Annotated in this window: 187 protein-coding genes and 1 tRNA gene (1 of these 188 cut by a window edge); 82 read left to right on the plus strand and 106 right to left on the minus strand. The window is 49.5% G+C overall.

From position 1 onward, the window contains the following. On the minus strand, nt 1-12,729 hold a 12,729-nt coding region (locus tag HXZ99_RS05895; protein ID WP_194756360.1), incomplete at its 3' end, for an InlB B-repeat-containing protein. 299 nt (nt 12,730-13,028) lie between these two features. Between HXZ99_RS05895 and HXZ99_RS05900 the strand changes: the two genes are divergently transcribed. Beyond that, nucleotides 13,029-13,105 (plus strand) — tRNA-Arg (locus tag HXZ99_RS05900). 153 nt (nt 13,106-13,258) lie between these two features. Here HXZ99_RS05900 and HXZ99_RS05905 read toward each other — a convergent pair. From HXZ99_RS05905 to HXZ99_RS05920, 4 genes are all read right to left on the minus strand, one after another. Further along, complete coding sequence (locus HXZ99_RS05905) at nt 13,259-15,538, minus strand: heavy metal translocating P-type ATPase (protein ID WP_194756361.1); 2,280 nt, start codon at nt 15,536-15,538, stop codon at nt 13,259-13,261. Nucleotides 15,539-15,575: 37 nt separating this feature from the next. Next, nucleotides 15,576-16,034, minus strand: coding sequence for an ATPase (locus HXZ99_RS05910; RefSeq protein ID WP_194756362.1), 459 nt, complete (start codon nt 16,032-16,034; stop codon nt 15,576-15,578). Between the two features lie 110 nt (nt 16,035-16,144). Then, nucleotides 16,145-17,464, minus strand: coding sequence for an APC family permease (locus tag HXZ99_RS05915; protein WP_194756616.1), 1,320 nt, complete (start codon nt 17,462-17,464; stop codon nt 16,145-16,147). A gap of 10 nt (nt 17,465-17,474) precedes the next feature. Next, nucleotides 17,475-17,693: a hypothetical protein gene (locus tag HXZ99_RS05920; RefSeq protein ID WP_228517721.1), complete on the minus strand. Its 219-nt coding sequence runs from the start codon at nt 17,691-17,693 to the stop codon at nt 17,475-17,477. Between the two features lie 465 nt (nt 17,694-18,158). Here HXZ99_RS05920 and HXZ99_RS05925 point away from each other — a divergent pair, with 465 nt between their 5' ends. After that, the gene (locus HXZ99_RS05925) at nt 18,159-19,490 is read left to right on the plus strand and encodes a type II toxin-antitoxin system HipA family toxin (RefSeq protein WP_194756363.1); all 1,332 of its coding nucleotides are present in this window, start codon (nt 18,159-18,161) and stop codon (nt 19,488-19,490) included. Then, the gene (locus tag HXZ99_RS05930) at nt 19,483-19,761 is read left to right on the plus strand and encodes a helix-turn-helix transcriptional regulator (RefSeq protein ID WP_194756364.1); all 279 of its coding nucleotides are present in this window, start codon (nt 19,483-19,485) and stop codon (nt 19,759-19,761) included. The genes HXZ99_RS05925 and HXZ99_RS05930 overlap by 8 nt, the downstream gene beginning before the upstream one ends. A gap of 237 nt (nt 19,762-19,998) precedes the next feature. Here the strand turns inward: HXZ99_RS05930 and HXZ99_RS05935 are convergent, their stop codons facing one another. Both HXZ99_RS05935 and HXZ99_RS05940 read right to left on the minus strand, forming a co-directional pair. Beyond that, nucleotides 19,999-21,057, minus strand: coding sequence for a serine hydrolase domain-containing protein (locus tag HXZ99_RS05935; protein WP_194756365.1), 1,059 nt, complete (start codon nt 21,055-21,057; stop codon nt 19,999-20,001). Between the two features lie 182 nt (nt 21,058-21,239). Then, nucleotides 21,240-23,294 carry a TonB-dependent receptor plug domain-containing protein gene (locus tag HXZ99_RS05940; protein ID WP_194756366.1) on the minus strand — a complete coding sequence of 685 codons (2,055 nt, stop codon included), beginning with the start codon at nt 23,292-23,294 and terminating at the stop codon, nt 21,240-21,242. A gap of 358 nt (nt 23,295-23,652) precedes the next feature. On the opposite strand from HXZ99_RS05940, the gene HXZ99_RS05945 reads away from it, so the two are divergent. The 3 genes from HXZ99_RS05945 to HXZ99_RS05955 all read left to right on the plus strand — a co-directional run bounded on the left by HXZ99_RS05945 (nt 23,653) and on the right by HXZ99_RS05955 (nt 26,032). Next, nucleotides 23,653-23,940, plus strand: a complete 288-nt coding sequence (locus HXZ99_RS05945; protein ID WP_194756367.1) for a fimbrial protein — start codon at nt 23,653-23,655, stop codon at nt 23,938-23,940. Between the two features lie 246 nt (nt 23,941-24,186). Next, entirely contained in the window at nt 24,187-25,407 is a 1,221-nt protein-coding gene (locus HXZ99_RS05950; protein ID WP_194756368.1) for an NAD(P)/FAD-dependent oxidoreductase, read from the plus strand. 82 nt (nt 25,408-25,489) lie between these two features. After that, nucleotides 25,490-26,032, plus strand: a complete 543-nt coding sequence (locus HXZ99_RS05955) for a DUF2058 domain-containing protein (protein WP_194756369.1) — start codon at nt 25,490-25,492, stop codon at nt 26,030-26,032. Nucleotides 26,033-26,078: 46 nt separating this feature from the next. On the opposite strand, the gene HXZ99_RS05960 is transcribed toward HXZ99_RS05955, so the two are convergent. The 3 genes from HXZ99_RS05960 to HXZ99_RS05970 all read right to left on the minus strand — a co-directional run bounded on the left by HXZ99_RS05960 (nt 26,079) and on the right by HXZ99_RS05970 (nt 33,022). After that, on the minus strand, nt 26,079-28,565 hold the full coding sequence (locus HXZ99_RS05960; RefSeq protein ID WP_194756370.1) for a hybrid sensor histidine kinase/response regulator: 2,487 nt from the start codon (nt 28,563-28,565) through the stop codon (nt 26,079-26,081). A gap of 151 nt (nt 28,566-28,716) precedes the next feature. Then, nucleotides 28,717-31,836, minus strand: a complete 3,120-nt coding sequence (locus tag HXZ99_RS05965; protein ID WP_194756371.1) for a hybrid sensor histidine kinase/response regulator — start codon at nt 31,834-31,836, stop codon at nt 28,717-28,719. Then, a complete protein-coding gene (locus HXZ99_RS05970) occupies nt 31,823-33,022 on the minus strand; it encodes an EAL domain-containing response regulator (protein WP_331458476.1) in 1,200 nt (399 codons plus the stop codon). The genes HXZ99_RS05965 and HXZ99_RS05970 overlap by 14 nt, the downstream gene beginning before the upstream one ends. Nucleotides 33,023-33,903: 881 nt before the next feature. Here HXZ99_RS05970 and HXZ99_RS05975 point away from each other — a divergent pair. Next, the gene (locus HXZ99_RS05975; protein WP_194756373.1) at nt 33,904-34,551 is read left to right on the plus strand and encodes a flavin reductase; all 648 of its coding nucleotides are present in this window, start codon (nt 33,904-33,906) and stop codon (nt 34,549-34,551) included. 44 nt (nt 34,552-34,595) lie between these two features. Here HXZ99_RS05975 and rluF read toward each other — a convergent pair whose 3' ends face one another. Continuing rightward, complete coding sequence (rluF, locus tag HXZ99_RS05980; protein ID WP_194756374.1) at nt 34,596-35,438, minus strand: 23S rRNA pseudouridine(2604) synthase RluF; 843 nt, start codon at nt 35,436-35,438, stop codon at nt 34,596-34,598. Between the two features lie 248 nt (nt 35,439-35,686). On the opposite strand from rluF, the gene HXZ99_RS05985 reads away from it, so the two are divergent. After that, nucleotides 35,687-36,634, plus strand: coding sequence for a tetratricopeptide repeat protein (locus tag HXZ99_RS05985; protein ID WP_194756375.1), 948 nt, complete (start codon nt 35,687-35,689; stop codon nt 36,632-36,634). Nucleotides 36,635-36,725: 91 nt separating this feature from the next. Here HXZ99_RS05985 and HXZ99_RS05990 read toward each other — a convergent pair whose 3' ends face one another. Beyond that, nucleotides 36,726-37,103, minus strand: a complete 378-nt coding sequence (locus HXZ99_RS05990; RefSeq protein WP_194756376.1) for a DUF3192 domain-containing protein — start codon at nt 37,101-37,103, stop codon at nt 36,726-36,728. Nucleotides 37,104-37,334: 231 nt separating this feature from the next. Then, on the minus strand, nt 37,335-39,323 hold the full coding sequence (locus HXZ99_RS05995) for an acetyl-CoA hydrolase/transferase C-terminal domain-containing protein (protein ID WP_228517723.1): 1,989 nt from the start codon (nt 39,321-39,323) through the stop codon (nt 37,335-37,337). A gap of 128 nt (nt 39,324-39,451) precedes the next feature. On the opposite strand from HXZ99_RS05995, the gene HXZ99_RS06000 reads away from it, so the two are divergent. The 6 genes from HXZ99_RS06000 (at nt 39,452) to HXZ99_RS06025 (ending at nt 45,908) form a co-directional block, all read left to right on the plus strand. Then, nucleotides 39,452-40,318: an alpha/beta hydrolase gene (locus HXZ99_RS06000; protein WP_194756377.1), complete on the plus strand. Its 867-nt coding sequence runs from the start codon at nt 39,452-39,454 to the stop codon at nt 40,316-40,318. 68 nt (nt 40,319-40,386) lie between these two features. Further along, complete coding sequence (locus HXZ99_RS06005; protein ID WP_194756378.1) at nt 40,387-41,976, plus strand: ABC-F family ATPase; 1,590 nt, start codon at nt 40,387-40,389, stop codon at nt 41,974-41,976. A 143-nt stretch (nt 41,977-42,119) separates the two neighbouring features. After that, entirely contained in the window at nt 42,120-42,632 is a 513-nt protein-coding gene (ectA, locus tag HXZ99_RS06010) for a diaminobutyrate acetyltransferase (RefSeq protein WP_194756379.1), read from the plus strand. Between the two features lie 54 nt (nt 42,633-42,686). Continuing rightward, nucleotides 42,687-43,967: a diaminobutyrate--2-oxoglutarate transaminase gene (gene ectB, locus HXZ99_RS06015; RefSeq protein WP_194756380.1), complete on the plus strand. Its 1,281-nt coding sequence runs from the start codon at nt 42,687-42,689 to the stop codon at nt 43,965-43,967. A 48-nt stretch (nt 43,968-44,015) separates the two neighbouring features. Further along, a complete protein-coding gene (locus HXZ99_RS06020; protein WP_194756381.1) occupies nt 44,016-44,414 on the plus strand; it encodes an ectoine synthase in 399 nt (132 codons plus the stop codon). 57 nt (nt 44,415-44,471) lie between these two features. After that, on the plus strand, nt 44,472-45,908 hold the full coding sequence (locus HXZ99_RS06025; RefSeq protein ID WP_194756619.1) for an aspartate kinase: 1,437 nt from the start codon (nt 44,472-44,474) through the stop codon (nt 45,906-45,908). Here the strand turns inward: HXZ99_RS06025 and dbpA are convergent. After that, on the minus strand, nt 45,905-47,287 hold the full coding sequence (gene dbpA / locus HXZ99_RS06030) for an ATP-dependent RNA helicase DbpA (RefSeq protein ID WP_194756382.1): 1,383 nt from the start codon (nt 47,285-47,287) through the stop codon (nt 45,905-45,907). The genes HXZ99_RS06025 and dbpA overlap by 4 nt on opposite strands. Nucleotides 47,288-47,559: 272 nt before the next feature. Between dbpA and HXZ99_RS06035 the strand changes: the two genes are divergently transcribed. Together HXZ99_RS06035 and HXZ99_RS06040 are read left to right on the plus strand one after the other, a co-directional pair. Next, entirely contained in the window at nt 47,560-50,277 is a 2,718-nt protein-coding gene (locus tag HXZ99_RS06035; protein WP_194756383.1) for an Ig-like domain-containing protein, read from the plus strand. Nucleotides 50,278-50,288: 11 nt separating this feature from the next. Then, nucleotides 50,289-51,734, plus strand: a complete 1,446-nt coding sequence (locus HXZ99_RS06040) for an OmpA family protein (RefSeq protein ID WP_194756384.1) — start codon at nt 50,289-50,291, stop codon at nt 51,732-51,734. 65 nt (nt 51,735-51,799) lie between these two features. Here HXZ99_RS06040 and HXZ99_RS06045 read toward each other — a convergent pair whose 3' ends face one another. Both HXZ99_RS06045 and HXZ99_RS12215 read right to left on the minus strand, forming a co-directional pair. After that, the gene (locus HXZ99_RS06045) at nt 51,800-52,555 is read right to left on the minus strand and encodes a Crp/Fnr family transcriptional regulator (protein WP_194756385.1); all 756 of its coding nucleotides are present in this window, start codon (nt 52,553-52,555) and stop codon (nt 51,800-51,802) included. Between the two features lie 252 nt (nt 52,556-52,807). After that, nucleotides 52,808-53,824: a thrombospondin type 3 repeat-containing protein gene (locus HXZ99_RS12215; RefSeq protein ID WP_228517725.1), complete on the minus strand. Its 1,017-nt coding sequence runs from the start codon at nt 53,822-53,824 to the stop codon at nt 52,808-52,810. Nucleotides 53,825-54,215: 391 nt separating this feature from the next. On the opposite strand from HXZ99_RS12215, the gene HXZ99_RS06055 reads away from it, so the two are divergent. Beyond that, on the plus strand, nt 54,216-56,354 hold the full coding sequence (locus HXZ99_RS06055; RefSeq protein ID WP_228517752.1) for a M3 family metallopeptidase: 2,139 nt from the start codon (nt 54,216-54,218) through the stop codon (nt 56,352-56,354). A 67-nt stretch (nt 56,355-56,421) separates the two neighbouring features. Here the strand turns inward: HXZ99_RS06055 and HXZ99_RS06060 are convergent, their stop codons facing one another. From HXZ99_RS06060 to HXZ99_RS06070, 3 genes are all read right to left on the minus strand, one after another. Then, nucleotides 56,422-57,666: an amidohydrolase family protein gene (locus tag HXZ99_RS06060; protein WP_194756387.1), complete on the minus strand. Its 1,245-nt coding sequence runs from the start codon at nt 57,664-57,666 to the stop codon at nt 56,422-56,424. Beyond that, nucleotides 57,666-59,033 carry an outer membrane protein assembly factor BamB family protein gene (locus tag HXZ99_RS06065; protein ID WP_194756388.1) on the minus strand — a complete coding sequence of 456 codons (1,368 nt, stop codon included), beginning with the start codon at nt 59,031-59,033 and terminating at the stop codon, nt 57,666-57,668. Before HXZ99_RS06065 ends, HXZ99_RS06060 begins: the two co-directional genes overlap by 1 nt. Nucleotides 59,034-59,113: 80 nt before the next feature. Beyond that, nucleotides 59,114-60,511, minus strand: coding sequence for a winged helix-turn-helix domain-containing protein (locus tag HXZ99_RS06070; protein WP_194756389.1), 1,398 nt, complete (start codon nt 60,509-60,511; stop codon nt 59,114-59,116). A 167-nt stretch (nt 60,512-60,678) separates the two neighbouring features. On the opposite strand from HXZ99_RS06070, the gene HXZ99_RS06075 reads away from it, so the two are divergent. Next, a complete protein-coding gene (locus tag HXZ99_RS06075; protein ID WP_194756390.1) occupies nt 60,679-61,713 on the plus strand; it encodes a GGDEF domain-containing protein in 1,035 nt (344 codons plus the stop codon). 186 nt (nt 61,714-61,899) lie between these two features. On the opposite strand, the gene HXZ99_RS06080 is transcribed toward HXZ99_RS06075, so the two are convergent. From HXZ99_RS06080 to HXZ99_RS06125, 10 genes are all read right to left on the minus strand, one after another. After that, a complete protein-coding gene (locus tag HXZ99_RS06080) occupies nt 61,900-62,451 on the minus strand; it encodes a fused DSP-PTPase phosphatase/NAD kinase-like protein (RefSeq protein ID WP_194756391.1) in 552 nt (183 codons plus the stop codon). Nucleotides 62,452-62,461: 10 nt separating this feature from the next. Beyond that, the gene (locus HXZ99_RS06085; protein ID WP_194756392.1) at nt 62,462-63,328 is read right to left on the minus strand and encodes a copper resistance D family protein; all 867 of its coding nucleotides are present in this window, start codon (nt 63,326-63,328) and stop codon (nt 62,462-62,464) included. A 6-nt stretch (nt 63,329-63,334) separates the two neighbouring features. Then, complete coding sequence (locus HXZ99_RS06090; RefSeq protein WP_194756393.1) at nt 63,335-63,700, minus strand: copper resistance CopC family protein; 366 nt, start codon at nt 63,698-63,700, stop codon at nt 63,335-63,337. Nucleotides 63,701-63,726: 26 nt separating this feature from the next. Further along, a complete protein-coding gene (locus HXZ99_RS06095; RefSeq protein ID WP_194756394.1) occupies nt 63,727-65,508 on the minus strand; it encodes an NADH:ubiquinone reductase (Na(+)-transporting) subunit F in 1,782 nt (593 codons plus the stop codon). Beyond that, nucleotides 65,505-66,221, minus strand: coding sequence for a hypothetical protein (locus HXZ99_RS06100; RefSeq protein WP_194756395.1), 717 nt, complete (start codon nt 66,219-66,221; stop codon nt 65,505-65,507). Before HXZ99_RS06100 ends, HXZ99_RS06095 begins: the two co-directional genes overlap by 4 nt. A gap of 54 nt (nt 66,222-66,275) precedes the next feature. Then, nucleotides 66,276-68,978: a TonB-dependent receptor gene (locus tag HXZ99_RS06105; RefSeq protein ID WP_194756396.1), complete on the minus strand. Its 2,703-nt coding sequence runs from the start codon at nt 68,976-68,978 to the stop codon at nt 66,276-66,278. Between the two features lie 407 nt (nt 68,979-69,385). Beyond that, a complete protein-coding gene (locus HXZ99_RS06110) occupies nt 69,386-73,084 on the minus strand; it encodes an efflux RND transporter permease subunit (RefSeq protein ID WP_194756397.1) in 3,699 nt (1,232 codons plus the stop codon). Next, nucleotides 73,081-74,943, minus strand: coding sequence for an efflux RND transporter periplasmic adaptor subunit (locus tag HXZ99_RS06115; RefSeq protein ID WP_194756398.1), 1,863 nt, complete (start codon nt 74,941-74,943; stop codon nt 73,081-73,083). The genes HXZ99_RS06110 and HXZ99_RS06115 overlap by 4 nt, the downstream gene beginning before the upstream one ends. Next, the gene (locus tag HXZ99_RS06120) at nt 74,940-76,250 is read right to left on the minus strand and encodes a TolC family protein (protein WP_194756399.1); all 1,311 of its coding nucleotides are present in this window, start codon (nt 76,248-76,250) and stop codon (nt 74,940-74,942) included. Before HXZ99_RS06120 ends, HXZ99_RS06115 begins: the two co-directional genes overlap by 4 nt. Before the next feature lie 72 nt (nt 76,251-76,322). Next, nucleotides 76,323-76,742 (minus strand): hypothetical protein, encoded by a 420-nt coding sequence (locus HXZ99_RS06125; RefSeq protein WP_194756400.1) that lies wholly within the window; start codon nt 76,740-76,742, stop codon nt 76,323-76,325. Nucleotides 76,743-76,905: 163 nt separating this feature from the next. Here HXZ99_RS06125 and HXZ99_RS06130 point away from each other — a divergent pair, with 163 nt between their 5' ends. The 3 genes from HXZ99_RS06130 to HXZ99_RS06140 all read left to right on the plus strand — a co-directional run bounded on the left by HXZ99_RS06130 (nt 76,906) and on the right by HXZ99_RS06140 (nt 78,524). After that, entirely contained in the window at nt 76,906-77,289 is a 384-nt protein-coding gene (locus HXZ99_RS06130) for a hypothetical protein (protein ID WP_194756401.1), read from the plus strand. A gap of 107 nt (nt 77,290-77,396) precedes the next feature. After that, the gene (locus tag HXZ99_RS06135) at nt 77,397-77,858 is read left to right on the plus strand and encodes an EVE domain-containing protein (protein WP_194756402.1); all 462 of its coding nucleotides are present in this window, start codon (nt 77,397-77,399) and stop codon (nt 77,856-77,858) included. 48 nt (nt 77,859-77,906) lie between these two features. Next, on the plus strand, nt 77,907-78,524 hold the full coding sequence (locus HXZ99_RS06140; RefSeq protein WP_194756403.1) for a glutathione S-transferase family protein: 618 nt from the start codon (nt 77,907-77,909) through the stop codon (nt 78,522-78,524). A 19-nt stretch (nt 78,525-78,543) separates the two neighbouring features. Here HXZ99_RS06140 and HXZ99_RS06145 read toward each other — a convergent pair whose 3' ends face one another. Next, nucleotides 78,544-79,497: a YeiH family protein gene (locus tag HXZ99_RS06145; RefSeq protein WP_194756404.1), complete on the minus strand. Its 954-nt coding sequence runs from the start codon at nt 79,495-79,497 to the stop codon at nt 78,544-78,546. Between the two features lie 164 nt (nt 79,498-79,661). Here HXZ99_RS06145 and HXZ99_RS06150 point away from each other — a divergent pair, with 164 nt between their 5' ends. Continuing rightward, nucleotides 79,662-80,531, plus strand: a complete 870-nt coding sequence (locus HXZ99_RS06150; RefSeq protein WP_194756405.1) for a hypothetical protein — start codon at nt 79,662-79,664, stop codon at nt 80,529-80,531. On the opposite strand, the gene HXZ99_RS06155 is transcribed toward HXZ99_RS06150, so the two are convergent. From HXZ99_RS06155 to HXZ99_RS06195, 9 genes are all read right to left on the minus strand, one after another. Further along, entirely contained in the window at nt 80,528-81,733 is a 1,206-nt protein-coding gene (locus HXZ99_RS06155) for an EAL and HDOD domain-containing protein (protein WP_194756406.1), read from the minus strand. The genes HXZ99_RS06150 and HXZ99_RS06155 overlap by 4 nt on opposite strands. 94 nt (nt 81,734-81,827) lie before the next feature. After that, on the minus strand, nt 81,828-82,361 hold the full coding sequence (locus HXZ99_RS06160) for a choice-of-anchor V domain-containing protein (protein WP_194756407.1): 534 nt from the start codon (nt 82,359-82,361) through the stop codon (nt 81,828-81,830). Nucleotides 82,362-82,381: 20 nt separating this feature from the next. Then, the gene (locus tag HXZ99_RS06165; protein WP_228517727.1) at nt 82,382-83,401 is read right to left on the minus strand and encodes a Vgb family protein; all 1,020 of its coding nucleotides are present in this window, start codon (nt 83,399-83,401) and stop codon (nt 82,382-82,384) included. A 109-nt stretch (nt 83,402-83,510) separates the two neighbouring features. Then, entirely contained in the window at nt 83,511-86,783 is a 3,273-nt protein-coding gene (locus HXZ99_RS06170; RefSeq protein WP_194756408.1) for a cellulose synthase subunit BcsC-related outer membrane protein, read from the minus strand. After that, the gene (locus HXZ99_RS06175) at nt 86,770-87,954 is read right to left on the minus strand and encodes a glycosyl hydrolase family 8 (protein ID WP_194756409.1); all 1,185 of its coding nucleotides are present in this window, start codon (nt 87,952-87,954) and stop codon (nt 86,770-86,772) included. The genes HXZ99_RS06170 and HXZ99_RS06175 overlap by 14 nt, the downstream gene beginning before the upstream one ends. A gap of 23 nt (nt 87,955-87,977) precedes the next feature. Further along, entirely contained in the window at nt 87,978-90,230 is a 2,253-nt protein-coding gene (locus HXZ99_RS06180) for a cellulose biosynthesis cyclic di-GMP-binding regulatory protein BcsB (RefSeq protein WP_194756410.1), read from the minus strand. Beyond that, complete coding sequence (gene bcsA, locus HXZ99_RS06185) at nt 90,223-92,817, minus strand: UDP-forming cellulose synthase catalytic subunit (RefSeq protein ID WP_194756411.1); 2,595 nt, start codon at nt 92,815-92,817, stop codon at nt 90,223-90,225. The genes HXZ99_RS06180 and bcsA overlap by 8 nt, the downstream gene beginning before the upstream one ends. A 4-nt stretch (nt 92,818-92,821) precedes the next feature. Continuing rightward, entirely contained in the window at nt 92,822-93,595 is a 774-nt protein-coding gene (locus HXZ99_RS06190) for a cellulose synthase operon protein YhjQ/BcsQ (RefSeq protein WP_194756412.1), read from the minus strand. Then, nucleotides 93,592-93,849, minus strand: a complete 258-nt coding sequence (locus tag HXZ99_RS06195) for a hypothetical protein (protein WP_194756413.1) — start codon at nt 93,847-93,849, stop codon at nt 93,592-93,594. Before HXZ99_RS06195 ends, HXZ99_RS06190 begins: the two co-directional genes overlap by 4 nt. Nucleotides 93,850-94,056: 207 nt before the next feature. Between HXZ99_RS06195 and HXZ99_RS06200 the strand changes: the two genes are divergently transcribed. The 6 genes from HXZ99_RS06200 (at nt 94,057) to HXZ99_RS06225 (ending at nt 101,783) form a co-directional block, all read left to right on the plus strand. After that, entirely contained in the window at nt 94,057-95,529 is a 1,473-nt protein-coding gene (locus HXZ99_RS06200; RefSeq protein ID WP_194756414.1) for a BcsE family c-di-GMP-binding protein, read from the plus strand. A gap of 184 nt (nt 95,530-95,713) precedes the next feature. Continuing rightward, nucleotides 95,714-97,330, plus strand: coding sequence for a cellulose biosynthesis protein BcsG (gene bcsG / locus HXZ99_RS06205; RefSeq protein ID WP_194756415.1), 1,617 nt, complete (start codon nt 95,714-95,716; stop codon nt 97,328-97,330). An 89-nt stretch (nt 97,331-97,419) separates the two neighbouring features. Next, nucleotides 97,420-98,241, plus strand: a complete 822-nt coding sequence (locus HXZ99_RS06210) for an SDR family oxidoreductase (protein ID WP_194756416.1) — start codon at nt 97,420-97,422, stop codon at nt 98,239-98,241. A gap of 2 nt (nt 98,242-98,243) precedes the next feature. Continuing rightward, nucleotides 98,244-99,653, plus strand: a complete 1,410-nt coding sequence (locus HXZ99_RS06215) for a coniferyl aldehyde dehydrogenase (protein WP_194756417.1) — start codon at nt 98,244-98,246, stop codon at nt 99,651-99,653. A 10-nt stretch (nt 99,654-99,663) separates the two neighbouring features. Then, nucleotides 99,664-100,185, plus strand: a complete 522-nt coding sequence (locus HXZ99_RS06220) for a twin-arginine translocation pathway signal protein (RefSeq protein WP_194756418.1) — start codon at nt 99,664-99,666, stop codon at nt 100,183-100,185. Continuing rightward, nucleotides 100,182-101,783, plus strand: coding sequence for an FAD-dependent oxidoreductase (locus HXZ99_RS06225; protein WP_228517729.1), 1,602 nt, complete (start codon nt 100,182-100,184; stop codon nt 101,781-101,783). The genes HXZ99_RS06220 and HXZ99_RS06225 overlap by 4 nt, the downstream gene beginning before the upstream one ends. 15 nt (nt 101,784-101,798) lie before the next feature. Here HXZ99_RS06225 and HXZ99_RS06230 read toward each other — a convergent pair whose 3' ends face one another. Further along, nucleotides 101,799-102,158 (minus strand): SirB2 family protein, encoded by a 360-nt coding sequence (locus tag HXZ99_RS06230; protein ID WP_231699847.1) that lies wholly within the window; start codon nt 102,156-102,158, stop codon nt 101,799-101,801. A 161-nt stretch (nt 102,159-102,319) separates the two neighbouring features. On the opposite strand from HXZ99_RS06230, the gene hemN reads away from it, so the two are divergent. Continuing rightward, the gene (hemN, locus tag HXZ99_RS06235) at nt 102,320-103,729 is read left to right on the plus strand and encodes an oxygen-independent coproporphyrinogen III oxidase (protein ID WP_194756420.1); all 1,410 of its coding nucleotides are present in this window, start codon (nt 102,320-102,322) and stop codon (nt 103,727-103,729) included. 85 nt (nt 103,730-103,814) lie between these two features. On the opposite strand, the gene HXZ99_RS06240 is transcribed toward hemN, so the two are convergent. The 9 genes from HXZ99_RS06240 to HXZ99_RS06280 form a co-directional block, all read right to left on the minus strand. Continuing rightward, a complete protein-coding gene (locus HXZ99_RS06240) occupies nt 103,815-105,689 on the minus strand; it encodes a DUF4153 domain-containing protein (RefSeq protein WP_194756421.1) in 1,875 nt (624 codons plus the stop codon). A gap of 84 nt (nt 105,690-105,773) precedes the next feature. Beyond that, nucleotides 105,774-106,829: an efflux RND transporter periplasmic adaptor subunit gene (locus HXZ99_RS06245; RefSeq protein ID WP_194756422.1), complete on the minus strand. Its 1,056-nt coding sequence runs from the start codon at nt 106,827-106,829 to the stop codon at nt 105,774-105,776. Between the two features lie 4 nt (nt 106,830-106,833). Further along, nucleotides 106,834-110,121 (minus strand): efflux RND transporter permease subunit, encoded by a 3,288-nt coding sequence (locus HXZ99_RS06250; RefSeq protein ID WP_194756423.1) that lies wholly within the window; start codon nt 110,119-110,121, stop codon nt 106,834-106,836. A 60-nt stretch (nt 110,122-110,181) separates the two neighbouring features. After that, entirely contained in the window at nt 110,182-110,385 is a 204-nt protein-coding gene (locus tag HXZ99_RS06255) for a YgaP family membrane protein (RefSeq protein ID WP_194756424.1), read from the minus strand. A gap of 78 nt (nt 110,386-110,463) precedes the next feature. Continuing rightward, on the minus strand, nt 110,464-110,766 hold the full coding sequence (locus tag HXZ99_RS06260; RefSeq protein WP_194756425.1) for an ArsR/SmtB family transcription factor: 303 nt from the start codon (nt 110,764-110,766) through the stop codon (nt 110,464-110,466). 147 nt (nt 110,767-110,913) lie between these two features. Next, nucleotides 110,914-111,966 carry an ACP S-malonyltransferase gene (locus tag HXZ99_RS06265; protein WP_194756426.1) on the minus strand — a complete coding sequence of 351 codons (1,053 nt, stop codon included), beginning with the start codon at nt 111,964-111,966 and terminating at the stop codon, nt 110,914-110,916. Further along, nucleotides 111,966-114,200: a dehydrogenase E1 component subunit alpha/beta gene (locus tag HXZ99_RS06270; RefSeq protein WP_194756427.1), complete on the minus strand. Its 2,235-nt coding sequence runs from the start codon at nt 114,198-114,200 to the stop codon at nt 111,966-111,968. The genes HXZ99_RS06265 and HXZ99_RS06270 overlap by 1 nt, the downstream gene beginning before the upstream one ends. A gap of 6 nt (nt 114,201-114,206) precedes the next feature. Further along, entirely contained in the window at nt 114,207-115,388 is a 1,182-nt protein-coding gene (locus tag HXZ99_RS06275) for an acyl-CoA dehydrogenase (RefSeq protein ID WP_194756428.1), read from the minus strand. 164 nt (nt 115,389-115,552) lie between these two features. Next, complete coding sequence (locus HXZ99_RS06280) at nt 115,553-116,266, minus strand: hypothetical protein (protein ID WP_194756429.1); 714 nt, start codon at nt 116,264-116,266, stop codon at nt 115,553-115,555. 87 nt (nt 116,267-116,353) lie between these two features. On the opposite strand from HXZ99_RS06280, the gene HXZ99_RS06285 reads away from it, so the two are divergent. Then, a complete protein-coding gene (locus tag HXZ99_RS06285; protein WP_194756430.1) occupies nt 116,354-116,938 on the plus strand; it encodes a gamma-glutamylcyclotransferase in 585 nt (194 codons plus the stop codon). On the opposite strand, the gene HXZ99_RS06290 is transcribed toward HXZ99_RS06285, so the two are convergent. The 4 genes from HXZ99_RS06290 to HXZ99_RS06305 all read right to left on the minus strand — a co-directional run bounded on the left by HXZ99_RS06290 (nt 116,935) and on the right by HXZ99_RS06305 (nt 122,588). Further along, nucleotides 116,935-118,137: an NRAMP family divalent metal transporter gene (locus HXZ99_RS06290; protein ID WP_228517731.1), complete on the minus strand. Its 1,203-nt coding sequence runs from the start codon at nt 118,135-118,137 to the stop codon at nt 116,935-116,937. The genes HXZ99_RS06285 and HXZ99_RS06290 overlap by 4 nt on opposite strands. Before the next feature lie 188 nt (nt 118,138-118,325). Next, nucleotides 118,326-119,408, minus strand: a complete 1,083-nt coding sequence (locus HXZ99_RS06295) for an OmpA family protein (RefSeq protein ID WP_194756432.1) — start codon at nt 119,406-119,408, stop codon at nt 118,326-118,328. 322 nt (nt 119,409-119,730) lie between these two features. Next, entirely contained in the window at nt 119,731-121,722 is a 1,992-nt protein-coding gene (locus HXZ99_RS06300; protein WP_194756433.1) for a bifunctional 2',3'-cyclic-nucleotide 2'-phosphodiesterase/3'-nucleotidase, read from the minus strand. 2 nt (nt 121,723-121,724) lie between these two features. Beyond that, on the minus strand, nt 121,725-122,588 hold the full coding sequence (locus HXZ99_RS06305; protein WP_194756434.1) for a 23S rRNA (adenine(2030)-N(6))-methyltransferase RlmJ: 864 nt from the start codon (nt 122,586-122,588) through the stop codon (nt 121,725-121,727). Nucleotides 122,589-122,707: 119 nt separating this feature from the next. Here HXZ99_RS06305 and HXZ99_RS06310 point away from each other — a divergent pair, with 119 nt between their 5' ends. The 3 genes from HXZ99_RS06310 (at nt 122,708) to HXZ99_RS06320 (ending at nt 128,638) form a co-directional block, all read left to right on the plus strand. After that, complete coding sequence (locus HXZ99_RS06310) at nt 122,708-124,630, plus strand: DUF389 domain-containing protein (RefSeq protein WP_228517733.1); 1,923 nt, start codon at nt 122,708-122,710, stop codon at nt 124,628-124,630. A 148-nt stretch (nt 124,631-124,778) separates the two neighbouring features. Next, nucleotides 124,779-126,947, plus strand: coding sequence for a M3 family metallopeptidase (locus tag HXZ99_RS06315; RefSeq protein ID WP_194756436.1), 2,169 nt, complete (start codon nt 124,779-124,781; stop codon nt 126,945-126,947). Between the two features lie 83 nt (nt 126,948-127,030). Continuing rightward, complete coding sequence (locus tag HXZ99_RS06320; RefSeq protein ID WP_194756437.1) at nt 127,031-128,638, plus strand: serine hydrolase; 1,608 nt, start codon at nt 127,031-127,033, stop codon at nt 128,636-128,638. Between the two features lie 21 nt (nt 128,639-128,659). On the opposite strand, the gene HXZ99_RS06325 is transcribed toward HXZ99_RS06320, so the two are convergent. The 15 genes from HXZ99_RS06325 to HXZ99_RS06395 all read right to left on the minus strand — a co-directional run bounded on the left by HXZ99_RS06325 (nt 128,660) and on the right by HXZ99_RS06395 (nt 144,102). After that, nucleotides 128,660-129,361, minus strand: coding sequence for an RNA polymerase sigma factor FliA (locus HXZ99_RS06325; protein WP_194756438.1), 702 nt, complete (start codon nt 129,359-129,361; stop codon nt 128,660-128,662). Between the two features lie 38 nt (nt 129,362-129,399). Continuing rightward, nucleotides 129,400-129,957, minus strand: a complete 558-nt coding sequence (locus HXZ99_RS06330; RefSeq protein WP_194756439.1) for a hypothetical protein — start codon at nt 129,955-129,957, stop codon at nt 129,400-129,402. Further along, a complete protein-coding gene (gene flhF, locus HXZ99_RS06335; protein WP_194756440.1) occupies nt 129,954-132,164 on the minus strand; it encodes a flagellar biosynthesis protein FlhF in 2,211 nt (736 codons plus the stop codon). The genes HXZ99_RS06330 and flhF overlap by 4 nt, the downstream gene beginning before the upstream one ends. Beyond that, complete coding sequence (gene flhA / locus HXZ99_RS06340) at nt 132,161-134,248, minus strand: flagellar biosynthesis protein FlhA (RefSeq protein WP_194756441.1); 2,088 nt, start codon at nt 134,246-134,248, stop codon at nt 132,161-132,163. The genes flhF and flhA overlap by 4 nt, the downstream gene beginning before the upstream one ends. Nucleotides 134,249-134,263: 15 nt before the next feature. Continuing rightward, nucleotides 134,264-135,424, minus strand: coding sequence for a flagellar biosynthesis protein FlhB (flhB, locus tag HXZ99_RS06345; RefSeq protein WP_194756442.1), 1,161 nt, complete (start codon nt 135,422-135,424; stop codon nt 134,264-134,266). A gap of 148 nt (nt 135,425-135,572) precedes the next feature. Next, a complete protein-coding gene (gene motB / locus HXZ99_RS06350; RefSeq protein WP_194756443.1) occupies nt 135,573-136,511 on the minus strand; it encodes a flagellar motor protein MotB in 939 nt (312 codons plus the stop codon). Nucleotides 136,512-136,525: 14 nt separating this feature from the next. Then, nucleotides 136,526-137,392 (minus strand): flagellar motor stator protein MotA, encoded by an 867-nt coding sequence (gene motA / locus HXZ99_RS06355; protein WP_194756444.1) that lies wholly within the window; start codon nt 137,390-137,392, stop codon nt 136,526-136,528. Between the two features lie 91 nt (nt 137,393-137,483). Then, complete coding sequence (gene flhC, locus HXZ99_RS06360) at nt 137,484-138,047, minus strand: flagellar transcriptional regulator FlhC (RefSeq protein ID WP_194756445.1); 564 nt, start codon at nt 138,045-138,047, stop codon at nt 137,484-137,486. 90 nt (nt 138,048-138,137) lie between these two features. Further along, a complete protein-coding gene (locus HXZ99_RS06365; protein ID WP_194756446.1) occupies nt 138,138-138,440 on the minus strand; it encodes a flagellar transcriptional regulator FlhD in 303 nt (100 codons plus the stop codon). Nucleotides 138,441-138,758: 318 nt separating this feature from the next. After that, nucleotides 138,759-139,049 carry an EscU/YscU/HrcU family type III secretion system export apparatus switch protein gene (locus tag HXZ99_RS06370; RefSeq protein WP_194756447.1) on the minus strand — a complete coding sequence of 97 codons (291 nt, stop codon included), beginning with the start codon at nt 139,047-139,049 and terminating at the stop codon, nt 138,759-138,761. After that, nucleotides 139,042-140,019: a flagellar hook-length control protein FliK gene (gene fliK, locus HXZ99_RS06375; protein ID WP_194756448.1), complete on the minus strand. Its 978-nt coding sequence runs from the start codon at nt 140,017-140,019 to the stop codon at nt 139,042-139,044. The genes HXZ99_RS06370 and fliK overlap by 8 nt, the downstream gene beginning before the upstream one ends. A 30-nt stretch (nt 140,020-140,049) precedes the next feature. Beyond that, complete coding sequence (locus tag HXZ99_RS06380; protein ID WP_194756449.1) at nt 140,050-140,406, minus strand: flagellar protein FliT; 357 nt, start codon at nt 140,404-140,406, stop codon at nt 140,050-140,052. Nucleotides 140,407-140,410: 4 nt separating this feature from the next. After that, nucleotides 140,411-140,818, minus strand: a complete 408-nt coding sequence (gene fliS, locus HXZ99_RS06385) for a flagellar export chaperone FliS (RefSeq protein WP_194756450.1) — start codon at nt 140,816-140,818, stop codon at nt 140,411-140,413. Between the two features lie 12 nt (nt 140,819-140,830). Continuing rightward, a complete protein-coding gene (gene fliD / locus HXZ99_RS06390; protein ID WP_194756451.1) occupies nt 140,831-142,183 on the minus strand; it encodes a flagellar filament capping protein FliD in 1,353 nt (450 codons plus the stop codon). A gap of 227 nt (nt 142,184-142,410) precedes the next feature. Beyond that, nucleotides 142,411-144,102 (minus strand): HD domain-containing phosphohydrolase, encoded by a 1,692-nt coding sequence (locus HXZ99_RS06395; protein WP_194756452.1) that lies wholly within the window; start codon nt 144,100-144,102, stop codon nt 142,411-142,413. Between the two features lie 176 nt (nt 144,103-144,278). On the opposite strand from HXZ99_RS06395, the gene HXZ99_RS06400 reads away from it, so the two are divergent. The 8 genes from HXZ99_RS06400 to HXZ99_RS06435 all read left to right on the plus strand — a co-directional run bounded on the left by HXZ99_RS06400 (nt 144,279) and on the right by HXZ99_RS06435 (nt 151,014). Beyond that, nucleotides 144,279-145,085, plus strand: coding sequence for a flagellin N-terminal helical domain-containing protein (locus HXZ99_RS06400; RefSeq protein ID WP_194756453.1), 807 nt, complete (start codon nt 144,279-144,281; stop codon nt 145,083-145,085). A 148-nt stretch (nt 145,086-145,233) separates the two neighbouring features. Then, a complete protein-coding gene (locus tag HXZ99_RS06405; RefSeq protein ID WP_194756454.1) occupies nt 145,234-146,091 on the plus strand; it encodes a flagellin N-terminal helical domain-containing protein in 858 nt (285 codons plus the stop codon). A gap of 137 nt (nt 146,092-146,228) precedes the next feature. After that, nucleotides 146,229-147,071 (plus strand): flagellin N-terminal helical domain-containing protein, encoded by an 843-nt coding sequence (locus tag HXZ99_RS06410; protein ID WP_194756455.1) that lies wholly within the window; start codon nt 146,229-146,231, stop codon nt 147,069-147,071. Between the two features lie 147 nt (nt 147,072-147,218). Beyond that, complete coding sequence (locus tag HXZ99_RS06415) at nt 147,219-148,043, plus strand: flagellin N-terminal helical domain-containing protein (RefSeq protein WP_194756456.1); 825 nt, start codon at nt 147,219-147,221, stop codon at nt 148,041-148,043. A 148-nt stretch (nt 148,044-148,191) separates the two neighbouring features. Further along, a complete protein-coding gene (locus HXZ99_RS06420; RefSeq protein ID WP_194756457.1) occupies nt 148,192-149,055 on the plus strand; it encodes a flagellin N-terminal helical domain-containing protein in 864 nt (287 codons plus the stop codon). Nucleotides 149,056-149,181: 126 nt separating this feature from the next. Next, entirely contained in the window at nt 149,182-149,571 is a 390-nt protein-coding gene (locus HXZ99_RS06425; protein ID WP_194756458.1) for a thiol-disulfide oxidoreductase DCC family protein, read from the plus strand. A gap of 118 nt (nt 149,572-149,689) precedes the next feature. Further along, nucleotides 149,690-150,604 (plus strand): DMT family transporter, encoded by a 915-nt coding sequence (locus tag HXZ99_RS06430; protein WP_194756459.1) that lies wholly within the window; start codon nt 149,690-149,692, stop codon nt 150,602-150,604. 59 nt (nt 150,605-150,663) lie between these two features. After that, nucleotides 150,664-151,014 carry a flagellar protein FlaG gene (locus tag HXZ99_RS06435; RefSeq protein ID WP_194756460.1) on the plus strand — a complete coding sequence of 117 codons (351 nt, stop codon included), beginning with the start codon at nt 150,664-150,666 and terminating at the stop codon, nt 151,012-151,014. Nucleotides 151,015-151,048: 34 nt separating this feature from the next. Here the strand turns inward: HXZ99_RS06435 and fliE are convergent, their stop codons facing one another. Next, nucleotides 151,049-151,387 carry a flagellar hook-basal body complex protein FliE gene (gene fliE, locus HXZ99_RS06440; RefSeq protein ID WP_194756461.1) on the minus strand — a complete coding sequence of 113 codons (339 nt, stop codon included), beginning with the start codon at nt 151,385-151,387 and terminating at the stop codon, nt 151,049-151,051. A 257-nt stretch (nt 151,388-151,644) separates the two neighbouring features. Here fliE and fliF point away from each other — a divergent pair, with 257 nt between their 5' ends. From fliF to fliR, 13 genes are all read left to right on the plus strand, one after another. Further along, a complete protein-coding gene (gene fliF / locus HXZ99_RS06445; RefSeq protein WP_228517735.1) occupies nt 151,645-153,429 on the plus strand; it encodes a flagellar basal-body MS-ring/collar protein FliF in 1,785 nt (594 codons plus the stop codon). Then, nucleotides 153,413-154,414: a flagellar motor switch protein FliG gene (fliG, locus tag HXZ99_RS06450; RefSeq protein ID WP_194756463.1), complete on the plus strand. Its 1,002-nt coding sequence runs from the start codon at nt 153,413-153,415 to the stop codon at nt 154,412-154,414. The genes fliF and fliG overlap by 17 nt, the downstream gene beginning before the upstream one ends. Further along, nucleotides 154,407-155,168 carry a flagellar assembly protein FliH gene (locus HXZ99_RS06455; protein WP_194756464.1) on the plus strand — a complete coding sequence of 254 codons (762 nt, stop codon included), beginning with the start codon at nt 154,407-154,409 and terminating at the stop codon, nt 155,166-155,168. Before fliG ends, HXZ99_RS06455 begins: the two co-directional genes overlap by 8 nt. Before the next feature lie 32 nt (nt 155,169-155,200). After that, nucleotides 155,201-156,577, plus strand: a complete 1,377-nt coding sequence (fliI, locus tag HXZ99_RS06460) for a flagellar protein export ATPase FliI (protein WP_194756622.1) — start codon at nt 155,201-155,203, stop codon at nt 156,575-156,577. Beyond that, nucleotides 156,574-157,044 (plus strand): flagellar export protein FliJ, encoded by a 471-nt coding sequence (gene fliJ / locus HXZ99_RS06465; protein WP_194756465.1) that lies wholly within the window; start codon nt 156,574-156,576, stop codon nt 157,042-157,044. Before fliI ends, fliJ begins: the two co-directional genes overlap by 4 nt. 12 nt (nt 157,045-157,056) lie before the next feature. Then, nucleotides 157,057-158,448 (plus strand): flagellar hook-length control protein FliK, encoded by a 1,392-nt coding sequence (locus tag HXZ99_RS06470; protein ID WP_194756466.1) that lies wholly within the window; start codon nt 157,057-157,059, stop codon nt 158,446-158,448. A gap of 94 nt (nt 158,449-158,542) precedes the next feature. Continuing rightward, the gene (fliL, locus tag HXZ99_RS06475; RefSeq protein ID WP_194756467.1) at nt 158,543-159,037 is read left to right on the plus strand and encodes a flagellar basal body-associated protein FliL; all 495 of its coding nucleotides are present in this window, start codon (nt 158,543-158,545) and stop codon (nt 159,035-159,037) included. Between the two features lie 30 nt (nt 159,038-159,067). Beyond that, nucleotides 159,068-160,156: a flagellar motor switch protein FliM gene (fliM, locus tag HXZ99_RS06480; protein ID WP_194756468.1), complete on the plus strand. Its 1,089-nt coding sequence runs from the start codon at nt 159,068-159,070 to the stop codon at nt 160,154-160,156. Then, entirely contained in the window at nt 160,149-160,598 is a 450-nt protein-coding gene (gene fliN / locus HXZ99_RS06485) for a flagellar motor switch protein FliN (RefSeq protein ID WP_194756469.1), read from the plus strand. Before fliM ends, fliN begins: the two co-directional genes overlap by 8 nt. 8 nt (nt 160,599-160,606) lie before the next feature. Continuing rightward, complete coding sequence (gene fliO, locus HXZ99_RS06490; RefSeq protein WP_194756470.1) at nt 160,607-160,990, plus strand: flagellar biosynthetic protein FliO; 384 nt, start codon at nt 160,607-160,609, stop codon at nt 160,988-160,990. Next, complete coding sequence (gene fliP / locus HXZ99_RS06495) at nt 160,987-161,730, plus strand: flagellar type III secretion system pore protein FliP (protein WP_194756471.1); 744 nt, start codon at nt 160,987-160,989, stop codon at nt 161,728-161,730. The genes fliO and fliP overlap by 4 nt, the downstream gene beginning before the upstream one ends. Nucleotides 161,731-161,740: 10 nt before the next feature. Then, nucleotides 161,741-162,010, plus strand: a complete 270-nt coding sequence (gene fliQ / locus HXZ99_RS06500) for a flagellar biosynthesis protein FliQ (protein WP_194756472.1) — start codon at nt 161,741-161,743, stop codon at nt 162,008-162,010. A gap of 7 nt (nt 162,011-162,017) precedes the next feature. Then, on the plus strand, nt 162,018-162,806 hold the full coding sequence (gene fliR / locus HXZ99_RS06505) for a flagellar biosynthetic protein FliR (RefSeq protein ID WP_194756473.1): 789 nt from the start codon (nt 162,018-162,020) through the stop codon (nt 162,804-162,806). A gap of 76 nt (nt 162,807-162,882) precedes the next feature. On the opposite strand, the gene flgL is transcribed toward fliR, so the two are convergent. The 11 genes from flgL to flgB all read right to left on the minus strand — a co-directional run bounded on the left by flgL (nt 162,883) and on the right by flgB (nt 172,066). Beyond that, complete coding sequence (flgL, locus tag HXZ99_RS06510) at nt 162,883-163,836, minus strand: flagellar hook-associated protein FlgL (protein ID WP_194756474.1); 954 nt, start codon at nt 163,834-163,836, stop codon at nt 162,883-162,885. 20 nt (nt 163,837-163,856) lie between these two features. Continuing rightward, entirely contained in the window at nt 163,857-165,464 is a 1,608-nt protein-coding gene (gene flgK, locus HXZ99_RS06515; RefSeq protein ID WP_194756475.1) for a flagellar hook-associated protein FlgK, read from the minus strand. Nucleotides 165,465-165,532: 68 nt separating this feature from the next. Next, on the minus strand, nt 165,533-165,904 hold the full coding sequence (locus tag HXZ99_RS06520; protein ID WP_194756476.1) for a rod-binding protein: 372 nt from the start codon (nt 165,902-165,904) through the stop codon (nt 165,533-165,535). After that, nucleotides 165,904-167,010, minus strand: coding sequence for a flagellar basal body P-ring protein FlgI (locus tag HXZ99_RS06525; protein ID WP_194756477.1), 1,107 nt, complete (start codon nt 167,008-167,010; stop codon nt 165,904-165,906). The genes HXZ99_RS06520 and HXZ99_RS06525 overlap by 1 nt, the downstream gene beginning before the upstream one ends. 12 nt (nt 167,011-167,022) lie before the next feature. Next, complete coding sequence (locus HXZ99_RS06530) at nt 167,023-167,712, minus strand: flagellar basal body L-ring protein FlgH (protein WP_194756478.1); 690 nt, start codon at nt 167,710-167,712, stop codon at nt 167,023-167,025. A 27-nt stretch (nt 167,713-167,739) separates the two neighbouring features. Beyond that, the gene (flgG, locus tag HXZ99_RS06535) at nt 167,740-168,522 is read right to left on the minus strand and encodes a flagellar basal-body rod protein FlgG (RefSeq protein WP_194756479.1); all 783 of its coding nucleotides are present in this window, start codon (nt 168,520-168,522) and stop codon (nt 167,740-167,742) included. Between the two features lie 18 nt (nt 168,523-168,540). Continuing rightward, entirely contained in the window at nt 168,541-169,281 is a 741-nt protein-coding gene (locus HXZ99_RS06540; protein ID WP_194756480.1) for a flagellar basal body rod protein FlgF, read from the minus strand. Between the two features lie 35 nt (nt 169,282-169,316). Continuing rightward, nucleotides 169,317-170,501 (minus strand): flagellar hook protein FlgE, encoded by a 1,185-nt coding sequence (gene flgE, locus HXZ99_RS06545; protein ID WP_194756481.1) that lies wholly within the window; start codon nt 170,499-170,501, stop codon nt 169,317-169,319. A gap of 47 nt (nt 170,502-170,548) precedes the next feature. Further along, the gene (locus HXZ99_RS06550) at nt 170,549-171,214 is read right to left on the minus strand and encodes a flagellar hook assembly protein FlgD (protein ID WP_194756482.1); all 666 of its coding nucleotides are present in this window, start codon (nt 171,212-171,214) and stop codon (nt 170,549-170,551) included. A gap of 16 nt (nt 171,215-171,230) precedes the next feature. Beyond that, complete coding sequence (gene flgC / locus HXZ99_RS06555) at nt 171,231-171,635, minus strand: flagellar basal body rod protein FlgC (protein WP_194756483.1); 405 nt, start codon at nt 171,633-171,635, stop codon at nt 171,231-171,233. 14 nt (nt 171,636-171,649) lie between these two features. Next, the gene (gene flgB, locus HXZ99_RS06560) at nt 171,650-172,066 is read right to left on the minus strand and encodes a flagellar basal body rod protein FlgB (protein WP_194756484.1); all 417 of its coding nucleotides are present in this window, start codon (nt 172,064-172,066) and stop codon (nt 171,650-171,652) included. 216 nt (nt 172,067-172,282) lie between these two features. Here flgB and flgA point away from each other — a divergent pair, with 216 nt between their 5' ends. From flgA to HXZ99_RS06580, 4 genes are all read left to right on the plus strand, one after another. Beyond that, nucleotides 172,283-173,002, plus strand: coding sequence for a flagellar basal body P-ring formation chaperone FlgA (gene flgA / locus HXZ99_RS06565; protein ID WP_194756485.1), 720 nt, complete (start codon nt 172,283-172,285; stop codon nt 173,000-173,002). Nucleotides 173,003-173,115: 113 nt separating this feature from the next. Then, on the plus strand, nt 173,116-173,391 hold the full coding sequence (flgM, locus tag HXZ99_RS06570) for a flagellar biosynthesis anti-sigma factor FlgM (protein WP_228517737.1): 276 nt from the start codon (nt 173,116-173,118) through the stop codon (nt 173,389-173,391). 14 nt (nt 173,392-173,405) lie between these two features. Next, a complete protein-coding gene (locus HXZ99_RS06575; protein WP_194756486.1) occupies nt 173,406-173,855 on the plus strand; it encodes a flagella synthesis protein FlgN in 450 nt (149 codons plus the stop codon). A gap of 42 nt (nt 173,856-173,897) precedes the next feature. Continuing rightward, nucleotides 173,898-174,467, plus strand: a complete 570-nt coding sequence (locus HXZ99_RS06580; RefSeq protein WP_194756487.1) for a hydrolase — start codon at nt 173,898-173,900, stop codon at nt 174,465-174,467. A gap of 35 nt (nt 174,468-174,502) precedes the next feature. Here the strand turns inward: HXZ99_RS06580 and HXZ99_RS06585 are convergent, their stop codons facing one another. Next, nucleotides 174,503-175,849 (minus strand): amidohydrolase family protein, encoded by a 1,347-nt coding sequence (locus HXZ99_RS06585; protein WP_194756488.1) that lies wholly within the window; start codon nt 175,847-175,849, stop codon nt 174,503-174,505. A 161-nt stretch (nt 175,850-176,010) separates the two neighbouring features. After that, the gene (locus tag HXZ99_RS06590; RefSeq protein WP_194756489.1) at nt 176,011-176,853 is read right to left on the minus strand and encodes an ion transporter; all 843 of its coding nucleotides are present in this window, start codon (nt 176,851-176,853) and stop codon (nt 176,011-176,013) included. 244 nt (nt 176,854-177,097) lie between these two features. On the opposite strand from HXZ99_RS06590, the gene HXZ99_RS06595 reads away from it, so the two are divergent. The 7 genes from HXZ99_RS06595 to mnhG are packed head-to-tail and all read left to right on the plus strand — an operon-like array spanning nt 177,098 to nt 183,123. Continuing rightward, the gene (locus HXZ99_RS06595; RefSeq protein WP_194756490.1) at nt 177,098-179,641 is read left to right on the plus strand and encodes a putative monovalent cation/H+ antiporter subunit A; all 2,544 of its coding nucleotides are present in this window, start codon (nt 177,098-177,100) and stop codon (nt 179,639-179,641) included. Beyond that, nucleotides 179,638-180,069: a Na+/H+ antiporter subunit B gene (locus HXZ99_RS06600; protein ID WP_194756491.1), complete on the plus strand. Its 432-nt coding sequence runs from the start codon at nt 179,638-179,640 to the stop codon at nt 180,067-180,069. Before HXZ99_RS06595 ends, HXZ99_RS06600 begins: the two co-directional genes overlap by 4 nt. Nucleotides 180,070-180,082: 13 nt before the next feature. Further along, the gene (locus HXZ99_RS06605) at nt 180,083-180,430 is read left to right on the plus strand and encodes a Na+/H+ antiporter subunit C (protein WP_194756492.1); all 348 of its coding nucleotides are present in this window, start codon (nt 180,083-180,085) and stop codon (nt 180,428-180,430) included. Further along, nucleotides 180,427-181,938, plus strand: coding sequence for a Na+/H+ antiporter subunit D (locus HXZ99_RS06610; RefSeq protein ID WP_194756493.1), 1,512 nt, complete (start codon nt 180,427-180,429; stop codon nt 181,936-181,938). Before HXZ99_RS06605 ends, HXZ99_RS06610 begins: the two co-directional genes overlap by 4 nt. Beyond that, nucleotides 181,935-182,408, plus strand: a complete 474-nt coding sequence (locus HXZ99_RS06615; RefSeq protein WP_194756494.1) for a Na+/H+ antiporter subunit E — start codon at nt 181,935-181,937, stop codon at nt 182,406-182,408. Before HXZ99_RS06610 ends, HXZ99_RS06615 begins: the two co-directional genes overlap by 4 nt. A gap of 18 nt (nt 182,409-182,426) precedes the next feature. Continuing rightward, complete coding sequence (locus HXZ99_RS06620) at nt 182,427-182,696, plus strand: monovalent cation/H+ antiporter complex subunit F (RefSeq protein ID WP_194756495.1); 270 nt, start codon at nt 182,427-182,429, stop codon at nt 182,694-182,696. Beyond that, nucleotides 182,689-183,123, plus strand: a complete 435-nt coding sequence (mnhG, locus tag HXZ99_RS06625; protein ID WP_194756496.1) for a monovalent cation/H(+) antiporter subunit G — start codon at nt 182,689-182,691, stop codon at nt 183,121-183,123. The genes HXZ99_RS06620 and mnhG overlap by 8 nt, the downstream gene beginning before the upstream one ends. A 19-nt stretch (nt 183,124-183,142) precedes the next feature. Here the strand turns inward: mnhG and cysK are convergent, their stop codons facing one another. Together cysK and cysE are read right to left on the minus strand one after the other, a co-directional pair. Next, nucleotides 183,143-184,120 (minus strand): cysteine synthase A, encoded by a 978-nt coding sequence (gene cysK, locus HXZ99_RS06630; RefSeq protein ID WP_194756497.1) that lies wholly within the window; start codon nt 184,118-184,120, stop codon nt 183,143-183,145. Next, nucleotides 184,121-184,927 (minus strand): serine O-acetyltransferase, encoded by an 807-nt coding sequence (gene cysE, locus HXZ99_RS06635; protein ID WP_194756498.1) that lies wholly within the window; start codon nt 184,925-184,927, stop codon nt 184,121-184,123. 184 nt (nt 184,928-185,111) lie between these two features. On the opposite strand from cysE, the gene HXZ99_RS06640 reads away from it, so the two are divergent. Then, on the plus strand, nt 185,112-186,401 hold the full coding sequence (locus HXZ99_RS06640) for a metal-dependent hydrolase family protein (RefSeq protein WP_194756499.1): 1,290 nt from the start codon (nt 185,112-185,114) through the stop codon (nt 186,399-186,401). 69 nt (nt 186,402-186,470) lie between these two features. On the opposite strand, the gene HXZ99_RS06645 is transcribed toward HXZ99_RS06640, so the two are convergent. Both HXZ99_RS06645 and yihI read right to left on the minus strand, forming a co-directional pair. Beyond that, nucleotides 186,471-186,941, minus strand: coding sequence for a DUF2489 domain-containing protein (locus HXZ99_RS06645; protein ID WP_228517739.1), 471 nt, complete (start codon nt 186,939-186,941; stop codon nt 186,471-186,473). 19 nt (nt 186,942-186,960) lie between these two features. Then, nucleotides 186,961-187,512: a Der GTPase-activating protein YihI gene (gene yihI / locus HXZ99_RS06650; protein ID WP_194756501.1), complete on the minus strand. Its 552-nt coding sequence runs from the start codon at nt 187,510-187,512 to the stop codon at nt 186,961-186,963. 851 nt (nt 187,513-188,363) lie between these two features. Between yihI and HXZ99_RS06655 the strand changes: the two genes are divergently transcribed. Then, nucleotides 188,364-190,145: a DUF885 domain-containing protein gene (locus HXZ99_RS06655; RefSeq protein WP_194756502.1), complete on the plus strand. Its 1,782-nt coding sequence runs from the start codon at nt 188,364-188,366 to the stop codon at nt 190,143-190,145. On the opposite strand, the gene HXZ99_RS06660 is transcribed toward HXZ99_RS06655, so the two are convergent. Further along, nucleotides 190,142-191,098 carry a DMT family transporter gene (locus HXZ99_RS06660; protein WP_194756503.1) on the minus strand — a complete coding sequence of 319 codons (957 nt, stop codon included), beginning with the start codon at nt 191,096-191,098 and terminating at the stop codon, nt 190,142-190,144. The genes HXZ99_RS06655 and HXZ99_RS06660 overlap by 4 nt on opposite strands. Next, the gene (gene yihA, locus HXZ99_RS06665; protein ID WP_331458477.1) at nt 191,095-191,718 is read right to left on the minus strand and encodes a ribosome biogenesis GTP-binding protein YihA/YsxC; all 624 of its coding nucleotides are present in this window, start codon (nt 191,716-191,718) and stop codon (nt 191,095-191,097) included. Before yihA ends, HXZ99_RS06660 begins: the two co-directional genes overlap by 4 nt. 187 nt (nt 191,719-191,905) lie before the next feature. Between yihA and HXZ99_RS06670 the strand changes: the two genes are divergently transcribed. Continuing rightward, the gene (locus tag HXZ99_RS06670; protein WP_194756505.1) at nt 191,906-192,547 is read left to right on the plus strand and encodes a c-type cytochrome; all 642 of its coding nucleotides are present in this window, start codon (nt 191,906-191,908) and stop codon (nt 192,545-192,547) included. A gap of 90 nt (nt 192,548-192,637) precedes the next feature. Then, entirely contained in the window at nt 192,638-193,477 is an 840-nt protein-coding gene (locus HXZ99_RS06675) for a putative RNA methyltransferase (protein WP_194756506.1), read from the plus strand. Nucleotides 193,478-193,604: 127 nt separating this feature from the next. On the opposite strand, the gene polA is transcribed toward HXZ99_RS06675, so the two are convergent. Further along, nucleotides 193,605-196,397, minus strand: coding sequence for a DNA polymerase I (polA, locus tag HXZ99_RS06680; RefSeq protein ID WP_194756507.1), 2,793 nt, complete (start codon nt 196,395-196,397; stop codon nt 193,605-193,607). A gap of 518 nt (nt 196,398-196,915) precedes the next feature. Between polA and elbB the strand changes: the two genes are divergently transcribed. Next, a complete protein-coding gene (gene elbB, locus HXZ99_RS06685; protein WP_194756508.1) occupies nt 196,916-197,572 on the plus strand; it encodes an isoprenoid biosynthesis glyoxalase ElbB in 657 nt (218 codons plus the stop codon). A 72-nt stretch (nt 197,573-197,644) separates the two neighbouring features. On the opposite strand, the gene HXZ99_RS06690 is transcribed toward elbB, so the two are convergent. From HXZ99_RS06690 to aroE, 3 genes are read right to left on the minus strand one after another with little or no spacing between them, the layout of a single operon-like run. Further along, nucleotides 197,645-198,853, minus strand: a complete 1,209-nt coding sequence (locus HXZ99_RS06690) for a YdgA family protein (RefSeq protein WP_194756509.1) — start codon at nt 198,851-198,853, stop codon at nt 197,645-197,647. A gap of 43 nt (nt 198,854-198,896) precedes the next feature. Then, a complete protein-coding gene (locus HXZ99_RS06695) occupies nt 198,897-200,828 on the minus strand; it encodes an SLC13 family permease (protein WP_194756510.1) in 1,932 nt (643 codons plus the stop codon). 27 nt (nt 200,829-200,855) lie between these two features. Next, nucleotides 200,856-201,683 carry a shikimate dehydrogenase gene (aroE, locus tag HXZ99_RS06700; protein WP_194756511.1) on the minus strand — a complete coding sequence of 276 codons (828 nt, stop codon included), beginning with the start codon at nt 201,681-201,683 and terminating at the stop codon, nt 200,856-200,858. A gap of 14 nt (nt 201,684-201,697) precedes the next feature. Here aroE and HXZ99_RS06705 point away from each other — a divergent pair, with 14 nt between their 5' ends. Beyond that, nucleotides 201,698-202,144: a group II truncated hemoglobin gene (locus HXZ99_RS06705; protein WP_194756512.1), complete on the plus strand. Its 447-nt coding sequence runs from the start codon at nt 201,698-201,700 to the stop codon at nt 202,142-202,144. A gap of 43 nt (nt 202,145-202,187) precedes the next feature. Here HXZ99_RS06705 and HXZ99_RS06710 read toward each other — a convergent pair whose 3' ends face one another. The 6 genes from HXZ99_RS06710 to dprA all read right to left on the minus strand — a co-directional run bounded on the left by HXZ99_RS06710 (nt 202,188) and on the right by dprA (nt 206,684). Further along, nucleotides 202,188-202,823 carry a hypothetical protein gene (locus HXZ99_RS06710; RefSeq protein WP_194756513.1) on the minus strand — a complete coding sequence of 212 codons (636 nt, stop codon included), beginning with the start codon at nt 202,821-202,823 and terminating at the stop codon, nt 202,188-202,190. A gap of 99 nt (nt 202,824-202,922) precedes the next feature. Beyond that, nucleotides 202,923-203,858, minus strand: a complete 936-nt coding sequence (gene hemF / locus HXZ99_RS06715) for an oxygen-dependent coproporphyrinogen oxidase (RefSeq protein ID WP_194756514.1) — start codon at nt 203,856-203,858, stop codon at nt 202,923-202,925. After that, nucleotides 203,855-204,436 (minus strand): Sua5/YciO/YrdC/YwlC family protein, encoded by a 582-nt coding sequence (locus tag HXZ99_RS06720; protein WP_407928497.1) that lies wholly within the window; start codon nt 204,434-204,436, stop codon nt 203,855-203,857. Before HXZ99_RS06720 ends, hemF begins: the two co-directional genes overlap by 4 nt. A 57-nt stretch (nt 204,437-204,493) precedes the next feature. Next, nucleotides 204,494-205,060 (minus strand): DNA topoisomerase family protein, encoded by a 567-nt coding sequence (locus tag HXZ99_RS06725; protein ID WP_194756515.1) that lies wholly within the window; start codon nt 205,058-205,060, stop codon nt 204,494-204,496. Between the two features lie 14 nt (nt 205,061-205,074). Beyond that, a complete protein-coding gene (locus tag HXZ99_RS06730) occupies nt 205,075-205,551 on the minus strand; it encodes a DUF494 family protein (RefSeq protein ID WP_194756516.1) in 477 nt (158 codons plus the stop codon). A 5-nt stretch (nt 205,552-205,556) separates the two neighbouring features. After that, complete coding sequence (gene dprA / locus HXZ99_RS06735; RefSeq protein WP_194756517.1) at nt 205,557-206,684, minus strand: DNA-processing protein DprA; 1,128 nt, start codon at nt 206,682-206,684, stop codon at nt 205,557-205,559. Between the two features lie 211 nt (nt 206,685-206,895). On the opposite strand from dprA, the gene def reads away from it, so the two are divergent. The 4 genes from def to trkA are packed head-to-tail and all read left to right on the plus strand — an operon-like array spanning nt 206,896 to nt 211,105. After that, nucleotides 206,896-207,408: a peptide deformylase gene (def, locus tag HXZ99_RS06740; protein ID WP_194756518.1), complete on the plus strand. Its 513-nt coding sequence runs from the start codon at nt 206,896-206,898 to the stop codon at nt 207,406-207,408. Nucleotides 207,409-207,420: 12 nt separating this feature from the next. After that, nucleotides 207,421-208,380 carry a methionyl-tRNA formyltransferase gene (gene fmt, locus HXZ99_RS06745; protein ID WP_194756519.1) on the plus strand — a complete coding sequence of 320 codons (960 nt, stop codon included), beginning with the start codon at nt 207,421-207,423 and terminating at the stop codon, nt 208,378-208,380. Then, nucleotides 208,373-209,683, plus strand: coding sequence for a 16S rRNA (cytosine(967)-C(5))-methyltransferase RsmB (rsmB, locus tag HXZ99_RS06750; RefSeq protein ID WP_194756520.1), 1,311 nt, complete (start codon nt 208,373-208,375; stop codon nt 209,681-209,683). Before fmt ends, rsmB begins: the two co-directional genes overlap by 8 nt. Before the next feature lie 42 nt (nt 209,684-209,725). Beyond that, nucleotides 209,726-211,105 carry a Trk system potassium transporter TrkA gene (gene trkA / locus HXZ99_RS06755; RefSeq protein ID WP_194756521.1) on the plus strand — a complete coding sequence of 460 codons (1,380 nt, stop codon included), beginning with the start codon at nt 209,726-209,728 and terminating at the stop codon, nt 211,103-211,105. A 139-nt stretch (nt 211,106-211,244) separates the two neighbouring features. Here the strand turns inward: trkA and HXZ99_RS06760 are convergent, their stop codons facing one another. Both HXZ99_RS06760 and HXZ99_RS06765 read right to left on the minus strand, forming a co-directional pair. Then, on the minus strand, nt 211,245-212,744 hold the full coding sequence (locus HXZ99_RS06760) for a TrkH family potassium uptake protein (protein WP_194756522.1): 1,500 nt from the start codon (nt 212,742-212,744) through the stop codon (nt 211,245-211,247). A 77-nt stretch (nt 212,745-212,821) separates the two neighbouring features. Beyond that, a complete protein-coding gene (locus tag HXZ99_RS06765) occupies nt 212,822-214,831 on the minus strand; it encodes a transglycosylase SLT domain-containing protein (protein ID WP_194756523.1) in 2,010 nt (669 codons plus the stop codon). A 121-nt stretch (nt 214,832-214,952) separates the two neighbouring features. Between HXZ99_RS06765 and fadB the strand changes: the two genes are divergently transcribed. From fadB to tusA, 3 genes are all read left to right on the plus strand, one after another. Continuing rightward, complete coding sequence (gene fadB, locus HXZ99_RS06770) at nt 214,953-217,094, plus strand: fatty acid oxidation complex subunit alpha FadB (protein ID WP_194756524.1); 2,142 nt, start codon at nt 214,953-214,955, stop codon at nt 217,092-217,094. An 18-nt stretch (nt 217,095-217,112) separates the two neighbouring features. Next, nucleotides 217,113-218,276, plus strand: coding sequence for an acetyl-CoA C-acyltransferase FadA (gene fadA / locus HXZ99_RS06775; protein WP_194756525.1), 1,164 nt, complete (start codon nt 217,113-217,115; stop codon nt 218,274-218,276). Nucleotides 218,277-218,441: 165 nt separating this feature from the next. Further along, on the plus strand, nt 218,442-218,684 hold the full coding sequence (gene tusA / locus HXZ99_RS06780) for a sulfurtransferase TusA (RefSeq protein ID WP_194756526.1): 243 nt from the start codon (nt 218,442-218,444) through the stop codon (nt 218,682-218,684). Nucleotides 218,685-218,703: 19 nt separating this feature from the next. On the opposite strand, the gene HXZ99_RS06785 is transcribed toward tusA, so the two are convergent. From HXZ99_RS06785 to HXZ99_RS06795, 3 genes are all read right to left on the minus strand, one after another. Further along, nucleotides 218,704-219,186: a GNAT family N-acetyltransferase gene (locus HXZ99_RS06785; RefSeq protein ID WP_194756527.1), complete on the minus strand. Its 483-nt coding sequence runs from the start codon at nt 219,184-219,186 to the stop codon at nt 218,704-218,706. 72 nt (nt 219,187-219,258) lie between these two features. Then, nucleotides 219,259-220,359 (minus strand): serine aminopeptidase domain-containing protein, encoded by a 1,101-nt coding sequence (locus tag HXZ99_RS06790; RefSeq protein WP_194756528.1) that lies wholly within the window; start codon nt 220,357-220,359, stop codon nt 219,259-219,261. Between the two features lie 32 nt (nt 220,360-220,391). After that, nucleotides 220,392-220,988, minus strand: coding sequence for a DNA-3-methyladenine glycosylase I (locus HXZ99_RS06795; RefSeq protein WP_194756529.1), 597 nt, complete (start codon nt 220,986-220,988; stop codon nt 220,392-220,394). A gap of 98 nt (nt 220,989-221,086) precedes the next feature. Here HXZ99_RS06795 and glyQ point away from each other — a divergent pair, with 98 nt between their 5' ends. The 4 genes from glyQ to HXZ99_RS06815 all read left to right on the plus strand — a co-directional run bounded on the left by glyQ (nt 221,087) and on the right by HXZ99_RS06815 (nt 226,841). Then, nucleotides 221,087-222,004, plus strand: coding sequence for a glycine--tRNA ligase subunit alpha (glyQ, locus tag HXZ99_RS06800; protein ID WP_194756530.1), 918 nt, complete (start codon nt 221,087-221,089; stop codon nt 222,002-222,004). A gap of 2 nt (nt 222,005-222,006) precedes the next feature. Further along, on the plus strand, nt 222,007-224,076 hold the full coding sequence (glyS, locus tag HXZ99_RS06805) for a glycine--tRNA ligase subunit beta (protein WP_194756625.1): 2,070 nt from the start codon (nt 222,007-222,009) through the stop codon (nt 224,074-224,076). 195 nt (nt 224,077-224,271) lie between these two features. After that, on the plus strand, nt 224,272-225,279 hold the full coding sequence (locus tag HXZ99_RS06810; RefSeq protein WP_194756531.1) for a 2-hydroxyacid dehydrogenase: 1,008 nt from the start codon (nt 224,272-224,274) through the stop codon (nt 225,277-225,279). Next, nucleotides 225,279-226,841, plus strand: a complete 1,563-nt coding sequence (locus tag HXZ99_RS06815) for an L-lactate permease (protein WP_194756532.1) — start codon at nt 225,279-225,281, stop codon at nt 226,839-226,841. Before HXZ99_RS06810 ends, HXZ99_RS06815 begins: the two co-directional genes overlap by 1 nt. Nucleotides 226,842-226,968: 127 nt before the next feature. On the opposite strand, the gene gyrB is transcribed toward HXZ99_RS06815, so the two are convergent. The 3 genes in view from gyrB to dnaN are tightly spaced (at most 26 nt apart) and all read right to left on the minus strand, a layout consistent with a single transcriptional unit that may run on beyond the window. Beyond that, nucleotides 226,969-229,386, minus strand: coding sequence for a DNA topoisomerase (ATP-hydrolyzing) subunit B (gyrB, locus tag HXZ99_RS06820; RefSeq protein ID WP_194756533.1), 2,418 nt, complete (start codon nt 229,384-229,386; stop codon nt 226,969-226,971). A 13-nt stretch (nt 229,387-229,399) separates the two neighbouring features. Next, nucleotides 229,400-230,494, minus strand: coding sequence for a DNA replication/repair protein RecF (recF, locus tag HXZ99_RS06825; protein ID WP_194756534.1), 1,095 nt, complete (start codon nt 230,492-230,494; stop codon nt 229,400-229,402). Nucleotides 230,495-230,520: 26 nt separating this feature from the next. After that, nucleotides 230,521-230,686: the 3' portion of a DNA polymerase III subunit beta gene (gene dnaN, locus HXZ99_RS06830; protein ID WP_194756535.1), read on the minus strand. The gene runs 935 nt beyond the window's last position; only the last 166 of its 1,101 coding nucleotides appear in the window; its start codon lies beyond the right edge, outside the window — the gene reads right to left on this strand; it ends in the stop codon at nt 230,521-230,523.

Here is a 230,686-nt window from a genome sequence, read left to right on the forward strand (position 1 = left end):
GTCGCCGGTAACCTCAGCAAATGACGCATCCCAGCCAGTGAATGTGTAGCCTTCACGCGTTGGATCTGCCGGCGCAGTCGCACCACTTCCGTGTTCGATAGTCTGGGTTTCAATCACTGAGCCATCATAGTCTGCGAATGTAACTGTGTAAGTGTTAATTGCATACTCAGCTGTGACAGTTAGTGCTTCTGTAATCTCATCAAAAGACACACTCCAACCCGTGAAGGTGTAACCAGTGCGTGATGGATCGGCCGGTGCTATCGCACCACTTCCGTGCTCAACGCTCTGCGTATCAAGAACCGTACTGTCGTGATCCTGGAAAGTAACCGTATAAGTATTAATCGCGTATTGCGCGGTAACCGTTAATGCACCAGTAATCTCACTAAAGTCAGACGGATCCCATCCCGTGAAGGTGTAACCCGTACGCGTTGGATCGGCAGGTGCTGTCGCACCACTGCCGTGTTCGATAGTCTGGGTCTCAATCACCGAGCCATCATAGTCTGCGAATGTAACTGTGTAAGTGTTTATTGCATACTCAGCTGTAACAGTTAATGCACCAGTAATCTCACTAAAGTCCGATGGATCCCATCCCGTGAAGGTGTAACCCGTACGCGTGGGATCAGCAGGCGCAGTCGCTGCACTACCGTGCTCAACGCTTTGCGTATCAAGAACCGTACCGTCATGATCTTGGAAGGTCACGGTGTAGGAATTGATTGTGTACTCCGCAGTAACTGTCAGGTCGTTAGTGATCTCTGCAAATGATGTATCCCATCCGGTAAAGGTGTACCCCGTACGCGTTGGATCGGCAGGTGCTGTCGCACCACTGCCGTGCTCAACACTTTGCGTATCTAGAACCGTACCGTCGTGATCCTGGAAAGTAACCGAATAAGTATTAATCGCGTATTGCGCGGTAACCGTTAATGCACCAGTAATCTCACTAAAGTCAGATGGATCCCATCCAGTAAATGTATAACCCGTGCGCACTGGATCGGCCGGTGCAGCGGCACCACTACCGTGCTCAACAGATTGCGTATCAAGAACCGTACCGTCATGATCTTGGAAGGTTACGGTGTAGGTGTTAATCGCGTATTGCGCGGTAACCGTTAATGCACCCGTAATGTCACTAAAGTCAGACGGATCCCAGCCCGTGAAGGTGTAACCCGTACGCGTTGGATCAGCCGGCGCAGTCGCACCACTACCATGCTCAATTGACTGCGTATCAAGAACCGTACCGTCGTGATCTTGGAAGGTCACCGTGTAGGTATTAATCGCGTATTGCGCGGTAACCGTTAATGCACCCGTAATCTCACTAAAGTCAGATGGATCCCATCCGGTGAAGGTGTAACCCGTCCGCGATGGATCAGCCGGTGCAGTCGCTGCACTGCCGTGCTCAACACTTTGCGTGCTTAACTCCGTACCGTCGTGATCTTGGAAGGTCACCGTGTAGGTATTAATCGCGTATTGCGCGGTAACCGTTAATGCACCCGTAATATCACTAAAGTCAGACGGATCCCATCCGGTGAAGGTGTAACCCGTGCGCACTGGATCGACCGGCGCAGTCGCACCACTTCCGTGTTCAACACTTTGCGTGCTTAACTCCGTACCATCGTGATCTTGGAAGGTTACGGTGTAGGTGTTAATCGCGTATTGCGCGGTAACCGTTAATGCACCAGTAATCTCACTAAAGTCAGATGGATCCCATCCAGTGAAGGTGTAACCAGTCCGTGATGGATCGGCCGGCGCAGTCGCACCACTGCCGTGCTCAACACTCTGCGTATCAAGAACCGTACCGTCGTGATCCTGGAAAGTAACCGTATAAGTATTAATCGCGTATTGCGCGGTAACTGTCAGGTCGCCGGTAACCTCAGCAAATGACGGATCCCATCCAGTAAATGTATAACCCGTGCGCACTGGATCGGCCGGCGCAGTCGCACCACTTCCGTGCTCAACGGTTTGTGTATCTAACACCGAGCCATCATGATCTTGGAAGGTCACGGTGTAGGTGTTAATCGCGTACTGCGCGGTAATAGTTAAGTCACCGGTAATCTCACTAAAGTCAGATGGATCCCAGCCCGTAAATGTATAACCAGTCCGTGATGGATCAGTTGGAGCAGTGGCTGCACTGCCGTGCTCAATTGACTGCGTATCAAGAACCGTACCGTCATGATCTTGGAAGGTCACGGTGTAGGTGTTAATCGCGTATTGCGCAGTAACAGTTAATGCACCAGTAATTTCAGTAAAGTCAGACGGATCCCATCCCGTAAATGTGTAACCAGTCCGTGATGGATCAGTTGGAGCCGTGGCTGCACTGCCGTGCTCAATTGACTGCGTATCAAGAACCGTACCGTCATGATCTTGGAAGGTCACGGTGTAGGTGTTAATGGCGTATTGCGCGGTAACCGTTAATGCACCAGTAATCTCACTAAAGTCAGACGGATCCCATCCAGTAAATGTATAACCCGTACGCGTGGGATCAGCAGGCGCAGTCGCTGCGCTGCCGTGTTCAACACTTTGCGTGCTTAACTCCGTACCATCGTGATTTTGGAAGGTTACGGTGTAGGAATTAATTGTGTATTGCGCAGTAACAGTCAGGTCGTTAGTAATCTCTGCAAATGACGCATCCCACCCAGTGAAGGTGTATCCCGTTCTTACAGGATCCGTTGGAGCCGTGGCACCACTGCCGTGTTCAACAGATTGCGTATCAAGAACCGTACCGTCGTGATCCTGGAAGGTCACGGTGTAGGAATTGATTGTGTATTGCGCAGTAACCGTTAATGCACCAGTAATCTCACTAAAGTCAGACGGATCCCAGCCCGTAAATGTATAACCAGTCCGTGATGGAGCGGCCGGTGCTGTCGCACCACTGCCGTGCTCAACACTTTGCGTATCTAGAACAGTACCGTCGTGATCCTGGAAAGTAACCGTATAAGTGTTAATCGCATACTCAGCTGTAACAGTTAGTGCTTCTGTGATTTCATCAAAAGACACACTCCAACCTGTGAAAGTGTAACCAGTCCGTGATGGATCAGCCGGCGCAGTCGCACCACTGCCGTGCTCAACACTTTGCGTGCTTAACTCCGTACCGTCGTGATCTTGGAAGGTCACGGTGTAGGTGGTAATGGCGTATTGCGCGGTAACCGTTAATGCACCAGTAATCTCACTAAAGTCAGACGGATCCCATCCAGTAAATGTATAACCAGTACGCGTTGGATCAGCCGGCGCAGTCGCACCACTGCCGTGCTCAACGCTTTGCGTGCTTAACTCCGTACCGTCGTGATCTTGGAAGGTCACGGTGTAGGAATTAATTGTGTATTGCGCAGTAACCGTCAGGTCGTTAGTGATCTCTGCAAATGATGTATCCCAACCCGTGAAGGTGTAACCCGTTCTTACAGGATCAGCCGGTGCCGTGGCACCACTACCGTGTTCAACGCTTTGCGTACTTAGTTCCGTACCGTCGTGATCCTGGAAAGTAACCGTATAAGTATTAATCGCGTATTGCGCGATCACTGTCAGCTCATCGGTAATGTCAGTAAAGTCCGACGGATCCCATCCAGTAAATGTATAACCCGTGCGCACTGGATCGACCGGCGCAGTCGCACCACTACCATGCTCAATTGACTGCGTATCAAGAACCGTACCGTCGTGATCTTGGAAGGTCACGGTGTAGGAATTAATTGTGTACTCGGCAGTAACCGTTAATGCACCAGTAATTTCAGTAAAGTCAGACGGATCCCATCCAGTGAAGGTGTAACCCGTACGCGTTGGATCAGCCGGTGCAGTCGCTGCACTGCCGTGCTCAACAGATTGCGTATCAAGAACCGTACCGTCATGATCTTGGAAGGTCACGGTGTAGGTGTTAATGGCGTATTGCGCAGTAACAGTTAGTGCACCAGTAATCTCACTAAAGTCAGACGGATCCCATCCAGTGAAGGTGTAACCAGTCCGTGATGGATCGGCCGGCGCAGTCGCACCACTGCCGTGCTCAATTGACTGCGTATCAAGAACCGTACCGTCGTGATCTTGGAAGGTCACGGTGTAGGTGTTAATTGTGTATTGCGCAGTAACAGTCAGGTCGTTAGTAATCTCTGCAAATGACGCATCCCACCCAGTGAAGGTGTATCCCGTTCTTACAGGATCCGTTGGAGCCGTGGCACCACTGCCGTGTTCAACAGATTGCGTATCAAGAACCGTACCGTCGTGATCTTGGAAAGTAACCGTATAAGTATTAATCGCGTATTGCGCGGTAACCGTTAATGCACCAGTAATCTCACTAAAGTCCGATGGATCCCATCCAGTAAATGTATAACCCGTGCGCACTGGATCGGCAGGCGCAGTCGCACCACTACCGTGCTCAACAGATTGCGTATCAAGAACCGTACCGTCATGATCTTGGAAGGTCACGGTGTAGGTATTAATCGCATATTGCGCAGTAACAGTTAATGCACCAGTAATCTCACTAAAGTCAGACGGATCCCATCCAGTGAAGGTGTAACCCGTACGCGTTGGATCAGTCGGCGCACTAGCTGCACTGCCGTGCTCAACACTTTGCGTGCTTAACTCAGTGCCGTCGTGATCCTGGAAAGTTACCGTATAAGTGTTAATCGCATACTCAGCTGTGACAGTTAGTGCTTCTGTAATCTCTGCAAATGACGCATCCCACCCAGTGAAGGTGTATCCCGTTCTTACAGGATCCGTTGGAGCCGTGGCACCACTACCGTGCTCAACACTTTGCGTGCTTAACTCCGTACCGTCGTGATCTTGGAAGGTCACGGTGTAGGAATTGATTGTGTATTGCGCGGTAACCGTTAATGCACCAGTAATGTCACTAAAGTCAGACGGATCCCATCCCGTAAATGTGTAACCAGTCCGTGATGGATCAGTTGGAGCCGTGGCTGCATTGCCGTGCTCAATTGACTGCGTATCAAGAACCGTACCGTCATGATCTTGGAAGGTCACGGTGTAGGAATTGATTGTGTACTCGGCAGTAACCGTAAGGTCGTTAGTGATCTCTGTAAATGATGTATCCCAACCGGTAAAGGTATACCCCGTACGCGTTGGATCAGTCGGTGCTGTCGCACCACTGCCGTGCTCAACACTTTGCGTGCTTAACTCCGTACCATCGTGATCTTGGAAGGTCACAGTGTAGGTGTTAATCGCGTATTGCGCGGTAACCGTTAATGCACCAGTAATCTCACTAAAGTCAGATGGATCCCAGCCCGTAAATGTATAACCAGTCCGTGATGGATCGGCCGGCGCAGTCGCTGCACTGCCGTGTTCAACACTTTGCGTGCTTAACTCCGTACCATCGTGATCTTGGAAGGTCACAGTGTAGGTGTTAATCGCGTATTGCGCAGTAACCGTTAATGCACCAGTAATCTCACTAAAGTCAGATGGATCCCATCCAGTGAAGGTGTAACCAGTCCGTGATGGGTCAGCCGGTGCCGTCGCACCACTGCCGTGTTCGATAGTCTGGGTTTCAATCACTGAGCCATCATAGTCCGCGAATGTAACTGTGTAAGTGTTAATTGCATACTCAGCTGTGACAGTTAGTGCTTCTGTAATCTCATCAAAAGACACACTCCAACCCGTGAAGGTGTAACCAGTGCGTGATGGATCGACCGGCGCAGTCGCACCACTACCATGCTCAATTGACTGCGTATCAAGAACCGTACCGTCATGATCCTGGAAAGTAACCGTATAAGTATTAATCGCATATTGCGCAGTAACCGTTAATGCACCAGTAATCTCACTAAAGTCAGATGGATCCCATCCAGTGAATGTGTAACCAGTCCGTGATGGATCAGTTGGAGCCGTGGCACCACTACCGTGCTCAATTGACTGCGTATCAAGAACCGTACCGTCGTGATCCTGGAAAGTAACCGTATAAGTATTAATCGCGTATTGCGCGGTAACCGTTAATGCACCAGTAATCTCACTAAAGTCCGATGGATCCCAGCCAGTAAAGGTGTAATCCGTGCGCACTGGATCGGCCGGTGCTGTCGCACCACTACCGTGCTCAACACTTTGCGTATCAAGAACCGTACCGTCATGATCTTGGAAGGTCACGGTGTAGGAATTAATTGTGTATTGCGCAGTAACTGTCAGGTCGTTAGTGATCTCTGCAAATGATGTATCCCAACCGGTAAAGGTATACCCCGTACGCGTTGGATCAGCAGGCGCTGTCGCACCACTACCGTGCTCAACAGATTGCGTATCAAGAACCGTACCGTCGTGATCTTGGAAGGCCACGGTGTAGGAATTAATTGTGTATTGCGCAGTAACCGTCAGGTCGTTAGTGATCTCTGCAAATGATGTATCCCAACCCGTGAAGGTGTAACCCGTTCTTACAGGATCAGCCGGTGCCGTGGCACCACTACCGTGCTCAACACTTTGCGTGCTTAGTTCCGTACCATCGTGATCCTGGAAAGTAACCGTATAAGTATTAATCGCATACTGCGCAGTAACCGTTAATGCACTCGTAATTTCAGTAAAGTCAGACGGATTCCATCCGGTGAAAGTGTAACCCGTCCGCGATGGATCAGCCGGTGCAGTCGCTGCGCTGCCGTGCTCAACACTTTGCGTGCTTAACTCAGTGCCGTCGTGATCCTGGAAAGTTACCGTATAGCTATTAATATTGAAGCTTGCCGAAACACTACAGCCTGCTGTGATCGCGCCAGTGGTGAAGCTGTTGCCATCTAAGGTTCCATCGCAGCCCGTCACCGTATTTATGCTAAAGCCAGTATCTGGCGTTACGGTAAAGGTGGTCGTTTCGCCATGATTAACCGTGGTTGTGCTCGGCGTTATCAAACCCCCAGTGCTGGCCGTCGCCGTAACAGTATAAGTATTAATTGTGTATTGTGCGGTAACTGTAAGATCCGCTGTGATCTCGCTAAAGTCTGACGGATCCCAGCCAGCAAATGTGTACCCAGTCCGTGTAGGATCTGTTGGAGCTGTGGCTGCATTACCTTCATCCACGGTCTGTGTATCAATCACACTGCCATCGTAATCCTGGAAGGTTACAGTGTATGTCGTAACGTCGGGCGCTTCGGAAAAGCCTTTTACATCGGTAGTCGTGGTTCCCGCTATCACTTCAACCACATTGTCGTTCGCGCCAAATGTTAACACCCAGTCAGCATCTAAGGTTCCGGTACCTAACTGTGCCTCTACCTTGTACTCTTGGCCTTCCAACGTCAGTGAGTACTCACCTTCCTCGTTGGTCTCAGCAAGCCAACAGCCAGAATTGTATATATCGCTACAATCAGCTCCTACTTCGTATATAAGAACTTGCACACCCGCTAATGCGAGATCTGTTTCCGAATTGAACGCTCCAGTACCGTCGTCACTGTAGAAAATATGTCCCGAGAGAACACCCTCTGTGAGCGCAAGTACGGTTACATCTTCTTCGTTCGTTGCAAGCGCATCAAAGTTTGCGATACCCACTACGGATACCGAACTAACGTCTACCTCGTTTTGATAAACTGCACCGCCAATATCAGGGTCTGTAACGGCTTCGAACTCAATCACCAGTACGTCATTACCCGCCACGGACAAGTTGGTCCATGTCGGTATACTCGGATCGCCGGTCGGTTCAACAGCAATGCCGTCTACGGTCGCGCTTGCCGCAATATAGCTAAAGCCAGTAGACAATGTATCGGTAACAGAAATACCACTGACTGAAGACGGTAGGTTGTTCTCAATTTCAATACGATAACTTGCACTATCACCTGCATTTATTGTAGGTGTAGAGGTACTTTTTCGAACTTGCAGACCACCGATAGACAATGTTCTATCTTCATCTTGGGTTGTTGCATTACTTGCCTCAATTTGAGAGCTGACAACAAATGAACCCAATGTGCCGGTCGGGAAGAAAATAGCCTGACGCCCACCACTTTGCTGTGGTTGCAGCTGTCCAATTGACCACGTTGACGTTCCACTACCTAGAATGCTGCCGGTCGATGGATTATAGCGATCCAAGTCTGCAGGAACTGTAAACGAGAGTTCAACGCTCGTAGCGGTTGCGTCCCCGGTATTTTGATAGGTGAGATCAGCAATCAGTGCTGCAACTACCACATCGCCTGAGCTTACTGTGATAGCTTGGTTCAGTGTCAAACTCGTATTGCTTAGCGACACCACTTCTCTGACTTGCCCTGCAATTCGAACATATTGTCCAATCTGAATGAATCGAGTGCTATCTACCAAAATACGATCAGAAACCGCAGCGGCCGTGACAGTTGCAGATGGATACGCTGTTTCACCCATTACTTGCATATTGAGCGCTAAAACAGCAGATGCCTCGGCGGTGAGGGTAACTTGCGAAGCAACTTGACCGGAGTTTGCAGCTGATGCATTGCCGTGTTGTGTAATTAAAGTGGTTCCTGATGGAACATTACCCACCTGCATTACATATTGCACCGTAAGAACTTGCTCTGGCGCTAAACTTGGCACCGTTACTCGAATCCGATTATTTACGGTATCAAGTTGGGCTTGGCCGAGATTGCTTACAAGACCGCTGGAATAACTCAAATATTGAGGAATAGGGAGGGTTGCTACGACTGACTCGGCAGACGTATTCCCAAAGTTTTCCACATTAAACGTGAAAGTAATTAAATCCCCCGGGCTAACACTACCACCCGCATTAGAGGTAAGTTCAGCGGACAGTGCGGGATTCCCACTAATGCTAAGGGACACAGGACCTGCAGTAGAGGATGCTTCATCGGAGGTGACCGACGCCTCTGCAAAAATCTCTGTTGTACCGGCCGATAGTCCGTCGCTCGTTATGTCTGCATTGATACTGACAGTATGCGTTGAACCTGATGCCAGACTGGTTAAATCCCAGCTCAAAACATTGCCAGTAACCGAACACCCACCGCAGCTTGTGACCTGATGGAAGGACTCGTTCGGGACCGTCACTTCAAAAGTTAGATTGTTCGCAGATATCGTTCCAAGGTTAGTTACTGCAAAATCGTAAGTAACTTGCTCACCGGGAACTAAGTAACTCTTGTTGGTGCTTAACGACGATGTAAGCTCAACAAAATCAGGAACGGTCGGTGTACCTGACTGAACCTTGGTAAGAGCGGTCGCAGTCACGGCAACCGTCTGATCACTATCTAAATCGGCGGTGAAGGTGAGCGTATCGCCACCTGTGGAACCTGCCGGTGCCAAGGCTCGAACATATACTTGCTCGGACGTACCTCCCGCTAACAGCGCTTGATTGAACTGGTGATTACTCGCGTTATCACAAGCGCTCCAACTGGTTCCATCGGTGGAAACTTCACACGCAGTGGCCCCCATTGGAATAGTCGTCGTGAGCACAACATTCGAGGCATCTGCCACACCAGAGTTTAAGAAGTTTACGCTATATGTGAGTTGTTCTTGCTCACCCTCTAAAATCTGAGCTCGGTCTACTTGCGCACTAACACTCAAATTTGCTGGTGGCGTTACACAGAATTCAGCTCTGGCGTTAGCAAAGGTTGCCGGTGTCGTTCCTGACACATTGTTGGCTACCGTTCCAGCAAACTGGAATTGCACTTGCGTTGTTTGGCTATTGTGATCGGTTTGGACTTCAAACACCCACAATAAGCGATGATCCGGTTGCAAAGTACCGCTCAGAGGAACGACTGAGGTTAGTAATCCTCGCGTACTTCCGCCTGCTGTTGTTACCGTACTACCAAGGAGATCGGTAACTTCGTCATAGCCTGTATCAGAATTGTAATCGAATACGCGCGCCCGCAAGTTCAAGCCTTGGCCTGGTGACCGGTCGTAGTACATAAATGTTTCAAGATTACCGGTAAAAGGTACCGCGTTAGGCGAGGCAGGATCTTGATAAAAACGCAGCACTTCGGCCCATCCGCCGGAGCTTTTGTTCGGTGCCGTAACTGTAACCGATGCTCCTGTATCTCCCGGCTGCGGCGCTGGGGTAATCGTGGCAACGCGCCGACTTCCATCAGCGCCCACATCCGTAAACGTATTCTGGAAATAATAAGTGTTACACGCTTGTCCGGTAACGCCGACAACGGCATTATTTGAAGTAACGGTAGTACCATCCAGCCAGTCAATTTCCGCTTGGGTTACGATAGGATTCGCTGCCACAAAAGGGTTAGCCGTTTGAACCGTATAGTTCACGACGCCTGACGCACCCTCCACCACGGTACCGAGAGACCACTCCAACACACCATTGTTGAGATTTGGGGAACCTGTTCCACTAATAAACGTTGAACCTGCTGGGATGACAGTGCTGATGATCACATCATCGGCATCAGCGCGACCAACATTCTCATAACTGATGGAATAAGTGATCGATTCACCAGGATTTACGAGATTGGTGTTCGCTGCTTTTTGCAGGGTAAAGTCAGGCTCACCTATCACGGAAAACCCTGTTACCGCCACAGATGCATTTGCGTTGCGAGTTAACGCACCACCCGTTGCTGGGGATGAATTTAGTTGCGCATTCACCGTCATAGTCGGAGCTGTCCACGCACTATCCACCGTAACAGTGCCGGTGACCGTACCGGTCGATAGCCCCGCGATACTTCCCAAATCCCAGACAATACTATTTGCCGTAGAATGGCAATTGACGCCGCCTGAGCACTGCTCAGGATTAACGCCGTTCGGGAGTGACAAGGTTAACTCAGAGTCGTTTAGGCGCACTGCAGAGTCGTTTCGATACTGCAGAGTATAGGTAAGTTGTGAGGTTCCATTTGCAGCGATCGTATAAGCGCTGGGGGTAATGGATAGATTCAACCGCGGTCCATCCACGGCAATAGCGGCAGGATCACTTTCTAATATCCCAAAGCTAGTATCCGCCGACGAGGTCACATTATATTGGCCCGCTTCAGTGGTTGCGGTTGTGTTAAAACTAATAGTGAGCGATTCGCCCGGTTCGAGGTCCTCCGCCGGTGCCAGCGCCCAACTGAGCTCACGGCCACTCACCGTAGGGTTTGCCAGAGGGCTACCACCGATCAACGCTGAGTCGGTCTGATAGCTAAAGCCGGGCGGAAGCGAAACGCTAACGTTATCGACATCAACAGATATTAGGTTTGCAGCTGGGTTTGTCACCGCGACATTTAATGCAACTGTGCCACCCACAACGACATCTTCTGGATCTGCTGAGAGCGTGATGTCTGGTGCAATACCGCATGCGTTAATGGCTGTTGCAACCACAGCCACCTGTTGCCCTGTTACCGAAGGGTTACCATACCAATCTTCAGTTGCCGACGGAGACATGCTCGGTGAGTGCGCTGGGAATTCGCTTTGTTGCCCAGATTCCCAAGAGCCCGCAATATGAATTTTGTTACTTGCGTTGCCCGAAATATATGAGAAGGTGCGGTTATCAATCCCGCTCGCCGTCATACCATCATCAACCAGTGTATTGTCATCTACAGCCTGCACACCAATTAAATATCGGCCTTTAGGCAGGGAAGTCGCATCCCAACTTGTCGTCCAACGGGTAAAGGAACCATCCGCTAAGGTGCCATCATTGGCAATGCGCACCCAGTTTCCATCCGGCTCGTTGGCAGTGCCATCACCGTCTTGATCATACCAATAGTAAAAGCGAACTTGCTGCACCGACGTTTGTGGACTGCCATCGGTGAGGGCCAAAACGTCCTGTACTGACGCTTCAAGGTGATACTCGCCTGGACAACTCAACGGCGCGATAGCCTGAATGTCTGTGATGATAGGCTGCGGGTATGATTCTTCTTGATCAAATGAAATGTAATCACCAAAAGGCGCTGGGCTACCCGGCGTGGCAGTCCACTTGTTATTAATCGCGCAATCTTTCTGGAACGGATTATTCAAGCTATTTGCAGTACAAAATAGCATGGCAATTGGCGTGCTTCGTTCTACTTTAGGGCCGCCTAAGGGTGAGGCATCAAGCAGTCCAACCGGAATTTGGTAATCAATGAAGTACTCGTTACATGGGCTCTTGCTAACCAGTGTCGCCCGCGTCGTGCCGTAATCCCACACCGTCTCAGCAGAGCCGTTTGGCCAGTCTTCCGTCGGATTCAGCGAGTTGTTAAAGTTTAAAATACGATTACCCGGGCCAATGAAAGCGGTCGAGTTATGTCCTAATAGATGAATATTCGGATCGTTTGCATGATCAATGGAATGCGATGGAACATTGCTCCAGATACCCGATAATCTATCAATAGGCTGTGAAGGCGAGCCCGACGAACCATCGATGTGAGCTGCAAAATCAGTCACACCAGAGCCATCAATATCGAAAAGCACTGTCCACAACGCCGACGCCCAGGGGTTCCCCGCGCTAAAGTTACCGGCATTTGGGCCTGTGGCGTAATTATGAGCCGACGCCTCAACACGCCAACGGAACATCACCACATCTTCAGAAGGCGTCGCTCCCTGATGCAGGTAGTAATAGATACTTGGCTGAGACTCATCAGTACACGAAGAGGAGATGTTTACGTAGGATTGTGGCCGAGTGCCGCCGTTAGAGGGATCGCGTGTGCGCGGATCGTTAATTGATTGTTGAAAGCGCGTGTAGGGCTTCCATTCACCACACTCATCATCACAGGATAGGGGATTCGCAGGTTCATCCGGCCACGCTACCGGTGGGAAGTGTACTGCAGCCCCATTGCCATTTTCCCAGTAAGGGGGAAAGGGATCTGCCTGAGCTCCTAGCGCAAGAACTAAGCATGTAACACCTGTTATCGACAGTATTGCTTGTTTAATCATCTTGCGTAATGCACCTTTGTTGAGCGTGCTTCGCGACATCCGCATCCGTGCACACCATATACGTCCGTTGAGATTCGTGTTTACAAAATTTTTACACAGTTTAGGCGGTTACCCCTAAGGCCTCAAAATACCAAAAGTAATACATTGTGTTATAAATTTGTTAACAATCACACAAGATGCTGTTGTTATAATGGAATTCAAAGAAACGGAGGTAACATCAGAAGGTTCGTTCAAAACTTATACAATCACTGGGAGAGCCAACGATTTGCACTAGGATTCTCTGGACATCAGTACGCAAATTCCCTAAAATCGCCGCCTCTATTGTCGATCACAGATTTGCGCCCGTAGCTCAGCTGGATAGAGCGCTGCCCTCCGGAGGCAGAGGTCAGAGGTTCGAATCCTCTCGGGCGCGCCAGAACGTTAAAACCCACCTATATGGTGGGTTTTTGCGTTCTAGTGCCTGGGAGATGAGAACCTCTTCAGGTTCGACAAAACGGCAGGAAGCCGTTTTGGACGCGCGAGCACGGCGAGTGCGCCCCGCAGGGGTGAGCGCCATGGATGGCGCGAATCAATCCTCTCGGGCGCGCCAGAACTGGTGTTTTAAAAGCAACGAATTACCTATCACTGATAACGAGCTTGCGGTCATCGCCACCACACCAATCATCGGGTGCAACAGCCCGATCGCAGCGACGGGAATCGCGGCGACGTTGTAGCCACTGGCCCAAATCAGGTTGTGTACGATCTTTTTAAAAGTCGCTTGGGACAAGTGCATAGCGTCCACCACACCTGTGAGTTCACCTCTGACCAGGGTGACGTCCGCAGCCTCTATCGCCACATCGGCACCGGCACCAATGGCAATCCCGACATTTGCTTGTTTAAGCGCGGGCGCATCATTAATGCCGTCCCCTACCATAGCAACATAGTTACCGTACTTTTCCTGCAACGCACGCACCGCATCTACTTTGCCCGCTGGCAGCACACCTGCCTGAACCTCATCAATACCGACCTCTTTAGCAACAGTACGAGCCGCGCGCTCATTGTCCCCTGTAATCATCACCACATGTAGCCCAAGGTCGTGCATACCGCGGATAGCTTCGATTGACTCTTCCTTTATTGTATCAGCCACGGCTAACGCACCACGTGCTTTACCATCGACCGCAACCAGCACAACCGTGCGGCCTCGCTCTTCCAACGCCTCTAAGTCCTTATCTAAATCTGCTAAGTTGGTTACACCTTCCTCATCCAGTAACTTACGGTTACCAATTAGTACAAGCGCACCATCGACTACGCCAGAAACGCCTCGAGCACCGGTGGACTTAAACTCAGTCACATTGCCTGGTTTTACTTTGCGCTCTCCGGCGCCCTCAACAATAGCCTGGGCTATAGGATGCTCAGACGCATTTTCAACCGTCGCAGCCCACTGCAGTAGTTGCTCTTCGTTCGCGCCCACAGCCGTTACTACCTCGGTCAGAGTTGGTTCACCTTTGGTAATGGTACCGGTTTTATCCAGCACCATGACTTTAATGTCTTTAAAGGTTTGAATCGCTTCGCCAGAGCGGATCAAAATGCCCCGCTCCGCACCAATGCCTGAACCTACCATCAGTGCCGTTGGCGTAGCTAAGCCCAGGGCGCATGGACAGGCAATCACTAGCACCGCAATCGCTGCCAGTATTGCCAGTACAGGCGTTGCAGCTTGTGGGTCTACCCAGGGTAAAAAGCTCGCCCCCCATTCCAGAATAGGGCGTAAACTATCGGCTGCAAACAGCCAAACCAGCAAACTAGCTAGGGCAATAAATAAAACAATGGGTACGAAGCGGCCCGTCATGCGGTCGGCAAATTCCTGAATAGGCACCCGCGAGCCCTGGGCCTGCTCCACAAGCTTGATCACCTGAGATAAAAACGTATCACCGCCAACACGGGTGACTTTAACCCGCAAACGCCCTTCTTTATTGATCGTCGCACCAATAACCGTATCGCCAGAAGCCTTATAGACGGGAACGGATTCACCAGTAGCGATGGACTCATCCAGATGGCTCTCACCATCCGTCACTTCGCCGTCGGTGGGCACCTTGTCGCCAGGCCGGATCACCATAATGTCCCCTGGCTTCAATTCCTTCACCGGAATCTCTGTTTCTTCACCGTCGCGTTCTACCCGTGCGGTTTTGGCGCCCAGCGTCAACAGCTTACGGATGGCCTGAGACGCGCTGCCTTTCGCCTTCGCTTCAAGATAGCGGCCCAGTAAGTGAAAGGTCATAATGGTGGCAGCCATTTCCATAAACGAGGTCATGGTGTAGAAAAAGCCGACAAGACCAATGATATACGGGGGAATACTACCAAGGGAGATCAGTACGTCCATATTGAACGTGCGGTTGGTCAGGGAGCGCCAGGTGGACTTATGGGTAGCCGCGCCGCCGTAGAGAAATACCACCGGAAACGCCAGTACGGCGATAATTGCAAGATACCCGGGAATCGGCTGCCAGAACATATGTGGCATCATCAGCAGCATGATTAATGTAGTTGGTATCGCGGCTATCCAAAGCCGCTTTCGGGCTTGTGCTAAATACGCGTGTTCAATGTCAGCGCCCTGCTCTTCAGCCTCGTCACCCACCTCAGATGCTTGCGCCACGTCGTATCCGGCCTTTTCTACCGCACTGCGAAGATCTTCGACACTAAGCACCTCTGAATTGTATTCGAGCTCGACACGGTGAGCGGCAATATTAACGCTCATGTCGCCAACACCTTGTAGCCGCTTCAAGGACGTCTTCACTATGCCGGCACAGTGATCTGAGCCCATCCCTAGTATTATCAAACGAGCCTGGCGGGTATGCTGGTCTTTGCCGCTACTCATAATATCTCCCGACAGTCATCAAGAATCGAGGTCTTACTTACATGTCTGATAACCGGTTGGCTGAATGAACCATCCGCTTAATTTCGTTTTCTTCGACATCTTTTATTGCGTCTAACAGTTCTTTTGCGGCGTTAATGTCAACCCGGGAATACAAATGCTCGTAAAGCGCAATCACCTGCTCGTGCTGGTCGACGAGTTTTTCCATCACATGGTCGGTGTCCAGGCTTTTAAACGGTGAATCACAGTGACCGTGCTTCACGATGGGATGTTTCTCGAGATAGTCGTAACACATCGTATTCAGCGCCTTGCTTTCAGCTGTCTTAACAAAGCCGTTCACGATGCGTCCTAAACTCTCCTCATGTCCAACCAAGTACTCTAACGTCATCCGCGCGCGCTCATCTTCATTTTCTTTCGCACAATCGCGCAGGCATTCTTTCAGGTTTTCATGGAACGCAACTGTCCATACCAGGACTTCACGTAGATTTTCGACTTGCATGAGTGCCTCCTAAGTGTTCGTCATTAAGTACCGCTGACTCCCTTAGCCTAACGCTTTTTTCAGAAAGTACTATGATCCTGGATAAGGAAGCAGCGGGGTTCTTAATTTATCTATTTCTCTTGGCGCGGCCGCAAAAACAATACTTCACCTACGATAATAATAATAATGCCAATCAGAGACGCCCATATCACAAGCGGGTCGTTATTCCATTTGTTCCAAAGGAACGCTGCCAGAACCACAACATCTAAAATGATAGCCGTCACTAAAACAGACGCTTTTGCATTTATTTCGCTTCTTAAATGCCGCAAAATGCCCCAATGGATACCAATATCCATGATCAGGTAAAAAATGATACCTAATGACGCTATTCTACTCAGGTCAAAAAAGGCAGCCAAAAACATAGCCATCACAATAGTGTAAACCAATGTGTGCTTTTGAATGCTCCCTGGCATCCCAAAATGACTGTGCGGCACTAGTTTCATATCGGTAAGCATGGCCAGCATCCGCGAGACCGCGAAGGCGCTTGCAATCACCCCTGATACCGTGGCGACGATTGCAAAGCCCACGGTTATCCATAAACCTACGTTGCCATAAGCAGGCCTGGCAGCTTCGGCCAGTGCGTAGTCTTTGGCCTCGACAATTTGATCAATCGATAAATTAGCCCCTACCGCCAAAGTGACCAGCAGGTAGATGGCCGCACAAATAACTAACGAAATAATAATCGCCCGACCTACATTTTTTTCGGGGTCTTTAATTTCTCCACCACTATTTGTGATGGTGGTAAAGCCCTTATAGGCGAGTACACTCAATGCAATAGCAGCCAACAAGCCTCCACTCGAAGCGTCTTGGGGTACTGCTGAGATAGACTCAAAATTAAGCCCCGCGACCCATAAACCACCAGCAGCAAGCGCGATTAAGCCCGCTGCCTTAATAAAGGCCATAAAAAATGAAAAGGTCTGAATGAATTTATTGCTGAGAATGTTAATAAAAAAAGCAAAAGCCAATAGGGCAACAGCCAGCGCAGGTATCAGCCAATCAGCCTCAAAATCAACGATCTGAACGGTGTAGGTGGCGAACGTTCTTGCGACAAGACTTTCATTGATTACCATGGAGAAATACATGAGTAGCGCAAAAATTGCCGTGATACTGCCTTTGCCGTAGGCCTTGCTCAGGAACATGGCTATGCCGCCTGCAGACGGGTAAGCCTGCGCAAGCTTAATATACGAGTAGGCGCTAAACCCAGCGATAACTCCACCGACCATAAACGCAAAAACGAACCACTCGCGTGCTAACTCAGCAACCTGTCCGGTCAGCGCAAGTATGCCGGCCCCAATCATCACGCCGGTGCCAAGCGACACAGCGCCCCAGAGGCTTAAGCTATTTTCCTTGTAATTCGTATCATGTGAATGCTCGTGGGAGTGCTCAGCCATCGTAACCCCCTTATTGTATAGAGTCTTTAGTTTTCCAGGGCCCAAAAGCGATAAAATAGAGCAGTGCAATATTTGCCAGCGGCACCAGTATCAACAAGCCGAGCGGCCCGGGATAACCAACCCGCTGACATAAGCGCCAAGCAGGCACGACAACAAGTACACCAATGAGTAACATCCAAAGAATTCCAATACCTGCGAACATGCCATGATTCATCATGTGATCCATCATATTTTCCCTTTTACTTGATAGCCTAGAAAAAAGTTAGGCGGTAACTTAATAATTTGCAAAACTTCAGTCGAGAAACGAATAAATTCACTTAGTTATATTTTTGTCTCTTTGATATACGTCAAATAACATGAAGTCAGAAAATAGGAGCGAGAAAGCCGAGCACCATAGGCCATCGCCTTCGAGTCTTTTTGGCTAATATGCTTTGTCAGCTCTGTGGTGACCGAGCTAGGGGATATGTTAACCGCACGGATTTCCCCGTTCGATTTCCTGCTGATTCAAAAGATCGGTATGGACTGAACTTTCTCAGACACCTTATTATATAGCCCCACCTAAACTCAATGCGCAACCTCCCCAACCAGTAGTTTGATTCCGTTTTATACGAGAAACACAGCCGAATAAGGTAGATTGTTACTGTTTTGCGGTCTATATTAGTACAATAACAGCATTAAACTACCGAGCGCCACTATGAAAACCGTAACTCTACAACTCTTTAATCGAGGCAAATGGTGGGATGCCGCAGAACTTGACTTTGGCGGCGATAAAATGAATAGCCACGTTACCTTATCCTACCTACCCAACTACATTAGGCATGTGCTGAGCTACGCAAGAAAGGATTGCTGGGCGTGCAGTGTAAATGCGCCCGTGACTATCGTTCCAATTGATTATCCAAGCTGGCCTGCGCTGCTAGACGATTTACTACCCGCGGGTGAATCGCGCACATGGTGGCTCAATTACCTCAACGTCAGCAGAAGTAGCGAATTTGAGCAAAACTATGCACTTCTTACGAAAGCATGCATGGCGCCTATTGGGAACTTGCGAATTAAGGAAGCCGCCGAGCAAATCGATTACGATACCGCGCGACGTTTTCCCATCGATTCCGTAATCCAGTTGCAGCACGATTTCTTAGAGTACGCGAACGAGCAAGGTGCTGCAGTAGGTGGTGCAACCGGTGCTGGCGGCGTTGCTCCGAAGTTGCTTCTGATGGTTGACGATAACCAAGTGTTCATTGACGGCGATTTTGCTGGGAATCCCCTCTCTGCTACGCCATATCTCACAAAGTTTGCCAGAAACACACGTTCACCGCGCGACAACAATGTTCTGCGAGCTGAAGGCGTGTTTTATCAGGCACTGGCGAAAATACTCGCAGATACGGATGTTGAAACTATTGACGTAACGCGCATGATGATGCGTGAACACAAAGGTCAGGTTAGCCTATGGTTACCTCGTTTTGACACTACTGTAGAAAGCTCCGTAGCCACCCGCATTGGTTTAGAGAGTGTTTACTCAATTATAAATGCAGCGCCCGGAAGCTACCAAGATCACTTGATTGTAATGGAAACCGTGTGGCAGAAGATAAAAAGCACCACGAAGATGTCCAGCTTCGAATTCGCAACACAATATCTAGCACGCGATTTACTAAACCTAATTTTTGGTAACTCCGATAACCATGGCCGTAATATGTCGTTCTTAAAGCTCGAAGATGATATTCGATTCGCTCCTATTTATGACTTTGCGCCAATGAAAGCAGACCCAGAAATGATTACCCGTTTGTTCAAGTGGGGCGAAAACTGTGAGCGTAGCGGCACGGTAAGATTCGACCAAGTCGTCGAGAAACTAGAGGGCTTTGGTGAGCCTCAAGCGCTATTGGCCTACTTGCAAAACCTGGCAAAGCCTCTCATTGAGCTACCTAGCTTACTGAAAAAACTCAATTGCCCAGATGAGGTACTTAACTTCCCTGCCATTGGGTTTCGCCATGTACAACAAAAACTCATGAACTACGGGGTATACAATGCTTAACCTATCAGCTGATGAACGCAAAGCGCTCATAGCGCAAATCGATGAAGCCTTAGCTTCCAACACCATATCGATTGGTGAGGCAATAAAGAAAATCAGAACCGAGCTCTATGGTATGAATCAAAATGATTATGCCAAATTTATCAATGTCTCCGACAAAACCTTACGCGATGTTGAAAAAGGGAATACCGATGCGCGGCTATCAATTGTTAACAAATTACTTGCGCCGGGAAGTTTTCAAGTGAGCGCTCGAGCGGTGAAAAGGGTGATTTAATGTCGAAATATTTCGACACAGAAAGTCAGCTTTTTTGTTCACCGAAAATATTTTTGTCGTGGCTAAAGATCAAAAAACTGGCTTTAAAAAATCTCGCATGTGCCACTGTCTTGCAACGAGTGATCTACATCGGGGTGAAATACCAGTAAAAACCTTTTCGAAACCCCGCTTAATCTACTGTTTTTAATGAATATACCGATTAGTCCCTACTATTCCACTGCCCTACGGAGGCAGAGGTCAGTCTTTTAATGCACCAAATATTCGGCCGATGATCTCGTACAAGTTTTGTTGATTAAAGTCATAATCTGTTTCTGTTTGCACTCGGTGAACAAATACTAGGTTAGATGCTGGATAAACGCCCAGCATATGTATACCCACTCCCGTATGATAGAAGGAGCGACTTGGCCGACTTTCATTTGCGTTGATAACATTCCAAAGCATACCGTAGCCGAAATCCATGTAGGTGTTGGTAACCGAGTACGATGTAGTGCTGTCATCCACCCAATTTCTGGATATGATTGATTCGCCATCCCAGGTGCCGCCGTTCAGATATAGCTGACCGTAAAGCGCCATATCATAAGCTGACATTCTGAAGTGATAAGCAGGGTAGCGGGACCTTTCTGGTTCATATTGGTAAAAACCGTCCAACTCCTCTACGGCTTCAAAGTTTTCGAGATCAGTAACAGTGGAAAAGCGTCCCTCAAACTCTTCCATACCTATTGGGGTGGCTATTTCGCGTTCGAACGCTGTATAAATACTCTCTCCCGATAACCTTTCAAAGATTGCGCCGGCAACGTTGAAATCCCAATTATTGTAAACATAATGACTGCCCGGTTGATGTTGACCCCGTTCAGGCATCTGCTCCAACATGCCTTGTGACGTCGCTGCAGCGGGAAGGTATACACCCGACCTGGACTGTAATACTTGACGAACTGTCGCCGTCTTTTCCAGATCGGTGAGCGGCTCTATATCGTCGATCTCCAATTCGCCCAAGGTCCAGTCCAAATCAATGAGACCACGGTCGACATAGATACCAAACAGAGAGTTCAACATTGCTTTTCGGATTGAGTGGATGGTGTGTTTTTGATGAATGTCACCAAACTCAAACACGACCTCGCCGTTACTCATCAGCACCATAGACGACGTATTTGTAGTTTCCAGAAACTCATTAAGTTCGTCGAGTTTTTGCGCTTCAAACTGCGCAATGGGTCGTTCTCCTATGCTTTCATTGGCAGCAAAGGCGTATCCGCTAGTTACAATAACAAGAACGAAAAACAGACTTATTCTACGTTTCATCAACTCTCTCTTTATATACCATTATTTATGGCTTCAATGTGTCTAACAAATTAGTGGCAATTCATATCGATAGTGTACGTTTACCCAACGCATACCGTACGTGACGCGATTTTAAATAGCTCAAAAACTGATCAAGTTTTGGTCTTCTCTAATATTTCCAATTGTTGTCCAAAAGCAGAGGGTCAAAACGTTCCTTGGATCGACACTGTGACTATCGGTCCAATACGACGGTCACGCTCTTCAACAAAAGCAATGGAATCGGTGCGGCGGCCTTCATAAACTGTGCGATCCCACATACTACGCGCCCCAAGCAAATTGCCGAGTGTCGCCCGCACCGTGTGTCCAAACACACTGCGGTGCTCTAGATAGGCACTCGCCCATACCGGTCCCTCCCAGAATCGCCCTTGCTCCGTTAATCGTACGTTTCTCGCTTCATACACGTAGGATGCATTCATCCCCCACCCCCAATCACTCCCTGGGGGGTCACTTCTGAGCACGATGCTGGCTAGATTTTCTAGGCTACGACTGATGGATCGTGTTTCACCGGTTAAGGGATCCTCCACCCGGCTGTCCTGCCAAATGAACCGAGTATCGACCCGGCCGCCTTCCCAACCCAGTGCCGCTAAATCAAATGTGTTCTTCCATTCCACACCATAGCGCCACGCGTGATCGAGATTACCCGGCGATTCACCATCGTCACCAATGGGAATGATATCGACGATGTCATCAATGCGGTGTACGTAAGCTCTCAGCGTCGTGTTCCCCATCTCGCCAATGTTCGTCGAAAGTTCACTTTCTAACTCCCATAACTGTGGCGGTCGCAAGTTTGGATTCGCAGAATTTCTGACATCGTCGTTGAGGTTCACACTTGATAGAAAATCATTAAAATTGAGCTGCCCGACACGACGTTGTAACCGAATATTGGCGTCGGTACCAGAGGATAGTTGCCAGGCAAGGCTGACTGAGCCTTTAGGGCGTCGGAAATGGCGCGTCATACCATCAGCACCCACCTGCTCCAAGCGGGAATACTCACCTCCTGCATTCACTTGTAGAGTTAAATTATCTCGAAGCTGACGATTGTAGCCGGCCATAACCTCCATGCGTTTTTCTTCTACAACTGCCGTGGCACCCGGCAATTGTACTGGCTGGAATTGGCCGTCTTGTAATTGGAATAAACTGGCGGTGCTATCAAGTTGATTGAATGCCGCTTCTGATGAGAACTGCCACTCACCACCCTCTTGAACAAGTCGATATTCTGCCCTCACGATGTGCTCGCTTTCCTCACTCGTTCGATCAAATCGACTGCCTGAATCAGGGCGATCATCAGCGTAATACATATAAAGCTCATTTGAAGAATCAACGTGCATGGCACGCGTGAGACCGATGAGTTTCAGTCGACCTGGCCCCCACGAGAACTCATAGTCAGCGCCTAGCTCGTAGTTATAGCCATCGGCATCACCCCGCAACTCGCGTTGACGATCCACCATGTCCGGACCACTTCTCGTTCCATTCTCCGCAAAATACTCAAAAATCTGACGATAAAGGACATTAATATTAGCGACCGAGTCGCCAAGATCATTGATGACAAAACGGCCACTCAGGCGAGGTTGATTAAACCGTGATTTCCACTGATCTTCACGATATTCAATCACATCACCTTGGGCATTCCTTATCACAGTAGGGCCGTCGGCCCCACCGTGACCGGAACGGTTATCTAAGCCTAGGGAATACTCAACACGTCCTGTATGACCTCCCGCTGAGACTTCAAAGTTGGAAAGACGAGGGTCCGTATTGTAAGGACGAAATTCAGGACGCCATACGTAAGCACCATTAATGCGCTCGGCTTTAACAATCACGTTAGCCACTTGTCCGGACAAACCGGACACATCGAGTGTTGAGCCATCAACAATTTCAATACGCACTACATTTTTGGTAGGAATACGGCCAAGCTCTCCGATAACGTCATTACTCTTTCCCGACATCCGTTGCCCATTGATCAACACGTTACCCGTTGCCTGCCCTAAGCCACGCTCTTGAATTTGTTCACGTATCACAAAGCCGGGCACCTGCTGAAGCATTTCTAATGCATTTCGAGGCGCATACCGCTCAAAGTCTGCGGCTTCATAAATACGGCGCCCCTCACTAAGTTGCAGATCAGTGTCACCTGCAATCGCAGGAGCCGACAAGAAAGATAAAGCCAAAGCGAAACCTAAGGTTGGAAACGGTTTTAAGTTCATAAAAAGACTCTTCATAGTTTTTATCAATTTGTACGAATGCCTTCCGTACAAAACTCAGCTGTCAGTAATTAATGTTGGTATTAATATTCTATGAAGCAATTAACGTGCCAACAAAAAACACATTAAAAATCAACCGGATAAAAAACTAGAGGGAGAGTGAAAATGATAGAACTCACAAGTATCTCGTGCTTTTTACTACTTTTTGGCGCTGGAGTGCTTAATTGACTTGAGAAGCTCCGCTGTCCACTTCCCCTAGACTCACGACTGTCTAGTGAAAGCTGGGAAGTCCAAATCAGGTTTTCTCGGCCACGTGAAAGTTCTTTTTGTAACTTACGGTACAACTTGAGGCCAATTTACGGTGTTGTTGCCAACAGTAAATACCTCCGATCTTTCTACTGCGGGAAGCACCGCAGGTGAAACCACGTTTACCCTAGCGTTATCTGGCTGTTCTGGAACCGCAACCACAACTCAAACCAACTTTGTTGGTAATAATGTTGATGCGAACGGTAATTTAGCCAATATCGTTGCTGACGGCTACGCAACTAATGTTGCACTTCAGCTGTTAGACGCGCCCGGTGGCGCGGCTATTGACCTCAATTCTACAATCAACACGCGAACGGTTATTAATCAGATAATGATAATCTGAAGGTCGATTTGACTCCAATCCAGCACTTGCAACTCTCCCTGCTATTTATTCAAGCTCTGTGCGCTTGTAAAGAAAAGATTTAGTTCGCTCTATTGCCTAGTAACAAAAGGATTACGCAACTAGAGTTAACCTACTGGCCCGGCGGTTGCGTTAACGACGGAGGGGTGAATTGTTGCAAAACAATATGTCACCCGTGCCGCGCTCACGACTATTCTAGTTAGGGCGTAAACGCGCTCCGGAGGGGCTATGGATCTAAAGAGTGGATATCCGTTTTGGGCCATCAAAAATGGTCTCATATCGAACTTTCCTCCGGTAACATCGGATATAGAATGTGATGTTGTCGTTATCGGCGGCGGTATAACTGGCGCGCTCATTGCCGATGAACTGACCACTAGCGGCTTTGCCACAACGGTCGTGGAGCAGCGCGATATAGGTTGGGGGAGTACATCTGCGAGCACTGCGTTGCTTCAGTATGAAATCGACACGCATTTGCTCGATCTGGTGAAGTGGTATGGTGAAAAGGATGGCGTAATGGCGTACCAAGGTTGTGCCGATGCGATTGATTCGCTCGCTGAACTTGCGTCGGAAGTGGGGGATGTAGACTTCGCTCGGCAGCAAAGCCTTTATTTCGCCAGCCGACCAGAAGACACCAACACGCTTCATGACGAATTTAAATTGCGGCGTAAACATGGTTTTAAGGCTGACTGGCTCGCAGCGAATGTCGTTCAGGAGCGCTATGGCCTGCTTTCATCAGGCGCCATTTTAACCCATCACGCAGCACGCATTGACCCCTACCGAATGACCTATCGTTTGTTGGAGCGACTCGTGGTTCGCGGTGGTCAGGTATTTGACCGCACCACCATTGCAACCATTACACCGAAGGCTAAGGGCGTAATTTTGCGCACCACTGATGGCGCTCAACTTCGCTGTCAGTATGTGGTTATGGCGGCGGGCTATGCCTCGCAAAGGTGGTTAAAGCAGAAAGTGGCGAAAAATCTAAGTACCTACGCATTTATTACTGATCCTATGGATAAAGACGCTCTCGGAGCACTGGCCACCACCATGATGTGGGAATCTGCGCGCCCCTATTTGTATTTCCGTTGCACAGGTGAAGGCCGTTTGTTGGTGGGTGGTGAGGACGACGACGTGGATATTCCAGCACGACGCGATGCCCGAGTGCGGGAAAAATGCCATAAACTCATTCATCGTATTTCAGAAATTTTTCCGAAATTTGACCTCATTCCCACGTTTTCATGGGCCGGCACCTTCGCTGAAACAGATGATGGTTTGCCATTTTTAGGTCCACACAGAGAATATGGCTCACGCGTGTTATTCGCCATGGCATACGGAGGCAATGGCATCACTTATAGCATGATTGGGGCCAAGCTGATTCGCGACGAAATTGAAGGAAGATCGCATCAATTAGCCAAGTTGTTTTCATTTGACCGCCTAGACCGTATAAACTAGTGATATTGTGTTGCCATCATTGCCAGTTCAGGGCGCCAGCGCAACTACCAGCAAGAGACGATAAGAGGCTAGATATTCGATTATGAAGAATGCATTACAGGAGCAGCTGCTCAAGGCCGGGCTGGCCGATGCAAAGAAATTAAAGTCGCTGAATAAAGAAAAGCATCAGCAAAAGAAGAAAGCGGGGAAAAAGCATCAGGTGGTGAATGAGGCGACGCTGCTCGTTGAACAGCAACGCAAAGAAAAAGTTGCCCGAGATCAGGAGCTGAATCGTCAGCGCCAGGCCGAACTCGAAGAAAAAGCCGTTGCCAGTCAAGTCCGGCAACTTATCGAGGTCAATCGCGTTAAGCATCAGGGCGATGTTGCGTTTAATTTTGCTGATGGCTCTTTAGTGAAACGTCTACATGTGAGCCAGAAACTTCACAACGAACTAAGCCGCGGCCAATTAGCCATTGCCCGAGATGGCCAAGGCTATGCTTTAATTCCAGCTGCGGTTGCTGAGAAGATTCAGCAACGCATACCGGATACTATCGTCTTATTAAATTCCCGAGATACGCCCGATAACAAACCTGACGAAGACGACCCATACGCCGATTATCAAATTCCAGACGATTTAATCTGGTAGCCCTGGCGACGTATTAAAAATCTGACTCGTTCTTGGCATCTGGTCTCTAACGCGTGCGGGGTGATTTATTTTCATCAAGCACCAACCTTACCTTGGTCGCCAATTCCATACGGGTGTATGGCTTGCTGAGCAGATGAACTCCGCGATCTAATCTCCCATGATGAACAATCGCGTTTTCCGTATAACCCGAGGTGAATAGTACGTTTAACGCGGGGTAGCGTTCTCGAGCTTGATCCGCAAGTTCACGGCCATTCATACCTCCCGGCATGACGATGTCCGTTAACAAAAGATCGACATCCTTGTTGTTCTGCAAGGCGGTCAAAGCCTCGTGCCCGGAACTGACGGAGGTTACTCGATAGCCTAATGAGCGCAGCTGTCGCTCCAAACTTTGCATCACCAAATCGTTATCTTCGGCAATTAAAATATGCTCCGTTCCACCTTGAGGCAGATTTCTTTTGGCTGCTTGCAGGTTTTCCGGAAGCACATTACTCACTCTCGGGAAATAGAGTTTCACCGATGTTCCTTCATTTGGCTCAGAGTAAATACTGATATGCCCACCCGATTGCTTGGTGAAACCGAAAACCATACTCAAGCCCAATCCACTGCCCTTCCCAACTTCCTTCGTTGTGAAGAAGGGTTCAAAAGCTTGATTCACCGTCTCTTCATCCATACCAATTCCGGTATCTGATACACAGATCATGACATAATCACCGGGAGCTACTTCAAAGTGGTGAACCGCATAATCTTCATCCAACGTTACATTTTGCGTTTCAATGGTAAGTTTTCCGCCATTACTCATGGCGTCTCGAGCATTAATAACAAGGTTTAGTAACGCGGTTTCCAGTTCTCCTGCATCGATCTCCGTAATACTCGCGTCGGAGCTGGTAGTTAGTTCGAGTTCAAGGTCTTCTGGCAACGTTCGGCGAATTAACCCTCGCATCCCTTTCAATAATTGATTGAGCTCAGTGGGTTTAGGATCCAGAGGTTGGCGGCGAGCAAACGCCAACAACCGGCTTGTTAATTCGGCGCCCAGACGAGCTGCTGACAAGGTTATCTCTGTCATGGATTGCAGCTCTGTATCAGAGGTCCGCTCCATCATCATTTCGCTATTGCCAATAATCACCGTCAACAGATTGTTGAAATCGTGAGCTACGCCTCCGGTAAGGTGTCCGACAGCTTCTAGCTTTTGAGACTCGCGTAACCGCTTCTCAATTTCCAATCGCTCAGTGATGTCGCGCTCAATGGCGACTAAGTGAGTGCACTCACCTTCATCGTTAAGAAGGGGAACAATCTCTATCTCTAGACAATACTCTTGGCCAGACTTTGTATAATTAATCAATTGTGTGCGAACTGCTCTCTGCTCTTTCAGTGCCCTCTTGATTCTATCCAGTTCAGCGCGATCGGTTTTCGGTCCTTGAAGTATTCTCGGGCTTTTTCCGATAATTTCATTTGCCTCATAGCCTGTAACCTGTGTAAAAGCCTCATTCACGTAAACCGTTTCTGGGCCAGGCTCGTCCAAAGGATTGGCCTTTGTGATAATGATGATATCGTTCAGTCTCGACACTGCGAGATCAAGCAGTTTGAGCCTTTCTCGTTCTTCGCGTAACTTAGTGATGTCTGAAAAATACACGGATATCCCATCAGGAGAGGGGTAAACATGAACTTCAAGCCATTTTCCGCTAGGTGAGAAATATTCTTCAAAGTGAAGCTTTTGCTTGGCCTTTGCAGCACGTCGATATCTCTCTGCGAAGGGACTTTCGTAACCGATAGGGCATTTTTCCCAAATAATTTCCCCATCTAGCTCTTCTGCCGTGCTGCCAAGCACCTCAGCTGCTTTTTGATTTACGTAGGTAAACCGGAACTCATGATCAAGCGTAAAAAACGCATCTGTAATACTTTCCACGGTATGGCGAAATTTCGACGCCAGATGCTCTGATTCTTCCTGAAGTCGACAAAGATCATCGATATCAATCGATGAACCAAACCAACGAACCAACTTTCCATTGGCATCCCGTTGTACGAGAGCTTGAGTCTTAAACCAAATGTACTCTCCATCATGGCGCTGCAAACGGAAATCTATTAGATACGGTTCGCCAGTTGCTACTGAATGACTCCATACCTTCATGGTATCTTCCCGATCATCCGGATGTAGCAGTGCGAGCCAATTATCGAGAATTTCGTCTTTCGATTTTCCAGAGAACTTCGCCAAACTGTTGCTGACGAAGTCAATGACCCCGTGACCGTCAGCAGACCATACCTGAACCGGCATGGCTTCGATGAAATCATCCATGGTCTCGCGCTGTGCTTGCTCGAGTTCTCGAATCTCCAAGTTTTGTTCTCGCACAGTGCGAAGCTTGTGAAAATAAACATAAGTAAGTAAAAGCACTAGAACGGAGAGGAGCCGATTGCTAATTATGTAGATATCCGGAACATTTAGAATATTTGGCGCCAAGAAGTAGATTGCTACCGTTGCTGCGAAACTAATCAACAACACACACAGTCGCATCCGGTCACTAATATTTGGAAGTATCATTGCACACGCCAAAATCGGCACATAGAGCATGCCGTGCGCGAAACCCAGGGGAGTTAAAAAATCCGTCAGAAAAACCAGAATTAAACTCACCCAGATCAAACTAGTACGAAGAGCTGAATGTTGAAATATAGTTTTTATTGTTTTCAAAAAGTTAACCTCGGAGTACGCGCCGCACTTTGGTAGCCAGCTCCAAACGGGTATAGGGTTTACTAAGTAGCTCGACGCCGGGATCAAGACGGCCGTGATGCACAATGGCGTTTTCGGTATAGCCCGACGTAAATAGAACCTTCAGCGAAGGGTTGTTTTCTCGAGCTTTATCGGCCAGTTCACGGCCATTCATTCCCCCCGGCATCACAATATCTGTTAACAGCAAATCAATATCGTCACGTTCTCCCAGTGATATGAGTGCATCCGGACCGGAACTGACCGCGGTTACCTTGTATCCCAGCGAGCGTAATTGCCGTTCAAGATGCTGAAGTACTAGGGGGTCATCCTCGGCAATCAAAATATGCTCGATTCCGCCCTCGGGCAGTAACTCTGCTATTGGCTGGTAGGTCTTTCCTTGCATATGCTTCACGCGTGGAAAATACAACTTAACACTCGTCCCTTCATTTGGCTCCGAGTAGATACTGATGTGTCCACCTGATTGTTTAGTAAAACCAAACACCATACTTAAGCCAAGTCCGCTACCTTTGCCCACGGCTTTAGTGGAAAAGAAAGGCTCGAATACCCGCTGAGCTACTTCAGGGGGCATTCCAGTACCGGTGTCTGATATGCACAGCATCACATACTCACCAGGGGTCACTTCCGCATGCCGTTCTGCATAGTCTTGATCGAGTATTGTACTCGTGACCTCGATGGTAAGTGTTCCGCCGCTCAGCATGGCATCTCGTGCATTGATAACCAAATTCAGCAAGGCTGTGTCGAGTTCGCTCGCATCGACTTCGGCAATCACAGAATCAGTTCCGGGCACGAACACAAACTCAATATTTTCCGGTAGAGTGCGCCGAATCAATCCGCGCATAGCTTCGACTAGTTGATTGAGGTCCGTTGGCTTGGGATCGAGTGGCTGACGGCGAGCAAATGCTAGCAGCCGGCTCGTCAGTTCTGCCCCCCGTGAAGCGGCTGATACCGTCATCTCAGCCATGGTCTGCAGTTCCGGGTCCGTCGTGAGCTCCGCCATCATTTCTGCATTACCGAGAATAACGGTCAACAAGTTATTGAAATCATGGGCCACGCCACCCGTCAGATGGCCTACAGCTTCCATTTTTTGTGATTCACGCAGCTTGAGTTCCAATTCCATTCGTTCCGAAATATCAAGCATGCTTCCAACCATGCGAGTCGCCCGACCGTTTGCATCCCGAATCACGAAACCGCGATCGACCACTGTCGCCACCTCACCATCACTTTTTATAAAGCGATATTCGTGTGTCCATTGGTTTTCTTCACCTTCAAGTACCTTCTGTATGCTATCTACAGTCCGTTCCAAGTCATCAGGATGAAGGCGCCGTGTCCAGGATTCCGGCCCCGGTTCCATATCGGCTAAGGAATATCCGAATAATTCCGTAATCGAATCATTCCACCAAACTTGATCGTTTGTTAAATCCCAGTCCCAAATAACATCGTTCGTGGCTTTTGATATGAGATTAAATCGTTCCTGATGCTCACGTTCCCGAGTGACATCCCTGAAATAGACCGCCAAGCCGTCTGGAATTGGGTAAGCACTAATATCAAACCACTTGTTTAAGGGGGGATAAAACTCTCTAAAACGAACCGTTTTCTGACTTTCAAAGGCTTTTTGATATTGTTTCTCTATTTCGCTCCCTTTCACTGCAGGGAACTCCGCAAAGACATTTTTACCGAGTAGTTCATCCTCGGAACGCTCAAGTAATACGCCAGCTTGTTTATTGAGGTAGGTAAAGTGCCACTCTTTATTTAGTGCATAAAAGGCGTCACTAATGCTTTCTAGGATATTTAGGCGATGTTGTTCTTCCTCATCCGCTCGCAGCTGGGCTTCGCGCAAGATAGAAATGTCTTGCAGTGCGCCCTGTACCGCAATGACTTTTCCCTGATCACTCCATTGCGCCTCGCCCATGGCTCGGACCCAAGGGCGCCGGCCGTCAGGGCACTGTAATTGACAAGTAATATCAAAGGCATCGCCCCGCTCAGCACATTGGAGAAAGGCCTTTTCAACCTTCGAACGAAACTCTGGGGCGTAGAAATCTATCGCTTCAGCGACATTGGCAGGAGCATACGCTGCTGGCATACCATGCATCACCGCCGTCTCTGGTGTCCAGTAGACTGTCTTAGAATCAAGATCAACTCTCCAACCGCCTAAACGAGCCTTTTCCCCCGCCAACCGAAGCAGTTGCTCAGCCTGTGTCAACTGATTTCTCGTAATGATTAAAGGGGAAATATCCTGAACATATCCAACAACAATTTCACCATTAGGGGTTATATGGCGCTCACCCACCCCCTTGATGTAACGAACATTTCCATCGCGAGCACGCACACGGTGTTCAAACAAAATTTGCGGCGCATTGTCATCCGCAAAAGCTTGATAAACCGCCTTGGCTGCGTCCCGATCATCCGGGTGCACCATGGCAAAATACTCGTCGAAGTTAGGTGCAGATGTTCTATGCGCTACATCATAAATGTCGAAGACTTGTCGGGACCAATTTAAGTCACCAGTGCTCGGGTCATATTCCCAGGTGCCAAGTCGTAGCAGTCGCTCTGCTGTGCGCATGCGAGCTTCATGCTCTTGCAGCTTTAACAACGCCTGTCTTAATTCTTTAGAACGAATTACTAAATCTTGAACGGCGATTCTGTTGCCAGTTTCAAGCCAAGACTCCGTACTATCTCCCTGAACTATCTTAGTTACATCTTCTACCCGATGCATGATGTACTCGACAGTATCGTCCTTACACAAGACCGGACTGTTCACCGGGCTCCAATAGCGTTCTTCGAAATTCCCGGAAGGTAAGCGTATCGGATAACGCTGTATTCCCATTACATCAGCAGTTTTGAGCGATAAGACTCGCTGCAATGAGGCAGATAGTGTCTTTACGCCATCGCTTGACGGATCATCGGGATCGTCCGGAAATACTTCAAAGAGTGTCTTTCCTACGAGATCACTTTCCTGAGTCATTGTTGATTTTAAGTATTCATCAGTGACCGCAATAATTTCGAAATTTTCTGGCTCAAGGACCAGGATTTTTCCTGGCGACGCTTTAAACAAACGTCTGAACTGAGCATCACTAGTGTGCGACATATTTACTTTTACCCAATTCTCCCCTCCAAGCGGAAGCGGCTGAGCAATCCATAGGTCGCGCAATAAAGTAACCCTGAGCTTCGTCACACCCGAGATCTCGCAAGTAATTCAATGCCAACTCATCCTCAACACCTTCGGCCACGACATTTAAGCCAAGTGATTTTCCAAGTCCAATTACAGCAGCGGCGATTTTACGAGATTCATCAGAGCTAGATAATGTCTTTACGAAGGTTTGATCGATCTTCAATTCCGAGAAAGGTAGCCTCGCCAACTGAACAAGCGAAGAATAGCCGACCCCAAAATCATCAATCGACAGCTGAAAGCCACGAATTCTAAACTGGGTTAAGCTCTCCAATAGTGCTAATGGATTATCCATATTGGCCGTTTCGGTCACTTCCAGAATAATTCGTGACGGTGAAATACCGTTACTTTCGCACTCGGAAAGTAACCAACGCGGGAAGGTATCATCTATTAAATTAATCGGTGACAGGTTCAACGCACATTTGAAGCTCTTATCCTTCATTTGCAGTGGCATATTAGCAAGGGCAAAACGGTAAATCTGACGGGTTAGTTCATTGATGAGCCCTGACTGTTCAGCCAAGCAGATAAACTGATCGGGCGGTACCATTCGCCCCTCTTCGCACGGCCAGCGGGCTAAACACTCGAAGCCCACTAACTTACCAGAAAAGCAGGATATTTTCGGCTGAAAGTGGGTAACGAATACGTTAGTAGTTATCGCATCTTGGAGCTGCTCTACCGTCACGGGCTCGTTCAAGAACGTGCGGGAGGATGTCACCTCTTGAGTTTCTGCTGACAGCATCGCCAGTAAATCTGTTCGGGAGAAAGGCTTTGAGAGGGTTCCAAGCAGTCTCAGGCCGTTCTCGCGAACAGCTCTAGCTGAAGAATCCAGTATTCTCCCGCCCAGTCCGGAGATAATAAGTACAGCTGCCTGGCATTCTATCTCAGCAAGTTCATGAATGACCTCAATACCATCCCTATCGGCCAGCTGAAGATCAACAATAACGTGGGTAGGTGACCAAGAGGACAACTTTTCAAGAAAGCCTTCCGAGTCACACGAGAAATCAGTCTCGTACCCTGCCGACTTTGCCAATAGACAAATGGTATTGGCGACGTCTTGCTCATCATCCAATACCAGCAACCGACCTAAACTTTCATTCTTATTCACGACAATTTCCTCACTTTTGCTCTTTCGGCGGGACATAACTTTTTTCTTCACCGGTATAACAAGATACCGAGAGTCATAAGCTGCGCGTAAGGATTCCCTCATTGCTATCATTCGATAAAACAAAAGGCCTTATTGCAAAACCGACTAGGACAATAGTTAAGGGCTGAATTTCCTTGAAAGTTATAGCGCTTTTTCAATCTTGCGAGGTAGTGATGTGAAATGCAACGTTTTTCTATTATGATCATTAATATACTGGAAGTTTATAAATAATTCGCTCTGCCTAACTGAGTTAAATCAGAGCAATACCCAAGTAGCTATTCTGCAAATGTCCCACTAGCGGAGGTCAACTATTGCTGCTTTGAACAACTTCGTGTTGACTCTCCTGATTACATCCAAATCCATTTGCGAGTCACAAAGTACACTCACCTGAGCCATGCACGCTCATATGGGTACGCCGAGTTATGTGACCTAACGCACATACTCGGGTAAAAATACTCACTAAACTCATCGCAAGGGTCACCATTGTGGGGCTCTTATCAAACTCCCCAGGAGAATTGTCATGTCTAAGCAACACGATCAAGGTTCAAATGCACCGAGCCAGCCTGAACAGAAAAAACATGCGAAGCCCGATCAACGGGATCAACACAAACCGCAGCAAGCACCTGATAAAAAAGCCTAGGTCATCACGCTAATTAAAGCTCAGCAGCCCCTTGCTGAGCTTTTTATATATGGCTTTGCAACACCCCGCGAGCCACACGGAATCGACGTTTCCATAACATTGACACCATTCTCCAGAATTCATTAAAAAGGCAACCCCTCCCACTGATCGTTGACGCTAAAGGCAACGTATTCACATCACACATCCATCAAGGATAGCGACTATGTCTACCACCCTATTTCGTCAAGCTGATCTTGCTGCCATGCCTTCGCGCCATCGCGCTCACTTCGTCAATAGTTTATCGGGCTTTAAAAGCGCCAATCTCCTTGCCACCAAAAGTACCGCCGGTGTCACTAATTTAGCGATGATTAGCTCCGTTGTGCATTTAGGGGCAGACCCAGCCCTTATGGGATATATCACCCGACCTAAGACTGTCGCGCGCGATAGTATCGACAATATTGAGACCACCGGTGTATACACATTCAACCACGTGCACAGCCTCATGTTGCCAGCGGCGCATCAAGCTGCAGCTAAGTTTGCAAGTGACCAATCGGAGTTTTCAGAATGCGGCTTTAACGAAGGCTACGTGGATGATTTTTTCGCCCCTTACGTGCAAGAAAGCGCATTAAGTATTGGCCTAGCACTCGTGGAAACTGTACCCATTCGACACAATGGAACACAGTTGGTGATTGGCAAAATTGAATGGGTAAAGGTCCCTCAAACGGTGATTAACGACGATGGCTACATTGCTATCGAAAAGCTCGATAGCATCGCTGTATCCGGCCTCGACGGGTATCATCAGAGCCAACGCATTGCGCGCTTTAGTTACCCTGAAATTGGTTGCGCTCCGAAGCAACTCCACTCACTGTGACCATGGCCGCCAACTAACCTTTTATGAGGTTCATAACCTGGGCCCTAGCTACGCTTTGCGCGTTGGGACAAAGGTCGCGACCTTGATTTCGAATTTGGTTTTGAATTTGGTTGTGAGCTAGGTTTCGGCTTCGGCCGACGACTGCGATGCCCTTCCGGTGCTAAGCCCGTGGAATGCTCAATCGATTTCATCAGCTCCGCAAGCTCGGTTTCGGTCAGATCACGCCATTGACCCACATCTAATTTGCCCAACCGAATATTCATAATACGAGTGCGCTCGAGTTTCCGCACTTGGAAACCAAAATGCTCACACATACGGCGAATTTGTCGATTTAAACCTTCAATGAGAATGATTTTAAACACAAAGGTTGAGAGCTTCACGACTTTACATTTTTTTGTACGGGTATTCAGAATAGGTACGCCACCGGACATTCCCGCGATGAAGTCACCGGTAATCGGTTTATCGACCGTTACCACATATTCTTTCTCGTGCTTATTACCCGCACGCAAGATCTTATTCACTAGATCGCCATTGCTGGTAAGGAAAATGAGGCCCTGTGAATCTTTGTCTAGGCGCCCAATCGGGAATATGCGCTGCCGATGTCCGACAAACTTCGTGATGTTGTTACGTTCGGCAGAATCCGTGGTGGATACCACACCTACTGGCTTATTTAGCGCAATGAAAACAAACTGTTCTTTATCCTGAGCGGCGATCACGCGACCGTTTAGACGCACTTCATCACCCTCTTGCACTTTATCGCCCATCACTGCAGGGCGACCATTCAAAGTCACCTGTCCCTGCTCGATGAATTTATCAGCCTCGCGGCGCGAACAAATCCCACTCTCGCTAATAAATTTGTTCAGTCTTACGGTATCCCGTGATTGCATAGACCCTCTGTGCCGATGAAATAACTACGCCATTATCTATTTCTAAGGTGGCGAATGCCAACTCAAATCGTATTTTGCGCACTTCCTGTAAGATGACCCTGCTGATACCAAGTCACGCGCGCTACAAACATCCGATACTCCACCAGAATAAAACGTGCATTCTTATTGGCAAAATCTCAAAAAGTCTTGTCTATAATCGAGAACGCGTCAAAAACACGGATTTCCACACATAAAAAGGATAAAGGATCATGTTTCTCTCAGGTAAATCGAACGCTATGTTAGGCATGTATCTTGCCCTCATGGTCATGGCTCTTTCGGTCACACAATCCACCCATGCACAAGACATTAGAGACGGCATCGGTGAAGAGTTTCATAAGGTATACGACGCCATTGAAGCCGCTGACGTGAAAGCGGCTGAGCGGGCTTTGAGTAGTTTGCGAAGAAGTCACGGTAATACCGCCGACTATCACTTTCTCGACGGCCAAATAACCATGCTAAAGCTCAGCGATGCTTCGGTAATTCGAATGCCATTCATTGCCCGCGGCATGCGCAGAAGTTGGGAGCGCGCAGTTGAAATAGATCCAACACACGATGTGTCGCTGTTTAGCCTTGCTATGTACTACGCTGCTGCGCCGAGCATTGTTGGTGGCGACAATGATAAAGCGCTCGCTCTTTACCGCCAGTTAAAGGCCTTAGAAAGCGGCTGGCAGTATCCATTGCATGTCACTTTACTGGTAAATAATGAGGCCGAACATGATGAAGTTGAAGCTGCATTTGAGCGCTGGTTTGAAGCCTATCCAGAATTGATCAGCGCGCGCATGAACTATGTCTTTATGCGCAATAATGAAGATGATCGCAGTTCCGTGTACGCCCAGCTACAAATCATCGATCAGCTGATCGTCGAATACCCTGAGCAAGTCACTGACGAACAGCGCTCTCAAGTGGATTATCAGTGGGGGAAGATGGCCGCGGAATCGGGTATCGCTCTTGAGGAAGGAAAAACTCGCCTTGTCGCACTACTAGACGAAGATCGCATTCCAGAAAACATTCGAGAAGGCTTTCTACATGCTCGCTTAAGTGCCATCTATCAGCAGCTTGGTGAGCAAGATAATGCAAAACGCCACTATGCGAGGGCTCAACATTTCGCCCGTGATGACAGCGACCTTCAGGAATTGCTGAAGCGGTTAGATCCATAGCTATCAAGACAGTGCGTTTAGAAACGGCACTCCATTTAGGAGTGCCGTTTCCATTGGGGTCTTTGATGACTATGGGTGGTTTTAACGCGTTCTAGCCACGCTCGATAAGATCCAACTTACTAAATCCCCAACCGAGTAATTCGCCATTCGCGAAAACAAGCGGCGTGCACTCATCTTTGGTGGTCATGCCGTCCGCTGCCACGCGCTGTGTCCGGTAATACAGGACGCGATAATCAACACCCCCACGAGATAGGCGTTCGTCAAAATCTGGAGTGCCCATCGCCATCAAAACGGCACTGGGTGAAGTTCCCATTTTTAGTTGCGCAATGGCCGCACGATTACTTTCTTCGCGCGCTTCAAAAGATACAGACTCTTTGCTCACTCTCTTATCGCCATCGACAACAACAACGCAACCAGACAACAAACTAATCGAGAGAAAACCCGCAGTCAGCAACATGACACTTTTCATTTTTTTGCTCCAAGAATTCGATGCATTAAATAACGCAGTAATAGGTTCGGGAATACAAAATGTTATATTCAAGAATGAATAAGCAATTACCGTGCCAACAGATTAAGTTCCGGATAATCAGCTGGTTACCGTTTTCTTGGGCAAGGGATAGTTTAGAAATAACCAATCATTAGCCATTTCCACTACGGCATCATGTGAAAATGACTAATGCACCCCATGTGAGACGCTCGCTTACACTCCCGCTTTTTTTAATCCTAAAACGAGCAAACGACGGTCGAGCCAGGCTTTGAAGCTATCCACAGTATCGAGCTGCATGCGTTTGATAAGCGGTTCATACTTATTCCCCGCAGTACCCTGTACTAAGGCCAGCATCAGGGTTTTTACCTTGCCCCAGCGCGTTCCTGTAGCGGCTTTAAGCTGTTTCAAAGCTTTGCCAATCTTGAGTTCGTCGTCGGTAAATTCACAGCCAAAGGGGAATGGTGGAAATAACTCCTTAGTCTGGAATTCATCCAACACCTCAGCGATCGCATCGGGTGTATTGTGTTGCCATTCCGCAGGTAAGGTGAAGGTCGGATCAACCTTGCCCGCTTTCTGAGCCTGTTTTAATAACTCAGATTGGAACCGTGAGTCAGCAATACGAATAAGCTCAAGGTAAACTGTTTCGTCATTTTTACCGCGCAGATCGGCAATCCCATATTCGGTAATCACGATATCTCGCAAATGCCGAGGTATGGTGCAGTGACCATAAGAGAACACGATATTAGACTGCGTTTTTCCCGCCGATGTGCGGGTACTGCGAACAGTGAGAATGGAACGTGCGTTCTTTAATTCATGGGCCATGGCAACAAAGTTATACTGGCCGCCCACGCCACTTAATACCCGGCCATCTTCCAAGCCATCTGACACCGCAGAGCCATCTAACGTGCATTGCATGGCTGAATTAATAAAACGACCATGTTGTCGTTGCGCAACTTTTAGCCGCTGATCACCAAAACGGTGGTCGGTTAAATCATTGATAAAATTGACACTGGTCATGCAAATGAGGTCGCGCTGCTTCGCACTTAGCTTTTCAAGCTTTTGATAAAAATTGCGCGGCCCAAGATAGAAGCCGCCATGCATTACCACCCCTTGGTCTAGCCGCGAGTCATTTACATCCTCAGGATAAGGTGACCCCTGATTCACTTTTGTCTGCAGATCCGCATCGGGATACACCTTACGACTCAAAATGCCGGCTTCCAGCAGGTAAATAAACCCATCGACCATCATTTCGCTGCACCCGTACAGTCCTTGCGTAAATGGTTCGGTTCCACCCCATTCTGATGCCACCGGAAACCGCTGCGCGACATTTAACTGCTGGTAAAGTGCTTTCCATTCACCGTTATCCTGATGCCGTAAGCAGGTGCTATAGATTAAAGCAGCTCCCAAGGATCCAATACCTACTTGTAACGTGCCTGCATCTTTTAGCAAGGTACTGGCATAGAAGCCGATCAGGTGATCCGCATTACTGATAGGCGTTTGCGGTGCAGAAAAGAGCGGATAGTCTGAGCTTTCAGTTTCAAAAACAACATCGAAGGTATCCGTCGGTACCGCTGCATGGTGCCCAAAAAACGGAAGGTTTTGGTTACATTCCGCCACCAGGGCAATGGGGTTCGTATCGGTTTCTGCATCCCGCAGAGCGGCGAATAAATCTAACGACAAGTCTGGGTTACAGCTCAGACTAAAGTGATCCGGATAATTCGAGTCGGTATCCGGTGCAACCAATTGTCCAACAACATTGACCCCCAACGCTAAGATATCGCGCAGGGCATGGGTGTAGTTGGTGCAAATATAACGCCGTTGTTGTTCACTGTGATTAAGAAAACTCCCCGCCTGAAAGAAAAATTCCGACACTTTCACGTTGTCCGGGAGACGATGATTTACAACATCTCGTGCATATTCGAGCTCTGGGATATCGTCGTATAACCGCTCAACAAAAGGGTCCATAAAGCGTTTTTCCAGACCTGACGACGGTTTCGGAGCAAGCAACGATAGTGCCGTTACAATGTGGAGTTCAATCGAAGGGTCTTGCTTTGCCCGCTGGTACAAGGCATTGATAAAATGAACCGGCTTGCCTAAACCAAGTGGCAATCCAATGGTGATTTTCTTGCCTACTTTTTGGATTACCCGATCAACACACAGATCACTACTTGATAACCGATTCGGACGATCCTGCGACATCATGACCTCCTTCTCTTCAATTGGCATACGTTAAGTAAACGCTTGTATTTCCTAATGCGAATTATAGACAACCTATCTGATTTGCGCGGGGATACTCAAAAAACTGACGAAATTAGTCTACGCTTTTTGCTATGCGCTACTTATTATTGTTCATACTTTTACTCGGCCCTGTTTCTGCTTCCGCGGATAATCGTGAACGCACTGTCTGTGGCTTTCTGAAAGAGCGCCTGTATTTCTCACTTTGGAGCTCTCAGGCGCCCGCTCGGGATCCCGATCGCGTTACTCTGAACCCGCTTGTTGAGGCGGTCGAATTTGTCACCGATGACCAACGAACGCTCAGAGGATATCGCTATCGGGCACACAATGAGGATGATGAAACTGTTGAACCAAAAGGATATTTACTTGTAGCGATGGGCAATGCCATGGTCAGCGACCAAATGATTTCTACGCTTGCCCCTTATGCACGAGCGGGTTTCAACGCTTACGTTTTTGATTACCGAGGCTATGCAGACTCAGAGGGGCGCCGGCGCATCAACGCCATCGTAAAAGATTACGAGGAAATCATTTCGAACTTTTCTGAGCAGTATTCGGGCGGACTTCTTTATGGCACATCGTTGGGCGGCCTCGTTATCTTGAATGCCATCAGTGAACATGCCAACTTTACGCGCGCAGTGATCGACTCAAGCCCATCGCGTTTGTCGGACCATGGTTGTCCGCAACGTCTTGATGCGATCAATCATGTCACCGAAGATAACGCGAGCAAGTTATTTGTCATTACCGGCGCACGCGATCGGGTTCTAAACGACAGTATGACCGCTCCCCTTCGGCAACGAGCAGACGAAGTAGGTGCTCGCACCCATCACGGCGAACAGTTTGATCATCCTTTTATGGATGCGGGACCCGTTCATCAGCAACGACAACAACTCATTTTTGACTTTCTTACGCAAGAAAAGGAGGAAACATCGCTAAATAACGGCGAAAACACCCCCGCGCATTGAATGATCGGCCTAAATCGCGTAGATTGCGCACCTCTTTATCACTTGTCTAATTTTTGAGTACCCATTTCGTGATTTCAGCTGCAAATATCACCATGCAATTTGGTGCAAAACCTCTGTTCGAGAATATCTCCGTTAAATTCGGCAATGGCAACCGCTATGGTCTGATTGGTGCGAATGGGTGTGGCAAATCCACGTTTATGCGTATTTTAAGTGGCGATCAAGAGCCCTCTTCAGGCAACGTGTCCGTGAGTCCGGGCCTACGGGTCGGTAAGTTACGTCAGGACCAGTTTGCCTATGAAGCCTTTACGGTGGTTGATACGGTGATCATGGGTCATGAGACGCTGTGGGCCATCAAGGAAGAGCGCGATCGCATCTATGCCGGCGATATGAGTGAAGAAGATGGCATGCGAGTCGGCGACCTGGAAGTAGAGTTCGGAGAGCTCGATGGATATACCGCCGAGCCGCGTGCTCAGGAGCTTTTGATTGCGCTTGGTATTCCTATTGAGCAACATTTCCAGCCGATGTCTGCACTCGCGCCAGGCCTTAAGATTCGTGTGTTATTGGCGCAGGTACTGTTCTCTGATCCCGACATTATGTTGCTCGACGAACCGACCAATAACTTGGATATCAATACCATTCGCTGGCTTGAAAATGTATTGGCCGAGCGCCAAAGTACCATGATTATTATTTCTCACGATCGCCACTTTCTGAACAGCGTGTGTACGCATATGGCCGATATAGACTACGGCGAACTGCGGCTGTACCCGGGTAACTATGACGATTACATGTTTGCGTCAACTCAGGCTCGCGAACAGTTGCTGCAAGATAATGCCAAGAAGAAAGATAAGATTGCCGAATTGCAAAGCTTCGTGAGTCGATTCTCTGCAAATGCATCCAAAGCAAAACAGGCCACCTCGCGCGCTCGTCAAATCGAAAAGATTCAACTCGACGAAGTAAAAGCGTCAAGTCGCATGAGCCCTTACATTCGGTTTGAGCAACAGAAAAAGCTGTACCGACAAGCCTTGGAAGTAAATAAACTAAGTAAATCTTTTGCTGATAACACGATATTGAAACAGGTGTCGACGCATATCGAAGTCGGCGAGAAAGTCGCTATTTTAGGGGCCAACGGGGTCGGTAAAACCACCCTGCTCAAATGTCTGATGGGTGATTATGCCCTTGATAGCGGCAGCTACAAATGGTCTGAAAATGCCAATATCGGCTACTGCCCACAAGATCACGGCAATATGTTCGAGCAAGATTTAACGGTGTTCGAGTGGATGAGCCAGTGGATGCAACCTCAACACGACGAACAGAACGTTCGCGGCGTATTAGGCCGCATGCTGTTTTCTCAAGATGACATCAAAAAGCCGGTGAAGATCTTATCTGGTGGCGAAAAAGGCCGCATGATTTTCGGAAAATTGATTCTACAGACACCGAATATCCTTGTTATGGATGAGCCAACCAACCACTTAGATATGGAATCCATTGAGTCTCTCAACCTTGCGCTTGAGAACTACAAAGGCACCTTGTTGTTTGTCAGTCACGATCGCGAATTTGTGTCTTCATTGGCCAATCGCATTATTGAAATCACCGACGAAGGTATCCGTGACTTTGCCGGTAGCTACGACGACTACTTGCGATTACACGACCGGGCATAAGCTACAGCCCTTAGCACGCAAGCGTTATAGCTCGGTGTTAAGTTAAGTTTCCGGTAATTTCGAAACGCTGATTTGATATTCTCCTCTTTTTGACTAGCCTTTTAAGGTTAATACATAAAGAAAAGAGGAGATATGTCTGCGCTATGGCGTTAGAGCCCAAAGAAGAAAGTGACACGATAAAATTAGGTATTCCGCAATCCACAGATGCTTCTGCGGTACACCTGCTCATCCAGAATAGCCCGCCATTAGATACGAACTCACTCTACTGCAATCTGTTGCAGACAAGCCATTTCGCCAAAACTGCCATTGTGGCAAAGATGAATAACGACGTTGTTGGATTTGTTTCCGGGTATATAAAACCGGAACAGCCCGATACGTATTTTCTATGGCAGGTGGTTGTCGGTGAGGCTGCTCGAGGTCGGGGCTTAGCAAAACGAATGATCACCGCGCTATTTCAGCGTGACCATTTTGCGAACGTTCGTTGGCTTGAAACAACCATTACCCCTGATAACAAAGCCTCGCAACGTCTTTTCGAATCTTTGGCGGAAGGCTGGCAAGCACACATAGATGTGCGCGTGCTCTTTGAAAAAGAAGCCCACTTTGCGGGCCAGCACGAAAGCGAGGAACTCTACCGGATTGGCCCGGTGAATCCTTAACCTAATTTACATTGATTTCTTATGTTTATTTTTCACGTAGATACGGAGTAAAGAATGAATATTTTTGAGGAAGTTGAATCTCAAGTACGTTCCTATTCACGTTCATTTCCTACGGTTTTTACCACAGCGAAGAACGCTCGTTTGCATAGTCGTGACGGTCAAAGCTACATCGACTTTTTAGCGGGTGCAGGCACCCTCAATTACGGTCACAACAACGACCATTTCAAACAGCCGCTCCTTGATTACATTCAAGCTGATGGGATTACCCACGGCTTAGATATGTATACAGACGCGAAAGAAGGGTTTTTAAACGCGTTTACCGATATTGTCATGCGTCCCCGGGATATGGATTACAAAGTACAGTTCACCGGTCCAACCGGCACCAACGCTGTCGAAGTTGCCTTGAAAATTGCCCGTAAAGCAAAAGGACGGACGGGTATCGTTTCCTTTACCAACGGATACCACGGCTGCACTTTAGGATCTCAAGCAGTGACAGGTAATAAAGGACAGCGCTCAGGTGCAGTGGTCTCGCTCGGTGATGTTACCCGCATTCCATACGACGACTATGGTGACGAGAGCGATGATTTTATGGGCCTTAAGTTACTCGACCAAATGCTGTGCGATCCGGGCAGCGGTGTTGAAGTTCCGGCAGGTGTGATCGTCGAAACCGTGCAAGGTGAAGGTGGCTTGAATGCGGCGCGCATGCTTTGGCTGCAACAGTTAGAGAGCCTTTGTCGGAAACACGACATGCTGTTGATCATTGATGATATCCAAGCTGGGTGCGGACGCACAGGTACTTTCTTTAGCTTTGAGCCTGCAGGTATTAAGCCCGATATCGTAACCTTATCGAAATCATTGAGTGGCTACGGCTTGCCGTTCGCTATCACCCTACTTCGCCCCGAACTCGATAACTGGGAACCGGCTGAACATAACGGTACCTTCCGCGGCAACAACTTAGCCTTTATCACTGCGCGCGTTGCGCTCGAAAAGTATTGGCAAACAGACGATTTCAGTGACGAAATTAAAACCAAAGCCAAGGTGATCGAGGAGCGTTTTCAGCGCATTATTGACAGCTCAGACGAATCGATGACCCTAAAAGGACGAGGCATGATGCGTGGTATCGGTATGCCAAATGGCGATCTTGCCAGCGCAGTCTGCAAACATGCATTTAAAAACGGACTCATTGTTGAAACCAGTGGTTCATGGGGTGAAGTTGTGAAGTGTCTTTGCCCGCTCACGATACCCATGGCTGATTTGAACGAAGGCTTAGATATTCTCGAAGATGCCTTTGATCAGGTTCTCAATAAAAAACACGATCAAGCAAAAGCAAGTTAACGAAACAACGAGTCTACTAAAACGATTAAGCAATAAAGGAGTAATTACATGATTGTTCGCACACTTGAAGCGTGCCGAAATTCAAACCGAAAGGTTGATGGTGAAACGTGGAACAGCGTCCGCATGTCGCTAAAAGACGACAATATGGGCTACTCGTTTCATATCACTACGATTTATGCCAATACCGAAACACCGATTCACTACAAGAATCATTTAGAGACCGTGTATTGCATCTCCGGTGAAGGGTCAATTCTCGATAAGGCAACCGGTATCGAGCACCCCATAAAGCCTGGCACAGTGTATATGCTGAACAACCACGACGATCACATTCTGAAGGCCAAATCTGAATTACAAATGGCCTGTGTCTTTAACCCACCGTTGAACGGTAAGGAAACTCACGGAGAAGATGGAGCATATCCATTAGAGGCTGAGGCTGTTACCGATTAGTTGCCGTCTCATATAAGCGTTCAACGTTAAACTCACAGAGCAAAAGGGGAAGCAATGATGCAAGGTCATACAGTCGAAAAAATTGGTGGAACGTCCATGAGCGATTATGAGGCAGTTCGGAACAATATTATTGATTTGAACCGACCGCCCCATGCTCTGTACAACCGTGTGTTTGTTGTGTCCGCGTATTCGGGCACAACAAACGGGTTGCTTGAAGATGCATCAACAAACAAGCCGGGCGTTTATGCCTTGTTTGCGAATGATGACTCCGATGCACGTTGGAGTGATCGTCTCACTGAAGTAGCCGATGAAATGCTGGAGCGAAACCGGTCTCTTTTTTCCGATGAGCATACACGCCGTCAAGCCGATCAACTGGTTAATGATCGCATTGAAGGGATTCGCAACTGCTTGCTCGATCTACAACGGATTTGTTCTTGCGGCCATTTCCAACTTGAAGAGCACTTATCGACCGTGCGCGAAATGCTTGCCGGTCTTGGTGAGGCGAACAGCGCATTTAACTTAGCGCTTTTAATGCAAAGTGAAGGGGTAAATGCACGCTTTGTAGATTTAACGGGGTGGCAGGACACCACGCCACTCTCTTTAAACGAAAAGATAAAGAAGGAACTTGAGGGCTATGACTTTAGCAAAGAGATGCTCATCGTCACCGGATATGCCCATTGCAAGGAGTCGATGTTAAGCTCCTATGGGCGCGGGTACAGTGAAATTACCTTTAGTAAAATTGCTGAAATTACCGATGCCACAGAAGCCATTATCCATAAGGAATATCATTTATCGTCAGCAGACCCCAAAGTCGTTGGTGACGATCGCGTTAGCCCGATTGGTCGCACCAATTATGATGTGGCCGATCAGCTTTCGTTGATTGGTATGGAGGCTATTCACCCGAAATCAGCAAAAGGTTTACGCAAGAAAAATATTCCTCTGCGGGTAAAAAACACCTTCCAGCCAGATCATGATGGCACATTAATTACCAACGATTACGTAAGCGACAAGCCGTGCGTCGAAATTGTTGCAGGTAAACATAACGTGTTTGCACTTGATGTTTTTGACCAAGATATGACCGGCGAGCAAGTGCACTTTTTGAATATTCAGCAAATCGCCCAAGAGTGCAAGGTCTCCTTGCTTGCTCGTGAGCACAACGCAAATACAGTCACTTTGTATATTAGTAGCGGCTTTCAAGGCATCAACAAACTGAAAAAACGGCTACAAGATAACTATGTCAACGCAGAGATCTCGAGCCGTAAAGTCGCTGTGATCTCCGTCATTGGTAGTGATATGAATGTGCCGGGAATTTTAGCTGATGTGAGTAATGCTTTGGCCGATGATGATATTAGCATCTTGGCGATCCAGCAAGGGATGCGCCAAGTCGACATTCGCGTGATTGTAAGCAATGACAGCTATAAAGATGCTATTCGCGCTCTGCACCGCAAGTTCTTTGAGCAAAACAAAGCCGCGCGGAAACACAAAGTGGCTTAAAGCAACCGCGCTTTAAAACGACGGCCTTTCATCTTGTCGTTATTCAACGAGGACAGAGCCAACTTGGCTTTGTCCTTTTTGATCGCCACGTAGCTATTGATACTTTGCACGGTGATTTTCCCTACACTATCAAAATCAATGGCCCCACTTCGCGTCAATGCGCCGACGATGTCACCAGGGCGTAACTTATCTTTCTTACCTCCCATGATGTGAATGGTCACCATGGCTGCTGCCTCTGGACGTGATGGTTGTGGCGACGGTGCCGGAAGTCTTAGCGGTGTGAGGGGTGCAGGCATGGCATCTTGCAGCAACCGAAATTTATACTCATCAGCGGCTGTGAGCAGCGTAATAGCAACCCCTGTCTCCCCCGCTCGGCCGGTTCGACCCACTCGGTGAATATGGGTATCAACATCATGGGCAACAGCAACATTGAGCACCATATCTAAGCCCTTAATGTCTAGCCCTCGCGCGGCAACATCTGTGGCCACCAGAATACGAGTGCTTCCATTATTGAACTGCAACAAGGTCTGCTCTCGATCGCGCTGCTCTAAGTCACCATGCAGTGCCTGCACACTAAAGCCATAATTATGCAGCGTCGTGAAGAGCGCATGGGTTTCACGTTTCGTATTACAAAACAAAATAGCGTTACTCGGATTGCGTTCCAACAACAGTTGAATCACCGCGTCCTCACGGCTATCACTACTGATCTCGTAGAACACCTGCTCAATGTTATTTTCAAGGGGGGCCTGCTCAACCACCACATGCTTAGGTGAGCGCATCAACGATTGCGTCATACCCTCGATTTGCGCTGGGAATGTGGCGCTAAATAACAATGTCTGGCGAGACTTAGGGGTAGCAGCAATGATCTGGTCAAGCTCCTCTTGAAAACCCATGTCCAGCATTCGATCTGCTTCGTCCAGTACTAATGTCTGTAGTTGATTAAAATGAATCCGTTGCTGATTGAGATGGTCCAACACCCGTCCGGGGGTGCCTACGATAACATGCGCCCCATGCTGCAATGATTGGGCTTGGGCGCGGGCTGGAACCCCACCGCAAAGGGAGAGTACTTTAATGTTGGCCTGACTACGGGCCAAGCGTCGAATTTCGTCAGCTACCTGTTCGGCAAGCTCGCGAGTGGGGCAGAGAACCAGAGCTTGCACACCGAAGTGGGCTGGGTTTAATCGAGCGAGCAGACCTAAAGCAAATGCCGCTGTTTTACCGGAGCCCGTTTGTGCTTGAGCAATAACATCCTCACCGGCCAAAATCGCTGGCAAACTCTGCGCTTGAACTGGCGTCATTTGCTCATATTTTAACGTCTTTAGCGTCGCTAATTGTTCGTTCGAGAGTGCTAGGGTGGAAAAATCGGTGGTTACTGACATAGGGGATAACTCTCTGCAGACGCTAAGCCTGAATTATAAAAGGCAAGTATATCAATTCTGGAAGCCCGCTACGATCTCTTCTGAGGAAACCTGCACGTCCACTTTGCCTCGAAAATTTACCTCCCGCAAACAATCACTTGCGCGTGTAATAATTTTGTTATGCGCGCTAGCGCACAGACAACTTCTACCACAGTCCTCATTATCGAATACCAGTGGAACTCTACTACACGGGTTTGGAACGTCTCTATCACTATGTCGAGAGGATATTAACGATGCGCCCTACATTACTATACATACCTAGCACCCTCAAATGGGTCATGCTAGCCCTTGTCAGCACTTTCTTAATTGCCTGTAATGATCATGGGCGTGGGCCCATTCTCGGTACAGATGGCAATGTCGCACTTTCACCCACAGTTACTGCCGTTACGCCCTTACCCGACGCAACGAATGTGACTGTCATCAACCCGTCAATCACCGCTCGCTTTAGTGAGCCGGTAAATGCATTAACTGCATCGAATTTTACTGTAACCTGTGCAAGCCCCTGCACTAGCCCGACCGGAACCGTCTCAATGAACGCCGATAATACCGTGGCGACATTTACCGTGACCAGTCCAGCAGTATTAAACGATTCAACGCGATATACGGCAACCATCGTTACTGCAACGAGTCGCAGAACTGGGTTAACACTTGCGCAACCTTATGTTTGGCAATTTACGACAGGTGTGCTGCCCGACACCACGCGGCCACGCGTCTTATCGACGATCCCAGTAACGGAATCGCCAGGACCCACGCCAAATGTTGTCGTGGATACTCGTATTTCAGCTGAGTTCTCAAAGGAGATGCTTGCAGCAACGATAAACGGCACTAGTTTTACCGTAACCTGTGAAGCCCCCTGCGTGAACCCAGAAGGCTCGGTAACCTATGACTCGGCGTCAAGAACCGCAGAGTTTACAGCCACCGAAAACCTTGATTGGGACACTGTTTATACAGCAACCATTGATAGTTCAGTGACTGATTTAGCGGGTAATGAACTTGCTGGTAACCAAGGTGATGCAACAACTGCGAGCGACTATATTTGGCAATTTGAAACAGGTTTAATGCCCGATACAACGCGTCCTCGGGTGACTGTTACTAAGCCTGCAACCACAATTCCTGGCCCAACGCCGAATGTCCCTGCGAACACCGCAATTACGGCTGAGTTCTCGAAGGAGATGCTTGCATCAACGATAAATGCAACTAGCTTTACCGTAACCTGCGAAGCGCCCTGCGTGAATCCAGTTGGCTCGGTAACCTATGATGCGCCTTCAAAAACCGCCGAGTTTACCACCACCGAAGATCTCGATTGGGAAACTGTTTATACAGCAACCATTGATAGTTCAGTGACTGATTTAGCGGGTAATGAACTTGCTGGTAATCAAGGTAATGCAACAACTGCGAGCGACTACATCTGGCAATTTGAAACAGCTTTGACGCCTGATACAACGCGTCCGCGAGTTGTTGTTACGGAGCCTGCGACCACAAGTCCTGGCCCCACGCCAAATGTCCCGGCGAACACAGCAATAACCGCTGTGTTTAGCGAAGATATGTTAGCCAGCACGATTAACGACACAAGCTTTACGCTTACTTGTGAAACCCCATGTATCTCCCCCCCAGGTGCTGTGTCCTATGTGACCAGCTCGAAAAGTGCCGTGTTCACTCCACAGGAAAATCTTGAGGAAGGAACAACCTATACCGCAACAATCACCAGTGATGCGACTGATTTGGCGGGTAATCGCCTAGCAGGTAACCAAGGTCCGGTTACGAGTGCAAGTGATTATATCTGGACCTTTACCACGGTAGAGCCTGTGCCAGAAGACAACATCTTTGTTGAATCAACGGATCCCATAGACGGCGGGTTCTTAGCGGTATGCCCGAATGCCAGCATTAATGCGACTTTCGAAATACCCTCTGGTGTTCGGCTGAATCCAATGACGGTAAACAACATGACGTTTCTCGTCGTTGAAAACAACGAGCCTACCAATACGGTAATGGCCGAATCGATCATGGTCGACGAGGAAACAGGCCGTATCATCACCTTTATTCCACAGGAACAATTAGCCGAGAACGTGATCTATCGCGCCACGATTAAAGGTGGTCCAGATGGCGTCAAGGATCTGATTATCCCAGGCAATGAGATGTTGGAAGACTATGAATGGACGTTCACTACCGAAGCGCCTACTGAAAGTTGCTTACTCCCACCTGATCTGGGTACAGCGGCTCCATTTGGCACCTTTGGCGGCAGCGCCGGTGTTACCAATCGGGGTCTACTCACGATCGTTAATGGTGATTTGGGCACAACTGGGACGTCGACTATTGTGACTGGATTTGTTTCCGAACCCGGCTGTGAGTACACCATAACCCCGCTTAATGAAGGTCAGGTAAACGGTAAAATCTTTACTGCGCCTCCACCACCTACTGTTGAGTGTCCTCAAGATGGCACAGCAGAAACGGAAGCGGTTGCTATTCAGGCACGACTTGATGCGGAAGCTGCATTTATTGCTCTGTCGCCCGCGAATATGCCCGGCGGTCAGGATCCAGGTAACGATAATCTCGGTAGCCTGACATTGATTCCTGGAATTTATACGGCACAAAGCGGCAGCTTTAGCATTCAGGGTGGCGATCTCACCTTAGATGCGCAAGGCAATCAAAATGCCGTATGGGTCTTCCAGATGGCAACGACCCTGACTGTCGGCGGCCCTGGAGCAGACTTCCCGCAAAGTGTCATTTTAATTAACGGCGCTCAAGCTAAGAATGTTTTCTGGCAAGTCGGTAGTGCCGCAACAATCAATGCAGCCGGCGGTGGCTTTATGAAAGGAACCATCATTGCACAGGATGGCGTGAGCATTTCAACAGCAGGCAACGTAAACATCGTCACTTTAGATGGGCGCGCACTGTCTCTGACCGCATCCGTCACCATGGTAAACACCGTGATTAATGTGCCAGCAGAGTAATGGAGAACATGATGAACACCAATAAAATCACACAAGCGATAGGCACCATTGCCATACTCGGCATGTCGGTGCCTGCTTTAGCCGCTGATCAATCTGGATGGTATCTGGGTGGAAGCGGTGGGCAGGCCCATGCCACCATCGCAGAGCAAGAAATTATTGCCGATCTGCTGGCCTCAGGGTATCAAACCCTTGATTTCAGCACCGACCGAAAAGATTTTGGTTACAAGCTTTTCGTCGGTTATCAATTTAATCCGAATTTCGCGATCGAAAGTGGTTATTTTGATTTAGGGTCGTTTGAATATGTCGCCACCACTAACCCGCCGGGTACGAAAACAGGTTCACTCACCTTTAGCGGATGGAACCTCGATCTTGTAGGGACCATGCCGTTAACTGAGCGTGCTGCCTTGATTGGTCGATTTGGCGTTCATGAGGGTAAAACCAATACCCAGTTCGTGGGCACCGGTGCCGTGAATGTGTTGAATCCAAGCCACAGAAATACTGGCTTCGATTTTAAAGCCGGCGTAGGTTACCAATATCAAATCAGTGATGCTTGGACATTCCGGATAGAAGCCGAACGCTTCCGCATGGATGACGCAGTGGGCAACAACGGTGATATCGATTTATTTTCGATGGGTATTATCTATCGCTTTGGCACGAACAGAAAAGCGCCGATTGTAGTCGCACCTCCTCCCCCTGCGCCCACTCCCGCCCCGGTACCGCCAGTTACCGCAACGGAACAATACTGTAGCGCTCTGGAAATTCAATTTGAGATAGGTCAGGAGAGTATTGAACGCGTGAACCGTGAGCACCTATTAGTGCTCGCGACCTTCATGAGTACATATCCAGAGACTAAAGCAACTATTGAAGGTCACACAGATAACGTTGGTACGCACGCAGATAACCAGATCTTATCTGAGCAGCGGGCGCAAAGCGTGGTTGATTACTTAGTACGAGAGCATCGAATTGCTGCAAATCGTCTAACCGTGGTTGGCCATGGTGAAACACGTCCAATAGCGGATAACAGTACGGTGTCCGGTCAACAAGCAAATCGTCGTATCAATGCAATTATTGATTGTGCCAACGATATGGCTGGATTATCGACACTGCCTGCTCGCACAACATTAGCGATGGCACTTGAGTTCGATTCAAACAGTACAGCGGTAGATGCCAAATATCACTATCAATTGGAGAACGTGGCAAAGTACCTACACGCCAACCCCGATTTAATAGTGACTTTGGAAGGTCATACCGATAACGTGAATCCGGCTACAGCCCTCGAAATATCTCAAAGACGAGCACAAAACGTTGCCAACTACCTCGTTGACAATTTCCACGTCGATCGCTCGCGCTTAAATGTTGAAGGCTTTGGTGCCACTCGACGAGATACTTACAACATCACCGCTTCACATCGACAAGACAACCGTCGGGTGAACATTATCCTTGGATACCCTAAATAGTCTTTAGGGAATACCAACCTTCGGCGTGTGTCTGGTTAGTTGTTCCAGACACACGTCTTTTTTTATTATTTATAAATATACGATTTATAATGAATTAATCGCTCACATTCTTGTTTTACCACCTGATAACATTCACAGGTAAGTGTTTCAAGCTTCTCGCGATTCAGAATCGTAACCCGCCCACGGTGATATTCAATAATGCCTAGTTTCTGTAATTTTGAAGCCGCTACCGATACACCTTCTCTGCGCACGCCAAGCATATTGGCAATCAACTCTTGTGTCATCACCAAAACATTGGTCGGGATGCGATCTAATGAGAGCAACAACCACCGACATAACTGCTGATCAACCGTGTGGTGACGATTGCAGACACCCGTTTGCGCCATTTGAATCATTAACGACTGTGTGTAGCTAAGTAACAGCGTTCGAAAATGGCTATCTCGCGCGAATTCGGCCTTTAGAATGCGTGCTGGTAAGCGATACGCAGCACCCGCACTCTGAACAACAGCGAGATGAGGTGTACTGTCACCGCCCAAAAACAGGGTAGTACCAAGGACACCATCATTGCCAATCACCGAAATCTCAGCAGAGTCACCATTTTCCATCACATAAATTAAAGAGATGATTGAGTTTGTAGGGAAGTAGCTGTGTGTCAGAGTATCGCCAGCCTCATAAAGCGATACCCCTAGGGGCAATTCCACTAACTGGAGATAAGGTGCCAACCGCGCTTTTACCTCCGCCGATAGTGCACACAGCAGAAAGTTATGCTCTTGTTTGGGCTGTATCGAATACCTACAGTCTATTTGCTCGCTAGTACTCATAGGTGCTCCTATCCCTTGCTATATCAAGGGGAGACCTATTTATCATAGCTGCTAAATGAACCAAAGGTGAACTTTTGCCGGAAATATAAACACAGCAAGTTCAATGCAATTGTTCGATTTATTCGTTAGCCGCCGTAACCTGCAACGTCCGATGATCACGTTTTGCACCGACCCTAAATACATAGGATGCTGAACAGAATATGAAAAAGCCGAGCGTTGCTCGGCTTTTCGTAAGAATACAATAACCTAACGTTAACGACCTTTCCCTTTACCTTTCTGTGATTTTCCACACGAACTGCGGGCTGCAGCCGACACGAGTGCGGAGCCTTCTTCTTCAGTAAGTAATCCGTTATTTACTTCAGCGTTTTGGGCTTTAGCTACACAGCTCACATACTGGCCGTGATTACGCCAAGGCACGTCAGCGGCGCTACCGTCGCAATCACAAGCATTCGCCACATTCTGTGCACCGGAGCAGCCAAATTGATCCACCAGCGCTCCAGACGCTGTATCAGGACACAAATCATCTGTGTCTACTACACCGTCGCCGTCAGCATCTACAACAGGGAAGTCATTCGGATCAAGCGGATCGGTTCCGGCCATCACTTCTTCGTAATCACTAAAGCCATCTCCATCGGTGTCAGGATTAAATGGATCCGTGCCTAGCAGTAACTCTTCGGCATCGCTCAGCCCGTCACCATCAGAATCAATAAACGTTGTTCCAGTATTTGTTTCCAAACGGAACATGCCCCCCGCTAAGCCGCCCCCATCGAAAATAAGAAACTCAAGTACATGATTACCGTTCAATGAAACAGGATAAGTCATGGCTACGGTTGTGGTGGCGTCTTGAAAGCCCACGAGGGTGCCATCAATATAAATCCACGAACAGTTATCCGCTAACAGGTTTAAAACAAAATCACCTTCGCCGGTTATCTCTTTTGAATACTTGGTCCAACTTTGACCTAATGGACCACGTGCATAAATATCGCCCCAGGCATTTATCCAAGAGGCGTTCAATCCTGCGCCACTTTGCCAAGGATGCACATTCGTACCAAAGGAGAAGCTTGGGTGTGGGTTTTCCCAATCATCATGAATAGTGACATCGGGTTGTAAGACACAAGCTGAGGGCCAATGACTGTATGCGACTTCGGGGAAAATTGGGTCGTATGCAGTAACGGTTTCATCACTTGTATAAACAATAGTTTCAGCGGCCGCGCTCAAGCCTAAGCTTAGCGCTAACGCGATAGGTAGAAGATTTGCTAGTTTAAACATGGTTTTACCTTTTTCTAAAGTAGGCTATAACAGGGTCTCCCCATGATTTTCCGTACATCGTAAAACCACATCTCAGAATAGTGAATCATGAAAGTAGACAATAGAGTCTCTCAGAAGAGCTTCAATTATATAGGCGAAAATTATACAACTTACAAAAAACAAACCTCATATTAAATGTTAAAATAATGTTTATTTTTTATTTAAAGAGACGACGAAAAGCTGATTTTATGGTGCCAATAGGGTAGCGGAAAATGAAATCCTGCCGTAGTATCTGAGACACGCTCATCGCAACCAACCATTTTATCCCATCTATTGTTGAGGCGAGCGACCGCTCGTTTCAAACTTTAAGGAAACACTTGTGAATAGAACCGTCATTTCTCTATCCATTGCTATGGCATTGGCGTTAACCGCGTGCTCAGACCAACCAGTCACCCATGATCCCGCAGATTCGGCAACCGAACAAACAGCCGCTGCCGAGTTTACGCAAGCAAACCCGTTTTTCGCTCCATCATCGTTACAATACGAAGCGCCCGATTTTCGTGTTATTCGTGATGAGCATTTTTTACCCGCTTTTGACGCTGGCTTTGAGAAACATCTCGCAGAAATTCAAGCGATTATTAATAACCCAGAGGCGCCTACGTTCGAGAACACCATTGTCGCAATGGAGAAAACGGGGGCCCTACTCAGCCGTGTAAGTCGGGTTTTCTCAAATTTAACCGGAACCGATAGTAACGAAGAGCGCCGCCGAATTCAGCGTGAACTATCGCCGAAAGCCGCTGCCCATTCCGACAGCATTAACCTCAATCCTGACCTGTTCGCCCGGGTTGACGCTGTCTATCAAGCACGTGAATCTTTAAACCTTGATCCAGAATCGCAGCGCTTACTTGAAGTCTATTACAACCGTTTTGTTCGCGCTGGCGCCTTGCTGAATGAAGAGCAACGGGATCGCATTCGCGCGTTGAATGCAGAACATGCGCAACTGACCACTCAGTTTTCGCAAAACCAACTAGCCATTACGCGTAGCATCGCTGTCACTGTCGACTCAGCAGAAGAGTTAGACGGTCTGAGTGACTCACGCATTCGTGCAGCCTCGCAAGCGGCAGAAACAGCAGGCCATGAGGGCAAGTATTTAATTTCTATTACCAATACAACCCGTCAGCCTATCTTAACGTCGTTAAACAATCGCGAGTTACGCCAGCGCGTATGGGAAGCATCAGCGTATCGAGGCACATCAGGCGACTACGACAATCGCCCTATCGTTTCTCGATTAGCACAAATACGCGCTGAACGTGCGCAGCTTTTAGGTTACACCAACTGGGCTGAATATCAGTTGCAAAACACCATGGCGGAAACGCCGCAAAATGTATTAGATATGCTTGATACCATGGTGCCTATGGTGGTTGCCAATACCCTTCGGGAACAAGCACAAATTGAAACCATGATTGCGCGTGAAGGCGGTGATTTTGACGTGCAGCCTTGGGATTGGGAATTTTACGCCGAGAAAGTTCGTCAGGAACTTTATGACCTTAACGAATCTGAGGTGCAAGAGTATTTCGAATTTAACCGTGTTCTTCACGACGGTGTTTTCTATACCATGAATCGCCTGTACGGCATTACGTTTGAGGCCCGCCCAGATCTACCAAGCTATCACCCGGATGTTGAGGTGTATGAAGTGTTTGATCACGATGGGACCAGCTTAGCTATTTTCTACGCCGATTACTTTGCCCGTGAAGGGAAGCGTGGCGGTGCTTGGATGAGCTCGTTTGTCGGCCAATCGCACTTACTCGATCAAAAGCCGGTGGTTGTGAATGTCATGAACATTCCTAAAGCGCCAGACGGTGAACCGACACTGGTAAGTTATGATCACGTCACCACGATTTTCCACGAAATTGGTCACGGTATTCATGGCATGTTCTCAAACGTGACTTACCCAACGTTGGCTGGCACCTCGGTGTCGAGAGACTTTGTTGAGTTTCCATCGACGTTCGAGGAAGATTGGGCCGCCCATCCTGAAGTACTTGCAAACTATGCAAAACATTACGAAACCGGAGAGCCAATCCCATCGGAGTTGCTGGAGCGGGTGATGCAATCACGCACCTTTAATCAAGGCTTCGATACCTTGGAGTATATTGCAGCATCGTATTTAGACATGGAATGGCACATGCTGAGCGCCGATGACGGACTAAAGGACGTTGAACAATTTGAAGCACAAGCATTGAGTAAACATGGTGTCGATTCGCATGCCGTGCCGCCACGTTACAAATCGACCTTCTTTAATCATTCCATTGGTGGTGGCTACTCGGCTGGATATTACGCCTATATGTGGAGTGAGATACTAGCGGCGGACGCCTTTGCCTATGTGAAGAGTCAGGGTGGCTTAACGCGTGAAAATGGTAATCACTATCGCCAGCACATTCTTGAAGTGGGTAATTCACGTCCACCAATGGAGTCTTACATTCAATTCCGTGGTCAAGAACCGACGACAGAGGCGTTGTTAATTCGCCGCGGTTTACGCACTCGTTTAGACTAATCTTGGTTCTTTATCGATAGCCAGTATCCATAGCCAAAGCCCACCATTTATGGTGGGCTTTTTTGTGTTAATTCGGTTCTATTGAAAATACGACATGACCTTGTTTTACCACGAGTTCGATCCCATTGAGATGAGCGATATCCTCTAACGGGTTTTCGCTCACAACCACAAAGTTACTTTCATATCCTTCTTGGAACTGGCCAATCTTGCGATCAGAGAACAGACGTTGAGGGCCTGTTTTTACCGCACTGTCCAGTAATTGCTGAGGCGTAAAAATTTCAAATGCCTGTAAATACTCCAGCTCGTATACAACATTCACGTCAAAGCGGTCGGTGCCAGGGATGATGGCTACACCGGCAGCATGCAAACGCCCCAAGTTGTCTTTTTGCAGTGCCTTCACTTGTGCTAACTGATCAGGGTTATTTTGATAAACCAATTCGCTGACACTGACGGTCGTAATCACGGCGATATTCATCGCTGCGGCTTCTTTTATGGTTTCGTCTGACAAACGGTATTCCGAGGGCTCATATCCCCGCTCCCAACGGTAGCCGGGTAAATGGGCAATCATGTCGACCCCAGCCGCCACCGCCGTGGCAAAGTCTGCTTGGCTTTCTACGTGCGCAACCACTCGTAAACCTCGGCTCTGCAAAGCCTCTGTTAAGGGTTTTACTAATTCTGCGCGCAAGCCATTAACGCCGTGAAACTCTGTGTTGCCACGGCGTTCTTCCCGGTTTGCATGGACGAGAATAATTTTAACGAACTCACTGCTACTTGCCTGAATGAGGGGCCACTTTGCATCAATATCGGACAGGGAGTCGATCACAACATAATCCCGATCGTGAATATCAGAGGCGGTGACCCCCTCGTCTGCAAAACTTTGCAGTGCCATACGCAAAGGATGACCATCAGAACTGGAAATACAAGCTCCCGCAAGTTGAATATCGAGGCTGGTTTGGTCGAGTATGGCTCTTGTCTCCTCCGCATTGTAATGACTACCGCACAGCATCAAGCCATATAAAATGCCCGCACGCTCATAGTCTTTTGAGAAGTTTGTTGCGAGCCATGGATTCTGCAAATTGTGGTTATGTCCTTCCGCCAATGGCGGAATCACGAACCCACCTTTCAAATCTATCTCGCTATCAATCACTTCCGGTGCGATTGTGGTAAGCATACCGTTGTCGGAGTACCACGTTTGCGAAACAAAGGCGCCATCGTGATACCACAGGCCATTGATCATACGGACCGCACTTTCCTGTGCGGTCGCCGTTGCGCAAAATCCTAGCAGGGCGAATGCCCAAAGGAATAGTTTCATTACCGTGCCTCACTCACTTGGTCTTCCCAAATCATAATTTCACCGTGTGTACTAAAAATAATGAGTTGTTGATTTACCCATGCCGGACTCGACATAAAGCCACCACTGGCTAACACCCGTGCCATAACTCCGTAGAACGAATCTTGCCAAGTTCCATTACTCATATTTTGACGCAAGCGCTCATCTTCACCGAGTATTTGATAGATGTCGTTAACATGTGCTCCATGTCGACTTTCCCACCTAATCTCACCGGTTAGCTTATCGAGTGCAATTAACCGTCCCGTCATCGTGCCCGTCAAAACAACATCCTTGAATACGAGTGGGGAACTGTACGTCCAAGATCCGGTTGGCGCACGCCAAACTTCTACCCCAGTTTCGCGATCAAGGGCAAGCATCAAGCCGGTATCCGACGTCCCCAAATACACATGACTATCGTCAACGGATACGGTGGGCACTACCCACGAGCGCTTCATATCGTATCGCCAGATTTCCTTACCTGTTTCTCCGGCCAGCGCATACATAAAACCGTCGCGACTACCGATAAATACATCACCATCAACGACCGTCGGGCTCGCTTGAATCCCGCGCCAAACATTAAATTTTTGTTCCGCTCCGGTTTCGAACTTCCAGCGCATCGCCCCATCGGATTTCTGCAACGCATAAACGGTACTGTCCCAACTACCCACAATAATTAAGTCGTCCAACAACGTCGGTGCACTGTGAACTTGCCCCCCGGTTTTGAATGCCCAGCGCACATTTCCCGTTTCTGCATCAAGCGCATACACATGCTGATCACTGCTTCCAAAAACGATCAGGTCATCAACCACAAGCGGGGATGACTGCAGCAAGTCCCATGCATCTTCCACTAATTCATTGTTTGACACACCCAAATAGTTGAACGCCGAGAACGTTGCTTCGCCTTGGGTCTGAAAGCGCCACTGCATGGCACCATCGTTTAAATCTAAAGCAAAAAATGCACCTGCCTGACTTAGAAAGTAAACCTTGCCTTCATTTACCGCAGGCGTGGACCGAATGGCACCGCCACTATCAAACGCCCATAGTAAGTGTTTCTGGGACAGCGAAAACGCATATAACACACCATTGTCCGTTGCGGCCAGTAGCGTATCCCCAGATACAATCGGTGATGCCGTAATGGTCGCGGGAAGCCGGTGTTGCCATGTCAGGGAGAGATGCATGGGGAACGCATCCGTAGTGACAGCATTTCGGTCAGCGCTTCCTTTAAATGTTTGCCATTGAGACGCCGCAGCCAACGATGACGTCGGAAGAGCGATACCAATACACAAAATCACGCTTAATATACTGCCGACTAGCCGATTTGAGGAAGCCCACAGAGTGAATATATTCATAACATACCTCGTCAAAGTAAATGTGCGACGAGAGTACGGGCAGCGCAGGCAAAGAGGAAATTAAGACATCTAAAGAATTCTTAAGGTGACCGCACGAGTGACCGGAATTGCTGCAAAAGTGATAGGTACCCAGGGTGATCGGCGAGTGCGTTATACAAAGGGTCGACACCGAACCAAAGCATCTCTATTTGCTGTTGTGCTAACGCTTCTTCGAGATAGCTAATCGCTTGTTCAGTCTCTCCAGCAATAAGTGCGTGGCGAGCCAAAGAAAGCGGAGGTCGATAATGCCCCAAGCGATGGCTCGGTGATTCCAATAGCAGCGCGCGATGCACTTCGGTTAAACCTTGCTCTTGGTATATCACCTCATAGCGCTGCAATGCCTCATCGCTCACGCTTGCAAGCTTCATTAGCGCGTACAAGTGGCTCCAAGCCATGTGCTCATCACCCGCGCTAAGGCCAATCAACTGGGCTGACACATGCACACCATAGGTGTGCGCGTCTCCTGCAAGTATCCGATTCACTTCTGCGCGAGCGGAATCCAGATCACCCATCATCAGGTGTAACCAGGCAACTGTAGGAATTGCATAAAACTCGGGGAAAGCGCGCCTAAGCACCGTGATGCTATTAGAAACTAAGGCGGTCTCACCCATCGCTAACATCATTTCTGCATAGCTCAATAAGAACTCGGGCGTATGCTCTTCGTGGGTAAATGCTAAGTTCAACTCAGTGTAGGCTTGTGAGAAATCCCAAAAGGCATAGAAGTATACCTGAGCAGTGACCCAGTGCAGCTGCGGCAATTCACGATTAAGCTCGCGAGCACGTTCGAGCAACGACGCCAGCTCCTGCCGATGTTCCTTAAGCTCCGCTACTGGCAGCTTTACCAACTTCGCTTGTACCAATCCTAAGTATGCTTGTGCATCAGGCCCCTCGGTTAAGGCCCGTCGAAAAAGACGAATCGCATCGTCGGGAGCGTCGGGTAGCAATTGCTGCGCTTGTGAAACCAATGACTCTGCTGGTGCATGCTCCTTATTGACCAATCCCACCATGAGCAAAAACGTAATTGCAGTACCTGCAGCGACAGCACCGAACCACCACATGCGCTTTGGCTGGCGCTGCGCTCCAAGCTGCACTCGTTCTGTCATTGGAGCCCAATAATAGCCCGAGCCTGAGATTGTTTTAATAAAGGTATCCGACGTGGTTTGACCCAGATGTTTTCGCAGCTGACTGACCGCTACGGTGATACTCTCTTCACTTACTACTCGCGGTGCCCACACGTCTTGCAGTAATTGATCTTTCCCTAATAACGTTTGCGGGTGTTCACAAAATAACGTGAGAAGCTTGACTAACCGAGGCTCTAGTTCGATCACGTCGCCTTCAGCGTTCACTAATAACGATTCGGCCGGCGTAAACGTATATCCGCTAAATCGGTAAACTCTGTCAGCCATCCAATAATAAGGGTTTTGTGTGCCGCTGTTCATAATAGGTTGACGAGTATTCCTGATGAAAGTGCAAGGAGCATGATTATTCTGAGAGTACCACATTATCGTCCGCTGAACGCATCATCCCGGAGGCGTGAAGATTTACATTGAGCTTTCAAATCAAAATATAGTAAGGTGCTAATATTCGATGTTGCAAGTGAGTCATCATGAAGCAGTCCTTGCCTAAGCTTACGCACGCTGACCCCACCCGCCACCAGCGTTCTCTTTTACGAGCGGTTCTAATCATCATTTTTATTTTTTCATTGGTGATTGGCAGCATTAATGTCGCTTTATTTTCAGCCTATCAGATTGCCACATTCAATTTTATCAGTGTGCTCGTGAGTGCTCTGATTTGGTATTACTATCATAGAAGCCGTAACCTAAAAGTTGCCTCCTGGTTGGTAACTGGAGCCATTTTATTTAACCTTGCGTGCTTTATTTCCTTAGCCAAAGGCGGCGCCTATTCACTCATTTGGATTACTATAATTCCGCCGCTCGTGTTCTTCTTACTCGGTCGCCGCGCCGGTTCTTGGGTCACCGCGCTGGCCTACAGCGCTACATTGCTTTATCTCTACGTCAATTTATCTAACCTTCCCCCGCTATCTTTCGGTACCGGAGCCATGCTGAACATTGCCGAAGTCATGTTGGTGCATTGGTTTTTATTTCGTCACTACGAGAGCTCTCGTAAAAGCGCCTATGCCGAGCTCGCACATCTGTCTGAATCTGATCGCCTTACCGGCGTTTACAACCGTGGGAAACTGGACGCATTACTGGAACAGACAATACAAGAGGTTCAAGAGAAACATACCCCAGCATGCCTTATGTTGATCGATATCGACCATTTTAAAGAAGTGAACGATAGTTTTGGGCATCTCGTGGGTGATCAGGTGTTAAAGCAAGTCGCGGTTACATTAAAAAGAAATATTCGAGAGGGCGACGCATTTGGCCGCTGGGGCGGTGAGGAGTTCATGCTTATTTGTACCCATACCGAGCTAGAGCACGCCAACCAGCTTGCAGAGGATTTGCGTCAGCGCGTGATGGATACCGTGGTTACCGAAAAAGGGCCGATAACCATAAGTATTGGGCTCGTTCAAATTGACCCGACGCTCACATCCACCGAAGCTATTCAATTCGTTGATCGTGCGCTGTATAAGGCGAAAGCCTCTGGGCGAAATACAGTTATTATCGCCCAGAGTGCTTAATTACCTAAAAAACTACCATCAAATCCGCGTAACCCAATCCGGCAAATATTCGATAGCAATGGTTTCTAACTCTTTATTACGCAAATGGCATCTTAGAACCAAATGCCGGTTCACCGAGCAGTTTATCAACAGGCTCAATCGTTCCTATTAATTGCACCGTTGTTTTGGTCGTTGTGAACTTACGCCCTAGTGATGTGCTTCCGCTTGCTCACGCACATGGCGCTCAAGCGACGTAAGCCCATAAGCTTTGCCGAGCACGATCGCTTCTTCAAGCTCTAGGCCTTGATGCCAGATCGCTCGCAAGGCAACCATCGCGCCAACGCGATTAGCACTGCCGCAATGAAGTAGAGATGATTCACCATCAATACGGTTCATGACCTCATGGAAAATACCCACGTAGTGGGGTGTGAGATCGGCTCCACCGGCGATAGGAATGTGAAAATACGCCATGGTTTCTTCGGTCGCCCAAGCGGCTGGATTAAAATCTTCTGTTTCAGAAGGCGGGCGAAGATTTACTACATTCTTGACCCCGAGTTCCGCAAAAGCACTTAATTGCTCTCGGGTCGGTTGGCCTGCACTGAAGATGTCATCCGTTGGTCGGTGCACATTATACACATCGGCCACAGATTCAGGGATCTCAGCCGACGCCCCATGATGATCACGTGCCTCAGCACAGGCCGATAGCACACCCACAGCCAACATGAGCGGAACCGCCCATACAAAACGCAGAATATTCATAAGTAATCCTCTAATTGTGTCCAACAACCACTGTAAACGTTGCTGTTAAGGCAAAGATCACCGCAACACAGAGCATTTCGATATAAATAACCCATGCTAAGTACGGTGACACCGAGTCATCCTTTAAGCGTGGCACGATTACCCATTTATTCAAGCCCGCACAACCAAGTAAAATCGCCACGAAACACAGCTTAAGTAGTAACGCGATCCCATAGTCTGTTGCGACAAAGTCTGAGGGAGCCGACAGTAACGCCCAGGTCATAAAGATTCCAGCGAGGATAAGAATCCCAACAATCGCCTGCGCCCATTGGCCAAAGGTCTCAAACACTGATTTCCAGCTAGTCAGTGCGGTTCTTCGCGCCGCGAACCACAAAGGCAATAGCGCACCGGTCCAAGCGCCAAGTGCTAAAACATGCAGCATGAGCGCAAGTTGTATCCATAATGGCGATGACGCAAGATGGCCACGCACCGTGAAGCCCCAAAGCAAGCCCGCATAGCCGAGCACCAACACCAGTCTCCAAATGTGCTGTTCTCGTCCCATACCAAAGCCAATTACCAAGAATGCAGCGATATGGGTCATCGCTGCTATTCCGGGTGGATCAAGCAGTAGAAATAGAAATAAATCCGCATCAAACATACCGCGAATGCCTGCTTGATTGATGCTGCCGATAAATAGGAAATAGCTGCTAATCGCTGATGTAACACCAAGACATGCGCCGATCCGCACATAACGCTGGTGTACCTTGGCATCATCCGAACGGTAATCTGCTGGTGCTGACTTATGCCAGAGATAGGAAACCAAAACACCGCCAAGAACTGCAGCGGTGCTGGCATAAATCAGGGTGTAGCTTAATGCGACCCATATATCCCACGTCATCGCGGTTTAATCACGCTCAAGTACAAATAAAATTGTTCCTGACACACGATGTCCGTCCTCTCCAATCAATGTCCAAGTAATGGTGTAATCATCACTTTCAAGCTCTGGAACACTGATTCGAAACTGATCATTGGCGCGACGAGTACGACGAAAATCAATGTCTATGTCGCCTTGCTCATGACCATTCAGTTCCACCGAAAGCAACCGCACCTCTTCATTGTATTGAAGGTGAATGGCCGACGGTGAACTCGTGAGTCGATCCCCATTGGCTGGCGTTGATTGCACTAGCTGACTATGCGCTTGCGCGGATTGAGCCAGTGCTAGAAACGCCCAAATAACGCCTAACGCCATTATCTGGATATACAATTTCATAAAAAATATCTCCTCTACTACTACGGTTATATTCCAAAGTCGTCATACCGAATGCGTTCTCTATCGACACCCAGTTGTTCAAGCATTCTAAGGGTTGCCGAAAGCATTTTAGGAGGACCGCACACATAGAAATCAAACGCCTGCATGTCGCTATTTGCAAGAAACGCAAACGCGGCCTCATGAACAAACCCTTCCTCTCCCATCCACTCACAACTAGGTTGCTTTGCTGAGAGGACCGGCACGTAGTTCACCTCTCCCCGTTGATTCAGTCGTTCAAACTCTTCGGAGTAGACCAATTCTTGTCGATTTCTCGCACCATAGAAGAATACCATACTGCGCGGCTCAGGTTCTGCAAGCTCCTCCTGAATAAGCGCGCGTAATGGAGCCATCCCTGCACCGCCGCCAATAAAGAATAGCTTCCGACCTTCACCAGGGATGCGCTGAAAATCACCATAAGGCCCTTCGGCAACAATTATTTCGCCTTCTTTCATGTTGCACAGGTAAGTTGATCCTATTCCTGGACGGTCGTGGCCATTCACTGGCGGTTGGTAACGAACCGTAAACACGAGTTCTTGGGTATCCGATGACGTTGCCATCGAATAGCTACGACGAACTTCATGGTGGGTAAACACGGCTTCCTTAATATTTACCCATTCAGGAGAAAACGCCTCAGGGACATCACTAGGACGTACCGGTGTTTGCCCGGAAGGAATCAAAAACTGCATATACTGGCCCGCGGAGAAATCAAAATGACCGTCCCGAACCTTAAAACGCAATTCTTTTAACATAGGCGTTAAAAATTTACTGCTAGTCAGTTCTAATGAAACTCGTTGAACATCTAATTCTTTCACTTCCACTTTAGAAGCATTGCCAATTTGATGCTGGCAGGCCAGACGATATCCTTGCTCTAGCTGATCGTCAGTGAGTAAATCTCGCTCTGCCGAAGTGATTTTGGTCGATGCAGCTAGTTTCACGGTACATAAGCCACAGGTACCACCCCCACCGCAACCACTTTCAACGGGAATATCGTGTTTCTGCAGTGTTTGTAATATCGTTTTATGCGCTTTGTCTTGCAAGCGCACATCTTGGTTACCCACTCGGGCTTGTAACGTTGCATTGCGTAAACTTATACGCATTTCACCACTACCCAGTAACTTAACGAGCAATATAAGTCCGGATAATGCGAACCACAGGGTGACAATTCCAGCGGTAATAATGACCAAGTTATTAAAGTTCCGACCACCGGTGTAATCTATAAAATGCAATCTGAACATCCAGTCAGCGACCACCCAGGGAGTATTTCTGTGGTCGAGAACCGAGCCCGAGTGGCTATCCACGTACACTCGAGTGTTAAGATCATCATTGTACTCAATTCGGTAGCCTTGTCCTTGCCATCCATTTAATTCCCGCGTACGCGTGATGGCAGCAACCCTTACAGCTTCACCGGGGCCGGAGTAAGTTGAGTTTGCAATTTGTATTGCCAGATTTTGATGTGTCCGCCAATCTTGGCCGGTGCGCCCATCAAGGAAGCTCACACCCTCACTGTGATGAATTTCTACTTGAGGGATATTGGCAACCAAACGCGTGCGTATTTTCGTCACATCATTAAAATTGCCCCACCACTCGGAGTTCAGTGCTGCCGCCTGCTCTGCACTGAGCCCCACTTGGGGTGGATGTTGATGGTACTGGTGCCCTTTCATTCCGTGGTGATCAACGAGCGCAAAATAAAGGCCACTAATAGTCCATAGAATAATTTGAAGCAGAATAATTAAGCCTGTCCAACGATGAAGCCATTGCATAAATTTCATACGAGCTTCCTCCGCGATGAACGTAGCGTTTGTAGCACCAGAATCGTACCGGTAAATGCAAATCCAAAGGTGGCGAGAATAAAGCCTCGCAACCACCATGTTGTAATGTCTGTTCGGTCTTTATAATCCATGATGTGGAGCATCCACATCATGTCGAAACCGCGCCAGAAATCATGACGGCGCACCGTCATTTCTCCGGTTTCTCTATGCAAATACAGGCTCGTTCGGCCAAAGTCATCGAAATCAACACGCCACATGGGTAGATGCGCAGGATTGAGTTCCGTCGGTGCCCGCTCAGTCAATAGTTCTACCCGGGTGATATCTGCTTCGCCCTTTTTGTAATATCGAGCGGCAAGTGCTTCGATATCGCGATCAGACAGGGTAATCGTAGATAAGTCCTTTAAACTCACTAGGAACTTTCTGTCTGGTGTATGGAGCTGCACTACTTCTTGGTAGTCTCCGTCGATAAAGCGACGCACAACCTGCGCATCATAGACCCCAGAATAGGCTTCCAGCACCTCTGGTAAACGGTCGATGACGTCTTGGTTCTGGATTGGCAGATCGGCCTCTTGTGTCAGGTGAACGCCATGAATGAATGGCAGCTTAAAAAAGACCATATAAGCGCCAGAAATTGCCCAAATGACCATTTGTACGCCTACAAAGAGCGAAAGCCACCTATGCCACGTTCGATAACCGGAAGACTGCATTTGCATAAAGAATCCCCAACTAAAAAGCGGCGAGAGAACATGTCTCCCGCCGCTACAACATTAGAATTGATAACGTAATTTCAGATACAGTTGGCGACCCATCAAATCGTAGGTCATTGTATCTGTATTCGCATCTGTCCAACTCCGAATGAAAGGTGCTTTCTTATCGAAAAGATTGTTCACACCAGCGCTCAACGTCCAGTTCTCGTCGAAGAACCACATGCCTTGAACATTGTGATAAAACACGTTCGACACACTTGAACCGATATCATCGGATGAAGCGTTGATATCGTCTGCCGAACCAATCATTCGAACGCCATAGTGGAACTGCCATTGCTCAGCGCTAAAGGTTGCTGATGCATCCGAGCGTAAACGCGCGAAGCTTCCGCTTCCACCCGTAATTTTACCCGCATAGCGAATTGGATTAGCTCCTGCAAATGGTTCCAATGTGTATTCGTCGAGATAGGTCATGTTCACGTTAAAGCGCGCATCAAGGCCAAACATCTGGGTACGGTAATACATTGACGCATCCACGCCTGATACAGTCTCTGTCGCCACGTTATCCGGCTGTGCAGATAGGAAGTTAATTGCGCCTGTTAACGGATCACGGGTGAACGTATCAGAACTACAGAAAGGATGAGATAGGTTCTCAGAGTTGTAACACGCCGATAATTTCGTTGATCCGGCCACGCCGCGAATCGCACTCTTTATTTTTATGTCGAAGTAATCAAGCGTGAACTGCAACCCTTCGACGTAAGGCACATCCCAGACAACACCCGCGGTAAATGTATTGGCATCTTCGGGTTGCAAGTCTGGATTACCACCAGTGCGGGTCAGTACTGTTGAGCCCGACTGCGTGTATCCCGCAGGAACGCCATCAGCTTGACAGTTCGAAGCAACCGTCGGATCTGCCCCAGGTTGGTCCCAGCCTGAACAGGGATCGGATGTAGTTAAGTTACCTTCACCAATACCGCCAAACAACTCAGGGATATTAGGAACGCGGAACGCCGTTGATTGCGTAGCTCGAAGCTTCAAATTGTCGTTTACAGCCCAGTGCAATCCAAGCTTGTAGTTACCATCACTACCAAAAGTATCGTAATCGGAATAGCGATATGCGACATCTAAAGCAACATAGTCTGCGAAATCACGATCCACGAGTAGTGGAATTGAGGTTTCAACATAAGCTTCTGATACCGTGTACTCACCGCGGAGTGGTTCTTGACGGTTTGTATTCATAATACCCGCCACCACCGATGAATCCGGCTCACGCCAGCCACTTTCCTTGCGATGCTCAACTCCAAAGGCCACTGGAATCACACCATTACGAGTTTCAAATAAATCACCGGCAATATTTGCTGTAATGGACCGCTGTTGGTTACCACCATAATCATTAATACGGAACAAGATATAGTCGAGTGCGTCTTGTGAAATATTACCCAGACCAATGAGGTCCGCACAGGGCACACCGTTACCGCAGGTGTCCGGATCGATGGCTCGTCCTAAGCGCTCTAGGTTCACAATATTATCGGCTGCATCGTTACCTGTGGTGCGACCAAAATTATACGCAACTTCCCACGACCAATTGTTGTCCCAGAGGCCATTTAAACCGGTGACCATGCGGAAGGTATTTACGTCTTGCTCGAAATGACGTGGGCCTGCTTCTTCAAGACGGCGTTGTACGATTCGAATGTCCTCTCCCACTGGATTGTGTGGGTGATCGGCAGAGTAGTCTAAGTTACGTAAGGTACCTGGCGTCGCAATTTGATTTGAGCGACGATTGTTGTACAGCACTTCCGCAAACGCGTAGGTTTCCTGACCAATTCGATAATCACCAAAACTTGAGAAGCTCAATGTGGTAACAGGGTTGACCGCGTTCAGCATGTTAAAGAAATCAACGTTGTGAACTGCTGGATCATAGGTGTCATATCCTTTCGGATCGCCACCTGGGGTTTGGTTGAAGTTAATCTGACGGCCAGTTTCTGGGCCGCTTGTAATGACTGCGCGACCACCTGGCGTAGAGGCGCTACCAAAGCATCCTAATTGGCCCGGAGAGGTTTCTGCAAGCGCACAAGATGCGCGATCTGCCATGTTCACCGCTTCTGTTGAACGATAACTTAATGTTGTCGTTAAGCGACCGCGATCCGAAGAGGTTCCAAGCATCATGTTAACGGAGGTTTCCTCACCATCACCCTTATCGGTGCTCGCGAAACGTGCTTCGGTCATGAAGCCTTCGAAGTTCTTGCGGGTAATAATATTCACGACACCGGCAACCGCATCAGCGCCATAAATCGCTGATGCACCGTCTTTCAATACCTCGACGCGTTCGATCATGGTTACTGGAATGGTATTCAAGTCGACCGCTGCGTTGGCTCCCGTACCACCATTTACGACACGACGCCCATTCAGTAACACCAAGGTACGGTTGACCCCGAGGCCTCGTAAATTTACTTGGGTTGTTCCCCAGCCACCACCTACCCAGTAAGCACTGGTTTGGTTGCCGCCAAAACCTGCGGATGCGGACATTTTCTGAAGCAATAGTTCCATTGAGGTGACACCCGACAGCTCAATGTCTTCAGCTGTAAATACTTGAATGGGCGCCGCACTTTCAGCTTCGCTTCTTAATACCCGTGATCCCGTTACCGAAATACGTTCAATTCTTTGCTCTTGTGCTTCTGGCTGTGTGTTTGTTTCTTGCGCTAATGCGCTAGTACTGGGCGCGACGATAAAGCCGACCGCGATAGCAACGCTTGATAATTTATGCATTTTCATAATTCCCCCGGCATATGCCATGTTGTTATAACGTGCACTTCTATTCATAGCAGCCATTATGTTGTATATGCAACTTCAATTTATCGCTAATTAGCGGTGTAAATTATTATTTTTATTATATTTTTTGACAAAAGGTCGCCCAAATCGTGATTTAATTACGACTTGTATAGATAACTATCTGTGTTTACTGTGTGTGTTTTAACGGTTTTTAAAGTTCCGCCTCACCTCCCTAATCGCAAGTTGTATGTGCATATATATATTCCAAATATGAATAACAATTTATCTGTTACGCCAAATAAGTTTAAAAAACGCGCTTTTTTCTAAGTAACTTCTGCATCGGCTTAGGTTAATCACGAGGGTGCGCATTGAAAAATCACGAAAACACCCTCGTCATGTCTAATTTAAGCCGCTTTATTTAATCCTTTAAGCCGCAAACTCCACTCTTCTCGCATGCTGTAAAGTACCGGCACGACAAACATGGTGAGTACCACGAAGGTAAGCCCACCCACTGTTGGAATTGCCATTGGAATCATCAAATCGGCACCGCGACCCGTGGCGGTAAGCACCGGGAACAACGCCAAAATGGTGGTTGCGCTTGTCATTAAGCAGGGGCGAACGCGCTGCAAGCCCGCTTCAACGACACGTTCACGAATGGCGTCAATGCTATCGCTTGCCTCCTCCGAGAAGCGTTGTTTCAGGTAGGTCGCCATAACCACACCATCGTCGACAGCGATGCCAAATAACGCCAAGAATCCTACCCAAACCGCCACACTTAAATGGGTAACATCAAATTGGAAGATGTCACGCATAGTCACGCCTTGGGTAATCAACGGAATGGAGAAATTGGCAAACCACGACTGGCCGTACAGATACAGCATGATAAAACCACCACCCCAAGCTACCGCGATTCCACTAAACACCATTAATGCGGTAGTCACTTGCTTAAACTGCAAATAAAGCAGGATGAAAATCAGCGTAAGCGATAGCGGAATAACGACTTTGAGGGTCTCCATGGCGCTTTGCTGCTGTTGGTAACTCCCAGCGAACGTGTAGCTCACCCCGGTTGGCAAACGCAGTTCACCCCGATCCCGGGCTTGCTGAAGATGTTCACGAGCAGCTTCAACTGCCTCCACTTCCGCAAAGCCATTGGCTGCGCCAAACGTTACGTAGGCGGTGAGGAAGGTATTCTCCGACCGAATCATCTGCGGACCACGCTCAAAGCGAATTTCAGCAAGCTCCGACAACGGCACCTGCGCGCCATTGGGTGTTGCCACCAGAATGTTATACATGGCCTCGATATCATCGCGCTGTTCGCGTTGATAACGCACCCGAATTGGATAGCGCTCGCGACCCTCAACACTGCGTGTCACTTCGACACCACCAATAGCTGCAGCAACGGTATTTTGCACCGCCTCTATTCGCAGCCCATAGCGGGCGATTTGATCACGATCGAGATGAATCTCAAGGTAGGGGCTCCCAACAACGCGCTCTGCATTGACCGAATTAGGATTCACCCCTGGTGATTCTCGGAGAACCGATTCAACGGCCAGCGCTGATTGCTCAAGCGTTGCCAAATCAGGCCCTTGAACTTTCACCCCCATCGCTGCACGCATGCCGGTTTGTAACATTAACTGGCGTGTTTCAATGGGCTGCAAACGCGGCGCCGATGTCACACCCGGCACTTCTGCCGCACGCACAATTTCATCCCAGATATCACGCGGGCTTTGGATATGATCGCGCCACTGTCGGTAAGGTCGGCCGCGGGCATCTTCAATTAAATGACCGCGACCATCACGTACAAACTCACCCTGCCGATTCACGCGGAAGTTTAAGCGACGTCCATTTTCATCCGTTTTGAACTCACTTTTATAATTGATGATGGTTTCAATCATGGACACTGGCGCGGGATCGAGCGCGGTTTCTGCGCGGCCAATTTTCCCTACCACCGTATCCACTTCAGGAATTGCCGCAATAGCGCGATCTTGTTGACTCAGCACGTCTAGTGCCTCACCAATAGATGCATGTGGCATGGTTGTTGGCATCAACAGGAACGAGCCCTCATCGAGTGGTGGCATAAATTCACGCCCTAAACCGGGCATAATCACCAAACCAGCGATAACCACCAAGGTAGGTAGCGCAAGGAACAACGCTTTAAATCGCAAACACCAACGCAAGATTCTTTCATAGAAGTGAATGAGTAAGGAAAACCCACCCACCACAGCAGCAAAAAGAAAGCCAACGAATAGAATATTGCGAAGTGACCCAGCGCCAGGACCTAGGGGTTCCCACAGGCCCGATAGTGCCACTAAAACCACCAGTGTGAGCACGACATAACATGCATGATAAAGGCGCTTACGTTGCTCTAACCAACGGTCCACTCTCTGCAGTCGGTCACTCAGCAAGATCCGTAACATCACTGGAACAACCACGAGTGCAAGGACGATCGCAGCCAATAGCACTAAGGTTTTGGTGTAGGCCAATGGCGTAAACAGCTTCCCTTCGGCTCCCGTCATTGTGAAGACAGGCAAAAAGCTAATCACGGTTGTGGCAATCGCGGTGAATACTGCAGGCCCTACTTCTTTCGTGCCTTTAATGATCGATTCGGATACATCTATGTCAGGGAATTTCTTGCGCAACCTGAGTATATTGTCGGTAACGATGATCCCCATATCGACAATGGTTCCGATGGCGATGGCAATCCCGGCCAACGCCACAATATTTGCCTCCACACCTAATAGGCGCATGCCAATAAACGTCATCAGCACTGCCAATGGCAACATGGTGGCAATCGTGAGCGCTGAGCGCAGGTGCAGCAACATAAGAAGAACGACGGCGGCGGTAATTAACAGCTGCTGCGTGAGGGCATCACTCAGCGTCCCTAATGTTTCCATAATCAAGGTCGAGCGATCATAGAACGGGACGATGGTAATTTTGCTTAAATTGACCCACTCGGGCCAGCGCTCGCGCGGATGCGATTGCAGCCACTGAGTCCATTGCTGCTGTTCTGCATCGTCAAAGTTTAGCGTGGCAATCTGAAAATCTGGCAATCCTTGTGAACGCGCGAAGGCGCGAACCTCTGCTGTATCTGTCGCACTCCAATCGATCACGGCACGCGCCGGAAGACTTGGTGCTATTTCATCGATACGCTGCTTGGTATTTTCAATCGCGGCGAGTGGATTAAAGCCTTCACGAACTGTCACCACACCGCCCACCGCTTCCGCACCGGCGACATCTAGAGCACCGCGGCGCTCTGCAGGTCCGAAGTTTACTTGGGCGACGTCAGACACGCGAATGGGTGTATTGTCACTCGCTAAACGCACAACCGCTTGTTCGATATCTGCCAGTGATTTAATAAAACCGACACCGCGAACGATATACTCAACTTGATTGATCTCCGTTGTACGTGCGCCGATATCTAAATTTGATTCGGCAACTGCCGCCATCACCTGCTCTAAGGTCACGTCAAAGTACCGGAGCGCGTCAGGATCAATATCAATTTGATACTCGCGAACATAACCGCCGATGGACGCGACTTCGCTAATACCTTCCGCGGCAAGCAGACCATAACGCACATACCAATCTTGTACCGAGCGCAGCTCATCTAAATCCCAACCGCCAATGGGCTGGCCATCAGGATCTCGGCCCTCAAGCGTATATAAATACACCTGCCCTAGGCCAGTGGCGTCCGGTCCTAACGCTGGCTGAACGCCATCCGGTAATGTTCCAGCAGGCAAGCTTGCAAGCTTCTCCAGAATGCGCGCCCGCGACCAATAGAACTCCACGTCTTCATGGAAGATCACCGAAATGCTAGAGAATCCGAACATGGAAAGCGTACGAACATCTTTCACACCCGGAACCCCCATCAATTGCACCGACAGCGGGTAACTTACCTGGTCATCTACATCTTGCGGCGAGCGTCCTGACCATTCGGTATAAACAATCTGCTGGTTCTCGCCAATGTTTGGAATAGCATCCACGGCAACTGGAGAGCGCGGCAACGATGTATCCCAGTTAAAGGGTGCAACCGCTACGCCGGCAAACAATATGAGTACCGTCAGAAGCGCAACAATTAACTTGTTTTGCAACAGCCACTGAATCATTCGTGGTGCCCCCCGTGCCCCTGCAGAACACCTTCATGATCGCCGCAACGGAGCATTTGCGCACCAAAGTATGGATTCAGCAAACTATCATCTTGCTGCAACCAAAAAGCCCCTTGCCCACGTCTTGCCATGGGACAGAACATCAGGTGCAACTCGCCTTGGTGATAGCCGGCCTGTGCCAAGGCAATCATGCCGCGAGAATGGTCAAAGAAATGATCACGTGCAGTTGCAATGCGGGTTACATGATGGGCATGCCCCATACCCTGCTCAAGCAGATCCTGCACTTCGTTGAGCGAACTAGACCACTGCACCGCTGCGACTTCCCCATAGAAGGCTTCCGCCGCGTTTTGCCACGCGCCTAAATCGTCGCTATGAAGCGCTTCCCACATGTGGTGATAGGCCTGGAATACGTCCTCTACATGGAGTTCCGCATCAAAACTAACCTGTTCGGACATGTCTGTTGGTGAAGCATGAGTTTCGTGGCTGTCGTGCGCATGGCCATTGCCAGCGTCAATTTCATGACCATGATGTTCATGGCCTGTTGCACCACCACCTTCCGGCGCCATCATGCTTGGTCGTCCGCGCAGCTGTAGTTCGCTATCAATGCGGAATGCGCCTCGACTTACAATCATTTCACCTGCACTCAGTCCACTGAGCACCTCGTAGCGGTCACCTAAACGACGCCCTAATTCCACAGTGCGCGCTTCAAACTCTCCGCCTTGCGCTTCAGTCTGTACGTAAACTAACGCCCGCTTGCCGGTAATTAATGGGGCAGATTTGGGAATTGTCAGTACATCAGGGACTTCGATTTTTACAGTGGCGCGGGTAAAGGCCCCGGCAACTAATCCAGCCTCTGTTTGGTTGATCGCTACCCGCACTGTGCGAGTCCGTCGCTCCGCATCGATGCGAGGTGCTATGGATACCACGTCGCCAGAGAGCGCGGATGACTGTGAGCCAAGTGTGAATTCAAGGGATTGGCCCACTTGGATAGAGCCCAAATCGCGCTCAAACACCTCAAACAACGCCCACAGCTGGCGACTATCAGCAAGTTCAAGGAGTATGTCACCGGTATTGACATAGTCGCCCTGACTGACATTGCGGGTGACAACTAATCCTGAGCTCGGAGCACGAATTGTGACGCGGTCGCGCGCTTCTCCGCGCTCAATGATTTGGTCAATCTGTGTTTGGCTTAAACCTAACAAACGCAAACGCTCGCGTGCTGCGCGCAGTGTCATCGCTTGAGAATCACGCAGAAACTCAGGCGCTTGTTGGCGACTCTGACGATATGCCTGCAGCAGTTCTTGTTGCGCTACGAAAAGGTCCGGACTGTATAATTCAACCAAGGGGGCGTTTGTTTCCACTTGCGCGCCTGAGTAGTTCACATAGAGACGCTCAATTCGTCCCCCGGTCCAAGCACTAATCGATGTCAACGCGCGTTCATCAAAATCAATTTGGCCGGTTAACCGAATTTCATGATGGGCGGTACCCTGCTGAACGGGCTCGGTTTGCAATCCCAGAAGAGCGAGACTGCGACCGGTAAACTCAATGCGAACAAACTCGTCATCCGAACCACCCGCGGCGACCGGAATGAGTTCCATACCGCAAATAGGACAACGCTCATTCGGGTCAGTACTGCGAAAACTTGGGTGCATCGAACAGGTATATTCCTGAGCTTGAGCACTAAATGCCTCTTGCAGGTCAGCACCATTATGGTCGGCATGATCATGGTCAACCTGAGCTGTATGATCGTGGTCGTGATCATGGGGAGGCGTTTGGAATGCGATACCCAATGCGAGGGTACCTACAACCATCACAACAAATAGGGCCGCAATGGCATTGACGGTATTTATCTTTTTCATGGTGACACCTCAGCATGCGTCGCTGGAACAATTAATGATTGGATAGTGGCCACGGCGGCCAGTTGATTAGCGAGCGCTCGGCGGTACGCTAAGGAAAAGCTCAACCATTCTTGTTGGCTGGCAATCACATCTGCAAAGCTCGCATTGCTATTACTGTATTGACTTAGAATTGAAGCCACCGCTTGCTCTGCGCGTCTTACCAAAACTTCCCCATAGAGTTGACGATCTCGCTCCGCTTCACGCCACTGATACAAGGCCATACTTAGCTCTGCCTGAACTTCCAATCGAGCTGCTTGTAGGCGTGCTTCGCCACTTTTCACATTTGCGCTGGCAGCCTCTTGCAATGCTCGGTAATTCGAACGCCAAATCGGCAGCGAAAACGACACCATCCCAGCGAATGTGCCATCACCCATCTCCGTGTCCATATATTCGATACCGAGCATCAGCCGAGGAAGCCCTGCCCTGCTCGCCACATCGCGACCCACATGGAGTGCCTGAAGTTCATATTGTGTTGCCAGCAAGGTCGCGTTTTGTTCGTGAGCGAGCGCATACAAATCATCTTCAGGCGCAGGTAACTGCGCATAATTTTCATGTGTTTTTTGCAAAGAGAAATGCTCAGGTAGCGCAGCCCGTGCATCGCGGCCTAATGCACTGTTGAGGCGTGCTTGTTGGGAAACCAACAATGCCTTCAGGTTTTCATAATCGCTGCGGGCTGCATCCAGAGTGTTCTGCGCCCGTAATAGATCGCTCATCGCACCATTACCAGCGGCATATTGTTGTTCGACAACATGTACAACGTGGCTGAGCAAGCTAATCAGCTCTTGCTGCAGCGCTGCGTTCTCTTGCACATACAGATATTCACTAAATGCCGTCATTACATTTGCGGCAATATCCGCTTGCACTTGTGCCAAGCGTGCCTGCCCGGCGCGATATTCAGCACGTGCTTGTTCCATCGCCATACTGCGGCGTTGAAAAATAGGAATATCTTGGCTTACTGCAAGAGTACGATAGCCCGTATCATTTAAACCTTGGCTTAGACTGACTTCCGGATCCATAAAGGCGCCAGAGGCCGTCATGTTGGCCTCTGCACGTTCGAGATCCGCTTGTGCCGCTCGCACAAGGGGATGATGCTTTTGCGCATAGCGAATTAAGTCGGCGATGTGCGCATCAACTGGCAATGGCAGCGCCTGCTGAGTCGTTGGAACAGCGTCAATACCCGAGTAATCAGGCTGATAACTGGCACAGCCCGACAGTGCAATAACAACCAACAAGGCGCAACAGCGCAATGGGTGACGATAGAAATACATGGAATAGCTCCTGAACAATCAATCACAATCGGTACGAGTGATAATCACAACGACCGAACTTCAACGATGTATTCAGGTAATAATTGGAGGTGGTGTAGCTTTTGCGAGGGTAAACGAATAGAGCGACGTTCGACTCACTGCTGAGTCATGCATAACGACTGGATTATTCAGTTGTAATGCGGCAGCAGCGGCGCTACAGCCATGGCCTGACATCACACAATGACCACAATCCGTCGAACAATCTGTGAGGCAATCCGACATTTCATCGCAACAGTCTGTTGCTTGCTCAGCGCTTGCTGCGCTTCTACCTTGACGAACTTCCGCAAGTCGAGCTGCCATCAGTTCACAATGTGCAGCGTCATCGACAGCGAGTTCACTAGCGACTATTGGCTGACTGGGCATTGAATGTGCGTCAGGCATCACCGCGCTGTTGCCCGAGAAAGGCAATAGCAACAATGAAAAAACTGTGACGATAACAATCAAAAACCGCATCAAAACTCCTAAGGTTAGTTATTTCACTATACTCGGAGTTTTCTGGTTTGCAACTGCTTAGTTGTCAATACAACTATAATGATCGTTAATTCTTATGCAAATACCTGACAAATCGCGGTTTTGTGTCTACTTTTAAGAGTAAACCCTAACTAGGAGTACAATAATGACAGCAACAATGGCTATGGGGCTTGCCTCTATCCTCTTTCTTTTCGCGATGATCATTGGCGTCATGCTCGCATTTGCTCGTTTTGGCAAAGGCAATAATCCTCCGCCTGTTCTTGTTTGGTGGCACGGGGCGTTCGCGATTGTAGGTTTCCTCATTTTGCTATATGGCGCATTTTTCGTAGGCTACCCTCCTACCGCGACCACCGGGATCGTATTAATTGCGCTTGCCGCCATCGGCGGTCTTATCATGCATTTTAAATATGATCGGAAGAAAAAGTTAATCCCTGTTCCTCTGGTCTGGGCGCACGGGGTTGCCGCTGCCATAGGCTTTCTTATGATTATTTACGCGATGCTCAATATTGCAGATACCGCACAAATATAGACATCAAGATTTTGTATTAAAGGCAGCATCATCGCTGCCTTTATTTTTGCTCAAAAGAATTGGTGGTAAAGTGAATACTGACTCATTTTTCATGGATTATCGCTTTTATGGCTCGACAGTATTGGCTTATGAAGACTGAACCCGACGAATGTAGCATTGATGATTTTGCCCACGATCCCACCAAAGCGATTCCTTGGGATGGCGTACGTAATTATCAAGCACGTAATTTTATGCGCGAGATGCAGCACGGCGATCAGGTGTTTATCTATCATTCCAGTTGCAAAGACATTGGCATTGCTGGCATGGTCGAAGTGGTAAAAACCGCCTACGCGGATCCCAGTCAGTTCGATCCGAACTCAGATTATGTTGATAATAAGTCGTCAAAAAGTAACCCGCGCTGGAGTGCCGTTGATCTGATTTTCTATCGCAAGTTTCCTCGCGTACTCTCCTTACAGGCGATAAAGGGTATTGACGCTATGCAAGAAAATCCGTTAATCAAAAAGGGTAATCGATTGTCGGTTATCCCCTTTACCGAGAACGAATGGAATGCCATTCTGGCGCATATTTAGCGCATTGCGCATGGGCATCTAAACAACAAATAACAGGAAGACATAAAGATGAAGGTTTACGAAACAGCAACCGCTCCAAATCCTCGTCGTGTACGAATGTTTTTGGCAGAAAAAGGATTGATTGAGCATGTCGAATTTGTGCAAATCGATTTGCAGAAGGGTGAAAATCTCACGCCAGAATTCACCGCCCGCAATCCCATGCGAAAAGTGCCTGTACTTGAACTTAGTGACGGTACCTGCATTAGCGAAACCATGGCCATCTGCCGTTATTTTGAAGAAGCTTATCCGGAATCACCTAAGTTGCTTGGGGAAACTCCGTTAGAAAAGGCAGAAATTGAGCAATGGCTGCGTTGGATTGAGTTTTACATGGCGATGCCTACAGGTATGGCGTTTCAACATACAAGTGGTTATTTCAAAGACCGCATGAATTGTTTTCCAGAGTGGGGGGAAGACTGCAAGTATGCCACCGAGCGTTTTTTTGAGTTCCTCAATAAGCATCTTCAAGACCGTCAATTTATTTGTCACGAGCGCTTATCTGCTGCCGACTTAAACGCATTTGCTATCGTTCAGTTTGCGCGGGTTGTGAAGGTGCGCATTCAACCGACCCAATCCCATTTACAAGCATGGCACGATCGCTTAGCGGCTCGCGCTTCTGCCCAGGTTTAAGCCTGGGCAATAAGCAGCGTTACGGCGCTAAATGCAAGACCCACAACAAGGTACCACTTGCGATCACTAGCCACAGCAAGGTAGCCGCGAGAATTGGTTTTATGCCCGCCTGCTTTATGCGTGATAGCGATAAGCTTGCGCCAATCATAAATAAGCACAGGGCGAGTAAATGCCGCGCCCCTTGGAATGCATAGTCATACACCACGGCACCTTGGGGAATAAACTCCGCGATTAGAATTGCCACAATGTAAAAAACAATAAACAAAGGAATCGCTGGGGTACTCGTTAAGGGATCAACCTCCGGATGCTGACGACGATACCACCAGGCGGCAACGAGAACTAAAGGAACGATGGCCAGTGCCCGCGTTAACTTTAAGGTTGTTGCCACTGCCAACGCATCGTCGCCATAAATCTCTGCAGCCGCCACGACCGATGATGTATCGTGAATAGCAAGCGCAGCCCAAATGCCGAATTGCTGTTGAGACAGCGCAAACATGTGCCCAACCGCCGGAAAAATCCAGAGTGCGATAGCATTTAATATAAAGACGCAAGCGAGAGCCACGCCAATATATTCACTGCGGGCGCGAATCGCAGGTGCCAGGGCTGCAATGGCACTTCCACCACAAATCGCCGTGCCCGCGCTAATTAAAGCCCCAGTTGTTGGTTCCATGCGCAGCAAACGTATCAATAGCCAACCAAGAATCAATGCGCTCAAAATCACAATCACTAAGACACCGAGCTGGCCGACACTGGCCTCTAGCGCAACGGTTAGATTTACCCCAAAGCCGAGACCAACAATTGCGATGGCGAGCAGGCGTTTAACCCATTGCGAGGGATTAACCTGTGGCGGCACCCACCCTAACAATGCCATCAGCAAGCCCAAGCCTAACGCATAAGGCGAACTGATTAACGGAGTTAAACTGAGCAGTGCGAAAAACAAAAAAACAATGTGTTTAAGTGCGACCACTTGCATGACGAAGCATCCCTTGTAGTTCCAAGTCCTATTAAATCATACTTTATTGCAAATTCGCCGCTTGCAGATTGATTCATTTGCCACGATACTTTCGCTGCAACTTAAACGGTACCGATTACGCTAGGTGTCATGCCGCACAGGGTGCCTTGAAAAGGATAATCACAATGAAAATTCAATATCTCGTTGCTGGATTGTGCGTCGGCGCCTTGGTCATTCACTTTACGTCCAAGAATCCAGCCCATGCCGATAATAGCCGTTGTAATGTATCCACAAGTAAAACCTTCCCGTTAACCATTGAGCAAGCGCAGCGGTTACAGATTGGAATAGGTCCAGACAAACTCGATTTGCGCGGCCGTCGCGGTGACGATGGTGAACTCAAGGTACGCTTCTGTGCATCTGATGACGCTCGCTTGGATGCTATGGGAGCGGATCTGACAGTTGTAGAGGGTGTGGCGACATTAGAACTAGATCACGGTGGTCAGTCAAATCGAACGTCGGGTGGTTGGTTCAGTCGGCGCAAAAGTTCTTATAGTTATTTTGAAGTAAAGGGTGATCTCAGTGCGCTATTCGCAGTGGATGCAAGTGTTGGTTCAGGTTCCGGAAAAATCAACGGATTCGCTGAGGCTAACGCGATTGTGGGCAGCGGTACCATGACCGTCGAAGACATTGCTGGCCCTGTCTCACTCACCGTGGGGAGTGGCAAAGCAACCCTTCGTCATCTTGGCCGATTCGACATTGGTGCGATAGGCTCGGGCAATGTTGATGCCGAGCGCATACGGGGTGGCGCTAGCATCGGTAGTATCGGTTCTGGTAGCGCTAAACTGGCTGATATCGAGGGTGAGGTGAACGTGGGCACTATTGGTTCTGGTTCATTTCGTGCCGACAACGTGAACAATTCGGTTACCGTTGGCAGTGTCGGCTCAGGCGGGGTTGTGGTGCGCAATGTCAGTGGCGACTTCACACTGCGCAGTAAAGGTAGCGGCTCGGTATCCCATGACCGTGTCAGCGGAAAAGTGACAGTTCCAAACCGTTAAGCGCCTTGTTTAACCTGCCGTAACAACATTTCTGCTTCGCGCTGAGACTGGTTCATCAGGGCGATAGCAGAGGTGTGTAGATCGCCGCCATGGGTTGTATAAAAAGCGCTCTCAATTTGCTCAACCGTTCTTAAAATTGAACCGGCTTCGCCACCATGGCGTAAAATTGCCTGTTCAATAGATGCGGTCATTCGAACCTGTGCTAAGAATGCTTCTTTCTCAACACCGAGCATTTGCTGGGTTCCGGATAACAAGCCAACCAAAAATACTTGCTCGCTTCCCTTCTTATCGAGTCCTTGAGCTTCGGCCATGTGCTGACACATAAGCGCCCGAACCAAAACGATTCGCACTTGCGCAACATTACCTAGCCGTAGAAGCATCATCAGTAAAACCCATTTTCGAAACGCTTCTAAGCCAATTAAGAGAATCACTTCAAGCACTGACTCAATACGTTTGCTCACCCCATAATACGGACTATTTGCAATGCGCAGGAGGTTAAGCACCAGCATGGGATCCTTCATCAATAAATCAGCAATTGCCGTATAGTCAGGATCTTCGCGAAATGTATGGGTCAAAACTGCTGCAAATTCTGTAAGCCCCGCTGGTACTCGCTTGCCATGAATAATCTCTGGGCGTCCTAAGAAAAATCCCTGAAATAAGTCGAAGCCGGCATCATAAAAATCTTGATAGGTTATTTCATCCTCAATGCGCTCAGCTAGCCAAAGCGCAGGCAGTTCTCTTAGCTTACTTCGCTGCAGCTTTACTTCGGTGAATGTTGTCTGTTCAATATCTACTTTGATAATGCTGGCCAATTCAAGCAATGGAAACCAGCTGGATTTGAATTCAAAATCGTCCAATGCAAAGCGAAATCCCGCATCGACCCAGTTGCGAACAGCGCGCACCAAGTGGGGCGTGGGTTCAATTCGCTCTACTAACTCGACAATGACATGTTCAGGTTTTATCGGAAGGAATGAGCCAGACTCAAGAAATTCCGTGGAGACATTGATACAAATGGGGTTGTCAAAGAAAGTACTCTGCTCTATCACACCTGCACACAAATTATGCAACAGTTCGCTCGTGGCCGCTGTATCGCCGACGTCTAACGCCGTGGCACCACTTTCATGCCGATAAAGCAATTCTCTGGCAAAAATGCTTCCCGCTCGGTCATAAATAGGTTGAGCCGCAAACAGTTGAGATTCCAAAAAAATATCCTGATTCAAGAGTCTTCGTTGTTGTTTTATTAACCTATCTGAAATTTCTCATTAAAGCTAGTCACTGCCCCAACGATTGTTTCGTTCACTCTTCATTCGCACATAACGTCTGGCGCAATGTGTAGACATTGTCACCAAGGGGGGAATCGTCATCATCTGCAGCCACGGCAGCGGCATATAGCGTTGCGCAGGTAGTGAGGTTATCTGGCACACGCCAGTGTAGAGTGAATAGGGTTTTCATTTCACCGTTATCAGTTGCGTCACTTGATACCGGTTGTGTATGCGTTAGATACTCATCGCCATTGAGAGTAAGCACTTGCTGACCAGACGACGTCTGCCAAGCTCCACTTTCGATCATCGCCTGAAATCCGCCTACTTTACTCTCGGGATCAAGCATGACTAAGGTAAGCTCCACCAAGGTTCCTGGCGTGATAGGTTCAGGTAACCCACGTAAGCGCAATCCACTTTTGGCAGAAGGTTCGGGCCCGGCAAAATGACACAGGCTACAGTCTTGCTGATTGTTGGCGCCGGTGTGGCCTGCCGGCGCACCTTCTGGGAAGGCGGCCGCAGTGCCACTATAAGCAAGAGCTCCCACAATCAGTAACAGCGTTTTCTTCATGTATTCACGTGTTCATGGGGTTATTCGCTAATTCGAGCCTGGCCGACAGTATTCACATCAGTACCAAACCAAATGCTATGCGAGTCTGCATCATAAACCATGTGCCGAACGGTGCCAGCGCCGCTGGGCACGTCAAAGGACCCTGTCCAGCGTTCGGAGGTTGTATCAAAACCAACAAAGGGGTTTGGTTGCACGCCCGTTTCAACAATCCAGAAAACATCATTTTGGTCCATCGCCACAGCGTACGGACGCGAGTTATCGGCAGAAGGGGCGCGCCATTCCTGGATCTCTCCATTGTTTGGGTTATAGCGGCCAATGTAACCACCTGCATAGTCTGCATACCAAACATGGCCATTAGAACTTACCGCCAACCGACGCGAGCGCGTTTCCTCTCGAGGGAGGTCGATTTCCTGAAGTTCACCATCAACCACGGTAGCAATGCGGTTGGTCCCTAACATTACAACCCAGGGTTGGTCGTCATGCACAACGATGCCGTAAGGCCGCGAGCGCGGACGCTCAACGGTGTACATGGTAAATTCTTCAGTGTCGGTATTGAAATAACCGATGCGGTTGCCACCTTGTTCTGTGAACCAGATGTTCCCTTGGCTATCCCAATCCATCGTGTGCACATCTCGAGGACCATCGCCCGGCGGATAAAATTTTGTAATTTCCCCCGTTGTTACATCCAGAAAGCCGAGATGATTTGCTCTGTTGCCTGCGTACCACGCTCCCCGGTGGTCGGAAATAACGGTATGGGGCCCAGCGCCGTCTTCAAGATCCCATTTATGGAAAGCACCCGTTGATGGCGTTAAACGCCCTACATAATGAGTCCGCTGTCCGACAAAATAAATCGTATCTGATCCACCGACCCAGGGATCACGGGACCGTGGCCCTTCATAAGGTACTTCCCATTCTGTGATTTCCAGACTGGCGCCGTGTAAATTGCTGTGATTATGGGCAAGTGCCGTCGGCATCGATAGCCCGACCGTTAGGGCAAATCCCAAGCACAAGCCAGTCAGTGTGTTAAAACGAACCATCATCAAGTCCTCCACAAATGTTCGCGAAGAAAGTACGCGTTTTCATAGTGTAGTGGAGGTTTCACTGATTGCGTGCGTTCTCTAGAGACGTTTGTCGCAGAAACACTATCGTTCAGCGATCCACGTAACGCTGTGGCGGATCCGGTGGTCTTGCGACGGGCCAATCAAAGCCTCCAAAATGATAGCGCAAATACAGTAATCCCTGATTCGGTGAAAACGTATCGGATCGAATGAGATTGGCCTGCAAGCCGATATACCATTGACTACTCAACTTATATTCGACGCTACCCGTTAGACTGTGGCTACGACCACCGCCGGAACCCGCTGCAAAAATTGGCGTAATACCGGTGGCCCCCTGAATAGATTCCGCTTGATCTTGCAGCTCGGGATGTCCGGGGAAAAACACCTGCTCGTGCAATGTGGTATCGGAAAAGCCAATGGACCCTCGAAGTAAATAAGAGAACCGATCAATGCGTCCAAATATTGTAACGGGAAGACTTATTGACTGATACGAGCGCGGACTATAGTAATTTCCATGACCAAAGGTTGGCTGACTCAGATCTTCCGAGAAGCCCCAAAATAGTGTCGTAAGCCCCACGGTAACCGCCAAGGGCTCGCTATCATAAGCGCGCATGTAACCGCCGGTATATGCATACCAACGGGAGTTAGACTGAACGTTGCGACCTTCGAAGTAATCAGCACCAAAGCTTCCCCACCAACCAAAACGGCCGCCTTGATCCCAACTTGTCCCTAAATTGACGCCATTTCGAGTGACGGGTCCCCATTGACGGTCTGAAAAAGGGTCGTCCATCCCAGCAAAACTGATCATGGTGGCCGTTTGCACACGGCGCTGCGCGCTTAAACGCACCCCAAATTGTCCAAGTGAGCGACGCACACCAACTCCACCCACCCAAGTAGAACGATTAAAGCCTAAAGGACTCGTGCCTAAATCTATCCACCAGTCATCAAAATCGGCACCTAACCCTACAGCCACGCCAAAATCTGTATTGCGATCTTGTATGCCCGTGGGACAGTCAACTTCGCAGAGAAGTCCGGTGCCAAAACGGTTTCGCCAGAAATTATCATCTAAATCAGCGGCGCCAGCATCAATCCACGTTGGGTCAACGCGCAAGAACCAGTATCCGTCCCGCTCTGAAAAGGGTACCCGCAAATCCACCATCAAGGTTGTGGCGGCCAACTCGGTAATTCCCGGCGTTCCACTTTTTGCAGCATGATCCACACCGATATATAGCACCGATTCTGCTGCACTTGCACGGGCTCGCCGCTGTAAGCCTGGTACGCGCCAGTCATCGGTGACGGATGTCTGCCAAATATCTGCATACACCCCTTCCCGTTGCATACGAATCGCGGCCATGGACCACTCAAATGCTTGTTCACGAGCGCCTACCTGTTCCGCAAATCGGCTCGCCTCCGCATAAGTAACTGCCTGTTGATCCCCTGAATCACGCTGAACTGCTTGCTGAACATGACCAAGAAAACCGCGATCTGAAGGAGAGGCATCGTCGGCCATCAGACCAATAAATTGGGCTAAGCGATTTAACGAAACATCGTTAAGTAGCGCTGGATCCGAGCGCAATACTGAACGCCAGTCATCGGTCATCGCCTGCACTAAGGCCTGCTCGTTCAATCGTAGTGCTAAGGCCTCAACGCCGTCGGTGCGTTCCTCTACCGGAATTTGGTCCACGGCAAACTGAGCGTCGCCAATGCGATCATTACGCGCTAAGTACAAACCGTAAGCAAACCAACTATCTGATTCGGGATTGTTTTCTACCAGTTGCTCAAACAAGGCATCACCCCGCTTTTGAGCGCGAGAGGGTTCAACACGTTCATAGGATTGCACCAAGGCCGCCACCAACCAAGGGTTGTTTGGGGTGCGTGTATATGCATCGAGCAAGTGCTCGTGCGCCGCTGCGTCATCACCTTGCGCCAATGCCTGTTCCGCTTCTAATTGAGCCTGATTACTCAGAAACCGTTGATACTCGCTCGACAACTCTTGTTGCAATTCGGGCGTGAGGGACTGATAGTAAGATTCCATCGCTTCTACATTTTGCTCATCCCGATAAATCCCAAACAACGACCACGCCGTGGTGCTAGATGTGGGCGTGCTGCTTAGCACTTGGCGAAAAGCCGACTCTGCCTGGTCCGTATTTCCTTCGGCTAGGGCAAGGCGACCTTCTCGAATAGCAATGGCATCTTGTTGTAATTCTGCTTCGCTATGGGCCCGTATACGCGCCAAAGCGATGCGCGACCGCTCGATATTTCCTGCTGCCAGTTGCGTATCAAAGACTGCTAAGTCGCGCCAGAACTCAGCAACATAGGCCATATCTGCCCATACACCGCTGTCAGGATCTGCCGCGTGAGCACGCCGGAACCAAACCACCGCTTCATTATGGCGACCCTGTCGCATGGTGGCATATCCCAAACCACCTAGCACATCTGGATCCTGCTCCCGTTCAGGTAACGCATCTCGCAACCAGCGTTCGGCTTGCAGTGGATCGCCTTCCTCAAGGGCGCGCAAGCCCCGTTGTTGTCGATTAAATGCAGGATCTTGAGCTAGCCGCGTTTGCTCCGCGCGCTCGCTGCGTAAGCGTTGATAAGCTTCTGAAATCTCGGCTTCTTGCGGATGCAGAGAGGCCACTCGCGACAATTCATCGAGCAGGGGGCTGTCGGATGCCATTTGCGCTGCAATACGCGCCCATAGTGAAATCGCTTCCTGACCACGCACGCTATCTTGGGTAAGGTTGGTAAGCCGCTGCAAATCTTCGCGGCGTAACTCTCCATAGAGTAAGCGAACCCGCACCCGCGCCAAAAATACGCGGTGCGATTGGGGCATGTCTAACTGCAGTTGGTCGAGCGCCTGTAACGCTTCTGGAGACCCCGATGCTCTCGCTTCCGTCTCCCAGAATTCAATCGCGAGGGCTGTTGAAACGGGCCCTTCAGGAAATGCATTTCTCCATTTCTCAGCAGCTTCGTCATAGCGGCCGGCAAGTGCAAACATTTGTGCGTCACCCACCCATTGTTGCTGTTCTGGGGTAAGGCCAACCAATTCACTCAAGCGTAACGTCGCTGGATGGCTCGGATGCTCTTCGCGTAATCTTTGATAAATTTGTTGGCCCGTCATCGTATCGCGCTGCTGCAGTGCCAATGACGCGCGAACTTCAAGTAATCGCGGGTGGCCCGGGTGTACACGAAGCAGTTGCTCTAAAACCCCTTCAACGCGATCCGGACGACCCCGTTCATACCAATAGGTAATGCGCTCTTCAAGTAAGCGGATGGATTCATCCTCAAGGGCGGTCGTTGCTAAACTAGGGGAAATCGAAACAAGTAAGAACAGGGCGAATACCCAAAAATTAACGACACGCATGTAACACCTCATCGCTTACATTGAGTCGACCATCTGGAAGAAATTCAACACACTGCAAAGCGCTCAAACCAAACATAAGCAGCATAGTATCGTAGTAACGTAACCGGTAGCGCTCTGGATCCCGGGCTAAAATTCGGTCTTTCTGCTGTCGCGCGAGAGCTTCTCCTGCTGAGTCCAAGCCCTTGAAATAAGGTAACAATACCGCGGAAAAACCTATCGACCCGACGCCATCGGGCGCACGTCCATCCCGGTAAACATTCTCGGGCGGGTAGCCATGCGCAAGTGCATAGTCAACTAACGCCTGCAAGCGGTCACGGACGTCGAAGACATTCTGTTGCTCCGCATCCCAATGCAGCCACAGGTAGCTGCGAATCGCATCATAGCTGCCGCGACTCACCGACTCTTGATGTGCCGCGGATAATTGTTCGTTAGCGACAATAGCGAGGCTCCTATCAACGGCAAGCCAATCTGGAATTGCACCGGAGTCTTCATTCGCCAATGCGGTAAAAATGTGACGACTCGAAGCGGTGATGTCACGCCATGCATTCTCTTGCGCATACACGGCAAGCCCATCAAACAATGTCAGCGAAAAATAACTAGGATTCACTATTAAGTAGTCGTCGTGCTCAAATCCGAAAGGTGCCGGCAGCAATACCCGATATTCCTCGAGTTGCTTGGTGGACGCACTAAGAATGAGTTGACTCATGCGATTCGCCAGTGCGCGGTAACGAGGACGTTGCCAGCGTTCTGCCGCTGCATACAACGCGAAGGTCATCCAAATATCGGCATCGATGGCCGGATTATGATCAAGCACTCCCCAACTTTCGTTCTCGCGTTGTCCCCACAGCCATGCGGGCAACTGATCGCCCAATTGACCACGCGCGAGATTATCCTCAGCCCATTCAAGAAGCGCTGAAAAGGTTGTTGGATCATCGGCCAAGAGCGCAAACCACATGCCGTACGCTTGGCCCTCCGAGGTACTGATCGAACGGGGATCTGAAAAATCGATCACCCGACCTTGATCAATAAAATGATCGACAAAGTTCCCGTAGTGCCACTGAAAGGTAAGTTCTTTAGGCGTGTCCTGCACCACAGGGACTGTCGCTGGTTCGCATCCAAGCAATACCAGCACAAATCCAGCGGCAAGACCTTTCCATTTCCTTAGCACCATATCAACCTATGTGGAACCTTCATCTATTTTGAACCGCCTACCCGACGGCGCGCGATGCTTGCAAAGAACCAATACAAAATAAGCACAAGTGTAATCAGAGCGACGAGTGTGATCACCGATACCAAAACTGGGTAACGCGATAAATGGAAATGCATGCGTTTCCAGAAGCTTAACTCACCGACGTAGTATGGGTCATAGGTATTCAAATGGCGCTCGCTACCCGGAGTGATCACTGTCATAAATCCAACCACATCGGTATTGCGTTCGGCAGAACGTATTAGCGACTCCACCTGACCAAGGAACTCATCCTGATTCGCCGTTAGCGCGACCACCGTGGCGTTTCGTTGAATAGGTGATTCAAAACTAACCAACGCCGCGCTCGGACCACTAATTTGAACACTTTCTTCAGGGCTGAACAGTAAACTTTGTTGGCCCGAAAGACCGTGATGGCGTAGCTGCTGATCTAAGGTTGAACGGCCAAAGCGCGATAAAAACTCACGCAGGGTATTGCCACCGATAATCAGCAAGTCTTCGTTATTGTTCCGGGTTAGCTCATCCACGTAGCGCACCCGCAATAAACTCCCATGATGGCCGGTCGCCGAGCCAATCATTCCCAAAGTGGTCATTGCCGCGCGCATTTCGGTGTCGGAGGGTTCACGACTCATCACCAGTAAGGTATTCGATAAGTCGTCGTAAACTGAAAACGGATAGCCCGTTTTCACGAACAATTGCAGATTTGGTAACTGCGTATAATGCTCATAGCCGCGTAAATCTATTTTTGAATCACCATCAATGGCGCCCATGGTATTACCGATGGGCCGCACTCGACATTCTTCGCTGTGTGAGCTAAACGAGAACTCGAAATCAAGACGGTTAATCGCGCCTAGCTTGAACGCAGGAATTTGTAACGTCGGTTGGGCAAACGGATTATTTTCTAGCAATGGCACTCGAATTCGCTGATTCACCCCGCCTAACCCAGATTCCGTCAGGGTATAGCCTTTAATAAATTCATTGTTTACAAATACCCGTAAACGACTCTCATCAACTTGAATTGGCGGTGTGTAACGGAACTTCAAATCAATAGGAATACCATGCCGTTGCCACGTGAAAAGATCGGGTGGAAGGCGCAAATTCAGACCAATTGGGCTATTTCGGTAACCTGAGCGCTGCAGGTCTGTTTCAAAATCAACCAACTCTGAAAACGTAACCGGACGCTGGGTTGATATCCAGCGCGGCGCTGAGTATGGCTCCCGAGGTGCGACATTCACATTACGGACCACCAATTCTGGTCCGCTCATTCCCGCTGGATGCTCTATCAGGCCTTGCACCGCAGTAATAAGGCCCGCGCGTTCGGGCGCCTGCACCAATAGCATCTTATACGCTTGGTTCACCGGATTTGTGATCATGCGAATAGTTGGGCCATCCACTGCCGGCATATCACGCAATAACCACGGTCGCTCGTCATTGGTCATAAGTACAATGGCGTGATGATTAGGCCAAGGGCGAACTTCGTGCTCTCTTTCCACGTGGCTTGGGTAACGATATAAATGGGGCTCCAAACTGCGCCAATTGGCAACTTTCCCAAAGTACGAAGACAACAAGCCCATCGCGGCTATGTATTCGCGGCCGCTGTCGTCAGGAAATAGATAGTGCACATGCAGGCGGGAAAAATCGCGCTCATCAAAGAATGGCTCTGGGAACCAAGACAGATCATTGGTAACAAGTAGCTGCCGACGTTGCACCTCAATTCGGCTATCACCGGAAAATTCGAGCCATGCTGCTGGTGAAACCACCGCACACTCGGCGCCCATGGTTTCCGCGAGCAATTCAAATTCTATTTCGTTATAGCGGTCGAAATATTCCGCAGGCAGGTCAATCCGTAACTGGTGGCGCTGATCCGACTGAGCAACGGGTAAACGTACCGCGCGTAATAGCTCACCATTTAAACGAATACGCAGCTGCGACGTGTCTCGAATAAGTGTGGGCGAATAAGAATAGGTGAGATAAAGCGCGCCACCGGTCGTTATTTGATCCATGCGGCTACCGAATCCCAGCGTCATTCGATTTGCCATGCCATCAACGCGTAACGCCGTTTCTCCAACAAGCTCTCGAAAAGTCCATTGATTTTGGTGCTCTGGCAGATCAAAGATTTCATTGTCCAATACCGGTGGCCAATCATCTTCTTGAGCACTTGCGGTAACCGCAGCCATACTCGCACAGATAAGAAACAACACAGTACGCGTCCATACAGTTACGCTTTGAATTCGATTATGCATCTGTGTCTTCCTTATATTCTGGAATATGTGGCAACAATGAACGAAGAAAGTCTCCAATTTTCTCTACCATATCAAATACTGGTATAAGAATAGGAGCAAATTGTAATGCCATGCGTTTATATCCTCTTACCCCAATTGCTAGCACTTCTTTAAAGCTCGACATGGGTCGTTCCTGTTGACTGGTATCGCGCCAGCCAACCCACGCATCCGCTCGCGAAAATGTAGCGCGCAACAATGACGCTTGCTGTTCAGCTGTATCTACTTGAAACATCACCCCTGCCAATTCACCACGACGACTCACTATAGATGCATTAAATGATTGATGACTGGGTCCATCGGTCATCAAAATCTGTACTTTATCGCCCGGCTCAATATCGCAATCTCGAGGCACTCTTAAACCCGCACCCACATCAGAATAATCAATTAAATCGACCGCAAAAACATGTTCATCTGTTGTCACCATAGACGCGGGGCGATCCACTTTAATACGGTGCGACGCCCGAACCTGCTTCGCTTCTTCCGCAACGGCCACGGCGCCACCTAAAATAATTAAGTTGTACAACACCCATACTAAGTTGAGTGCGACCGTTAAGTATTCATCGGAAGGTCCAGTAAAGAGACGCCAAATACCGAATGAAAAACCCACTAAACACAGCAAAACTAGAAAAACATAGGGCCGAGACACTTCCCAGTCGAAGTATGTTTTAGGGGTCATGCCGCCTTTCGCAGTGACATTAAATTTTCCGTGTTTCGGAAAGAAAAGCGCCACTGTGGTAGGCCGAAAGATGTACCACGCCAGTACGGTTTCATACATTTCTGCCCAAAAAGAGTGCCTATATTGCCCTTGTGTTCGTGAGTTGGTCAGATAGGAATGAACGATATGGGGCAATGCATACAGAGCAATCATAATGGCCGGTGCAAAGACGATATAACTGTGAAGCAACAGGAAAGCCAAGGGTGCTAGCATAAAAATTAGACGCGGAAAGCCATTCAGGAAGTACAACATGGCATTTGCATAGCAAATGCGTTGACCTAAATTAAGCCCTTTACCCCGCAATGGGTTATCAAGTCGGAAAATTTGCGCCATTCCCCGCGCCCACCGCATTCGCTGTCCGATATGAGCTGACAAGCTTTCAGTGGCAAGCCCAGCGGCTTGGGGAATATTAAGATACGCAGAGGTGTAGCCTAATCGATGCATTTTTAAAGCGGTATGCGCATCTTCAGTCACCGTTTCCACCGCAATACCGCCCACTTCCTCCAGTGGTCCTCGTCGCAGTACTGCACATGAGCCGCAGAAAAACGATGCATTCCACATATCGTTCCCATCTTGAATTAAGCCATAAAATAACTCACCTTCGTTCGGCTTACTGCGGAACATGGTGAGGTTTTTCTCAAAGGGATCCGGCGAGAAAAAATGATGGGGTGTTTGCACTAAGGCTAATTTGCTATCGGTCATAAACCAGCCCATCGCCAACTGCAAAAACGATCGGGTAGGAATATGGTCACAATCAAAAATAGTAATAAAATCGCCACTCGTTTTCTTGAGTGCGTGATTCAAATTACCCGCCTTGGCGTGAGAATTATCCGGCCTCACCATATAGGTTACACCGGTTTTTTTGGCAAACTCAGCAAAGTCACTACGTTTACCGTCATCCAGCAAATAGACCTTAATTTTATCTTGGGGCCAATCCATTGCTAATGCAGCTTGTATGGTTGGCCGAACCACGTGCAGCGGTTCGTTATAGGTAGGAATATACACATCCACAGAAGGCCATTGATCAACATCTGCAGGCAAGCCTGCCACTTTTCGCTCCAACGGCCAAATGGTCTGAATGTAGCCTAACACCAAAATTGTCCAAGCATAGACTTCTGCACTCAACAGAAGCAGACTCAAAAAGGTGTCCATAGGGACATCCCAATTGATGGTTTGGGTGATTCGCCAGTATAAATAACGGGTACTGACCAACACCGAAAGCACCACCATCAGCAAAAGCGCCCCACGCTTTTGTACATCGCGAACCCACAACGCAGTCGCCCAGAAAAAAAGCAGCATGACCGCCTGAGAGGTGGCATCCATCGGTAAGGTAATGGTAAAAGCGACGAGTACCGAAGCAAACACAGTAGCGAGAATACGCAAGGTGGCGGTATTGAGCCATGCATATTGGGTCACTTCACCAAAGCTACGAATGACCGTGAGGGCACGATTCATATAAAACGGCTTTATGATTTTGCTCCACACACTCTGCCCAGCTTGACTCTGGCGTTGGAAAAACGCACGGGTTTCTTCCCAGGTTTTGCTTATTCGGCTTTGTTCAGGTGTGTCCGATGTTTGCCTGAAAAAGATGAGCCAGAACAATTGCAGAACCACCCGAATCGGGTCTAAGGGCTTTAAATGACTGAAGTTTACATGGGGAAACCAAAACCGAAGTGCATCACTTCCTTTCATTTTTGTGCGCGAAGAAGCATCTAACGTACTAATATGTATAAATAAAATCTCGAAATACAACCCAATCAGATGCGTAAGCGCGCGCGGCCGTGTCATCGTTTGACGCGCTTGTAACCAGTGTTGCCGTACCATCAACACCATCACCTTATGTCTCCGAGGCCTGAAGGTTCACCTGCTCAATTTCTGGCATAAAGGACAAAGTCCACAAGGCGAGCGCGTCGAAATCTCGCGAAGATTGTGCTTGCCGGGCATACTCAAAAACCGGCATGGCGCGTGCACATGCTTCCGGAATATGTTGATCTCGATGCACCATCACCGGAATCACGGTGCTTGGATGAAGTTGCGAGCGTAAATAATCGAGCGTGTCTTTGTTTAATTCCAACTGCGGCGCAACGCCATTAAATAACACCATAGACTCGCAGTTAGCCGTTTGCTGCCGCGCTCGCGCATCGGCAGCAAACCTGAGCAAAGCACCCGGCGCCCGCGGTTCTGGCTGAACCACGTTAATCATCAGCTCCGCATGTCGATAGGCCCAATCTTGCAAAGGTCCTTTGCTTGCCGGCACATCAAGAATCAAGACCCGATCGGTTTGGGTCAGTACAGGCGTAATCAGCTGTTCTAATTTGTCGACTAATTGTGATTGTTGCTCAGGCGAGGAGAGCGACTGTAGGCCCATAGGGATGAATGGGTATCCCGCTTGGGTTTCATATAAATAATCCTGCAAAGATGCCGATTCATCTGTTGCTAAGCCATTGGTATCGGAGAGCGCGCGTCCGAACAACAACTGAAGCTGGTTGTCTTCTTGCAAATCAAGGGCTATTGCGCGCACACCCATTTCATTCAAGGCAACCGTATAGCCTGCCACTATACTTGTCGCACCCGCACCGCCGACTAAGTTTTGGATGCCAATGATCCTCATGACGTCTCCACCTCTGTATTGTCATTCACAGCAGATGGCTGCGACGCGGAGTGGTGGGCAGAAACATCGCATAAGTCGAGCGCATATAAAGGCCATTTGGAACGAATTGAAGTCACCCTTTGCTGATGTTGGATTTCCACATAAGGCGACTCAAATTTATTTACAATACTGCGCAAACGCTTAATATCTGCAGCCAAATCAGGTTCAGCTTCAGTGAGCGACGACGAATTCTTCTGAACCCACAATGGTTTCATATAATTTGGATAATTCTTTGTTTGTTCTATGCTTATGGGAAGCTTAGAATAAAATTTGGAAACTAGCTAGGATGTAAATCAGCATATATCCGCAAACTGGCTCGCATTACCCGCTGTTAATTGGAGTTCTATGTGATTACGCTGCAACAGATGTTTCCCAACATCACACAAAAGCTTCCACCCATGCGAGGAGAGGAGGCCCACTGCGTGATTACTCAATCCTCCGCATGGATTGATCACCTGCTGACATTGTTTGCTACGCAACAGTCGACCCTTATGTTAGCCAGTGCCGAAGACATTCAGCGTCTCGAACGACGTATTCCAGACATTGATAAAAATAGCGCCCTTACCTTAGCGGAATGGAAGCACTTTAGAAGCTTTAAAGCGACCCGTATTCTCGATGCGATAGATCGCACGGTGCAGCATGAAAAGGTCGTGGTGTTGCATCTGAACTTTCAAAGCCCTGGATTAATTGAGCATAACTTACTCACTGACAACTTTTTTGCCCGGTTGCAGCATTGGGCCGTCCGCAATCAAAAGCTATTGGTGGTGCTTGGACTTGGTGAAATCGATGGCCGGGAGTTAACAGCATTTTTGGAAACTTCAGCGCGCCGTTTCACAAGCATGCACTTCGTGTTTCAAGGGCAACCCGACTGGCGTTGGAGCGTTCAATTCTGGTTTAATGGGTATTCCTTACACCGTTGGAACTGGGATATCCGCGAGGTTCTGTTAGATAATGGCAACTACAGATTCGAGCTTGCGACCCACAAAACTGAACGCTCTCCTGGCGAACTATTGGGTGACAAAGCGCCGCGCTTTTTCTGCGATAACGCCATCGAGGACGGCGAGTTTCTCCCTTCTGAGTGGCAACGTTTATCCGCTACCAGCGATTTTCGTGAAGCCACTCGCGACGGCGCCGACGCCGTTTTCGTCATCGGTTTAAGTAATCGTCAAGAGTTATCAGATATTGCCCGTCGTACCTTTGAACTTCGTCAGTTTGCGGGCCCCTATTTGCGTATTTTAATTCGAGCGCGTGATGAGTCACTGAGATTACAAGACGAGCGTTTTCTCATTTCCGCAGGCGCGACTTTGGTTCTGCCTTCTGAGTTATCGACCCGAAGTGTGGTGAGTTTCGCCGAGACAACCATCGGCTTTGAGTACACGCAAAGTCTTCCGGAAACCTTTGAAGATTTAAAAACGTCGCAGTTAATCGATGATGCGCGCGGATATATGCCGCCCCTCACCTTTGCGAGCAAAGCACGAAACCTACAAAAAAAGGCCGAGCGCCAGGCCTTGGATACCATATTGATCACTGCCGATGTTGCTACTGGCTTAACGCCGTTAACCCTGGTGCGTCGATTTGGCAGTCGTCGTCCCGGTGACATCATTACTGTGTCTCATGGTAAAGTTTTCTTGTTTTTATACGGCTGCCGCGAAACCGATGTGGGCAACGTTTTATTCATGAGTTTTGGCATTCCGGCGGCCAGTTTATTTAAACAAGAGAAACGTTTAGCGCGACACGGTCAGATATTAGACGCTTGCGATGCCCTCGAAGCTGATGAGAAACTGCATCCTTCAAAGGATCTTAGTTTATTGATTCAACAGCAACAGACCGCGAGCAAACGCACCGAAGATCACGAACAAACACCGTCACGGGTTCGTAAAGCGTCGTATTTATAAGGATAGGTATGCCTGAATCACTGCTAATTTATATAGTTTCCGGAGCGTTTATTTGTGGCATTATCGTAGGTTATGTTTTCGCGCGCTTAAGGCAGAATTCTCGAAATTCAATTTTGGGCCCGCTGCTAACAAACCACTACATCCGCGTTCGACGCACTAAAAAGAATAAAAGGCCTTAAGCTTCATGAGTGAGCAACTCTATCAGCGCCAACGTCAGCAATTATTGCATCACCCCTTATTTAATTGGCCTGGGCTAGGCGCTTGGAGTTTTTATTTTCTTATCAAAGCCGGCATGGCCCTATTTGGGTATCTCGAGCTTGAACTACTTTGGAATCTTACACTTTTCGCCTTTTTAGTTGTTCCGGTGAGATTTTTTTGGCTGCGCTTTGCCCGTCAAATTATCGCTATCGTTGCCGCGACCTCCTTACTCTATACGGAAAGCCATTTACCGCCGTTCTCGCGCTTAATTGATCAATGGGAACTCGTTTCTAGTTTCAGTTTCTGGTACAGCCTAGAGCTCATTGGACGAATAATTTCGTTGCAAATGATAGCCGCGTTATTGGTGGCATGGATTCTTTATTTGTACTTAAGCAAGTTGCTACGTATGACCACCGTTACGCTTGTGGCAATTGTGGTGGTTCCCCTGCTACCTAGCCAACAGCTTCAACCGATAGACGTTGCCTTCGGCACTGAGCGAGGTCCTACGCAACAGGCTGCTGGCACAGTGCGCGCCCCGGTAAACAATCCCGACGCGCTGCTGTCGGAATTTTATGCACGCCAACAAGAAATCCAGTTGAGGCCGCCAGCAACGGTTAGTCCCGACTTTGATATCCTTATGGTGAACGTATGTTCGCTGTCGTGGCAAGATCTAGAACAATTTGATTTGCTTGACCATCCGTTCTTGGTGCGCTCGGATCTTACACTCACTAACTTTTTTACCGGCAGTTCCTACTCTGGCCCGGCGACATTGCGGCTATTACAGTCGAGTTGCGGCCATGTTCCCCACAGTCGGTTGTTTGAGCCACTGCCGGCGTGCACATTAAACCAACAATTACAGCAGCTTGGATTTCGCTCGGAAATTCGGATGAACCATACCGGTGCCTTCGATAACTTCCTGACACAAGTGCAGCAACTTGGTGGCTTAGAGAACGCACCGTTTGTGGAGCCTTCCCAGTTCCCCACGGCAATGATGGGATTTGATCAATCACCTATTTATTCTGACCGGGCGATTTTAACGGACTGGCTCGAGCAATCGAATGACGCGCCTAACTTTACCTTCTATAACACCACAAGCTTGCATGATGGCAACCGCTTACCCGGTTTTCGAGGCAATAGTATTGCCAGTTACCGCACCCGGCTGCAAACACTGTTGGACGATCTAAACCAGTTGTATGATGACATTATTGCATCGGAACGAGCGGTATTGGTTGTCATCGTTCCTGAACACGGAGCGGGTTTGCGCGGTGATCAGTTGCAGTTACCTGGGATGCGGGAAATCCCGACACCGGCATTAACCCATGTGCCAGTAATGATGCGACTATTTGGTCCGGGCGTAAATGACGCCGCCCGCTCACCGATACAAGTGGCTCGTAGTACCGGCCCCACGGCGATTACCAGCGCTATTTATCAAACCATGGAACAACGCCCATTCTCTGGGGGAAGTTACGATCCGAGCCGCATCGCTCAAGCGATGCCGGAGCAACGCCCCGTGCTTGAAAATGACCGTGTCATTATGATGGAAATAGACGGTCAATTCTTTTTGCAAATCAATCATGGTGACTGGCGACCGTATATGCGCTAGGCTTTCAAACAGCTGTTTAATTCATATTGAACTTTGCATTATTCTCGTGTGATAGTGCCAATTGAAAGCACCCAAATAAAGAGTACGCCATGACCTCATCTTCTCCTCAACGCATTTTTATTACCGGCGGCGCAAGTGGCTTTGGCTTTGCACTCGCAAAACATTACGCCAAGCGAGGATGGCGTGTTTCCATTGGCGATATCGCCGATGACCTAGGCGCACAAGCCGAATCTGAGTTAAATGAACTCAACCCATCCGCTGAGTGCCGCTATTTACACTGCAATGTCACTCAAGAAAGCGACCTCGCCAAGGCAATCGCGGTGCTTAAACGGGATTGGGACGGCCTTGATGTCATCGTCAACAATGCCGGAGTAGCTCAAGTAGGTGCTATTGATACGGTGGATATGAGCGATTGGCAGTGGATTACCGACATTAACTTGTTCGGTGTCGTGCGTGGTTGCAAGCATGCTGTGCCCTTATTTAAACATCAGGGTTCCGGTTACATTGTCAATGTGGCGTCCATGGCTGGCTTGCTCGATGTCCCCAACATGTCGGCATATAACGCCACTAAAGCGGCCGTGGTGTCTATCTCAGAAACGCTCCAACATGAACTTGCACCCGACAATATTGGCGTGTCTGTTCTTTGTCCCTCTTTTTTCCGTACCAATCTTGGGAATAGCATGCGCAGTACCGTGCCAGGCATGGATAGAACGCTTGATAAGCTCATGAGTAAGAGTGCTCTAAGCGCCGATGATATTGCTCAGATAGTGGCGACTGCTATCGAAAAACGCCAATTCTATATTGTGCCTCACGCCAATGCGCGCCGTATTTGGCGTCTGAAAACCTGGTTACCACGACGCTGGTATGCTCGCATGATGCAAAAGCAAACCGCTAAATTAAGAGGCAAATAAACATGACTTCTCTTGCTACACAGCTACAGTCTTTTCAACATGCATTCTCAGCATCTCCGGTACCTAATGCAGCAACCCGTATTAAGCACCTGGAGCAGCTAGAACAGGCTTTGTTGCAGCAGCAAGACGCCTTTATTCGTGCAATTACACAGGATTTCGGGAAACGCAGTGCGGATGAAACCAAGCTCGCGGAGTTGTTGCCCTCGCTTGAAGGCATCAAGTATGCCAAGAAGCGAATAAAACGCTGGATGCGTCCTTCACGCCGGGCCGTCGGTTTAGCATTTCAACCGGCCAAAGCACGGGTTGAGTACCAACCCCTCGGGGTGGTTGGTATTATTGTCCCGTGGAACTATCCACTGTACCTTGCTATTGGCCCACTTGTTGCTGCGCTAGCGGCAGGTAATCGCGTCATGATCAAAATGAGCGAATACACACCGGCAACAGCCAGCGCACTACAGCAACTCATTGCTGATGTATTCGCAAGCGACCATGTCGCCGTAATAACTGGCGGACCAGACGTGGGCAAAGCCTTCGCCGAACTCCCTTTTGATCACTTGCTATTCACCGGTGGCACCGAAATTGGTCGACATGTCATGGCGGCTGCAGCGAAAAACTTAACCCCAGTAACCTTAGAGTTGGGCGGTAAATCACCGGCGATTATTGGCACATTAAAGGGTGCCGCCGAGCGCGCAGAAGCGGCAGAGCGCATTGCTTTTGGTAAAGCCCTCAATGCAGGCCAAACCTGTGTGGCCCCCGATTATGTGTTATGCCCCGCAGATGAACTCGAATCCTATGCTGCATTAATTAAGACCGCTTGGGAGCGCATGTACCCTTCTTTTCGAGATAACCCCGACTACACGCAAATTATTAATGATCGGCAGCACCAGCGCTTAACTGAAGTAATCGACGAGGCGCGCGCGAGTGACGCGCAACTGATTCAATGCAACCCAGCGGGGGAGGATTTCGACGACTCACGCGTAATCCCACCCACGATTGTGATGGGCGGAAGCCCGAATTTACGGATCTATCACGAAGAGATTTTCGGCCCAGTGCTACCTATCCTGCCCTATCAAAATATTGAGGATGCAGTGCGTCAGGTGAACGCGGGCAGCCGTCCATTGGCCTTATATTATTTCGGCTACAACAAAAAAGAGCAGCGCTATGTTTTAGATCATTCCCGCTCCGGTGGTGTATGTTTGAATGATACGGTATTTCATGTTGCTCAAGACGATTTGCCGTTTGGTGGCGTTGGCCAATCAGGCATGGGCCATTACCATGGGCACGAGGGATTTCTCACCTTTAGTAAAGCGCGTAGCATTTTAAGTAAGGGCAAGTTAAACAGTGCAAAACTGATTTATCCTCCTTATGGGGGCAGGCTACTCCGTCTTATCTACCGGTTATTTATCCGATAAAGGGTGCACGATGAATCGTCGGTCATTTTTAAAGCTCTCATTTGGCGCTGCCCTATTGTTGGCTACCATTGGCGGCAGTGCGCGCTTTTTGCATCGGGCCCGGCGACATCCTGCAGAAGGCTACGATGTACTCCGTGACCAGGATGTCATCTTCTTTAGTGCACTATTTCCCGCGGTGATCGGTCCCCACCCTCAGTTTCAGCTTAGTCTCGCGTTACGGAGCTTAGATCGGATGCTCCTCGCGAGTAGCCCCGCCATGCGTAAAGAAGTCTTTAACCTTGCCGATCTCGCTACTTTTGCTATCACTCGCGGACCAGTAACCGGTGTATGGCGCGGATGGCAACACCTACAAGATGACCAAATCAGGGCTTTCTTAAAGCGGTGGCAACACAGCCGCGTTGGGCTGTATCGACAAGGTTATCAGGGCATTTGCCAGCTCTGTCAAATGGCTTGGTACGGGGTACCTCAAGCATGGCATAACATCGGTTATCCGGGACCTCCGGAATTTTTAACGAGGTTACGGGAATCATGAATAACGATCTTTATGCTGCAGGGATTGCCCGCGGCTGGAACCTTGTGGATGCACGCGAAACGCTGGCGACCACCTATAATCCCGATGTCATTATTATCGGCTCAGGAGCGGGGGGTGCCACCGCAGCGGCAGCGCTCGCAAAGGCGGGCTTTCGGGTGCTTATTTTAGAAGAAGGTTCGCTAAAAACCGCCAATGACTTTCACAATGATGAACTCAAAGCGTACGCTGAGCTATATCAAGAAGGGGCGCTTCGCACCAGTAAAGACGGCGGCATTAGCATATTACAAGGTCGCACCGTGGGAGGAACTACAACGGTGAATTGGACCAGTAGTTTTCGAACGCCCAACTCAACCCTCGCCTATTGGCGCGAGCAATTTGGTATCGCCACAGCGCAATCTGAGCATTTAAAGCCCTATTTTGAACGCGTTGAGCAACGCCTGAACATTGAACGCTGGGCCGCCTCACCCAATGCTAACAACGCGGTAATCCAGCGAGGATGCGAGCAATTAGGATGGCATTGGGACGTGATTCCCCGCAATGTGCAAGGATGCTGGAATTTAGGCTACTGTGGCACTGGCTGTCCCACGAATGCCAAGCAATCTATGCTAGTGACACACATCCCAGAAGCCCTCGAGCACGGTGCTCAATTGATCCACAGCGTACGTGTACAACAACTAACCTGGGCAAACGATCAAGTAACCGGGGTAATATGCCAAGCGATGGATGCGCACCTGCATCACACCCGAGGCGAGCTAATGCACCTACAAGCCCCTTTAGTTATTCTTGCCGGAGGTGCCATTAATAGCCCTGGTTTACTGCTTCGCTCACAAACACCTGATCCCCATCGCACTACGGGCAAACGCACATTTTTGCATCCCGTCTGTATGAATATGGCGGTTTTTGATGAAACGATCGACGGCTTCTACGGCGCCCCGCAATCCATCTATTCGGACGCGTTTAATGATATTCCAAGCACCGCAGAGATGGGGTTTAAAATAGAAGTGGCGCCGATGCAGCCGAGCATTGTCTCCGCATTGATGGGCGAGTTTGGCGATCAACATTATCAACGCATGCAGCAGTTGGCCCAATCCAACCTGATGCTGGCACTTATGCGTGACGGCTTTCATGGAGACGATCACGGGGGCCGTGTTGAGCTTCGCGCAAATGGTGATGCGGTGGTCGACTATCCTCTCGGTGAAGCACTTTGGAACACCTGCAAAAAAGCGTTTATGGCCATGGCGAGAATTCAATTCGCTGCCGGAGCACGGAGCGTAATGCCGGTGCATGCGCTTGGCAAAGCTTGCACATCCATAGCGGCCTATCAAGCTCATCTTGAAACCTTGCCCATGCGTATTTTCGACGTGCGCTTATCAAGTGCACATGTGATGGGCGGGTGCGGCATGAGCGAAACGCCTGAGCAGGGGGTCGTGAATCTATCCGGACAGCATCATCAACTCCGCAATTTATACGTGTTTGACGGCTCCATCTTTCCTTCTAGCATTGGTGCCAACCCACAGCTAAGCATCTATGCATGGACGCTGAAGTTAACTGAGGAGCTTATTGCGCGCTTAGGCTCTCATGACCCTCGCGCGCAATAAAACGTGCAGGGGTTATTAGAACGGCTTCGCCATAGCGAGATGGAAAATTGCCAGAAGCTGCACAATCGCCAGAACCGCGGCGATAATCCGAGTGCGGGTTGCAAACTTAGGCTTTATCGCAAATACACCCGCCACAATGTACCCAACTAATAAAACGATTTTTAATAAAAGCCAATGTTCCTCAAGCACATTCAATCGAAGAATAGCGAGCAAAGAAATCGCCATTACCAACAAAATTGTATCGTTCACATGCGGAATCCAACGCAGCGGTGTATTTCTCCATCCCGGCTTACCTGCCACATCTAGCCCTAAACGCACCACTAAGAACAAACCGGTCAGGTACGCGGTTAACATGTGGATCATTTTGATGGTCATATAGTGTTCCATAATCTCTCTCTTTATCGTTTTTCTGTATCAAGGATTGGCAACGCCTATACTAGGGCGTCTTTTCGTCGCTAAAATTGTGACAGATCAAGGTTTCTTCGCCCAACTATCCGTATCCTAACAACTCATACTTGGAAATCATTGGTGTTGTTATGTTGAAGTCTCCACTACCCGCTTTACACGCGAGCGATGCAACGATTGCTGTTCCCTCGTGGGATCAAGCACTTATTCAACGATACAACATCCATGGTCCACGCTACACATCGTATCCGACCGCGTTGGCATTGTCCCCTGATTTCTTGCCGACCGAAGCAACATCGGCACTCGCTGAAAGCGCCGAGCCATTAAGTCTGTATATTCATATCCCGTTTTGTCACTCCCTTTGCTACTACTGTGGGTGTAACAAAGTGATCACGCGTCACCAGCATAAGGCCGATACCTATCTTGACGCATTAATCGCCGAAATGAAGCTTTACAGCAAGTTAGTGGCGCATCGTAAAATTCAGGCACTACATTTGGGGGGCGGCACGCCGACATTTCTATCAGAAGCTCAGTTTACGCGGCTATTTGATGCATTAAGTGCGTACTTTGATTTTAAACCCGTTCAGTGTAGCGAAGTGAGTATCGAAATCGATCCGCGCGAGTGCTCACTGGCGAAGCTAAAACATATCCGCGAACTTGGCTTTAATCGAGTGAGCTACGGTGTGCAGGATTTTGATTCGGATGTGCAAATTGCAATAAACCGGGTGCAAGACGAAACCTTGGTTCGTAATTTGGTGAATGCATCACGAGAACTCGGCTTTGACTCCATTAATTTAGATCTTGTGTACGGCTTGCCCCATCAAAGTCATGCGTCATTTCAAGACACATTAGATCGGGTGCTAACCCTCAACCCTGATCGTATTTCCCTATTCAGTTACGCCCATTTGCCATCGCGCTTTCCGGCGCAGCGTAAAATCAAAGATAGTACGTTGCCGAACGCACAAGACAAGCTCACGCTGTTGCGAGCAGGAATTGAAACCTTTACGCAGGCGGGCTACCAATTTATCGGCATGGATCACTTTGCCCGGCCCGACGACGAGCTCGCGATTGCCCAACGCGAGGGTCGGTTGCAACGAAACTTCCAAGGTTACACCACACATGGTTCCGATTGTTTACTTGGGTTAGGCGTATCATCCATTAGCCAAGTGAACGGTGTGATTTGGCAACATGAAAAAGACGTGGGCGCTTATCAGAAGATGATTAGCAGTCAGCAGTTGGCCATCACCAAGGGCATTTCCCTCAGCGAGGATGATCAAATACGGGCGGCTTTAATCGCTCAATTAATTTGTCATTTCAGTTTGGATATTCCAAGCTTCGAGCAGCGTTGGCAGATCGATTTTCATGGGTATTTCAGCGACGCCATCGACGCCTTGCAGCGTTTTATCGACGACAAATTGGTCACTGTCGATGCGACCTCAATTCACGTCACTGCCGCTGGCCGTTTATGGGTGAGAAGTATCTGTAGTTGCTTTGACGCCTACCTCAGCCAAGGACAAACCCGTTACTCTAAAGTGGTTTAACACAGGCCCTGTAACCAACGCAATGCGTTGGTTACAGGGCTTATCGTGGTCCTGACCAACGCGATGCGTTGGCTACCGGGCTTATCTAATAGCAGCTGAAATTTCCAAATGCGCGGCGTTGTCCATCAATTTCGAGTACTCGCATACAGGGCATTCGCATTTGAATAGTACCATTTCGAATGTGTTCCTTGACGTTCTCTGATCCAGAGAACCACAAACTTTGCACATGCTGCCATTCATTCTGTTCCTGACCTAAGAGGCCATATACGGAACACGAAGCGCCCTCTATCCCGCGATCTAATCGGCAGAGTAAAAAACCGGAGTTTGCAATAAGCTCACCGGTTTCTGTTTGCAGCAGCGCTATTCCGTTGCCGATACATTCAATATCAGCATCAAAACACCGTTCATTCATGGCGTCATCACTTACCACCCGCAGTAGATCAGGATCTAATTCCACTCCCGGCGCTGGTCCATGAATCTGTAGCGCAAGTGCTTGTCGTCCACGCTCACCATAGATATTTCCAGGTGTGTGTCGTTCATACCGCCGCGTGCGCGCCAGCAGTTGCTCGATTCGCTCATGAAATGGCGCGTACGTTTCGTCATCACGCCAGCGTTCTAATACGCGAATACCATGTACTCCGGCACTGAATCTGAACCATTCAAGCCTTTCTTCAAGTCTGAATTCAAGCTCAATCCTAGCATCGGTCTCTGCGTCTTCGGCTAACGTATGGGCCACATCCGCTTCAAATCGCTCTGCTTGGCTGTTAGCTGCCATTCGATAGGGATTAAGAACGGGGGTAAAGCTTAACGCAGCGATCAGCATTCCGAGCAACGCCATACCCATGTTTATGCGCGGTATCCAAGTCCAACCGTTGCTATTTCGCAACCAACAACTCGCACTGTAACCGATGCTGTATAGCGCAAGTAATAGTACGGCGATAAGTGCCCAATAACGTTCCGCAGTCCAGCCGTAGTCGCCGATACGTACCCACACAGCCGCCAACGCCAGAACGCCCAATACCGGACTTAACGCCAACGCGGCACGCACCAACCAATTCACCGCACGGGGATAAGGCAATGGCTCATCGCCTAGTTGAAACACCGCATTAAATAAAACAATGAGAAAAACAATCAGCACACTCAGGGTAACGGCCATACTCACCCGAGCGCCGCTATCACCATCGCCATACCAAAGAGCAGAAAACCCGACGAAAGGAAGCGTGGCTAAGAAGATCAGTAAAACAAATGCAGCAACCGGTAATAATCCGGTGCATAACGCAAAAATAAGTTTCCGTGACGTTTGAATGGTCCGCTCTTGGGTTCTTCCAATAAGGATACCCATGCCAAACAGAAACCCTGTGATGGCCGCCATAAAGGCTTCGGCAGTGAAGAGGTCATAGAAGAATGAAATATTGATCAATTCAAACAAGACTGCCCAAAGCATGAGCAAGCCCCAACTGATCAGGATGAAGAAAAATGCCAACGCCAAAGTGAGAGCGTTTTGCCAAGCATGCTTAAATAAAGACGGATAGTCGAGACGAAAGCTGCGCCATTGCAATCGCGATTGCAAAAAGGGCAGACTGGTAAAGGCGGTTAAAAACATCACAAACGCAAATGCGGAGAGCACATGATCAGCCGGCAGAAAGTATTCCGTGGTGACTAACCGTGCAGCAAACCAAGCAAGGGGCACAAAAACTATGCTCAATAAGCCCATGTGTTGCCAAAACAAGCGATCTGACAATGCCCGTAACGACAGCATAAATGCAGTTGGCACGATGAGTACCAACGTAAAGAGCGTCACCTGACTTACCAGTAAAGAAAGCCAGCCATGTTCGACGCCTTTCAAAAGCAAATAAAGCACAATTGCTTGCACCACCCCCACCGTGACTAAGGTGAATCTCTCAGGGCGAGCTAACACAGTTGTCTCAGATTGATTGGTGTTAACGTAATTCGATTCCATCCTGCGCGTTCCTTTAATGATTGTTATTTCATCATTTTGCACAGTTTCTATTCATATTGCTATCGTCAAGTAATCAGCCCTTCATTAAGGTGCCACCACATATTCGCCGGCCTGAAGACCCGCAACAACTTCAACCCAAAGCGCGCCTTCTTGCGAAAAGGCATCCCCTAAACGAACGATTCTACGTTCGATGCCCTGCTCACCATTGATCCAAACAAAATGAATCTGACCTTGTTGCTCAACCCAATGCTGGGGCACTAATAATCCTTGGCGTTCGCCTACAGGCACCGTTACTTGACCATACATGCCCGGGTACAAATTACCTTGTGCATCGAGCACTAAACGCACGGTAAAACTGCGTGTGGCTGCATCGGCTGCGGGCTCAATCTCAACCACCTGACCACGCACGTCTTGCTGCAGCGCATCTAAGCGCACCATAAGTTCATCACCGATGGACAATCGCGCCAAGGCAGACTCACTAATAGATGCTTCTAACCGAAGGGTGGTGGGATCGTACAAGCTTAGCAATTGCATGCCCGGTGTGGCTGTATCGCCGGTAAACACCACGCGACGACTGATCACTCCGGAAAATGGCGCGACAATCACACTGAAGCCTTCACTGGTGCGTGCTTCGGACAGCGCCTCACGGGCTCTGTTGAATTCAGCTTCGACGCTATCACGCTGAGCGCGGGCTTCATCTAAACGAGCTTCTGGCAACAATCCCTGATTCACTAACTGTTCGCTGCGCTGAAAGTTAAGACGGGCTTCATTCACCCGGGCTTGCGCCGCGGCCAAGCTCTGTTCCTGTTGTCGAACGCGTGAACTTAAGTCATCGCTTTCTAGCCGCAACAAGACATCCCCTGCTTCAACCACATCACCTGCATCTACCAATACATCGGCAACTCGTGCGGTAATGCGCGCAGATAAATTAGCCTGTTGCCGCGCCTGCATACTCCCGCTAAAAGAACGAGATTGAGGAATGGTTGTCCACGTCATCTGAGCGCCAACCTCGGCGGCAACGCTTGGCTCTATTTTCGTTTGCGACGGCAGCTTGGCGGTAAAACCGCCCGCTAACCAAATAAACACCACCATTAAGCCAACAGCGGCGACACTGAAACTTATGATTGATTTGCGATTCATCGACTTACTCCTCTGCGGAATGCGGTAGGCCGTGGCCCGCGACATTTTTGTACATCATGTGATACACCACAGGTACCACGAGCAATGTGAATAAAGTTGAGGCTGTAATGCCGAAGATAATGGCCCACGCTAACCCGTTGAAAATTGGATCTAAGGTAATCACGATATTTGCCAGCATGGTGGTTCCTGCAGTGAGCAATATCGGTCGCGTCCGAGCCGCTCCGGCGTCGTAAAGTGCTTCTTTCAAGGAGCACTGCGTGCGTAATCGTTGGTGAATGAACTCAATGAGAATGAGCGCATTTCGCACCACAATGCCGGCGAGCGCGATCATCCCAATCATAGCGGTAGCCGTGAATAGTGTCGGATTTGGGTAACCGGCAATATCATTTGCAAAGCGATTTAGAAACCAAAAGCCCGGCATGATGCCAATGATGGTTAAAGGGATAGACAACATCATTATGCCAGACACCGCTTTCAGGCCGGTTTGCAAGACCATCACGATATACACTCCCAAGAGTGCAACGCCATAAGCAATTCCCAGATCTCGGAATACGTCTAAGGTGATTTTCCATTCCCCTTCACCACTCCAGACCACCTCAATATTCTCTGGGACGGACCACGCTAACCCCGCGCCATTATTGAAGTAATGGCGTCGCCATTGGGGTACATACTGATCGGTGCTCCGATCCTGATCGACCATAACATCAGCGACCACATCGGCAGGAACGCGTCCTACGGCTTCGCCGTAAACATAGGTCACGGGCCGAAGATTCTTATGAAAAATGGGCCGATCAACGGTGGATTCGACAAATCGCCCCAGCTCTGCCAATTGCACCAATGGCGCGGGCGCATCCACTAGCCCAGCAACCTGAAGTTCGCGGGCTACACCAGACTGTCCACGTACATAAAGAGAAAGTAAATGGTCAGGATTATCGCGACCTCCACGCGGTAGACGCACCTCAATTGGCAGCGGATTTACTTCCGTAGGTAACTGCAAAAAATCCACGGTAAGGCCTGACATTGCGGTCGCCACGGTGCGCTGAATGTCTTCCGTGGATATGCCTGATAAGGCAGCTTTTTCGCGATCTACCTCAAACCGCCAAACCCGTTGGCTTGCCGGTACCGACGTGTCAACTTCGCGGGTGGAGTCCTCTCGCGCCAAGCGTTCAGCAACCACATGCGCGGCATCTTCAAGTGCCTGATAGGGCGTCCCCGGCTGGCCATAAATTTCAGCAACCACAGTGGCGAGCACCGGCGGGCCAGGAGGCATTTGCACAATACTTAAGTGGGCTCCGGCTGAGGCTGCAATTGCCGTTAGCGCATCGCGCTCGCGCGTAACGATTTCGTTCGATTGCATCGAACGACGATGCTTATCAGCGAGCACCACGCGCACTTCGCCATGCCACGGCTCACCGCGACGGAAATAGTGGCGCACCATGCCATTAAAATCCATCGGCGAGGCTAAACCAGCGAAAGTTGCCACCGCTTCAACTTCGGGAACTTGCTGCAAGTAAGTGGCAAGGCGTTGTACAACAAGCTGCGTTTCTTCAACGGCGCGTCCCTCCGGCATATCAATCACCAGTTGGAATTCGTTTTTGTTGTCATGGGGCAACAATTTGAGTGGTACCAGCCGCAATGCTGGTAGCGTCGCGGCAATAACAAATAGGCCAACCACACTCCAAATAAAAAACTTACCCCGTCGCTCCGACTCAAGAAGCGGTTCAAGCAACTTGCGGTAACCTTTGTATAGCAATGTTTGGGTGGGATCGTAGATACCGTTACTGCGGGCTGCTCCCATGATCTTCCATGCAAGCCAAGGCGTGATTAAAAATGCCGTCACCGTTGAGAAAAGCACGCTTACCGGCACATTAAATGCCATCGGTGCCATATACGGACCCATCATGCCGGTGATGAAAAACATGGGCGTAAATACAATCACGATGGCTAATGTAGACATCAATAATGCGCTACGAATCTCAACCATGGCGTTGATAATGTTTTGTTTCCGCGAATTGCCAATCTCTTGGATATGCCGCTCAATATTATCAATGGCAGCGATGGGATCATCGACGATAAGACCCAGCGCCAGAATAAGCGCGAATAGGGTCACTCGATTAATCGTATAGCCAAATAGCAGGTCCACACCCAATGTCATGCCATAGGCAATAGGAATTGCAATGGCCACCACTAGCGCCGCACGCCAGCTAAGAAACAAGCCAACAAATACAACGACCACCAGCACTGCCACAGCAAGACTGGTCACCAATTCCATTACCTTTTCATCTGCGGTATCGCCGTAATTACGGATGAGAGCAATCTCAACACCTGCAGGCAAATGATGTTCTCGCAGGGAATCAAACACGTCGAGGGTATCCGCGGCAACACGAACCGCGTTAGCCCCCCGCTGCTTGCCCACAGCAAGATATACGGACGGTAATCCCTGTTCGACTCCCTGTGGGTAATAGAAAGTGTAGTCTTGTGCCTGATTGGCGGTATCGCTTACGGTGGCAACATCGCGCAAATAGACGGGCTTTCCATTCACCACATTGATAACGACATTGCTTAATTCACCTGCACTCTGGAAAAATGAGCCCACCTCCACCTGAATCACTTCTCCGGCCTGATGCAGTTGTCCGGTTTTTTGCTGGCGATTACTCAGCACAATGGCGCGCTGAATATCATCTATCGTGGTTTGGTGTGCAGCCAAGTTCACGCTGTTTAGTGCAATCTCAATGATCCGGGATTGGCCACCATACACAGCAACCCGATTAGTTTGTGGGACAGCCTTTAACTGCTGCGTTGCCTGTTCGGCTAAACGGCGCAACTCAAAAGCGCCCACCTGTTCTGGGCGAGTACTGTACAGCGCGGCCACAACAATGGGCACATCGTCAATTTCAATCGGCTTCACCGCCCACTGTGTTACCGCCGTTGGAATTTCATCCTCATGGGAATAGAGCTTGTTGTAGAGCTTTACTAGCGAATCCTCGCGATCTTCCCCCACATAGAAACGCACCGTCACAAGGGCTTGGTCACGATTCGACTGAGAATACACATATTCTACGCCGTCGATTTGACTCACCACGCGCTCAAGGGGTTCGGTCACTTGGGTCGCGATTTGCTGCGCCGAAAGACCCGGAGCCTGCACAATAATATCAGCCATGGGTACCACGATCTGCGGGTCTTCTTCCCGAGGCGTCAACCACAGTGCTACCGCGCCCAATAGAATCGCAAAACCAATGAAAATTGGCGGAAACGCGCTATCGAGAAACCACCGAATGATCGAACCCTTCATGCATCTCTCCCGTGACTACGTAAGGTTAAAGGTGCATTAACAGCACTCTTTGTGCCCATGCTAGTGAAACGCTCGACCCGACTTTACGCCTAGCGCTTTCAAAACCTTTGCTAGCGGACAAAAACCTGTAAAAGACGCCTGCAGCAGGTTGAGGCCGACAAATGCTGTGAGAAGCATCCACCACGCACTCACTTGCCAAGCAAGCAGTACCGACAACAACACGACTGTGCCAGCAAACGCCATTACAACCCGATCAATGTTCATATGAGAGTCTCCTTTAAATATAGTGTATTACTAATATCTAATATATAAAGCCAAAAAAAAGACATAGGGTGGAAGACCCTATGCGCAGTAAATCGAATGCAAGGTCTCTAAGATTTGCAGTGCATGAGGGTCTTCAACCCGGTACCACACCGTCGTTCCTGTTTTGCGGTATGTCACGATCTTTTGCTCACGCAGTTTCGCTAAATGTTGCGAAAGTGACGACTGCGACAACCCTACTTTTTGCTCGAGTTCACCGACCGACATTTCACCTTTCACTAAATGACACAAAATCATTAGCCGATGACTATTTGCCAATGATTTTAGCAAGGCTTCCGCTTGGGAAGCGTTTTTTTGCATGTCTTCAATTGAAATCGTAATCATAAGCCTATTATATTAGATTTATCTAATTTATCAAGTGGGTCTGATTTACAAGGTAGGCTTGGAAGAATACACCCCCTATTCGCTGTAAAACAAGCTTCAATACCGACTAAAGTACTATTTACATGTAAAGATTGTTCTTTCACTCAGTTAGCTTGCGCTAACCACCTGCTGACGTTGTTCATCAATACCCATGGCAAGGACGATGGGCGCTTCTTTCTGACGTTGAATAAAGTCTTGTTTACTCCGTATGTTCTGCCATGAATCAGTGATTAACGCTTGTGCTACCGCTCCGCCCATAGTGCTTCCCGGCCCTGTGAGGATGATCACATCAGGCGCAAACTCCTTTACCGCAGTTAATACAGCCGTACTAAAATCGTAGGTTTCGCACACTTGATGTACCAAGGTATATTCACGCAACGCCGTTCTGTCTGTACCTAGGGGTTGCCAAATATGTCCGCGGCCATCGATCATGGGCAGGCTCGGTGCTGTGAAAAATTCCGGGCTGAATCGCTGTAAGGCCTGCGTGCTGGCCTCGGCCATTAGAGGCGTATGAAAGGCACTGTGCCCCGACAGCACAAGCGGATATCGGTCTTGCGTTGGTGGTAGCACTGCCGCTGCATTCTGAATTGCGGCGGTGGTGCCTGCTAGCACTTGATAACCACCAAATCGAATCGATGTGTAGAGTTTTTTATTGGAATCGGTTTCTGCGAGCAAGGGCTTCATGCGCGCATCTAATGTCGGGTCAAAGCGCCAATCATCGTCGACGTTGGGATATAACAGCTGACCGCCTAAATCGGCAGCGTTGGTGATTGACGCCATGTCGCTGACCAACTGAAATCCGCGCCTCGCATCCAACGCGCCGGCGCACGCTAAAGCAATATACCAACCCATTGAATTACCCGTCACACCGACGATATCAAAACGGTCGTGGTCGATGGCCTGAAAATCAGCGAACGCACAGCTATAGATGAGGGGGGCCGCATTATCAGCGTGCAAGTGCAACTTGGCACTAAATTGAGCTGCTGAATCCAGTTCCTGAATCCTTGGTTGATTGTCTTGGCGAAGGTCATCAAAATCATCTAAGAGGGCTTTTTGCTTGGAATGGTAACGGCTTAAATAACCTAGCTCTGAGCGATTATAGGTTCCGCGCCCAGGACAAATAACAAGTGCCCTTTGTTTGCTCACAGATGCCCGCGTCATCACTGTTTTCCTCTCTGGCTATCTGGCGTTGTCGGCGCTTGAATTAATTGGCGGACTGCACTCACTATTCCAGCCCGACCTGGCAGCACATGATATGCCGCCTTAGCCAGCGGTATAAAGGAATCGTCGGCGCAAATGCGCCCCAGTAGCGCTGGGCAATTTGATTCTTGTAAACGTGTCCAAAGCTCTTCAGAAACCGAGCCCGTTTCCCGACACTCATCCACAATCAATACGTGCTCGCTTTCACCAATGGCCGCGAGCAGGCTTTCCATGGGAAGTGGATGCAGCCAATTCAAATCTATCACTCGTACCGCAATGCCCGAAGCCGCCAGATCGTGCGCGGCTTGGCGACTGAGGTAGTAACCATTGCCATAAGACACAATGCAAACCTTCGCCGACTCACCTTCTTCGACAACACTTACTTGACCAAATGCAATACGTTCCTTGGGATCTGGATAATGGAAACTCCATTTACCATCGCCCACCTCGAGTAAATCTCTCTGATTGTAAAGTGCAATTGGCTCCAAAAAGACAACAACGCGCTTTTGTTCTTCCGCCAGACGAATAGATTCCCTTAATAAACGCGCGGCACTTGCCCCATTTGACGGACATACCAAAATAACGCCAGGCAGATCCCGAAATACCGCAAAGCTATTATCATTATGAAAGTGACCACCAAAGCCGCGTTGATAAGCCAACCCGGCGATACGAATCACCATCGGATTAGAAAACTGACCTGCACTGAAGAACGACAAGGTAGCCGCTTCACCGCGGATCTGATCTTCGGCATTGTGAACATAGGCGAGGAATTGAATTTCCGGAATCGGAATAAATCCATTATGGGCACAGCCGATTGCCATGCCCAGAATACTTTGCTCGTCTAACAGCGTGTTAATAACGCGGCTCGGTCCAAACTGTTGGATTAACCGGCTCGTTACACCGTACACGCCCCCTTTTTTGCCAATATCCTCTCCCATCATGACGGTATTGGGATATTGCCCCATAATATCGAGCAACGCCCAATTAAGGAGTTTATTCAGGCTTTGTGGCTTGCCTAGGTTATGTTTTTCATGAGCAAACAACGCGGTTCGCGTTTCTTTGCTGAGCGCTGGAGGCCCTTCCGAATGAGGATATTCGGGGGCAATTGACGCCATCACCGCTTCTGCGTTTGCCAACTTCGGACGTTGCGTCGCCTGTTTACCAACGGCGCGAACACGTTCAAACAAGGCACACAGGTACTCCCGCATTTGCTCTTGGCTGGCAATGCCATAGGCTTCAAGTAAAGCGAGACTGTTGCGTAAGGGATCATTGAGTTCGTTATGGGCAATTTGTTCTTTGCTTAAATAGGTCATTTCCGCATCGGAGCCAGCATGTCCGTATAAGCGAACGCATTTCATGTGTAAAAACACTGGCTGCTTGCGTTTGCGAGCAATCCGCTCGGCTTCTCGAGCAGCCCGATACACGTCCAACAGGTTACGCCCGTCGCAGCTTAAATAATGGAGCCCGGGCCGATGCTTGAAGCCTGCTTCAATCCACCCATAAGGCGTCCGTGTACTAATGCCAATGCCATTATCTTCACACAGAAAAATAATCGGCATAGGAACATTCTGGTAGGCCGCCCAACAGGTGGCATTAATGGCGCCTTGAGCAGTGCTATGATTTGCAGATGCATCACCAAAACTGCACACCACCAAACTATCCGTGGGTACTTCCCCGCGGTGTTGTAATCGCTTGGCAAGGCCAATACTGTGCGCCATCCCCGCCGCTTTCGGCAGGTGCGATGCAATAGTGCTGGTTTGTGGGGGCACCATAATAGCTTTACTGCCAAGTACTTTATGGCGCCCTTGGCTAATAGGGTCATCTTCGCTCGCGGCAAAGCTGAGTAACATGTCATAGATCGGCGTTGTGCCCGGTACTTGTTTTTGTCGTTGGATAAAAAACGCGCCGGATCGATAGTGTAAAAACGCCATATCCGTGGGTCGTAGGGCTGCGGCCACGGCGGTGTTACCCTCATGACCGGCAGAACCGATGGTGTAAAAACTTTCACCCGCCGCTTGCAGCTCCCGGCTATGCAAATCCAACACGCGACTTGTCAGCTGGGTATCCACCCAAGCAAATAAATCCGCAGCCGTCAGTCCTAATCGTGTCAGGTCTGGTAAATGCTCGGGTGCGGGTAGCGGCGCATCAAAAAGCGATGCAAGTAACCGATCTTGCAACGGATAATCTTGACTCATCAGTGGTTAGCTTCCAAATGCTGCTAAACCCGTTTGCGCACGCCCTAAAATCAATGCATGCACATCGTGTGTTCCTTCGTAAGTATTCACCGCCTCAAGATTCATGACATGCCGGATAACGTGGTATTCATCGGCAATGCCGTTACCGCCGTGCATATCGCGGGCGACCCGAGCGATGTCGAGTGCTTTGCCACAACTATTGCGCTTGATTAAGCTAATCGTTTCCGGCGCTAAGCTTCCAGCATCTGCCATACGACCGGCTTGTAGCGCCCCGAGCAGGCCCAAGCTAATCTCCGTTTGCATATCTGCCAGTTTCTTTTGAATGAGCTGAGTCGCCGCAAGTGGCCGACCAAATTGAATGCGATCAAGTGTATATTGCCGTGCCGCATGCCAACAGAACTCCGCAGCGCCCAAGCTACCCCATGCAATACCGTAACGCGCTTTGTTTAAGCAGCTAAACGGGCCTTTTAAACCTTTCACTTCAGGGAACATGTTTTCCGATGGTACAAACACGTTATCCATAACAATTTCACCCGTAATGGACGCGCGCAAACTAAATTTCCCTTCAATTTTTGGTGCGCTTAAACCTTTCATGTCTTTGTCCAAGACAAACCCGCGAATTTCACCATCGAGTTTCCCCCACACCACAAACACGTCGGCAATCGGGCTATTGGTAATCCACATTTTTGAGCCCGTCAGTTGGTAGCCGCCGTCAACTTTCACTGCTCGAGTTTTCATACTCGCTGGATCTGAACCTGCGTCTGGTTCGGTGAGACCAAAACAACCCACCCATTCGCCTGACGCCAGCTTAGGCAAATACTTCTCCCGCAATGCATCGGTGCCAAACTCATAAATGGGATACATCACTAAAGAGCTCTGTACGCTCATGGCACTTCGATAGCCGGAGTCAACACGCTCCACTTCTCGGGCAATTAAGCCATAGCACACATGATTCACGCCAGCGCCACCGTAATTTTCTGGAATGGTAGCCCCAAGTAAGCCCATCTCGCCCATTTCGTTTAAAATCGCTCGATCAAAATGTTCTTCTCTATTTGCCATGAGCACTCTTGGCATTAGTTTTTCCTGACAATAGGCATGGGCGCTGTCGCGTATCATGCGTTCTTCATCAGTGAGCATTGAATCCATCAGGAAAGGGTCTTCCCAACTAAAAGCGGCGCGGCTACTCATGCATTTTTCTCCAGCTTCGTTTGGATAATAAGGTGAACGTAAGGGTAGGTGTGGGCAAACACACGCAAGTTGTTTGTACAACGTACTATATGCACTGGTTAAAAAAAATACCCCAGAGGGGAAATCTGGGGTATTTCTTACTGATAAGACCAACCGTTAACGACTTAATTTCCAGAGCGGTCGATGAATATTTGCAGTTGAGATTCGTCCGCACGCTCGAGCACCATCATCATGACTTCATCGCCAAACATATCCAAATTACGCACTTCCGATGACAATAAGCGCATATTAAACGCACGGTCATCCTCTAATGGGGTCACCATTAACCGACACATAGTCGCACGGCAATCGGCGCTATCGAGTTGAAAATAGCGCAACCCCTCCACTGTAAGAAAAATATCTTGCAGTGAGGTTTCTGAGGCATAAGCCCAATCTGGATCGACATCTTCGTCGCTAAAGCGCTGCTCTAGGTTCTCGAGGTTCATCATGCGCGGAGTCGGCGGCAATGAATCTTCCCCTACTTCCGGCGCAGCCTCTTGCTCAGTTAGTTCCTCAAGGTAATCATCATCGTCTTCAAAACCGGCGTCGTCATTGCTTGCGAGGGTCGTTTGGTCATTGCCGTTTCCAGCCCGTTGTGTCAATAAAAGGGTAAGCGCCCGGTTTTCTGCTTGCAGCTCATCAACCAGCGCCTCTAAATAATAAATGCGACGGTCTCTACCTTCAGCTGGCTCTGCCGGACTTATGCTTTCAACTTCTGTTGGAGCCGTCGCAATAGCAAGCTGACGCTCCATAGTTTCCAAATCACTCCTAGTTTGCCAGAGCACAATTGCGAGTACCGAAATAATAGCGATGTATGTCCAATGCATAAATTTTTTCACAAATTTATCCCTCTCAATGTTCCACTCTGTCTATGGTAGTATATTTCAACAGGTTCGCCTTACAAAGAAGTAACCACGGAGCTTGTTATGCCCCACGACACGCAAAGCATGAATCAAACACGGCAAAGCTTTACCGGCTTGGATAGCGTGTGGGTATTTGGTTATGGCTCCCTTATTTTTAAAGCGGATTTCCCCTTTATTGAGCGCAGACCCGCTCGCATTGATCACTGGCAACGCCGATTCTGGCAAGGGTCCCACGATCATCGAGGCACGCCCGACGCTCCCGGGCGCGTGCTGACGTTAGTTGAAGTTCTCGGGAGCAGTTGCAAAGGTATGGCTTATCGCGTTCATCCTGATGTTTTCGCCCATCTTGATCACCGTGAAAAGAATGGATATTTGCGTTTTGAAGCCCCTTTTCACTTCGATGATGGCAGCGAAGTGAATGGATTGGTCTATATTGCATCTGATGATAACGCTGCATGGTTAGGTCCCGCTTCCGAGTGGGATATTGCTCAGCATATTGCCGCAAGCGAAGGGCCTAGCGGACCCAATGACGAATACGTGTTGCGGTTGGCACACGCCCTGCGCGAACTCGACGAAGTAGACGCCCACGTTTTTGCCATCGAAAGCCATCTTCAGCAGCTGAAGCTAGCCAACGCACAGACGCCTTAGCGCGCCGCATACCAAATAAAAATCAAGGCAAAACCAATCAAATAAGTAAGCCCTACCCATGCCCATAGATGCAGAAATGTGCGCCTTGCGTGGTTTTCACCGCTTCCCCGAACGAGGCTAAAATTGAGCCACGCAAAGAACGGGGTGGTTAAGAAGGCCGCCGTCATTGCAAAGGTCAGCATCGGGCTCAGGGCTCCTCGGAAGAATAGAATGATTACCATGCCTGCGGCCGCTTGCGCCAACAATAGCCACGTATAGCCACGCCGACTGACAGCTACATTGGGCGTTTCGACATCTAAGCGTTTGGTTAACAATAAACCGCTCAAATGCAGTCCTCGAGCATAGCCATCGAGTACTGTAATGGTGGTGCCAAACATACAGAAGAAAGCGACCAAGGCCACGATCCAGCGGGTCCATTCGCCCAAACTTTCCGCATACATATTTACCAGCTGTTGTGCGAAAGCAACACCTGCCATCGCAATTTGTTGTTCACTGCCATGCTGCACCAATGCGCCTAATGAAAGAAAGCACAATGCCAAGAATGCGGTGACCCAATAACCGAGGTTGAAATCAAACAGTCCGCCGCGACGGGATACGGGCACAATTCGGCGCTTTTCCTGCACCCAAATGGAATTAATCACTGAAATCTCGATCGGCGCTGGCATCCAACCCATCATCGCCACAAGAAATCCGAGTGCAGCCAATTCCCACGGAGACGGACTCACAAAATCCGCCGGCACTTGGGATCCCTGAGACATCGCAAAAATGACCGCAAGTACCGTTAATGCGGCTAATATCACCATCATAACCCGCGCTAAGGTGTCGAGTACCCGGTATTTTCCGAGCAACAAAATAAGCAAACACACCATCAGAATAATAGCGCTGAGAATGAGCACATTGGGTCCGTGTGGAATCACGAAGTACAACATACTGGCCGTGAGCAACAACACCCCGGCTGTATTCACCACAGCTGCGACAATGTTAAGTAACAGAAATGCCCAGAGATAACCGCGGCCCTTGCGAAAATAACCGTGCAGTAAACTCTCGTTATGGGTCAGGGTGTAATCAACACCAAAGCGGAAGAAAGGATATTTTAAAACGTTGACGAGTAAGATAAGCCCCGCAAGCTGCCAACCAAACAAAGCCCCAGCTTGAGTAGAGGCCACGAGATGGGAGCCACCGATGGCCGCTGTCGCCATAAGAATTCCTGGTCCTATGGCCTTCAGAACAGAATCATTTTTCATTGTTATTATTGCTCTGGAATAAGGGTAAGCGCCTTTTTTATCATAACCGGCAGAAAAACCAAACTCGGTCATTTCCTACAACGGAACGCCAGACATAAAAAAACGCCCACCGAAGTGGGCGTTTGCATTAGTACTAAAGCATTTTAGCGTGTTTGCGGAACACGGATTTCAACAGACAGACGTGCTTCAGTCCGACGGTTGCGTGCGTTCGCAGGTAAGCTAATTTCGTTTACGATTGGCTGGCTCATACCGTGACCCACAGTGCGGATACGGCTACGATTGATGCCATGCTCGTTCACCAAGATATCTGCTACAGCGCGTGCACGACGCTCTGACAGGTCTTGGTTGTACTGAGCAGTACCAATTAAGTCGGTGTGACCGTGCAAGGTAACTTCAGTATCTGAATGCTCTTTCATGAAGTCTGCCAAGCGACGAATATCACCACGATAGTCGGTGGTTACGCGCGCTGAATCGAACGCGAAGCCAACACGCAGTTCTTGCGTAACTTGCTCAGTGGTGTACACAGTACAGCCACGCTCATCAACGACATGACCACGTGGGGTGCCTGGGCACTCATCACGGTAATCTGGAACGCCATCACCATCTGAATCTGTAGTACGATCAATTGGATCTTCTTCTACAACAGGTGGAACGTCGTCACGAGTACGCCAGTTCGTTAGCAATGGGCCTGAGTTACCGATACGGTAATTTACTGCACCCACGATTTGCTGATCGTCAAAGTCAGACGATGTAGCTAACGCATACTCAGCGCGCCAGAACCAACGGTCGTTGATATCACGCATGTAGCCCACTGTACCGCGGTACATGCGGTCACGATGAAACTGAACTTTCGCCTGACCCATACCAAGGCCCAAGTAGAAGTTCTGATTCACGTGAAAGAGTAAATCGGTACCCATCAAGCGGCCGTACGACGTGCTGCTCGCTCCGTCGACACTTGCCTCAACGTAGTCCACATAAGAACGAATCGAAATACGGTTCGTAAGTGGTACAGAAAACTCCAAGCCCGGTTGCGGGGTGTTGAAGCTACTGTCGAGGTTAAACGGCGCACCGTTATTAACGTGTAGACGATCTGAATCAAACTTGACCGTGCTCAACCGCACGCCCACTGCCAGATCATGTGTACCTGAGTAATTTTCCGCTACTGCCGGGGCAGCTAGCATTAAGCCTGCTAACGCAGGAATTGCAATTCCAACAATCTTATTCATAAGGGGGTCCTTTTCTACCTTTTGTTACTCCACAACATTCCGCTGGCTTGGGGGTTAACCAGTGAAACTCCGGCAACAAACATGCGAGATTGCAGTCTATTAACCAAATTCATTACGTTCGTAGCAGTATAACATTTAACCTAAAAACGTCAAAGAACGCTGACAATAATTGACAACGACAACAATTCATTCCTTACAACGCAGTTTTGGAATTAAGCTGTTGTTATTGTCGCATTTTAGCAAACTGCAGAAAGATTGCATGATTTGCTACGTTAAATTTGTGTCAACGTTTGCTATAGAGACCGTTACCCATTTGTTAAAATTACTCGTCTCGACGCAACCAATAGAGCCTATACCCCTCGTCATCCATGCTCTGGATGCTTAAGCCAGGAATGTGACGTGCTTCTTCACGTGCGGCAGCGCTCGGACTACCTCGAAATTCAAGCACAACCCCGTCAGGAATGCGCAACTGCCAATTCGATTCAACCGCAACGGCGAGCAATCCGTCCGTTTCTTCTGTCGCATTCCGCGCATAGTCAGCGATCACTTGTCGCACTTCTGCATCAGAAGCGTAAACCAAAGTGCTACCGTCTAGATTGGGGAAATTCCCACCGCCACCGGCACGGTAGTTATTGGTGGCCACCAAAAACCGTTGTTCCTCAGCAATAGGCGCTCCTTGATAGCGAAGATTATAAATACGATGACTGTCTGGATTCTGCAGGTCGCCTTGCGTCGAATAACGTGCGGGCTGCGTGGGGTCTATCGTATAGGTAATGCCAGTGAGCATATCGAAGTTATAACTTGGAAAACGGGCAAACAAAGGTTGCGGGCTATTCAGCTCAGGATCAATGTGACGAAATGCATTCGCTGACATTTCTAGCCATTCCCGAATTTGTTTTCCCGATAGCTCCACCACTTGCAATGTATTTGGGTACACATACAAGTCTACAAGGTTGCCTAAGGTAAACGGACCAGCTTCAATTAAGGTGTAATCTTCTGGGCTTTGACTGCCATTTCGAAAGGGTGCCGCCGCCGATAGTACGGGCAGGCTAGCGTCGAGTTCACCTTGCTGTTGAAGCTGGCGGACATACCACGTTTGTGCGTCATTAATTAGCTGCACCGACGATTCAGGGCGAATTCGAGCAAACAAACTCGATACCCGCTGCTCTAGTTCTCCTAACGGCGTGTTTAGCATGGCTAAGGTGGCCGCTTGCTCGGTTTCGAGCAACGCAATTAATGCATCGTCTTTACGGTTGTCGATGGCGCGCACCTGCACATCGCTCTGAGCGACACGCCAACCGCCGCTATACGCTTCGAGTGTAAGATCAATAATGCCTAAGTGGTCACCCCAATAACCTGGCGATACCGCAGGGATGCCCCGTACATAGCCGCTAACATTATCTACTTCCGGTAAATCGTTATAGGCCGGTGAGCCTGGAAATAATTGATGTTGATGGCCAAATAAAATGGCGTCAATACCTGATACGCCTGCAAGCTGATAAGAGGCTTGCTCAGCAAATTTCGGGTAATCGGAATAGATCCGAAGTCCGGAATGGGGAACTGCAACAACAATGTCCGCACCTTCCGCTTTCATTTTGGGGATAAAATGCTGCGCTGCGGAGACCATGTCGCGAACTTGAACTTTATGGCGCAGATGTTGCGCGTCCCAACGCATGATTTGCGGTGGAACAAAGCCAATTACACCGATACGAATGACATGTGTTTCACCCCGTTGATCAATAAAATCACGATCAAGAATGACATAAGGCGGCACCAACGGCTCACCCCAGGATCCTGAATATTTACCGGAAGTTTCCGGTGAATCCGCGTAAAAAGCATTGGCACTGACGAAGGGAAACGTTGCATCTTCGATCGTCGCTAATAGAAATTCAAGTCCATAGTTAAACTCGTGATTCCCTAAATTTGCGACATCATATTCCAGATAGTTCAGCGCTTTGATCACCGGATGAACACGACTCTGTAAATAATCCGTGCCCCGCCCCGCTGTCCAATCACCTAACGCGCTGCCTTGAATCAAATCACCGTTATCGATAAGAACATGATTGGGGTTCTCGGCCCGTGCCTCATGAATGAGCACGGCCGTGTGCGCAAGGCCGTAGGTATTCGTTTCTTGCTGGCGAAAATAATCGTAACCGAGCATATAGGCGTGGAGATCAGTTGTCTCGAGCAGGCGCACTTGAATACGAGCGGGCTCATCGTTGTTCTCTGGGATATGGCTTCCCTCACTACAACCCACCAGCGTGAGTATCATGCAGGTTGCTATCAGCCCTAAATGGTGTTGTATACGGTTCATGGTTATTTATCCGCGTTTAGCCAATCTAAATGATGGTTCGCCGGTGGCTCGAATAGGTCCTGTACCGGCATAAATGCCTCTTTTAGGTTCGTATCGAGCTGCCAAGGTGGATTAAAAATCAGCATCCCCGAACCATACATGCCTCGTGTTTCAGTACGTTCTTTGTAGATGAACTCGCTGCGAATGCACGGTGTATCTAGCTGCTGTAACTCACTAAGCATGGCGTCATGCCGAGCCGCCGGAAGCAAGGGATACCACACCAATATTACCGCATGACGACAGCGTTTTAATGCGCGACTGACGGTGGCGCAAACCTGAGTATATTCATCTTTCACTTCGTATGCCGGGTCAATCAGCACCAATAAACGAGGCGTTTTCGGGGGCAAGTGGTTGATTACCCCCTGCAACCCATCGCCATACACAACAAATCCTGTCTTTTTGGAATCAACTTGGGTTAGTTCATCGTGCTCAGTCGGGTGCAATTCATACACGGTATGGCGATCAGTCTCTCGCCGCTGGGATGCTACCCACGCCGGGGAGCCTGGATAATAACGAAGTTCTTGTGGGCTGGGCGGACGCTGGTGAGCGTCATCTATCACCGCAAAAAACGCCGACCATAATTGCTCTTGGGATGTCGCCGTTAACGCATCTCTGGCACCTAAAATACGGGCTATGCCATCGTGAAATTCACCATTTTTTTGAGCCTGCGGCCCACTTAAATCGTACCACCCACGCCCGGCATGGGTATCGAAATAATGCATCGCTGACGACTTCTCATGCATACGCCGAATCACCGCTAACAGCGTGAGATGTTTATGTACATCAGCCGGGTTTCCAGCGTGATAACCGTGTTGGTAACTCAGCACAAGAGGTCCTCTTAAAAAGATACTTTCGCCATAGAGTACCGTGAATCGCCTTTATTGTCCTTACTCTGTGAGCTATAAACAAGACTCGTTCCTGAAGTTGGTAAACACGTATGGCGTTTATGAAAAAAGCACTGGTGGTGTATCCTGCCGACCAGTTTCCTTTGCTTGAAAAGATTCATTCTTTCGCGCTCACCCACGACATCAAGCTCATTGATGTGACCGAGGATGAATTTTTGGAGCGACCGGGGCAATTTACCGACCAAGCAGACCATGTTATTGCGTTAGTGACCGATCAAACTGCGGCGCAATTTATTGATATTGCCAAAACCCTGAACTTCTCGTTGGGCTTCGTTCCACTGATTGCGGGGGGCCCGTTAGCCACATGGTTCAAACTCCCCAAACAACAAGACGACGCTATTCGACTGGCGTTCGAAGACGATCCAGAAGCCATTGATATTCTTCGCTGCAATAATGACGTTGTGATTGGCTCTGTTACGGTAGGCGCAACACCTTTTGTGAATCAACGCAGTAGCACTTGGTTGCAACGAGAAAAGAACCCATGGCGTTATGCGCTCTACTGGTTGGCGTTACTATGGCGCAGTGTACGTAACCTATTTGCCATCGAAGTGCTTCCGGCAACGTTGAGCACTGACAAGAAAAAGATTCAAACTGCCTTCACCGGTTTAGTGGCGCTAGAAAACGACGTGCACTCTGCTGCAGCTCGGCTGCTCGACACCACCATAAGCGTGCAAGATAATCGCGTATCTGTCGTTGCCATCGCTCCCAAATCGATTACCCAATACCTTAGCTTTCTGTTTCAGTCGCTCGTTCGCAAAGATACACAACGCAAGTTGCCAAGTTGTATTGGCTACATTAAAACGCGGCAATTACACATCAAGATGGCGAAGCCAGTTCGCGTTGTTCTTGATGGTCGCGCCTACAAAACCGACGATATTTTGCTCGAAATGTACCCGCGTGCGGTACGCATTAATATGAGTGATAGTTATCACGATTTTCATGAAGCGATTGACGATAACAAAGACACCATGCGCATCGATAACTTACCCCAAAGTGAGGAGCGGATCTCCCGCATTTCAAGTCACCTTCCGCTCTTTACCCATGCCCTAGAAGACGATTTTCGTGAGCTTTTCATTCAAATTCGTGACAGTGCACAAGCGCATCCGCATTACCTGGCCCTGATGGTGTTAAGTTCGGTTGTAGCAACCTTGGGCTTGTTCTTAAATAGCATTGCCGTCGTGATTGGGGCTATGGTGTTGGCGCCGCTCATGGCACCTATTGTTGCAGTCGCTATGGGCCTTCTTCGAAGTGAACGCTCACTTACAATTACCAGCCTTAAGACTGTTGCTATCGGTGTGGGGCTTGGCTTATTCACCTCCGCTGTTTTGGCAATGATCGTTCCCGTGCGCGAAATCACCCCAGAAATAGCCGCTCGACTGCAACCCACGTTGTTGGATTTGGGGGTGGCTATCGCCTGTGGCATTGCGGGCGCGTATGCCTACGCCCGAGCGAGTGTTATGCGCAGCTTGCCGGGTGTCGCTATTGCAGTAGCCTTGGTTCCTCCACTGTGTGTGGCTGGTATCGGTGTCGGATGGGGAAGTTGGCCAATGATTTCCGGCGCGGGCTTACTTTTACTCACCAACTTATTTGGTATCGCGGGCGCCGCAGCCCTCACCTTCTTAGTGCTCGGCTATGCTCCGGTACAACGGGCGCGAAAAGGGCTCATTGTTACCTTTAGTTCTGTGGCTGTTATTGCGATTCCTTTGGCCTTTGCGTTCGCAACCATCTATCAGAACTATAAAATAGAGCGATACATCGCAAATCAGCCGTTGCTCGTTGAGGGGCGCATTATTGAGCTGACTAATGTGGAAGTGAGTACTCGCCGCAATACCATCTATATCAGTGCCGACAGCGTGAGCACGCAACCCCTCGACGAAACCAGCATGTTGGAGCTGAAACAGCAGTTGGAAAACCGCTGGGACCGTCCCGTGGTGCTTGAGTTGGGATTTCGATATCGACTGTAAATTTGTGTCACAGCGGCGGTCTTGGTATGTTATCGGGCTGATACCTGATATCAACGCTTCCTAATTTTCATGCGTTGTTGCGAAAGCTGACAGCAAAAACCCATTCAGCTCGTCAATACAGCGCTACTTGCTACAAGAGGAATATTTCATGCGCATTACACTACTTGCGGCCGCGGTTGGTCTTGCCCTGTCGGTGACAGCATGCTCAGACGCGCCGGTTACCCCTGATAGCCAGCAAGACACGCCAGCAACCATTCAGTTAAGTGCTGACAATCCCTTTTTCGCGCCTAGCCCACTGCAATATCAAGCGCCTGACTTCACGCAAATCCGCGATGAACACTACGCCCCTGCGTTTGAAGCTGGCATGTCACAGCAGGCCGCGGAAATGCAAGCTATCGCAAATAACCCCGAGGCACCAAGCTTTGAGAACACGGTACTAGCGATGGAGTTATCGGGCGAATTATTAACGCGAGTATCGCGGGTATTTTTCGCCATGACGTCGTCGACGAGCAACGACGAGATTCGGAATCTGCAAGCGCAACTTGCGCCAAAGCTATCGGCTCATCGAGATGATATCTACTTAAATCCTGCGCTATTTCTCCGTGTTGATACCCTCTATCAAGACCGTCACAACCTCGACCTCGATGCAGAATCGCTGCGCTTATTGGAGGTTTACCATGATCGCTTTATTCGCGCCGGCGCAAACCTCAGCAATGAACAAATGGCTCAGATTCGCGCATTAAACGAAGAAGAGTCGTCGCTGACCACACAATTTGCGCGCAATATTCTCGACGCGAGCCGAAATGCAGCAGTGATTGTTGATAGTGCGGAAGAGCTTGACGGTTTTAGTGAAAGTCAATTGCGCGCCGCGCGCCAACGGGCTGAAGAACTTGGCCATGAGGGCAAGTATGCCATTGCCATCACCAACACCACACGCCAGCCCATCTTGACCAGTATCAACAACCGTGAACTGCGCCAGCGCGTTTGGGAAGCATCGGCCAACCGTGGTTTTGGCCATGATCCAGAAACCGATAACACCGGTGTTGTTTCCCGTTTAGCCCAGCTGCGTGCTGAAAAATCCGCTATTTTAGGTTACGAAAGCTACGCCCACTACGCCCTTGAAGAGCGCATGATCGGCACTCCTGAACGCGCCTACGAAATGCTGCTCGACATGGTACCTGCGGTGGTCGCGCAAGTTGAGCAAGAACAAGCTCTGCTTGAAGCCAAAATTGCTGAACTTGGCTATGACCACAATTTGGAACCCTGGGATTGGGCGTACTATGCGGAAAAAGTACGCCGCAGTGAGTACGATTTAGATGAAAGCGAGGTACGTCCTTACTTTGAATTTAACCGTGTACTCGAAGATGGCATGTTTTACGCCATGACGCGTTTGTACGGCATTACTTTCGAGCCACGTCCTGATCTGCCGTCCTATCACGACGATGTTGACGTGTATGAAGTGTTCGATAAAGACGGCGAAAGCATGGGTATTTTCTATGCCGATTACTTCGCTCGTGATGGTAAACGCGGCGGCGCTTGGATGAGCTCATTTGTTATACAGAACCACCTGAGAGAAGAGCGCCCGGTTGTGTTTAACGTAATGAACATTCCAAAAGCACCTGAGGGTGAGCCGACATTGTTATCTTATGGCTTTGTAAGCACCATGTTCCATGAAATGGGTCACGGCGTGCATGGCTTATTCTCTGATGTCACCTACCCTTCATTGGCTGGAACAGCCGTTCCCCGTGACTTTGTGGAATCACCATCGAACTTCCACGAAGATTTCGCGCATGATCCGGCGATTATTGGTAATTATGCCAAGCATTATGAGACCGGAGAGCCCATTCCTGAAGAGCTTTTGGAACGCGTTCTCAACGCCCTCAACTTTAATCAAGGTTTTGATACGCTAGAATACATTGCTGCGGCATTAGTCGACCTTGATTGGCACTCAATTGCGGCCGGCGAGCCACTCCAAGACGTCGCGGCATTTGAAGCGGCTGCATTAGAGCGTCACGGTGTAAATCTGTCTGCGGTACCCCCGCGTTTCCGTTCCACCTACTTCTCACATATTTTTGCGGGCGGTTACGCTGCGGGCTATTACTCGTACATGTGGTCTGAAATGCTGGCAGCGGACGCTTTCGCCTACCTCATGGCTGAAGGCGGAATCGATGGCCCCGTTGCCCAGAAATACCGCGACACCATTTTGTCTCGTGGTGGCACCAAAGAAGCAATGGAGCTCTACTTAGATTTCCGTGGCCAAGAATATGATACGCGCCACTTGCTGATTCGCCGCGGCTTACTCGACGCGGATGATTAAGCAGCTGAGGTTTTCCATAACGCCTCACTAAACCATAAAAAGGGCGAATTATTCGCCCTTTATTTTTTTCACAAAGGTTACTTATGCAAAAATCACGCTCATTTCTTGTTATCGGAGTCATGCTCGCATCGATAAACCTTGCCTGTGCAACTACCGATACCACAACAAACACTGAAAATACGCAAACATCTTCTGCGCAAACAACGCTTGCCGATTTGCATGATTATATCGAAGCGGGACGTCAGCAATGGGGTATCCCTGGCATGGCTGTGGCCGTTGTTCACAATGATGAGATTATTCATTTGCAAGGTTACGGCGTGCTTAAACAAGGTGAATCTACTCCCGTCGATGGCGATACGTTATTTGGCGTAGCTTCCACCAGCAAAGCGATGACAGCAGCAACCTTAGCCATGTTGGTAGACGAAGGTAAATTAGATTGGGACGACCGCGTTATCGACCATTTACCGTGGTTTCAACTGCAAGACCCCTGGGTAACGCGCGAAGTACGCGTTCGCGATCTATTAACTCATCAAGTTGGCGTAGGTCGTATGACAGGTAATCGGCTTCAGTTTATGCCCACAGCGGATCGCGAAACAGTCATTCGACAGATGCGTTACCACGAACCAGAGGCTCCGTTTCGGTCACGTTATGTATACAGCAATGTGATGTATTCGGTGGCAGGTGAAGTTGCCGCAGCGGTATCGGGTATGAGTTGGGACGAGTTAATGGCGACACGCCTATTTGCGCCTTTGAATATGACCCGTTCCAACACGTCAATTACTCAGTTTGGGAGCGACGACAAGAATATTGCTTGGCCCCACCAGTGGATTGATGGTGAGCTTGTTCCTATCGCACGCCGCAACTTTGATAATGTGGGCCCTTCGGCTTCGGTGAACACCAGCGTGCGCGATATGGCCCAGTGGATACGTCTACAACTAGGCGAAGCCGGCGCATACAAGGGCGTCCAATTACTCAGCCCCGAAGTGATGGCAGAAATGCACACACCACAAGTGACTACCGGGCGCTCTGACCGAGAGTCTGCAATTCGAGGATACGGTTTAGGCTGGAGTCTGGATGAATACCGGGGGTTGCGATTAAGCCAACATGGCGGTGCTACCGATGGCTTTAATACGTCACTTGTGATGGTTCCCGAGCTTGATCTTGGCATCGTCGTTGTCACCAATACCTTTACCACGTATCGGGTTGCTGTAGTGAATGAGATCATTGATCGAGTGGCCGGTTTCGAGCCAAGAGACTGGAATAGCGAGGTCTATGACCAATACCAAGACCGTTATCAACAGGTGTCAGAAGAACGTGCAAAAATTCACGCCGCCCGTGAGCTAAATACACAACCTAGCGTGGCGATAGAGAACTTGGTGGGTAGATACTATGACCCGCAATATCAACATGCGACCGTGTTTATGAATGACCAGGGCGGTTTATCCCTCGAGTTTTGGGATGACGGTGTCTCCATTCTTGATCTTGAACACTGGCATCACGATACCTGGCGTGCAAGTTGGCGAAACCGCGCGCAACGCGAGAAGTTTGTGTATTTTACGCGAGATGACAAGGGTGAGGTTGCGAGCTTAAATGTACGCTTCACGCTGCGCCCAGCATTATTGCAAGTGGGTATTTATCCAACATCTTATTATCGCGATGTCAGCTTTAAGCGCGTGCAAGATAAACCGTAACGCAAAGGGAAACGCAGTTACTTAGTCGTCTAGAACGCGTGACCGAATGCGTTTTATGGCTTGGCTATGTAGCTGCGATACCCGCGACTCAGTCACACCGAGCACAGCACCTATTTCTTTTAGGTTTAACTCTTCTTGGTAATACAAAGCCATCACCAACTTCTCTTTCTCAGGCAGGGCGCCGATCGCTTCGGTAATGTGTGAGCGGCGCTCCTCGCTAAATAATGCTTCCGCTGGTGACCAGTCGTTATTTCTATCTTCAGAATCGCCCGACTGATCGGTCACCACTTCGTCATAAGAAAGCACTAACCCATTGTTCGTGTCGTTCAGAAGCTTATAGTAGTCCGCAAGCTCCATTCCTAACGCATCGGCAATTTCACGCTCTTCTGGGGGCCGTCCGAGTTGTTGTTCAAGCCGTCGCACACAGGCTTCCACTTCGCGACCAGAACGTCGCACGCTTCGCGGCAACCAGTCACGGGATCGCAGTTCATCAATCATCGAGCCACGGATACGCTGGTGAGCAAAAGTAGAGAAAGCCACCCCGGCACTCGCATCAAAGCGGGTTAAGGCATCCAGCAAGCCTTCGAGGCCCGCTTGAATTAAATCATCCAAGTCGACGCCCGCGGGCAAACGCACTTGCAGCGATAGTGCCTGACGGCGAACCGTCGGGTAATATTGCTGAATAACTGCGTCTCGATTTAATTTACCTTGCGCCGTATACATAGTGCTGTTTTTGCCTCACTTGTTGATATGTCTCTATGTCAACGTTGTAACACCAGTAACTCAATATTAAAAAAATCTCGGGCCATTTGCTGTACATTATTAATCAAGCCCCGCCGCGACACCATAGGCGGGTGCATAAGCAGCATCCGTGGCATCTTCATGCCCGTATCTCGCAAGTCGCACAATACGCGATAGGCTCGCTGGAAACTATGCAAATCAGTATCTATCCACAACGCCCAACGCGGAATCGTCTGCGCAATGTCGATAAAATTCGGTGCCGACGGAGCACAGGCATGTAATTGCCACTGCTCTGGCGACCCAACCCATTTCCAACCTTCCTCATGATAGCGTATCAATGCTTCTGACGCATGCTCGCGTGCCTGAGTCCAACTAGGATGAGCAAGTACCAGTAATTGTTGCAACGATGATGGCTCCACGTGTTGAGTATGTTGTGATTTGTCGTTGCCGGTGCTACTTGCAACGCGAGTATCTTTTGCCTCCGCCATTACAGCGGCATCAACGGATCCAGAATTGCCCTGTTGAGCTGCCCACGCGCGCAATCCTGCCGCTTGATCCTGACGTGATGTTGTTGTCATAACACCGCCTCCGATGCAACCGACGGTATATGTGCTTGCAGTGATGTGGCGGCAATGCGCGCATCTAATAATTGCATAAGCGCGTCGAGCAGTTTCGCACTAGTCGCATGACCTCGACGGCCTGAAAAGGCCAGTAATTGCTGACGTAATGCTTGGCCTGCGGGCGAGACATCCTGATCCAATTGCACAATCACCCCGGCCATAACGACACCACAATAAATCAACGCTGGGTCGTGATTGGCCGATTCTAATTTGTGCGCCAACGCTTGCACCGCTTGTCGAGCCAAGCTCGCTATCTCATCTACTTGTAGCTGCTCAAGCAACAACTGAATGGTTAACGATGAATCTTGCGTGCTTGGACTGAGCCAGTGACGGCGCACGAATACAGTATCGCGCTGCGTTGATTTCACCAACCCAAACCACAGATGAAATTTCTCATTCGAATCTGGCAAAGTTACGGGTAACTGATAGAGCTCTAATTTTGCAGGTTCACTTCGATAACGAAGGCTTTGTAAGTGCTGCTTGTGCATGCGCCCCTGCAGTTTTAGTGCCGCCATCGCTTTACCCTCGAAGGTAACACGATGATTTCGGTTTATCACTGCCACCCAAGGACGCTCTAATCCTTGGCGTTGAGTGAGTGACGGCAAAGCACTACATAAGTGGTAACTTGCCATGTGAACATGTTCAAGCTCATGCATCGCAACGTCATCCATGCCCTGATGACTAAAGTCTGTCACTATAGGAATACCTAGGAGCTGCCCGGCATTGGCTATCGGCAAAGGCGGGAGGTGCCATTTGCAGCGCGCAACTGGTGTTGATTTTGGCCAAGTAATACCCGCCACATCAATGTCGTTAAGACGCTGCTTTGCGACCTTGTGGGTCTCTGCTAGTAACGCTTCACGCTCGCTCCCTTGCTGCTGACAAGCGTCATGCGCCCGTTCCAAAACCGAAAATGACGGGCATTGGGTGTGCAAGGCGCCATAGATTTTCTGAAAACCGGCACTCACTTTGCTGGTATTCATACGATGAGGTTGCTCAGCGGATGCCGGTGTAAGCTGGGTTTGATACAGACTTTGAAATTCTTCCTGCTCTGCCAATCTCCGCTGCGTCGAGTCCAATAGCGCATCAACCAATGTTTCTTGATTCGCAAGCTCCATATCTTCAGGAACGCGCTGCCCATAAGAAACAAAATGCAGCGTCAAATCATGCTGGATCAGGGTATCGATTGCCGCGCCTAGCTGTGCCGCTTCATCTTTTTTGGTAACAATACAATCGTGAATACGGTGTCCATTGTCGGCTGCAACGGCACGAAAACGTTCAACCACTTCATACAGGGTATCGCGTTGACTCGCTCCATTAAGCAAGAGTACAAGGCGGGTAAGGGAATTTGCACCCTGGGCTAAACGCAGCTGTCCGATACGTTGAGTTAGGCGTTGATCGCGTTGGCTCATGCCCACGGTATCAATTAAAACTAAGCGTTTATTCCGCAGTTTTGGCGTCAGTGTTTCTAGGCTGTCATCTTCACCTAATGCCACCATTTCCACCCCGAGCAGCTCTGCATAGATACGAAGTTGCTCTTGCGCGCCGATCCGATAACTATCGGTAGTGACCAGCAATAAGCCTTCGGGACCAAATTGCATGACGTAATGAGCTGCCAGCTTCGCAGTCGTGGTGGTTTTGCCCACCCCGGTTGGTCCCACTAGCGCCAGAACACCGCCTTCGCTAAACAAATCAACGGGGTTTTCTGGCGTTTTGATCAGACCTTGCAGTTGCGATCGAATAAAATCGACCACAGATTCCTGCTCTTGCTTGGCCGCATTTAACAGGTTTTTTGTAAGAGCGCTGCTAAAGCCTGCCGCTTGCGCCCAACGCACTAGTTCATTCTGAGTTTGTTCTAACGGCGATGCTGCCGGCACAGACGATTTCACTGGCGCCGTTTGAGAACCTTGATGAATAAGGGAGCGCATCTCTTGCACTTCCGCTAATAGGCGATTGGCTAACGCTGAGAAATCACCCTCAGGCTGCGTCGTGGGGGCCGGCGTCGCTTGTGCCTCCAAGGCGCTCAATGCTTCATCTGCCATCGCCAGAATTTCTACGCCATCATCGATATGTCGCGACGACAAAATCATCGCCTCTGGACCGAGTGCGGTCCGCACTTGGCGCATAACATCTCGTTTGTTCGGACCTAGAAAACGCTTCACACTCATGATTGATTATCTCCAATCAATGCAGTGATCTTCAGGGTACGATCATCTGGAATCTCAGCCTGTGACATCACCACCAAGAAGCGCAGTTGGCGACGAAGGAATGCTGCCAACAATGGCCGCAAGCTATGTTGAACCACCAAGACTGGAGGCTCGCCCATGCTTTCTTGCCGATCCAGCGCACGCTGGGCCTGTTGTTGCAATGTTGCCGCAAGACCGGGCTCAAGCGCACCACCGTTATTCAATGCTTGAATCAATACTTGCTCTAAGCGCACATCAAGTCCAATCACATGGAGCTCACGGGCGCCGCCAAACCATTTTTGCGTAATTGCCCGACCTAGGGCTAAACGCACTTGCGCCGTAAGCTCGTGGGCCTCTGGCTGCTGACCTTCAAACTCGGCGAGCGTATCGAAGATAGTGCGCATATCGCGGATGGGCACTTCTTCATCCAACAAGTTTTGCAAAATGCGTTGTAACACCGTGAGAGAAACACATTTTGGCACCACATCTTCAACTAGATCTTTATTATCTTTACCCAGCTTATCCACCAGCTGCTGCACTTCCTGGCGCCCGAGTAACTCAGCTGAATAGCGCTGCAACAAATGGTTCAAATGCGTGGCAACCACAGTGCTCGCATCCACCACTGTGTATCCGTAGATCTGTGCGTGTTCACGTTCAGAAGCTTCAATCCATACGGCATCTAAACCAAACGCAGGATCTTTGGTTTCAATCCCAGAAACGGTACCGGTAATCTGGCCCGGATTGATCGCCAGCCATTTGTCAGGATAGATTTCCGAGCGCCCGACCTCACCTCCTTTTAAGGTGATCAGATAACTATTCGGAGACAACTCAAGGTTATCCCGAATATGCACCACGGGCGGTAAAAAGCCGACATCCTGAGCAAACTTCTTCCGCACACTCTTAATACGGGCAAGCAGCTCCCCTTGTTGGCGCTCATCCACCAGAGAAATCAGGCGATGACCTACTTCCATGCCCAGCGTATCCACAAGCTGAACATCGCTCCAAGACGCTTCTGGGGATTCGAATTGCGCAATGGGCGCAGCCTCCTGGGGCTCTTCGATAGCCTCCCGCTTTTGTTTTTCAAACAAGCGCCATGCCATAAATAGCAACACGCCAGTGAACAACAAGAATACGAAGTTGGGCATGCCGGGTACCATGCCCAGCAAACCAATCACACACGCGGCCAACACCATCACTTTCGGGTTCACAAACAGCTGGCTCACCATCTGCTGTCCCACGTCTTGATCCGTATTAACGCGTGACACCGTGACACCCGCTGCGGTAGAAATCACCAACGCAGGAATTTGTGCTACCAGACCATCACCAATGGCCAGTAGCACATACGTGCGCCCAGCTTCACCAAAGCCCATATCGTGTTGCATGGTGCCGATAAGCAGGCCACCAATAATATTCACCACCATGATGATCAAACCGGCAATGGCATCACCGCGAACGAATTTGCTGGCACCATCCATTGAGCCGTAAAAGTCCGCTTCTTGGGCGACTTCGGCACGGCGTTTACGCGCGTCTTCTTCTCCGATTAAACCGGCGTTTAAGTCGGCGTCAATCGCCATTTGTTTACCTGGCATCGCGTCAAGCATGAAGCGTGCGCCTACTTCAGCAATACGGCCAGCACCCTTGGTGATAACCATAAAGTTGATGATGACCAGAATGAAAAACACAACAAGACCGACAGCAAAGTTGCCGCCTACAAGAAATTGACCAAAGGATTCGATAACTTTACCCGCGGCGTCTCCGCCTTGATGGCCTTCCATCAGGACGATACGGGTAGAAGCCACGTTCAACGATAGCCGTAGCAAGGTGGTAAATAACAGCACTGCAGGGAATGCGGCGAAATCGAGAGGCTTTTCCGCGAACATACTGACCAATAGCACCATGAGCGCGAGGGCAATATTGAAGGTAAACAACATATCTAGCACGAATGGTGGCAGCGGCAGCACCATCATGGCCAGAATCATTAGGATCAGAATCGGACCGATCAGCAATTGCAGCTTCCCGTTCGATATCTTACCTAATTGTTGTATTGAAGGCGTAAAGCCTTTCATTCGCTACCTCCTAAACTAGCCCTGAGCACGATGATGCACCTTACCTTCAGCCATCGCTTCGGGAACCTCTAACTGCTTCGGTACGGGCGGCTTCTCGCCCCCCTCTTTTTGTACTTGCTTCAAGCGGAATGCCCACGCTAAAACTTCGGCCACAGCGGTGTACAGGGCTGCGGGTATTTCTCGATCAATGTCCACATTGAAATACAATGCACGTGCCAATAACGGGGCTTCCAACCGAGGTACTTTATGTTCATTACCCAGCTCTCGAATTTTGGCAGCGATTGCATCCGTTCCTTTTGCCACAACCCGTGGCGCCCCCATGCGCCCTTCATCATATTTAAGGGCGACTGCATAATGCGTCGGGTTGGTAATAATCACATCCGCTTCCGGCACTTTCGTCATCATTCGTGACCGCGAAATGGCTTGCTGTTGCGAGCGAATACGCGCTTTCACGTGCGGGTCACCTTCCGTTTCTTTATGTTCCCGCTTCACTTCTTCCTTGGTCATCTTCAATTTTTTAGCATGGCTGTACAGTTGATAAGGCACATCAATTAACACCACAACAATCAAGGTGAGAACCATTAACACTGCCGCTTCTGCCGCTAGTTGCAGGGCATGTGTTACTGCCTGCTGCACCGGCTGTTCCATCAAGCCAAGGTATTCACCGCGGCGTGATAGTAAAAACCAGACCAGAACACCCCCTACCAGGGTGGTTTTGGCAATTGCCTTACCAAGTTCGGCAAGCGCTTGGCTTGAAAAAATTCGTTTCAAACCTTTTGCTGGGTTTAGCTTAGAGAGCTGGGGCTTCATGCCCTTCCCAGATACTATCCAACCACCTAATAGCGCCGGCGCAGTGAGTGCTAACACTACCATCAGCGCAAACAGAGGCATCAACGACCATAACGTACGCTCGGCTAGCTCAAACACGTTAGCGAGCATTGGCTCGGTTTCAAAAGCTTGTTGCCGCTCAAACAGAAAGGAACCTTCCATCACTAGGCCTAACTGTTCATACAGCAAACTACTGAGGCCATATAGCCCAATTATCCCACCTAGCAGCAGCACAAAGGTAGTGAGCTCACGGGATCGCGCAACCTGACCCTCTTCCCGGGCTTTTTGTAGCCTTCGGGGTGTGGCGGGTTCTGTTTTTTCCTGGTCGCTATCGTTCTGCTCTGCCATTGTTTGCCTTTATTACGGACACTCTGGGGGAGTTAGCGGTTATTCTGCCGTAAAGCAAACAAAAGCGAATGGAAAAAAAGCGCCCCATTGAGGGCGCTTTTCTATCAGTTTAATTGAAAAATTAGGATTTCTTGCTGGAATTTGCGATTTATCCGTCTGGATCGAGTAAATGCTCAGGAAGTTGACCACTTTCGATGATCTCCTCAATTTCCCGATCTTGTTCGAGCAATCGCTCAAATTCCTCTGCGTCTCCAGGGAATAAACCTTGGCGACGGATGAACTCGGCAGAGATCGAGGTATGTAAGATCAGGGTGATGCGGCGATTCATCGGGTCACGTGGGTCTGCATCATCGAGAGGTACACGATCAGCGACGCCTGAAACCGACAATAGTTTGCCAGAGTCGAACCCTCCAGCGATAAGCTCGCGTCGTGATGCATTCGCCCGATCAGCGGATAACTCCCAGTTACTGTACCCCGCTTCACCACCAGAATAAGGGATACTATCGGTATGACCACTGATCGTTAGTTCGTTTGGCACCTGATTTAACAGCGGTGCCACAGTGCGCAAAAGTCGACTCATGTAAGGTGCAATGTTGGCACTACCGAGTTGGAACATGGGCCGCTGCTCACTATCAAGCAATTGAATGCGTAAGCCTTCCCGGGTCATGTCGTAGCGCAACTGCGATTGCAATGCCCGAAGTTCAGGGTCCTGTTCTATGGCCCGTTCTATTTGCCGTTGAATATTTTGGAAGTGTCGACGAACATCAGAGGGCCGCGTCTCCCGTCGATAGTCGATGCGTGCTCGTTCGCCTTGGGTATAAATGGGGTCTGGGCCACCGCCTTGAATCGCACTTGTGCTTGCCGTTGCTCGATCGCCGCTGGCCATCGCAACTACGAGAGGCGTGCGAAAGTATTCAGCAATACTTTCACGCGCATCGTCACCCGCCATTGAGATAATCCACATCACCAAAAATAACGCCATCAATGCGGTCATAAAGTCCGCAAGCGCTATTTTCCAGCTGCCGCCGTGGTGTTTTTTCACCACTTTTTTGCGGCGGATGATTATCGGGCGATGTTCTTCAGCCATAGCTACAACTCAGCTTAAGATTCCGCAGGGCGATTGCCGCGTACGTGATCTTCAAGTTCATTAAAGGAAGGACGTTCAGCAGTGTCGAGTGCTTTACGACCAAATTCGACCGCTAGCTGGGGTGCATAGCCACCCATGCTCGCCAGTAAGGTCACGCGCATACATTGTAAGGCCTTCACAGCCTCAGCCACTTGACGTTCAATGCGAGCAGCTACGGGGTTGATATAGCCGTAACCCATAAGGATACCGAGAAAGGTTCCCACCAAGGCGTGAGCGATCATTTCACCCATCACATCGGGCGAAGCATCTGCATAGGTGAGTGCTTTTACGACCCCTAGAACCGCCGCAACGATACCAAAAGCGGGCATAGCATCACCTACTTTATGCAGGGCATCGGCAGGTACATGCGCTTCTTCCTCGAAGCTTTCGATTTCATGCAGCATTAGCTCATCGAGCTCTTGTGGGTTCATATTGCCGCTGATCATTAATCGCAAATAATCGGTGAGGAAGTTGGTCATCATGCGGTCTTCAAGAATAATCGGATGTTCTTGAAAAATCGCACTTTCATCGGGGGTTTCAATATCACGTTCCACCGCGAGCATCCCGTCGCGGCGCATTTTATTCAGAAGTTTGTACAGCACCGACATGAGTTCCATGTACATCTGTTTATTGTACTTGGTGGTGCGCTTTAACTTTTTCGAGGCATTTAAAGTCGCCTTAATGCCTTTCGTATTGTTCGCAGCAACGAAAGCCCCTAAACCTGCGCCGCCGATCATTAAAATCTCAAGAGGTTGATAGATAGGCCCTAAACTGCCACCCGCGAGTACGTATCCCCCGAAAACCGAGAAGGTCACGATTAAAAAACCTACGACAATTAGCACATCAACACCCTCGCGTCTTATTCATCCGATGGTACGGAGCGGACTCCGCTTCATATCGGTTATCGACCTAGGATACGAGAACTTTAGATTTTTAATCCTTCGAATTCGCGGCTTTTGCCACCGCTTTTCTGGCTTTCTTCGGTTTTCCGGGCTTGCCGGCACGCGAGGGGGGGTGGCAGATACCGCAGACGTAGTCGCTATCCGGGGTATGGGCATGATTTACAAATTCGAGATTGCACTGAGTGCAGCGCGATAACTGAAACATATTGCTTTCAAAGAAACGAAGCAGTGTCCAAGCACGAGTCAAACCTAGCACTTGTTCACCTGATGTATTCCGCACATGCTCATTATATAAACGATAAGCCTTAGTGAAGGCCGTCATTCGGTCGATGCCCTGAACTTCATGTAAATTTCGATACATGGAGTAGAAAAGTGACGAATGGATATTTGGTAACCAGGTTAAAAACCAGTCAGTTGAGAATGGCAACAAGCCTTTTGGGGGAGACTCACCCCGAACTTCTTTGTATAAACGAACAAGTCGACCACGGTTGAGGGTTACTTCTGATTCAAGTACTTGCAGGCGAGCACCGAGTTCAATCAGCTCGATGGCCAATTGTACTTGGTTCATTTCATCAAGAAGCTTTTTGTCAGTCATACTGGCCGCCGCGTCTTCTTATGTCATTGCCGCTGCTCATCCTAAGCAGCGCAAGATCCACATTACTCCTATGCGTACAGAAATAATGACTTAATTCGTCGAAGCCATCAACATTGCTAAATGGGTTTGTGTTAGGCCTGTTTCACGACGGTTTCGCAGAATATGCGCTAATTGTTCAGCATTTTCGGCACAAGGGCGCAATACAAACTGACCTTGCGTTGCTAACCAAGTAATCTCTCGTACCGACATTGATTCAATCAGCTCGGCCATCTCTGCTGTTAGCTTGAGGCGAAATACTGCCGCTTCACGATCCTCTGCGATCATTTTCTGCATTAACAGTAAGTACGCAAGGTTGAGTTCTTGGAACTCTTCCAGAATTGTTGTTTTTTCCAAAACCGATCTCCTCTGCCCGCGAACGGGTAGTTATAGATGCAATCGTCATGTACGACATATTATTATTATCTGTGGGCGCTGTTGATTAGTACGTGTGTGGGTTGCTCTTACCTGTACTTAATCTCGGCACGTCACAGTGAAACCCTCGATATCTGATGCACGATGAGTTTCAATCATCTTTACATTAACTTTATATTTGATCTTAACGATCATTGCACTGAGGGAAAACCCCTGATCTTATGTAAAGATGTTAAATAATTGACACAAGTTTGATTATTTATTGATCACTTGGTCAATCTTTACACAAAAAGACCTTTTTCAGCGCGGCGCACTATACGGATCTTCGTCGGCCACATCCTTGAGCCACATCAACAACTCCACCAAAACGTCTTTTACATGCTCTGGTATGTAATCGTCGGGATTTAACTGCATCAGCAACCCGACTAACTCCGGCGCATCATGTACATATATATCATGAGCACGGGCTTGTGCAATAATTCGCTCTGCAAATTCACCATATCCTTGAGCCAATACTTGCGGCGAATTTCCTGATTCGTCATAACCGACCGCAACGGCTCCTCGCCGGCGATTCCAAGAAGAACTACTCATCAGCGTCTCCTTGTGCCCCGATTACTTGGGTTTCTACGACAACCTCGGATAACCCTAGACGACTTAAGCGGTTACATAAATCGTTTTGCTTATCTTCGAGCCGATGGATTACGTTTTCTTCCGCTTTTAAATATAAATGCAACGATGTCTCCTGCAACGCAAGATGGACCGTCAAATGACCCAAGCCCTTTACCGTCAACTCAATATCCGAATGCCATACTTTTTTGCGTTTGCGTGGTTCAGATTCCGACTGCGTGGATTTATGCGGGTCTTCCCAGAATGCGGGTTGTAGAACAAGCGCCATAAATATACCCGACCACACATCCCCTTCCCAGCGGAGTACTGGGGTAGAGAGTACTTCCAATTGATGGCGTACCAGCGCATGCATGGCTTCGGGAACCTGCACGCCGAGTTGCCGTATTGGAATTCCTTCTTGCTGTTGGATCTGCTGAGCCACTTGCATTTGCGGTTGCTGTTGTACCGTTGTTCGTGGCACCTCACCGCGGAGCCATTTACTTAAAGTGTGCTCATAGAACACACCGCTGGTAAGAATACTTTGAGCCAATCGATCACTAAGAAGTGCCGAGGTCATGGTTTCTACCGTTTGAATTAAAGGCACACCGGGTTTTATCACGGAGCCTGGTCGTGGGTAGTGCAGGAGAATATCGGCGATGGCGCGACCAGCATGGCTCAACTGAGTTTGCGAGCTTTGATTTGTTGGCGCTTGCGACGGTATGTTTGGAAGTTGGCTGGCGATGCCGCGGGTTCCCACTCGCAATTGCGGTTGCACATTATGGGCTTGCGATTGCGGGCGTGAATCGGTTCGAGAGTCACTTTGCAGTGCCCGTGGGCCTTCACCTGGATCCACCGGACGTACCGGCTGGTTCAGGTTTTTCTGTGCTGTTTGGTCGCCTTTTGGGCCCAGCACCTGATGTAGTAGGGTATCCAATAATGGAGTGATGCCGCTCATCGTCCACTCCTAGTCATTCGCCTATCGTCTTTACGACGTACGATAGGCCTTGTCGACTTTCTTTTTCTGACTGGCGCCTGTGAGTAATTTCTCCAGTTCAGCCCGTCGTTGCGCTAAGCGCTCGCGAATTTCACGGTCTTGCTCGAGCAGTTTTTCCAGCAGCTCTAATTTAGCTTCCTGCTGATCTTCACTCAGCATGGCTTCCATTTCATATTTCTGAAGGCGATCCACTTCAGAAACATATTTCACTTCGCTATCAATCAATGACGTCCAGTCATCCTGCCGGGCGTGAAACAACATGGTTTCTGAGAACCCGAGTAAACGGCGGTAGCTTGCAAGCACTTCCTCGCCATCCATCACCGGTTTCAGATACGCCCGAGCACCCATGAGCCTATGCTCCCGCGTCTGCGTTTGCTTGGCGTCCGATCTCTTTCCAAGCCGAGCCGATGTCTTCGAGTAACCTTGCTGCCTCATCTAATAACGCCTCATCATTTTTCAGATTGGCTTTCAACAACAAGGAACTGATGTAGGTATACAAACCCTCGAGACGTTCCGCGAGCTCACCACCTTTGTCTTTATCCACTGCTGCCAATAAACCACTATTGACGATGTCTAATGCCTTAGAGATTGCTTTCCCTTTTTCGGCAATATTCCCATTACTCATATGTAATCGAGCACTTTTAATTGCTTGCTGCGCACCATCAAACAACATAGAGATCAGTTGATGTGGGCTAGCAGACAGTACGTTACTCTCTACACTTACTCGTCCGTAAGCGGCTGCGCCGCGCATTGCATACATCACACGCCCCCTTTAGTTCCGGCCTAGCTGTGCGTTCATTATGTCGAACTGTTGCATCAGGTACGAACTGGTAGAATTCATTCGCGCCACCATGGTATCGAGCTGAGAAAACTGCGTGCGATAACGCTCTATGGTGCGATCGATTGAATCTTCCATCCGCTCAAAGCGCAGATCTAACCGGCGCATACTATCTTGTAAGCCTTGCGTGCTGTTCTTAATCGGACCATCACTTTGCAGCAACAATCCAACACTACTATTGAGCTTGCCGGCTAATCCGGTATCAGCAGAGGTGCCTGTGAAAAACGCGGTGAGGGCTGTCATATTTGAGCCTGTTAACTCACCAAGTTTGGCTTCATTTAATTCAAGCGTGCCATCGAGCTTCATGTCGATGCCGACATCACGCAACATACGTAAATCGCCTTCGGCTACACCACTGCTCATCACACTACGGAGGCGCTGTTGCACCATGCGTAAGGTGCTGTCACCCAGTAACTCTCCGTTGGCACCACCCTCGCCACCAAAGCGAGTTAAATCTGCCATAGTTTTCTGCAGGGTGTTGTATGACTTTACGAAATCTTTAATCGCGCCGGTGGTGAGCTCAGTGTCACGAGTCACATTAACTGTCGCCGCGCCTAACTCTTCTAAATCTAACGTCACGCCTTGAATAGCGCCCTCAACCCGATTGCTCTGGCTGGTAATGGCTACACCATTCACATTTAATTGAGCGTTACGTGCTTCAATCTCGGTATTGGCATCGAGGTTCAGTTGACCATTCAGATCACCGCCGAAATCAATAGCGGTAATGCCCGCCTCGGTACCGGTTTGCGTTGATGCCATCACCAAACGATAAGGCGTGCCGCTACCATCGTTTACGATAGATGCCTGCACGCCACTATTGCTCTGATTAATCGCATTGCGGATGTCGGTCAATGAGCTTTTTTCAGGATCGATAGCGATAGAAACGGAGTCACCATTTCCTAGCGTGAAGTCAATTGAACCGCCGCCTAAATTGGCACTTTGGTCGGCTACACCAGCGGTCGCCACGCTATAGGCTTGAGCGCGCTGAGTGACATTTACTTGGAAAGTACCGACTGGCGCAGTCGAACTTGCTGCTGCTTTCACGGCACTGCCGCTTACCTGGCTGGATACGCCTTGGAAAGTCGCCGATTGATTTAGCTTTGCAGCGGCTTCACGAAAATTAGTCAGGGCACTCTCAAGCTTGCCATAAGCAGAAATCTTCGCCTGCTGGACTCGTTTTTGCTGAGCAATAGGCTGGAGCTTCTGGCGTTCAGCTGCTTTGAGCTGATCGAGAAGTCCATTGAGGTCCATTCCAGAACCGATACCTAACACAGAAATAGAAGCCATGATGTACCTTTGTTTAAATTTAAATAACGTAGAAGGAGCTTATCTCTTTTTACGTTATCTTGAGTATTTTGTCAGCTTTATCCGATTAATTAGCGGTCAAAAAGCGCATAATTAACCCGCTTATTTAAGTTATCGGCGTTGCCCGATAAAACTTTAGCGCCTTGCATACCAAGCCTTACATGCCCAACCCACTGTTTGGTAGCCAACGCACCGCGTTGGTTGCGTACCTACGCCTCCGCGCCGAGCACCTCACGAATTTCACCCAGCTCCACAAGTTTGTCACCTTCGATAATCTCTCCGAGCTTATCGTCGGGCGGGCCTTCATGGGGGGTCAGTTGCACCGCACTAATATGACGCTGATCATCCAAGCTAATCACCCAGGCTAATTGCCCCGACTTATACTTAATAAGTGACCCCACTGGAATTACGCCAAAGTGACGGATATAAGCTTCTATCCAATTGCGATCAAACTGATGGGTATTGGTCAGTAAATAACGATAGGCGTGCTCCGGGGTGAGTCCCGCGCGATCAGGTCGTGGTCGACACATGGCATCAACGGCATCAACGATCATCGCCATACGCGCCAACTCCCCAAGATCATTTCCCTTTACACCTAGCGGATAGCCGCTGCCATCAAGTCGCTCGTTCACCCGCTCAATCACACCTTGCACCACCGCTGGAGCAAGCCATTTACACTTCTCCATTTGGTTCACCAGTAAGGCAACGTGCGATTGCATGCGCACATAGGAGTCGCGGCTCAAGGTGCTCGCCTTCCACAACGAAGAAGGCAGCATCCCCTTCCCTAAATCATGAATCATGCCGCATGCCACAATGGCCTTTAATAAATCTCGCGGCACTTTCGTGCGGCTTTGGGCTAAATCTGCCATGCGAATGGCTACGCTCAATCCGTGTGTTACCCAAGGTGATTCTCGATGAATACACCGCAGTGCAAACAGAGCACCCTCACGATCATCTATCAATATATCCAACAAACGTTCCGCATGGGCTGATAATTGAATGGAGTTTACTTCCTGACTTTGGCGCAAGGCCACCATCTGACTATCGAGATAACCGGCAATACGGGCCATTCGCCGAGCTATGGGCGTGGCATACTTGTGTCCCTGGCGACGGCCCAGTGCTACAGGGTTATCTCCTTTTTGTTCGAACAAGGGTGAGGGTGTGCGATTCGCCCCATCACCGGCTGATCGCGACGCTTCACGTTCTATTTCACGAACAAAATTCCACAGTTGTTTTTCTTTCTCGTTACTTGGCTTGGTAAATTCAAAGCCAACCGTAAGTACCTGCCGATCAGAGTCTGTTTTTATATGGCGGACATCGGAGTCGATGGGGAAAACCGTACTATCTGGAAAACATATTTCCAGTGTGGCGTGCATTTCGTTGAGTACTTTCGAGGCACCATCCTGCGCGTAAAACTCAACTAAGCAGCCCGTGGCCGATAAATCACGCAAGTCACCCATAAGTTCCAAGCGTTTGGATTCATCTTCATTGTCGGTACGTAAACGCACACCGACGTCCATGCCAATGCGAAGTTGCGCTCTAAAGGCTGCGCGGCGTTGGCGTAGATCAAGCCCTTCAGGCCAGTCAGACTTCGCCTTGAAGCGACCATTATCATCTACAAAATCACGCATCTTCATGGGCGTCGAGCGAATCATTCCGGCGTGGCTTTGCCCAAGCAGAATATATTCCACGCCACGTCTCAATTTCGGCGCTAGGTCGCGAATCGCCGTTAAATCGTATTCAATGTATTCGTTATCTTCGATATCAAGCAGGACGATCGGAAACGACTCTGCACCAGGCACATTCAGCCGAATCGACGCGGCTCCCGGTTGCATTAAAGTTTCCAACAAAGCAGATACTTCTACCTTGCTTGATACGGGTGAATACTCTTCCTCTTGCACAACCACACTCCGTTGTTGTTAGTGGCCACTAAATTATCGTCATTCGCCGCGAAAACTTAAAGAACAAAGACAATGAAAAAAAATTTCTTTTTCCTCTAAAGTTTATTTTTTTCATTCCGATAATCAGGTTAGAAGGCCGACAATCTCGGTTTGTTCATGCTAAGAGGAATACTCAGATGTCAGTAATTAACACAAATATGACCTCACTTATCGGTCAACAAAATCTTCAGAAGTCGCAGTCATCATTGCAAACTTCTATGGAGCGTTTGTCTTCTGGCTTACGCATCAACAGTGCGAAAGACGACGCCGCTGGCCAAGCCATTGCGAATAAAATGACTGCGGAAATCCGCGGCCTGACCCAAGCGCAACGTAATGCCAACGACGGTATCTCTTTAGCACAAACCGCCGAAGGTGCGTTAAACCAGGTTAATGATAACCTTCAGCGCATCCGCGAACTGAAAGTGCAGTCAGAGAACGGTACCAACTCTGCGGATGATTTGGCGTCTATCCAAGCTGAAATCACGCAACGCTTTGATGAAATTGACCGGGTACTTGGCCAATCTACATTCAACGGAAACGACCTGTTCGATGGTGCAGCAGCAACTACTTTTGATATCCAAGTGGGTTCAAAAGATGCTCAGTCTATCCAAATCTCGATTGCTGCATCTGCTGGATTTACTCGTGCAGATGGTGTTGACCGAACGCTTGCTGGATTCACCTTAGAAAATATCGACACTGCGCTTAGCAACGTTGACGAAGCTCGCTCTGGACTGGGTGCGATTCAAAACCGTCTTGAGTCTGCCATTGATAACATCTCAACGACAGTGACGAACCTGTCAGCGGCTCGTTCACGTATTGAAGATGCGGACTACGCAGTAGAAGTGTCAAACATGACCCGCGCGCAAATTTTGCAACAAGCTGGTACCTCAGTACTTGCCCAAGCAAACCAAGTGCCACAGTCGGTGTTGTCACTGCTCGGTTAATCTCCGATAGCTCTCAAGAAACCGCCCCTTGTTCGCAAGTGGCGGTTTTTTTATAACTTAATTTAAAGTTCCCTTCCCCAGTGCCGATAATCTTTTTGACTCTGGTCATTTCGTCGCCACCATGCGTCGTTACTTAAAGGAACATACTATGTCAGTAATCAATACCAACATGACCTCTTTAATTGGTCAGCAAAACCTGCAGAAGTCGCAGTCATCACTGCAAACTTCTATGGAGCGTTTGTCTTCGGGCTTACGCATCAACAGCGCCAAAGACGACGCCGCTGGGCAAGCTATTGCGAACAAAATGACTGCGGAAATCCGCGGCCTAACGCAAGCGCAGCGGAACGCCAATGACGGTATCTCTTTAGCCCAAACCGCTGAAGGTGCATTGAATCAAGTCAACGATAACTTGCAACGCATTCGTGAGCTGTCGGTTCAAGCGCAAAATGGTACTAACTCGCAAGCAGATATCGACTCCATTCAAGCGGAAGTTGATCAGCGCTTAGAAGAAATCAATCGTGTTGTTCAGCAATCGAACTTCAACGGAAATAGCATTTTCAACCGTGCTACCGACGGATCAGCCGACTTCGATATCCAAGTTGGATCGAAGGATGGTCAAGCGATTACCATTGAAGCCGAATCGCTAGGCACAACAACCTTTGACGCTCTTGCTGCTGGAAGTGCGCTCTTCGAGTTTGACGTGACTGCTACAGAAACAACCCCAGGTGCAGGTGACGGTGCCATGGGAATTATTGATGGTGCCTTGGCTGCCGTCGACGAAGCACGTTCTGGTCTAGGTGCGGTACAGAACCGTCTTGAATCAGCGATCGATAACATTTCTACCACGGTCACAAACCTGTCAGCTGCGCGTTCACGTATTGAAGACGCGGACTACGCGGTTGAAGTGTCTAACATGACCCGTGCTCAGATCTTGCAACAAGCCGGTACTTCAGTACTTGCTCAAGCAAACCAAGTGCCACAGTCAGTGTTGTCACTGTTAGGTTAATTCATACCGGGTTCATTTTCCCGCACTGAATTTAAAGGCGCCTTTGGGCGCCTTTTGTTTAAGTTTTAACCAATCCCGCCGATAACTCAGTTGTCACGCATGTGAGCGTGCTTTGATGACAGCCTGGGGATACTCCTATGTCAGTAATAAACACCAACATGACCTCATTGATAGGTCAACAAAACTTAATGAAGTCCCAGTCTTCGTTGCAAACATCTATGGAGCGGCTGTCGTCGGGCCTACGCATTAACAGTGCGAAGGATGATGCCGCCGGCCAAGCTATTGCCAATAAGATGACCGCAGAAATACGAGGCCTTACGCAAGCCCAACGCAATGCGAATGATGGTATCTCGTTTGCACAAACTGCCGAAGGCGGTTTGAACCAAATGAATGATAATTTGCAGCGTATACGCGAGTTAGCAGTACAAGCACAGAACGGAACCAATTCCCCCGCAGATATTGCATCGATTCAAGCAGAAGTGGATCAACGTATTGCGGAAATTGACCGAGTGGCGAATGAAAGTCGCTTTAACAACCTTCAAGTCTTTGAGTCCGGTTTTGATATCAATATTCAAGTCGGTTCAAAAGATAACCAAATCATTGCTATTGATGCCGCCGATTTGGTTACCCAAGCGTTCGATGGACGCCCAGGAGGTGTATTGGTCGGTTATAGCGTCACGGCACAAGAAAGTGCTCCTGGCGCCGGGGATGGTGCGCTTGGGATTATTGATGGCGCTATCAGTGCACTCGATGCGTCTCGGTCAGCGCTCGGTGCATTTCAAAACCGTCTTGAGTCCGCCATTGATAATATCTCAACGACAGTGACGAATTTGTCCGCTGCCCGTTCGCGTATCGAAGATGCGGACTACGCCGTAGAAGTGTCAAACATGACTCGCGCGCAAATTTTGCAACAAGCCGGTACTTCAGTGCTTGCCCAAGCAAACCAAGTGCCACAGTCGGTGTTGTCATTGCTCGGTTAATTTCCGACACGCAACTAAAAACCGCCCTTCTTCGCAAGTGGCGGTTTTTTTATACCTGCACTTAAAGTTCCCTTCCCACGTGCCGATAACCTTTATGACTCTGGTCATTTCGTCGCCAATTAGCGTCGTTAAAAAAAGGAACATACTATGTCAGTAATCAATACCAACATGACCTCTTTAATTGGTCAGCAAAACCTACAGAAGTCGCAGTCTGCACTGCAAACTTCTATGGAGCGTTTGTCTTCGGGCTTACGCATCAACAGCGCCAAAGACGACGCCGCTGGGCAAGCCATTGCGAACAAAATGACTGCGGAAATCCGCGGCCTAACGCAAGCACAGCGGAACGCCAACGACGGTATCTCTTTAGCCCAAACCGCTGAAGGTGCGTTGAACCAAATCAACGATAACATTCAGCGTATTCGTGAGCTGTCGGTTCAAGCGCAAAATGGTACCAACTCGCAAGCGGATATCGACTCCATTCAAGCAGAAGTTGATCAGCGTTTGTCGGAAATCGATCGCGTGATCGATACTGCAACATTTAATGGTAATGACTTGTTTGGTAATGGAACTGCTTTCGATGTTCAAGTGGGTTCTAAAGACGGACAATCTATTACTATCAATATCGCAGACGCTGCTGATTTCTCTGCCGCATCAACAAATGCTGGCGCCGGTGATTTAGCCGGATTTGACGTCACCGCAGTCGATGCATTGGCAACATTAGATGACGCGTTAGCGAAAGTGGATGAGGCTCGCTCTGGACTGGGTGCGATTCAAAACCGTCTTGAGTCTGCCATTGATAACATCTCAACGACAGTGACGAACCTGTCAGCGGCTCGTTCGCGTATTGAAGATGCAGACTACGCCGTAGAAGTGTCTAACATGACCCGTGCACAAATTTTGCAACAAGCCGGTACTTCAGTACTTGCCCAAGCAAACCAAGTGCCACAGTCGGTGTTGTCACTGCTCGGTTAATATTTAAAGTCCATATAAAAACCGCCCATTCCTCGGAATCGGCGGTTTTTTTATACCTTCACTTAAAGTTCCCTTCCCCAGTGCCGATAACCTTTATGACTCTGGTCATTTCGTCGCCACCATGCGTCGTTACTTAAAGGAACATACTATGTCAGTCATCAATACAAATATGACCTCGTTAATTGGTCAGCAAAACTTACAGAAGTCGCAGTCATCACTGCAAACTTCTATGGAGCGTTTGTCTTCGGGCTTACGCATCAACAGCGCCAAAGACGACGCCGCTGGGCAAGCTATTGCGAACAAAATGACTGCGGAAATCCGCGGCCTAACGCAAGCGCAGCGGAACGCCAATGACGGTATCTCTTTAGCCCAAACCGCCGAAGGTGCATTGAATCAAGTAAACGATAACTTGCAACGCATTCGTGAGCTTACCGTACAAGCACAAAACGGCACCAACTCGCAGGAAGATTTGAATTCAATTCAAGCAGAAATCTTTCAACGGGAAGCGGAAATTACTCGTGTTCTTGAGAACTCGTCTTTCAACGGTAATCTCTTGTTCAACGATGGCACTAACTTAGTTGGTGATGGCGCAACAGCAGCCACCAACTTTGAAGTGCAAGTGGGCTCTAAAGATGGCCAAACCATTTCCATCACTGCAGCAATGCTCGATGCGAGTGGCTTTACTACAGCCACTAACGTGAGCGGTCTTGACGCTGCTGGAGATCCTACCGCAGTTACGGCCGATCCGCTCGAAGCGCTAGACGAAGCCTTAGCCGCCGTTGACGAAGCTCGCTCTGGCCTGGGTGCAATTCAAAACCGTCTTGAGTCTGCTATTGATAACATCTCAACGACTGTGACGAACCTGTCAGCTGCACGTTCGCGTATCGAAGATGCGGACTACGCGGTTGAAGTGTCTAACATGACGCGTGCTCAGATCTTGCAACAGGCGGGTACTTCAGTACTTGCTCAAGCAAACCAAGTACCACAGTCAGTGTTGTCACTGTTAGGTTAATTCACATCGGGTTTATTATTCCGATACTGAATTCAAAGGCGCCTTCAGGCGCCTTTTTCTTTGCCATCTATTTCACCTTAGATTGCGTATATACTTATGAAAGCGACTGAGGAGGTAGCTCGATTTATGGCAACACAACTTACCATCTTCTATGACGGTCAATGCCCTTTGTGTGTGCGTGAGATGAAACAACTCAAGCGCTTGGATAAAGAACAGCAAATCGCCTTTGAAGATATTCTCGAAGATGATTTTAGCGAACGTTACCCACAGGTGTCCGTGGCTAAGGCCAATACCATACTGCATGGCATGAATGCTCAAGGAAAGATGCTCTACGGTTTAGACGTGACTCACGCGGCTTGGTCATTAGCAGGGCGTGGCTGGCTGACGGCCCCGTTACGCTGGCCCCTTATTCGTTGGGTTGCCGACAAAATCTATCTCTATTTTGCCCGCAATCGTTATCGTATTTCCAAGTTAGTTACCGGCCAAGCCCGTTGCGAGCGCTGCTCTCTTGATTGAATATGCAAATTATCGGTAAACGTAAGTCACTGACAACCCTAAATCACTGACGGACATAGTATTCCTCGATCGAGCCGTTATAATCGGAACTATCAGACCCACAGCTGCAAGGAATACGATGAACTCACTCGCCGCCCATGAACGCATTGGTAAGGGAATCATTTTTATGATTCTCGCGGTATTGTGTTTTTCATTAATGGATGTGGCAATGAAACACCTCGCTGGTCACCTCAGCTCTATGCAGGTGGCTTTTTTTCGCGGTGCCATGTCGTTACCTTTTATTGTACTTTGGCTTGTTGCCACCAAGTCCATGGCTCGAGTCCGTCCTCGGCGTATCGGCTTACATCTGATTCGCGCCGGTGTCAGCATACTTTTTCTCATTCTCACGGTTATCACCCTACGTGAACTGCCGCTAGCAAATGCCTATGCAATTTTCTTTGTTGCACCGTTATTGATAACCCTGCTGTCCGTGGTCTTGCTCAAAGAGAAAGTCGGTGTACATCGCTACGGTGCCGTGCTGGTGGGATTTGTTGGTGTTTTAATCATGCTCAACCCCAATGCCATGGGCTTTTTGTCCTATGGCGTTATTGCGGGCCTCTTGGCCACCTTGGGTTATGCCTTGGTGATGATTTTAGTCCGCTTAATGCATCGCACTGAAACATCGGAATCCTTAATGCTGTTTTTTGTACTGAGCTTGTCGATAGGTTGTGGCTTGCTCGCCTTGTTCGATTGGCGTCCAATGACCCTCAATGACATCCCTTGGTTACTCGGCTTAGGGCTCTCCGGCGCTATTGCCCAGTACCTGCTCACAGAAGCCTATCGTATGGCCCCACCCGCGGTGCTTTCTTCGTTTGAATACAGCGCCATGATTTGGGCACTGGTATTGGGATACATGCTTTGGGGTGATTGGCCTGGGCCCTGGGTTTTAGTCGGTGCAGCCGTAGTCATTGCCAGTGGCATTTATATTAGCCACCGAGAAGCTGTGCGTAACAAACACCAAGGCGAACTCGAGCAAAGTAAATTGCAACATTAAAGTATTGAGCAACCCTGCCGATACTAGAATTAAGTAATTTCCCTTTGGAGTAGGCCCACATGACCACACCCATCAGTGAACTGTCGACGAATTGGCCGGCGGCCTTTGCCGCATCTGAACGCCAGCGCCTCGAAAAAGCGATTCAGCAATTGCCAGTAAATAAAGGCTCCGCCGATACCGGACGGGAACTTAACTTGCAGGAATTAATTCCAGCAATTCAACAAATTAATGAAGTTTTAAGCTCTTACGATGTGCGTTTTGAAATAGCTCAAAGCACGCCACCCATTGTTATTCAGGTGGTTGATGGGCGATCTGGGGAAGTGATTCGGCAAATTCCTTCTGAAGAAATCGTGAAGGTTGCGCAGCATTTAACGGATTTACGGGGCGTATTGTTTCGTAGCGAAGCGTAATGCGAGCCAATGCATTCCATTGGCTCTGACTTCTTTACACATTCATGTTCATAATTTCTTTATAGGCATTCACGAGGCGATTCCGAACTTGCACGCCCATTTCGAATGCCAATGATGCTTTTTGCATATCGACCATGACATCATGCAAAGCTACATTTGGGTCACCCATTTGGAATGCCTGCTGCTTCGTTGCGGCAGCGCTTTGCAAATCATTAATGCGATGAATCGACGATTTTAACTCCGTCGCAAAGCTTGGCTGAGTGCTTGGCGTACCTTGCGCACCTAACGCAGGAGCTTGCGGCTTTTGTCCTGTCGCTTGGCTTTGCAGTGCCTGCATTTGCTGAAGTGCCGATTGGATTCCTGCAACACTCATGGGAAAACCTCTACGCTAATTAATAACAATTCTCTACTCATCACCGCAACGACAAGCGAATAAGAAATCGTTGTGTCACCTTTGATGCCAGCAAGAATAGCAGCACCCTTTCCAGACGAAGGCTCTAATTAAGCAAAAAAAAGTGGCTTATTTACCCATTTGATTGCGTGCACCCTCGGGATAATGACATCCATGAAAAAACCCTCCGCCTTGTGGAGCCATTAACCAGGTAGTGCGACGAATCCATGGATACGACGATGAATCAAGCCACGCAGCCGGCCTCAGCAGCTGCACCGAAACAAGCACCCGCTCCCCAGTCTTCTCTGGAGCGCGTGTTGACGCAATTGCGTAGCGGTGCCTTGTTGCCGTTGCTTATTGGTGGTGCTGCTTTCATCGCTATCGTGGTTGCCTTGATTATGTGGGCTTCCACACCGGAGTACCGGGTTCTTTATTCGAATCTCACCGAGGCCGATGGCGGCCGCATTGTCAGCGAACTAGAAAACCAACGCATTCCTTATCAGCTCACTGGTAACGGCAGCACCATTATGATTCCTGGTAATCAGGTGCATCGGGTGCGTTTGAGCATGGCAGAGCAAGGATTACCCCATGGCGGCAATATTGGTTTTGCCCTGATGGATAACCAATCCTTTGGGATTAGCCAATTTAGTGAGCAAATAAATTTCCAGCGCTCGTTAGAGGGTGAGTTATCCAACTCGATGGAGTCGCTCGGTCCGGTGCAGCGCGCTCGGGTTCATCTTTCTATGGCGAAGCCCTCAGTTTTTGTTCGCGATCGGGAACCTGCGAAAGCATCTGTGGTGTTGTCATTACATGCGGGCCGTACTTTAGGCGATGGCCAAGTGAACGCGATCGTACACATGGTATCGAGTGCAGTGCCTGAACTGAGCGCCGATAACGTCACCGTTGTTGATCAACTCGGCAATCTGCTTTCTAAGAATGGTCAAAAATCGGACTTAAGCGGCACTGAGCTTACCTATACCGAAGAATTAGAACGCACCTACCAACGCCGTATTGAAGAAATTCTATCGCCTATTCTCGGGCGTCATAATGTACGCGCCAAAGTCGTCGCGCAAATTGATTTTTCTCGCATTGAAGAAACCTCTGAGCGTTTTACACCGAATCAAACACCTGAAACGGCAGCGGTTCGCAGCATTCAAAGCAATGTAAGTTACGCCGGTGACGGCGAGCGCGCTCAAGGCGTACCCGGCGCTCTCTCCAATACGCCGCCTGGTGTTGTAACCGCCCCAATTGAAGCGCCAGCCGAAGGCGTCGGTGAAGAAGCCAATGGCGTTCAAGGAGCCATTACTCGCGGTCAAAGCACCGTGCGCCAAGACAATATTGTGAATTACGAAGTTGATCGTAATATTGCCCACATTCAGCATCAACGCGGGCGCCTTGAACGCTTGTCTGCAGCCATTGTTGTGAATTATCGCGACGGTGTCGATGAAGAAGGCCTCCCAATTAAAGAGCCTTTACCAGCTGATGAGCTCGCACGTATTGACCGCCTCGTGCGTCAAGCCATGGGCTTTTCTGAGTTACGCGGTGATGCATTGGAAATTGTAAATAGTGCGTTTGTCACCACCGATGAAGAAGTGGGCGTGCGCCATCGCGAATGGTGGGAACATCCGCAAACGCAAATTCTCATCATGCAAGGCAGCCGTTACGTGCTTGCGGGCCTGGGCATTCTTCTATTCTACCTCTTGATATTGCGCCCCATCTTGCGTCGTTTTGTGGGCCCGGTGAAGAGCAAGGCTGAGCGAGAAGACGATGCAGCAGAAGAAGAAGCGGCAGCCGAACGCCGCGGCAGTCTGCGCGCGGTTGTTGGCGACGACGATGGCGACGAAGACGGCGATGAAGGTGAAGATATGACCTTCAACTGGCCGAAGAAAAAGAATCTAACTTCATATGAGCAGGCACTGAAGAAAACACAAGAAGTGGCACGGCAAAAACCACGGCAAGTGGCTCGCATCGTGCAAAATTGGTTAACTGAAGATGAGAGTTCGCGAGATGAAATCGTTCGATAACATGACTGGAATCCGCAAAAGCGCAATTCTCCTGCTCGCTCTGGATGAAGATACGGCTGTGGATGTGTTTAAGCATTTTCAGCCCCAGCAAATTCAGAAAATCAGTAAAGAAATGACACGCCTTCAGAATATTTCTCACGAAGAAATAAAGTGGGTACTTGAGCAATTTCATGAAGATCTCTCGAATTCACCACCTGTTGATAAATACGATGGCTATATTCGCTCGGTGCTTACCAAAGCGCTCGGAAGCGAACGTGCGTCAACCTTGATTGAAGACGTGCTTGAACAGAAAACCGGCAATTATGGTATTGATGCCCTGAATCTCATGGATGTGCCAGAAGTAGCAGAGCTCATTCGTGATGAACACCCACAGATTATCGCTACCATTTTAATTCACTTAGATCGCCAGCAAGCCGCCGGTGTGTTGGAGTTGTTCGAAGAGCGTTTACGGAATGACGTGGTGCTGCGCATCGCGACCTTTACCGGCGTTCAGCCTGCGGCCCTGCAAGAACTTACTGAAGTGCTTGGCGGCATGCTCGATGGCCAGAATCTTAAGCGCAGTAAAATGGGTGGTGCACGTACAGCCGCAGAAATTCTTAACTTAATGAGTGCCGGTCAAGAAGATACCGCGCTAGAGAATATTCGTGCCTACAACGATGAGCTTGCGACCAAGATCATCGATGAAATGTTCCTATTCGAGAACTTGGTGGAGCTCGACGACCGCAGCATTCAGGTGTTGCTCAAACAAATCGACACCAACGTTTTGGTTATTGCGCTCAAAGGTGCAGAGAGCGAGTTGGTCGATAAATTCCTCAGCAATATGTCGCAGCGGGCAGGCCAGTTGGTGCGCGAGGAAATGGAGACCCGTGGTCCGGTACGCTTATCGCAAGTGGAAACCGAGCAAAAAGCCATTCTTGCCATTGTTCGCAAGCTTGCAGATTCCGGCGAGATTATGCTGAGCAGCGGAGACGATACCTATGTTTAAGCCTTTCTCTGCCCAGGACGAGCAAAAAGAACGCGCACGTCACGGCGAGGCAGGCGCGATGTCGGGTAATAATTGGCGCCGCTGGCGGATGGATGAACTATCAACCGCGCGCCCCCCTGCATCACAGCAAGCACATAATGACAGCCCCGAAGCAAAAGCACAGTTTGTACACAATGCAGAATTGGCTGCTCTAAAAGAGCAAGCGCGCAAAGAAGCGTGGGAACAAGCATACCAAGAGGGCTTAAAAGCCGGGCATGACGATGGCTTTACGAAAGGTTATCAAGATGCGCAAGATGCTGTAGCCCAAGAAAAAGAAGCCCTGTTAGCAGAAGCGGTGACGCCCATTCATGCTTTGGCAGAAGAGTTTTCTCATGCACTGGAACAAATCGATACCTTAGTCGGCGAATCGTTAGTGGAATTAGCGCTTGCCGTGGGCACCCAGCTAGCTCGTACCACCTTAGATACCGATCCCGAGCAGGTGTTAAGTATTGCCCGGGAACTATTACACAGCGACCCGGCCTTTACCGATAAGCCACGCTTGCATGTGCATCCAGAAGATTTAGCACTCATTCAAGAACACATGCGTGAAGAGTTGCAAATTGCCGGCTGGCATTTGCAAGCGGATGAACGCATGGCGCGGGGTGGATGCCGTTTAACCAGCCAAAAAGGTGAACGCGACGCATCTTGGGAAACTCGTTCAGAGGCGGTCCGTAAGCAATTGCGCACGCGCCACACGGCGGAGGATAACGAATGACCACGTCACCTAACGCCGTACCGAAAGATTCAATGCAGCAAGCACGGGTTTCGCTCTGGCAGAACGCCCTTGATAAAGTACAAGAGCGCGTTAAAAGCTTACCACCCTATCGAACCAGCGGCCGCATCGTCCGTGCCACTGGCATGGTGTTAGAAGTGGTGGGGTTACAACTACCCGTAGGCAGTGCGTGTAAGGTTGAGTTACAGCAAGGCTATGATCAAGCGCCCGCTTATGCTGAAGCTGAAGTAGTAGGTTTTGCCGGGGATCGCTCGTTTTTAATGCCACTCAATGAAATTCAGGGGCTCACCCCAGGCGCTCGCGTATTCCCGTTACAAGAAAGCGGAAAGCAGGAAGGCCGTCGCTTCCCTGTTGGCACGGCGTTACTAGGCCGGGTGGTGGACGGGAATGGCCGTCCGCTCGACGGCCGGGGCCCTCTTGCTGAAGCGAAATTTGCCCCCCTTGCCACAACCATTATTAATCCAATGAATCGTGCACCTATCGAAACCCCTATCGATGTGGGTATCCGCGCAATCAACGCATTGCTCACCGTTGGCCAAGGCCAACGCATGGGCCTATTTGCCGGTTCCGGTGTAGGTAAATCGATGCTGTTGGGGATGATGGCGCGCTTTACTAAAGCGGACGTGATTGTGGTTGGCTTAATTGGCGAACGTGGCCGTGAGGTTCAAGACTTTATTGATAACATTCTTGGCGCAGAGGGCTTAAAGCGCGCAGTTGTGGTTGCAGCGCCAGCTGACACGTCACCGTTGCAGCGCTTACAAGGTGCATCTTACGCGACGCGCTTAGCAGAAGACTTCCGCGACCAAGGGCTAAATGTACTCTTAATCATGGACTCGTTGACGCGTTTTGCCATGGCCCAACGCGAGATTGCGCTAGCCATCGGAGAGCCACCGGCAACAAAGGGTTATCCACCGTCGGTGTTTGCCAAACTTCCCGCCCTAGTAGAACGCGCGGGCAATGGAACCAAAGGGGGCGGGTCGATTACCGCGTTTTATACGGTCCTTACTGAAGGCGACGATCAACAAGATCCCATCGCCGATTCGGCCCGCGCTATTCTGGATGGGCATATTGTGCTGTCTCGCGCACTGGCGGAGTCTGGCCATTACCCAGCCATTGATATTGAGGCGTCCATTAGTCGAGTGATGACCGCTGTTGTGCCCGAGTCTCAGGTGCAGCAGGCCCAGCGATTTAAGAAGTTCTTCTCGGTTTATCAGCGTAACCGAGATCTCATTAGTGTTGGTGCCTACAGCCAAGGCCACGATCCTGTTCTCGATCAGGCGGTGCAGCTGTACCCACATCTAGAGGCATTTTTACAACAAGAACACACCCAAAGCGCGACCCATGCTCACGCTTGTGAAGCTTTGACTGCGGTTATTGGAGGCACTGAATGAGTCGTTCAAATGCACTTGAAACCTTAACCGACCTCGCCCGCGAAGCACGCGATAAGGCCGGACAGCTGTTAGCATCTGAACGCAAGAATGAACGTCAGATTCTTGCCCATCAGGATATGCTCATGAATTACCGGCAGGAATATGCCGTGCAGCTTCAGCAACTGATGATGGATGGTATTGACCCGGTCACGTTACATAATTATCGCCAGTTTTTAATGTCGCTTGATGACTCCATTCAGAAGGCAAGTCAGGCTCTGCAGCAGCAAAGCAAGCGTGTTGACTTAAGCAAGCAGCACTGGCAAACCGAGCAGCGCAAATTGACGTCGTACTCCACCCTCAACGAGCGGAGAGCGCAACAAGAACGCACCTTGGTTGCGCGCAAAGAGCAGCGTCAAAACGATGAATTTACGACCAACCAGGTGGCACGAAAAAGTTCGCTGCACTTGGTCGGCTCTGATGAAAATTAGGAGTAGTCTGTCATGTTAAATTTAATAAGCCTCTCCACAACGCCGGATATTCTTGCAAAAGAAGGCCATATGCCAGGTCATGGGGCTGCCAGCAACCCCGGTTTTCATGCCGTGTTGGCAAGCCAGCAACAGGCTGCCGAAGTACCGCCTCGTGCCGCCTACCCATTTACGCCACAACAGGTTTTAGCCAATAACGCATTTGCCAGTACCGAGTTGCCGCAAGAGATTGAGCACATCGGTCGCGGCTCATCACAACCACCGGAAGTGATTATCACGCCGGTGCCTGATGGTCACGTCGGTCAAGATGACGCGAACGGTCGCCCAGATCTTGATGCTCTGGCGGCAGCTCTTGAGCGCATAGCTACATCACAGGCACTCGCTGTGGCGCAAAACCCGACACGTGAGAATACAGCATCCGGTACGCAAACAAGTGAGCAAAGCACAGCAACCCGGCAACAGGGTAATCTTCAAACCCTGATGTCTGCACAGTCCGCTCAGCCAGCGCAACCACTCGTGCAACCGGGTGCTGCTCAGCCTGTCGTAAGTTCTGAAGCGCAAGCGCTCATTAATCAAAGCAATCCACAACAAGCCGCCTCGCTGCGTGCTATGGCGGCGGATTCGATGCTAACGAGCCAGAACCAGAATCAATTAGCCACCCTTATCAAAGGCAACATGCAGGTTCAACCAGATAGCAATGCACGATTAAGCACGGAAGCGGCCCGAGCGCAAAGTTTGCAGCCACAAATCGTGGCACAGAACGCGGCCGGCCAACAGCCAGTGCCAGTTTTCGCCGGACTAAATTCACAAGCGACCGAGATGGCACCTAGTGTCGCCTCGCAGTGGTTGCAGGATATGCAGCAGGCAACGACATCAGGCGTGAATCAAAACATCGGTTCGGGCATGAATGTGCAACCGAACGCGCAAGAGCAGATGAGCTTGCAAGGTATGTCGACAACGTCGGCGCAACCTACCGCTGCAAGTTCTCCTTCGATATCTGCGCCGCTCGCTTCCTCGGGCTGGCAACAACAGTTAGGCCAACAGGTATTGAATATGCACCTCACCCAAGATCAAACGGTGAAGTTGCGATTACATCCGGCAGAATTAGGGCCGCTGATGATTAGTATGAAGATGGAAGAGCAAGCAGCGAGCATGCAGTTTAGTTCCAATAACGCGCAAGTGCGCGCAGCCGTTGAGCAAGCTATTCCACAATTGCGGGAAATTCTCGCTGAACAAGGCATTGCATTGGGCGAAACCGGTGTGAATGATGGCAAAAAAGAACAAGAATCTCAGGAAATGACTGAACTTTCACACAAATCAGCCGATACATTGATTGAGGACAAACCCGCCGAACCGGAAGCGATCGATATTCCGCTACGTAACGGACAAATTGACCTTTACGCGTAAACCGAAGATATACCCCTGATCATCGCGGTATTTCAACGATTCAAACGCACAACTAATTGGCATAATAGAACGTTCAAGAGACACAGGTGAGACCATGGCAAAAGCGCAAGCTCAGGCAAAAGATGCAGGAAACAACAAGATCATTATGATTTTGTTGATATTAGTTGCCTTGATGGTGGCAATCACGGCCGCTAACACCTATTTATTGATGGATACACGAAATCTAACGGTTAACGCTTTACAGGGTGGCCAACAAGAAGAGAATCTGCGTGACCCTGTATTCGTAAAAGTGGATCCATTCACTGTGAACTTACGCAGCGACCAATTCGGCCCGCGACTTCTGTACACCGGCATGACTTTGGAAGTACAGGAAGGGGAAACTAAGAACGTATTATTGAATAATATGCCCCAAGTTCGTAGCCGTTTATTAGTACTTCTGTCTGGACAAGACGCTGAGATGATCAGTACGCCGGATGGAAAAATGGCGCTATCTGACAGTATTAAAGCGCGCTTATCAGAGCCTTATGGCGGTTCCGAGCGCGAGCTTGAAATCTTCGACGTGCTGTTTACAGAATTTATCGTTCAGTAACACCTAACCTTCGGAATTTGAGACGTTTTTATGTCGGGTGATAAACCACTTTCACAACATGATATTGATGCGCTACTTGGCTCAGTATCAAAGCCGAAAAAATCGAGCGACGATACCAAAACATCGTCGCGCTCGATGCGTTCGAGCCATGTGAAGCAGAAAGATGTCGAAGCCCGTCCATTTGATCCAGGCTCGCAGCATCGCGTCGTTCGGGAGCGTTTACATACCCTCGAAATTATCAACGAACGCTTTGCCCGTCAGTTCCGTATGAATTTGTTTAACTTGCTGCGGCGGAACGCCGATATCAGCGTCGATTCTGTGCGCTATCAGCGTTTCCAAGATTTCTCAGATAATCTGCCGGCGCCTACCAATATTAACATTATCGCGATGAAACCATTGCGAGGCACCTCGCTTGTCGTGTTCCCGCAAAATATGGTCTCAATGATCGTTGAGAACTTATTTGGTGGTGACGGCCGCTTTATGACGCGCAACGAAAGCCGCGAGTTTACCGGAACGGAACAGCGAATCATTAATCGGGTGTTAAACCTCGCCATCGATGCCTATCAGGAGGCGTGGCGCGCGGTTTACCCATTAAAAATCAACTTTATTCGCTCTGAAATGCAACCTAAGTTTGCCAGCATTACCAGCTCACCCAGTGAAATTGTTGTCACTACAACCTTTCACTTAGAAGTGGGTAGTCTCGATTCAAGCTTCCAGATCTGCATGCCTTACTCCATGATTGAACCGCTGCGAGATCGTCTTACCAACTTACGGGCAGACGCATCCAGTGCATCGGATAAGGCCTGGCGCGAGCGCATTTCCAGCGAGCTGCAGTCGTCTCACGTGGATTTGGTTACCCAGTTTTTAGATATTCCCGTGCGCCTACCCCAGGTACTTGCGCTTAAAGTTGGCGATGTTTTGCCTGTTGAATTACCGAAAACGGTGACCGCTACTGTTAGCGGCTTGCCGGTGCTTGAATGTGAATATGGCTCACTGAATAAACGGCGAGCCCTACGCGTAACTCGCGTGCTAGAAAACCATGCGTACCCGGTTTCTTCAAATACACTAGACCATAATTTTATCGATGAGGAATCGGCCGAGGAGTCTGATCATGACTGAAGAAAAAAAGCCTAAAGACGAAAAGCCGAAAAACGAAGACGCGACGACAGCAAGCGATTCACAAGATCCTTGGGCAGACGCGCTCAACGAAGAGCAAGCCGCAGAAAAGCAAAGCACCGCTCAATCGGCCAGTGATCAAGTGTTTAAGCCCCTTGAGAATTCGTCGCGTGCAGGTGCTGCGAACGACTTGGATATCATTATGGATATCCCGGTCAAGCTGAGTGTTGAACTTGGTCGCACCCGCGTCACTATCAAGCAGCTGCTCGAATTAGCACAAGGCTCCGTCGTTGAGCTTGACGGTCTCGCAGGCGAGCCCATGGATATTATGATCAACGGTTACTTAATTGCCCAAGGTGAAGTTGTCGTTCTCGATGACAAATACGGCATTCGTATAACAGAAATTGTGACACCAGCGGAACGGGTCCAAAAACTCAATCGATAGAGGGGTCTATGACCGCGCCCGCCACTCAAACAAGCTCCGAAGCCATCAATAGCCTTGCCCTGCTGGGCAAGGTTTCTGTGGTTTTAATTCTCACCATTTTAGTGATCTTAGCTTGCGCTTGGATGTTTAAACGCTTTGGCCAAGTTGCTGCGAGTCAACAGCACATTCCCATGCGCGTTCTCAGCGTGCTTAGTGTTGGCCCTAAAGAAAAAGTGGTGGTGGTACAAGTTGATGATCAGCGGCTTATTCTCGGTGTAGCCCCCGGCAGTGTAACCTCCTTATCGGAATTATCCCCCGCAGATCCAGATGACATTAAAGCGCCGCGCCCTGCCCAGCCGTCGCCTTTTGCTCGTATGTTAAAATCTAGGCAGCAAGGAAAATCATCATCATGAAATTCCGCCTTCTGCTCCTTCTAGGGCTCGCATTGTTGATCATGCCGCTTGAGCTGATTGCTCAAGAATTACCCGCGATGCAAAGCCAAACCTTAGACGATGGTACGCAACAGTGGTCTGTGCCGCTGCAAACCTTACTCTTACTCAGCAGCATGGCATTTTTGCCTGCCGCTGTGCTTATGATGACCTGTTTTACGCGTATTATTATCGTTTTAGGGTTATTACGTACCGCAATGGGTACCCAATCGGCGCCTCCGAATCAGGTTTTGCTGGGCCTATCTTTGTTTCTTACTGTCTTTATTATGTCGCCAGTACTCGGCCAAATTTATGAGATAGCGTGGGTTCCACTTACCGAGGATGCCATTACCTTTGAAGAGTTTATTACCTTGGCATCACAGCCCTTGCGTGAGTTTATGCTCGCGCAAACCCGCCAAGACGATTTGGCATTGTTTGTCCGCCTCGCAGATGTAGGTCCACTCGATGGCCCTGAAGATATTCCCATGCACGTGTTAATTCCGTCATTTGTCACCAGTGAATTAAAAACAGCATTTCAAATTGGTTTCACTATCTTCATTCCTTTTTTGATTATCGACTTAGTGGTGGCCAGTACCCTCATGTCTCTCGGTATGATGATGGTACCTCCAGCAACGATTTCATTGCCATTTAAGCTTATGCTGTTCGTGCTTGTCGACGGTTGGCAATTACTCATCGGCTCCTTAGCCCAAAGCTTCTACATATAGGAGAACGCCGATGTCACCCGAACAAGTTATGACCATCGCCTACCAAGGCATGCGGGTTGCACTGTATCTTGCAGGGCCGCTGTTATTGACGGCGCTGCTCATCGGTTTGATTGTAAGTTTATTTCAGGCCGCAACGCAGATTAACGAAATGACCTTATCGTTTATCCCAAAGATTCTAGGTGTGGTGATTATGCTTGTTGTCATCGGTCCTTTCTTGTTGCAGCTCATCACTGATTACACGCGGGAATTGTTTACCAATATTCCTCTGATGGTCATGTAGGCGCCCTATGGTGGAGGTGACCTTTCTGCAACTTCAGGCGTGGATAGCCGCCTTCTTTTGGCCCTTTGTGCGCCTCACCAGCTTTATGCTCACCGCCCCCATTCTTGGACATTCGGCAATTCCGAATCCGTTAAAATTAGCCCTTGGCGCAACGCTAGCTATTGTCATCACACCGATTTTGCCACCCATGCCCGATGTGCCCATTTATTCTTGGGCAGGCTTTGGCATTATCGTTGAACAAATTCTTATTGGGGTGTCTATTGGCTTGATCATGCAGGTCACATTCGCAGTTGTGCAGGCTGCAGGTGAGTTTATCGGTTTACAAATGGGCCTTGCTTTCGCCACCTTCTTTTCGCCAGATTCGGGTGCCAACACCATGATTCTGTCGCGTATTCTGCATGTGTTTGCAATGCTGATGTTCTTAGCTCTGAATGGGCATCTGATTGTGCTCGAAATTTTAGCGTTTTCGTTTCAACAATTACCCATTGGCACCTTAGGACTGAATCTCGGGGCGTTCGATATGCTCGCACGCTTTGGTAGCGTGGTGTTCTTATCCGGCATTCTGTTGGCATTACCGGTGTTTGGTGCCCTGCTCATCATCAATATTACGCTGGGTATCCTGAACCGCTCAGCGCCTCAGCTTACGGTGTTTTCAATCGGCTTCCCGATGTCCCTCACCATGGGTTTATTCCTGATCATGACGCTCACCACCAACCTTGGCAGTTATCTACAACGGCTGTTCGCCAATTCAATTGAGTTTATCAGTCATTTTCTTGATGCGTTGGCACCGCTCTAGCCGCTTACAATAAGCAGCTAGGGCGTGTTGATTGGGAAGGATTGGTTTTGCTGGCGCAACGGCTCAGAAAGAGCCGTTAACGGATGTAGTTAAACAAACTCAGGCCTTTGATATCAACAAATGCCTTTTGAGCTGCTTGTAAGCCCACCATACTTAGATTGTAGTCGGCACTGGCTTGTACATAGTCTAAGTCGACCAAATCAGACATGGTTTGCTGATAACCTAAGTTTCGGTTTGACGCCACTATATCCAATGTATCGAGTTCATTTAAGCGGGCGCCAATGGCTGCGCGCTTCGTGAGCATATTATCTTGGGCGTTATCCAACTCTCGCATGACATCACCAAAGATTGTCCGCTTCTCTGCTTGCGGGATGGTGCCATCGGTATCAGACAGTGCAGCAATTGCTTTTTCGAAGGTACGAAACACATTACTATTGAGTTCTGGCTCCGACGTGGTTCGCGCATTACTTAAGGACGTTAAGAACACATCAAACCCGGAGTGCCCCACTTTCATTAAGCGATCCCCGTCTACCCGCTCTTCACGCACATTTTCGCTGCCGCCAAATACCACAGTCCCGTCTGCGGCACGTTCGAATGGTGCGCGACCGTCGGCGTAACCACCAAAGGTATAACGACCGCTGCCATCCGTACTGTTGCCAAGGCCTATAAGGGCTTCGTATAAACCATTTATCTCACTGGCTACGGCCAACCGATCAACGTCGCTCACGGTATCACTCGACGCTTGGATCATGAGTGTTTTCGCACGGGACACAATATCACTGGCACTATTGAGAATGCTTTCCTGCTGACCCAGATTATTCCGTACGCTTACGCGCGCAGTTTTGAACTGTTCATTCACCGCAATCGATTGGCCCACATCAATGGCGCGCGCCGCTGCCTGCGGGTCATCAGAAGGACTAACCACACGTTTACCGGTCGCCAGCTGCTGACCAACCTTCATAAAATCTGCCTGTTGGCGATTCATCGAATTCACGTTCTGGTCAAAAATAGTCACCGTACTAATACGCATAACTCAGGACTCCAATTCCATTACCGGCGCAACTGAAGGATAGTCTCGAGAATGGTCATTCCCGCTTCGATCACCTTCGCATTGGCTTGATAAAACTGTTGATATTTAATGAGGTTGGCCGCTTCTTCATCGAGGTTTACCCCAGACTCCGACTGCTGCATCGCTTTCAGTTGGTCTGTTAAACCTTGTTGCGCGGCTAAGTTGGCATTCACTACCGCCGCCCGGTTTCCAGAATCACTGACCATGGCACCATAGGCTTGGCTAAAGCTGGCATTATTACCCACCAAACGCATACTCTGCATGCCTTGCAGCGCTAACGCATTGCGGTTATCACCGTCATCATTACTTTGGGCCGCTGCAATTTTAGAGATATCGTTCACCAATACCTGTAAACCCTGCGCACCGCGTTGCACCGGATTTAAGCGGAAACGATCACCTGCTTCAGGCGTACCTGTGATGGCCACAGCCATGCCACCGAAACTAAGCGTGTTCTGATCTGCATCAAAACTGACGTCGACGCGCTCCCCATTATCTCGGCGCACTGCAAAGTACTCGTTACCGTTGAATGACACGTCATATCCGGTGGCTAGTAATTCTTTCGCATCGGTCACGGTGACGGTCATATTGCCATCGCCGTTATTATTGGCATTGGAAAAGCTTAAAGGTCCGCCCACACTAAAGAAATCGACGCCCGCCTCGCCATTCAGATCGACGCCTTGACGATGCTGCTCATTAAAGGTTTGCGCCATGGTCAGTGCAATTTGACCTAATTGAGCCTGCGCTTTATCCAAGCTTTCCTTGCGGAAATTAATCAAGCCACCAATGTTGCCACTGCGGAAGGTATTTTCTCCGAATTCAATCAAATTCCCGGAAGAGTCGCGATAAGCGACAGCAATTCGCTCAGGATCAGCCGCCGAACCGATGGCTTCTAATTTAAATGTCTTATCACCGGCCACCAGTGGTTGGCCGTTTCCAATCGACACATTGTAAGCACCACCATCTTGCACGTTTACTTTTACTTCAACGCTTTGGCTAAGCTCACTGACCAGATGGTCCCGCTGATTCAGCAATGCATTTGGTGGCTTACCAGTCGCTGCTTGGGACATGGCAATTTCTTTATTCAAGGCCGCAATTTGCTCGGCCATGTTGTTGACGCGAGCAATTTCGGTGCTGAGTTGGCCATTCACCGAACGCTGCATGTCGTGCAAATAACCGTCAAAGGAGCGAAACTGTGCCGCCATACTACTAGCGTTCCCTAACACCCCTTCACGGGCTGCCGGCTCAGCTGGAGCGCCAGCGAGATCACCTAGGGAACCAAAGAATTTTTGAATCAAAGGTGCCAAGCCGGCGTCGGGATCTGCCAGTAAGTTGTCAATTTGATTGATTTGATTTTTATAGGTGGACAGGGATGCCAACGAACCGCTCGCATTATTTAAGCGATCAGAGATAAATGCATTAAATTGGCGCTGTATATCGGTGACTTTCACCCCGCCTGTGGTCGATTCATTTAAGATGATCAACTCGCGGTTGTAGCCTGGCGTATATACGTTGGAGATGTTGTTACTGGTCGCATTCAGCGCCGATTGCGCTGCATTGAGCCCGCTCACTCCGATATTAAAAATACTCATTCGCGGTACCTTTTTGTTGTCCTATTACTTATCGGCACGGAGCCCAGTAGCTTGAGACAAAATTCTGGTTATTTCTTTGCTTCGTTAGTCATCTCTGGCGTCATCGTCGATGGTGCTGCCGTGGCAGAAATCGGCGTTTGTTGGAGTTGCTGAACCATTTGATCAGCAAGGCCAATTCCACGGGTTGCCATATGCCGCGACAGCTGTTCGTCGTACATCGACATCATGGTGCGTTGCTGGTGGCTATCAAATAGCTCGGAGTCACCCACTGCCTCGCGCATACTTTTCAGCATCATATTAATAAACAAGGCTTCAAATTCTTCCGCCGCTTGACGCAAGCCTTCGGCACCATCGCGCCGATTGTCTAATTTAATTTGGTTAAGACCCTGCACATCCATCGCTAGACGTGCTTGGCTGAAATTAGGAATGCCGTCAGCCATTAGATAATCTCCAAGTCCGCGCGCAGAGAGCCGGATGCTTTTAACGCTTCAAGAATGGCCATTAAATCCATGGGGGTCGCACCTAACGCATTTAATGCATTCACCACTTCCATCAACTCAACGCCTTCAACCACATTAAGTACGCCGTCTTCTTGCCGAATTTGTACATCGGCTTCAGTCACTACCACCGTTTGACCCGGACTAAAGGCACCGGGTTGACTTACCCCACGACGAGTATCAATAGTGACTTGCAAGTTACCATGAGCGACTGCAGCTTGGTGCAAACGGACATTACCGCTTAGTACCACAGAACCGGTACGGGAGTTCAAAATAACGCGAGCGCGGCCTTCGTCGGGAGTGACACGTAGGTTTTCTACACGCGCCATAAAGCGGACGCGTTCGTTATCATCTTGCGGACCAAATAAGCGAATTACGCGTCCATCCACGGCGCTAGCCACAAAGTTGCCAAACTCCTGATTAATTCGGGTCACCACGCGTTCCGCAGTACTAAAATCGGCGGTACGCAGGTGCAACTCTAACTCGCCATTGCCGTTTGCATTCATATCAAGTGGCACTTCCCGCTCTACAATAGCGCCGCGAGATATACGCCCGGCAGATTGATGATTAATCACTTCACGGCTTCCCGCCGCTTCTGCTGAAGCGCCGGTGATCAAAAGGTTGCCCTGTGCTAACGCGTAGATTTCGCCATCGGCACCGCGCAAAGGCGTCATCAATAAAGTACCGCCACGCAAACTGCGGGCGTTACCCACGGAAGAAACCGTTATATCTAAGCGCTGGCCTTGCCGCGAGAAGGGTGGCAAATCGGCGGTAACCATCACGGCCGCAACGTTACGCAGTTGCATATTGGTACCTGGAGGAACGGTCACCCCAAGCTGCGACAGCATGTTGGTTAACGATTGCCCGGTGAACGGGGCTTGTGTGGTTTGGTCGCCGGTACCATCAAGGCCCACCACCAATCCATAGCCGACCAACACGTTATCGCGAACGCCAGCAAAGTCGGCCAGATCTTTCAGACGTTCCGCATGGGCCGGAGCGCTGATGATTAAGCTCAGAGCGAGTATCCACTGCAAAGTAAAACGTTTCATTTGAATACCCTCTTAGAACGGATTAAACCGGTTAAAATAACGTTGGAACCAGCCCATACGTTGACCATCGTGGATATATCCATCGCCAATATATTCGATACGAGCATCCGCTACTTGGGTAGACAGAACGGTATTCTGGCCAGTGATGGTGCGCGGGTTTACCACCCCAGAGAAGCGTATATATTCCGCACCTTGGTTAATCGCAATTTGTTTTTCACCGCGCACGCGTAGATTACCGTTGGGTAACACTTCCATCACCGACACGGTGATCGTGCCTTGAAAGGTATTATTGGCCCGGGCTGAACCTTGTCCCAAGAAGTTACTCTCTGAACCCACGGTAAACCCGTATTCTGCAAGGGCCTCAAGAACATCGGGTAAATCTGCCAGATTAATTCCCATGTTGCTCGACCGGCTCGATGCTGCTTCCGAACTTTTCGTTGCACTCACCTGTTCTTGCAACACAATGGTGAGGATATCGCCCGACATGCGTGGCCGCCGATCTTCGAACAAAGGTGCATAGCCGCGCTGTGCTTGAAAGATTGAACCATTGGCGTTCACCGGCAACATTTCCGGTACCACCACGGGCTCAGGCTCAGAAACAACCACCGGTGGCGGCGTACCCGAACATGCGGCGAGCCATAAGGCTGCGGCAATCATCGCGATGCTGCGTATCCATGCTGAATTCCGGTGTATGTTCATCATCTTTGCCTCAAAATCAGGGGTGTTCGATTACAGCTGGGTTAAGCGCGATAACATCTCATCGCTGGTGCGCAGGGCACGGCTGTTAATTTCATAAGCGCGCTGGGTTTGGATCATGTTTACCATTTCCTCAACCACGTTTACGTTCGAGGTTTCCACATAACCTTGGAATAATTTGCCCGTGCCATTATCGCCCGGCATATATTCATTGCGCGGCCCTGATGACGCAGTTTCTCGGTACAAGTTGCCACCGACACTTTCGAGGCCCGTTGGATTAATAAATGTGGCTAAGGTAATTTGACCCACCTGTGTAGGTTGCGGATTTCCTGGCTGCGTAACACTCACAATGCCATCTTCACCAATGGTCACGCTCATGGCGTTCGCGGGCACAAAAATTCCCGGCTCCAATGGATAGCCTGAAGCCGTTACCATTTGACCGTTTTGATCCACTTGGAAGCTACCATCACGGGTAAAGGCAACTTCACCGTCTGGCATCAACACTTGGAAGAATCCATTCCCGTTGATGGCGAGATCCCGTGAGTTTTCTGTTGCTACAAGGCTGCCTTGGGTGTGTAAACGTTCGGTTGCCACCGGACGAACACCGGTACCGACCTGCATACCTGACGGTAAGCGATCTTGCGCATTGTTTAAGGCACCTGGTTGACGCATGTTTTGATAGAGCAAATCTTCAAATACCGCGCGCGACCGCTTAAAGCCGGTGGTATTTACGTTTGCCAAGTTATTGGTAATCACGTCCATCTGAAACTGCTGCGCTTCAAGGCCTGTTTTTCCGGTCCAGAGTGATTTAATCATGATAAAGAATCTCCGAAGTTAACCCTGCACTGAAAGCAGGCTGTTTGCGCGTTGTGCATTTTCGTCTGCAGTTCCAATCACTTTCATCTGCATGTCGTATTTGCGCTGGTTGTTAATCATAGCGACCATGGCTTCAATGGCGCTCACGTTACTGCCTTCCAGCGCACCTGATGCAAGTCGCGCATCTTCATTTTGTGCCAAGGGACCATTGGTACCGCGGAACAGCCCATCTAAGCCCCGCTCCAGTACCCCAGCATCACCACTCACCATTTTGATGCGGTCAATTTCTGACACTTCCGTGGGTCGAGCGCCTTCTGCTTTCATGGTTATCGTGCCGTCTTCACCGATCGTCACTTCCGCACCTAACGGAATCACGATAGGTCCGCCAGCGCCAAGCACTGGCCGACCGTTACTGCTCAGCACACCATTTTGATCCACGTTTAAATCGCCCCGGCGGGTATAAGCTTCCGAACCATCGGCTGCTTGTACCGCCATCCAGGCATCACCCCGCAAGGCAATGTCCAACGGACGACCGGTGGTATTCACCGGACCTGCTTGTTGATCGAACAAAGGAGTCGAGCCCACCACCGCGGTGCGGGTATCGTGCACCCCTGGTCCGCCAATGGGTACTGCTCGCACCGCACTCAGTTGAGCGCGAAAGCCACTCGTCGAAACGTTAGCCAGGTTGTGGTTGATTACCGCCTGGTCATCGAGTGTTTGTTTTGCGCCGCCCATTGCGGTGTATAGTATTGGGTCCATTACTGACTCCTCGTTCGTTCAGATCCTAAACGTACTTAGCGCAGGTTTACTGTTGCCTGCAGAACTTCATCTTGGGTTTTGATACTTTGCGCGTTGGCTTGATAGTTGCGCTGCGCAATAATCAAGGCCACCAGTTCTTGGGTAAGGTCGACGTTGGACTGCTCAACCACACCGGACGCGATGCTGCCGAACTGACCTTCGCCTGCTAAACCAATAATTGGCGCACCTGAATCAGCAGTTTCTAACCAACCGTTATCACCAATCGCACGCAAACCTTCCATATTGCGGAATGATGCTAAAGCGATAGTGCCTAATGTTTGGCTTTGCTCATTGGTGTAAGTACCGATAATGTTTCCTTGCTCATCAATGGCTACCCGTACCAAAGTACCTGAGGTGTAGCCGTCTTGTTGCAAGTTGTTCAATTCAAATTCGTTGGCGAATTGCGTGGTTCTTTCAACATTAAAGGCCACATTCATGACATCAGCGCCGCCACCTGGGTTAAATGAAAAGCCATCTAAACCATTTGTGCCTTGCAACAAACCGTTATTATCAAAAGTCATTTCGCCTACTTCTGGTGCAAGCTCGCCATTGCGTGACAAACGAACTTCCCATTGGTTGTCACCCACTTTTGAGAAGTACATAAGGGCACTGTATTGACGACCTAATGAGTCATAAACGCTGACCGTGTTGGCATAGTGGTAAGAGTCAGGGTCATTGCGATCAAAAGGCTGAGCTGCGCGGTCAAGGTTGTTTGAACGTGCATCTAAGTTAAAGCTGGCACCAATCTCATTGGTGGGCTGTGCTTGCAAGCCACCCGATGGAATGCGTAATTCCTGAGGTTGCGAACCAATGGCTGCACCCGCTGGGTAACCGGTTAAGCGCGCACCTTGGGCGTTTACGAGAAAGCCGTCGTTGGTCATCGTGAGCTGACCATTGCGCGAGTACATTACTTCGTCACCGGCCATAAAACGGAAGAAACCATTGCCTGTAATAGCAAGGTCCATATTCCGATTGGTGGTTTCCAAGTTTCCTTCGTTGAAGTTTTGAACGATGTCAGATACACGCGTACCTAACCCGCCCTGTGAGTTTGCGTATACGTCAGCAAACTGAACGCCTGAACTTTTAAAGCCCACCGTTTGCGCGTTGGCAATGTTGTTACCGACAACGCTTAAGTTTGTTGCTGCTGCGCGCAGACCACTTAGTGCTTGTGAAAAACTCATAATGAAGCTCCTTTTAAGCTTACTTATTATCTGGTGCTAACTTGGCGTCAGATCACCTGACGTATATCTTCAAGTCGAACAGGTTCAAAAATGCCACCGAGGTCTAACCGCGGACCATCTGGATGACCTTGGCTTACTGCCAATACTTGGGCGTAATTAAAACTTTTAACCGATACGCTGCGGCCTTCCGCCACGGCGTCTACGCGGAACCGGTAAGCGCCGTTAGGTGCTTGGGTTCCGTCTGCTAACTTGCCATCCCATGCAATGGAATGCATACCCGCATTCATTCGTCCTAAATCAAGCTCGCGAACAACCTGACCACTGCCATCCACAATAGACACTTTCACACTGTCCACATTGCGTCCGAATTCCATGCCCATGGGCGTGGTTTCGCCTTCACCGACGAGCACGCGCTCACCCGGTACCAGCACCGCTTTTCCAATCAAGGCGGTGGCTTGCATAAATCGACTGGCGTCGATCTGGTCGTTAATACCCGTCATGGTCTCGTTTAACTGCTCGATACCGCTCACGGTATTAATTTGTGCAAGTTGAGAGGTCATTTCCGCGTTATCCATGGGATTAAGCGGATCCTGGTTACGCAATTGCGCCACCAGTAACGTCATAAAGTTTTCTCGCATTTCACCGGCTGTACTTTGCCCGCGCGCGTTGCCGCCATTGATTGAGTTAATCACAGACGGGTCGAGTTGGTTCATTCCAGGAATCATTCGCTTACTCTCCGATACTTAAGGTGCGGAGCAGCAACTGCTTGCTGGTGTTCATCACCTCGACATTGGCTTGATAAGAGCGCGATGCCGATATCATGTTGACCATTTCAGCGACGGGGTCGACATTCGGCATTTGCACATAACCTTCTTCATCGGCCAGTGGATGACCAGGGCGATACTCCAAGCGTCCGGGCGTCGGGTCGGTGATCACCTCCCGCACTTGCACGCCGCCTACGCCGTTGTTGCCATTTAACTTATTCTCGAACACCACTTGCTTGGCTTGGTAAGGGGTGCCGTTCGGCCCCGTTACGCTATCTGCGTTCGCCATATTGCTGGCCGACACATTCATGCGTTGCGACTGTGCTGTTAGGGCCGAGCCAGAGATGTCAAAAATTGAAAACATACTCATTGGTGCGTCTCCTCTTACTCAGGCTGCATCGCATTGCGTAATCCGCTAATGCGACTATTTACAAAGGTAAGGCTGGCTTGATAACGCACTGAGTTATCCAAAAACTTGCTGCGTTCCAAATCCATATCGACCGTGTTGCCGTCCAACCGTGATTGCGCGGGAACTGTGTATTGCATTGATTGCATACCCGACAGCCCAGCGCCAGAACCGGCAATATGACCATTATGAGTGCGCTGCAACTGACTGGTTGATTGGGCCGGACGACCCTGATCAACAGCGCGTTTCAGTTCCGCCGCAAAATCGAAATCGCGCGCCTTGTAATTCGGCGTATCTGCGTTCGCAATATTGCTTGCCAACACCTTTTGACGCTGGTCTCGCAAGTTCAGCGCTTCTTGGTGGAAGTTAAATGCTCCGGTCAATTTGTCGATCATGACGCTACCTTTTGCAGTGATTGGTGCACATGCACCTTTTTATTCGTTCCGAAACCTCAGCGAAGTGCAGGGGATTTTCGGCATGGTCAAGATTAGCCGTGGGTTTGTCGAATCAAATGAAGAAAAAAGCCACTTTTTGATCGCCATTTCTCGCCTTAAAGGGTTGCATCACCCCCTATAATGAACATCGCAAAGGTGGCATTTGAGGATTTAGCGATGGCAATACGAAGAGAAGCGAAGGCGCGTAAAGGCGCAATCTGCATGCTTGCTGTAGCATCGCTATGGGTTTTTTGGGGGAGTCTAAAAACTGCCCTCGCCGAAGAAAATCAGGCCCTAGTGCAGTCGGTTCAGCAATTTTTATATGAACAAACACAAGGCTTGGCTGATGAAGTCATGATTGACGTCATACAACCGAATGCTCACTTTGGTACCTGTTTACAGCCGCAACCATTTTTCCCGAATCCAGCCCAGCGCCCTGTAGGGCGTGTCTCCGTTGGCGTACGTTGTGGCGATCAAGGCCAGCAGGTGCGCTATATGCAGGCACAGATCACCTTAATGGGTCATTACGTGGTTGCAGCCCAAAATATTCTGCCTGGAACGCTCATTACTCTGGATATGCTTGCCATGGGATATGGCGAATTACCACGTAATGGTGGCGAACCGATTCAGGCGAAAGAACAGTTGCTCGGAAAGTTATTGCGCCGCTCCCTGCGCGAGGGCCAGATGTTTCAGCCGCATATGGTGCAATCAGCACCAGTCATTCGTCGCGGTGACCGGGTTAGCGTCACGGTACGAGGAAGTGGCTTTGAAATCTCCCGGGAAGGCGAAGCCATGGATGAAGGTGGTGTCGGAGATAGCATTCGAATTCGCTTTTCACAACGGGAAATTGTGACCGGCGAGATTGTTGGGGAAGCCCGAGTTATTATTCATCCGTGAATATGGTGAATTTTTACCCAACAAAACGCTGATTTATTATCCACAATTGTGCTAAAGTTTCAGTATGAACGGCCGATAATGCCAGTAAGACCCACTACTGTAAGGGGAATATTTTGAAAGTTAATGGCATTCAATCATTGCCCCTGACCAATCAAACGGACCAGGGCAAACAAGCGGGTAAATCGGGTGCAACCGACAAAGCAGCCAGTGCAAGCACGCCTGGCGCTGTCACGCATCTGAGTCAAACGCTGGACAATACGAGTCAGGACATCGACATGGCGCGCGTTGAAGAGTTGCGTGAAGCTATCCGCGACGGCAAGCTTGATATTCGCGCAGATAAAATTGCCGATAGCCTCATTGATAGCGTCCGCGAAATGCTCGACAACTAATACGAGGCTGATGTATGAGCCTACAAGCTTTGCTTGAACAGCAACACCACCGACTTGAATCTTTGCTCTCGTTATTACAACGGGAGCAATCTCTTTTGGGCGAAGGATCAATTGACGGTGACAAGCTCGGCGAGCTTGCAAAAGCAAAGCAAAGCCTGTTTAGCGAGCTTGAAAAAGCGGAAGCATCACGGCGAAACGTACAAACGCGTCTCGGTTACTCACTCGACACATCAGGGTCTGAAAAAGCCGCTGCCGATGCTGGCTGTGCTAGTCATTGGCGGAAAATGTTGGAACTTACCGAGCAAGTCGCGCACCTGAACAACCTCAATGGCGAACTCATCGCCCATCGCTTACAACACAACCAACACATGCTGAATCTGCTGCGGGACGCCGCAGGCTCGTCACTGTATGGTCCAGACGGTCAAGCGGAAAAACATCGTCGCCGCGTTAACTCTCGCGCCTAAGTTTGTCATACTGGCTCCTTAACGATCATTAAGGACATCGCCATGACTGCATTTACGCCATCCCCCCATAGTCTAAACGCACAGCAAAGTATGTTGCTTGTCATCGATATCCAAGAACGTCTTGCGCCCGCAATTGCCGACTTAGAGGCGTTAGTTGCTGAGAATGTTCGCTTGCTTGGCGTTGCCGCTGAACTCAACATCCCCTGCTTGTTCACAGAACAATACCCAAAAGGCTTGGGCGCAACGGTCGCGCCGGTGAAAGCCGCTCTTCACGACGTTCATGGCTATGAAAAAATCCATTTTAGCGCTGTCCGGGAATCTGAGTTTCGCGATCAGCTTGCCGCTTACGGAAAGAAACAAGTGGTGGTTACCGGCACTGAGGCGCATGTTTGCGTTTTGCAAACCGTACTCGATTTATTGGTGCTCGATTACACCGTATTTGTGGTCGCCGATGCGGTATCTTCCCGAACTGCAGAAAACAAACACCGAGCGTTAAAACGCATGGCGCAAGCCGGCGCTCATATTGTGTCTACTGAAATGGTGATGTTTGAATGGATGGAGCGTGCAGGAACAGACCAGTTTAAAGCGATAAGCAAAGCCTTTATACGCTGACGCCAACCGGCGCCAGCGTATAGCTTGATCATGTCCTAATGCGCTTGGTAAGCCTGTTCAATTTCAGCAAGCTTTTCTTGAATCTGCGCTCGACTCCATAATTCGCCCCGAACCATCACCCATTCTGGTGAATACAAGGTGTCGATATTGATTAACGGATTCTCAGATACCAAGATTAAGTCGGCGCGCTGCCCCGGCATCACTTGGCCAAAATCGTCCACGTCCGCGAAATAACGGCCTACGGCTACTGTCCCTGAATAAATCACATCAAATGGGCTCATGCCTGCCGCTAACATATGCGGAATTTCACGGCGCATCGACAACCCAGGCACACTAAAAAGCTGAGGCGCATCGGTGCCCAGTAAGATTTCCACGCCCTCTTCATGCATAATCGCGAGCAAACGGCGTCTATTTTCCGCATGAATACGGGCGCTATCACCGGTGTAATATTGGCTCCGAGGCTCCGCTAAGAAGTTCTTCCATCCCTGCCGTACCTGGCTAGGCACATATTTGAGTTCATCAAAATCGAGTAACTCGTCTTTATCGCCAGCACCAATGATGGTCTCCCAAAGGGCCATCGTTGGCACCACGCCGACGCCATGAGCGCGAGTAAATTGAGCCAGCTCACGCAGTTTGTCGTCACTGACAGGTTCTTCAAAACCATTTACCGCCGCCATATAGCCATCAAGATGATCGATCGTACGGGTGCCCAAAATAATGGCATGATGGATGCCGACCTCGCTCGGTACGTGCCCGGCAAAGTCGATCTCGCGTGTTCTCGCTTCATCGGCGAGGGCCTCAAAATCACGCAAACTCAACCCCGGATGAATTTTCAACAAATCCCACCCTTCTTGTTGGTGTAAACGCACCCGTTCCCGCGCCTGAATTGGCGAAGTGACCGTATTGCCGTTAAAGCTCGGTCCCGCCAGATAGAGCGTGGGCCCAATGCGGGTGCCATCGGCAATATCTTGCTTGAGTTGCAGCTGATGCGGGTGGCCTAACATGCCGCGCACTGTGGTGACGCCACCGGCTAGATATAAGAAGAGTACATCATCCAGATAGCGTTCCGGTACGCCCTGAAATGACTGTAGCGGCGGTACATGACCATGCATCTCCGCTAACCCAGGTAGCAGATACATGCCCCGACCATCAATGCGCCGGGCGCCTTCTGGAATTGACAGCATGCCCACCGGCGCAATCGCTGCGATGCGATCGCCTTGTACAAATACCAATTGATTTTCACGAATCGGATGACCACTGCCTTCTGCCATGGTCAATACATTGACGTTCTCAAACACTATCCAATCGGAATCGGCTTTTGCAGAGGTGCAACCGACTCCCACCAGAATAGCGGCCATGATAAACACACGAAGGATTGTCATTTGTCTCACCTGCACGGTAATTGGGCTTAGCGCCCTGTGGAGTACGAAAATCGTATAGCTCCCTTAACTATAGCGTTGCACGTGAGATCATGCGACCTAGGTTGGTCTTGGAATATTAGGATTTTGGCGCGAATCTAGCCTACATTCACGCCTTTTGTTGGTTACTTCGGATGCCGCTCTGTCAGTTGCCGAATATGTTCCGTCATCCCGTCGAGCTTGCTATGCAAGTCTGTCACATCGGCTTTAATCGCTTGAATATCGTTTGCATCACCGATGCCCTGCTCCCGATCAAAGGCGCTGCTCTCCTTTTGCATCACATCGAGCACAATACCAATCATCATGTTCAAGAAGATGAAGGCAGAGAAGAAAATAAAGCTCAGGTAATAAATCCAAGACAATGGGTACACTTCCATCGTCTCGTACATAATGGATGTCCAGCTTTCAAACGTAGCGATACGAAACAGGGTGAGCATGGCCACCGCTACATTTTCCCAATAGAACGGATTGATCTCTCGGAAGAACAAGCTACCCGCCGCACCGTAAATGTAGAAAATAATAAACATAAACAATGCCACGTAAGCCATCTTCGGCAGCGCTTTCAAAAATGCGCTCATCAGCACACGCAGTTCCGGCACCATGGATACCAGTCGGAGTACTCGGAAAATACGCAATAGCCGCGCCAAAAGCATACTTTCTGCGCTATCCACGGGAATTAAGCTACCAACTACGATAATAAAGTCGAAAATGTTCCAACCGTTTTTAAAGAAATCGCGGAAGCGCCGCTCGGCCGCAATTCGGATGGTTATTTCAACAATAAAGAAAAGGGTGACTGCATAATCAAGAACATCAATCAGTCCCGAGTAGGCCACTGCTTCATCATAGGTTTTCGCACCAATAACCAGTGCTGAGAACAAAATGATAGCAATAACGATAGTTTCAAATATTTTATTACTACGCAGACGCTCAAACTTATCTTGCCACAGACGAAAATCTGCTCGTTCCATAGGGTGACTACTCGCTCGGGTATTGCTGAGAAATGGATGTCGGAAGGGACATCACAGTGAGGCAGGATGTTAGAGGTTCAGCGCAAGAATTCAAGAAGAATTTACGCTGATTTACACCCTGATCGCGATATATCGATGCGAGCTTCACTTCACCCAAAATTATGATTTGTGCTAAATTACCCCATTGTGCGTATGATTTAACAGTTAACTTATTGATTTTTCAATTGGCCAAAGAGGATTCTCGATGCAAGTTGCCGTACTGGTAATCTACCTTGCCGCACTTTTAGCGCCCTGGCTTTTCGCCCGCCAACAATTTCGGGCCGCGTGGTTCCTAGCCTTAGTTCCCGCAGCGCTTACGGTATGGTTTGCCAGTTTTGTTCCCGCCATCGCCGCTGGTGAAGTCATCGTACATGAATATGGCTGGCTTCCTGGCCTCGATATTTCATTCACTATGGTGCTCGATGGCTTATCGCTCCTTTTTGCCCTGCTTATTTGCGGCATTGGTACCTTTATCGTGCTTTACGCCGGTAGTTACCTCAAAGGCGACACCGCGCAAGGACGTTTCCTAGTTGTACTGATGGCATTTATGGGCTCAATGTTGGGCTTAGTGCTTGCCGATAACCTAATCACCCTCTTTGTATTTTGGGAGCTGACGAGTATTACGTCGTACTTACTCATCGGCTATAATCATCATCAAGCGGCCGCACGCAAAGCGGCATTGCAAGGCTTAATTGTGACCGTCGGTGGCGGGCTCGCGTTGCTTGCCGGATTCATTATGCTTGGCGCTATGGCAGGCAGTTTTTCGGTTCAAGAGATCTTAAATGGTTCGGAGGTGATTACCGCTCATCCGTGGTATTTGGGCATGATGATCTGCGTGCTCTTAGGCGCTTTCACCAAATCGGCACAATTTCCATTTCACTTCTGGCTTCCCAATGCAATGGCAGCGCCGACCCCGGTCAGTGCCTACCTGCATTCGGCGACCATGGTCAAGGCAGGGATTTATTTATTGGCCCGTTTGCATCCGGAGCTAGGCGGCACCGATTTTTGGGTCATGACACTTACCGGGTTTGGTGCCTTTACCATGCTTACCGGTGCCTTTATGGCGGTGCGCAGCACCGACATGAAAAAGCTTTTAGCTTATTCAACGGTAATGGCGTTAGGCTCGCTCACTTTCTTGCTCGGGGTAAGTACAGAACTGGCAATGATTGCGTTCGCCGCCTACCTGCTCGCCCACAGTTTATATAAAGGCGCACTGTTTATGCTCGCCGGCATTGTCGATCACGAAGCGGGAAGCCGTGATGTGACCGAAGTTGGCGGCCTCCGCAAACAACTTCCATTAAGTGCTGGCCTAACCTTGGTTGCCACTTTATCGCTCGCAGGCATTCCTCCCTTGTTTGGGTTTGTGGCCAAGGAGGCCCTACTTGAAACCATGCTCGAAGGTGGCATTTTTGTAATGCTGATGGCCCTGGTTGTGGTTGCCTCAATTCTCGTTGTCACCGTCGCAGCCGTTGTCGCGTTACGTCCTTTCTTTGGCGCATTTAAAGCACCGAAAGCAAAAGCGGATATTCATGAGCCACCGATTCCTATGTTGGCAGGTCCCATTGTATTGGTCGCGTTATCGGTGATCGCTGGCTTTATTCCGGGCATGGTCGGTGCTTGGATTACGCTTCCGGCGAGTATGGCCGTTGCCGGAGCGCCCATTGAAGGTTATCTAGCCCTGTGGCATGGCTTCAATGTACCCTTGCTACTGTCAGCCGTAAGTTTGGCCATTGGTGGCTTTCTGTATACGCGTTGGGATGCCCTGCGGGCGCGCTTGCAAGTACTCGACCCTATGGTGTCGCGTGGCCCAGAGCGGGGTTACTTCTATTTTATGGACGCCATTGTCTGGATTGCTGAGTGGCAAACCCGCAAATTGCAGAACGGTTCCATGCGTAACTATTTACGCACCATCGTTCTCACCTTCGTTGTCGTCACCGGCTATACCTTACTCACGCGTTATCAGCTGCACTGGAATTGGAATGTTGATCTCTATTTCCATGAGTTTGTGGCAGCCTCTATTTTAGTTGCCGCAGCGGTTGCAGCGAGCATCACCCACTCACGTTTAGGTGCAGTGGCCGCAATGGGTGCGGTCGGCTTCTCGGTGGCCTTTATCTTCATTTTGTTTAGCGCTCCGGATTTAGGTATTACGCAAATCTTGGTGGAGACACTGACGGTTATATTGTTGGTGCTCGTGTTATTCCGTTTACCGAGCTTTTCCAATATATCCACGACCGCAGAACGCATTCGAGATGCAGCTGTTGCACTCACGGTGGGTGTTCTTATGATGTTCCTGATCATGATCACCATCGATGTGCAGCTGTTTGAGCCTATCTCCGCATACATGATTGAGAATAGCTATCCGCTTGCGCACGGACGCAACATTGTGAACGTGATCTTGGTCGACTATCGGGCCCTTGATACCTTAGGCGAGATTTTCGTACTCGCCCTTGCTGCCATGGGCGTGTATGCCATGATCAAGTTCAATCCGCAAACGTCTCCGGGTGCCAATCATTTTGCCGGCACTCTGATTCTGCCGCCGAAGAAGGTTCCAGAGCAGCACATTGTTCATTCTCTCGATGAGATTCATCAGAAAATGCTAGAAGATCAAAATATTTTAGCGACCTCTGATGATGACGAAGACGCCGATGATAGCGATGACATTGTTGCGCCTGATACAAGTAGCGAGCATCCTCGGGGCGATTATCCCCACAACGATGATACAGAGAAGAAGGGGGACAAAGACCTATGATGAAGCCAGGTACGTTGATCCTACATGCCGCAGCGCGATTTTTAGTGCCATTGCAGCTCCTATTCTCGGTGTTCTTGTTGCTTCGTGGCCACAATGAACCCGGCGGTGGCTTTATCGCAGGGCTTGTCGCATCGGGCGCTTTTGCGCTTTATCTTTTTACCTTTGGCGCAGCCGTAACACGCGATTTAATGCGCGTAGACCCACGTAACTTAATCGGTGCTGGCTTGTTTATGGGCATGATCTCCATTTTCCCCGCCGTTTTAAGCGGTGAGCCCTTCTTAACCGCACAGTGGTGGCCCGTGATGTTGCCCGGGGGTACCGAGATAAAGCTATCGACACCGCTGATTTTTGATATTGGGGTTTATTTTACCGTTTTCGGTTCAGTCATGATGATGCTGATTGGCTTAACTGAAGCAGAAGAACACTAACCAGGGAGCTTACATGGAACCAATTATGGCCATTGTTGTTGGCCTCCTGTATGCCGCAGCAATTTATATGATGCTGCGTCGCAGTATCGTCAAGCTCGTCATCGGGCTGATGTTACTGTCGAATGCAGCCAACCTGCTGATTTTCACCTCCGCGGGTATGACGCGTGGCGCACCACCGCTCATTCCGCTGGGTTCAGCCCTTCCCGATGGAGCGGTTGCCGACCCACTGCCGCAGGCCCTTATTCTCACGGCAATCGTTATTGCCTTTGGGGTACTGGCTTTTGCCGTCGTACTTATTCACCGGGCGTATAACATCATTCGTACCGACAACCTGGATCAGATGAAGGATACCGATACGTGAGTTTTGAAGTCGCTCTGCCCGTTATAATTCCGCTGCTTACGGGAACCCTCTGTGTCATGTTGTGGCGTTACAACGTGATTCAACGGGTGTTATCTATTGCAGGAAGCATCGCGTTGCTTGCAAGCAGTATCTGGCTGTTTGTTTCTGTATTACGAGAAGGTCATGTGGTGATGTACATGGGCAACTGGGTTGCCCCTTATGGCATTACCTTAGTTGCGGACATGCTCAGTGCCATTATGGTGGTTCTCACCGGCATGATGGCGGTGGCAATTGCCATTTTCTCGCTTTCCTCCGCCTCACCCAGCCATGAGCGTTTTGGGTATTACCCGCTCATGCATCTGCTTCTAGCAGGGGTGGCTGGATCCTTCCTTACCGGTGATATTTTCAATCTCTATGTTTGGTTTGAGGTAATGCTGATCGCTTCGTTTGCCCTGTTAATTCTTGGTGGCGAACGTGCACAGATGGAAGGGGCGGTGAAATATGTGACGCTCAACTTACTATCGTCTGCTATTTTCTTAAGTGCCATCGGTTTGCTTTATGGTATTACCGGCACCTTAAACATGGCGGATATCGCGGTGAAGCTAGGCTCCGCCGAACACACCGGAATGATTGATGTTATCGCGGTCATGTTCTTAGTTGCCTTTGGTATTAAAGCTGCGGCATTCCCATTATTCTTCTGGTTGCCTGCCTCTTACCACACAGGGCCGGTGGCCGTATCTGCGCTCTTTGCGGGCTTGCTGACCAAGGTGGGGGTTTACGCCCTATTCCGGGTATTTACACTTATCTTCAATCAGAATCCCGACTTTACCCACGAGCTGCTATTGTGGGTGGCGGTGGGAACCATGTTAACGGGTGTTCTTGGGGCCGCTGCGCAATTTGAATTCCGGCGGATTTTGTCATTCCACATTGTCAGCCAGATTGGCTACATGATCTTAGGTTTGGCGCTGTTTACGCCGCTGGCAATTATTGGTGGTGTGTTTTACATCATGCACCATATTATCGTGAAAACGAATTTGTTCCTGATCAGCGGTATCACCCATCGCTTAATGGGAACCTATGATTTAAAGCGTCTCGGCGGCATGTATCAAGCCCGTCCCGTGCTGAGTATTTTGTTCTTAATTCCTGCGCTCTCACTCGCTGGTATCCCCCCTTTAAGCGGCTTTTTTGCTAAATTTATTATTATTAAAGCGGGTATCGAGGTGGAAGCGTGGTTTGTCACCTTTATCGCACTATTGGTTGGGCTACTTACGCTTTACTCCATGATTAAAATTTGGGGTGAGGTATTTTGGAAGAAGCTACCGAAAGGGGTCGATCGGGCTGCTCTGGATGAAGGCAAAACGTCGGGTTCGCTGGCGGTGCTCTACGTTCCGGTGGTGCTACTTGCAGCCTGTACCTTATTTATTGGTTTAAATGGTCAGCCAATTTACGAGTTTGCTGAATTCTCCGCTGCCCAGTTACTCGACCCTGACGGGTACATCGACGCTGTGTTGGGAGGAAATCGCCCATGACCGGATTTATGTGGAACCTGCTACTCGCATTAATGTGGGTTGTGCTCACCGGTGATGTGGGCGGAATGAATCTGCTATTTGGCTTATTCATCGGCTATTTGGTGCTTGGGGTGATGCAGCGGCAAATGCCTAGTTTGCGCGGATACACCCGCCGCTTGCCCCGGCTGCTTCGCTTTATTGGCTTTTTCATCAAAGAATTGATTGTCGCTAATCTACAAGTGGCGTTCGATATCATTACTCCGGTGTGGCATATGAAACCCGGTGTAATTGCGATGCGTCTGGAAGCGAAAACCGAGCTTGAAATCACCATGGTGGCGAATCTTATTTCCATGACACCAGGTACCCTGAGCTTGGACGTATCAGATGATCGTCGGGTACTTTATATTCATGCCATGTTCTTGGATAACGAGCAGGAACTGCGAGATAGCATGAAAGACATGGAGCGCCGGGTTCTTGAAATCCTGCGCTAATTGCTGAAGGAGGCGTGTGTGCATTACATTTACTTAATTACCTTCGGCTTGCTTAGCATTGCTCTGGTATTAATTTTCGCGCGATTACTAATGGGCCCCACCTTGCCCGATCGAGTCGTCGCATTAGAGTTACTCGCAACGGTTATCGTTGCCATGACAGGAACCTACGCGATTTTCACGGATCGCTCCAGTTTCATCGATGTGGCTATTGTCACCGCACTTACTGCGTTTCTAGCAGCCATTGGTTTTGCTCGCTTTCTAGAACGAGGAGGTCCGCGCGATGACTGAAACTATCTCGAATATCCTCATTTCGATCTTTATGCTTTCGAGCGCCATTTTTATTTTAGTGGCGGCAGTAGGTATTTTGCGCTTACCGGATTTGCTGACCCGCATGCATGCGAGCACCAAAGCCGGTGCTTTAGGGGTCGCGTTAATGATGGTTGCGGCGATGCTGCACTTTAACGACCTTGTGCTGATGGCGAAAGCGATGGCGGTGATACTGTTTATTTTTATCACAGCGCCCGTTGCCGCTCACGCCATTGGCCGCGCCGGTTACTTCGTCGGCGTGCCAATCTGGGTGAAAACCATTAAAGATGAGCTTTACAATAACTATGATGCGGATACGCACCGGTTGCGCAGTGGACTAGAAACCGAGGAAGAACTGAACAAACCGGCAAAGGATAAGCCGCGCATTCGTATCAGTTCAAAGAAGTAGAGTAAAAAGCGCTTGAGCCCTACGGCTCAAGCTCTTGCTCCGTAAACAACGCTTTAAATAACGGCGTGCTCAAATAGCGCTCTGCTGAACTAGGCAAGATCACCACAATATTTTTGCCAGCGTACTCTGGCAATGCCGCAATGCGATTTGCCGCGACAACCGCAGCACCCGATGAAATACCCGCCAGAATGCCCTCTTCTCGGCACAACCGTAAAGCCATATCGTAGGCTTCATCGTTGGTGACCTGTTGTGTTCCTTTCAGTAACGACAGGTCTAAATTTGCTGGCACAAAGCCGGCACTAATCCCTTGAATTTTATGGGGCACATGGGTGAGTGCTTGTCCTGCAATCGTCTGCGAAATAAGTGGCGAGTCTGCCGCTTCAACGGCCCAGCAATCCACCGACTTCTGCTGTTTTTGAAAATAACGCCCCACGCCCGTAATCGTTCCGCCAGTCCCTACCCCTGCAACGAATACATCCACATTGCCCTGCAAACTCTGATCAATTTCTGGACCCGTAGTTTGCTCGTGAATTAATGGATTGGCTGGGTTCTCAAATTGACGCACATACACATACTTATCAGGCTCCGCCTCTATCATGGCAGCTACTTTGGCTAAGGCGCCTTTCATGCCACTTTCAGCGGGAGTGAGGACTAACTCGGCGCCGAGCGCTTTCATCAGCTTACGCCGCTCTAAACTTGCAGAGCGCGGCATCACAATCGTAATCGGTATCCCTTTACTTGCCGCAACCGAGGCTAATGCAATACCGGTATTGCCGGAGGTAGATTCCAAAAGTACTTTGCCAGGCGTTAATAACCCCTTTGCTTCGGCATCTGCAATTAAGCCGTAGCCAAGCCTGTCTTTCACGCTACCGGCCGGATTCCTGCTCTCAATTTTGGCGAAAATATGGGTATTGTTGGCGACCACTCGATGTAACTTCACTAATGGCGTATACCCAATACTGGCTGCGACATTGTCAAACACGGTTGGTACCGTCATTTAGTTGTCTCCATCGGTTTTACTGCGCTCTTTTTGGGCCTTTTGCTTTTCGGCCATGACGTCTTCATCTTCTAATTCAATCGTCGGCAAATCGCCGCAGACATCGCCGCCCATGCGGTTAATGGCCTTGCACATTTCCGCCACGCGCTCATCAAGCACGTGCATATGGTCGAGCATACGTCCCATAGACATTGCTACGGGGTCAGGGTTGTCTGTCGAGACCGCATAGGCATCAAATCCATATTTACGAGCAATGGCCTCGCGCTTGCCATCAGAGCTGGTTGCGGGCTTAATGGTGGCCACAACTCGTCCGGGAATACCGATCACTGTTGCGCCGTCGGGAACATCCTTCACTACAACGGCATTCGAGCCGATTCGCGCATGTTCGCCAATGTGCAATGGTCCCAGCACCTTGGCGCCAGCACCAATCACCACGCCATTGGCTAAGGTGGGGTGACGCTTGCCTGCTTTCCAACTAGTACCACCTAAGGTGACGCCATGATAAAGCGTGCAATCATCACCAATTTCAGCGGTTTCACCGATCACCACGCCCATGCCGTGGTCGATAAAAAAGCGACGCCCAATTTTGGCACCGGGGTGAATTTCCACCCCGGTTATCCAACGTGAGAACGTAGAAATCCAGCGAGCTAGCCATTTCAGGCGCCAGTTCCACAGGCAGTGACTAAAGCGGTGTACCCATATCGCATGCAACCCCGGATAGTTTGTTAACACCTCAAAAAAGTGACGGGCTGCCGGATCACGTTCATAGACACTGGCAATATCTTCACGGATTCCGCGGAATAACATAGAACGTTCTCGCTAAGCAGAAGAAGTTTTGCGGCAGAGCGTCTGCTCAACCACCTGAAATATGCTACGTTGTGGTAAGTATATCGTTTAACTAGGGCTTCGGTGAAGTCACCACGAAGAAGATGTACGAAACTCCGTAAACATTTGGCTTACACACAAACAAAATTAGCCGGAGAACACACACATGCACAGAACAGTTTTTGCTTTAGCTGCAGGCCTTTTATTGGCGTTGCAGAGCGTTGCGGTGGATGCTGCCACGTTAATTCATGCGGGACGCTTAATTGATGGTACCGACAATGAACCACGCAGCAATGTCACCATTCGTGTCGAAGGCCAACGGATTGTCGGCATTGAGAGTGGTTTTTCTCGGCCAACCAGCTCTGATCAGGTGATTGACCTTCGCGATGCCACGGTGATGCCAGGATTTATTGATATGCACACCCATATCACCTCCCAGTTAGAGCCCGGCTCTTACATGCATCGATTTACCATGAACGAAGCCGATGTGGCTTATCGCGGTCAGAGTTTTGCCAACATTACACTGAACGCTGGCTTCACTACGGTGCGTGATTTAGGCGACTCTTTTGGTGTGAGCATTGCCCTGCGCAACGCCATTAATAATGGTTTGGTGGTTGGGCCGCGCATTTTTACCTCGGGCAAATCACTGGCGACAACCGGCGGACATGCTGACCCTTCGAACGGATATCGGCGTGGGCTGATGGACACACCTACACCTGCAGAAGGCGTTTTAAACGGACCTTTTGAGGCACGGCAAGCCGTTCGAGCGCGTTATCAAGAGGGCGCAAACCTGATTAAGCTCACCGCCACTGGCGGGGTGCTGTCGTTGGCGGATAGCGGGGATAATCCTCAGTTTATGGACGACGAACTCGTGGCCATCGTTGAAACCGCACGGGATTACGGCATGAAGGTCGCCGTCCATGCTCATGGTAAAGACGGTATGATCCGAGCCATTAAAGCAGGCGTCGACTCGATTGAGCATGGCACCTATATGGACGACGAGGTGTTTGCCTTAATGCGCGAGTACGGGACCTGGTACGTTCCAACCATTACCGCAGGTAAGTCTGTGGCTGAACGCGCAGAAATTGACGGCTACTTCCCCGCGCAAGTACGTCCGAAAGCACGCGCTATCGGTCCTTTGATTCAAAACACCTTTGGTCGCGCCTATGCAGCGGGTGTGAATATTGCGTTTGGTACAGACGCAAGTGTTTATGACCATGGCGAGAATGCCCGCGAGTTCGTTTATATGGTCGAGGCTGGCATGCCCGAAATTGAAGCCATTCGTGCGGCTACCATGAATGCGGCCACCTTGCTCGGGCAAGAAGAAAATTTAGGCAGTGTTGAAGTGGGTAAACTCGCAGATATCATCGCAGTGCGGGGAAATCCGCTAGACGATATTTCACTCTTACATAACATTCATTTTGTAATGAAAGATGGCGCGGTGTTTAAACAATAAGTCGCCGTTGAAAATATACAGTGCGATCAAAAACCCCGGCATTTTACCGGGGTTTTTTCTTCGCTCTACTTAGCTAGTTTGCGCGGCGCGTTCGGCGCGCACCCAAACAAGAATTTCGATAATGTCTGCTTGGATAGCACTAGACATCTCTTCCTCGTAGCCTTCCCGCTCTAAATCCAGCTTACGAATCTCTTTTTTCGGATAGTCTTTGCGGGCTTCATGAGTAGGCATGTGTTTAATGCGCTCATACATGTCATGAATTGCTGGAAAGCGCTGGGGAAACCCAGCACTACTGGCTTGCGGCATATTATCAAGCAGCACAGCAATACGAATACAGCCTTCTGATAGTGGACACTGCTCTTGCTGCATCGCTTTGGCAATCGTTTCGATGCTTTCATGCAAGTAATGCAAACGCTTCCCTTCTGCCGTGCGCACTGCTTTATTCTGAGAGCGCAGGCGCGTCAGCAACATGCCTGCATACACACTTAAGCCGGCAATAATCAGTATCGCGACGATTAACAAAATCCACATCAACACCATCATACTCCTTTAACTTTGATTAGTTGCCTTGCTTGCTGTCGTCATCTGAGTCAAAGCCTGAATCAAACTCCGAACCCCGATCAAAATCTGAGTCAGCATCAAGTTCGTCATCGAGCATATCCGAGGTATCGTATTCCCAATCGTCATCTTCATCCTCGTCCGCTTCATTTAGGTCGATTCCTAATTGATTGGCGAGCTCTTGATAACGCTGTAATTGTGTATCTACGTAAACTTGGTCTTTTTTGTTCAGCACCAAGCCATCTTCAAGCTGTGTTAGCAGACCCTGTAGCTTCTTGTCGTTTTCGATCCAAGCGAACTCTTCGGCGGGCTTCATTGCTTTCGGCTGCACTGCGAGCGCTATCGGTTTCTTGCTACCGTGGCGCGGATCGCGCTTGCTGTCGGTGCTGTCTTTACCCGCGTGTTGCGCATTAGTTGTGGCATAGCGAGCCCCGGAAGGCAGGCCTTTACCTTTTTCCTTCCCAGCTTTACCTTTCTGCTGTTTTGTTTCCGGTCGCTCAGCCTTACGTACAGCCAACGGACCCGACTTTCGAGTTTTCTTTTGACGCGTCATACCCAACCTTCTCAACGAGAATACATATCCTATGTGTATTCTAGCGTATTCAGCCCGTTGACACATTAAAACTCGTGAGATCCGTGGTTAACCTATTGCGTTAGTTGCCATTGCTTGAAGCGCGGGAAGAAACCGTTAGTGCGAGGCCAACGTGTGGCTTTGTCTATCATTCGGGGGCCAAATTTCAGGCAATAAAAAAGGCGATGAAAGCCACCGCCTTGATGTGAACCCGTACACCCCCCAGGGTGATCGCGAGAACGATTGTCGCTAATGTCCTTAATTTTGTAGTTTTTCTTCCGTGCAAATTGCCATCTCTTTTTATCAGCTTTCTATGAAGCTACTTTTTCACGATGGACAAACTTGTGACTACATTTTCATATCGCGGCTTTGTATCCGCTTTTATTGTTTGTAGCTTGAGACCACTATCCACACTTTATTATTGTTAGGTACGTCTTGGTGGATGTTTCTCAATTTAGCTTCGCGCAGTGTTGGGCTGACGCGAAAGCCCTCTCCTAAAACACAACAAGTTTACGATTTTTTTGTGAAACAAATAGTTAACACAAAAACTCCCCCTCTCGTAACTTGCGTCCCCCCTTATCCAGCCCTTTGCTATCAAGCATTGTGCTGTAGAAAGTGTCTTAATACGGGCATAAGGTTACGTGATTCAGCAAGATTCGCAACAACTTTATTGATCTATAAAATCATTTTTTATTACAAAAAGCATTAAAAAGCAACAAACAGTATTCTTTTTGTTATGTTTTCGGTCGTTGCTAATTCACCCTGCTGCACTAGTAATCTATTGATTCTCAATGCAGAATGAGTCGTCTTTAGGTAACTTTGAGGTACACACTATGCGCTTACTAATATTACTCAGCGCAGCGATGCTGATGATGGCTTGTCAGACCACTTCTGCGCCGGAATCAGTGCGTTCAAGCATCTCTGCCGATCAAAAGTTTACAGAACTTGCCGATGAAGCATGGCAGTTTAATCAGCGTCAGGGCGGCCTCCTTGCGCCTGATGCACGCTCTGCAGGCGCAGATGCACGCTTGGCCGACATAAGCCCAGAGGCGCTGGCTCAAGCGCATACACAGCGCGTCGAATACTATCAAGCGATCACCGCCATTGCTTCTGAGCAACTCAGTGAAGCGAACCAAATTAATCGCGACATGATTCTATACGCACTGAGAAATCAAATCTCTCGTTACCAATTTAATATGCATTTAATGCCGTTAACGAACGAAACCGGACCGCATAATAGTATCGCCCGGTTAGGCGACATGATGCGTATCGAGTCGGTGCAGGACGGCGAGGCGTATTTAGCGCTTCTGCGTGATGTTCCCACTTGGCTAGGGCAGCAAACTGACTATATGCGTCAGGGGTTAGCCACGGGTATGGCGCAACCGCAAGTGGTACTTTCGCGCTTTGCCGAAGGCGTCCAAGCGTATGTCACTATGGATCCTACGGAAAGCGTGTTTTATCGGCCCATGCAGCGGGCGCGTCAGCACTTAAGCAGTGAGGAGCTTGCTCACTTCGAAGTAGAACTACAAACCGTGATTGCCACCGTTGTGAATTCTGCTTTTATGGATTTCTATGATTTCCTGACCGATGAGTATATTCCCAATGCACGCACCGACATTGCCGCCCACCAGTTACCCAATGGTGAAGCGTTTTACACAAATCGTGTGAAGCATTACACCACGTTAGATTTAAGCCCTGAAGAAATTCATCAAATAGGTTTAGAGCAAGTCGCGTTGATTCGGGCGGAGATGGAAACCATTATTGAGGAAGTGGGATTTGAGGGCAGCTTTGCCGAGTTTATTCACTTCTTGCGGACCGATCCACAGTTCTACACCGACTCGCCAGAACAACTGTTAAAAGAAGCCGCATGGATTGCCAAGCAGGCCGACGCAGCACTGCCAAGCTTGTTCTATCGTATGCCACGCACACCCTACGGTGTTGCGCCTGTGCCAGCGGAAATTGCGCCCAATTATACGCAAGGCCGTTATGTTAGTCCGCGTGGCGATGATCAGCCGGGATACTACTGGGTCAATACCTATGCGGTGGAAACGCGACCTTTATATGAGTTAGAAGCGTTAACACTGCATGAGGGCGTACCCGGACATCATTTCCAAATTGCTTTAGCCATGGAAATGGAAAATGTACCCGCGTATCGTCAGTCCACTTATATTTCAGCGTTTGGTGAAGGCTGGGGATTATACGCAGAGTATTTGGGCCTAGAAGCAGGTTTCTATGAAGACCCGTACAGTAACTTCGGCCGACTAACATACGCCATGTGGCGTGCTGCACGCTTGGTTGTCGATACCGGTATGCACGCCCTCGGTTGGAGTCGTGATGAAGCCGTGGAATTCTTAGGGAGCAACACCGCCCTCTCGTTGCACAACGTAAATACCGAAATAGACCGCTACATTAGCTGGCCCGGTCAGGCGTTATCATACAAGCTTGGTTTACTCACGATTCAAGAGTTGCGAGCCGAAGCGGAAGCCGCTCACGGCACTCATTTTGATCTCCGTGAGTTCCACGATGAAGTGTTACGCAATGGTTCAGTGCCTTTAGCTACATTAGAGCAGCAAGTGCGCGCTTACATTAGCCGCAAGGCCGAGGAAATTCGTTAGTTTTCCTGTTTAGGCTGCTGTCCTGGCTCACTGGCTACCGGCGTTACATCGGCGGTAGCCAGGGGCTCTATACTTACCGGTGGTTTTCGATTCGCTAGCCATACGCCAAACAATATCAAGCCCATTCCCGCCATTTGCCACACACCTATGGTTTCGCCATCAAGCACACCTAACGTCATCGCAACCACTGGAATTAAGTAAGTGACTGAGCTGGCAAACACGGTACTGGCTACCTGAACCAGATGATTAAATAAAATCAACGCCAAAGCCGTACCTACCACGCCGAGCACGATAACTGCGGAAAATGAACGCCATCCCAGAGCGCTATCCAGCTTGGGTAAAATTTCCGCAGGTCCGAGCAAATAAACGCAAGCAACCGGCAGCACCATCAACAGCGACACGCCGGTAATGGTTAACGGGCTTTGGTCCGGTAAGAATACGCGAATTAGGTTCACGTTGGCGCCGTAGCAAATGGTTGCCAGCACCACAAAGAGCGCATAGCCGTTTAGGGATAAATCACCATGAGCGGTCATCAACACCAACATTAAGGTACCGATGAAACCAACCAGCAGCCCAAGCAACGTAGGGCTTGCCACCGCTTGACGGAAAATAAAGGCACCAATAATCAAGGTAAAAAGGGGCGTGAGTGCATTGAGAGCGCCGGTCACGCCGCTATCAATCTGGGTTTGCGCTAACGCGAATAAAAATGCGGGGAGCAAACTTCCTGTCATACCAATGGAAAGCAGCACCGGCCACTGATGCTTTTTAACGCGGCCGATGCGGACAATGGCAAAAGGAGCAAGCACGGCAGCCGCTACGGCTAAGCGTAAGGCGGCTACTTCAGTCGGAGTAAAGGTTTGTAGTCCGGTTTTTATGAGCCAAAATGAGCTGCCCCACACAAGTGCGAGCAAAAACAACTTTGCCCACGAACTGAGTGGATGGGCTAGCGTCATTGATTCTCCAAGTCATGGGCAAGGAACCATTGTTGCAAAACTTGCTCTAGTTCCGGTAACCCACTTTTATTGAGCGATGAAAAGGTAATCACAGATACGTCGCCGCCAAAGCCAGGGATCGCTTCCTTAATTTTTAATAAGGTTGCTTTGCGCGCGCCACTTTTTAATTTATCGGCTTTTGTAAGCACCACTAACACAGGCAAATCACTTTCGACCGCCCAGTGAATCAGCTCCTGATCCAAATCCTTCATGGGGTGTCGAATATCCATAAGTACCACGAGACCACGTAAACACTTACGCTCTTGAAGATATTCAGACAGGGCCAACTGCCATTTTTCCTTCATTTCTAAAGGTACTTTGGCAAAGCCATAGCCGGGTAAGTCAATTAATCGGCGTTCGTCATCGAGCGCAAATACATTAATCTGTTGCGTGCGCCCTGGCGTTTTACTGGTACGGGCGAGACTTTTTTGCCGAGTAAGCACATTTAAAGCGCTTGATTTGCCGGCATTGGATCGGCCAGCAAACGCAACTTCCATACCGCTATCAGCAGGCAAATGGCGGATATCCGGCGCACTAATAGTAAAGTGTGCTTTTTGGAAATTTAGGGTGTCGTTGCTCACGATTAGCCTCAAACAGTCAGAAGGGATGCGTATTATGACGGATCTCACCGCAATCTCCAACCAGAGATCCTGCATTCAGGCGTTTCATCGCGGCGAGAATCGTGTAAAATAGCCATTGGAATTCTATTGTTAGCGACAAATATTTTTCGGGCATGAAGGCCCAACCGAATACTAGAGAAGAGAGATCATGAAAAAACTCGCGATTCTATGTGGTTTTGTGTTGTTCGCCAGTGGCGCAGCATTCGCTTCCGACAGCAACCGCCCGGTTGGTGACGCAGAAGCGGGTCAGGAAAAAGCAGCAGTATGTGCAGCATGTCATGGCCCTACAGGAAATAGCCCTTCTGGCGACTTCCCTAATATTGCCGGCCAAGGCATGAAGTACTTAGTAAAACAGTTAAAAGATTACCAACTTGGCAATGAAACTGAAGGCCAACGCGGTCGCTACAATATGCTTATGGCTGATCAAGTGAGCAATTTAAGCGAACAAGATATTTACGATCTCGCGGCATTTTACTCAGCGCAAGAGCATGAAGTAGGCTCAACGCCTGAAAGTGCTATCGCAGAGGGTCGCCAATTGTGGTTAGGTGGTGACGTCGATCGCGGCATCACTGCCTGTGCTGCATGTCATGGTCCAAGTGGCTTAGGCATGAGCTTAGCGACTTTCCCATTGTTAAGTGGTCAACACCCAGAATACACCACTGAACAATTAGAAGCGTTCCGTTCAGGTGATCGTGCCAACGATCCAAACGGCATGATGCGCGACATCGCGGTGAAGCTAACAGACCGTGATATCGAAGTACTGTCACAGTTTATTCGCGGCTTGTACTAAGCTGCAATGTGCGCCTCGAACAAAACAAAGCCCGGTCCGCCGGGCTTTTTCATCAGCGCATTTTAAAATTTTATTGAGGCAAGCCTCGTTATGATTCAGCTGTGTTGCCCTCTCGATGGTCATCCGCTCACCCCCAGCAGTGATCAGCGCAGCTATACCTGTAGCAACAACCACCGTTTTGATGTTGCCAAAGAAGGTTACCTTAACCTGCTACCTGCCCAGCATAAGCGATCGAAAGATCCCGGTGACAGTAAAGAGATGGTGCAGGCTCGTCAGCTCTTCTTAAATAACGGCTATTACCAAGCCATAGCCGCTGCCGTCGCCGACACTTTAAATCAATGTAACGCAATGCATATACTCGATGCTGGCTGCGGCGAAGGCTACTATCTTCGCCAAATAGCAGAGAAAACTGCAGCAAAATCTTTAATTGGCGTCGATATTTCCAAATGGGCTGTGCGCGCTGCGGCAAAACAACATCGTCTCTTGCAAGACGCCCACCCCTGCCAGTGGCTCGTTGCCAGTAATGCGGCGCTACCCCTTCCCAAGCAGAGTATCGATGCGGTGCTGTGTATGTTTGGTTTTCCGGTTTATGCGGAATTTTCCCGCGTACTCAAGGAAAATGGTTATGTGTTGTTGGTGGAGCCGGGGCCCGATCATCTGATCGAACTGCGCCGAATACTTTACCCGGAAGTACGCCAGCCTCCGCCGCGAACAGCCGTTCCCGATGGTTGGGCGCTTCGAGATGAACACAGAGTACGCCAGTCTATACACTTACCGGATGCATCAGCCATTGCTCAGCTACTGGCCATGACTCCGCATATTCATCGCGCAGGAAAAGCGGGCCGTGAGGCAATTGCCACACACAATCAACTCGACCTCACCATTGACGTGCAGCTGCAGGAGCTTGCGGTGATTAAACCACAGACATAAAAAACCCCGGCACGAAGCCGGGGTAAAAAGTGATGTTCAGGGAAAACATCTTTAGGAGAGAGCGCATCGCGCTCACTAACTCAGAGTCCCCCTTTTCAAAAAAGTTCGTATAAAATTTCACCAAATATCAGTGAGCTTCATCCCAATTGTCGCCAATGCCCGCTTCCGCAATTAATGGAACATCGAGGGTAACGGCTTGTTCCATTACCTTCACGAGCGCTTCTACGTAGTGTTCAACCCGTTCCTCGCGAATCTCGAACACCAATTCGTCGTGAACTTGCATGGTCATAAACACGTCACCGTCTTCTTTAATATTTTCCGAAGTACTTAGCCAATTGGCGACATCGAGCATCGCTTTTTTAATGATATCGGCTGCAGAGCCTTGCATTGGTGCGTTAATTGCGGCCCTTTCAGCAGCTTTTCGGCGCGGAACATTACGGGCATTAATTTCCGGCAGGTACAAGCGGCGCCCGAAAATGGTCTCCACGTAACCGGCTTCTGCGGCTTGCTTGCGTGTTCGATCCATATAATCTTGAACCCCTGGGAAGCGTTCAAAGTACACGTTCATATAATGCTGAGCATCCCGTTGGCCAATGTTCAGCTGGCGCGACAAGCCAAATGTAGACATGCCATAAATCAATCCAAAATTAACCGCTTTGGCGCTGCGACGCTGCTCACTCGACACCTGCTCTAGGGGCACACCAAACACTTCTGCGGCCGTGGCTTTATGAATATCGCGGCCTCTGGCAAACGCCTCCAACAAACCTTTCGATTGAGATAAATGGGCCATGATACGCAGTTCAATTTGACTGTAATCGATTGCCACGATCTTATAGCCAGGAGGCGCGACAAAAGCCTTGCGCACGCGGCGCCCTGCTTCATTGCGGATCGGTATGTTCTGCAAGTTTGGATCCGTTGACGACAGCCGGCCCGTGGCGGTGACCGCTTGATGGTACGAGGTATGAATACGCCCAGTGTCCGCATTCACCATGCGCGGCAATTTATCCGTATACGTGGATTTCAACTTCGCCAATCCGCGATGGCGCAATATTAATTCCGGCAAAGGATAATCTAGCGCCAGCTCTTGCAACACTTCTTCGGCAGTTGACGGCGCACCTTTGGGGGTTTTCTTCTTCACCGGCAAACCTAACTCTTCATACAAAATGGTTTGCAGCTGCTTGGTGGAGTTTAAGTTAAACGGCTGGCCAGCGATCTCGTAGGCTTTCTTTTCTATCTCCGCTAACTCTTTGGTAATCTCTTTACTCTGCTCCGCCAATAACGCTGAATCGATTAATACGCCGCGCCGCTCCATCATTGCCAACACCGGCAGGATAGGAATTTCCAGCTCGCGCAGAACGTCCGGTAGCTTGCCTTCCTTTAATACCTTCGGCCAAAGAATTTCATGCAATTGCAGCGTCACATCCGCATCTTCCGCTGCATAGCGCGCGGCCTCTGCAATCGACACTTCATCAAAGCGCTTTTGCTTGGCACCCTTGCCCGCGACTTCTGCAAATGAGATCGGCTTATGGCCTAAGTATTGTAGCGATAACGTATCCATATCATGGCGCGAACTCGTGCTATTAAGCACGTAAGAATTCAGCATGGTATCGTTTAAAATTCCCCGCAGCCGGATACCTTGATTGCGCAGTACGTGTAAATCGTACTTGAGGTTTTGACCGATCTTCTTCGGTGTTTCATCAGTGAATAGCGGCGTTAATTGCTCAAGAACCCAGTCGCGATCCAGTTGCTTTGGCCCATCCAAGTCTTGATGGGTAAGGGGAATATATGCCGCCTGTCCTGGCCCAACGGCGAAGGAGAGCCCCACCAAATCTGCTTGCATATAGTCGAGACTGGTTGTTTCCGTATCGAAAGCATAGTACTCGGCTTGCTCCAGCTTTTTCAGCCATGCCTGGAAGGTGTCTTTATCGGTAATGGTGACATAATCTGCATAACTCACGGATCCAAAATCGAGGCTTCCTGAGCCGCCAGCATTGTCTTCTGACGGCACGTCACCCCCATGCTCGGGCGCCTTCTCTCCCTTTTCTAGCAGTTCGCTTAACCAACGGCGGAACTCACAGGACTTATAGAGTTCGGCAAGACGTTGATCATCGGGCTCGCTTAAGGTGAGCTGGTCTGGCGTAAACTCCAATTCCACATCGAGTTTAATGGTTGCGAGCTCTTTCGATAATAAAAGTATGTCTTTATGCTCTGCCACTTTCTCCGGCATCGTTTTCGAGCCGCGAAACTTAAGTTCACTTAATTTTTCTGGGTGCTCCAACATAGCATCGATACTTTCCATGCCTTGCAACATGGCTAGCGCCGTTTTCTCACCAACGCCGGGCAATCCGGGAATGTTATCTGAGCTGTCACCCATTAACGCCAAGTAGTCGATGATTTGATCGGGCCGAACCCCATACTTTTCCGAAACACCGGCCTCGTCGAGAATAGTATTGGTCATGGTGTTAATCAGAATCACATGCTCATCAACTAACTGGGCCATATCCTTATCGCCGGTACTTATCAAGGTAGTGCGCCCTTCTGCCGAAGCCTGCATGGCCAGAGTGCCAATCACATCATCAGCTTCTACACCCTCTACAGAAATCAAAGGTAGCCCCATCGCCCGAATAATTTGATGCAGAGGCTCGATCTGACTGCGCAGATCATCCGGCATGGGCGGACGGTTCGCTTTATAAGCGTCGTACAACTCATTGCGAAAGGTCTCGCCCTTGGCGTCAAACACCACCGCCATATGGGTTGGGTTATACTGCTTAAGAAGGCTTCTTAGCATGTTCACCACCCCGTAAATCGCACCCGTGGCTTCACCCGCGGAATTGGTTAAATGAGGTGGCGCATAGTAAGCTCTGAATAAATAAGAAGAACCATCCACAAGAATGAATGGCTGCTCTGGAATGCTTGGCATAAACAAACCCTGATTTGAAGACGCTATAGAATGGATGTAAGCATGCCACAGGAACTGGCATGTGGCTAATGTCTGATGGGTCACTGCGCCATGGTTGGGCTGACAACCTGTGGATAACTCTGTGAAGAAATAGGGAAACCTGCCGTGTATCCGAAACATCGGATGGCAGCATAGGTTGCTTAAGTAATTGATTTAACGGGACTAAAAGACGACACCCGGATTACTTTTGTTCTTGTTTTTGTACTACCCGAGAATGTGGAAAGTTTTCCGAACGGTTGAACATGATCATCTGAGAGCGACAACTGATTTGTGCGATGATCTATGCGACTGCGGGAACCGTTCAACGTTTACATTGCCCAAACAATTGGGTGCAAAGGAGGATTACCTTTGCAGTAGTAAGCGTTTGCCACATCGGGAAGCTAGATTAGCACAACCGAGACACGATTCCAGATCAATTTGTGATCTTTTTTAACATTTTTTAATCTGAACAAACGCCCTTTTATGCAAGGAGAGATATAATGAAAAAAATCGCCGTATTATTAAGTGGTTGCGGAGTATTTGACGGAAGCGAGATTTACGAAACTGTCATCACCCTCCTCTCAATTGAGAAAAATGGCGCTCAGTATCAGTGCTTCGCCCCCGATCGAGCACAGCTGCATGTTGTCAATCACCGAACTCAAGATATTAATCCAAATAGTAAACGGAATAGCTTAACGGAAGCGGCACGCTTAGCCCGGGGCGAGATTAAATCCATCAGTGAGTTAGATATACGCGAATTTGACGCCCTCATCGTTCCCGGCGGGTTTGGTGCTGCCAAGAATTTTTCTGATTTCGCACTTCGCGGTGCCGAAGCTACGGCGGACGACTCCGTTGTTGAATTCTGTCGTGCCTTTAAAAATAACAACAAGCCGGTCGGTTATATGTGTATTGCCCCTTCCCTGCTGCCTTTTGTGTATGGCAAAGGGGTGAAGCTAACCATCGGCAATGACAAAGCAACTGCCGACGCGCTCACGGGCTTAGGCGCTGAGCACATTGAATGCCCTGTTGACGACATCGTGGTCGATGACACGCATCGGGTTGTTACCACTCCCGCATATATGCTGGCAACATCACTCACAGAAGCGTCTAAGGGCATCGAAGCCTTGGTCACAAAAGTGATTGCTCTCTCTGACTAATCCGTAGAATCCCATAAAAAAAGAGGAGCAATGCTCCTCTTTTTTATGGCTCTTATCTAAGTGACTAGAACACTACTGCATTCCCATTTCTTCGAGGTCGAGTTGTTCACCATTTAAGTAAAAATGACCGTCCCGCATCTCAAATAACCAAGGTAACTGCTCTGTGGTAATCATCATCATCGCCATCAGCGCAATCAACGGCAGCTCCTCTACATGCAGCGATAGTTCGATATACTGCATGAGGAACTCAGGGTCGTTCAACAGGTCGAGCTGAAACTCATCCTGGCTTAAATCAATATCGGCGACCGTAAGTTCGCCATGCAGATGTGCGCGGCCTAACCCTTCTGCTTCAAACTCGAAGGTGTTTAGCGTGAGCTTAGCATCGTTATTATGCAGTAATTCGTACAGCAACCCCGCCATATAGTCTTCGTCTTCGAGTAGCTCCGGATCCCGTTGCAGTGCCTCAAACAGTGCATAATTCGCACCTTCAAGCTCAAATTCGATCAGTCCTGTGCCTGTCCCTACATCCGGAATATTAAAGTGACCAAGTTCATAACGCATGCCGCCGGAAGCAAAACCATCTTCCACGATCAGGTGTGAAGCAAAGCGCATATCAGTAACGGCAAAGTTTAAGTCCGGCGTTTCTGCGGTAACGCCAGAGAACGTCATGTCCACCTGTTGATGATGGAGCTTACCTAAGCGCCAGGCTGTATGAGACTCTATTGCAGTTGCGCCCACTTCGAAATGACCTGGGTCAACATCGTGAGTCAACAGGAAACCTGGGTTGTTAAAGGTAAAGTGCAGCGTAGAATCGGTAGCCACAACCTGCAAAATACTCTCTGGAATATTAAGAATCAGACCTTCATCGAGTTCTTTTTCAATCGTCGGAATCGAATACTCCATGGTTAAGCCGCCCATCCCAGCAACACCCGTCGATGTAAAGGCTTGGCCATCAAAAATAGTGTCGTTGACGTTACTTCCGAACACCACTAGCTGTCCTGAACCATTGATTTTTGTTCTTAAAAATCCATAGTTGAGGTCGATTACCTCGCGGTAACGGAGTTCATCAATACCTTCAACGCTTATATGCATTTCTAATTGGCCTGAACCCCAACGTTGTTCCAGCCAGATTAAATCAATGTTGTAACCCGACTGCTCGGCAATGCGCTCAGCAAGCTGCTCAAACACATCCGTTGTTGCATTCTTTGTTGCCGTTTGCCCAACGACATAACCCCCAAGCAATACCACTGCAATCACAATGGCGATAATTCCCTTTCTCATAGCACGTTACCTTTTTTGTCAGTTTCTTAAATCGATCATACCGTTACAGTGGCCAGAAAAATAGTAGGGCCGGAATACCTATTGCAATAACAATCACTTCGAGAGGCAGCCCTAAGCGCCAGTAGTCCCCGAATTTAAATCCACCGGGGCCTAGTATCAACGTATTGTTTTGATGCGCAATAGGCGTGAGGAAGGCGCATGAGGCACCCACCGCGACCGCCATTAAAAACGCATCCGGATTTACTTGCAGCTGCGATGCCGTGCTCAATGCCACCGGACACATCACAGCGGCTGTGGCGGCATTGTTCATCACACTCGACAGCACGGTGGTTAATATCAGCACCCAAGTTAGCGCGGCTACTGCGTTTCCAGCGGCCATATAGGTCAGAATAAAATCCACTAAGGTATCGGCGGCGCCTGTTTGCTCCATGGCCATGGCCACAGGGATCAGGGCTGCTAGAAGCACCACAACGGTCCAGTCGATACTCTCATACACTTGCCGCAAGGGAATAACTCGCAACGCCATAATGGCAAAAACACCGGCGGTAAATGCTACCGCCGCCGAGGTAATACCCATAGCCGCGGCGGCCACTGCGCTAATCATTATGGCAGAGGCGAACATGGCGCGCTTTTTACTAGGAACTCGAACCGTGCGCTCGGCGAGTGGCACACAACTGGCGTTTGCAGCGAACTGTGCCAGTGCATCTGGCTCGCCCTGAAGCAGCAGCACGCTACCGGATTGAATCTTCGTGCGACGTAAGCGACGCACCCGTTGATTACCCTCGTAGGAAATCGCCAAGAGGTTAAGTCCAAGCCGGCTGCGTAAACGTAAGTCTGCAGCCGTCGTCCCTATAATTTGCGAATCTGGCATGACCACCATTTCAACCAGTACCACTTCGCTATTGTCGGAAGCCCGAGGCACCAAATCTGCATCCGCGCGACTGGTGACGCCGCCTCGCAGCGTACTTTTACCGTATGCAGTTACCTTTCGATCAAACCAAGCGGGGCGATCCTCAAATTCCTCATCAACATGAGGGGGAAGATTATCTGACTCTTCCTCTTCGTCTTCTTCAGGACGCGGTGGCGTCACATTATCCACGAGGCGTAAACCCAGCACATTTAAGGCTTGGCTCAAGGATTCAGGCTCCGCTTTAATTACTAATAAATCGCCCTTGCCTAAACGCTCATATCCCCGCGTGTTCACCACTTTCACTTTACCACGCACCAGACCAATCACTTCCGCGTCCGATTCTTGCAGCGCGTTATCAAGTTCGCGGACGGTCATCCCGTCCGCTTTACCACCCTCAGATACCCGCACCTCGGTGAGATATTTTCCGGTATCAAAACCCTCCGCATCTGTTCGCTCCCGTTTGGGCACAAAACGCCAACCAATGATGGCGATAAAGAGAACACCGGCCAAGGATACGAGCACCCCCACAGGTGCAAAATCAAACATTTGATAGCCTTCACCTAAGGCTTCGGCCCGAATACCGGAGACAATGAGATTAGGGGGTGTACCAATTAGGGTTGTCATACCGCCCAAGATGGAGCCAAAGGCAACGGGCATCAGTACCCGGCCCGCGGGGATGCTTAATTTATTCGCCAGCTGAATCGCGATAGGCATGAGTAACGCCATCGCGCCGACATTGTTCATAAAGGCAGACAAGATGGCCGCTAACCCGGTTAACGACGCGATTGTGGTCATTACCCCACCACCCGATGGCGTTAATTTATGCGCCACCACATCAATGGCACCGGTGGCTTGCAAACTAAAGCTCAGAACCAACACCGCAGCCACGGTAATCACCGCGGGATGTCCAAATCCATAAAAGGCAGTATCGGTGGTGACTAAGCCAAGCGCCACACAGGCGATTAAAGCCCCAAGAGCCACTACATCATGGCGCCAGCGGCCCCAAACAAACAGGACCAACATGATCACCAACACACTTAGAATCTTAATTTCCGGCAATGTCATTCGGCGTTCCTTGTGATTGCGCGTCAATTACCGCAGTTCTGTGAGCGCTCGCTCAATATTTGGGCGTTGCCCTGTCCATAAACGAAAACTTTCTGCTGCCTGACCCACCAGCATGCCAAATCCATCTGCCACAAAGCAACTCCGACTTTGCGCCCACTGCATAAACGCCGTCGGTTTTGTTCCATAGACCATGTCGTAGCAAAACGGTTTACTGTTAAGCACATGTTCAGAAAGCTCAGGTCGCTCATCCGCCAAACCTGCAGATGTGGCATTAATAATAAGGTCCCATGGTTGATTCAATGTAGGCGCACTCAGTTCCATAGCCACTATTTTTTGCGTTTCCCCATCCGGTTTACGCTGCTGCCACTGCGTCACGATCGCTTCCGCCTTGGCGATACTTCGGTTTGCTATGGTCAGTTGCGCGATTTGAGCGGATAAAAGTGGCCCTACAACGCCTCGCGCCGCTCCTCCGGCCCCAACCAAAAGCACGCGCGCTCCGGCTAAGGGGGCGCCTAAACGTTCCAAATCTAACAGTAAGCCGGCACCATCGGTATTTTCGCCATGCCATCCACTCTCGGTCTTCACCAAGGTGTTTACCGCGCCAGCAAATTGTGCGCGCGGACTCACGGTAGCGACTAGAGTTAGCGCTAACTCCTTTAAAGGCAGGGTCACGTTCGCGCCCTGTCCACCGGCCGCCGCAAACGCCCGAAACTGTTCTGGAAAATCCGTGGGCGATGCTAAACTGCGAGTATATTCAATACGAAGCCCAAATTCGCGCGCAAAGCACTGATGGATATCAGGCGATCGACTATGCGCTATCGGGCTGCCGAACACGGTGAACTTATATTCCGACATGAACGAAGGACCCCATGTTAAAACGCTGGTTACAAAGATTTCAGTCTGAACATAGTGTTGCAGATCCGCAAGAAGAAAGTGCCGAAGAAGCGACAATTTACGCCCAATTGGGAGGCGAAATAGCGGTGCGTCACATGGCTCAGCGGTTTTACGCCATTATGGATACAGATCCGGAAGTTGCGGAACTGAGAGCCATCCATCCGCAAAGCCTTGCACACAGTGAACAAAAATTTTTTGAATTTTTAAGTGGTTGGTTCGACGGGCCGCAACTGTATGTAGAGAAATATGGGCACCCCATGCTGCGCGCACGTCATTTACCCTTCGCCATCGACACCAAGATGCGCGACCAATGGCTGCACTGCATCTATCAAACCTTAGATGAACAGGTACCGGCTGGCCCGCTGCATAATGAAATACGCCAGCGGTTTACCCGACTGGCGCATCACATGATTAATCAATAACCCACATAGCGCACGCAAGACCCTCGCGGCGCTATGGTCTGGTTTATGCTTTTTCTTTTTGCTTCTCTAATCGCGCCTTGCGACCGGCAAAACCACTCTTGGTTTTATCGTCTAAACCATAATCCATTGCTTGATCACAAACGGCAATGGCGGCGTCGTAATCGCCATCTTCGGCCAGAAGCGTTGCATAATTTTGGAAAGTCGCCACATGGGGAAGCTTACCACCATTGGCTTTTTTCAACGGCTTGGCAATTTTATCGAACTCTTCAACGTGCTGTTGCGAATAGGTTTTGCATAAAGCACGGGCACCACTATTTTTCCGATTCTTATAGCTAGTATCGACAATAGTCTGATAGAGACGATGGCGGGCCACGGGATCAGATTCATGTTCAAGGGCGGCAATCGCCTGTTGTAACTCAGCCGGAACATCGGCTCCGAGTGGCGACGGCTGGGTTTGACTCTCCCCTTTAATAACAGGTTCAGCCGCTGGCGTAGAAGGCTTTTCGTACTCCGCAGGCTTGCTTGGAGCCGGTGCAGGTTTGCTTGGCGCAGCGCTTGATGTCGCCGAAATTTTATCTTGGCTATCTGTGCTCGATGACGCTTTGCGCTGGGAATGGCGATACGCTAAAAACACGATCACAATGATCGCAACGACAATAAGAAATGAAATGCTACCCATGGTTGCCCTCTGCTTCGTTTATTTTTTATGCAAAACAGCATAATAGCAAAGGAAAGCGGTGACAACCCTAGCGTGGCCTTCCAGCCACAAGCATGACCCCTATTTCCCGTGTTTTAACCAGTCTGTGGGCGTTAAAAATTGCTGCAAACGCGCTTCTTGTGAGCCTTCTTCAGGGCTGTACATGTACTCCCAGCGGGCAAGTGGCGGCATCGACATAAGAATCGACTCGGTCCGGCCACCGGTTTGCAACCCGAACAAGGTGCCTCGGTCATAAACAAGGTTAAATTCCACATAGCGGCCGCGCCGATAGAGCTGAAACTCTCGTTCGCGCTCGCCAAAAGGAAGGTCCTTGCGTTGCTCCACGATGGGAATGTAAGCCTGAGTAAAATGATCACCGATCGATTGCATCAAGGCAAAGGCGTGTTCAAAATCTAATTCACCCGCAGGATTGGTATTAAGATCATCAAAGAACAATCCCCCCACACCGCGAGTTTCATTGCGATGGGGCAAGAAAAAATAACGATCACACCAAGCTTTATAATCGTCATAATAACCATCGCCGAAAGGTGCGCACGCGGCACGGGCGGTGCGGTGCCAATGCGTTACGTCCTCCACAAATGGATAAAAAGGCGTTAAGTCGAAGCCGCCTCCGAACCACCACACAGGCGGCTCCCCTTCCTTCTCAGCGATAAAGAAACGCACATTGGCATGTGCTGTGGGCACGTAGGGGTTGTGTGGATGAATCACCAAAGACACACCACATGCATTAAAACTTCGCCCTGCCAATTCCGGACGATGAGCGGTGGCTGAAGCGGGCATGGCCTCGCCAAACACATGGGAATAGTTCACTCCGCCCTGCTCAATTACCGCACCGTGGCGCAGCACACGCGAACGGCCACCGCCACCTTGTTCACGGGTCCAGGCATCCTCACGAAACTGGCCATCACCGTCAACCGCTTCCAGCTCTCTACAAATACTGTCTTGCAGGCTCTGTAAATACGCTTTCACACGTTCGAGGTATTGGTGTTCACTCATCGTAAGGTTTCTCCGGTTAGCGGATTAATAATCATTGATGGCTGTTCGCGACCACCGGTCGGCCCTTCCATAATCCACGCAATATCGGCGCCAAGTTCTTCTCGCACAGCGCTTGCGGTGCGCAGCGGTGGTTCGCCTGAGCGGTTGGCAGACGTTGAGACGAGTGGCGTGTTTAGAGCTCGGCATAACTGGCGAACCGGCTCAAATGCGGTAACACGCACCGCAATGGTATCAAAATCACCGCGCAAATAACGAGGAACATCTGTGCGTGCCGGAAGCACGAGGCTGACCGGACCCGGCCAATGTGAAAATACTGAGAATCGCTTATCTTGTGGAATTTTGCTGTCATCCACGTAATCAAGCAGCTGACTATAATCTGCAGCAATTAAAATTAAGCCTTTGTGTTCCGGCCGTTGTTTTAGTGCCAGCAATTTGCGCACCGCAAGCTCGTCGTAGGGCGCGCACCCTAAACCAAATACCGCTTCTGTCGGGTAGGCAATTAAACCATGGTTCGCCACCGCGTCTCGGGCTTGCGAAAATGCATCTGACGATGCGCTATTATCAATCGTAGAAGCCACAATACATTCCTCTTGCGCGCGCTCTGTGTAAGCAGTTATTCACAATATCGGTGGGTATTATACGGATTCTGTTTTGTATCCGCATGATTTTTGCGGACAACGAAGGTAAGTGCCTTGCGCGCCTTCCCGTTTTTCCATTACCCCCCAACCACAATCTGGGCAGGTGTGGGCAACGGGCGGTTCGTTTAACGCATAATCGCACTTTGGATATTGATTGCAGGCATAAAAAACTTTTCCGCGCTTGCTGGCGCGCTTTACCAACTTCCCTTTTGTGCACGCGGGGCACTTGGGCGCCGATTCACTTTCGGTTTGCTTGGGTGCCGTTGGATCGAGCATAAAATGGCACGCAGGAAAGCCACTGCAACCGACAAAAAAGCCGTAACGACCTTTTTTAAGCAAGAGATCAGAGCCACATTCCGGGCAATGCTCCCCAGGTAAAGATTGCGGCTCAAAATCACCAGATTCATGTAATGATTGGGTATAGTCACAGGCAGGATAAGCACTACAGCCCCAAAACGAATGTTGGCCTGTATGCTTAAGTTTTACTGGGCTACCACAGAGCGGACAAGGCTCATCGCGCTCATCTTTACGATCCGACGCGTCAAATAGATTTGTTGGAGTCATCAGGGTTCCTGCGTTTAGTGCATGTATCCCTGAGGCTCTTCAAATAGCAAATCTTCCATTTGGCTGTAGGCATCTTCGTGGCCCGGAACATTAAACAAGACCATGAGAATGACCCACTTTAAGTCATCCAAACAAAATTGCGGTGTATCGAGTTCCATCACACGGTCAACAACCATTTCCCGCGTGGTAAAATCGAGCACCCCGATTTGCTCTAAATACATGAGAAAACCACGTGACTGGACGTCGAGACGAGCCAGTTCCTCGGGCGTGTACGCACGAAATGAAGCCACCGGAGCTGCTTGCGTTAAGTAAGGGCTATCCTTACTGTCTTGCAAATCAGCGAGGCGCTCCAACCAAGCGAGTGCCTTACCTATTTCCTGTTCATGGAAACCGGCACGGGTGAGCTCGTCAGTCAGTTCATCGTGGTCCACAACCACTTCCATTTCAGAATGGACGTAGTTTTCAAAGAGGTACATGAGAATCTCGAACATAACTCCTACCTCCTCATCCTGACGTAACCGCCAGGTACTTGCTTAATCCATCCAGCCAACTCGAGACTGATGAGCTGGTTGACTACATCTGAGACACCCAGCCCCGTTCGCGTAATAAGCACATCTAGGGAGGTGGTCTCAAAATCCACGTTAGCTAATAAATGGGGGTTTGCCAAGCCCGTTTCAAGAAAATTCGGCAGCTTTTCTGAAAAATTTTCTCTAAAAGGATTATCGACCGGCCACAAAGCTTCTTGAGCCGGAAAATCCACCAAGACGTCATCTGTGCAGGTCACTAACTTTGCGCCCTGCTGAATTAACCGATTACACCCCTCTGCCGCTGGGTTGCGAATGGATCCGGGAATCGCATACACCTCTCGATTTTGCTCCAATGCATGCTTGGCGGTTTGCAGAGATCCGCTGTGCACGCTGGCCTCAACCACAAGCACACCGTGACTTAGTCCACTTATTATACGGTTGCGTTGGGGAAATCGTTCAACCCGCGGTGCTTCACCAGGTAAGTATTCGCTCAGTAACAAACCGCTCTCGCGCATTTGCCCATAAAGCGCTCGGTGGCGCGCCGGATATACCTTATCAATACCACATCCCAACACACCTATCGTTGCCCATCCGTGTTCTAACGCGGCCTGATGGGCCGCGGCATCAATACCCATCGCCATGCCACTGACCACGCATAATCGATGCGCCCCCAATCCTTGGCTAAACTCCCCAGCCAAGCTCACCCCCATGGGTGTCGCTTTTCTACTGCCAACAATTCCTATTGCCGAAAGGCTAAGATGTTCCACATGACCGCTGGCAAAAAGCAGCCAAGGTGCATCATCAACTTCCGCCAACAATGCAGGATACTCCGCGCAGACTCGGGTAATCACAGCATGCTGCTCATCTGCATCGAGCCAACGTTGGATTCGCCCCAGGTCTTTTGCCACGCTTTGCTCATTTTCTTCCGCCAACTTGTCGCGCCAAAATCGGGGAAGCGATGCCAACGGCTGTTGTGCCGACATGGTGTGAAAGCCTGCCCACTGCTCACGCAACAGGCGTTTGAGTTTCAACGGCGTAAAGTGCAAACGTAGCCACTGGCGAAGGGTATTTGGGTGTACGGTTTCCGCATGAAGCATGATTCGTCCTTGAAGTCATGATATGAATTTTAAAATCCATTCACGGATATGAACTAAATCCTTGCGTTGAACAAGCGAAAACCTGTCTTTTCAGCATTAATCCCGTTAAAATTAGAGATCACCATGGGGATTATTCACCGAGGCACACCCGTTAATAAATGTGGGAAAGTGCCGATATTATTTTTAGAAGGCGCGAGGTAGTAGCGAAGCTATGGCTAAAATGACAATTTTGAAGTACCCGGATGATCGCCTGCGCACTGTTGCCAAACCTGTTGAGCAGGTTGATGATGCACTGCGAGAAATCATTGATGACATGTTTGAAACCATGTACGACTCGCAAGGCGTGGGCTTAGCCGCCACTCAGGTGGATGTACATCAGCGCTTTTTTATCGCCGACTGTGGTGAAGAGAAAAACGAGCCTTTGGTATTTATCAATCCGGAAATCATTGAGCAAGACGGTCTTTTTGAGAACGAAGAAGGCTGTTTAAGCTTTCCTAATGTATTTGCAAAGGTTGAGCGTGCCGGCAAGGTACGTGTGCGTGCGCAAGATCGCAACGGCGAAACCTTTGAAATGGATGCCGAAGGCCTGCTGAGCATCTGTATTCAACATGAGCTCGACCACTTAAATGGAAAACTCTTCGTTGATTACTTGTCACCGCTCAAGCGCGATCGGATTCGTAAGAAATTAGAGAAAGAAGCACGCCTTGCGGCGAAGCTTAATTAAGGAATTTTATAGGTGCGTGTACTATTCGCTGGAACCCCAGATTTTGCCGCTCGCCACTTACAGGCGCTGCTCGATACCAGCGATATGGAGGTTGTGGCGGTTTATACACAACCTGACCGTCCCGCTGGGCGCGGTAAGAAGCTGCAAGCAAGCGCAGTAAAAGAGTTGGCCCTAACCCATGACATTCCAGTTGAGCAACCAGAAACGTTCAAGAATGCTGACGCACAGAAGCATCTAGCCAGCTATCAAGCGGACGTGATGGTTGTGGTGGCCTATGGATTATTGTTGCCCAAGGCTGTCCTCGACACGCCCCGCTTTGGTTGCATTAATGTACATGGATCGCTGCTTCCCCGTTGGCGCGGTGCTGCGCCTATCCAGCGCGCGATTTGGGCCGGTGACCGCGAAACCGGCGTCACCATTATGCAAATGGATGAAGGACTCGACACCGGTCCCATGCTCGCCAAAGCCCATATCATGATTTGTAAAATCGATACTTCCGCGAGTTTGTACGAGAAATTATCGAAGCTTGGCCCACCGACCCTGATTGAAACGTTGCGCGCACTGAATACCGGTGACATTCGCCCGACACCACAGGAAGACAAACTGGCCACATACGCCAAGAAGCTAACAAAAGCGGAAGGGCTCATCGATTGGAATGACTCCGCGGCATTTATTGAACGCTGCGTTCGTGCCTTTAATCCGTGGCCCGGTTCAAGCTTTATGTTCCATGGACAGCCCATTAAAGTGTGGCGGACGCAAGTGCTTGATCACCCCATTGCAGCGCCGCCAGGCACCATTCTGCGGGCAGACAAGCACGGTATTCTTATTGCCTGTGGCGAGCGTGCCCTTAATCTTGAGCGCATGCAACCGCCAGGCAAGAAACCCATGTCGGCGGCGGATATGCTCAATGCGCGCAGAGAAGAGTTTCAGCCAGGACTTGTGCTGACCAATAAGTTGGTTCGCGATGAGTAAACCAGCGAATGCGCGTGCAGCCGCTGCTCGAGCTCTTTTTCAAGTACTGGAACAAGGGCGCTCTCTGAGTCAGGCAATACCGGAAACCACACAGGGGCTCACCGCTGCCGATGCAGCATTAACCCAAGCAACCTGCTACCAAGCGCTACGTTTTCTACCCAGTTATGAATGGTTTATCCGCGCTCTCGTGGAGAAACCCCTGAAGAATAAAGTGCGCATAGTGCACTATTTGTTGCTCGTGGGTATTGTTCAGCTGCGCGATATGCGCACCCCTGCCCATGCCGCCATCGCCGAAACCGTAAACGCCGCGCAATTAGTAAAGCAGCCATCGCTCAAAGGTATGGTGAATGCCGTATTGCGTTCATTTCAGCGCCAGCATGCGGAATTAGAGCAACAGCTTGCAGCGGAGCAACTGAAGAGCCCAGGCTTGCGCACGGATCATCCTGGTTGGCTGCAACGTCGCCTAGAGAGTGCCTACCCTGATCAGTGGTCGCACATTTGTAGTGCAAATAACCAAGCGCCGCCACTTTGGCTACGCGTTAACGCCGCCAAGCAAACGCGAGATAATTACCTCAGTGCCCTAGCAGAACAAGGCATTGAAGCCTTTGCCGATCCGACAGCCACCGATGCGATTCGCCTGCAACATGCCATTGATGTAACCCAGTTACCTGGCTTTGCGGAGGGTCAGGTTTCTGTACAAGATCGATCAGCGCAGTTTGCCGCGCACCTTTTAGATGCGCAACCCGGCGAACGTATACTTGATGCCTGTGCCGCTCCCGGCGGAAAAACTGCCCATATTCTGGAGCGAACGCCCAACGCCATCGTGCATGCATTAGATTTTGACGAAGGGCGATTACAGCGCGTTCACGAGAATATGCAACGTCTGCAATTAAGTGCAACGGTTATTTATGGCGACGCCGCAGAGCCAAGGGAATGGTGGGACGGTCAACTATACGATCGTATTCTGCTTGATGCGCCCTGCTCTGCCACTGGTGTCATTCGTCGTCACCCGGATATTAAATGGTTGCGACGCGCCTCTGATATTGACGCACTGGTTGCTCTACAGCAGCGAATTCTTCAGGCACAGTGGCAGCTACTGAAGGTCGGTGGACGCTTGGTTTACGCGACCTGCTCTGTTTTACCCGACGAGAATACGCTGCAAATTGAGAACTTTCTGGCTACAGTAAAGAATGCCCGTGTGGTTCCCGTAGCTCACGCACAAGCGCGAGATTGGCAGCTATTGCCTGAAACCGATTCAGGTGATGGTTTTTATTACTGTACGCTCGAAAAAACAGCAATTTAGGCGTAAGCTGAAGACAAATAAGAACAAGGGTGATTCGCTGGAATGAAAAAAATCATTATCGTGGGAGCCGGACAAGTGGGCGCGACCTTGGCTGAGAGTCTGGTGAGCGAACGCAATGAAATCACCGTGATCGACCCCAACCGCGAAATGCTCAATGAACTCCAAGATAAATACGACCTGCGCGTTGTGCAAGGCAATGGCGCGCATCCGGACGTATTGCGCAGCGCCGGCGCTGACGATGCCGACATGTTGGTAGCCGTTAGCAGTCTTGATGAAGTGAATATGCTGGCCTGCCAAGTGGCCCACAGTATCTTCAATTGCCCGTTAAAAATTGCACGGATTCGTTCAGAGCAATACACCAAGTATCACGACCAACTGTTTCGTAAAGAACAGCTCCCGGTGGATCACATCATCTCGCCAGAACAACTAGTGACGAGTTATATCAAGCGCTTAATCGATTACCCAGGCGCGCTGCAAGTGCTTGAATTTGCCGACGGCAAAGTGAGTCTGGTGGCGGTACGGGCTTCTTATGGCGGCAAGCTAGTCGGTCACGCCATTGCTACCTTGCGCAAGCACATCCCCAATATTGATACACGTGTGGCGGCCATCTTCCGTCAAGGTCGTCCGATTCGTCCTTTGGGTAGTACTATTATTGAAGCAGACGACGAAGTGTTCTTCGTGGCCGATACCAAACACATACGGGCGGTTATGGATGAGTTGCAACCGCGCGAAGCGCACTATAAGCGCGTGATGATTGTCGGTGGCGGTAACATTGGTTCCGGTTTAGCGCGCCAGCTAGAAGCGACCCACCGAGTGAAGCTAATTGAGTTAAGTTTACACCGCGCTGAAGAGCTTAGCGCCCAGTTAGATAACACACTGGTGCTGCACGGGGATGCCTCAGATCAGCAAATGCTTAGTGAAGAACGGATAGAAGACATTGATGTGTTTATTTCCGTCACCAACGATGATGAAGCCAACATTATGTCGGCGCTCTTAGCCAAGCGTATGGGTGCTAAGAAAACCATGGTATTGATACAACGCAGTGCCTATGTGGATCTTGTGCAAGGAGGTGATATTGATATCGCCATCTCGCCACAACAAGCAACTATTTCAGCCCTACTTCGTCATATTCATCGTAGTGATTTTGCCAATGCCTACTCATTACGGCGCGGCGCGGCTGAAGCCATTGAAGCAGTCGCTCGGGGAGATGAAAACACCTCACAAGTAGTTGGCCGCGAGGTCGGTGAACTGAAGTTACCACCGGGATCAACTATTGGTGCCGTGGTGCGTGGTAGCGAAGTATTGATCGCCCACGATGACACCCTCATTCAAGCCGATGATCATGTCATTTTATTCTTGGTTGATAAGAAATACGTAAGCGACATCGAGCGATTATTCGCACCGGGTGCGCTGTACTTTTAGCCCCGTGCCCAACGCAATGCGTTGGCTACCCTTTGGCAACTTGCAGCCCCGCATCACCCCCGTAACCAACGCAATGCGTTGGCTACCCTTTGGCAGCTTGCAACCCCGCATCACCCCCGTACCCAACGCAATGCGTTGGCTACTGTTTCCAGAACGCCGGCGAGAACAGTACCAAGAGGGTAAATATTTCCAAGCGACCAAACACCATGGCCATAATGGCTACCCACTTCCCAGAATCTGATACGGTGGTGAAATTAGCCCCCACTTCACCAAGTCCCGGACCTAAGTTATTGAGCGTCGCGGCGGTCGCACCAAATGCAGAATAATCATCAAGACCAGTAGCAATAAAGAGCAGCATTAGTATCACAAACAACAATGCATAAGCGGCAAAGAATCCCCAAACCGCTTGAACAACGCGGTCCGGCAATGCCCGTTTACCATATTTTACCGTAAACACCCCTTTGGGATGGACCAACCGATTCATTTCCCGCACCCCTTGGCGGTACAACAGCAGAACGCGCACCACTTTGAGACCACCGCCGGTAGAGCCAGCACTCCCGCCAATAAAGCTGGCAAAAATGAGTACCATCGGAAGAAATACCGGCCATAGGGTGTAGTCTGAGGTGGTAAAACCTGCTGTCGTACTAATACTCACCGCTTGGAAGATACCATGCACTACATTATCTAAGGTGTTGGCGTAATACTGATGAAACAATAGGGTTGCCACCACGAGGGCAATAACGCTCAATTGAATAATCATTAAGGCGCGAAACTCAGGGTCGCGCAGATAGGTAAAAACTGACCCCATTTGCCAATCATAATGGGTTTGCCCATCCACGCGTTTTCGATTCATGCGCGGAAATGCTGCAAAGTGCAACGAAAAGTTAACTGCCGCAATTAACAGGAACACCACGCCTATCATCGGGATCATCATATTGTCGTAATAACCCATACTGGCGTCGTGGGTAGAGAAACCGCCAATAGCTACTGTTGAGAACGCATGACCAATTGCATTAAAAGGTGTCATGCCCGCGGCCCAGTAAGCCAATGCACAGGCAATGGTGAGTGCCAAGTAGATGTACCAAAGTTGCTTGGCCGTATCCGCGATACGTGGTGTCATTTTGGTATCTTTTACTGGGCCTGGAATTTCTGCGCGATACAATTGCATGCCACCGATGCCTAACAATGGCAATATTGCCACTGCCAACACAATGATCCCCATACCGCCTAGCCATTGCAATTGCTGCCGATAGAAGCGATACGCGTGGGGAAGCTCATCGATACCCACCAAAATGGTGGCACCTGTGGTCGTAAGCCCAGAAAAAGACTCAAACATGCTATCGGTGAAGCTCAGGGTGTGCGCATCAGGCATCCAGAATGGTATCGCCCCCACTGTCCCAAGCACCGTCCAAAATAGCACCACAATTAAAAAACCTTCGCGGGTTTTTAATTCCTGTCGAAAATTTCGATTGGGGTACCAAAGAAAAAAGCCGGCGATAAGCGACACAATAAATGCCGATAGAAATGCCCAACCACCGCCATCTTCATAAAAATAGGCCAGCACAGCTGGGGGGAGCAGCGTCACACTAAATAGCGCAACCAAAAGTCCAAGAATCCGCAATATGGCGCGTACTTGCATGGTAAGAGCCTTTCCTCGGCGTTATGTTTTTATTGGGGTTATGACTAATGCCCAGGGAGATGTTCCATATGGAACATCTAGCCGCGATTAGTTCCATTGATCTGCATTCGAATCAACGGTGCTAATACATTAGCATCTTTTCCTAATAGCATCGTATAAATTTGCTGATAGGCAAGTACCGCTTTCACATAATCTCGCGTTTCTTGGAAAGGAATCATTTCGATCCATAAATCGGCAGGGACACTCTCGCTCGGTAGCCACTCCTGCATTCGATAGATGCCCGCATTATAAGCCGCTGTCGCGAGCAACCAATTATTATCCGTGCGACGGAGCAAATCAGCGAGATACTGGGTACCTAATCTGACATTTTCTTCAGGATTAAATAATCGTGTTTGCGTCGGTATGCGGCTTGTCGGTCCAGGCGAGTTGCGTAGCAAATAATCGGCCGTTGCCGGCATAACCTGCATTAAACCGCGCGCGCCAGCGGGTGATACTGCATCTGGCTGGAACGAACTTTCTCGGCGAGTGATGGCAAACACCCACGCAGGATCAATGCTCGCTTGTGCAGCTTGTTCTTGCAAAAGCTCAGAGTAACCCAGTGGGAAGCGTCGATGCACATCGTTGAGTGAGCCCGACTGAGCAAAGCCAAATATGGCCTGATCATGCCATCCCCACTCGGAAGCTAAAATGGCAGCAAGTACCTGTTCATCTTCACCTAAGTCTTGGCGAACTAGGTTCCATTCCCGACGGGCATCGAGAAAACGCTCCATTTGCCGCAATTCGTAGGCACGTTGCGCTGCCGGTGATTGTGCAAGTTGTTCTAGGGCATCGGGTGAAAATTCCGGTTCATCATGGGATAACTCGGGTATCAAACTGAGCCGAGCGCTTGCTAAAAAGCCATAATAATTTCGCTGCTGAGCGGTCCGCTCCATTGTTTCCATGGCATCGTCAAAGTTACCCAGCTCCGCTTGCGCACGTGCTCGCCAATAGAGCCATTGCCCCCGCTCGGCGATATCCTCTGGCAAACGGTCAATAAATGCCGCGATGGCGCCATAATTTTGCGTAGCTAAGCGAGCCGTCAAATACCACTGTCGGGCGGTATCGGTCATGTAGGCCGGATCAAGGCGTTGAAAATAGCCTAAAGCCCGATCATCGCCCCGAAGGGCTAAGGTGACTGCAATATCCGATTCCATTTGCGCCCGCTCTTGCTCGCTAAACGGGTACTTATCTTTGAAATGTTCCCAAACACTCACTAGGGCATCATGGTTATTCCAGCGTAAGCGTCCGAGTCCATATAGAATAATTTCTCGTTCCCGCGGATCAGCGCCAGGGAACTCCTGAAAGCGGCGAACCACACTCGGTGAGGTATTGACGCGCCGCATCAAGTCCGCCAAATAGCGCGTGTCATCATCCATAAACCGGGCTAAATAGCGGGCTAATCCAGTTTGCCGCGCTTCCAATGCCAATTTAATACGTTGCCAAACTACATCGTCGGTGCGGTGCCCTGCGTTGGACCACGCCAAAAATACCGGATCGCAGGCGGAGGGCAAACTACGCCCATGCATCCATTGTTCAGTGACGTCATTCCAAAGTTCAGCAAATTCAGCGTCTGTTGATTCTGATGGGTCGGCGCGTCGCAAACTGCGATACCGTTCGCGCAGGTAGTAGCATTGCAAATGTGCGGAACCTTGACGTCTATAATCGCGTAAAAAACGCGCGCCATCATTTCGTCGAACCAGAAAGTTCAACCATGCGGTACGCAATTGGCGCTCCGCTGGCGTACCCTGATATTCTTCTAAAAACTCGAGTACAAAGGGTTCGTTGGCAAGGGAGAAGTTTTGCTCCAAAAAGGCCGCTTCGAGGTATGGGAAAAGCGGATAATCGGCAAGTTTTAGCATAAGTTCGCGGGCACGATCGAAATCGCGGCGCTCAATTCGTTGCTCCGCTTCGAGGAACCACTCGCGCTGCTCTCCACGCTGTGTATAATCATCAATCACGGCTGCAGATGTGCTAAAACACAGCACAAATCCAAGCGGAAACATCAGCCTTACAGCATTTTTAAACGGGTGTTTAATTTTCTTTCTCATTATGGGATGATTACTGCCACAGTTTTGCCATACTCTTGTACTACATTAGCATATAGATACAAGAGTGAAACTTGAGTGTTTGCAGAGACGAGCTCTGCTTACCAGTCTCGGGAGACCACAGATGATCTACCAAGGTACCAACCTTCACGTTGACTTTATTGAGCCAGGAATCGCTGAACTTTTGTTCGACGCCCCTGGTTCTGTCAACAAGTTTGACGAAAAAACACTGAATGAGTTCAGTGATGCCCTCGACGCTTTAGCGACCAACACTGATTTGAAAGGAGTTTTGGTTCGCAGCAGTAAGCCTACTTTCATTGTCGGCGCAGATATCACCGAGTTCCTTACCTTATTTGCCGACGTTGAGAAAACCAAACAATGGGTGCATATGGCCTCACGCGTCTTCGATAAACTCGAAGACTTACCAGTACCCACCATCGCTGCCGTTAACGGCTTTGCTCTCGGTGGCGGCTGTGAAGCTATCCTCGCCTGTGATTATCGTATTGCCGATGAAACCGCAGTGATTGGACTGCCGGAAGTAAAACTTGGCTTGATTCCAGGTTTCGGTGGAACAGTTCGTCTCCCTCGTGTTATTGGTCCTGATAATGCCATGGAAGCTATTACGACCGGCGCCAATCACAAACCAGAAAAGGCGCTAGCCATTGGTTTAGTCGATGCTGTAGTGAAATCTGATCGCCTCAAAGAAGGCGCATTGACTATGCTGCGCGACGCCATCGCCGGTGAACTCGACTGGAAAGCTAAGCGTCAGCCAAAACTGGAAGCCCTGAAAGCAAATGACACAGAGAAATTGATGTCATTTAGCACCGCCAAGGGTTTTGTGTGGGCAAAGGCAGGGAAACATTACCCAGCCCCTCACGCTGCGGTTGAAGTGACTGAGCGGGGCGCAGACAAGGCCCGTGATGAAGCGCTAAATATTGAAAATGAACTCTTCGTTAAGCTTACCCAAACCGATGCGGCACGTGCTCAGGTAGGTATTTTCTTAGCTGACCAAGTCGTAAAAGGAAAGAGTAAGAAAGCAGCCAAATCGGCCAGCAAAGACATCAAACGTGCCGGGGTTCTCGGAGCCGGTATCATGGGTGGTGGTATTGCGTATCAAAGCGCCGTAAAGGGTGTGCCGGTTGTCATGAAAGACATTCGCCGGGAAGCGTTGGATCTGGGCCTTGCAGAAGCCTCTAAGATTCTGGGCAAAGGGTTAGAGCGCGGGAAGATTAATCAAAAAGTAGTGGCGAAAACCCTCACCTCCATCACCCCTACCCTGAATAACAGCGAGCTTGCCGATGTAGATATTATCGTTGAAGCCGTTGTGGAAAATCCGAAGATTAAAGGGTCGGTACTCGCTGAAGTAGAAAAGGTGGTGAGCAAAGATGCCATCATCACCTCGAACACCTCAACTATTTCTATCGATAAGCTCGCTGAGAACTTAGAAGACCCAAGCCGCTTCTGCGGTATGCACTTCTTTAACCCAGTGCATAAAATGCCTTTGGTTGAAATTATTCGCGGAAAGCACACGTCTGATGAAACCATTGCTGCGGTTATCGCTTATGCCATGCGAATGGGCAAAACACCGATCGTGGTGAATGACTGCCCTGGTTTCTTAGTGAACCGGGTGCTTTTCCCATATTTTGCCGGCTTTAGTCTATTACTCGACGATGGTATCGACTTCCCCGGTATCGACAAAGTCATGGAAAAAGAATTTGGCTGGCCCATGGGCCCTGCCTACTTATGTGATGTGGTAGGTCTGGATACGGCAGATCATGCAACCCACGTGATGGCGGAAGGCTTCCCAACACGTATGGCACGTGATGAGAAAGGTGCTATTGCCCAGCTTGCCAAAAATGAACGCTACGGACAGAAAAACGGGAAAGGCTTCTACGAATATAGTGTCGACAAAAAAGGTCGTCCGAAGAAAGTGGTTAATCCGGATGTGTACGACATCATTGGCAAGAAAGAGGCCTCTGCAGAGAAAGATGAAATCATCGCCCGCTGCATGATCCCCATGGTCAATGAAATGATTCGTTGTCTCGAAGAAGGCATCGTCGATAGTGCAGAAGAAGCAGATATCGCATTGATCTATGGCCTGGGTTTCCCGCCATTCCGGGGCGGCGCGTTCCGTTATCTAGAAACCGTAGGTTTGAATAAATTTATTGAGTTAGCCGACAAGTACGCCGATCTGGGCGAGATGTACCAGGTAACTGACGGTTTGCGTGAGAAAGCCAAACATGGCGAATCTTACTTTAAAAGCTAACTTCGAACGGAGATTGTTATGAAAGACGTCGTAATTGTTGATGCAATTCGTACACCTATGGGCCGTTCGAAAGGCGGTGCATTTCGCAATGTACGTGCAGAAGATTTATCTGCTGAATTGATGAAAGGGTTGCTCGCTCGCAACCCAAATGTCGATCCCAATGAATTGGAAGACATTTATTGGGGTTGTGTACAGCAAACGCTAGAGCAAGGCTTTAACGTAGCCCGCAATAGCGCCCTACTTGCTGGTATTCCACATAAAGTGGGGGCAGTTACCGTGAACCGCTTATGCGGATCATCGATGCAAGCCATTCACGATGCCACACGTGCTATTCAAACCGGCAACGGCGATATTTTTATCGCCGGCGGTGTGGAGCACATGGGCCATGTGCCGATGATGCATGGTGTTGATTTTCACCCAGGCTTGAATCGCACTGTGGCGAAAGCTGCAGGCTCTATGGGTTTAACCGCAGAGCTACTTGGGAAAAAGTTTGGTGTCAGCCGCGAAGCACAAGATGCTTTCGGCGCGCGTTCTCATCGATTAGCGCACCAAGCGACATTGAGCGGCGAGTTCGACAATGAGATTTGGGCTGTGAACGGACATGATGAGCATGGCGTACTCAAACGCTTTGCCCATGACGAGGTTATTCGTCCAGAAACTACCGCCGAAGGCTTAAGTAAGCTTCCGCCCGTATTTGACCCTGCTAACGGCACGGTAACTGCGGGAACGTCGTCTGCAATTTCAGACGGTGCTGCAGCAACGTTAATTATGTCGGCGGAACGAGCAAAGCAGCTAGGGCTTACCCCTCGCGTGAAAATTCGGTCTATGGCCGTCGCTGGTTGCGATCCATCTATTATGGGTTACGGTCCAGTGCCAGCTACCGAAAAGGCATTGAAGCGCGCAGGCTTAACGATTCAGGATATCGATTTGTTCGAGCTGAATGAGGCCTTTGCGGCTCAGGCTATTTCCGTACTCAAGGGCTTAGGCATTGAGGAACACATGGATAGCAAAGTGAACCTCCACGGCGGTGCCATTGCTCTTGGTCACCCGCTTGGCTGTTCGGGTGCGCGAATCAGCACCACCTTGATTAATCTGATGGAGCAAAAAGGCGCGACTTTAGGGTTAGCGACCATGTGCATTGGTTTAGGTCAGGGTATTGCGACTGTATTTGAGCGGGTGTAAGGCGGTGCGTTGGTTCGTGGCCCGAGTATTTATCAGCACCTGACCAACGCGGTGCATTGGCTACTCGATAAGCGATGTAGTTGCCCACAACCCCACAAATAGTATAATAGAGCCAGTGCTGAATTCAGCACTGGCTTTTATTTTCCGTTCACTGAGATATCCGCGATGGCCCCATTTAAAAGTGCAGATCAGGAACTAGATACCCTTGGCCTTCGCTGTCCAGAACCGGTCATGATGATTCGCGGCAAAATCCGACACATGGCCAGCGGCGAGAAACTATTGGTGATTGCTGATGATCCGGCAACCAAGCGCGACATCCCTTCCTTCTGCCGCTTTATGGACCATGAGTTGCTTGCTGAGCAAACCGAAAACGCGCCCTACCTTTACCTCATTCAAAAAGGCGGTTAACGGCTTTCTTTAGTCTCTATTACAGGGAGGCTTGCCAAAACTCGGCCTTCCCCATGCTTGCATCCAATTCATAAGGCTTAAATCCGAACTTGCGATAAGCCAACTTTGCCGGCTCATTGCCACTTAAAACCTCTAACGTCAGCTTACAGCAACCCCGCGCTTTGGCCTTTTCTGCCACCGCAGCGAGCAATTGTTGGGCGACACCCTGCCCTCGAAAGCCATCACGCACGGCAATGTCGTGAATATTGCACACGGGGCTAGCAGCAAAAGTGGAAAACCCCTCCACACAATTCACCAAACCGACAGGTTCACCTGCTTCACTCCACGCTAACAAGCTCCACACATGGGGACGTTTCGCCATTTCCGCGACCAAATTCTCTCGGGTCGCCTGAGGTAACGGGTCACCACCACCCATTGGATCTTGGGCGTAATGCTCAAGCATACTGAGTAACGCTGCTGCATGGGTTGGACTGCTATAGTCCACCACTTCTATTCGTAACATGTCCCTCATATCCCCCCTACTGTTTCTGGTTAAACACGAGAGGATGTTCCACATGGAACATCCTCCTTCTGATTAGTTCACGCCTTCGCCGATTTCATCTGTGTTCTCCAGTGTGCGACCAATAGCCTCATGATCAACCGGCTCGCCTAACCATTGGGAAATACGTGTTCTCTGTTCTTCTGTGCTCATCGCCATAATCACATGAGGATAACGATCATATAATTGAATGGTTAGTCCGTGTCGCGCCATGTATTGAGCCTCGAGCATCTGCCTCTGGACACCTTCGTAATCTGAAAACGCCTCTTCACTCAGGGGCTTGAATAACGCCAATATCTCTTGGCTAGGAGCAATGGAATCGTTATTCGAAAGTAATATTAAACTATTCTCTGGGATATAGCGGATGCGATTTTCTAGTCGTAGTTCATCACGCTCTACCGGGGTTTTGCTCATTACCCGCTGAAGTGCCGTATCAAAGCTGCGTTGGGGTATTCCTCGCATCAACCAACGATCGCCACGCATTCCGATGAACATGGCGTTCGCTGCGCTTTCAAAGTCCAACATAGGCGCAACTAAAATCGTTCCACTGACATCGTGGCCAGATTCAGATTGCATACGATTAAACTCAGTAACCCCCAACACACCCATAGAGACCCCTGCGGTGATCAAAGGTCGCTCTGGAAACTCACGGGCGATATACTCGACCAATGCAGAAATACCGTGGAGTCCAAATTCAAAGGGGGGATGCTCTGTGGGCCCAGAATTCACCAAAACTGGATAGCCTAAAGCGCGAAAATGCATCCCTAACGGCGCGGCGCCAGACACCGATGAAGTACCATAACCAGGGAAAATGATCACCAAGGGCTTATCTGCGTCGGTTGCCGGAGGAAAATCAAAACGCCCCTCTTCCGATAAATCAATATCGCGATCACCGTCACGCAAACTGAGGTTTGCGCGCCAAGAAAAACCCTCAAGAGGCATCCCACCGGACAAATCGAGAAAATGGGCACAGCCTTCCTGATTGCAATACCGCACTTGGTTGTCAGCAAAATGTTCAGTGATCTGCTGCATCCCTCGAACGTTATGCACATCTGTCGTCATCTTGCGCTCAATAACTGCGGCGCATCCTGTGAGCAATCCCAACATCACCAAAAGAGCAATACTTAGTCGCATCATGCGTGCTTCTCCTATCCTTAATTTTAATGAATCTATCGTTTGCTTGTATCGCGAAAATCGCAACCCAACAGGTGATCATTCACCATCCCCACCGCTTGCATAAAGGCATAGCAGATGGTTGGCCCCACAAAGTTAAAACCTGCTTTACGCAGCGCTTTCGACATCGCTTGTGATTCTGGGGTCTGCGTTGGAACATCAGCCATGGATTGAGGCGTATTCTGCTTCGCTTTGCCGCCGACAAATTGCCATAACCAATGGGAAAAATCGATGCCCTGTGCCTGCAATCCCATATAAGCATCGGCATTACGGAATATGGATTCGATTTTTAGCCGATTTCTAACAATTCCTGCGTTCTGCATTTGCTCCGCGATAAAAGCATCTCGTTTTGCCCCTTGCACCGCTGCAAGTTGAACCGGATTAAATCCCAAAAACGCTTCTTCATAGGCTTTTTGTTTCCGCAAAATGGTAATCCAGCTTAACCCCGCTTGTTGTCCATCTAAGCAAAGCTTGGCGAATAATTCCTGAGCATCAACAACAGGTTTGCCCCATACTTCATCGTGATATTGTTGGTAATCGGGAGCGTCACCACACCACGGACAACGATTTCTTGACGGATCCGGTGCATTCACGGCTATTCTCCCTGTAAATCGACGCAATGGTCAGGGTATAATCACACAAATCCCGGGTGCTTTACAGCACACATTCGGCCGAATTGAGTGGGAACTCCATGGAAAAATTTGATGTAAAAACATTTCAGGGCTTGATTCTTGCCCTGCAAGATTATTGGGCTCAACAAGGATGCGCGATTGTGCAGCCTTTAGATATGGAAGTGGGCGCGGGTACATTCCACCCCATGACTTTTTTGCGCTCGATCGGACCGGAGCCAGCGAGCTTTGCTTATGTGCAGCCGTGTCGGCGTCCAACGGATGGTCGCTATGGAGAAAATCCAAACCGCCTGCAACACTACTATCAGTTTCAGGTACTGATGAAGCCTTCGCCTGACGATATTCAAGAGCTCTACTTAGGCTCCCTGAAACTATTGGGCTTTGATCCATTAGTTCACGATATCCGCTTTGTAGAAGACAACTGGGAATCACCGACCTTAGGTGCCTGGGGCTTAGGCTGGGAAGTGTGGTTAAACGGCATGGAAGTGACCCAGTTTACCTACTTCCAACAAGTAGGTGGACTTGAGTGTCGGCCCGTCGCCGGCGAGATCACCTATGGTTTAGAGCGCCTCGCCATGTACATTCAGGGCGTCGATAGTATCTACGATTTAGTGTGGACCACGGGCCCTCGGGGCACTATCTATTATCGCGACGTCTTTCATCAAAACGAAGTGGAGCAATCCGCGTATAACTTCGAGTATGCCGATGTCGATGTGCTCTTCGCTCGCTTCGATTCTTGTGAAAAAGAGTGTGAATTGTTGATTGCCAACAATCTACCATTGCCCGCGTATGAACAAGTGATGCGCGCATCTCACGCGTTTAACCTCCTTGATGCGCGTCACGCCATTTCTGTTACCGAGCGTCAGCGTTATATTCTTCGTGTTCGCACCATGGCAAAAGCCTGTGCCGAAGCATACTTTGCTGCACGGGAGGCACTTGGCTTCCCGCTTGCCCAGGATCAGGGAGGAGCCTCCGCATGAGCATTGAAACCAACGATTTACTCATCGAGTTAGGTACAGAGGAACTACCACCGAAAGCGCTGAAAAGCTTAAGTGATGCTTTCACCCAGGGCATAGTCGCGCAACTCGAAAGCGCGCGCCTAAGCTATGAGCAGGTACGTTCTTTCGCTTCGCCACGCCGCTTGGCGGTGTGTGTGGAAGGCGTGCAAACAGCGCAAGCGGATGAAGTCGTCGAAAAACGTGGTCCTGCCGTACAAGCGGCCTTTGATCAAGACGGCAACCCCACCAAAGCGGCCCAAGGTTGGGCACGCGGTGTCGGTATTGACGTTGCCGACGCCCAGCGCCTCAGCACGGATAAGGGCGAATGGTTGATGTATGAAGCTACCGTAAAAGGAAAATCCTTACCTGAGTTAGTACAGGGCATGATTGAAGCGGCAGTGAAACAGCTTCCAATTCCTAAAACCATGCGTTGGGGTTCTGGTAGCCACCAATTTATTCGTCCTCTGCATCGCCTTACGGTTTTATTGGGCCAGCAGGTTATTCCCGCGGAGCTATTTGGCATTCAAAGCTCAAATAAGGTGACCGGTCATCGATTTCATCATCCGACCGACGTCACTGTGCCCCATGCCAAGCAATATGCCGATGTCTTGCGCGAGGCCCATGTGATTGCCGACTTTGCCGAACGTAAAGGGATGATTCAGCAATCGGTGATTGAGCTCGCAGAAGCAGAGAATGGTATTCCTGTTTGGGATGAGGATTTAGTGGATGAGGTCACCTCATTGGTGGAATATCCAGTGGCCTTAGTGGCCGGATTCGATGCGTCTTTTTTAGCGGTGCCGAAAGAAGCACTGATTTACACCATGAAAGACGATCAGCGTTACTTTCCGCTAATCGATGGGGAAAACAACCTGCTGCCGCGTTTTATCTTTATCAGTAATATTCAAAGTAGTGACCCAATACAAGTTACGTCTGGTAACGAAAAAGTAATTCGCCCTCGCCTTGCGGATGCGCAGTTCTTTTTTGAAACAGACAAGAAAACGCCGTTGGCGAATCGCCTTGAGAAACTTGATTCGGTGCTTTTCCAAAAAGAATTGGGCTCTATTGGTGATAAAGCGCGCCGCATCGCTGCCAACGCGAAAGCCATTGCCTCGGCCCTAAACGCCGATGCCAATGCTGCAGAACGGGCCGGTTTGTTGGCAAAAGCCGATCTAGTGACCAATATGGTCATGGAGTTCCCCGAGGTTCAAGGGGTGATGGGAATGCACTACGCCCGTCACGATGGCGAGCCAGAGTTAGTTGCTGAGGCCATAGAGGCGCACTATCGTCCTCGCTTTGCCGGCGATGAATTGCCAATAAGCAACGAAGGTTGTGCGGTGGCCTTAGCCGATAAGCTCGATACCTTGGTGGGGATTTTTGCTATTGGCCAAACCCCGAAAGGCGATCGTGACCCCTTTGGTTTGCGCCGTGCCGCGATTGGCATGCTGCGTATTCTGGTAGAAAAAGAACTCAATCTCGATTTAAATATGCTGGTGAAAACAGCCATAGAATCCTACGGTAATTTGGTCAAAGCACCGAGTGAGGTACAGGATCAGGTCGTCGATTTCTTATTGGGCCGCTTCCGTGCCTGGTATCAAGATCAGCAGATTCCGGTAGATGTCATTCAAGCGGTGTTAGCCCGTCGCCCGACCATTGCGCTTGATTTCGACCGTCGCGTTAAAGCTGTGAGTGAGTTTCGAGCTAACCCACAAGCGGAAGCGCTAGCGGCTGCCAATAAGCGAGTCAGCAATATTCTCAGCAAAGCCGACGCTGTTAGCCAAGCTATCGATGAGAGCCTGCTGACGGAAACCGCAGAGAAAGCTCTATACAGCGCACTGCAAGGCATTCGTGACCAAGTACAGGGTGCTGCAGAGTCGGGTGACTATGCAGCAGCGTTAACAGCGCTTGCGACCTTGCGGGAGCCGGTTGACACCTTCTTTGATGACGTCATGGTGAATGCGGACGATGCAGATATTCGCGCAAACCGCCTCGCGCTGCTCAATCAATTACGTAATCAGTTTTTAAATATTGCAGATATCTCATTACTGCAAAGTTAAGCTGCGTTTGATGTTCATACTGTAAAACAGCGAAGCCCCAACCACCGTGTTGGGGCTTTTTTTATGGTGGGTGCTATCGACGTTGTCACCCTTTCTTTAATTAATACGTTAATTCAATTAATTAGGGCCTAGATCAATAGATCACAGGAGGGAATTCGATACTATACTTGGGTAAATCTCTGATTGAGGATTGCCATGAAAATCGCATTTTTTAGCAGCAAAACCTACGACCGAAATTCATTTACTCAGGCTAACGCCGGTCATGCCCACGACATGACATTCTTTGAGTTGCCGCTCAATCAAGACTCTGCGAAGTTAGCACAGGGTTACACTGCCGTTTGTGTTTTCGTCAATGACATCGTGAACAAGCACGTGCTTGAGCTTTTGAAAGCCGGTGGCACCGAGCTTATTGTGTTGCGCTGCGCTGGCTTTAATAACGTCGACTTGGTAACCGCAGAACAACTGGGAATTACCGTAGCACGCGTTCCCGCCTATTCCCCCCACGCGGTAGCGGAGCACGCCTTGGCGTTAATACTCACCCTGAATCGTAAAACCCATCGTGCATACAATCGCGTGCGCGAAGGGAATTTCGCGCTAGATGGATTGCTCGGCTTTGATCTTGCGGGTAAAACCGTGGGAGTTGTGGGTGCAGGTAAGATTGGCCTTATATTTGCGCGTATTATGCACGCTATGGGATGTCATGTGTTAGTAAGCGACCCAGAGCCAAGCGAGGAAGCGCAAGCGGAGTTTCAGTTAGCGTCTATGGCGGATCTGATTGCCAACGCCGATATTATTTCTTTGCATTGCCCGCTGACACCACAAACACATCATCTTATTAATGCAGAAGTGCTAGACGCCTGCAAGAAGGGCGTGATGCTAATAAACACTAGTCGCGGCAAAATGGTGGATACCAAGGCGGCCATCCAAGCGCTTAAATCCGGGCAATTGGGCGCCCTAGGATTAGATGTTTACGAAGAAGAAGGCGATTTGTTTTTCTCGGATCTCTCCTCACAAGTCATTCAAGATGATGTGTTTATGCGTCTACTCACCTTCCCTAATGTTCTGATTACAGGTCATCAAGGCTTCTTTACCCGTGAGGCGTTGAAAAACATTGCCGATACCACCCTTGGTAACGTATCCGCGTTTCAACATGGGGTTGGTCACTTGTATCAGGTTACTGCAGAGAAACTTGCAGGCCATTAATGGATAGCCCTGTTCTATTTATCTTCGCCCTATGTATGCCGTTTATCGTTATTTTGGTCGGCATGATAGGCCTGCGTTGGAGCGCCCTGAAAGCGGGCTTTATCTCTTTCTGTATGAGCGTGGCTGTGCTACCAAGCTTGCTTGGGGTGAGCTTGCATGGGATGGCGTCAGATATCGTTCCCGGCTCTGCCCTTGAGAGTTTGATAACAAGCATCAGCATATTGTGGATTATTTTTGGCGCCCTCTGTATCTTCTATTTGCAACAAGCCACAGGGGCACTAAAAGCCATTCAAGATCTGCTTGCGCGGTTGCATCCGGACCCACGGGTAAGCGGCCTATTTGTAGCCTGGTTCTTTTCTCTATTTATGGAAGGCGCTGCAGGATTTGGTACCTCAGCCGCCCTTGCCGCTCCCTTTTTGGTCGCCGCAGGATACCGGCCAGTGATGGCTGTGGTACTCGCGTTATGGGGACATAGTTTAGGGGTTATGTTTGGTGCCGTGGGTACGCCTGTCATTACCCAGTCCATTCTGTTACAGCATTCTGAGTTACTGCTTGCACAAGCAGCGGTACCCTTTGCATGGCCTGCTGGCTTTGTACTTGCAATAGCGTTGTGTTGGTTCTGTTTTGTCCACTACCAACATCAAGGCGCGCCGTTGACGACTCACCGAAACGGAGTTCATCGAAGTCATGTCGTTGCCATGGGCAGTTTCGCCGCGCTCACTTTTCTGCTGCCGTTTACCCTGTTCGCGATTTGGACCGGCCCTGAACTTCCCTCCTTGCTCGGTGCTATTCTAGGGGGTTCTGCTTTTATACTAGGGATGCGCTTCGTATCCAAACCAGATGCGATGATAAAGTCGGAACTGGATACCCGCACTGAATCCAGCATGGGTGCCATGAAAGCTTTGGCACCCTATCTTATATTAATTGCACTCGTTCTCGTTACCCGTCTTGAGCCTTCGATAAAGGTCTACCTGCAATCTATGACATTGATGTGGCAGTGGCGTGGCTACTCAGGGTCTTTTGCCTATGCCTATCATCCAGGCACCATGTTGCTCTTGGCTTTCGTACTGGCGTCCCTCGTGCAAAGGGCAACCCCGTCCCAACTAGGTCGCGCCATAACAAACGCCGCGGTAAGGTTACTTTTCGTATCTGCGGCGCTATTTGTCATGATTCTGTTGTCGCGTGTGCTGTTGCATCTTGGCGCCATCGCGTTGTTAGGTGAGTATGTTGCTGCCTTTACCGGGGCCGCCTGGCCGTTCTGGTCGGTGTGGATTGGTGTACTCGGCACCTTTATTACCGGGTCGGCCACGTCATCCAATATCCTGTTCAGCGAATTTCAGCAATCTGCTGCGCATGCTTCCGGGAACCCTACCTTCCCATTGCTGGGTGCGCAAACTTACGGCGCCGCCATAGGCAACATGATTTGCCCTCATAACATTATTGCTGCCGGCGCCACGGTGAACATTCAAGGTCAGGAAGGCCAAGTGATGCGCTTTACCCTTCCGATGGCGGCGTTGTTGGCGTCCATTGGCGGTATTACCGCGATGGTGCTCACATGGTAGTGGTGGGCCAAGGGCTAAACAAACAAAAAGGCAGACCCTGAGGGTCTGCCTTTTTTATAGGTTTCATTGTGTCGGCTGCATGTTCTACATGCGATGTTCCACGTGGAACATCGCAGCAAAACCGAACCTAGACATCAAGGTTTGCTACTTTCAGTGCATTACTTTCAATAAAGGCACGGCGCGGCTCGACCTGATCACCCATTAAGGTTGTGAACAATTGGTCACACGCGATAGCGTCTTCAATGGTTACTTGCAACATGCGACGAGTCTCTGGATCCATCGTCGTTTCCCACAGTTGGCTAGGGTTCATTTCACCCAAACCTTTGTAGCGTTGAATATAAAGACCACGCTTCGATTCGCTAATGAGCCATTCGATTGCTTCAACGAAATCGGCTGCATGCTGAACTTTCTCGCCCCGCTGCACGTAACCACCCTCTTCCATTAAACCATTAATCTCGGTTCCTACCGAAGCCAATCGGTCGTAATCGCGGCTCACTAAGAACTCATAGGTTAATGGGAAGTCGGTATACACACCGTGACGGCGTAACCGAACCACCGGCAGATAGGCACCGCGGTCTTCGTCAGTGACAACTTTGATTTCATAAGAGGCAGAATCTTTCTCTTTATCCATCAAATCTTGGGTGAAGGTTTCCGCCCAGCGATTCACAAAGGCTTCGTCTTTTAAGTTTTCCGCAGTTAACCGCTCTGCATACACCAATCGTGACAGCACATGTTTGGGCAAACGACGACTTAAGCGATTAATGGTATCCATTGCGAATTGGTAGTCTCGTACCATTTTCTCCAGAGCGACACCGGTAATGCCTGGCGCCTCTGCATTCACGTGCAAAGACGCACGATCAAGCGCTAAGCTAGTGAGGTACTGAATCAAACCTGGGTCGTCTTTAATATAGGTTTCTTGCTTGCCCTTTTTCACTTTATAAAGGGGTGGCTGCGCAATATAGATATATCCGCGTTCAACCAATTCCGGCATTTGCCGATAGAAGAAGGTCAACAATAAGGTGCGAATGTGTGAGCCATCCACGTCCGCATCCGTCATGATAATTATGCGGTGATAACGGGTTTTATCTGGATTGTATTCATCGCGACCGATGCCACAACCAAGTGCGGTAATCAGTGTTGCCACTTCTTGCGACGATAACATCTTATCGAAGCGAGCTTTCTCGACGTTTAGAATTTTACCTTTCAGCGGAAGGATTGCTTGATTCTTACGATTACGTCCCTGCTTCGCAGAGCCGCCCGCAGAATCACCCTCCACAATATAGAGTTCAGATAATGCTGGATCTTTCTCTTGGCAATCGGCCAATTTACCTGGCAGACCTGCCAAATCTAACGCGCCTTTGCGTCGTGTCATTTCTCGCGCTTTGCGCGCAGCTTCACGGGCCCGAGCAGCATCGATAATTTTCTGTACAATCACTTTGGCATCGGTTGGATTCTCGAGCAGGAAGTTATTCAAATGTTCGTTCATTGCCTGCTCAACCGCACTCTTCACTTCCGAAGACACTAGCTTGTCTTTCGTTTGCGAGGAGAACTTAGGATCAGGAACCTTCACTGAAATAACGGCCGTTAAACCTTCCCGTGCATCATCTCCAGTGGCGCTGGTCTTTGCTTTGGCTGCAAAGCCCTCTTTCTCCATATAGCTGTTTAGGGTGCGGGTTAGGGCCGCCCGGAAACCAGCCATGTGGGTTCCGCCATCGCGCTGGGGAATCGTATTGGTAAAGCAATAGATATGCTCTTGGAAGGAGTCATTCCATTGCAAGCCTACTTCTACAGAAATGCCGTCTTCCCGTTCAACAGAGAACTGGAATACCTTTGGATGAATCGGTGTTTTCTTATCGTTCAAATAGCTTACAAATGCCGCGATACCACCATCGTATTTAAAGTGGTCTTTGCGATCGCTGCGCTCATCCACCAAATGTATCGACACACCTGAGTTCAAGAAACTGAGCTCCCGAACACGTTTAGCTAGAATATCGTAATGGAACTCGGTGTTGGTGAAGGTTTCGTGGCTTGGCCAAAAACGAATCTCGGTACCCTTTTTGGTTGTTTCGCCAATGGCGACGATATCGGAATCTGGGTTACCGTGGGTGTAGTTTTGCTTCCAAATTTTACCTTCACGCTGGATGGTGAGGGTCAGCTTTGCGGATAACGCATTCACTACAGAAACACCAACGCCGTGCAATCCACCGGAGACTTTATAAGAGTTGTCATCGAACTTACCGCCCGCATGCAACACCGTCATAATAACCTGAGCTGCAGAGACACCTTCTTCCTCGTGCATCTCAACAGGAATGCCTCGGCCGTCATCTCGTACCGACACCGAACCATCAGAGTGAACTGTGACGTAAATCTCACTACAGTGTCCTGCCAGCGCTTCATCGATAGAGTTATCGACAACTTCGAACACCATATGGTGCAAGCCAGTCCCGTCATCGGTATCACCGATGTACATTCCGGGTCGCTTACGTACCGCATCTAGACCCTTGAGGACTTTAATACTCGATTGATCGTAGTTACTAGCAGACATACATTATTCCTGTTTAATCAACTTTGATTGCTCCATGTTCCACGTGGAACAATCGGGTTTCGGTATTCGCAAAATAGTTTTCTAATTTTTCTTCATCTATCGTTGTTACGAACACCTGACTTCCACTGGCAACTAATGCATCGCATAGTCGCTTTTGGTTCGCTTGGTCGAGCTCCGCGGGGAGATCGTCCACCAAGAACACACAAGGCTGCCCACGGCGTTCTTGGTAATCGGCCCCCTGCACTAAACGCAGCGCGGCGACCAACAATTTTAACTGCCCTCTGGAAAGACGCTCGCGAGCGTCTACGCCATCGGCCCTAATTTGCCATTCTGCCTTATTTGGACCCACGCTGGTATAACCTTGGCGCTTATCCAATTCCAGCTTATCCGCAAGCGCCTCGGCTAGGCTCTGCGCTTCGTTCCAGCCTGGCATCAATCGAAATTCAAAATGATACTGGGGCAAAAACTGATGGCAATACTGGTTCAGTCTTGCATTTAAGCCATCTAAATATTCTGCGCGGGCACGGGTGACACGCTCCCCTGCATCCGCCAGTTGTTGATCCCAATAGGCCCCGCCTTGTTGATCAAAGTCGCGTTGTTTCAACAAACTATTGCGTTGTTTTAGCAGTCGGGAAAAAGTGAGCCAATCGCTATAATGGCTGTGTTCCACGTGGAACAATCCCCAATCCATATACTGCCGCCGCAAGCGCGGACCATCGGTAACCAACTCTACACCCTCGGGTGTAATTAACTGTACCGGAATTAAACGTGCTAGCGCACTAAAACGTTTTTCGGCCTCACCATTTAAACGAATCTCGGTGTCACCGTTGCGTTGTCGGCGAAACCCAATCCGATAGTGTAAATCTTTATCTTCCGTCGACGGTTGAATCCGCGCAAACAGGGTATAGCTATCACTCTCGTCTTGCACGATTTGTCGAACTTGATGCGTTCGAAAAGAACGTCCAAACCCTAAACTATAAATGGCCTCAAGTAAGCTTGTCTTTCCGCTGCCATTCTCTCCACAAATCACATTAATTCTTGGACAGGGCGTTAACTCGGCGCGCTCAATATTACGAAAATGCTCAATAATTAACTGATGAATATGCATATTAGCTCAGCGGCGCCGAGCACCCACTAAAGGCGCATCGGCATCACAACGTAGAGCGCACCATCGTCGGCATTGTCTTCCACGATGGCACTGCTATTAGGGTCGCTTAAGGTAAGCTTCACTTGCTCCCCTTCAATCGCGTTTAGAACATCGAGCAAATAGGTGATGTTAAATCCAATTTCAAATGATTCG

The sequence above is a fragment of the Aliidiomarina indica genome, assembly GCF_015354615.1.
Lineage (GTDB): Bacteria > Pseudomonadota > Gammaproteobacteria > Enterobacterales > Alteromonadaceae > Aliidiomarina > Aliidiomarina indica.

What these genes read in the sequence shown, in the direction of transcription:
- HXZ99_RS05905 (WP_194756361.1), bottom strand. Translation starts at nt 15,538, where the DNA reads ATGAGTAGCGGCAAAGACCAGCATACCCGCCAGGCTCGTTTGATAATA.
- HXZ99_RS05910 (WP_194756362.1), bottom strand. Translation starts at nt 16,034, where the DNA reads ATGCAAGTCGAAAATCTACGTGAAGTCCTGGTATGGACAGTTGCGTTC.
- HXZ99_RS05915 (WP_194756616.1), bottom strand. Translation starts at nt 17,464, where the DNA reads ATGGCTGAGCACTCCCACGAGCATTCACATGATACGAATTACAAGGAA.
- HXZ99_RS05920 (WP_228517721.1), bottom strand. Translation starts at nt 17,693, where the DNA reads ATGATGGATCACATGATGAATCATGGCATGTTCGCAGGTATTGGAATT.
- HXZ99_RS05925 (WP_194756363.1), top strand. Translation starts at nt 18,159, where the DNA reads ATGAAAACCGTAACTCTACAACTCTTTAATCGAGGCAAATGGTGGGAT.
- HXZ99_RS05930 (WP_194756364.1), top strand. Translation starts at nt 19,483, where the DNA reads ATGCTTAACCTATCAGCTGATGAACGCAAAGCGCTCATAGCGCAAATC.
- HXZ99_RS05935 (WP_194756365.1), bottom strand. Translation starts at nt 21,057, where the DNA reads ATGAAACGTAGAATAAGTCTGTTTTTCGTTCTTGTTATTGTAACTAGC.
- HXZ99_RS05940 (WP_194756366.1), bottom strand. Translation starts at nt 23,294, where the DNA reads ATGAACTTAAAACCGTTTCCAACCTTAGGTTTCGCTTTGGCTTTATCT.
- HXZ99_RS05950 (WP_194756368.1), top strand. Translation starts at nt 24,187, where the DNA reads ATGGATCTAAAGAGTGGATATCCGTTTTGGGCCATCAAAAATGGTCTC.
- HXZ99_RS05955 (WP_194756369.1), top strand. Translation starts at nt 25,490, where the DNA reads ATGAAGAATGCATTACAGGAGCAGCTGCTCAAGGCCGGGCTGGCCGAT.
- HXZ99_RS05960 (WP_194756370.1), bottom strand. Translation starts at nt 28,565, where the DNA reads ATGATACTTCCAAATATTAGTGACCGGATGCGACTGTGTGTGTTGTTG.
- HXZ99_RS05965 (WP_194756371.1), bottom strand. Translation starts at nt 31,836, where the DNA reads ATGTCGCACACTAGTGATGCTCAGTTCAGACGTTTGTTTAAAGCGTCG.
- HXZ99_RS05975 (WP_194756373.1), top strand. Translation starts at nt 33,904, where the DNA reads ATGTCTACCACCCTATTTCGTCAAGCTGATCTTGCTGCCATGCCTTCG.
- rluF (WP_194756374.1), bottom strand. Translation starts at nt 35,438, where the DNA reads ATGCAATCACGGGATACCGTAAGACTGAACAAATTTATTAGCGAGAGT.
- HXZ99_RS05985 (WP_194756375.1), top strand. Translation starts at nt 35,687, where the DNA reads ATGTTTCTCTCAGGTAAATCGAACGCTATGTTAGGCATGTATCTTGCC.
- HXZ99_RS05990 (WP_194756376.1), bottom strand. Translation starts at nt 37,103, where the DNA reads ATGAAAAGTGTCATGTTGCTGACTGCGGGTTTTCTCTCGATTAGTTTG.
- HXZ99_RS05995 (WP_228517723.1), bottom strand. Translation starts at nt 39,323, where the DNA reads ATGATGTCGCAGGATCGTCCGAATCGGTTATCAAGTAGTGATCTGTGT.
- HXZ99_RS06000 (WP_194756377.1), top strand. Translation starts at nt 39,452, where the DNA reads ATGCGCTACTTATTATTGTTCATACTTTTACTCGGCCCTGTTTCTGCT.
- ectA (WP_194756379.1), top strand. Translation starts at nt 42,120, where the DNA reads ATGGCGTTAGAGCCCAAAGAAGAAAGTGACACGATAAAATTAGGTATT.
- ectB (WP_194756380.1), top strand. Translation starts at nt 42,687, where the DNA reads ATGAATATTTTTGAGGAAGTTGAATCTCAAGTACGTTCCTATTCACGT.
- HXZ99_RS06020 (WP_194756381.1), top strand. Translation starts at nt 44,016, where the DNA reads ATGATTGTTCGCACACTTGAAGCGTGCCGAAATTCAAACCGAAAGGTT.
- HXZ99_RS06025 (WP_194756619.1), top strand. Translation starts at nt 44,472, where the DNA reads ATGCAAGGTCATACAGTCGAAAAAATTGGTGGAACGTCCATGAGCGAT.
- dbpA (WP_194756382.1), bottom strand. Translation starts at nt 47,287, where the DNA reads ATGTCAGTAACCACCGATTTTTCCACCCTAGCACTCTCGAACGAACAA.
- HXZ99_RS06035 (WP_194756383.1), top strand. Translation starts at nt 47,560, where the DNA reads ATGCGCCCTACATTACTATACATACCTAGCACCCTCAAATGGGTCATG.
- HXZ99_RS06040 (WP_194756384.1), top strand. Translation starts at nt 50,289, where the DNA reads ATGAACACCAATAAAATCACACAAGCGATAGGCACCATTGCCATACTC.
- HXZ99_RS06045 (WP_194756385.1), bottom strand. Translation starts at nt 52,555, where the DNA reads ATGAGTACTAGCGAGCAAATAGACTGTAGGTATTCGATACAGCCCAAA.
- HXZ99_RS12215 (WP_228517725.1), bottom strand. Translation starts at nt 53,824, where the DNA reads ATGTTTAAACTAGCAAATCTTCTACCTATCGCGTTAGCGCTAAGCTTA.
- HXZ99_RS06055 (WP_228517752.1), top strand. Translation starts at nt 54,216, where the DNA reads ATGGCATTGGCGTTAACCGCGTGCTCAGACCAACCAGTCACCCATGAT.
- HXZ99_RS06060 (WP_194756387.1), bottom strand. Translation starts at nt 57,666, where the DNA reads ATGAAACTATTCCTTTGGGCATTCGCCCTGCTAGGATTTTGCGCAACG.
- HXZ99_RS06065 (WP_194756388.1), bottom strand. Translation starts at nt 59,033, where the DNA reads ATGAATATATTCACTCTGTGGGCTTCCTCAAATCGGCTAGTCGGCAGT.
- HXZ99_RS06070 (WP_194756389.1), bottom strand. Translation starts at nt 60,511, where the DNA reads ATGAACAGCGGCACACAAAACCCTTATTATTGGATGGCTGACAGAGTT.
- HXZ99_RS06075 (WP_194756390.1), top strand. Translation starts at nt 60,679, where the DNA reads ATGAAGCAGTCCTTGCCTAAGCTTACGCACGCTGACCCCACCCGCCAC.
- HXZ99_RS06080 (WP_194756391.1), bottom strand. Translation starts at nt 62,451, where the DNA reads ATGAATATTCTGCGTTTTGTATGGGCGGTTCCGCTCATGTTGGCTGTG.
- HXZ99_RS06085 (WP_194756392.1), bottom strand. Translation starts at nt 63,328, where the DNA reads ATGACGTGGGATATATGGGTCGCATTAAGCTACACCCTGATTTATGCC.
- HXZ99_RS06090 (WP_194756393.1), bottom strand. Translation starts at nt 63,700, where the DNA reads ATGAAATTGTATATCCAGATAATGGCGTTAGGCGTTATTTGGGCGTTT.
- HXZ99_RS06095 (WP_194756394.1), bottom strand. Translation starts at nt 65,508, where the DNA reads ATGAAATTTATGCAATGGCTTCATCGTTGGACAGGCTTAATTATTCTG.
- HXZ99_RS06100 (WP_194756395.1), bottom strand. Translation starts at nt 66,221, where the DNA reads ATGCAAATGCAGTCTTCCGGTTATCGAACGTGGCATAGGTGGCTTTCG.
- HXZ99_RS06105 (WP_194756396.1), bottom strand. Translation starts at nt 68,978, where the DNA reads ATGCATAAATTATCAAGCGTTGCTATCGCGGTCGGCTTTATCGTCGCG.
- HXZ99_RS06110 (WP_194756397.1), bottom strand. Translation starts at nt 73,084, where the DNA reads ATGATTCAGTGGCTGTTGCAAAACAAGTTAATTGTTGCGCTTCTGACG.
- HXZ99_RS06115 (WP_194756398.1), bottom strand. Translation starts at nt 74,943, where the DNA reads ATGAAAAAGATAAATACCGTCAATGCCATTGCGGCCCTATTTGTTGTG.
- HXZ99_RS06120 (WP_194756399.1), bottom strand. Translation starts at nt 76,250, where the DNA reads ATGTATTTCTATCGTCACCCATTGCGCTGTTGCGCCTTGTTGGTTGTT.
- HXZ99_RS06125 (WP_194756400.1), bottom strand. Translation starts at nt 76,742, where the DNA reads ATGCGGTTTTTGATTGTTATCGTCACAGTTTTTTCATTGTTGCTATTG.
- HXZ99_RS06130 (WP_194756401.1), top strand. Translation starts at nt 76,906, where the DNA reads ATGACAGCAACAATGGCTATGGGGCTTGCCTCTATCCTCTTTCTTTTC.
- HXZ99_RS06135 (WP_194756402.1), top strand. Translation starts at nt 77,397, where the DNA reads ATGGCTCGACAGTATTGGCTTATGAAGACTGAACCCGACGAATGTAGC.
- HXZ99_RS06140 (WP_194756403.1), top strand. Translation starts at nt 77,907, where the DNA reads ATGAAGGTTTACGAAACAGCAACCGCTCCAAATCCTCGTCGTGTACGA.
- HXZ99_RS06145 (WP_194756404.1), bottom strand. Translation starts at nt 79,497, where the DNA reads ATGCAAGTGGTCGCACTTAAACACATTGTTTTTTTGTTTTTCGCACTG.
- HXZ99_RS06150 (WP_194756405.1), top strand. Translation starts at nt 79,662, where the DNA reads ATGAAAATTCAATATCTCGTTGCTGGATTGTGCGTCGGCGCCTTGGTC.
- HXZ99_RS06160 (WP_194756407.1), bottom strand. Translation starts at nt 82,361, where the DNA reads ATGAAGAAAACGCTGTTACTGATTGTGGGAGCTCTTGCTTATAGTGGC.
- HXZ99_RS06165 (WP_228517727.1), bottom strand. Translation starts at nt 83,401, where the DNA reads ATGATGGTTCGTTTTAACACACTGACTGGCTTGTGCTTGGGATTTGCC.
- HXZ99_RS06170 (WP_194756408.1), bottom strand. Translation starts at nt 86,783, where the DNA reads ATGCGTGTCGTTAATTTTTGGGTATTCGCCCTGTTCTTACTTGTTTCG.
- HXZ99_RS06175 (WP_194756409.1), bottom strand. Translation starts at nt 87,954, where the DNA reads ATGGTGCTAAGGAAATGGAAAGGTCTTGCCGCTGGATTTGTGCTGGTA.
- HXZ99_RS06180 (WP_194756410.1), bottom strand. Translation starts at nt 90,230, where the DNA reads ATGCATAATCGAATTCAAAGCGTAACTGTATGGACGCGTACTGTGTTG.
- bcsA (WP_194756411.1), bottom strand. Translation starts at nt 92,817, where the DNA reads ATGGTGTTGATGGTACGGCAACACTGGTTACAAGCGCGTCAAACGATG.
- HXZ99_RS06190 (WP_194756412.1), bottom strand. Translation starts at nt 93,595, where the DNA reads ATGAGGATCATTGGCATCCAAAACTTAGTCGGCGGTGCGGGTGCGACA.
- HXZ99_RS06195 (WP_194756413.1), bottom strand. Translation starts at nt 93,849, where the DNA reads ATGAAACCATTGTGGGTTCAGAAGAATTCGTCGTCGCTCACTGAAGCT.
- bcsG (WP_194756415.1), top strand. Translation starts at nt 95,714, where the DNA reads ATGAGTGAGCAACTCTATCAGCGCCAACGTCAGCAATTATTGCATCAC.
- HXZ99_RS06210 (WP_194756416.1), top strand. Translation starts at nt 97,420, where the DNA reads ATGACCTCATCTTCTCCTCAACGCATTTTTATTACCGGCGGCGCAAGT.
- HXZ99_RS06215 (WP_194756417.1), top strand. Translation starts at nt 98,244, where the DNA reads ATGACTTCTCTTGCTACACAGCTACAGTCTTTTCAACATGCATTCTCA.
- HXZ99_RS06220 (WP_194756418.1), top strand. Translation starts at nt 99,664, where the DNA reads ATGAATCGTCGGTCATTTTTAAAGCTCTCATTTGGCGCTGCCCTATTG.
- HXZ99_RS06225 (WP_228517729.1), top strand. Translation starts at nt 100,182, where the DNA reads ATGAATAACGATCTTTATGCTGCAGGGATTGCCCGCGGCTGGAACCTT.
- HXZ99_RS06230 (WP_231699847.1), bottom strand. Translation starts at nt 102,158, where the DNA reads ATGACCATCAAAATGATCCACATGTTAACCGCGTACCTGACCGGTTTG.
- hemN (WP_194756420.1), top strand. Translation starts at nt 102,320, where the DNA reads ATGTTGAAGTCTCCACTACCCGCTTTACACGCGAGCGATGCAACGATT.
- HXZ99_RS06240 (WP_194756421.1), bottom strand. Translation starts at nt 105,689, where the DNA reads ATGGAATCGAATTACGTTAACACCAATCAATCTGAGACAACTGTGTTA.
- HXZ99_RS06245 (WP_194756422.1), bottom strand. Translation starts at nt 106,829, where the DNA reads ATGAATCGCAAATCAATCATAAGTTTCAGTGTCGCCGCTGTTGGCTTA.
- HXZ99_RS06250 (WP_194756423.1), bottom strand. Translation starts at nt 110,121, where the DNA reads ATGAAGGGTTCGATCATTCGGTGGTTTCTCGATAGCGCGTTTCCGCCA.
- HXZ99_RS06255 (WP_194756424.1), bottom strand. Translation starts at nt 110,385, where the DNA reads ATGAACATTGATCGGGTTGTAATGGCGTTTGCTGGCACAGTCGTGTTG.
- HXZ99_RS06260 (WP_194756425.1), bottom strand. Translation starts at nt 110,766, where the DNA reads ATGATTACGATTTCAATTGAAGACATGCAAAAAAACGCTTCCCAAGCG.
- HXZ99_RS06265 (WP_194756426.1), bottom strand. Translation starts at nt 111,966, where the DNA reads ATGACGCGGGCATCTGTGAGCAAACAAAGGGCACTTGTTATTTGTCCT.
- HXZ99_RS06270 (WP_194756427.1), bottom strand. Translation starts at nt 114,200, where the DNA reads ATGAGTCAAGATTATCCGTTGCAAGATCGGTTACTTGCATCGCTTTTT.
- HXZ99_RS06275 (WP_194756428.1), bottom strand. Translation starts at nt 115,388, where the DNA reads ATGAGTAGCCGCGCCGCTTTTAGTTGGGAAGACCCTTTCCTGATGGAT.
- HXZ99_RS06285 (WP_194756430.1), top strand. Translation starts at nt 116,354, where the DNA reads ATGCCCCACGACACGCAAAGCATGAATCAAACACGGCAAAGCTTTACC.
- HXZ99_RS06290 (WP_228517731.1), bottom strand. Translation starts at nt 118,137, where the DNA reads ATGGCGACAGCGGCCATCGGTGGCTCCCATCTCGTGGCCTCTACTCAA.
- HXZ99_RS06295 (WP_194756432.1), bottom strand. Translation starts at nt 119,408, where the DNA reads ATGAATAAGATTGTTGGAATTGCAATTCCTGCGTTAGCAGGCTTAATG.
- HXZ99_RS06300 (WP_194756433.1), bottom strand. Translation starts at nt 121,722, where the DNA reads ATGAACCGTATACAACACCATTTAGGGCTGATAGCAACCTGCATGATA.
- HXZ99_RS06310 (WP_228517733.1), top strand. Translation starts at nt 122,708, where the DNA reads ATGAAAAAAGCACTGGTGGTGTATCCTGCCGACCAGTTTCCTTTGCTT.
- HXZ99_RS06315 (WP_194756436.1), top strand. Translation starts at nt 124,779, where the DNA reads ATGCGCATTACACTACTTGCGGCCGCGGTTGGTCTTGCCCTGTCGGTG.
- HXZ99_RS06320 (WP_194756437.1), top strand. Translation starts at nt 127,031, where the DNA reads ATGCAAAAATCACGCTCATTTCTTGTTATCGGAGTCATGCTCGCATCG.
- HXZ99_RS06325 (WP_194756438.1), bottom strand. Translation starts at nt 129,361, where the DNA reads ATGTATACGGCGCAAGGTAAATTAAATCGAGACGCAGTTATTCAGCAA.
- HXZ99_RS06330 (WP_194756439.1), bottom strand. Translation starts at nt 129,957, where the DNA reads ATGACAACAACATCACGTCAGGATCAAGCGGCAGGATTGCGCGCGTGG.
- flhF (WP_194756440.1), bottom strand. Translation starts at nt 132,164, where the DNA reads ATGAGTGTGAAGCGTTTTCTAGGTCCGAACAAACGAGATGTTATGCGC.
- flhA (WP_194756441.1), bottom strand. Translation starts at nt 134,248, where the DNA reads ATGAAAGGCTTTACGCCTTCAATACAACAATTAGGTAAGATATCGAAC.
- flhB (WP_194756442.1), bottom strand. Translation starts at nt 135,424, where the DNA reads ATGGCAGAGCAGAACGATAGCGACCAGGAAAAAACAGAACCCGCCACA.
- motB (WP_194756443.1), bottom strand. Translation starts at nt 136,511, where the DNA reads ATGGCTGAAGAACATCGCCCGATAATCATCCGCCGCAAAAAAGTGGTG.
- flhC (WP_194756445.1), bottom strand. Translation starts at nt 138,047, where the DNA reads ATGACTGACAAAAAGCTTCTTGATGAAATGAACCAAGTACAATTGGCC.
- HXZ99_RS06370 (WP_194756447.1), bottom strand. Translation starts at nt 139,049, where the DNA reads ATGAGTAGTTCTTCTTGGAATCGCCGGCGAGGAGCCGTTGCGGTCGGT.
- fliK (WP_194756448.1), bottom strand. Translation starts at nt 140,019, where the DNA reads ATGAGCGGCATCACTCCATTATTGGATACCCTACTACATCAGGTGCTG.
- HXZ99_RS06380 (WP_194756449.1), bottom strand. Translation starts at nt 140,406, where the DNA reads ATGGGTGCTCGGGCGTATCTGAAACCGGTGATGGATGGCGAGGAAGTG.
- fliS (WP_194756450.1), bottom strand. Translation starts at nt 140,818, where the DNA reads ATGTATGCAATGCGCGGCGCAGCCGCTTACGGACGAGTAAGTGTAGAG.
- fliD (WP_194756451.1), bottom strand. Translation starts at nt 142,183, where the DNA reads ATGGCTTCTATTTCTGTGTTAGGTATCGGTTCTGGAATGGACCTCAAT.
- HXZ99_RS06400 (WP_194756453.1), top strand. Translation starts at nt 144,279, where the DNA reads ATGTCAGTAATTAACACAAATATGACCTCACTTATCGGTCAACAAAAT.
- HXZ99_RS06405 (WP_194756454.1), top strand. Translation starts at nt 145,234, where the DNA reads ATGTCAGTAATCAATACCAACATGACCTCTTTAATTGGTCAGCAAAAC.
- HXZ99_RS06410 (WP_194756455.1), top strand. Translation starts at nt 146,229, where the DNA reads ATGTCAGTAATAAACACCAACATGACCTCATTGATAGGTCAACAAAAC.
- HXZ99_RS06415 (WP_194756456.1), top strand. Translation starts at nt 147,219, where the DNA reads ATGTCAGTAATCAATACCAACATGACCTCTTTAATTGGTCAGCAAAAC.
- HXZ99_RS06420 (WP_194756457.1), top strand. Translation starts at nt 148,192, where the DNA reads ATGTCAGTCATCAATACAAATATGACCTCGTTAATTGGTCAGCAAAAC.
- HXZ99_RS06425 (WP_194756458.1), top strand. Translation starts at nt 149,182, where the DNA reads ATGGCAACACAACTTACCATCTTCTATGACGGTCAATGCCCTTTGTGT.
- HXZ99_RS06430 (WP_194756459.1), top strand. Translation starts at nt 149,690, where the DNA reads ATGAACTCACTCGCCGCCCATGAACGCATTGGTAAGGGAATCATTTTT.
- HXZ99_RS06435 (WP_194756460.1), top strand. Translation starts at nt 150,664, where the DNA reads ATGACCACACCCATCAGTGAACTGTCGACGAATTGGCCGGCGGCCTTT.
- fliE (WP_194756461.1), bottom strand. Translation starts at nt 151,387, where the DNA reads ATGAGTGTTGCAGGAATCCAATCGGCACTTCAGCAAATGCAGGCACTG.
- fliF (WP_228517735.1), top strand. Translation starts at nt 151,645, where the DNA reads ATGAATCAAGCCACGCAGCCGGCCTCAGCAGCTGCACCGAAACAAGCA.
- fliG (WP_194756463.1), top strand. Translation starts at nt 153,413, where the DNA reads ATGAAATCGTTCGATAACATGACTGGAATCCGCAAAAGCGCAATTCTC.
- HXZ99_RS06455 (WP_194756464.1), top strand. Translation starts at nt 154,407, where the DNA reads ATGTTTAAGCCTTTCTCTGCCCAGGACGAGCAAAAAGAACGCGCACGT.
- fliI (WP_194756622.1), top strand. Translation starts at nt 155,201, where the DNA reads ATGCAGCAAGCACGGGTTTCGCTCTGGCAGAACGCCCTTGATAAAGTA.
- fliJ (WP_194756465.1), top strand. Translation starts at nt 156,574, where the DNA reads ATGAGTCGTTCAAATGCACTTGAAACCTTAACCGACCTCGCCCGCGAA.
- HXZ99_RS06470 (WP_194756466.1), top strand. Translation starts at nt 157,057, where the DNA reads ATGTTAAATTTAATAAGCCTCTCCACAACGCCGGATATTCTTGCAAAA.
- fliL (WP_194756467.1), top strand. Translation starts at nt 158,543, where the DNA reads ATGGCAAAAGCGCAAGCTCAGGCAAAAGATGCAGGAAACAACAAGATC.
- fliM (WP_194756468.1), top strand. Translation starts at nt 159,068, where the DNA reads ATGTCGGGTGATAAACCACTTTCACAACATGATATTGATGCGCTACTT.
- fliN (WP_194756469.1), top strand. Translation starts at nt 160,149, where the DNA reads ATGACTGAAGAAAAAAAGCCTAAAGACGAAAAGCCGAAAAACGAAGAC.
- fliO (WP_194756470.1), top strand. Translation starts at nt 160,607, where the DNA reads ATGACCGCGCCCGCCACTCAAACAAGCTCCGAAGCCATCAATAGCCTT.
- fliP (WP_194756471.1), top strand. Translation starts at nt 160,987, where the DNA reads ATGAAATTCCGCCTTCTGCTCCTTCTAGGGCTCGCATTGTTGATCATG.
- fliQ (WP_194756472.1), top strand. Translation starts at nt 161,741, where the DNA reads ATGTCACCCGAACAAGTTATGACCATCGCCTACCAAGGCATGCGGGTT.
- fliR (WP_194756473.1), top strand. Translation starts at nt 162,018, where the DNA reads ATGGTGGAGGTGACCTTTCTGCAACTTCAGGCGTGGATAGCCGCCTTC.
- flgL (WP_194756474.1), bottom strand. Translation starts at nt 163,836, where the DNA reads ATGCGTATTAGTACGGTGACTATTTTTGACCAGAACGTGAATTCGATG.
- flgK (WP_194756475.1), bottom strand. Translation starts at nt 165,464, where the DNA reads ATGAGTATTTTTAATATCGGAGTGAGCGGGCTCAATGCAGCGCAATCG.
- HXZ99_RS06520 (WP_194756476.1), bottom strand. Translation starts at nt 165,904, where the DNA reads ATGGCTGACGGCATTCCTAATTTCAGCCAAGCACGTCTAGCGATGGAT.
- HXZ99_RS06525 (WP_194756477.1), bottom strand. Translation starts at nt 167,010, where the DNA reads ATGAAACGTTTTACTTTGCAGTGGATACTCGCTCTGAGCTTAATCATC.
- HXZ99_RS06530 (WP_194756478.1), bottom strand. Translation starts at nt 167,712, where the DNA reads ATGATGAACATACACCGGAATTCAGCATGGATACGCAGCATCGCGATG.
- flgG (WP_194756479.1), bottom strand. Translation starts at nt 168,522, where the DNA reads ATGATTAAATCACTCTGGACCGGAAAAACAGGCCTTGAAGCGCAGCAG.
- HXZ99_RS06540 (WP_194756480.1), bottom strand. Translation starts at nt 169,281, where the DNA reads ATGGACCCAATACTATACACCGCAATGGGCGGCGCAAAACAAACACTC.
- flgE (WP_194756481.1), bottom strand. Translation starts at nt 170,501, where the DNA reads ATGAGTTTTTCACAAGCACTAAGTGGTCTGCGCGCAGCAGCAACAAAC.
- HXZ99_RS06550 (WP_194756482.1), bottom strand. Translation starts at nt 171,214, where the DNA reads ATGAACCAACTCGACCCGTCTGTGATTAACTCAATCAATGGCGGCAAC.
- flgC (WP_194756483.1), bottom strand. Translation starts at nt 171,635, where the DNA reads ATGAGTATGTTTTCAATTTTTGACATCTCTGGCTCGGCCCTAACAGCA.
- flgB (WP_194756484.1), bottom strand. Translation starts at nt 172,066, where the DNA reads ATGATCGACAAATTGACCGGAGCATTTAACTTCCACCAAGAAGCGCTG.
- flgA (WP_194756485.1), top strand. Translation starts at nt 172,283, where the DNA reads ATGGCAATACGAAGAGAAGCGAAGGCGCGTAAAGGCGCAATCTGCATG.
- HXZ99_RS06575 (WP_194756486.1), top strand. Translation starts at nt 173,406, where the DNA reads ATGAGCCTACAAGCTTTGCTTGAACAGCAACACCACCGACTTGAATCT.
- HXZ99_RS06580 (WP_194756487.1), top strand. Translation starts at nt 173,898, where the DNA reads ATGACTGCATTTACGCCATCCCCCCATAGTCTAAACGCACAGCAAAGT.
- HXZ99_RS06585 (WP_194756488.1), bottom strand. Translation starts at nt 175,849, where the DNA reads ATGACAATCCTTCGTGTGTTTATCATGGCCGCTATTCTGGTGGGAGTC.
- HXZ99_RS06590 (WP_194756489.1), bottom strand. Translation starts at nt 176,853, where the DNA reads ATGGAACGAGCAGATTTTCGTCTGTGGCAAGATAAGTTTGAGCGTCTG.
- HXZ99_RS06595 (WP_194756490.1), top strand. Translation starts at nt 177,098, where the DNA reads ATGCAAGTTGCCGTACTGGTAATCTACCTTGCCGCACTTTTAGCGCCC.
- HXZ99_RS06600 (WP_194756491.1), top strand. Translation starts at nt 179,638, where the DNA reads ATGATGAAGCCAGGTACGTTGATCCTACATGCCGCAGCGCGATTTTTA.
- HXZ99_RS06605 (WP_194756492.1), top strand. Translation starts at nt 180,083, where the DNA reads ATGGAACCAATTATGGCCATTGTTGTTGGCCTCCTGTATGCCGCAGCA.
- HXZ99_RS06615 (WP_194756494.1), top strand. Translation starts at nt 181,935, where the DNA reads ATGACCGGATTTATGTGGAACCTGCTACTCGCATTAATGTGGGTTGTG.
- mnhG (WP_194756496.1), top strand. Translation starts at nt 182,689, where the DNA reads ATGACTGAAACTATCTCGAATATCCTCATTTCGATCTTTATGCTTTCG.
- cysK (WP_194756497.1), bottom strand. Translation starts at nt 184,120, where the DNA reads ATGACGGTACCAACCGTGTTTGACAATGTCGCAGCCAGTATTGGGTAT.
- cysE (WP_194756498.1), bottom strand. Translation starts at nt 184,927, where the DNA reads ATGTTATTCCGCGGAATCCGTGAAGATATTGCCAGTGTCTATGAACGT.
- HXZ99_RS06640 (WP_194756499.1), top strand. Translation starts at nt 185,112, where the DNA reads ATGCACAGAACAGTTTTTGCTTTAGCTGCAGGCCTTTTATTGGCGTTG.
- HXZ99_RS06645 (WP_228517739.1), bottom strand. Translation starts at nt 186,941, where the DNA reads ATGGTGTTGATGTGGATTTTGTTAATCGTCGCGATACTGATTATTGCC.
- yihI (WP_194756501.1), bottom strand. Translation starts at nt 187,512, where the DNA reads ATGACGCGTCAAAAGAAAACTCGAAAGTCGGGTCCGTTGGCTGTACGT.
- HXZ99_RS06655 (WP_194756502.1), top strand. Translation starts at nt 188,364, where the DNA reads ATGCGCTTACTAATATTACTCAGCGCAGCGATGCTGATGATGGCTTGT.
- HXZ99_RS06660 (WP_194756503.1), bottom strand. Translation starts at nt 191,098, where the DNA reads ATGACGCTAGCCCATCCACTCAGTTCGTGGGCAAAGTTGTTTTTGCTC.
- HXZ99_RS06670 (WP_194756505.1), top strand. Translation starts at nt 191,906, where the DNA reads ATGAAAAAACTCGCGATTCTATGTGGTTTTGTGTTGTTCGCCAGTGGC.
- HXZ99_RS06675 (WP_194756506.1), top strand. Translation starts at nt 192,638, where the DNA reads ATGATTCAGCTGTGTTGCCCTCTCGATGGTCATCCGCTCACCCCCAGC.
- polA (WP_194756507.1), bottom strand. Translation starts at nt 196,397, where the DNA reads ATGCCAAGCATTCCAGAGCAGCCATTCATTCTTGTGGATGGTTCTTCT.
- elbB (WP_194756508.1), top strand. Translation starts at nt 196,916, where the DNA reads ATGAAAAAAATCGCCGTATTATTAAGTGGTTGCGGAGTATTTGACGGA.
- HXZ99_RS06690 (WP_194756509.1), bottom strand. Translation starts at nt 198,853, where the DNA reads ATGAGAAAGGGAATTATCGCCATTGTGATTGCAGTGGTATTGCTTGGG.
- HXZ99_RS06695 (WP_194756510.1), bottom strand. Translation starts at nt 200,828, where the DNA reads ATGACATTGCCGGAAATTAAGATTCTAAGTGTGTTGGTGATCATGTTG.
- aroE (WP_194756511.1), bottom strand. Translation starts at nt 201,683, where the DNA reads ATGTCGGAATATAAGTTCACCGTGTTCGGCAGCCCGATAGCGCATAGT.
- HXZ99_RS06705 (WP_194756512.1), top strand. Translation starts at nt 201,698, where the DNA reads ATGTTAAAACGCTGGTTACAAAGATTTCAGTCTGAACATAGTGTTGCA.
- HXZ99_RS06710 (WP_194756513.1), bottom strand. Translation starts at nt 202,823, where the DNA reads ATGGGTAGCATTTCATTTCTTATTGTCGTTGCGATCATTGTGATCGTG.
- hemF (WP_194756514.1), bottom strand. Translation starts at nt 203,858, where the DNA reads ATGAGTGAACACCAATACCTCGAACGTGTGAAAGCGTATTTACAGAGC.
- HXZ99_RS06725 (WP_194756515.1), bottom strand. Translation starts at nt 205,060, where the DNA reads ATGACTCCAACAAATCTATTTGACGCGTCGGATCGTAAAGATGAGCGC.
- HXZ99_RS06730 (WP_194756516.1), bottom strand. Translation starts at nt 205,551, where the DNA reads ATGTTCGAGATTCTCATGTACCTCTTTGAAAACTACGTCCATTCTGAA.
- dprA (WP_194756517.1), bottom strand. Translation starts at nt 206,684, where the DNA reads ATGCTTCATGCGGAAACCGTACACCCAAATACCCTTCGCCAGTGGCTA.
- def (WP_194756518.1), top strand. Translation starts at nt 206,896, where the DNA reads ATGGCTAAAATGACAATTTTGAAGTACCCGGATGATCGCCTGCGCACT.
- rsmB (WP_194756520.1), top strand. Translation starts at nt 208,373, where the DNA reads ATGAGTAAACCAGCGAATGCGCGTGCAGCCGCTGCTCGAGCTCTTTTT.
- trkA (WP_194756521.1), top strand. Translation starts at nt 209,726, where the DNA reads ATGAAAAAAATCATTATCGTGGGAGCCGGACAAGTGGGCGCGACCTTG.
- HXZ99_RS06760 (WP_194756522.1), bottom strand. Translation starts at nt 212,744, where the DNA reads ATGCAAGTACGCGCCATATTGCGGATTCTTGGACTTTTGGTTGCGCTA.
- HXZ99_RS06765 (WP_194756523.1), bottom strand. Translation starts at nt 214,831, where the DNA reads ATGAGAAAGAAAATTAAACACCCGTTTAAAAATGCTGTAAGGCTGATG.
- fadB (WP_194756524.1), top strand. Translation starts at nt 214,953, where the DNA reads ATGATCTACCAAGGTACCAACCTTCACGTTGACTTTATTGAGCCAGGA.
- fadA (WP_194756525.1), top strand. Translation starts at nt 217,113, where the DNA reads ATGAAAGACGTCGTAATTGTTGATGCAATTCGTACACCTATGGGCCGT.
- tusA (WP_194756526.1), top strand. Translation starts at nt 218,442, where the DNA reads ATGGCCCCATTTAAAAGTGCAGATCAGGAACTAGATACCCTTGGCCTT.
- HXZ99_RS06785 (WP_194756527.1), bottom strand. Translation starts at nt 219,186, where the DNA reads ATGTTACGAATAGAAGTGGTGGACTATAGCAGTCCAACCCATGCAGCA.
- HXZ99_RS06790 (WP_194756528.1), bottom strand. Translation starts at nt 220,359, where the DNA reads ATGATGCGACTAAGTATTGCTCTTTTGGTGATGTTGGGATTGCTCACA.
- glyQ (WP_194756530.1), top strand. Translation starts at nt 221,087, where the DNA reads ATGGAAAAATTTGATGTAAAAACATTTCAGGGCTTGATTCTTGCCCTG.
- HXZ99_RS06810 (WP_194756531.1), top strand. Translation starts at nt 224,272, where the DNA reads ATGAAAATCGCATTTTTTAGCAGCAAAACCTACGACCGAAATTCATTT.
- HXZ99_RS06815 (WP_194756532.1), top strand. Translation starts at nt 225,279, where the DNA reads ATGGATAGCCCTGTTCTATTTATCTTCGCCCTATGTATGCCGTTTATC.
- gyrB (WP_194756533.1), bottom strand. Translation starts at nt 229,386, where the DNA reads ATGTCTGCTAGTAACTACGATCAATCGAGTATTAAAGTCCTCAAGGGT.
- recF (WP_194756534.1), bottom strand. Translation starts at nt 230,494, where the DNA reads ATGCATATTCATCAGTTAATTATTGAGCATTTTCGTAATATTGAGCGC.